Genomic DNA, 225,811 nt, shown 5'->3' on the forward strand with positions numbered 1-225,811 from the left:
TCACCCGCAAGTTCAATGAGGTGCTGTACGCACTGATCATGGAAGCGCGTTATGACAAGCGCACCATCTTCGAGGCCTATCTCAACCAGGTGTACCTGGGCCAGCGCGGCAGCCAGGCGATCCATGGCATGTCCTCCGGCGCCGAGTTCTGGTTCGGCCGTGACCTGCAGTCGCTGGAGACCGAGCAGATCGCACTGCTGATCGGCCTGGTCAAGGGGCCGTCCTTCTACGACCCGCGGCGCAACCCGGAGCGCGCGCTGGATCGCCGCAACTTCGTGCTGGGCAAGCTGCATGAGGCCACGCTGATCGACGATGCCGAGTACCAGCGCGCGCTGAAGGCACCGCTGGGCGTGCCCAAGACGCCGGGCCTGGTGGCAGCCAACCGCTTCCCGGCCTACGTTGACCTGGTCCGCCGCCAGCTCGGCCATGACTATCCGGAATCGGCGCTGCAGGGCGCGGGCCTGAGCGTGATGACCGGCATGTCGCCGTCCGCGCAGGCCTATGCCGAAGGCGCGGTGACCCGCACCATCAAGTCGCTGGAAAGCAAGCGCCGCCCCGAGCTGCAGGCCGGCATGGTGCTGACCGACGTGCACAACGGCGACGTGCTGGCGGTGATCGGCAGCCGCGAGGTGTCCGAGGTCGGCTTCAACCGCGCGATCGAGGCGCAGCGTCCGGTCGGTTCGCTGCTCAAGCCGTTCGTCTACCTGCTGGCCCTGGCGCAGCCGGACCGTTACTCGCTGGCCAGCTGGGTGGATGATTCGCCGGTGACGGTGCAGCTCGGCCGCGGCCGCAACTGGAGTCCCGGCAACGCGGACAACCGCAGCCACGGCACGGTGCGCCTGATCGACGCACTGGCGCATTCCTACAACCAGGCCACGGTGCGCGTGGGCATGCAGGTCGGCCCGGAGCGCGTGACCCAGCTGATCCATGTCCTGGCCGGCATCAAGGCTGACGCCAACCCGGCGGTGATCCTCGGCTCGACCGACCAGAGCCCGTACGCGATGGCGCAGCTGTACCAGTTCCTGGCGTCCGGCGGCGAGATCCAGCCGCTGCACGCGGTGCGTGGCGTGCTCGATCCGCAGGGCAAGCTGCTCAAGCGGTACGACAAGACCCCGGCACCGGCGCAGGAAGGCGACTCGATTGCCGCCAACCTGATCAGTGTCGGCCTGCAGCAGGTGGTCGCCAGCGGTACCGCGCAGCGGCTCAATGCCGATGGCCTCGGCCGCCTGCAGCCCGCCGGCAAGACCGGCACCACCAACGATGGCCGTGACAGCTGGTATGCCGGCTACACCGGTGATCACCTGGCAGTGATCTGGATCGGCAACGACCAGAACGCGCAGGCCGGCCTGTATGGCGCCACCGGCGCGATGCGGGTCTGGTCGGGCATCTTCCAGCGCCTGCCGAGCGCGCCGCTGCGGGTCAGCAACAAGGGCCTGGACTGGCAGTCGGTGGCCCCCACCGGCCTCAACAGCACCGATGAAGGCTGCCCCGGCGCGCGTCGTTTCCCGTTCGTGGTGGGCTATGCGCCTGCCTATGCGCCGTGCGCGCCGGCCGCGTCGCCGGAGGGGCAGGGCGAGGCCGACGGCGAGGGCGGTGGCTGGCGCAGCTGGTTCGGCCTGGACCGCAAGCCGGAAGCGCCTGCCGAACCTGCCGCGGCACCTGCCGCCGCCACTCCTCCCCCGAGCCGATGATGCCGATGAACATGCGATCCCTGCTGCAGCCCCTGGCCCTGACCGGCCTCAGCCTGGCCCTGGCCGCCTGCGTGAGCAGCGCACCACCGGTGGTCAAGCCGGTCGATACCACCACGCCGGCGCAGCGCCTGGCTGCGGTGGATGCTGCAGCGGGTCCGGACGACAAGGAATTGTCGGTACAGCCGCTGCGTGATTCGCAGGTGGAAGATCTGCGGGTGACTGCACTGGCACAACGCCAGGCGAACGACCTGGCCGGCGCGGCCAGCAGCCTGGACCACGCGCTGGAGATCGTGGCGGGTGACCCGGCAGTGCTGCAGGAACGTGCCGAACTGGCGCTGCTGCAGGGCCAGTGGGCGCAGGCGGAGACGTTCGCGCGCAAGGCGGTGGATCTGGGCTCGAAGACCGGGCCGCTGTGCCGCCGGCATTGGGCGACGATCGAGCAGTCGCGCCTGGCGCGGGGCGAGAAGGAGAATGCGGTGTCGGCGCATGCGCAGATTGAGGGCTGCACGGTGCCGGGGATCAAGCGGTACTGAGTTTTCAGCCAACGGCACAGCCCCTCGTGGCTGTGGGTTGGTCGCTGAAGCCAGAAGCAAAAGCCGCGCTTGGCCGGGCGGGGTGGGTTCGCGGGGGACGCCGTGAACCCGTCCCTGGGGGCTTGGCCGCGGCATCCATGCCGCGGACACCCCCGCGAACCCACCCCGCCCAACCTCTGACAGTTTCCGTGTGCGTCCAGCCACGGAAAAGAAAAAGAAAATCAAAAGCGGGTCGCGCGCTGCGCGCACTCGTTGTGGGGTCGGATCCGTTTTCCGCAGGAAAACGGATCCGACCCCTTCTTGTTTCCGTTCCACCCACCGCTTCTGAAAGGGCAGTCGAGCAAGCTCGACGCGACGCCGCGCGTGCATCCGTCACTGGGAAACTGTCGAGGGTGGGGCGGGAGGGGCAGGCAGGACCGTTGGCGCCATGGATGGCGCCATCGAGCCCCCATGGATGGGTTTACGGCGTGTCCTGCCTGCCCCTCCCGGCCTGCCCAGTACGTAAAAATCCAGAGCCATGAACACCGCTGTTGCTGTTGCCCTGGCTTGAAACGGGTGCCGGGCAGCGCCCGGCCGGGTATCCTCTCCCTCTGATGTCCGACCTTGTCCATGCCAGCCGCGAAGCCCTCAGCGAAGGCGGCGCGCTCGCCTCGCATCTGGATGCCTTTGTCCCGCGTCCGGCACAGCTGCACCTGACCGACGCCATCGCCGAAGCGCTGCAGCAGCGCGACCTGCTGCTGGCCGAGGCCGGTACAGGCACCGGCAAGACCTTCGCCTATCTGGTGCCGGTGCTGCTGTCCGGGCTGCGCACCATCATCTCCACCGGTACCCGCGCGTTGCAGGACCAGCTCTACCACCGCGATCTGCCGCGCGTGCGCCAGGCACTGGGCGTTGGCCTGCGCAGCGCGCTGCTGAAGGGACGCGCGAATTACCTGTGCCGCTACCGCCTGCAGCAGGCGCGGGGCGAACCGCGTTTTTCCAGCCCGGAGCAGGCTGCGCAGTTCCAGCGCATCCTGGCCTGGTCCGGCCGTTCGGAGTTCGGTGACATCGCCGAACTGGAAGGCCTGGCCGATGACTCGCCGCTTCTGCCGATGGTCACTTCCACGGTCGACAACTGCCTGGGTACCGATTGCCCGTTCTGGGAAGACTGCTTCGTGGTGCGCGCGCGCCAACGTGCGCAGGCTGCCGACGTGGTGGTGGTCAACCACCACCTGCTGCTGGCCGACCTGGCACTGAAACAGGACGGCTTCGGTGAGTTGCTGCCGGGGGCGCAGGCCTTTGTCATCGACGAGGCGCATCAGCTGCCCGAGTTGGCCGCGCAGTTTTTCGGCGAAGGCTTCGGCATGCGCCCGTGGCAGGAACTCGGCCGCGACTGCCTGGCCGAGGCGCGCGGCGTAGGCGGCGCGCAGTCGGCCCTGCAGGAACCGGTCGACCAGTTGCAGCAGGCGTTGCTGGCGCTGCGCTCGGCGATGGAGGGGCTGCCGCCACGGGGTACGCAGTGGCGTGCGCTGGCGATGCCACAGGTGCGCGATGGATTCGATACGGTGATGGCCGGTCTGGTGACGCTGGAGCAGGCACTGCAACCGCTGCGCGAGGCGGCGGCGGGTCTGGATGCCTGTCATGCGCGGGCACGCGAGGCGGTGTCGCGGCTGCAGCGCTGGCTGGGCGATGATGAGCCCACCCTCGATTTCGATACCGATCCGGCGGAGACCCCCCGTGCCGCCGATGTGCTCTGGTATGAGCTCACCCCGCGTGGTTTCCGCTGCCAGCGCACGCCGATGGATGTGTCCGGCCCGCTGCGCGAGCATCGCGAGCGCAGCCGCGCGGCATGGATCTTCACCTCGGCCACGCTGACCGTGGGCGGTGGCTTCGACCACATCGCCACGCGCCTGGGCCTGGACGATCCGCACACGCTGGTCCAGCCGAGCCCGTTCAACTGGCCCGAGCAGGCGTTGTGCTACCTGCCCGAAGGCCTGCCCGATCCGGCGGCGCGCGGGTTTGGCACCGCGCTGATCCAGACCTTGCGGCCGGTGTTGCAGGCCTCGCAGGGCAGGGCGTTCCTGTTGTTCGCCTCGCACCGTGCATTGCGCGAGGCCGCCGAGGCACTGCGCGACGGGCCGTGGCCGTTGTTCGTGCAGGGCGAGGCGCCACGCGCGGCGCTGCTGCAGCGTTTCCGCGAATCGGGCAATGGCGTGCTGCTGGGCTCGGCCAGTTTCCGCGAGGGCGTGGACGTGGTCGGCGAAGCGCTGAGCGTGGTGATGATCGACAAGCTGCCGTTCGCGGCACCGGATGACCCGGTATACGAGGCGCGGCTGGAGGCGATCCGCAGCCAGGGGGGCAACCCGTTCCGCGACGAGCAGCTGCCGCAGGCGGTGATCGCCCTGAAGCAGGGCGTTGGCCGCCTGATCCGCAGCGAAAGCGACCGGGGCGTGCTGGTCCTGTGCGATCCGCGCCTGCTCAACCGTGGCTATGGCCGGGTCTTTCTTGAGTCGCTGCCGCCGTTCCGGCGCACCCGCAGCCTGGCCGATGTGCAGGCCTTCTTTAGGCCACAATGGCTGCCCGTGGCCGATGATGCGGCTGCCCCGGCCGCCGTTGCGGCGGGCCCGGAGCCTGCTCCCGGTGCCACGTTCCCCTTGTTCTGACCTGATCCAATGAAACTGCTTGCCTTTGAAACCGCCACCGAAGCCTGTTCCGTTGCCCTGCATGTCGATGGGCAGGTCCTGGAACGCTTCGAGATCGCCCCGCGCCGGCACGCCGAGTTGAGCCTGCCGTGGGCCGAGGCGCTGCTGGCCGACGCCGGCATCAGCCGTCGCCAGCTTGATGGCATCGCCCTCAGTCGCGGTCCGGGTGCGTTCACGGGCGTGCGCCTGGCGATTGCCATTGCCCAGGGCATCGCACTGGCACTGGACCGCCCGCTGCTGCCGGTCTCGACGCTGCAGGTATTGGCGCTGCGCGCACCGGCGGAAGAAACGCAGATCCTGTCGGCCATCGATGCGCGGATGGGCGAACTCTACGTCGCCCGCTTCGAGCGCGTGGACGGCCTGCCGGTCGCGCGCGATGCCGAGCGCGTCTGCGCGCCGGCAGCGGTGGCGCTGCCGGAAGGGCTGTCGGCCTACGGTGTCGGTACCGGGTTCGCCGCAGCCGAGGGTGCGCTGGTCGCGCAGCTCGGTACTGGCCTGCGCGGATTCGACGCCACGGCATTGCCGCGTGCGTCGGACGTGCTCGCACTGGCGGTGCCGGCGTTCGCGCGCGGCGAAGCCATTGCACCGGAGAAGGTCGAGCCGGCCTACCTGCGCGACAACGTGGCACTGACCCTGGTCGAGCAGCAGGCCGCGCGCGAGGCGAAGGCGAAGGCCAACGGCTGAGCCCCTCGTGGCGGGGTTGGTTGATCGCATAAACCAAAGCCGCGCTTGGCCGGGCGGGGTGGGTTCGCGGGGGACGCCGTAAACCCCGCTCCGCGGTCCGGCCCAGCCGCTGGCGGCTGTGCCTTCGGGCGCTTGCGAAGCAGTGCTTCGCAAGCAAAGCGCCCTCACCCATGGGGGCTTGGCCGCGGCATCCATGCCGCGGACACCCCCGCGAACCCACCCCGCCCGACCTCTGACAGTTTCCGTGTGCGTCCGCCACGGAAAATCAAAAGAAAATCAAAGTCAACAGCGGATCGCTTCGCTCGCATCCACGCGTAGCGTGGATGTGTGTCGACCAAGGTCGACACCTACCAACAGCAATGATGCGTCGGGATCTGTCAGAGGCGGGGCGGTATGGGCTTGCAGCACCGTTGGCGCCATGGGCCCGAGGCACGCCTCGGGCGGGTTGGGCAGGACGCTCAACCCCGGTCTTGCCGCGTGCGCAGGACAGCGCACACGAGCAAGGCGCCATCGAGCCCCCAGGGACGGGTTTACGGCGTTTCCTGCAAGCCCATACCGCCCCGCCAAACCCAATATCCCAACCGCCGCTGTTGCTGTTGCCGTTGCTCCAGCCTTCCAGCGGGTCCCGGGCCGCAGGCCCGGGCAACAAACCCCTACCGGTCGTCGTGCAGGGTGCCACCCGGCAGGAACACCCAGGTGCGGGTGACCTGCAGGATGTCGATCTCGTCCTCGGTCTTCGGCAGCGGCGGGAATGGCTGCGCAAGCTGCACCACCCGCAGCGCCGCCTCATCCAGCAACGGCGTCCCGCTTGAACGCAGGATCCGGCTGCTTTCCACGCTGCCATCGCGGCGCACGCCCACGCTGATCACCACCTGGCCGCCGAGCCGGCGCTGCCGGGCCTCGTCCGGGTAATTCAGGTTGCCGACGCGCTCGGCGCGGTCGACCCAGGCGCGCAGGTAATTGGCGTAGGCATATTCGCGCGTGCTGGCCGACACGAACTTGCGGTTCGGGCGCTTGGCGTACTGCGCCGAGCGCAGATGCACCTCGGCCGCCAGCCGTGCCATCTCGGCATCACGCTGCTCGCGTGCCGTCAGCGGTGCATCCGGTTCCGGCTGCTCCGGTGTCGGGCGCGCCTGCGCCTGGGCCACTGCCTCTTCGCCGTTGCGGCTGCTGACCACCCGCGCCTGCGGCGGGGGCGCCGGCGCGGCCGATTGCTGCTGTTGCGGCACCGGGCTCAGCCCCGCCTGGGCCTGCGGAACGATGCCGGCCTGGTTGTCGCGCGGGCGCTGCGCACGGTCGTGCTCGCCGCCACCTTCCTGGCTGGCGGCGGCAAGGAAATCGGCCTGCTTCGGGGTCAGTGCGGTGCGGGTCTGGCTGAAGATCACCTCCAGCGTCGGCACCAGTGGTGCGTCGCCTTTCACCGCAAAACCCACGCCCAGGATCAGCAGGGCGTGGACCACGATCGACAGCGCGATGGTCGCGCCCAGCCGTTGCGCTTCGCGCGCCGGCGGGGGCAGGACGGCAGGTGCGGCCGCCATCAGCGCAGGCCGGCCTCGAGCGCGTCGAACAGGGTGCCGGCGATGTTCAGGCCGTACTGCGCGTCGAGCTCGCGCACGCAGGTCGGGCTGGTCACGTTGACCTCGGTCAGGTAATCGCCGATCACGTCCAGGCCGACGAAGCGCATGCCACGGCGCTTCATCTCCGGGCCAACCTGGCCGGCGATCCAGCGGTCACGCTCGCTCAGCGGGCGCCCTTCGCCACGGCCGCCAGCCGCCAGGTTGCCGCGGAACTCGTCACCCTGGGGAATGCGCGCCAGGCAGTAGTCGACCGGTTCGCCGTCGACCAGCAGGATGCGCTTGTCGCCGGCCGTGATGTCGGGAATGAACTTCTGGGCCAGCGCCAGCTTGCGGCCGCCGTCGGTCAGGGTTTCCAGGATCACGTTCAGGTTCGGATCGCCCTGGCCGCTGCGGAAGATCGAGCGGCCGCCCATCCCATCCAGCGGCTTCAGCACGGCCTGGCCGTGCTCCAGCGCGAAGGCCTTCAATGCCTTGGCATCGCGGCTGACCAGGGTCGGCGGGCAGCACTGCGGGAACAGCAGGGCGGCCAGCTTCTCGTTGTAGTCGCGCAGGCCCTGCGGGTTGTTGACCACGCAGGCGCCGGCAGCGGCAGCCACGTCCAGCACCTGCGTGTCGTAGATGTACTCGGCGTCGACGGGCGGGTCCTTGCGCATCAGCACGATCTGGCCGGGACCGAACGCGGTACGGCTGAACGCGCCCAGCTCATACCAGCCGGCTGGGTCGTCGCGCACCTGCAGCGGTGCGGTCTGGGCCACCGCCACGCCACCTTCCAGGGCCAGCCCGCCGGGCCGCACGTAGTGCAGGGCATGGCCACGGCGCTGGGCTTCCAGCAACATGGCGAAGGTGGTGTCCTTGGCGATCTTGATGTGGGCGATGGGGTCCATCACCACGATGACGTTCAACGGCATGGGCGCACCTGTCAGGCAAGGCGTTGATGGTAGCGGCAACGCCGGCCGTGTGCCTCCCCGCCGTAGCGCAACGCAGCGTCCGCCTGCCGGCAGCGCAGTCATTGCGAACCCGGTCACGTTCAGCCCGGTGCTACCCCCTGCGCGGCAGGCCGGCCTTGAAGCGGGCGCGGGAAGTGCGATATAGATACGCTTTCGCAGCGGCTCCCGCCAGAGATTGGGCCGTGCGCTTGGGGATAGGCAATGACTGAAAACACGACTGCGGGCGGGGAACTCGCAGGACTCCGGGTGATGGTCATCGATGATTCGAAGACCATCCGCAGGACTGCGGAAACGCTGCTCAAGCGCGAAGGCTGCGAGGTGGTCACCGCCACCGACGGCTTCGAAGCGCTTGCCAAGATCGCAGACCAGCAGCCGCAGATCATCTTCGTCGACATCATGATGCCGCGCCTGGATGGCTACCAGACCTGTGCGCTGATCAAGGGCAACCAGCTGTTCAAGGCGACCCCGGTGATCATGCTGTCGTCCAAGGATGGTCTGTTCGACAAGGCGCGGGGGCGCATCGTCGGCTCGGAGCAATACCTGACCAAGCCTTTCACGCGCGAAGAACTGCTGGGTGCCATCCGCACATACGTCAACGCCTGACCAGGGGGGAAAGGCACAATGGCTCGTATCGTCCTGATCGAGGATTCACCGACCGACCGCGCGGTGTTCACCCAGTGGCTGCGCCGTGCCGGCCACGAGGTGCTGGAAGCGGACAACGCCGAGAATGGCCTGCAGCTGGTCCGCGACCAGGTGCCGCAGCTGGTGCTGATGGACGTGGTCCTGCCCGGCATGAGCGGGTTCCAGGCCACCCGGGCGATGGCCCGCGATGCGGCGATCAAGCACATCCCGGTGATCATCGTCAGCACCAAGGCGATGGAAACCGACAAGGCCTGGGGCCTGCGCCAGGGCGCAGCCGATTACATCGTCAAGCCGCCGCGCGAGGATGAACTGATCGCGCGGATCAACGAACTGGTGGCCTGATGCGCTCGCCCTTCGACATCCTTGAAGCCTACGAACGACGCAGCCTGGCCCATGCAGTGCAGCTGCCCGGGCGGCAGTTCGCCCAGGACCTGTGGCGTGGCGTCGGTTACCGCGTCGGCCAGCGCCGGCTGGTGTCCGATTTCCGCGAAGTGGTGGAAATCGTGCCGATGCCGCCGGTGACCCCGGTGCCCTGCGCGCAGCCCTGGCTGCTGGGCGTGGGCAACCTGCGTGGCAACCTGTTTCCGGTGGTCGACCTGAAGTACTTCCTGGAAGGCACGCGCACCGTGCAGCAGGAAGGCCAGCGCGTGCTGATCATGCGCCAGGCTGGCGGCGACGTCGCACTGACCATCGATGAACTGTTCGGCCAGCGCAGCTTCGAGCTGGACCAGCAGATCGACGCAGGCACGTTGGCCGAAGGCCGCTACGGCCATTTCGTTGACCGTGCCTTCCATGCCGACGGCCATGACTGGGGCGTGTTCTCGCTCTCGCTGCTGTCGCGCACCCCTGAATTCCGGCAAGCCGCGGCCTGAGGCCGGGCATCGCCCCCTGCATTGAAGATCGAGGTTGAACGATGAGTACTGCTTCGGACGCCACCAAGACCGGCAAGCTGCGGCTGGGCGGCAGCAACCTCTGGCTGTTCCTGCTGCTGGCATCGATGATCCTGTTCGGCGTCAACACCGGCGTCGCCACCTGGCAGGGCAGCCGCCTTGCCGACGCCGGCTCCAAGGCCGCCGACCTGCAGGTGCTGTCGCAGCAGCTGGCCAACCAGGGACGTGACGCGGTCGGCGGCAACGCCCAGGCCTTCACCGCCTTCAAGGCCACCCGCAACGCGATCGAACAGAACGTGTCGACGCTGCAGGGCCGCTATGGCAAGGAGCCGGGCGTGTCCGGCGCCATCGCCACCCTGGGCGAAACCTGGGCGCCGCTGGGCAAGCAGGCCGGGCAGCTGGTGGCCAGCGAGCCGGCGGTGCTGGCGCTGGCCGGCAATGCCAACAACTTCACCGGCGCGGTACCGGGCCTGCAGGCCCAGCTGAACGAGCTGGTGCGCGCGATGTCCGCCTCCGGCGCCCCCTCGTCGCAGGTGTACAGCGCACTGCAGCAGGTCGTGGTGGCCGGTTCGATGGCCCGTCGGGTGACCGAAATGCGTGCCGGTGGCAGCGCCGCAGCGACCTCCGGGGATGCGCTGGCGCGTGACATCACCGTGTTCTCGCAGGTGCTCGACGGCCTGCGCAACGGCAACGAGGAACTGGGCATCACCGCCGTGCGCGGTGCTGCCGCCGTGGCCGCACTGGAGCAGTCGCAGCAGAAGTGGGAAGCGATGAAGCAGGACGCCGATGCGATCCTGGCCAGCTCGCGCCAGCTGTTCGCGGCGCAGTCGGCGGCGACCGCGCTGGGCCAGGGCTCGGCCCACATGCTGGACGACAGCCGCAAGCTGTTCGATGCGTTCTCCTCGTTCGGCTCGGTGTCCGACACCCGCCTGTTCCCCAACTTCTGGATCGGCGTGGTGTCCGGCGCGCTGTCGCTGATCGCGATCATCGGCTTCGTCTCCACCAACGTGCGCAGCCGCTCGCGCGAGCAGGAACTGCGTTACCAGACCCAGGTGGAATTCAACAGCCGCAACCAGCAGGCGATCATGCGGCTGCTGGACGAAATCTCCTCGCTCGGTGAGGGTGACCTGACGGTGAAGGCCTCGGTGACCGAGGACATGACCGGCGCGATCGCCGACGCGATCAACTATGCGGTGGACGAGCTGCGCCACCTGGTGACCACCATCAACGACACCTCGGCCAAGGTCGCGATGTCCACCCAGGAAACCCAGGCCACCGCGATGCAGCTGGCAGAGGCGGCGGGCCACCAGGCCAACCAGATCACCTCCGCCTCGGACCGCATCGGTGAAATCGCAGCGAGCATCGAGCAGGTGTCGCGCAACTCGGCCGAGTCGGCCGACGTGGCACAGCGCTCGGTGGTGATCGCCGCCGAAGGCGCCGGCGTGGTGCGCGAGACCATCCAGGGCATGGACCAGATCCGCGACCAGATCCAGGAAACCTCCAAGCGCATCAAGCGCCTGGGCGAGTCGTCGCAGGAAATCGGCTCGATCGTGGAACTGATCAATGACATTTCCGAGCAGACCAACATCCTGGCGCTGAACGCGGCGGTGCAGGCGGCGTCGGCGGGCGAAGCGGGCCGCGGTTTCGCGGTCGTGGCCGACGAAGTGCAGCGCCTGGCAGAACGTACCTCGGGTGCGACCCGACGCATCGAAAACCTGGTCCAGGCCATTCAGGCCGATACCAACGAAGCGGTCACCTCGATGGAGCAGACCACGGCCGAAGTGGTGTCCGGTGCGCGCCTGGCCGAGGACGCCGGTACCGCGCTGACCGAGATCGAGCGCGTGTCCAACGCCCTCAATACCCTCATCAAGAACATCTCCATCGCCGCCCAGCAGCAGTCGGCCGCGGCCTCGGACATCACCCGCACCATGGGCGTGATCCGGCAGATCACCGGCCAGACCTCGCAGGGTGCCGGGCAGACCGCAGAGTCGATCGGCCACCTCGCGCAGCTGGCGGCGGACCTGCGCCGTTCGGTCGCCGACTTCAAGCTGCCGGCGTGACGCGGGCAGGGCGGCGAGCAAGGAACCAGTCGATGAAGCATTTCCATTCCCCACGCCAGAATCCGCGCGGCCACCGCGCGGCGGCGAACGGAGCGCGTCCATGAGCAGTCTGCGCGATGCGATGAGCCACGCAGCGCTGGGCTGGGTCAAGCCCGAGCTGGACGAGACCCTGCGCCAGGTGCGCAACGAGGTCGAGTACTACGCGGAAGACCCGAGCGATGCCAGCCGCATGCGCATCTGCGCCGGCTACCTGCACCAGGTGCAGGGCACCCTGCGCATGGTTGAACTGTATGCCCCGGCGATGGTGGCCGAAGAGCTGGAGCAGCTGGCCAATGCCATCGGCGCCGGCCAGGTGGCCGACCGGGATGAAGCCTGTGCGACCCTGATGCGTGGCAGCGTGCTGCTGCCGGACTATCTGGAGCGCCTGCAGAACGGCCATCGCGACATTCCGATCGTGCTGATGCCGCTGCTCAACGAGATCCGCGCGTCGCGTGGCGAAGAAGGCGTCAACGACAGCGTGCTGCTGGCCTTTGCGCCGGACAGCATCACCGCCACCGAGGCCGAACTGGACCATGCCCGGGGCAGCCTGAGCGGGCGCAACCGCGAGCTGCTCGATACCGTCGGCAGCGCAGTGAAGGAAGAACTGCTGCGCATCAAGGATGCGCTTGACCTGCACCTGCGCACCGGCGGTGCACCGGAACAGCTGCAGACCCAGGCCAACGAACTGGGCGCCGTGGCCGACACGCTGGGCATGATGGGCCTGGGCGTGGCCCGTGGCGTGGTCGTGCAGCAGCGCGACGCGCTGCGTGGCGTGGTCGAGGGGCGCCAGCAGATCGACGAGAACCTGCTGCTGGATATCGCCGGTGCGCTGCTGTACGTCGATGCCTCGCTGGACGACCAGGTTGCCCATCTGGGCGCCGGCGGCAGTGGCGAGGACGATCCGAGCGCGGTGGAGAACCGGCGCACGGTGGAAGTGCTGGCCCATGAAGCCATCGCCAACTTCGCTGCCGCCCGCGAGCATTTCGTCGCCTTCATCGAAACCAGCTGGAACCATGCCGAGCTGCAGGATGTACCGCGCCTGCTGGGCGATGTGTCCGGCGCGCTGCGCATGCTCGACCTGGGTACCGCCGCCGATTACCTGCGTGGCGTGCAGCAGTACATCGAGGCCGAGCTGATCGGCCGCCAGCGCGTGCCCAGCGGCCGCCAGCTGGACACCCTGGCCGATGCCATGGCCAGCCTGGAGTACTACCTGGAAGCCCTGCGCGATCGTCGCCCGGGCCGCGAAGACATCCTCGAAATCACCCGCAGCAGCCTCGAGGCACTGCGCTACTGGCCGCTGCCCGAACGCAACGCCGCCGCACCGGAAGCGCCGGCAGCGCTTGCGATCGAACGTGAGCCGCTGCCGGTGCAGGTCGAGCCGCTGCAGCCCGAGCGCATCGAGGTACCGGTGCAGCCTGCTGCGCCCGCGGCCGGCGACGTGCCGGTATCGCTGCCGGACTTCACCTTCGATCCGCCGCCGGCCACACCGGCACCGAGGGTGCCCGACAACAGCCTGATGTTCGGCGCGCTGGGCACCGCGGGCGTCGTGGCCGCCAGCCCGTTGGATGCTGGCGCCTCGCCGCTGCCAACACAGGATGATGCCGAGGCATCGCTGGTCTTCGCCGCGTCCAGCGCACCTGCGCCTGATGTCCCGCAGTGGGAGCTGGCGCCGTTCTACCCCGAAGCCGAGGCGGCCGCGCCCGCCGGCGACGAACGCGCGCCGACGTTCGCCAGTTTCGATCCCGTCAGCTTCGAACTGGCCGACAGCGATCACGCCGATGCACCGCAGTGGTCGCTGTCCGAGGCGCCGCAGGTGCTCGAGGAAAGCGCAGCGCCTGCGATCGACGAGACGACGGACAGCGTGGTTTCGCCCGTGACCGGATTCGATGCTGCGCCGGTGTTCGATCCGGTAGCGGCCGAACGGGGCGCGGTTGCCGAGGCCGACGACGTGGTGTTCCGCTTCGACGCCGATGCATTGGACAACGCTGACGATGTGCTGTCGCTGCACGCGATGGAAACGTTGTCGCTGGACGATGACGCCGGGTTGCATCCGTCGCTGGAGATCGTCGATGCCGTGGCGCCGCCGCTGGCCGATGCATCGCCTGCGGCGGAGGTCAGGGTGGACGAGGCTCCGGATGACCTGCCGGCATCGTCGATCACGCCGCCGTCGATCGAAGCGCCCGCCCCGGCAGCGGAAACGTCGGCGCCGGCCGTGTCGGTGATCGATATCGACACCATCGCGCCGATCGATTTCAGCGAAGCCGATGCCCAGTTCTTCGCCGAGCTGAGTGCAGCTGCTGCCGGCTTCAATCCGCAGGCGATGCCCACCGCGACGGCACCGGAGGCGGTCGTTGCGACCGGCGCCGACGCCAATGCCGACGCGACTACGGGCTTCGACGCCGGCTTCGACGACGACGCCGAGAACATCGACGAGGACATCCGCGAGGTGTTCCTGGAAGAGTTCGACGACGAGCTCGCCAATCTGGGCACGCTGCTGCCGGCGTGGCGCATGCAGCCGGACAACATGGACCGGCTGCGCCCGATCCGCCGCATCTTCCATACCCTCAAGGGCAGTGGCCGCCTGGTTGGCGCACGTACGCTGGGCGAGTTCGCGTGGAAGATCGAAGGCATGCTCAACCGCGTGCTGGATGGCAGCCGCGCCGCCTCGCCGGCGGTGCTGGCGATGGTCGACAACGCACATGCGGCGCTGCCACAACTGAACGCAGCGCTGCGCCACGGCCAGCGCATCAGCGTCGACCTGCAGGCCATGCAGGCCATTGCCGATCGTGTCGGCGCAGGCGAGGAAACCTACTACGTACCGCTGCCGGGTGCGGCTGCGCCGGTTGTACCGGTTGCTGAAGCTGACGGCGAAGACGAGATCAGCCGCATTCTCGATGTGGAGGCTGCCGCCTCGGCGCCGGCCGATACCGACGTGGAGGCCGAAGTGGCCGGTACGCCGGCCAACATCGACAGCGTGCTGCGCGAGATTCTCGAGGCCGAGGTGGAAGTCCACCAGGCCACCCTGCAGGACTGGCTGCGTTCGGCGCAGCAGGCGCCGCAACCGGTCAGCGATGCACTGCTGCGCGCGGTGCACACCATGAACGGCGCCTTCGCGATGACCGAAGTGCCCGAGATCACGGCGGTGACCGGCGGCGCGGAGTCCTACATCAAGCGCGCACTGGCCGCCGAGGTGGTCCCGGGTGATGAAGGCGTAGCCGCCCTGGATGCGACTGCGCAGGCGATCACCGCCACCATGGAAGCGTTGCAGGCCGAACAGCCGCGCATCGCGCCGCAACAGGTACTCGCGCAGCGCCTGCAGGCGCTGGCTGGCGCGTTGCCGGAAGCGCGCTGGCCGATGGTGGGCCTGGAAGACGAAGAAGACGATCTGGCGCTGGATGACGAACCGCCGGTGGAACTGGACGCGGATGCATCGACAGCCGTCGCGCCTGAATCCGATGCGGTGCCGCATTCGTTTGCCGCACCGGAGCAGGACGCGGAAGCACGTGCCGATACTGTCGAAGCCCCGGTCGCCGACGTGGCGATCGAGGCCGGGCTGGAGGTCGGTGAGCTGACGGCCAGCGATGATCTTTCGCGCTACTTCGATGCCGGATGGCCGTCCGTACCGGGTGAGGAGGATGCGTCGCTGCCGGTGGTCGAATCGATCCAGGTGGCCGACGACGTTCCAGCCGTTGCCGTAGCCGGTGTCGAGGCGGAGGCCGAAGGCGTGCTGCGGTTGTCCGACGATGCCGGTTTGACCGTCGTGGATGATCTGTCGCCGTACCTGGATGCCAGTGCGCTGCCGGTTGACGACCGCGACGCCGAAGAGACTCCGGCCGCTGTCGAAGCCGTCGCATCTGACCTGAATGCGCCCTCGGCCGATCGCGCGCACGTCGCTGATGCCACGGCGTTCGAAATGCCTGCTGCACTGCCACTCGACAGCGAGCTGTCGAGCCTGCAGGATGAAATGGCTGCGCCGGGGTTTGCAGAACCGGTCTCGCTGGAAGCCGCGCTCGAGGCCGGCCTGCACGTGATCGACGAAGAGCAGCCCCTGGCCGACGACGGGCAATGGCCCGTGCTCGGCCTGCAGGCCAGCGAACTCGCGCCGGGCGAGGCGGAAGCCTTTGCCGAGGATGCGGACGTCGGCGGGGAGGCGGCGATCGGTGAAGGAGAGAGCGCCGATCAGCCGTCCCCGGCGACGGTGAATGAGGAGATCGCGGAGGCCGCAGCGCAGGCCACCGCCGAACCGGTACGCTTCTTCGAACTGGAAGACGCGCCGGGCCAGGCGGAGGTCCACGCCGAAGCTGCCGGCGTCGACGCGGTTGCGGTGTCGGATGCCGTGGCAGCCAGCGCGCCCGAAGCCGACGTGCCTGAAACCGTGACACCTGACATCCTTGCCATGCCGGTGCCGGAAGACAGCACCGATACGCTCGACTTCAGCGTCTACGATCGCGAGCTGGTCGACATCTTCGTCGAGGAAGGCAAGGACCTGCTCGACCACTGCGATGGCCTGATCAGCGAGCTGCGTGATGCACCGCAGGACCGCGAGGTGCTGGCCGGCCTGCAGCGTGACCTGCACACCCTGAAGGGTGGCGCACGCATGGCCGGCATCAACGCCATCGGTGATCTCGGCCACAGCATCGAATCGTTGCTGGAGGCGGTCGCCGCCGGTCGCACCGAGATCGAACGCCGCGATGTGCAGTTGCTGGAGCGCGGATTCGATCGCCTGCACCAGCTGCTGACCCGCACCGGTAACCACCGCGTGGTGGAACCGGCGCAGGATCTGGTCGATGCGTTCGAAGTGCGTACCACCACCGATATTGCCGCAGCAGCAGCGGCTGCCGCAGGCGCAGCGGACGTGGCGAGCGTTGCAGAAACCGCGTCGGCAGCGGTCGCCGGCCCTGCGCCGGCACTGCTCGATGCGCCGTTGTCGGCACCGCTGCCGGCCGAAGGCGTGATCGATGAAGATCCGCTGGCGCGCCCGCAGCAGGAACAGGTGCGCGTGCGCGCGGATCTGCTCGACCGCCTGGTCAACCATGCCGGTGAAGTGGCGATCTACCGCTCGCGCCTGGAACAGCAGCTTGGTGCCTTCCGCGGCGCGATGGGCGAGCTGGAGCGCACCAATGCGCGACTGCGCGACCAGCTGCGCCGACTCGACCTGGAAACCGAGGCGCAGATCGTCGCCCGCTACCAGCGTGAGCAGGACCAGGCCGATCAGAAGTTCGATCCGCTGGAACTGGACCGCTTCTCCACGCTGCAGCAGCTCAGCCGTGCACTGAACGAGTCGGCGGCCGATCTCGGGGGCCTGCAGGGCGTGCTCGACGATCTGTCACGCCAGTACGATTCGTTGCTGCAACAGCAGTCGCGCGTCAGCTCCGAGCTGCAGGATGGCCTGATGCGCGCGCGCATGGTGCCGTTCGATGGCCTGGTGCCGCGCCTGCGCCGCGTGGTCCGCCAGTCCGGAATGGATACCGGCAAGCAGGTGCACCTGACCCTGGAGGGCACCCACGGCGAACTGGACCGCAATGTCCTCGATCGCATGGTCGCGCCGCTCGAACACATGCTGCGCAACTCCGTGGCCCACGGCCTGGAGGCGCCGGAACAGCGTCGCGCCGCCGGCAAGCCGGAGGAGGGCGAAGTCGCCATCCGCCTGCACCGTGAAGGCTCGGAAATCGTGCTGGAAGTGGCCGATGACGGTGCTGGCCTGGACCGCGAAGCGATCCGCCGCCGCGCCATCGATCGTGGCCTGTTGGCCGCCGATGCGCAGCCCAGCGAGCAGGAACTGGACAACCTGATCTTCGCCTCCGGTTTCTCCACCGCCGACCAGGTCAGCCAGCTGGCGGGTCGTGGCGTGGGCATGGACGTGGTGCGCAACGAAGTGCGCCAGCTCGGCGGCTCGGTCGACATCCAGTCGGTGCGTGGCCAGGGCGTGCGCTTCACCTTGCGCCTGCCGCAGACGCTGGCCGTCACCCAGGCGGTGTTCGTGCAGATCGGTGAAACCACCTTCGCCGTGCCGGTGGCCTCGGTCAGTGGTATCGGCCGCCTGTCACGCGAACGCTTCGAGGCCGCCGACAGCAGCTACCGCTACAGCGGCGAAGACTATCCGCTGTATGACCTCGGCAGCCTGGTCGGGCAGGCCCCGGCACGCGCCGATGGCCAGGACCAGGTGCCGCTGCTGCTGGTGCGTGCCGGTGACCTGCGCGCTGCCGTGGCGATCGACCAGGTGCTGGGCAACCGCGAAATCGTGGTCAAGCCGGTCGGCCTGCAGATCGCATCGGTACCGGGCATCTACGGTGCCACCATCACCGGCGATGGTCGCGTGGTGGTGATCCTGGACGTCGCGCCGCTGGTGCGCCGTTTCCTCGCCAATCCGACCGCACCGGTGCTGGCCAATGCACCGCGCGACGAACGCCAGGTGCCGCTGGTGATGGTGGTCGATGACTCGCTGACCATGCGCAAAGTGACCGGACGCATCCTCGAACGGCACAACTTCGAAGTCAGCGTCGCCCGCGATGGCGTGGAAGCACTGGAGCGGCTGGAAGAGCGCGTGCCGGACCTGATGCTGCTGGATATCGAGATGCCGCGCATGGACGGCTACGAGCTGGCCACGGCGATGCGCGCCGACCCGCGCTACAAGGATGTGCCGATCGTGATGATCACCTCGCGCAGCGGCGACAAGCACCGCCAGCGCGCCTTCGAGATCGGTGTCCAGCGTTATCTGGGCAAGCCGTACCAGGAACTGGACCTGATGCGTAACGTGTACGACCTGCTGGGGATCGCCCGTGTCCGTGAGTGAAACCCATCCGGCCCCGGCCGTCGCCCTGCTGGCCCGCCCCGGTGCGGCGCGCGAACGCCTGCGCGAGGCGCTGTCGCATGCAGATGTGCAGCTGGTTCTGGAAGATGACCCGAACGGCCTGGAGCCACAGGTCCTGCAGGCTGCGGATCCGCAGTTCGTGGTGATCGCGCTGGAAGCGGCCATCGAGGACGCACTGGAACGGCTGGACGCCGCGCTCTCGGCACCGGGGCTGACCCTGGTGTTCGATGAGGCCGAGCTGGCCGCGCGCCGCGACGGCTGGGAGGCGCAGCGTTGGGGGCGCCATCTGGCGGCCAAGCTGCACGGCCACCAGCAGGTGTTGCCGCCGGGTGCCGAGGAAGAGCCCAGCCTGCAGCTGGAGCCCGGCCATCCGGCGCCCGCGCCGGCACCGCAGGAAGAAGCCCTGCAGCCGCATCTGGCGCAGGCGCTGAGCTGGGCCGATGACGTTCCGGCCGACGGTCTGTATTCGCCGCCGGCACACCTGCACGAACCGATCGCGCTGGAGCAGGCCCTGGCGGCACTGCAGCCGGACGTGCCCGAACCACGGGATCCGCCTTCGCCGCCGCAAGCGCCGGCCGAACCGGCGGCGCCTGCGGCACCGCCGATCTCCTTCGATCACACCGCCTGGTCGCTGGTCGAGGAATCGATCGAAGCGCCGGCACCGGCAGAAGTGGCGGCGCCGGCCGCTGCGCCGCAGCCCTCCTTCGATACCGATCATTTGACCCTGGTCGATCTGGATGCCGCCGCCCCGGCCGGTGCGCGCGCCGCATCAGTGCTGGTGCTGGCCGGCATCGGTGGCCCGGATGCGTTGCGTCGCCTGCTCGGCGCACTGCCCGCGTCGTTGAGCGTGCCGGTCCTGGTGCACATGCGCCTGGACGGTGGCCGCTACGGCAACCTGGTCAAGCAGATGTCGCGTGTTTCGCCGTTGCCGGTGCAGCTGGCCGAGGCCGGCCAGCGCGCCGCGCCGGGCGAGGTCCACGTGCTGGCTGATGATATCGGCGTGCGCGCGGCCAGCGATGGCCTGCATTTCCAGAGCGATGCCACCGGTATTTCGCTCGCTGCATTGCCGGCCGCACACACTGCGCTGGTGCTGCTCAGCGGTGCCGACCTGGCCCATGTCGGCCCGGCGCTGGACCTGGCGGCCGCCGGTGCGTGGGTGGCCGGGCAGGTAGGCGAGGGCTGCTACGACCCGGCTGCGGCCACCGCCGTGGTTGCTGCCGGCATGGTGGCCGGTGAACCGCAGGAGCTGGCGCAGGCAATTGCCGCGCGCTGGGGTGAGCAGGACGACAACGGAGAGGCACCATGAGCTACGCCAGCAACGACGAAATCCGCGGCGTCCTGATCCAGGCCGGCAACGAGCGCGTACTGCTGCCCAATGCCACCGTGGCCGAAATGATGTCGCGCGTACCGGTGCAGCCGGTCTCCGATGCGCCGCGCTGGCTGGTTGGCGAGATCGGCTGGCACGGCTGGCAGGTGCCGCTGGTGTCGTTCGCACGCCTTTCCGGGCTGGGCGAAGAGACGGTGGCCGGCCACAACAAGGTGGTAGTACTGAAGTCCCTCAGCGGCAACGCGCAGCGCCCGTACTACGCGCTGCTGACGCAGAACTTCCCGCAGCTGATCTCGGTGCCGCGCGACGGCCTGCTGGCCGACGCCTCCGAAGAAACCCTGCCGCAGATCGTGCACATGCGCGTGCTGCTGGGTGAGCAGAGCGCGCTGCTGCCGAACCTGGATGCACTGGAAGCGGCGCTGGATTCGCTGGCGGCCTGATCGGCAATCCGCCGGTCGGGTAGCCGGTAGTGCCGGCCGCTGGCCGGCAACCTCATGATCCCATGGATGCCGGCCAGCGGCCGGCACTACCACGAAGCCTTACCCCAGATCGCCCAACCGCGCCTGCAACGCCGCGATCGCGGCCAGCCCGGCCGTTTCCGTGCGCAGGATCCGCGGCCCCAGTTGCAGCCCCTGGAATCCTGCCGCTTGCAATCACGATGCCGCCAGCGGGAGCGGCTTCCAGCGTCGACATCCGCTGGCGGCCTGATCGGCAATCCGCCGGTCGGGTAGCTGGTAGTGCCGGCCGCTGGCCGGCAACCCCATGATCCCGTGGATGCCGGCCAGCGGCCGGCACTACCACGAAGCCTTACCCCAGATCGCCCAACCGCGCCTGCAACGCCGCGATCGCGGCCAGCCCGGCCGTTTCCGTGCGCAGGATCCGCGGCCCCAGTTGCAGCCCTTGGAATCCCGCCGATCGCAATCACGATGCCGCCAGCGGGAGCGGCTTCCTGCGTCGACATCCGCTGGCGGCCTGATCGGCAATCCGCCGGTCGGGTAGCTGGTAGTGCCGGCCGCTGGCCGGCAACCTCATGATCCCGTGGATGCCGGCCAGCGGGCCGGCACTACCACGAATCAGCCTCACCCCAGATCGCCCAAGCGCGCCTGCAACGCCGCGATCGCGGCCAGTCCGGCCGTTTCCGTGCGCAGGATCCGCGGCCCCAGTTGCAGCCCCTGGAATCCCGCCGATTGCAATCACGATGCCGCCAGCGGGAGCGGCTTCCTGCGTCGACATCCGCTGGCGGCCTGATCGGCAATCCGCCGGTCGGGTAGCTGGTAGTGCCGGCCGCTGGCCGGCAACCTCATGATCCCGTGGATGCCGGCCAGCGGGCCGGCACTACCACGAATCAGCCTCACCCCAGATCGCCCAACCGCGCCTGCAACGCCGCGATCGCGGCCAGTCCGGCCGTTTCCGTGCGCAGGATCCGCGGCCCCAGTTGCAGCCCCTGGAACCCTGCTGCGGCCAGTTGATCGCGGTCGCGTGGCGACCAGCCGCCTTCCGGGCCGATTGCAATCACGATGCCGCCAGCGGGAGCGGCTTCCAGCGTCGACAGGCGATGTGCTCCGTGCGGATCCAGGGTCAGGCGCAGCGAATCGGCTGGCAGCGCCGCCGCAGCCTGCGCCAGCGACAGCGGCGATCCTACCGGCGGAATGCGCGCGCGCCCGGACTGGCCGCAGGCCGAGGTCACCACGTTGTTCCAGTGCGCCACGCGCTTTTCCGCCCGTGCCGCGTCCAGCTTCACCTCGGTGCGCTCGGCGTTGACCGGAATGATCGCGACCACGCCCAGCTCGGTGGCCTTCTGCAGGATCAGGTCCATCTTCTCGCCACGGGCGATGCCCTGCAGCAGGGTGATCGCCAGCGGGGATTCATTGTCGATGGCCTGCACGGCGTCGATGCGGACCTGCACCTCGCGCTTGCCGGCCACGGTCAGCGTCGCGCTGTAGTCGTGGCCATCGCCGTTGAACAGCACGCAGGTATCGCCTTCGCGCAGTCGCATCACCCGCACCAGGTGGTTGGCGGTGTCTTCCGGCAGGGTCACGGTCTGGCCGCTGTGCAGCGCCAGGTCGATGGGGCAGCGGGTCACGCGCATGCAATCGCCTCGTCGATGGCCGCCAGCGTGGTGTGCGCCAGCAGCTCCAGTTGTTCGTCGTCCACGCAGTAGGGTGGCATCCAGTACAGCACGTCGCCCAGCGGGCGCAGCACCACGCCGCGCTTGAGGGCGGCCTTGTAGGCCTGCAGGCCCAGCCGCAGGCCCGGGTCGAACGGCGTGCGCTTGTTGCCGTCGCGCGACAGCTCGAACGCCACCACCATGCCGGCCTGGCGCACGTCGGCCACGTGCGGGTGGTCGGCAAACGGTGCCGCCAGCGTGCCCATCACCGAGGCGATGCCCCGGTTGCGCGCGATCACATCGTCGTCGCGGAAGATGTCCAGCGTCGCCAGCGCCGCGGCGCAGGCCAGCGGGTTGCCGGTGTAACTGTGCGAATGCAGGAAGGCGCGCTCGCGCGAGTCGTCGAGGAAGGCGTCATACAGCGCCTGCGTCGCCAGTACGGCGGCCAGTGGCAGGAAGCCGCCGGTCAGGCCCTTGGACAGGCACATCAGGTCCGGCATCACCCCGGCCTGCTCGCAGGCGAACAGGGTGCCGGTGCGGCCGAAGCCGGTGGCGATCTCGTCGGCGATCATGAACGCGCCATGGGCATCGCACAGTTCGCGCACGCGCTGCAGGTAGACCGGGTCATGCATGCGCATGCCGCCGGCACACTGCAGGCGCGGTTCCAGGATCACCGCGCAGACCTCGCCCGGGTGCTGGTCGAACAGCGTGGCCAGGCCATCGGCCGCCTGCCGTGCGCGATCGGCCGCGCTCTGGCCCGGTTCGGCCAGGTAGGCATCGGGCGACGGCGCGAACAGGCCCTCGGCCAGCAGCGGCGCATAGACGCGGCGGTACAGCGGAATGTCACCCAGCGCCAGCGCGCCCAGGGTTTCGCCGTGGTAGCCGTTCTCGAGCGCGATGAAGCGCGTGCGCCGGGGCTCTCCGCGGTTCTGGAAGTACTGGAAGGCCATCTTCAGCGCCACTTCCACGCCGGCGGACCCGTTGTCGGCGTAGAACACCTTGGCCAGCGGTTCGCGGCCGGCCTGGCGTGGCGCCAGTGCCAGCAGGCGTTCGGCCAGGGTGATCGCCGGCTCGTGGCCGAAACCGGCGAGCATCACCTGTTCCAGCTGCCCGGCCTGGGCAGCGATGGCGCCCCCGATGCGCGGTTCGGCATGACCGAACAGATTGGTCCACCAGCTGCTGACCGCGTCCAGATAGCGGTTGCCGTCGTGGTCGATCAGCCATGCGCCTTCGCCACGGGAAATCGGTACCAGCGGCAGGGTGTCCGGATGCTCACGCATCTGCGTGCACGGGTGCCACAGCACCTGCAGGTCGCGCTGCCGCCAGTGGCGGGCCAGCGGGGAGGGGGTTGGGTCTGCTAGCATTTCGGGCTCATGAACATGTTGCTGCCTGCACATTCTATCGGCCCCGGCGCAGCCGCCGGTCGCCGCGGAGATTCCGCATGAACGATGACCGTGCCGGCCGTCGCTTGCCGATCATCCATCGGATCACCGATGAGGAGAACGGCCCCTTCCAGCGCCAGCACCTGGACCTGGAGTTCTCCAACGGCGAACGCCGCCGCTTCGAGCGCCTGGTCAGCCGTGGGCACGGTGCGGTGGTGGTGGTGCCGATGCTCGACGACGAAACCGTGCTGCTGGTACGTGAATACGCCGCTGGCATGCACCGTTACGAACTGGGGCTGGTGAAGGGCCGGATCGATGCCGGCGAGACGCCCGAGCAGGCGGCCGACCGCGAACTGAAGGAAGAGGCCGGTTATGGTGCGCGCCGGGTCGACGTGCTGCGCGCGATGACCCTGGCCCCGACCTACATGAGCCACCAGTCGTGGCTGGTGGTGGCGCGCGACCTGTACCCGGAAAAACTGGCCGGCGACGAGCCGGAGGAGCTGGAGGTGGTGCCGTGGAAGCTGGCCGAACTGGACCAGCTGATGCTGCGCGAGGACTTCTCAGAGGGACGCTCGCTGGCGGCGCTGTTCATTGCCCGCCAGTGGCTGCAGGGAACGCGATGATCAAGCTGACGACGGACCTGCGCGAGACCGCCATCGCCATCGCCCAGGAAGCCGGACAGGCCATCATGCAGGTGTATGCCGGTGGCTTCGACGTGCAGATCAAGGACGACAACAGCCCGGTCACCGCAGCTGACCTGGCCGCCAACCAGGTCATTGAACTGGGCCTGCGCCAGCTGACCCCGGACCTGCCGATCCTGTCCGAGGAATCGGCGCAGGTGGGCTGGGAGCAGCGCCGCCACTGGGGCGCCTACTGGCTGGTGGACCCGCTCGACGGCACCCGCGAGTTCGTCAAGCGCAACGGTGAGTTCAGCGTCAACATTGCCTTGATCTACCAGGGCGCACCGGCATTCGGCGTGGTGCTGGCGCCGGTCACCGGCATTGTCTGGCATGCCATGCGCGGGGAACTGGCCTATCGGCGGCAGGGTCTGCACGACACCGTGCTGCGCACCCGCACGCCGGCCACTGCTCCGCTGCGCGTCGCCGCCAGCCGATCGCACCGTTCGCCGGAAACCGAGGCGCTGCTGGCGCGCATGGGCCGCATCGAGACCATCGCGCAGGGCTCGTCGCTGAAATTCTGCCGGATCGCCGAAGGCGGCCTGGATGTCTATCCGCGGCTCGGCCCGACCTCTGAATGGGATACCGCCGCCGGCCAGTGCGTGCTGCATGCGGCGGGTGGCGCGGTGCTGTCGGCCGCGACCGGCAAGCCGTTCCGTTACAACCGCCGCGAAACGCTGTTGAACGGCGATTTCATTGCCCTTGGTGATACCAGCCTGCCGTGGCGCGACTGGTTGTCCGACTGAACCTGGAGGCCGCATGAGCGCGCACGACACCCCTGCCACCGGCAGCGAGGCAAGCCGTCAACTGGAACGCCTGCTGGTCATCATGGCGCGCCTGCGCGACCCGCAGGGAGGTTGCCCATGGGACCTGGAGCAGGACTTCTCGACCATTGCCCCGTACACCATCGAGGAAGCCTACGAGGTGGCCGATGCGATCGACCGCGGCGACCTCGACGATCTCTGCGACGAGCTCGGCGACCTGCTGCTGCAGGTGGTGTTCCACGCACGCATGGCCGAGGAGCAGGGGGCATTTGCCTTCGCCGATGTCGCACGTGCGATCAGCGACAAGATGCAGCGCCGTCACCCGCATGTGTTTGCCGATGTCAGCGTCGACGATGCCGACGGGGTGATGCGCAACTGGGACGCGATCAAGCGCGCCGAGCGTGCCGCCAAGGGCGAGCAGGACACCTCCGCACTGGCCGGTATCTCGCGTGGCCTGCCGGAATGGCAGCGCGCCGTGAAGCTCCAGTCGCGCGCGGCCAGGGTCGGTTTCGACTGGCCGGGCCCGCTGCCTGTGCTGGACAAGGCGGCCGAGGAGCTGCAGGAGCTGCGAGAGGAATTCGAGCGCGGCGATATCGCGGGCAACAAGGCGCGCCTGCAGGAAGAACTGGGCGACCTGCTGTTCGTCTGCGCCAACCTGGCCCGGCACGCCGATATCGATCTGGGCGCCGCACTGCGCGGGGCCAACCACAAGTTCGAGCGGCGCTTCCGCGCGATGGAAGCGCAGGCCGAGGCGCAGGGGGAGGCGTTGGCGGCACTGGACCTGGATGCGCAGGAAGCGCTGTGGCAGCACGCCAAGGCAGCAGAAAAAGCGTGAAGACGCTTGGCCTGTTCCTGCTGACCGCGCTGGCCGAGATCGTCGGCTGTTACCTGCCATGGTTGTGGCTGCGCAAGGGAGGCAGCGTCTGGTTGCTGCTGCCGGCCGCGGCCAGCCTGGCCCTGTTCGCCTGGCTGCTGACTCTGCACCCGACTGCCAGTGGACGGGTCTATGCCGCCTACGGTGGCGTGTACATCGGCACCGCGCTGTTCTGGTTGTGGCTGGTCGACGGCATCCGCCCCAGCCGCTGGGACCTGTTCGGTGCAGCCCTGTGCCTGGCCGGCATGGCGGTGATCATGTTCGGTCCGCGCACGCCCCCGGTGTAGCGTCGAGCCAGGCTCGACCGCGCCCACCCTTTTGTAGAGCCGAGCCATGCTCGGCTGCTTCTCCGGGGAGCAGTCGAGCAAGCTTGGCGCTACAAAGGCCAAGGCAGCCGAGCATGGCTCGGCTCTACAACGGCCGCCGGGCCATGCCCCGCAAGCGCGCAGCGCTGCATCCCGGTAAGGCGCATGATGGCAGTGACCACGGCCCCCGGAGCACGCGCATGTCCCGCTTCGCCAGCTTCCGCGAGTTCTATCCGTTCTATCTCAGCGAGCACCGCCACCCGGTCTCGCGGCGCCTGCATTTCATCGGCAGCTGCGGAGTGCTGCTGCTGGCTGCGGCTGCCGTGTTGCGCGGCCAGCCGACGCTCCTGCTGGCCGCGTTGTTCTGCGGTTATGGATTCGCCTGGGTCGGCCACTTCTTCTTCGAGAAGAATCGCCCGGCCACCTTCCGGCATCCGCTGTATTCATTCATGGGTGACTGGGTGATGTTCGTCGACATCCTGCGTGGGCGGGTGCGCCTGTAACAGGCGGTTGCGGGGAGCGCAGCCATTGCCTTGCCCGAAAGGGAAAGGGCAAGGCGGGCCGCGCTTCCGCTTCCACGAACCGCTGCGCTGCGGCACGCCTGCGGGCGACCGATCTGGGATAATGGGAATTCCTGTTTCCTCTGCTGCCGGACCGGTCATGACCCAGAAGACGCTGCTCAACGATACCCACCGCGCCCTTGGCGCCAAGATGGTCGATTTCGGGGGTTGGGACATGCCCATCCACTACGGCTCGCAGCTGGACGAACACCACCTGGTGCGTCGCGAAGCCGGCGTGTTCGACGTCAGTCACATGACCGTGGTCGACCTGCGCGGTGACCAGGTCAAGCCGTTCCTGCGCCGCCTGCTGGCCAATTCGATCGACAAACTGAAGGTGACCGGCAAGGCCCTGTACTCGTGCATGCTGAATCCGCGCGGCGGCGTCATCGACGACCTGATCGTCTACTACCTGGGCGACGATTTCTTCCGCATGGTGGTCAATGCCTCCACCCGCGAAAAGGACCTGGCCTGGCTGCGTGAGCAGGCGGCACCGTTCGGTGTTTCCGTCGAGCAGCGCCCGGACCTGGCCATCCTCGCCGTGCAGGGCCCGCAGGCGCGCGACATCGTGATCGGCCTGGCCCGCGAAGCCGACCGTGCAGCACTGACCAAGCTGGGCCGCTTCGCCGCCCTGCAGGCGCAGTCCGACGACGGCGTCGAGTTGTTTGTCGCCCGCACCGGCTACACCGGTGAAGACGGTTTCGAGATCCTGCTGCCGCAGGATGCCGTGGTCGCCTTCTGGAACCGCCTGCTGGCGGCAGGCGTGAAGCCGGCCGGCCTCGGTGCGCGCGACACCCTGCGCCTGGAGGCCGGCATGAACCTGTACGGCCAGGACATGGACGAAGAGATCAGCCCGTATGAAGCGGCACTGGCCTGGACCGTGTCGCTGGACGAAGGCCGCGACTTCATCGGCCGCGACGTGCTGGAGGCGCAGAAGGCCGCCGGCACCGCGCGCCAGATGATCGGCCTGGTGATGGACGAGAAGGGCGTGCTGCGCCACGGCCAGGCGGTGACCACCGCTGGCGGCCAGGGCGAGATCCTGTCCGGCACCTTCTCGCCGACCCTGGCCAAGGGCATCGCCTTCGCCCGCGTGCCGGCCGGTGAACTCGGCGAGGTCACCGTCGACATCCGCGGCCGGCAGGTGCCGGTGCGCGTGGTCAAGTTCCCGTTCGTGCGCGAAGGCCAGGCCCAGCCCGGCGTGCTCGCCGACGCCTGATCCGAACGTGCCGGTCGTCACTGACAGCAGTGGCGGCCGGTTGGTTACACTAGCCCCGTTTTTTCCACCCCTGCATATCTCTGGAGCAGTCCCATGAGCGAGATCCCCGGCGACCTCAAGTTCCTCAAGTCCCATGAGTGGGCCCGTGTCGAAGGCAATGGCCGCGTCACCGTCGGTATTTCCGACCACGCCCAGGGCCTGCTGGGTGACCTGGTCTACGTCGAACTGCCGGAAGTCGGCGCCGACGCCAAGGCCGGCGAACAGATCGCCGTCGTCGAGTCGGTGAAGGCCGCCTCGGACGTCTACAGCCCGATCAGCGGCAAGGTCGTCGAGGTCAACTCGGCCCTGTCCGACAAGCCGGAAACCATCAACGAAGATGCCTACGGCGAAGGCTGGATGTTCGTGATCGAACTGACCAACGCCGAAGAGGTCAACGAGCTGCTGGACCCGGACGCGTACGCCGAAGCCCTGGAGAACGACGACCACTGAGTCGTCGTTTCCGGATTCTGGAACGGCCACCTTCGGGTGGCCGTTTTTGTTTTGGCGACCGCGTCGGACTCATGACGCGGGGTTCGCTGTGCACCCTCGGCGTGGCATCAGCCGACAGGCGAACGGTGCCGATGGGCGTGCGCAGTTTTGCGCAAATCCGCGTTTCAGCCCCGCGCCGAAGCGTTCGAATGTGAAAACTTTTCGCCCCCCGTTGCGGCGCCGTTGTGCTGGCGTTGGCGGCGGTGCCGGTGACCACCGACGATGCGCGTACGCCGTTGTGCCTTGCCTGCGCCTGTCTACGCGGAGTGCTTATTTCAAGTGTTTTTTGATCAACGCCTGCATTGGCATCGATGCAGGCAACGTGCGTGCGCGCCGCTTCCACCGTCGTTGCAGGCCGTGCAGAGTGGTGGCGCCGGCGGCGCCCGGGAAGGCGCGGATGTGAAAATTTTTCGCGGGGGTTGTTGACAGTAAAAAAAACCGTGATTAGGTTTCGCCTCAGCAGACCTTGCCTGCCCAACCGAGTGCGCAGAATCAATCGTCCGATGCGAAGCAGCCCCTTCAAGACCACCGCGACCCTGATGACGGTGGACATGGCCCCGCTTCCCCCGGAGAAATGCAAGGCAACTCCCGTTCCGATGCCCGCTCCGCCGATCGAGGCGGGCATTGCCGCATCCGTAACGGCGCGCCTGACGCGCCGGCGGTCCCCGCACGCAGCATCCGCGGGTTTGATCCAACTGGGCGTTTCAACTCCCTATCACTGACGAGGAGCCATCCCATGGCAACCAAGAAAGCTGCGAAGAAGAAGCCCGCCGCCAAGAAAGCGGTGAAGAAGGTCGCGAAGAAGGCCGCTGCCAAGAAGGCAGTGAAGAAGGTCGCGAAGAAGGCAACCGCCAAGAAGGCAGTGAAGAAGGCTGCGAAGAAGGTCGCCAAGAAGACCACTGCGAAGAAGGCAGTGAAGAAGGCGGCGAAGAAGGTAGCCAAGAAGTCCGCTGCCAAGAAGGCCACCAAGAAGGTTGCCAAGAAGGCCACCAAGAAGACTGCCAAGAAGGCCGCGGCGCGCAAGCCGGCCAAGAAGGTCGCGAAGAAGGCCACTGCCAAGAAGGCCGTCAAGAAGACCGCCAAGAAGGCAGTGAAGAAGACCGCGAAGAAGGCCACCAAGAAGGCTGCCCCGAAGAAGGCAGCGAAGAAGGTTGCCAAGCGCAAGCCGGCCGCCCGCAAGAAGAAGGCCGCTCCGGTCGCTCTGCCGGCAACCCCGGCGCCGCTGATCTAAGTACTTCCCGATAGCCGCATCCTGAAACCCCCTTCCCTGGCTGCCCAGCGGGGAGGGGGTTTTTTTATGGGCCACTTGTAGCGTCGAGTCGAGCCAGGCTCGACCGCTTTGCTGACGGTCGGCGCTAGCCGTGCGGCGCCGCTGGAAAGCGCTCCATCAGGAAGTCGAGGAAGCTGCGCAGGCGGGTGGAGTGGTAACGGTCGTGCGCATAGACCACGTGCATCGGCCGACCGGCCTGACCGTATTCCGGGAACAGCTGCACCAGACGCCCCGCCTCGACATCGGCGGCCAGCAGCAGCGTCGATTGCAGGACGATGCCAAGGCCGTGCAGCGCCGCCGAACGCAGCGCTTCGCCATTGTTGATCTGCAGTCGGCCGTCGGGCACGTGGTCGAGCTCGCCAGCGTCGTCCTGCAGCCACTGGGCAAGCGCACTCGGTTCGAACGACAGGCATTGATGGCCGGCAAGTGCGTGCACGCTGCGTGGCGTGCCATGCCTGGCCAGATACGCCGGCGAGGCGCACATCATCAAGCGATAGGGGGCCAGTGCTCGTGCCACCAGCACGCTGCTGTCGGCCAGCGTGCCGATGCGCAGTGCCGCCTCGAAGCCCTCTTCGGCCAGGTCGACCACACGATCGGTCAGCGTGGCTTCGACCCGGACATCCGGATGACGGGCCATGTACTCGGCCAGCGCCGGTACCAGCGCGTGTGTACCGAAGATCACCGGTGCGCTGATGCGCAGCGTGCCCGCCGGTGAGAGCTGCTGGTGCTGCGCCTGCGCGTCGGTTTTCCTCCACCAGGCGCAGGATCTCCTTGCAGCGCGCGTAGTAGTCCTCGCCGAACGGTGTCATGTGCTGGCGCCGGGTGGTACGGCTCAACAGCTGCATGCCCAGCCGGGCTTCCAATGCGCGCAGGTGCTTGCCGGCCATCGTTGCCGAGATATCCATCGCCGCGGCTGCCGCACTGAGGCTGCCCTTGTCCACGATCAGCACGTAGACCTGCATGCTCTCCAGCAGGTTCATCTGACACCCCGGGTGTTGAATGCTGAAACCTGCGTGGAGTTTATCAATCAGGGGTGATCAAACAGCATGTCGTGCACGGACCGGATTCGCCGGCCACGCTGACAGGAGAACACCATGGACTTGAATCTTGCTGGTCGTACCGCGTTGGTGACGGGCGCGGCCAGCGGCATCGGTGCCGCCGTCGCCAGGCAGCTGGCGGCCCAGGGCGTGCGCGTTGCCATCACGTCGCGGCAGCGGGCACCGTTGCAGGCGCTGGCGGCGCGGATCGAAGCCGAAGGCAGCGCCGCACCGGTCATCGTGGCCGGCGATGTCACGGTTGCCGGCGACCTCCGGTACATCGCGGACGCATCCCGTGAGGCATTGCAGCGTGTCGACATCCTGGTCAATGCCGCAGGCGGTTCCCGGCCGACCACGGTCGATGCCGATGACGATATCTGGGAGGAAGCGATCGCCCTGAACTTCTCCGCCGCACGACGGCTGACCCAGGCGCTGTTGCCCGGCATGCAGGCGCAGGCATGGGGACGGGTGATCAACTTCAGCGGTTCGATGGAACCGCGCGCGGTGAACGCGGCCACCGCGGCGAAGGCGGCATTGCACCTGTGGAGCAAGGGCCTGTCGTCGGAGGTGGCGGGGCAGGGCATCACGGTGAACGCGATTGCACCGGGGCGCATCAACAGCGCGCAGATCCTGGACCGCCTGCACCCCACCGAGGAAAGCAGACGCGCGTTCATTGCCCGCAACATCCCGATCGGACGCTTTGGTGAACCGGAGGAAGTGGCGCCGCTGGTGGCGTTCCTGGCCTCGCCGCTGGCGGGTTACATCACCGGTGCGGTGATTCCAGTGGACGGCGGCATGCACTACTTCGCGCACTAGCGCTGCGGAACTGCAGAGCCGAGCATGGGCTCGACGCTGCAACGGCCAACAAAAAGGGCGACCGATGGGCCGCCCTTCGCACACACGGTCGAGCCCGCCTGGTCAGCGCGGCGAAGCCACCGCGCGGTTGCCCGAGGCGCCCTTGCCCTTGCGCTTGTCCTGCTGCGCCGGGCTTGCGCCCTCGGCCATCAGGTTGTCGCTGCCGAAGTCGGTGTCCACGTCCAGCCAGCGCTGCGCCGGCAGGCCGAGCGCCGAGTCGAGCACGGTCGGCAGCAGGCCGCTGGGCAGGCCGCTTTCGCCATTCCAGAGGATGGCGATGCCGAGGTCACGTTCCGGCACCAGCGCGACCAGGCCGCGATAGCCCTGCACGGCACCTGCATGGAACACCACGTCGTGGCCGGCGTAGTCGAAGGTACGCCAACCCAATGCGTAGCCCGCCGAGTGCAGGCGCTCACGGCGCCAGCCCGAACGCATCTCGCCCGGCGTGTTGATCAGGCTTGAATGCAGGGTGGCCAGCAGCGGTGCCGGCAGCACGTCGGGGCGATGGCCGGTGTGGGCCAGCAGCCACTGCGCCATGTCGCTGGCGCTGGCGTTGACGCCAGCCGCCGGAGCGACGCGGTAATAGGTGGGCTTGGGCGTCAGCGAGACCCAGCCGTTGCGGCTGCGCACGTGCGGACGCGCCCAGCGCGAGCTGGCCTGGATGCCGGCCAGGCCGAGGCTGGCATCATTCATGCCCAGCGGCTTGAAGATGCGGCGCTCGACCGACTGCTCGTAGAAGCTGCCCGAGGCCGCATAGACAACGTCGCCGATCAGGCTGAAGGCCACATTCTGGTAGGCGTAGCAGTCGCCCGGCAGGCATTTCAGGCTGGTGTTGGCCAGCTTCTGGGTCAGCGCGTAGTACTCGGCGTTGCCTTCGATGTCGCGGTCGTAGGCGTTGTACGGCAGGCCGACGCGATGGCTGAGCACGTCGGCCACGGTCAGGCGGTCGGTGGCTTCGGGCGAATTGAGGCGGAAGCCCGGCACGTAGTCGGTGACCTTGCTGTCCCAGCGCAGCGTGCCGTCGTTGACCAGCAGGCCGGCCATGGTGCCGGCGAAGGCCTTGGACAGCGAGGCCAGGCGGAACACGGTGTGCGCATCGACCGGCAGCGGGTTGTTGACGTCGGTGACGCCATAGCCACGCGCGCTGAGAATGCGGCCGCCCTGCACGATCGCCACCGCCATGCCTGGCACGCGCTCGCCATAGGTCAGCTGCTGCGCCATCGATTCGATGTTGGCGACGTTGAAGCCAGCCGCCGGCGCCTGGACGCGCGGCACCAGACCGGTGCGGTAGGCCGCAGGCTGGGTGTGGGCGACGGTGGCAGCCGTCGCGGATTCGATGTTGGTCGGCATCGGCGGCAACGCCGGCGGTGTCTGCGCGGTGGTGGACAAGGCAACGGGCATCAACATGCCCAGCAAACCGGTGGCCGCCGAACGGATCGGACGACGCAGGCTGTTCTTTTTCATCGGTTGGACCCGTGCGCGACTGCTGATGGCGATTCTAGCGCCGCTTTTCCCCTGTGCACAAACAGAGCGAAGATGAATGCGCATCTTGTTGAAAAAGTTGGAATTTTGACGCCCCGAAAGTGTGTGTCGGAACGTGTCGTCCAGGCCGGTCGTCGCGTCCGTCCGCAGGCGCGAGGGCGCGTCACGCTGGCGATGTTTCAGTGCATTGGCTAACGTACGCGCTTCACCGCCCCGGAGCCTGCCATGCTGCTGTCCAACCGCCGTCTGTGGGCGAGGGGCGCTGCATGAGCGCTGCATCGGGCAAGGGGCCGCTGCAGGGCCTGGCGGCGGCGCTGCGCGAGTCGCCGGCGCTGTGGTGGTCGTTCCTGTACTTCTTCTGCCTGCTCAGCGGCTACTACGTGCTGCGCCCGGTGCGTGAGGCCATGGCCGCCTCGGCGGACCTGGAAACGGTGTTCCCGCCCGTGCTGATCACCTGGTTCGCCAGCCATGGCATCGCGTTGAAGGACTTCGTCCTGCAGTTCCTGTTCTCCTGCGTGTTCGTGATCATGCTGGTGCTGCAGCCGGTGTACGGCTGGCTGGTCAGCCGCTTCCCGCGCCGTGTGTTCCTTCCCGTGGTGTACGGCTTCTTCATCGTCACCCTGCTGGGGTTCTACGCACTGTTCGACAGTCACGTGCCAGGGCGGGGCATGGCCTTCTTCCTCTGGGTGATGGTCTTCAACCTGTTCGCGGTGGCGGTGTTCTGGAGCTTCATGGCCGACGTGTTCTCCAACGCACAGGCGCGTGCCTACTACGGCTACATCGGTGCGGCCGGCACCGTTGGCGCGTTCCTCGGCCCGTTGATCACCAGCGCGCTGGCGCAGCGCGTGGGCATCGCCAACCTGATGCTGGTCTCGGCAGCATTCCTGGTCGTGTGCCTGTTGTGCATCTGGCGGCTGCGGCATTGGGCGGTGCTGCGCGAACGCGAGCAGCAACTGGTGTCCGGCGAGCAACCGATGGGCGGCAGCGTGCTGGACGGCCTGAAACTGATCGTGCGCGAGCCGCTGCTGCGCTGGTTGGCGGTGATGGTGGTGTTCGGCGTGGGCGTCGGCACGCTGCTGTACAACCAGCAGGCCAGCATCGTGCGCGCGGCGTTTACCGACCCGGCGGCCAGTACTGCGTTCTTCTCGCGCATCGACCTGGCGGTGAACGCGCTGGCGCTGCTGATGCAGGTGGGCCTGACCCGCTGGCTGCTGTCGCGCCACGGCATCGCGCCGGCGCTGCTGATTCCCGGTTTCGCGATCCTGATCGGCTTCTCGGTGCTGGCAGCCTCGCCGATGCCGTTGATGGTCGCGGTGGTGCAGGTGATGACCCGCGCCAGCGAATTCGCACTGGCCAAGCCGGCGCGCGAGACCATCTACACGCGCGTGGACCGGCAGTGGCGCTACAAGGCCGGCGCGGCGATCGACACCGTGGTGTACCGCGGCGCGGACCTGGGGTTCACCTGGATCCACAAGGCACTGACCCTGTTCGGTTCGCACGTGGTGTTCATCGGCGGCGTGCTGGTGGCCGGCTTCATGACCCTGGCTGCATTCGGCGTGCTGCGCGAAGAAAAGAAGCTGCCGCGCGACCGTTGATTTGCCGGGGTCAGGGCCCTTTCCCGCGGGGAAAGGGCGCTGACCCCATTCTCCTTCCCTGTCCAAGGAACCGCACATGTACTGGATCGCACTCGCCCTGACCTTGCTGGTCGCACTGCTGCACGTCTATTTCCTGGTGCTGGAGATGTTCCTGTGGACCCGCCCGCTGGGCCTGAAGACCTTCCGCAACACGCCGGAGAAGGCCGGGGCCACGCGCGTGCTGGCGGCCAACCAGGGCCTGTACAACGGCTTCCTGGCGGCAGGCATCGTGGTGGGGCTGGTGATCGATCAGCCGGTGCTGGTGACGTTCTCGCTGGCCTGCGTGGTGGTGGCGGGGTGCTATGGCGCGTACAGCGTGAGCCGCCGTATTTTCATGATCCAGGCGATGCCGGCGATCCTGGCGTTGGTGTTTCGCGCGCTGGCGTAGTTTCCAGCCAACGGCGCAGCCCCTCGTGGGTTGGTCGCGTGGAGCGGTCATGTGTTGGGTGTGGCGGGTGGGCCGTGCAGGGGACGCTGCAAGTACGTCCATGTAAGCTCGATGGCGCCATCCATGGCGCCAACGCCCCCGAACGGCCCACCCGCCACACCCCTGACAGTTTCAGGGCGCGGCCAGCCCACGGAGAAGAAAAAGAAGTTCAAGAGCAACAGCAACAGCAACAGCAAAAAGCGGCCGGTGGGCCGCTTTTGCTTTTGCTTCTGCCCTTCTTTTTTCTCTTGCGTGGGTGGACGCCGCAGAGATGCGTCCGAGGCTGGGGGCGGTGGGTTCGCGGGGATGTCCGCGGCATGGATGCCGCGGCCAAGTCCCCAGGGATGGCTTCACGGCGTCCCCCGCGAACCCACCGTCCCCAGCCTAACCAGGGCTTTCCGCGATCAACCGTCCACCCACGAGGGGCTGCGCCGTTCGCGGGAACCTACTTCGCCGGCGACAACCACATGTCGATCACCGCGCTGAACACCTCCGTGCCCGCACGGTCGCGCACGCTCACCGTCACCGGCAGGGCATAGCCCTCGGCCGCGACGACAATCGGCTGTGCCGGCAACGCCACCGCCTGCAGCGTGCCACGTGCCTTGGCCAGGTACTGCACCTGCATCCCCTTCGGGATCCAGCGCATGCCCTTCGGCAGCGATGCATCGACCATCAACCCGGCGGTCAGTTCGGCCAGGTTGCACATCGCGATCGCGTGCACCGTGCCGATGTGGTTGCGCACCCTGCGGCGGTCGGCCAGCGTGCCTTCGCAGCGGCCGTGTTCCAGGCGGGTGATGCGTGGCGCGATGCTGGCGAAGTAGGGCGCCTTGAAGCACACCGCGCGCGAGAACAGCCAGGTGCCGGCGGGCCAGCGCTGCAGCCGGTGGTAAAGCGAGAGCAGGGGCGTGGACATGGTGGGTATTCCGGTCGGCGGATAAAGCGACGGCGGGCCGAGGCCCGCCGTCGAAGCAACGCGTGTCGCGGGCGATCAGGCTGCCTGCGAATGCGGGTCCTTGTGCTGGCGGTCGTAGTAGCTGGCCGCGCGCAGTTCGTGGGTGTCGAAGTCGTCCACGCTGATGGTGTCCAGGGTCAGCGTGCGCAGCTCTTCCAGCAGGCTGCGCTCATCCTGGGTGATCACGCCCTCGGCCACGGCTTCGTCCAGCTGCGCCTTGAAGTCCAGCGCCTCGATGCCCTTGCTCTTCAGCGCCTTCAGGAACTTGCGCTCCACCGGCTCGGCCATGATCGCCTTGCTCAGGTAGCTGTTGATACGGCCGCCCGGGTTGTTCTCGCACGGGGTCAGGAACACGCCACTGGCCAGACGGTCGCGGGCTTCATTCGGCGCCATCAGCAGGGCGGCGACACGACGGCTCAGGCGATCGCCCGGAGCCTCGGCACGACGGCCCAGCGGGAAGATCAGTGCCCACATCAGCCAGCCGATCGGACGGATCGGGAAGTTGCGCAGTGCGGCCGACAGCGACTCTTCGATCTTGTGCACGCTGTCATGGAAGGCCCAGGCCAGCAGCGGCTGGTCGGCCTGCGGTGCGCCTTCGTCGTGGTAGCGCTTGAGCATGGCGCTGGTCATGTAGACGTGGCTCAGCACATCGCCCAGGCGGCCGGACAGCGATTCCTTGAACTTCAGCTTGCCGCCGAGGGTCATCATCGAGATGTCGGCCATCAGCGCCAGGTTGGCCGAGTAGCGGTCCAGCTTGCGGAAGTAGCGGCGGGTATAGGCGTCGCCCGGGGCGGCACCGAAGCGCGCGCCGGTCAGGCCGAACCAGAACGAACGCACGGCATTGGAGATGCCGAAGCGGATGTGGCCGAACAGGCTGCGGTCGAAGTCCTGCAGGCCGGCGCGGGTATCCGGATCCTGCGCGGCCTTCATTTCCTTCAGCACCCACGGGTGGCACAGGATCGCACCCTGGCCGAAGATCAGCAGGCTGCGGGTCATGATGTTGGCGCCCTCCACGGTGATCGCGATCGGCGCGGCCTGCCAGCTGCGGCCAGCGAAGTTGCGCGGCCCCAGGATGATGCCCTTGCCGCCGATCACGTCCATCATGTCCGAGATCACTTCGCGACTCATGGTGGTGCAGTGGTACTTGGCGATCGCCGACGGCACCGACGGCACGTCGCCACGGTCAACCGCGGCGGCGGTGGCCTGCGACAGCGCACTGATCTTGTACGCCTTGCCGCCGATGCGGGCCAGCGCTTCTTCCACGCCCTCGAAGCGGCCGACCGACAGGCCGAACTGCTTGCGGATGCGCGCATAGGCGCCGGTCACCGCGGCACCGGCCTTGGCACCACCACTGGCGGTGGACGGCAGGGTGATCGAGCGGCCCACGGCCAGGCACTCGTTGAGCATGTTCCAGCCCTTGCCGGCCATCGCCGCGCCACCGATCAGCTGGGTCAGCGGAATGAACACGTCCTTGCCGCGGATCGGGCCGTTCTGGAACGTCGAGTTCAGCGGGAAGTGGCGACGGCCGATTTCAACGCCGGCGGTGTCGCGCGGCAGCAGGCCCAGGGTGATGCCGATGTCGCGGGTATCGCCGATCAGGCCATCCGGGTCGTACATGCGGAACGCCAGGCCGATCAGCGAAGCGACCGGGGCCAGGGTGATGTAGCGCTTGTCGAAGGTGAGCTTGACGCCGAGCACCTGCTCGCCGTTCCACTCGCCCTTGCAGACGATGCCGTAGTCCGGGATCGAGGTGGCGTCGGAGCCGGCGAACGGACCGGTCAGGCCGAAGCAGGGCACTTCGCGGCCATCGGCCAGGCGCGGCAGGTACTGGTCCTTCTGTTCCTGGGTGCCGTAATGCACCAGCAGTTCACCCGGGCCCAGCGAGTTGGGCACGCCGACGGTGGAGCTGACCACCGAAGACACCGACGCCAGCTTCTGGATTACCTTGTGGTGGGCCAGTGCGGAGAAGCCCAGCCCGCCATATTCCTTCGGGATGATCATGCCGAAGAACTTGTTCTTCTTGATGAAGGCCCACAGTTCCGGCGGCAGGTCCGCATGGACATGGGTGATTTCCCAGTCGTTGACCATCGCGCACAGCTCTTCCACCGGGCCATCGAGGAAGGCCTGTTCCTCGGCGGTCAGCTGCGGCTTGGGATAGTTGAGCAGGATGTTCCAGTCCGGATCACCGGTGAACAGTTCGCCCTCGAAACCGACCGAACCGGTTTCCAGTGCGATGCGCTCGGTCTGCGACAGCGGCGGCAGCACCTTGCGGAACACCTTCATCATCGGGCCGGTCAGCAGCGGCTTGCGGATGAACGGCAGCAGCAGCGGCACGGCGATGACGGCCAACACGGCGGCCGCGACGATCGTGGCGGTCTGGTTGACGTAGGGAATGAACCAGCAGGCGGCCAGCAGGGCCACGCTGATCAGCGTCCAGGTAACCAGCCGCATGCGGTGGTAGGCGACGAACGCGCCTGCCAGCAGCAGGGCGAGGAAGGGAAGAACGATGCTCATGAGCGTGCTCCGGTGACGTGCTCGTTTGTGGCGGACGAAGCCGCAGCGTCCGCTGCGGGCAACACGTCCAGATAGTCCAACACAGTAGCGGTAAAGGCGTCGTTGTCATCGCCGGCGACCATATGGGTGGCCTGCGGCAGCTGCACATGGCGCGCATGCGGCGCCAACGCCAGGAACTCGGCCACGGTCTGCGGCGTGACCAGGTCGCTGCGTCCGCCGCTGACCAGCAGCAGCGGGCACTTCACTTGGCGCGCGGCCTCGGCCAGTGCGTCCTGGTGCTGTTCGCTGTCGCGGGCCAGTTCGGCCACCAGGCGCGGATCCCAGTGCCAGCGCCAGCGGCCGCGGCCGTCCTCGCGCAGCAGCGCACGCAGCGACTGCTCGGATTTGCGCGGACGGTGCGGCATGTACGCCGAGATCACGTCGGCGGCCTGGGCCAGCGAAGCGAAGCCGTCGGGATGGGCGGTCATGAAGGCGAGGATGCGCTCGACGCCGGCGGTATCCCAGCGCGGGGTGATGTCGACCAGCACCATCGCCGAGAACAGGCCGGGCCAGCGCGACTCGGCCAGCAGGCCGAACAGCCCGCCCATCGATGCGGCAACCAGTACCGGCGGGCGCGGCTGCTCGCCGGCCAGCACGATCAGGTCATCGGCGAACTGTTCGCCGTGATAGGGCAGGTTGGCGGCATTCCAGTCCGAATCGCCGTGGCCGCGGGCGTCGTAGGCCAGCGTCTGCAGGCCGGCGGCATTCAGTGCGCGGGCAGTGGCATTCCAGGCGTGGCGGGTCTGGCCGAAGCCATGCGCGAACAGCACCCGGCCGCGCCGGCCATGGTCGCTGGCGGTGGCTGCCAGGCGGGCGCCATGGGCGGCGTCCAGGCGCAGGTCATGGAACGCAGCGGGAGGTGGGGACGTAACCATACTTGCTAGTATGGATCGGTTCGGGGGGAAGTCAATACTGCACGGTATGGTGCGCTGCGGAAGTCCCCTGAATGGACCTCGCCTGGGAGGCTGCGACGGTTTCGACCGCAACCGCGTACTGCAACGAACCCCGGCGTATGGTTAAATCAGCCCATGAATCAACCTGACGCTTCCGCCGGCGAACCGCGCGCCGGCCGCAACAGCCGCCTGAGTGCCGAAGACTGGGCCCAGGCGGCCCTCGATCTGATTGCTGAACAAGGTGTCGGCGCCGTCGCGGTGGAGCCGCTGGCACGGCGGCTCGGCGTTACCAAGGGCAGTTTCTACTGGCATTTCCCTTCGCGCGATGCATTGCTGCAGGCGGCGCTGGAACGCTGGGAACTGTTCGAACAGGAACAGGTGTTCGGCAGCCTGGAAGACGTACCGGATCCGCGCGTGCGCCTGCGCCAGCTGTTCCAGATGGTGGCGCATGAAGTGCAGCCGCACATCATCTACAGCGAGCTGCTGAAGGCACTGGATCATCCGATGGTGCGGCCGGTGATCGACCGCGTCTCGCAGCGCCGCCTCGATTATCTGGTCGCGTCGTTCCGCCAGGCGGGCCTCAGCTCGACCGATGCCCGTCATCGGGCACGCCTTGCCTACGCCGCGTATGTCGGCTTCCTGCAGTTGTCGTTGCAGCTGCAGCAGCCCAAGCAGGCGCGCGAGGATTTCGAAGCGTACGTCGAGCATCTGATCGAGACGCTGATTCCGAACGGATGAGCACCCGGGAGTGATGCGAAGCAAGGCCGCGGCGACACCGCGGCCTTTTTTGTTGTGCCTGGCCAGCTGTTTCCATGCGCCACAAAGAACAACGGCCCCTTGCGGGGCCGTTGCTGCATCAGCTGATCAGAGTGCCGATCAGAACTTCTGCTTGTACTGCATGTACATGAAGCGACCGATGTCGTAGCCACCGTAGTAGGAGAACTGCGAGTTCGGTGCCGAGTACATCTGCGGGCCGTAGTGGTCGAACACGTTACGTGCGCCGACGGCGATGGTCGCATTCCACGGTGCGTTCCAGGAAACCTGGACGTCGTGGAACATGGTCGAACCACGCTTGTTCATCGGCTGGTCGCGCACCGGATCCGGCGAACCGAAGTCCGGCAGGCTGCACTCGTCGCTGTAGTAGCAACGCTCCTTGACGCTGGAGAAGTAACGGGTGCCCCAGGTCACGCCCCAGTCGCCACGCTCCCAGCCCAGCACCAGGTTCGAACGCAGGCGGAAGTTGCTGCCGAAGCCGTTGAGGATCGACACCGGCACCTGCTGCGCATTGGTGGTCTTCAGCACGTTCTTGGTGACGTAGCTGTTCTGCAGGTTGGCGTTGAAGGTACCCCAGCTGTCGGTCTCGAAGCGGTACGCCACGTCGAAGTCGAAGCCTTCGGTTTCCTGGTAACCGGCGTTACGCGGTGCGTAGGTCAGGTTGATCACGTTGTGACGGTTCGGATCACGGGTGAACGAGTTGCAGCGCTCGGCGATGCCAAGCACGTAGCAGTCGTTCAGCTGGTCATCCGGGCTGTCGGTGACGATCGTGTTGGTGATCTTGATGTTCCACCAGTCCAGGCTCATGTTCAGGCCCTGGGCGAAGGTCGGGCTCCACACCAGGCCAACGGTCTTGGACTTGGACTTTTCCGGAGTCAGGTTCGGGTTGGAGACGGCGTTGAACGGGTCCGGCGTCTGCTCATCCGGACCGCTGGCCGGCACGTAGCCCTGGCGCAGCTGGCGGAAGGTGCTGGCGGTCGGGCCGATGGCCGCGGCGCAACGGGCAGCGACGCCCGGCTGGCCGGTCGAACCGAAGTCGGTATCGCACGGATCGGTGAAGTACGCGAAGGTCTGCGAGCTGCCACCGTACAGATTGTCGATGGTCGGCGCACGGAAGCCTTCGGCGTAGGTCGCACGCACCAGCAGCTGGTCGATCGGCTTCCACTTCAGGCCGAACTTGTTGTTGGTGGTGTTGCCGAAGGTGCTGTACTTCGAGTAGCGCGTCGCGGCGTTGAAGCTCAGTTCCTTGGCACCCGGCAGGTCGGCCAGGATCGGAACATTCAGCTCCAGATAGACTTCGTTGACGTCGTAACCACCACCGGTCGGGCCGGCGGCCAGGTCGGTCGAGTAGCCGGTCTGCGACAGGGCGTCCGGATTGTACGAACCCTTGTCCTCGCGGTACTCGTAACCCAGCGCGAAGCCCAGGTCGCCGGCGGGCAGGGTGAACAGGCTGCCGGCGATGTTCGCGTAGTAGGTCTTGGTGGTGACTTCACCGGTGTTCTTGGTGGTCGGGAACAGGAACTGCTGCAGATCCGGGTTGCCGGTCAGGCCACCGTCACCGGTACGGCCGTACGGAATGGCCGGGTTCCACGGCAGGCAGCCGCCGGCGCCCGGGCCATAGATCGGGTTGGAGCCATCGACCAGGCCTGCTGCCGTGCCGCACTCGACGCGGCCGGTGGCCGGGTTGTAGAACGACGGGCCGGTGGCGGCATTGACCGCCAGCACGTTGTAGTTGCCGGTCTGGCTCTGCTGGTTCTCCGAGTTCTGGTAGATGTAGCCGGCTTCCCAGTCGAAGTACTTGTCATTGAACTGGAAGCTGCCCTGCAGGGCGCCGGTGAAGCGGAAGGTGGTCAGCTTGTTGGTCGACAGGCGCGGCACTTCCCAGCCACGGCGCATGAAGCCCATGTCCTTGCCGAAGGGGTTGTAGTAGCTGTCGGCATCCCACTTGGCACCCAGGCGCTCATACGACGCAGACTGCAACGGATAGCCTGCGACCTGGGCCTGCGACTCACGACGGGTGTACAGCAGGTCGGAGACGAAGCGGATGTTGTCGGTCAGGTCGTACTGGACGTTGGCGAACACCGAGCGACGCTTGGTCGGCGTCAGCAGGTGCATCTGCGTATTGGAGTTGCTGGTGTCACCGGTGATGCCGGCGAAGTCCTGGTCGTGGTACTGGTTGACGTCGCGGTAGTCGCCACCGCGGTTCAGCACCAGCCAGTCATCGGTATCCGGATCGATGATGGTGCCCCACTGGCTGACCGGGCTCCAGTTCTGGGCCGGGTGGAAGGTGGTGCGCGGATAACGGCTGAACCAGCGATCCTTGGCCCACACTTCCTTTTCTTCGGCGTACTCGGCGCCGATGGTGATCGAACCGCGGTCACCGGTGAAGCCGGCCACGAAGTCGTAGCTGGTCTTCTGGCCGTCGCCTTCGCCGTACTGGCCGACGTAGGCGTTGGCTTCCAGGCCCTGGAAGTTCTTGCGGGTGATGATGTTGATCACACCGGCGATCGCGTCGGAGCCGTAGATCGACGACGCGCCGTCCTTCAACACGTCGATGCGCTCGACGATGGCCGACGGAATCTGCGACACGTCCTGCAGGCCGCTGACGCTGGCGCCGAGGCGCTTGCCGTCGACCAGCACCAGGGTGCGTTCGGCGCCGAGGTTGCGCAGGTCGATGTAGAAGCCACCGACGGCTTCACCGGAGGACAGCGGCTCGGAACGGCTGATGGCCGGGCTGCCGGCTGCGGCGATGTTCTGCAGGACGTCGGCGACCGTCTTGAAACCGCTCTTCTCGATCGAAGCGCGGCTGATGCTCAGAACGGGCTGGGCGGTTTCGGTATCGACCTGACGGATGCGCGAACCGGTGACCTCGATGCGGTCGAGGTTGGTGGCTTCCTGGGCGTGGGCCGTCGCGGTGGTGGCACCGGCGACAAGCGCGATCACAACTGCGTCACGCAGCTGGCTGGACTTGAGTTTCATTGGCTCTCTCTCTCCAAGAAATCTTGGCTGGGGTTAATGCCCGGCGGGGGAGCGAAAAAGCGCTCCCAAATCGCGAGGCTGACCCGATAGTAACGGGCGTTCGCCAAGAATTAAAGCTGTGTTAATCAAGCCTGTGATTTTGGTAAAGATGCGCTTTTCCCATGCCAATCAGTAGTTTACCGGCATGGTCAAGGCGCTCTGCCTCGTTTGTTAACGCAGAATGATGAAAAAAGTTTCGATTGAAATGTATCTCACTATGTCGGTGCGCAGCGTTTCATTGCCCAGCGGCGATACCGGTTACGCAAGTGCGCGGCAGGCTTGCACATGCAAAAGGCGCCTTTCGGCGCCTTTGGGAATATCGTTGCTGAGCCTGTTTACCGGGATCAGAGATCCTGTTCGTAACGCACATACGGCACGGTGCCGTCGTCGTTGCTTTCGTTGCGCGGGGAGAACGGATTCTTGCCGCGGCTGATCACATTCTCGGCGCCGACGGTGAGCTGGCCGGACCACGGGGTACGCCAGGTCAGGCCGATGCCCAGGCCTTCCCACTTGCCGGGCTTGCCCGGGACGTCGACCACGCGGCCGATGATGCTGCCGGTGAAGTTGCCGTAACCGGCGCCGATGCTCAGGCTCTTGCTGTCCCAGCGATCGACGATGGCCGGCGAGGCGTCGGCCAGCGGAACCAGGCGCGCCTTGGCGTAGGTACCGGCGATGGAGACGAAGCCTTCGCGACCGATGTTCTTCTGCGCGAACACGGTCAGATCGTTCTGCTCGGCACGCAGCGAGGGCGCCTTGTTCGGGCCCGACAACCAGGCGGGCAGGGTTTCACGGCCAGTGCCGGCGGTGATGCCCAGGCGGCTGTTGCCGCGGTTCAGCGCGGCGGTACCGCTGAAACGACGGCTGTTCAGATCATCCTCGTCGCCCAGGCTGGCCAGCATGCAATGGCTGGCCAGACCGCTGATGCTGGTGCCGCTGCTGCTGTTGCAGAGCAGGCCCAGCGAATCGCCGGAGGACAGGCCAAAGGCCGCGTCCAGCGAGTTGCGGCCGAAATGCCAGCGGGCGCCGGCCGCCTGTTCGCCGGTCGGCTCAAGGTACAGCAGCGCCTCGACCTTGCCGCTGCCCTTGTTCCAGACCGGCAGCACGGTGCGGGTGTCCTTGCTCTGCGCATGCACGCCCGTGATCGCGCCAAGGGCGATCAGCAGGGCCAGCGGTAGACGCAGGAAGGTACGCATCGGACCAGTTCAGACAGGGACAGACAACGGAAGTTCCCGTGGGGACGGGAACTCGATCCTAGGGTGTTTATGAATTCTTAACAAGCCTTGATCCTCCCCAGGTACAAGACTGCCGTTCACTGAAGTCGTTCAGGCGCCGGTACAGCCCCCTGGGCGCCGTGGAACAGTATGCCGAACTCCGTCAATGGAAAGTGATACTCGCGTCCGCAGAATTCGCAACGCACCTCGACGGCGCCAGTGTCCTCGGCGGCCGCTCGGGCCTCCTCTTCCCCCAGCGACTGCAGCATGCCGGCCACCCGCTCGCGCGAGCAGGAGCAGGCGAAGGAGAGCGGCTTTTCACCCAGCAGCTCCGGCCGCTCCTCGTGGAACAGGCGGTGCAGCAGCTGCTCGGCCGGGGTCGCCAGCAGTTCGGCCTTGCCCAGGGTCTCGAACAGGGCGCTGGCGCGCGCCCAGCCATCTTCGTCGCCTTCGTCGCCCGGCAGTTTCTGCAGCAGCAGGCCGGCGGCACCGTTGCGGTCGGCCGCCAGCAGCAGGCGGGTGGGCAGCTGCTCCGACTGGCGGAAGTAGTCCTCGAAGGCCTCGTCCAGTTCCGGCGCGGTCAGCGCGACCAGGCTCTGGTAGCGCTGCGGCTCGCGCGGGTCCAGGCCGGGGTTCTCGATGGTGATGGCGAGGATGGCGTCATCGCCGAGGCTGGACAGGTCACGCGGCGCGTCGGCGCCTTCGCTGAGCTGGGCGATGCCACGCAGGGTGCCGCCCGCGGTGCATTCGGCGAACAGGGTGCGCAGGGCAGTGCTGCTGCGCAGCTGCACTGACAGGCGGCCGTCGATCTTGGTGTGGCCGGTGAACAGGGCCGAGGCGACACAGGCCTCGCCGAGCAGCTCGGCAGCGGCGTCCGGGTACACGGCGTGGGACAGGATTTCCTGCCAGGTGGCCTGCAGGTGCACATGCACGCCGCGGACGCCGGCGTCGGGGAGCAGGAAACGGATCAGGGAATCGGAGTTGGCGGTCATCGGCTCACATCGCGCGTAAACGGGGGCGGTTGCCGGATAATGCGCCGACAACCAGACAGAAGAAGGATGCACCAGTAATGGGGGCAGCGGGAGAGCAGCACAAGGTAGTGGCGGAGGTGGCCGCGCCGCGCCGGCGGCGCTGGCGCTGGAGGCGGCTGCTGTGGCTGCCGGTGCTGCTGGCTGCTTTCAGCTGCCTGCAGGTGCTGGTGCTGCGGTTCATCGACCCGCCGGTGTCCACGGTGATGCTGTGGCGCTACGGCGAGGCGCTGGGCGAGGCGGACTGGTCCTATCGGCTGCATTACCAGTGGCGCGACCTCGACCAGATGGCGCCGAGCCTGCCGATCTCGCTGGTGGCGGCCGAGGACCAGCGCTTCCCCGACCACAATGGCTTCGATCTGCAGGCCATCGAAAAGGCCCGCGACCATAACGCCAGGGGAGGGCGCCTGCGTGGCGCCAGCACGATCAGCCAGCAGGTGGCCAAGAACCTGTTCCTGTGGCAGGGCCGCAGCTGGATCCGCAAGGGCCTGGAAGTCTGGTACACGGTGCTGATCGAGGCGCTGTGGCCGAAGGAGCGCATCCTGGAGATGTACGCCAACATCGCCGAGTTCGGTGATGGTGTGTACGGTGCGCAGGCGGCAGCCCAGAAATACTGGGGCAAGGACGCGGCCCGGTTGAGCCCGGCCGAGAGTGCGCGACTGGCGGCGGTACTGCCGGCACCGCGACGCTACAACGCGGCCGCACCGGGGCCGTATGTGCAGCGGCGCGCCGCATGGATCCAGCGCCAGGCGCGCCAGCTGGGAGGCGCGTCATACTTGTCGGAGGACTGAGGCAGGCGTGGCGTGAGCGGCGGGCGACGGGTCGTGCGCCTGGCCGGCAATGTACAATCCGGGCATGACCCGCGAACGGCTCACTTTTGTCATCGCCGCCTACAACGAGGCCCTGGCATTACCGCTGCTGCATCCACGGCTGTGCGCAGTGCTGGACGGCATGCCCGACATCGACGGCCACATCCTCTATGTGGATGACGGCAGTCATGACCGCACATGGGAGGTGATCGCGGAGTTGGCCAAGGCTGATGCGCGCGTCTCGGCGCTGAAGCTGTCGCGCAACTTCGGCAAGGAGGCGGCGCTGACCGCGGGCCTGGATCTGGTGCACGAGGGGGCAGCGATGATCCTCGATGCCGACGGCCAGGACCCGCCGGAGCTGGTGCCGCAATTCGTCGCGCGCTGGCGCGAGGGCCATGACAACGTCTACGGCACGCGCATGGCCCGCGATGGCGAGTCCTGGATCAAGCGCGCCACGGCAGCGATGTTCTACCGGGTGATGGGTCGCCTGTCGCGTACGCCGATCCCGGCCGATACCGGAGATTTCCGCCTGCTGTCCCCGCGCGCGCTGAACGCCCTGCGCGGGATGCGTGAGCGCCACCGTTTCATGAAGGGGCTTTTCAGCTGGGTAGGCTTCAAGCGGATTGCCGTGCCCTATCACCGCCACGCGCGCGTGGCCGGCACCAGCAAATTCAGCCTGTGGCGGCTGTGGAATTTCGCCCTCGAAGGCATCACCGGCTTCTCGACTGTGCCGCTGCGGGCGGCCACCTACCTGGGACTGGCAACCGCCGCAGTCGCGTTCGTGTTCGGCCTGTGGGTGATCGTGAAGGCGGCGCTGTATGGCGACCGGGTGGCGGGTTGGCCGACGATGATGGCGGTGATCCTGTTCCTGGGGGGAGTGCAGTTGATCGCGCTGGGGCTGGTGGGAGAGTACCTGGGGCGGCTGTACGAAGAGTCCAAGCAGCGGCCGTTGTACCTGGTTGACGCGTGGCTAGCATCCGCCGTGGCAGACTCGGCCCTGCAACCCACCCTCGGAGGGCAGGCAGATGACGACGGTACGGCAGCTGTTGGATGGCAAGTCTCCTGAAGTACATGCGGTCGCGCCGGACGCGGCGGTGATCGATGCGATCCGGTTGATGGCGGAAAAGGGCATCGGTGCGGTACTGGTGATGGACGGGCCGCGGCTGGTCGGGATCCTGTCCGAGCGTGACTACGCGCGCAAGATCGTGCTGCGTGATCGTTCATCGCGCGATACCGCGGTGGCGGAGATCATGACGGCGCAGGTGGTGACGGTGTCGCCCGGTGAGCAGGTGGAGCATTGCCTGCAACTGGTGACCGACTACCGCATCCGCCATCTGCCGGTGGTGGAGGGCGCGCAGGTGCTGGGGGTGATCTCCATCGGTGACTTGGTGAAGTCGGTGATTGATGCGCAGCGGCGCGAGCTGGACCAGCTGCAGCAGTACATCGTGGCGGGGTGAGGTGTTCACCGGCGGGCCTGCGGCCCGCCGGCCCGCTTTTCGAAGCTCAAAGCCAAAGCCAAAGCCAAAGCAGCGCCTTCCTGATGCGGGGGAGGCGGAGGGCATGGCCATGCAGGACACGCCGTAAACCCCGCTCCGCGGTCCGGCCCAGCCGCTGGCGGCTGTGCGTTCGGGCGCTTGCGAAGCAGTGCTTCGCAAGCAAAGCGCCCTCACCCATGGGGGCTCGATGGCGCCTTGCTCGTGTGCGCTGTCCTGCGCACACGGCAAGACCGGGGTTGGGCGTCTTGCCCAACCCGCCCGAGGCATGCCTCGGGCCCATGGCGCCAACGGTCCTGCACGGCCATGCACTCCGCCTCAGGACTCGTCCCGCGAGTGCGGTGGGTTGCCCGTCGGTTGACTGCCTTTGGTAGCTGCCAACCTTGGTTGGCAACAGCTTTTGACTTTGCTTTTTTCTTTTGACTTTGAATTTCCGCTCTCGTTCCGCGCGCGCAGGAAACTGTCACTCGTCCCCCTCAAACCACGACCAATCCAGGCGCCACGAACGAACGCTCCTACTTCGCATACTGCCCCCCGCAGTCGGCATCCTTGCCCGGCCCCAGTTCGATGGTTGCCAGCAATGCCGCCGGCGGGGCGATGCTGCCCAGTGCCAGGGCCACCGCGCCGCGGATGCCCAGCGCCTTGAAGTCCGGGCGGAACGACGGGTCCTTGAAAGTGCCGGCGATGTGCAGTGGCGAGCGCAGCACCAGGATGCTCTTGTCCTTCGGGCGTGGCTTCAACAGGAGGTCCAGGCTCTCGTCGCGCAGGCTGACCGTGCCTTCGCCGATGAGGATCGTGTCGGTGGTATCCACCGCCAACGCCTGGCTGGTCATCAGGCCGTCGCGCACGCCGAAGTCGGCGAAGGCGCAACGCAGGGGGATCTGCTTGTCGCCGGTCACCAGGAATTTCAGCGACTCGGTGATGTCCAGGCCGGCCAGTTCCATCACCAGGTTGCCGACATGGCCACGGCCCATTGCCAGGCCGACCTTGCCGCTGCTGCTGCCGAGCATCGCGGCGATCGAATTGCCGCGGCCACTCAGGTCCACCTCGCCGCCGATGCCACCCTTGGCCTGTTCGGCCAGCTTGGCGTCGGGGAACAACTGGCCAAGCTGCACGCCGCGCACACTGGCCTTCAGCGCGGTACTGATCTGCGGCTGGCGCGCGTCCATGCGGATCGTGCTGCGGATGTCGCCGCCGGCGACGCCGAAGTTCAGTGGGTCCAGCCGCAGCACACCGTCGTCCAGCAACAGGTGTGCATCCATGTCGTCCAATGGCAATGACGGCGCGTTGATGCGGTGGGCTTTCCAACGCACGTCGGCATCCATCGCACGCAGCTTGCCGAGGTTGTAGGGCGTGTCCGGCAACACACGCGCACGCGCGGCGACCCGTGCGGCCTCGGCCTTCTGCTCTGCATTGGCGGTTTCGCCGCCGCCGGTCTTCGGTGGCGCACCGACGAAGCCGGCCAGGTCATCGAAGTCCAGGCGTCTGGATTCCAGCGTGGCGGTCAGTCGCGGGCGCGCGCCTCCCACTTCGAACTGCAGGTTGCCACCGAGGTCGCTGTCGCCGACCTTGCCGGTGAACTGCTCGTAACGCCAAAGGTCGTGGTCACGCTTGAGCCGACCATTCAACGCGTAGGGCGGGGACGGCGGAATGGCGATGCCGAGCAAGGGGTAGAGGTCGGCCAGGTCCTGGCCGCTGAGCGCGAACTGCAGGTCGAACACGCGCAGCTGGAAGGGATTGGTCAATGTGCCGCTGGCGACGGCGTGGGTGGCGCCAGCACGACCGTCGAGGTGGATGCGGAACGGGTGGCCGCTGTCGGTCAGCTCCAGCGGTGATTCAGTACCACCGCGCAGGGTGAACGGATTGCCCCGCCAGCGTCCCTTGCCCTGCACCAGCAGCGGTGGCGCCGCGTCGGCCTGTTTCGGCTGGCCGCTGCGCACGTCCACGCGGATATCGGTGCGGCCGAGCGCATCGAGGAACTGCAGGCGACCGTCATCGACGCGCAGCCGTTTGAGCTGGGGGCTGGTCCCGCCGGCGCTGTCACCGAGGAAATCCCAGTTGCCCGGTTCGCCCTTGCGCGGGGCGGTTTCCAGCAGCACGTCCGGCCGGGTCAGGCGCACTTCGGGCAGCTGCACGCTGCCGCGCAGCAGGGGCCAGACCCGCACGTCGATCTCGACGCGGTCGGCACTGGCCATATCGGGTTGTTTCGCCCAGCTGGCATTGGCGAAGGTGACCGCATCGGCGCGGATCGTGCTGGTGCGGCCGAGGTCGACATCAAGGTTCCCGATGTGCAGCACGCGGCCGGTGCGTGCCTGCACCGCGCGCTCCACCGGCCCCTTGAACCAGTTCCAGTCCCACAACGCGATCAGTACCAGGATCGCCGCCAGCAGGAAGATCAGGATCGTGAGCCAGCGCCGGCCTCGTGGGCCGGGGCGGCGGAGGCGCCAGCGGGGCGTGCGCTTTGCGGCAGGGGAGGCGGCAGCATTCACGCTGCCATGGTTGCCCCCTCTTCGTGGACAGGGCGCGAAGCGACCATGTGCATGGTGTGCACGCGCTGCCGTCGAGCGGCCGTTACAGCACCTGCATGGTGACCGCGACGAAGTGGCAGACGCTGCCGCCGATCACGAACAGGTGCCAGATGGCATGCGAGTACGGGATCGATTCACGGTGGTAGAAATAGGTCCCCAGCGTGTACGACAGGCCGCCGGCGAACAGCCAGGTGAGGGTGCCGCCATCGATCGAGGCCCACATCGGCTTGATCGCCACGACCACCAGCCAGCCCATGGCGATGTAGATCACCGTTGAGAGCACCTTGAAGCGGCCGGTGTAGAACAGCTTGAACACCACGCCGCCCAGCGCCAGCGCCCAGATCGCGGTGAACAGGCCCCAGCCCCACGGACCGCGCAGGCCGATCAGGGTGAACGGGGTATAGGTGCCCGCGATCAGCACATAGATCGCGCAATGGTCGAACACCTTCAACCGGCCCTTGGCGACCGGATGCTGGATGGCGTGGTACAGCGTGGAGGCGGTGTACAGCAGCAACAGCGCGATACCGAATACGATCGCGCTGGCCAGCTGCCAGCCGTCGCCGTAGATCGCCGCCAGGGTGATCAACACCGCGCTGGCGGCCAGGGCGAATACCGCGCCCAGGCCATGGGTCAGGGCGCTGGCGATTTCTTCACGGATCGAAGCAATGGACGTCGTGGACATGGCGTAGGCATTGTTCGCGGGGAGGGGGACCCGCACCCCCCCTATCATCGCCGCGATGGGCGATGCGTGCACGCCTGTCACCGTATGGTGTGTGAATGCCTGCCTTGCCTTGGCTGAGGTCATAGCCCTTTCCTGCCGGAAAGGGATCCGACCCCGTGGCATCAGCCTGCCGAAACGGTATGCGCCGCTTCGCGGGTGGCAGAGAAGCGCACGTCCGGCGAGCGTTCCTGGGCCAGCTGCAGGTTGACCCGGGTCGGCGCCAGGTAGACCAGGTGCCCGGCGGCATCCAGCGCCAGGTTCAGCGCGTTCTTCTCGCGGAACTCTTCCAGCTTCTTCTCGTTGCTGCAGTGGACCCAGCGCGCAGTGGTCACGCTCACCGGCTCGAAGGTGGCTTCCACGCCGTACTCGTCCTTCAGGCGGTAGGCGGCCACGTCGAACTGCAGCACGCCGACGGCACCCAGGATCAGGTCGTTGCTGGTGAGCGGGCGGAAGAACTGGGTCGCGCCTTCCTCGGACAGCTGGGCCAGGCCCTTCTGCAGCTGCTTGAGCTTGAGCGGATCGCGCAGGCGGGCGCGGCGGAACAGTTCCGGGGCGAAGTTGGGGATCCCGGTGAAGGTGACCGCTTCGCCTTCGGTGAAGGTATCGCCAATGGAGATGGTGCCGTGGTTGTGGATGCCGATCACATCGCCCGGCCACGCCTCGGCGGCGATTTCGCGGTCGCTGGCCATGAAGGTCAGCGCGTTGGCCAGCTTCATTTCCTTGCCGGTACGCACGTGGAAGGTCTTCATGCCGGCGCTGAAGCGGCCCGAGCAGACCCGCATGAAGGCCACGCGGTCGCGGTGCTGCGGGTCCATGTTGGCCTGGATCTTGAACACGAAGCCGGTCAGCTTGTTTTCTTCCGGGGCGATCTCGCGGCCGGTGGTGGAGCGCGCCTGCGGTGCGGGTGCGTGTTCGACGAAGAAGTCCAGCAGCGGCTGCACGCCGAAGTTGTTGACGCCCGAGCCGAAGAACACCGGCGTCTGCTTGCCCTCGCGGTAGGCCTGCAGGTCGAACGGGTGGCTGGCGCCCTGCACCAGTTCCAGCTCGTCGCGCAGGTCGGCCAGCATCTGTGCACCGATCTTCTCGGCCAGGCCGGGAGCATCGATGGACGGGAAAATGGTCGAGTCCTGGCGGGTGAAGTTGCGGCCCGGTTCGTACAGGTGCACTTCGCCGGTCAGCAGGTGGACCACGCCCTTCAGGCGCTGGCCCATGCCGATCGGCCAGGTGACCGGCGCACACTGGATGCCGAGCACGGTTTCCACTTCATCCAGCAGCTCGATCGGGTCCTTGCCCTCGCGGTCGAGCTTGTTGATGAAGGTCATGATCGGGGTGTCGCGCAGGCGGCACACTTCCATCAGCTTGATGGTGCGCTCTTCCACGCCCTTGGCCACGTCGATCACCATCAGCGCCGAGTCCACCGCGGTCAGCACGCGGTAGGTGTCTTCGCCGAAGTCGGCGTGGCCGGGGGTGTCGAGCAGGTTGACGATCTTGCCTTCATACGGGAACTGCATCACCGAGGAGGTGACGGAGATGCCGCGCTCCTTTTCCAGCGCCATCCAGTCGGAGGTGGCGTGGCGGGCAGCCTTGCGGCCCTTGACCGAACCGGCCATCTGGATCGCGCCCCCGAACAGCAGCAGCTTTTCGGTCAGCGTGGTCTTGCCGGCGTCAGGGTGGGAAATGATGGCGAAGGTGCGGCGACGCGACGCTTCGTTGGCGACTTCGGACATGGCAGTGGCGCCCGCCCGGGGCGCTTTTCAAAGAGATAAGCGCCCGATTATACCGGCCGGGGGCGGTCAGCGCCCGGTACCGCCTTCGGCCTCGCCCTGGCGGGCGAACTGCAGCTGGCCCTGCTCGGCGAAGATGCGCACCGGCACCGAGCGCAGGCCCATGCCGCGATTGACCTGCACCACGAAGTGCAGGTGCGGGGCACTGCTATAGCCGCTGTTGCCAGACAGGCCGATCGGCTGTCCGGCGCCTATCGCCTGGCCACGACGCACGCGCATGCCGCCGGCCTGCAGGTGGCCGTACAGCGCCATGCTGCCGTCGCTGTGCAGCACGCGGATGAAGTTGGCGCGGGCACCATCGCGTTCGCGGTCCTGGCCGTTGCCACGGAAGCCATCCTGGATCTGCATCACCGTACCCTCGCGCGCGGCCAGCACCAGGGTGCCCTCCGGCAGTGCGAAGTCGACCGCGTCGCGGTTCTCCTCGTCGTCATGGCTGAATCGTCCCTGCGGCGCCTGGTCCACGCGCAGGCGCGCCGCATCGAATGGCAGGCGGTAGGCGACATCTTCGGCCTGTGCGGCCGGGTTGCCCGGCACCGACTGCAGGCGCAGATCCAGCATGCGGCCATCGATCGGGGCGGGCAGGTGGCCGACTACCAGGCTGCTGTCGCCCTGGATCAGCGACTCGACCGGGAGGCCTTCGACCGGGTGCCCGGGGGCGGCGCGCAGCTGGATCTGCAGCGGCCCTGCCAGCCCGTTGTCGATCCGGGCCTGCCATTGCGTACCGACCGGCTGCAGGCGCAATTGGGCCATGGGGGCGGCGCCCTCGGCACTGCCTGCGCGGGTGGCCGGGGCGGAAGGGGGAGCCAGTCCCCAGCCCTGGCGCCAGTCGCCGGCGTGTGCGGTCGCGCTCGCCAGCAGAGGCAGCAGCAGGCAGGACAGGGGCAGGCGCGACATCGGCGTTTCCAGCGGAATGGACCGCCCGGACTGTACCCGATCCTGAACAGGGCGACCGGGACGGCCTTCGCATAGCTGTCCCAAGAATATTCATCGCTTTATCCGCATGAAGGGATTGACAGTGCCGGAAAGGGCTGGCATCGTGGCCCCACCATCGAGACCGGCAGAGGGACAGGCCCTTTGAAGCCGGGGCAGCCCGCAGGCGCGCAAGCGCCTGCGTAGGTGCCAAATCCTGCGGGGACCGTGGCGTCCACCGAAAGATGGTTCGAACCATGCACCACACGTGCATCTCGAACGCGGGCCCCGCGAAGGCTCGATGGCCGATTCCCCAACCGGATCCCGCCATGAGCTTCGCCGCCAGTACCGCCATTCGCCCCGAACCCTTTGTCCCCGTCAGCGTGCCGGTCGAAGACCGCGTGCATGCCGAGCGCGGTGAGTTCGCCGCGGTGCTGTCGATGCGCCACGCCGGCCCCAGCCCGGTGCGCCTGCGCTATGAGTGGGTCGGTCCGGCCAATGCACCGGTGGTGGTGCTGGCCGGCGGCATTTCCGCCCATCGCCACGTGGCGTCCAACACGCAGTTCCGCGAGAAGGGCTGGGCCGAAGACCTGGTGGGCAGCGGCCGCGCGCTGGATCCGCAGCAGCTGCGCGTGCTGGCCTTCGACTTCATCGGCGCCGACGGTGCACTGGATGTGCCGATCGATACCGCCGACCAGGCCGATGCCTTGGCGCTGCTGCTGGACCATCTCGGCATCCGCACGCTGAAGGCCTTCGTTGGCTATTCGTATGGCGCGCTGGTCGGCCAGCAGTTCGCGATCCGTCATCGTGCCCGCGTGCGCCAGCTGGTGCTGGCCAGCGGTGCGCACCGACCGCATCCGTATGCCGCCGCCTGGCGCGCATTGCAGCGCCGCGCGGTCGCGCTGGGCCAGCTGCAGTGCGGCGAAGACCACGGCCTGGCCCTGGCCCGGCAGTTCGCCATGCTCAGCTACCGCACCCCGGAAGAGTTCGGCGAGCGCTTTGATGCTGCGCCGGAGGTCATCAATGGCCGCGTGCGCGTGGCTGCCGAAGACTATCTCGACGCGGCCGGTGCGCAGTACGTCGCGCGCACGCCGGTGACCGCTTACCTGCGCCTGTCCGAATCAATCGACCTGCACCGCGTCGATCCCACCGCGATCCTGCCGCCGACCGTGGTGGTGGCCGTGGAGGGCGACCGCCTGGTGCCGCTGGCCGACCTGGTCGGCCTGGTCGAAGGGCTGGGCCCGCGCGGCAGCCTGCGCGTGCTGCGCTCGCCCTATGGCCACGATGCCTTCCTCAAAGAAACCGATCGCATCGATGCGATCCTCGCCACCGCCTTCCGCACTTCTGGAGAGTCCGCATGAGCCTGCACGCCAACGAGCCGTCCTGTAGTCGTACCACTGCCGCCGTCCGTGCCGGCATCGATCGGGACACCGCGCATGGCGCGGTCACGCCGCCGATCGTGCTGTCGTCGAACTTCAGTTTTGAAGGCTTCGGCAACAAGCGCCAGTACGATTACACGCGCAGTGGCAACCCGACCCGCGACCTGCTGGGTGAAGCGCTGGCCGAACTGGAAGGCGGCGCCGGCGGCGTCATCACCGCGACCGGCATGGGCGCGATCAACCTGGTGCTGAACGCGCTGCTGCAGCCGGGCGACACCCTGGTGGTGCCGCACGATGCCTACGGCGGCAGCTGGCGGTTGTTCAACGCGTTGGCAAAGAAGGGCCACTTCGAACTGGTCACCGCCGACCTGACCGATCCGCGAGCGCTGGCGCAGGCGCTGGCCACGCAGCCAAAGCTGGTGCTGGTGGAAACCCCGTCCAACCCGCTGCTGCGCATCACCGACCTGCGCTTCGTCATCGATGCCGCGCACAAGGCCGGTGCCCTCGTGGTGGTCGACAACACCTTCCTGTCACCGGCGCTGCAGCAGCCGCTGTCGTTTGGTGCGGACCTGGTGCTGCATTCCACCACCAAGTACATCAATGGCCACAGCGATGTGGTGGGTGGGGCGGTGGTCGCGCGCGATCCGGCGCTGCACGAGCAGCTGGTGTGGTGGGGTAACGCGCTGGGCCTGACCGGTTCGCCGTTCGATGCCTTCCTGACCCTGCGCGGCCTGCGCACGCTGGATGCGCGCCTGCGCGTGCACCAGGAAAACACGGCGTCGATCGTTGCCCTGCTGGACCAGCATCCGGCGGTCGGCGCGGTGTACTACCCGGGCCTGGCCGATCACCCGGGCCACGCCATCGCCGCGCGCCAGCAGAATGGCTTCGGCGCGATGCTGTCATTCGAACTGGCGCACTGCGCCGGTGATGATCCGCATGCGGCGGTGCGTGCATTTGTGGACGGGCTACGCTGTTTCACCCTGGCCGAATCGCTGGGCGGCGTCGAAAGCCTGATCGCACATCCGGCCACGATGACTCATGCGGCGATGACCGCCGAAGCGCGTGCAGCCGCCGGCATCAGCGAAGGGCTGCTGCGCCTGTCGGTCGGCATCGAGGCCGAGCGTGACCTGCTGGCCGATCTCGGCGCCGCGCTGCAGCGCGCCGAAGCGGTGATCGATGCGGCCGCCCGCCGCAAACAGGTGGTGGACGCATGAGCGCACTCGCCGCTGACATTCCTGCGCTGGGGGCGGGACGCCTGGCGCTGCTCGGTACGGGCACGGTCGGTTCGGCCTTCGTACAGCGCTACCAGGCGCTGCAGGCACGCGGGTTGGAACTGCCCAGCGTGCAATGGCTGGCCAACTCGCGCACCGCGCTGGAGATCGATCGCGACCTGGCGCTGCCCTTGGAACTGGCACGTCGAGCCCCCCGCGATGGCCACAGTTCGCCACCATGGGCGAGCGCCGAAGGGCTGGAGCGTGGCGACGTGGTGGTCGATGCCACGGCCAGTGAAGACGTGGCCGCCCGTCACGTGCAATGGCTGGCGCGCGGCGTGCATGTGGTGACCGCCAACAAGCTGGGCCGGGGCGCGCAGCTCGCCCGCGCGCGGGCCATTGCCGAAAGCTGTGCCGACAGTGGCGCGCGTTATGGCGACAGTGCCACCGTTGGTGCCGGGCTGCCGCTGTTGAGCAGCCTGCGCGCGCTGGTGGCCGGTGGCGATCACATCCATGCCATCGAGGGCGTGCTGTCCGGCTCGCTGGCGTGGCTGTTCCATCGCTATGACGGCCAGTCGCCGTTCTCGGCGGCGGTGCGCGAGGCGCTGGCGGCCGGTTATACCGAGCCAGACCCGCGCCTGGACCTGTCCGGCGAGGACGTGCGCCGCAAGCTGCTGATCCTGGCGCGCAGCAGCGGGCTGGCGCTGGATGCGTCGCAGGTACAGGTGGATTCACTGGTGCCTGAAGCGCTGGCAGCGTTGCCGCTGGAGGATGCCGTGGCTGCCTTGGAGCAGCTGGATGCGCCGCTGCAGGCGCGTTGGCAGCAGGCACGTGACAACGGCCGCGTGCTGCGTTTCGTTGGCCGTGTTGACAGCGAAGGTGCGCAGGTGGGCCTGCGCGAACTGCCGGCCGATCATCCGCTGGCGCAGGGTGCCGGCACCGACAACCGCGTGGCCATCCACAGCGATCGCTACCGCCACCAACCCTTGTTGATCCAGGGGCCGGGTGCCGGCGCGGAAGTCACTGCGGCTGCGTTGCTGGATGACGTGCTGCGGATCGTGGGTTGATCGCATTGTTCCTGTAGCGCCGAGCCCACGCTCGGCTGCTCCTGACAGAACCCCGGTCCTGCCGCATGAGCCGAGCGTGGGCTCGGCTCTACAGAGGGCACGCCTGCCGGTCAGCGGGACTTCAGGGCCTTCAACAACGCGCTGTTGAACTGCTTGGGGTCCTGCACCTGCGGCGAATGGCCCAGTTCGGCGAACTCGACCAGCGTCGCGCCGGGAATCGCTGCGGCCGCTGCTTTGCCCAGCACCGGATAATTGCCCAGCGTCGCCTTCACCGCAGGCGGCGCCAGGTCGCGCCCGATCGCGGTGCGGTCCTTCTGGCCGATGAAAAGCGTGGTCGGCACCTGCAGGTGCTTCAGTTCGTAGACCACCGACTGGTTGAACACCATGTCCGAGGCCAGCGCCTGGCTCCATGCAACGGCCTGCTTGCCCGGGCCTTCGTACATGCCAGACTGCATCCGCGCCCACGGTTCGTAGGCCGGTTTCCATTTGCCGTCGTAGTACACCTCCAGCTGGTAGCGGCGGATGCTGTCATAGCTGATGTTCATTTCGCCGGCGTACCACGCGTCGACGCTGCGCCAGGGGACGCCCAGCGCCTTCCAGTCCTCCAGCCCGATCGGATTGACCAGCGACAGGCTGCGCAGGTCCTGCGGGAACATCAGCGCGTAGCGCACCGCCAGCATGCCGCCCATCGAATGACCGACCAGGTGCACCGGGACGTCACCCAGTTGCAGCTGTTGCAGCAGGGCATGGGTGTTGGCGGCCAGCTGCGCGAACGAATACTGGTAACGCTCGGGCTTGCTGGATTTGCAGAAGCCCACCTGGTCCGGGGCAATCACCCGGTAGCCGGCGGCAACCAGTGGCTTGATCGATTCCTTCCAGGTGGCGGCACAGAAGTTCTTGCCGTGCAGCAGCACCACCACGCCGATGGGTGCCTTCTTCGGCGCGATGTCCAGGTAGGCCATCTCCAGCGGCTGCCGCTGCGATTCCAGCGCGAAGGTCTTCACCGGATAGCCGTAGTCGAAACCCTCCAGCCGAGGCCCGTAGGTGGGGGCGGCCAGGGCGGCCAGCGGAAGGCAGGCAAGCAGGGCGGCAGCGATCACGCGCATGGGGCAATCCGGGGTGGGGAAGCCCCGAGCCTAACCGGAACGCGGTGACGGTGTCGCCCGTACGGGCAAGGGTGACCGGGTAGAGTCGACTGTTGGTCGACTGCTCTTCCCTCAGGCCGCGGAAATCCCGCGCTGCGCGCGATGGTCGACTGACAGTCGACTCTACCTGTGGCCCGTCGCCATCGCGCCGGAGCCGGTCGCCCTCAGCACTCGATGACGTTCACCGCCAGGCCACCGCGGCTGGTTTCCTTGTACTTGTCCTGCATGTCGCGGCCGGTATCGCGCATGGTCTTGATGACCTTGTCCAGCGACACCTTGTGCTTGCCGTCGCCACGCATCGCCATGCGCGAGGCGTTGATCGCCTTCACCGCGCCCATCGCATTGCGTTCGATGCAGGGGATCTGCACCAGCCCGCCGATCGGGTCACAGGTCAGGCCGAGGTTGTGTTCCATGCCGATTTCCGCGGCGTTCTCGATCTGGCTCGGGTTGCCCCCCAGCGCCGCGACCAGGCCACCGGCCGCCATCGAGCAGGCCACGCCCACTTCGCCCTGGCAGCCCACTTCGGCACCGGAAATCGAAGCGTTTTCCTTGTACAGGATGCCGATCGCCGCCGAGGTCAGCAGGAAATCGAACACGCGCTGTTCGTTGGCGCCGGGGCAGAAGCGGTCGAAGTAATGCAGCACCGCCGGCAGTACGCCGGCCGCACCGTTGGTCGGTGCGGTCACCACGCGGCCACCGGCAGCGTTCTCTTCGTTCACTGCCAGTGCGTACAGGTTGACCCAGTCCAGCGTCGTCAGCGGATCGCGCATCGCCGCTTCCGGCTTCGACGACAGCTCGCGGTACAGCGCCGGTGCACGACGGCCGACCTTCAGGCCACCCGGCAGCACGCCCTCCTCGCGGATGCCGCGGGTGACGCACGACTGCATCGCGCTCCAGATCTCGCGCAGCTGGGCGCGGATCTCGTCTTCGCTGCGCCAGCACTTTTCGTTCTCGAACATCAGCTGGGCGATGCTCAGGCCGCTGCGTGCGGTCTGTGCCAGCAGCTCGTCGCCGCTCTTGAACGGGTAGGGCAGCGGGGTTTCATCGGGCACGATGCGGTCATCGGCTGCGTCGTCCTGGTTGACCACGAAGCCACCACCGACCGAGTAGTAATCGCGGGTGGCGATCACTTCGTCGTCGGCGTTGTACGCGGTGAAGCGCATGCCGTTGGTGTGGTAGGGCAGCTTCTGGCGCTTGTTCATGCCGAGATCGCGCTTCTCGTCGAAGGCGATCTCGTGCTGGCCCATCAGCTGGATGCGCTTGCTGCTGCGGATGCGCTCCAGGGTGGCCGGAATGATGTCCGGGTCGATCAGGTTAGGCCGTTGGCCTTCCAGGCCCAGCAGGATCGCCTTGTCGGTGCCATGGCCGCGGCCGGTCAAGGCCAGCGAGCCGTAGACATCGGCGCGGATGCGCGCGACCTCGTGCAGGCGACCCGGGTCGAGCAGCCAGCGATGGATGAATCGCTCGGCGGCCTTCATCGGTCCGACGGTGTGCGAGGAGCTCGGGCCAATGCCGATCTTGAAAACGTCGAACGTGCTGACAGCCATGGATGCCAAACTGCGGGTACCGGACAAGCGGCTATTCTAGCGGCTTGCCGGGCCATCCGATGGCTGCGGCGCAGCATTTCCGCCACGGGAGCCTGACTGGTGCTGACCCTGATCCAGCGTGACGATTGCCACCTGTGCGACCTGGCCCTGGCCGAGCTGGCCAAGGCGCGGGCGCCGGAGTTCGAATCGGTGTTCCTGGATGACCAGCCGGCGCTGGAAGCGCGCTATGGCACGCGCGTGCCGGTGCTGCGCGACGAGCGCGGCGAGCGCGAGCTGGACTGGCCGTTCGATGCGGCCACGGTGCAGGCCTGGTTGGCCGTCGATCGGTAGTGCCGGCCGCTGGCCGGCAACTCCTCTGTTCCCGGTGATGCCGGCCAGCGGCCGGCACTACCGGATGCGTTGCGATGCCCGGTGATGCCGGCCGCGGGCACGGCATCACCGGATGGTCTTATTTCGCGTCGAACTTCACGATCGTGCTGATCGCGGTGTCGTCCGGAATGGTCTTGGTATCGGCCCAGTCACCGCCGCCGACGCCGAAGTCCAGGCGCTTGACCGTGGCCTTGCCGGTCAGCACCGGCTGGGTGCCCGGCTTCCAGGTGAAGGTCAGGGTGACCGGCTTGCTGACGCCGCGCAGTTCCAGGGTGCCATCGGCGGCGAACTGGTCGTTGCCCACGGCGCGGAAGCCCTTGGCGGTGTAACGCGCGGTGGCGAACTTGCCGACATTGAAGAAGTCGGCGCCCTGCAGGGTCGAGTCACGGTCGCTGTTGCCGCTCCTGGCGCCTGCCAGCGGAATCACCACATCCAGCGAACCGGCGGCCGGGTTGGCCGGGTCGAAGCTGAGCTTGGTGGCGAAGCCCGGGAAGCTGCCGGTGAACACTTCGCCGTCGTACTTGCTGGCGAACACCAGGATCGAGCCGGCACCGGGGGCCTGCGCATACTCCGCAGCGAGCGCCGGGGCGGTGGCCAGCATGCCGGCCAGGGCGGCAGCCACGGCGGCCGGAGTGGTCAGTTTCAGGTTCATCGGTCAGTCCTTCTGAGGGGAGGCGAGCCAGCCGCGCGGCAACATGCGGGACAGCGTTGCATCGCGCTGGAACAGGTGGTGGTAGAAGGCAGCGCCGGCATGGGCCAGCACTACCGCGATCAACAGCCAGAAGCCGTATTCGTGGAGGGCATGGGACACCGCGACGACCTGCGGGTCGGGGCCGCTCAGCTTGGGCACGTCGACCAGGCCGAACCAACGGAACGGGCGCAGGCCACTGGCCGAATCGTACAGCCAGCCCGACAGCGGAATGGCAAACATCAGCACGTACAGCAGCACGTGGGTGGCACTGGCGATGCGTTCCTGCCAGCTGGGCACGCCCGGCACCTGCTTCGGCGCACCGGCATACAGGCGCCAGCCGAGACGGAACAGCACCAGCGCCAGCACGGTGATGCCGATCGACTTGTGCGCGGTGTAGACCCAGAAGTACTTGGGCGTCTTGGGCAGTTCGCCCATGGTCAGGCCGACCACGCCCAGGGCGAGGATCAGCAGTGCGATCAACCAGTGCAGGAGCTGGCTGACACTTCCCCACGCGGCGGGGGTGTTCTTGGCGGTCATGAAGGGTCCTTGGGGGCCGTCGTGTGGTCGGAGTGTGGAACGGGAGCGGGAGTTCCCGGGGCGTCGCTGCGGTCGAGGGTGGCTTCGGCCTCGATCCGCACCTGTACCGCATCACCGATGACCCCCGGCCAGGCGGTGATGCCGAACGCGCGCCGGCTCAGCGTCGTGCTGGCGGAAAACCCGGCGGTGCGTCGGAATGGAGGGAGCGGGTAGCGCTTGAGCGCGTTGAGGGTCACGTCCAGGGTGACTTCCTGGCTGACCCCGCGCAGGGTCAGCGTGCCGATCACATGCGCACGCTTGGCGTCGATCGGTTCGACCCGGCTGGAGACGAAGCGTGCGCTGGGGAATCGCTCGCCATCGAGCAGGCTGCGGGCCAGCGTGGCCTGGTTCCACTTGGCGTCGCCAAGGTCCAGACGCGACACCGGAATGTCCACTTCCAGGGTGGCGTCGCGCCAGTTGTCGGGATCGAACAGCACGCGGCCCTCGCTGCCGGACACGGTGCCCATGGCCTGCGAGTAGCCCGCGTGATCGATGGAGAACAGCACCCGCGTGTGCACCGGATCGAGGCGATAGGTGTCGGTGGCCGCCCAGGCAGGGGCGGTGGCGAGCAGCATCGGCAGCAGGGCCAGGCAGGGACGCATCGATGGCGGGCTCCGGAAGGTGACGCTGTGATCATACGCACAGCCCCCTGCCAACGTTGCGTGCATGGCTGCAACAGTTCGTGGTGGTGCCGCCGCTGGAAACAGCCTGTTGCAGCCATGAACCCGGCCCTGTGTGACAATCGGCCCAGGACAGGGGGTTCAGGATGACGAGCGGCTGGCGCCGGTGGTGCCGTGGCATCGCAGGTATGGGACTGCTGCTGATGGCTTTGGCCACGGCGGCTGCGACCCTGGACATGGCAGAAACACCGCGCCTGCGCCGCTTCGGTGCCGCCGAAGGCTTGCCGTCACGCATGGTGGTGGCGCTGGCCGAGGATCGCCAGGGCCACATCTGGGCCGCCACCGATGGTGGACTCGCCCGTTATGACGGCAACAGCCTGCGGGTCTGGGAGCACGATCCGGAACAGCCGGGCTCGCTGCCCGGCAACGAGATCGAGACCCTGCTGATCGATCCGCTGGACCGGGTCTGGGTGGGCATCAACGGCAAGGGCGTGGCCCGCCTGGATGCCGACCGCGAGCGCTTCCGGACCTTCGACACGGTCAATTCCACCTGCCAGGGGCAGTTCTGGGCGCTGGCCTATGTCGACGACGCCTTGTGGATCGGGACCAACAACCATGGCGTCTGCCGGCTTGGCGAGGACGGCAGCGTGCGCCTCTACACCCATGACCCGGCGCAGCCGGGGGGCCTGCCCAGCAACAGCATCTTCACCAGCCTGGTCGACGCGCAGGGCCGCCTGTGGCTGGGCACCGAAGCGGGCGTGGCGCGTTGGAACGGCAGCGGATTCGAGCCGGTGGCCGCGCGGGAACTGGGCACGCTGAGCGTGCTCCGGTTGAGCCGGGATGCGGAGGGTTCGATCTGGGTCGGCAGCCAGAACGATGGCCTGTACCGCATCGATGGGCAGGACCGGGTCAGTCGTCCGCGATGGGCCGACAGCGCCCAGCTGCGCTCGGCCCTGGTCCTGGCCGATCGCCAGGGGGGCTACTGGGCTGGCACCTCCGATGGCCTGTTGCGGGGGGATGCGGCGGCGCTGCGCCGGCTGGAGGGCGACCGCGGCAGCGGCTTCCTGACCGCGCACAGCGGTGTGCTCGATCTGCTGCAGGACCACGAGGGCGGATTGTGGGTGGCGCTGCTGACCCAGGGCCTGGCCTATCTGCCACCGGACTGGCGGCGCTTCTCGATCTGGAACCAGCTCGACGGCAAGCCGCTGGACAGCCAGTACCTGTTGAGCGCGGCCAGCGATGGGAAGAACTACTACGTCGGCTCGGCGCGAGGGGTGTACCAGCTCGATGCGCAGGGCACCCTGCGCCTGCTGGCCAGCGACCGGCAGCTCGGCAGCGGCGTGGTGTGGTCGGTGCTGCCGCGCCCGGATGGGCGCCTGTGGCTGGGACGCGGCGGCCGCATCACCGTCTACGATCCGGCTACCGGCGCGCTGCGCGATCTGCGGATCGATGGCAGTGCCGACCTGCGCCAGCGCATCGACCTGATGCGGCAGGCGCCTGATGGCACGGTGTGGGTGTCGGTGATGGGCCTGGACCTGCAGCAGCGCGATGCAGAGGGCCGGCTGCTGCACCGCTATCCGCTGGAGCATTTCCGCGGGACCGCCGATGCGCCGATCGAGCAGATCCGCTTCGACGCCCATGGCCGGCCCTGGGTGATGGGTGACATGGGCATCTGGCGCGAGCAGGCTGGACGCTTCGAGGCAGTACCGGGCGTTTCGCGCGGGCCCATCTACGACCTGGTGTGGATCGATCCGCAACAGTTGTGGCTGGCGCGCCAAGGCGCGTTCGAGCGCTACCAGTGGGATGGCCTGAGCCTGCGCCTGATCCAGCGCATCGACGGCAGTGCAGGCGTGCCGCCGGTCACCATGGGCGGGCTGGCGCTGGCCGGCAACGGCCAGCTGTGGGCGACGACGCCGCGCGGCCTGCTGCGTTGGGACCCGAAAACGCGGCGCCTGCAGCAGTTCAACGAGCGCGATGGACTGTCCGATGCGGAGTTCACCGGCCGGCCACCGGCAGTGAATGCAGATGGTCGCGTGCTGGCCGTCACCCAGACCGGGTTGGTTGCCTTCGATGTGAATGCCGACGACACGGTGCTGCCTTCTTCATCGCTGGTGATCGCCGAAGTGCGCGTACGCCGCGACGACGCGCGCGGCTGGCAACCGTTGCCGCTCACCGGCACCCTGTTGCTGGGACCGGATGACCGCGATCTGCAGATCGATGCGCGGCTGCTGTCCTATGCCAGCCCGCAGGGCAACCGTTACCGCTTCCGCGTGCAGGGCTATGACCAGGACTGGGTGGAGCAGGGGGGCGATGGCCAGCGCACCCTGTCGCGGCTGCCGACCGGCAGCTACGTCATCGAGGTGCAGGCAGCGACCGCCCGGGGCGCGTGGACGCCTTCGCAGCAGTTGCAGGTGAAGGTGCTGCCGCCGTGGTGGCGCAGCGGCATGGCGATCTTCGGCTACATCCTGCTGGGGTCGCTGCTGCTGGTGGTCCTGGTCTGGTCGGTCCGCGCGCGGCTGCGCCGTCGCCAGCAATGGCAGCTGACGGTGCACAAGCAGCAGCTGGCCGAGCAGGCCTCGCAGGCCAAGAGCCGTTTCCTGGCCACGCTGGGCCACGAAGTACGCACGCCGATGACCGGCGTGCTGGGCATGAGCGAACTGCTGCTGGCGACTCCGCTGGATCCGGTGCAGCGTGGCTACGCGGGGTCGATCCAGCAGGCCGGCAGCCATCTGCTGCGGCTGGTCAACGATGCGCTGGACCTGGCCCGCATCGAAGCCGGGCGGCTTGAGCTGGATCTGCGTCCGTTCGACCTGGAGGAACTGCTCGACCAGGTGCAGGGCCTGATGCAGCCGATGGCGCAGCAGCGCCAGCTGGAATTCCGGCGCGGTGAAAACCCGGCAGGGCCGGTCAGTGTCAGCGGCGACGAGATGCGCGTGCGCCAGATCCTGCTGAACCTGCTCGGCAACGCCATCAAGTTCACCGAGCGCGGCCACGTCGGCCTGGCCGTGCGCCTGGAAGAGAAGGGCGGCCTGTGTTTCGAAGTGCATGACAGTGGCCCGGGCATCAATGCCGAGCAGCAGCAGCGCCTGTTCCATCGTTTTGAACAGGCCGACGGTCCGCGCACCGCGTCGCGCTACGGCGGCAGTGGCCTGGGACTGGCAATCTGCCAGGAACTGGCGGTGGCGATGGGGGGGCGTATCGAAGTGGACAGCCAGCCTGGCAAGGGTGCGCGGTTCCGCGTGCGCCTGCCCCTGCCCTGGACGCGCCAGGCCGCCGGCACCGCGGGCGAGGTGGCGGCCCTGCCGGAACTGCCGCCGCTGCGCATCCTGCTGGTCGAGGACGACGCCACGGTGGCCGAGGTCATCGCCGGCCTGCTGCGGGTGCGCGGGCATGAGGTGGTCCACGTGCTGCATGGCCTGGGTGCGCTGTCGGAGATCGCCACCGATGGTTTCGACGTCGGCCTGCTCGATCTCGATCTGCCCGCGCTGGACGGTACGGCCATCGCCCGCCAGCTGCGCACCATGGGCTATGAACTGCCGCTGGTGGCAGTGACCGCCCGTTCCGATGCCTACGCCGAAACCCAGGTGCTGGCCGCCGGCTTCGATGGCTTCCTGCGCAAGCCGGTGACCGGCGACCTGCTGGTGGCGGCCATCGCCCAGGCGCGTGCGAAACGGCAGGCAACTGCGTGACCGTGCCGGCGCCGGGCGTGAACGGCGCGACTTTCGGTTTACCATGCCGACGCCCGCAGCGCGGGAATCATCAGGACCAGCGTGAGGAGGCAATCGGTGGTGTATCTGCGGGCGGCGATGCTGCTGCTGGTCCTCCTGTGCGGCGCGTTGCCCGCTGCGGCACAGCCGGTGCCTCCGAGCCCGCGGCAGGTGACGGTGTTCGATGGCCTGCCGTCCAATACCGTCAACCGCATGGCCGAGGACCGGTACGGCTACCTGTGGATCGCGACCAACGATGGCCTGGCCCGCTATGACGGCCGCACTTACCGCGTGTGGCGTTCCGAGGATGGACTGCGTGACAACCGCATCTGGACGGTGCTGGTCGATGCCCGCAACCAGTTGTGGATAGGCACCGAGAACGCTGGCCTGGTGCGCATGTCGGCCGACCGCCGGCAGCTGCACTTCTACGACCGCAGCAGCCAGCCGTTGATGGGCACCAACACGGTCTGGAGCCTGGCCAGCACGCCTGATGGCTCGATCTGGTTCGGTACCCACGAAGGCGGCCTGTACCGCCTGGACAGCCAGGACCGCCTGCAGCGCTACCTGCCCGAGCCGAACAATCCGCGCAGCCTGCCTTCGTCGTCGGTGCCCTACCTGGCCACGCTGGCCGATGGCAGCCTGTGGATCGGCACCAAGCATGGCGTGGCACGCTGGACCGGGACCGACTTCGAGCGTGTCGGTACGGACATCATTCCCAGCCTGCTGATCAACGGGTTGACCGCCGAGCCCGATGGCAGCCTGTGGATCAGCACGATGGCCGGGGCCACCGTGCGCCGCCCGGATGGCCGCTTCGAGGCACCACCGTGGAAGCTGCCGCCAGGCGAGCAGGTGCTGGGCATGATGCTGCGCGACGAGCAGGGCGGGCATTGGCTGGATACGCGCACCGGGCTGGGACGTGCGGTCGACGGCCAGTACCAGACCGTGCCTCTGTACAGCGCGATCGCACGCGGTCCGGTGCGGCCGAACTGGACCGGTGCCTATGAGGACCGCGAAGGTGGCATCTGGCTGGCCAGCACCAATGCCGGGTTGTGGCACCTGCTGCCACGCTGGTGGCAGTTCTCGGTGCTGTCGCGGCTGGAGGACGACCCCAGCTCGCTGCGCAATGCGCTCGTGCTGGGCACCAGCCCGTCCAGCAATGGCGGTGTCTGGACCGTGGGCAGCCATGGCGCGCTGGACCGCTTCGATCCGAAGACCGGCAGGATCGAGCAGCACCGCACCTGGGTCAACGGCATGCACTGGCTGACCTCGGTGCGCGAGGACCGGCGTGGCCAGGTCTGGATCGGATCGACCGATGCACTGGTGCGCTACGACCCGCAACGGCGCGAACTGCGTCGTTGGGGCCGTGATGCCGGTACCGATGCGGCGATGGAAGGGGTCATCGAAGCGATGATGACCTGCGACGGCGACAGCCTCTGGTTGATGCTTCCCGCGGGCCTGCAGCAACGTGATCTCGACGGACGCCTGCGGCGCCAGCTGGTCAATGGCCAGCGCGGCCTGCAGCAGGGCCAGCTCAACCTCGATGTGGAATGCGGTCCGCAGGACCATATCTGGCTGGCCAGCAGCCGTGGCCTGCTGCAGTGGCTGCCGGAAAGCGAACGCTTCCAGCCGGTGCCGGGTGCGCCGGCAACGGCCATCCATGCGTTGCATGTGGGCCGTGACGGCCAGGTCTGGTTGTCCGAGGACGGGCGCCTGTCGCGATACCGCTGGAGCCAGGGGCGGCTGGAACGGCAGGCGGTGGTCGGTGCCGAACAGGGCTATCCGGCGATCTCCGCCTCTGGCCTGGTGGTGGATGCGCAGGGCGTGGCCTGGGCGACCAGCGCACGCGGCCTGGTACGTGTCAGTGCCGATGGGCAGAGCGTGCGCCTGTACGGCGTGCACGACGGCCTGCCAAGCCAGGAATTCCGCGAGCACACCCTGATCGCAGCGGCCGATGGCCACCTGGTGGCCGGAACGGCAGCGGGCGCGGTGGTGTTCGACCCGGAGCAGGTACGGCCTTCGGTACGTCGCGCGCCACTGGTGATCGAGCGGGTGGAAGTGCGCCGCAACGAACAGGTGCTGGACATGACCCACGATGCGCCGTTGCAGATCGCTGATGGCGATCGCGACCTGCGCATCGTCGCGCGATTGCTGTCCTTCGCCGACTCGGCGTCCAATACCTACCGTTATCGCCTGGCCGGCTACGACCCGGATTGGGTTGAAGTCGGTCCGGCGGGTGAGCGCCTGTTCTCGCGCCTGGCGCCGGGCAGCTACCGGCTGGAGGTGCAGGCACGCTCGGCCGACCATGTGTGGTCGCGGGTGCAGAGCCTGGAGTTCCGCGTGCAGCCGCCGTGGTGGCGCAGCCTGTCCGGCCTGCTGGTACTGGCGTCGGTCGGGTTGCTGCTGACCAGCTGGTTCGCCTGGTTGTACCGACGCCGCCTGCAGCGGCGCCACGCCTACCAGCTGGCGCTGCACAAGCAGGAACTGGCCGAGCAGGCCTCGGCGGCCAAGACCCGCTTCCTGGCCAACCTTGGCCATGAGATCCGTACGCCGATGACCGGCGTGCTGGGCATGAGCGAGCTGCTGCTGGCTTCGCCACTGGACCCGCAGCAGCGCGGCTACACGCAGTCGATCCGGCATGCGGGCGAGCACCTGCTGCATCTGGTCAACGATGCGCTGGACCTGGCGCGGATCGAGTCCGGGCGCCTGGAGCTGCAGTCGCAGTCGTTTGCGTTGAATGGCCTGCTGCAGGATCTGGCGGCGCTGATGGGCCCGCTGGCTGCACAGAAGGGCCTGCGCTTCGTCCTGGACAACCAGCTGCCGCCGGGCCTGCAGGCGACCGGTGATGCCATGCGCGTGCGGCAGATCCTGCTGAACCTGCTGTCGAACGCAGTGAAATTCACCAGCCGCGGCACCATCACCCTGCATGCACGTTGCGATGGCGAGCTGCGCGCGCTGCATTTCGAGGTACGTGATACCGGCCCGGGCATCAGCCAGGAACAGCAGCAGCGCCTGTTCCGACGCTTCGAGCAGGCCGATGGTGCACGTACGGCAGCGCAGTACGGTGGCAGCGGCCTGGGCCTGGCGATCTGCCGCGAGCTGGCACAAGCGATGCAGGGGCGGATCCAGGTGGAGAGCCAGCTGGGCCGGGGCACCTGCTTCGGCGTCACCCTGCCGTTGCCACTGGTGGTGGACGGTGACGCCGAGGTGTCCGCCGAGGGGCATCGCGACGATGCGGCGAACATGCCACCGCTGCGGGTGCTGCTGGTCGAGGACGATGCCACCGTGGCCGATGTGGTGCGGGGGTTGTTGAGCGCACGCGGCCACGAGGTGGTGCATGCCGGCCATGCGCTGGCGGCGCTGCGCGAGATCAGTGCCGGCGATTTCGACGTCGGCCTGCTGGATCTGGACCTGCCCGGCCTGAGCGGCTTCGAACTGGCCCAGCACCTGCGTAACCAGGGCTACATGCTGCCGCTGCTGGCGGTGACCGCGCGGACTGATCCGGACCTTCAGCAGCAGGTGGAAGCGGCCGGCATCGGCGGCTTCCTGCGCAAGCCGGTGACCGGTGAACTGCTGGTGGAAGCGATCGCCAGGGCGATGGGCAGGTAGGGTTTATTGCAGGGCTTGCAGTCCTGCACCTGCAGAATCAATGTCAACGTCAAAAGCCCGCCTTCGACAGTTTTCCGCGATCTGTCGGAGCTCGGGGTCGGATCCCGTTGCTGCGCAACGGGCTCTGACCCCAATCTGGAATTCGATATCTGACAGATGTGTCGACCAAGGTCGACACCTACCAACAACCGCGCGTTCCAACAGTCGCCGTTACCCACAGCCGCGTGAACCTGTCAGAGGTGGGGCGGTGTGGGCTTGCAGGACCGTTGGCGCCATGGATGGCGCCATCGAGCCCCCATGGGTGAGGGCGCTTTGCTTGCGAAGCACTGCTTCGCAAGCGCCCGAACGCGCAGCCGCCGGCGGCTGGGCCGGACCGCGGAGCGGGATTTACGGCGTGTCCTGCAAGCCCGCACCGCCCCGCCAACTCACGGAATGCTCGCTGTTGCTGTTGCCGGCCAGCGGCCGGCACTACCGCAGGTGCAGGGCCGCAGGCCCTGCCGAACCCCCTTCACTCCGCGACGTGCTCCACCTGCCGCGGTTCGGGCTTGGTGTCGGGCAGCTGCCAGAAGATCATCGTCGAGGTCAGCGTGATCGCGCCCACGCACAGGAACGTGGCATGCAGCGCGGCGGTGGCGCTGTTGCTGTCCAGGTGGTTGCCGAACGCGGCCAGCAGGCTGCCGGCCGCAGCAGCACCAAAGCCGGCGGCCAGCATCATCACCATCGACAGCAGGCTGTTGCCGGAACTGGCGAACTCACGGTCCAGATCGCGCAGGGTCACGGTGTTCATCACGGTGAACTGCAGCGAATTGACCGCGCCGAAGAACGCCAGCTGCAGCAGGCGCCAGGCCAGGTGCTGGCCGGGTGTCATCAGGATGAAGCTGGCCATCGCCAGGCCGACCAGCACGGTGTTGACCATCAGCACGCGGCGGTAACCGAAGCGCTCGACCAGCCTCACCGCCAGCTGCTTGGAGACCATGCCGGCGGCCGCTACCGGCACCATCATCAGGCCGGCATGCATCGGGCCCAGGCCGAGGCCGACCTGCAGCAGCAGCGGGATCAGCATCGGCATCGCGCTGCTGCCGATGCGCGAGAACAGGTTGCCGAGAATGCCGATGCGGTAGCTGGGCACGCGGAACAGGGCCAGCGAGAACAACGGTGCGGTCGAGTTGGCGGCGTGCAGCCAGTAGCCCACCAGCGCGGCCAGGCCAGCCACGGTCATCAGCATCACCAGTGCGTGTGGCGTACCCAGGCCGGAGATGCCGTCCAGTGCCAGCGACAGCACCACCATCGCGAAGGCCAGCATGACGTAGCCGCGCAGGTCGAAGCGGGTGCGGTGGCTGGCGTAATGGTCGGGCATGATCTTCATCGCGGCGATGAAACCGATCACGCCGATCGGCAGGTTGATCAGGAACACCCAGTGCCATGAGGCGATCTCGACCAGCCAGCCGCCCAGCGTGGGGCCGATCAGCGGGCCGACCAGCGCGGGGATGGCGATGAAGCTCATCGCGCGCAGGAAATCCTCGCGGGGCACCGAGCGCATCACCGCCAGCCGGCCGACCGGCAGCAGCATCGCACCGCCGATGCCCTGCAGCACGCGCGCACCGACCAGCTGGTGCAGGTGCTGGGCCAGCGCGCAGGCCAGCGAGCCGAGGGTGAACAGGATGATCGCCACCAGGAAGGTGCGCCGGGTGCCGTAGCGGTCGGCGATCCAGCCCGAGGCGGGAATGAAGGTGGCTACCGCCAGCGCATAGCTGAACACCACCGACTGCATCTGCAGCGGGCTCTCGCCGAGGCTGGCCGCCATCGCCGGCAACGCCGTGTTGACGATGGTCGAGTCCAGCATCTGCATGAAGATCGCCAGGGACACCAGCCACAGCAGGGGACGCTGGCGGTTGTAGGTCGATGGCGATGTGGACATGGGGTGCGGCCGGTGCAGCGTGGGGGCCGCCATGATCGCGCACTGCGGGTCACGGCGCGATCAAGGTCGCGCCGTACCTGCATGCGGAATGCTCAGCGTTGGCTGTGCGCGTGCACTGCGTCGACCAGCACCTGTACATGTGCCGGGTCCATGTCCGGCGACATGCCATGGCCGAGGTTGAACACATGGCCCTCGCGCGAGCCGCCGTTGCCGGCGGCATAGGTGTCGAGCACGCGCGCCGCGGCCGCGGCGATCGCATCCGGCGAGGCGTACAGCGTGGTCGGGTCGAGGTTGCCCTGCAGGGCGACGCGGCCACCGGTGCGGCGCATCGCCTCGTCCAGGTCCAGCGTCCAGTCCAGGCCGAGTGCATCGGCGCCGGTCTGCGACAGCGCTTCCAGGTGCAGGCCGGTGCCCTTGCCGAACAGGATCAGCGGCGTGCGCTCGCTGCCTTCGCCGCGCTCCAGCCCCTCGGCAATGCGCTGCAGGTAGCGCAGCGAGAACTCGCGGTACATCGCCGGCGACAGCACGCCACCCCAGGTGTCGAACACCTGCAGCGCCTGCGCACCGGCCGCGCGCTGCGCGCCGAGGTAGGCGATCACCGCCTCGGTGGTGACCTCCAGCAGGCGGTGCAGCGCCTGCGGATGGTTCAGCGCCATCGCCTTGATGCGCGCGAAATCCTTGCTGCCGCCGCCTTCCACCATGTAGCAGGCCAGCGTCCATGGGCTGCCGGAGAAGCCGATCAGCGGTACCTGGCCGTCCAGCTCGCGGCGGATCAGCCGTACCGCATCCATCACGTAGCCCAGGTCCTGTTCCATGTCCGGCACCGCCAGCCGGGCGATGGCGGCTTCGTCACGCACCGGGTGCCGGAACTTCGGGCCTTCGCCTTCGACGAAGTACAGCTCCAGGCCCATCGCATCGGGAATGGTGAGGATGTCCGAGAACAGGATGGCCGCATCCAGCGGGAAGCGGCGCAGCGGCTGCAGGGTGACTTCGCAGGCAATCTCCGGGGTCTTGGCCATGGCCAGGAAGCTGCCGGCCTTGGCCCGGGTCGCGCGGTATTCCGGCAGGTAGCGGCCGGCCTGGCGCATCAGCCAGACGGGGGTGCAGTCCACCGGTTCGCGGCGCAGGGCGCGCAGCAGGCGATCGTTGCGGAGAGGGCTGGTCACGATGGGCATTCCTTGGACGGGAGGAGCAGCGGCGTCAGTCGCCGTGCGAAAGGATCTGGAAGCCGCGATGCAGTTCGGCATCACGGGCCTTCTCGAAGGCGTGGCGGGCGTCGTCGGCCTGCAGGAACAGCTCGCGCCGCAGCTGCGAGCGGCTGCCGACACGGCCGCTCTCGCGCAGCAGCTCCCAGCCGCCGAACAGGTCCGGCAGCAGGCTCAGGCGCAGGAAGCGCGGTGCCTGCGCACCGGCGTCGGGATGTTGCAGGTAAACGTGCATGGCGCCGATTGTAGCGGGGCCAGGGTGACCCCGGCCGCAACGCCGGCGTGCCGGTCGCTGGCCGGCAATCCTGCCGCGCAGCCCGGTAGTGCCGGCCGCTGGCCGACCTCCTCGTTGCTGACGTTGCCGGCCAGCGGCCGGCACTACCGGACCGACAGCACCTTCAGCACCGCCGCCTCATCCACGTCCGGCACCACTTCGGCACGGCCCATCCCGCGCCACAACACCAGGCGCAGGCGGCCGGCCACGTTCTTCTTGTCCAGGCGCATGCGGCCGAGCAGGGCCTGCGGCTCCAGCCCGCCCGGGATCGCCACCGGCAGGCCGAGGCGTTCCAGCAGGGCCTGCAGGCGCGCGCGGTCGGCATCGTCGGCCAGGCCCAGGTCGGTGGACAGCTTCGCCGCCAGTACCATGCCCACCGCCACCGCCTCGCCGTGGTTCAGTGCATCGCGGCCCGGGGCCGAATAGCCCTGTTCGGTCTCGATGGCGTGGCCGAAGGTGTGGCCGAGGTTGAGCAGGGCACGCTCGCCCTTTTCGAACGGGTCGCGCTCGACGATGGCGGCCTTGTGCCGGCAGCTGCGCGCGATGGCCTCGGCCAGCACCGCATCCTCGCCGGCCAGCAGCGCATCGGCATGCTGCTGCAGCCACTCGAAGAACACGGCATCACCCAGCGCGCCGTACTTCACCACTTCGGCCAGGCCGGCACGCAGCTCGCGTGGCGGCAGGGTGGCCAGCACGCGGGTATCGGCGATGACCGCACGCGGCGGATGGAAGGCACCGACCAGGTTCTTGCCGGCCGGAATGTCGACTGCGGTCTTGCCGCCCACCGACGAATCGACCATTGCCAGCAGGGTGGTCGGCAGCTGCACGCAGTCCACGCCGCGCATCCAGCAGGCGGCAGCGAAACCGGCGAGATCACCGACCACGCCGCCGCCGAGGGCGAAGACGCAGGCGTCGCGGGTGGCGCCGAGCGCGGCCAGCGCTTCGATCGCGCGGCCGAACTCGGCCAGCGTCTTGGAGGCTTCGCCCGCGGCCAGCACGTGCTCGCCGATGACCAGGTCGGGGCGAGCGGCAAGCAGCGTCTGCTTCACCGGCGCCAGATAGCGCGGGGCGACTTCACTGTCGCTGAGCAGCAGCACATGACGGCCGCGCACGTGCGAGGCCAGCGCGGTGCCATCGGCCTGGGCACCGGCGCCGATGGTGATGGAGTAGGGGCGGTCGCCGCCAACGGCGACCTGCAGCAGGGCGGGGGAGGTCATGCGGTCAGGTCCTGGCGCTGCCATTGCGTGGCCAGCTTGACCACCAGTTGGGCGGTCGCATCGGCAGCGGTATACGGGTCGGTGTCGAGGGTGAGGTCGGCCAGTTCGCGGTACAGCGGGTCGCGGTGTGCGGCCAGATCGTGCAGCACCTGCTCGCGGTCCGGGCGCTGCAGCAGCGGCCGGCCCTTGTCGCGGGCCAGGCGCTCGAGCTGTTCGGCCACGCTGACCCGCAGATAGACCACGAAGCCGCGCCGGGCGATCAGTGCACGATTGTCCGGATCCAGCACGGCGCCGCCACCGGTGGAGACCAGCTGGCCACGGCCTTCCAGTACCCGCGCAAGCGCCTGGCGTTCATGGCTGCGGAAGCCGGCTTCGCCGGAGTGCTCGAAGATGGTCGGAATGCTGGCGCCGGCGGCATCGACGATGGCCTGGTCGACATCGACGAAGTCCAGCGTGAAACGCTCGGCCAGGCGGCGGCCGATGCAGGTTTTGCCGGCGCCCATCGGGCCGATCAGGATCAGGTTCGGAGCAGGATTCATGCCTTCTGATGCTAACACCTCCGTGCCCTGGCCTTTACGTTCTTCACGTCAGGGTGGGCGTTCCTGCGGGGTCTCCCGCGCCAGACGGAGTACAGGCCATGACGGTCGCCAAGGTCATCGAAATCACTGCGTCCTCGCCGAAAAGCGTGGAAGACGCCGTGCGCAGCGGGCTGAAGAAGGTCTCCGAGACGGTCAAGGGCATCCAGGGCGCCTGGGTGAACGAGACCAAGGTAGTCACCAATGGCAGCGGCGAGATCACCGAATGGCGGGTCAACCTGCGGGTGACTTTCCTGGTGGAATAGGGGCGCGTTCAGCGCACGTCCTGCACCTGTCGCTGGCCGTCCAGCACCACCACGTGGTCGGCCAGGGCGGGCAGGGCGCTCAATGCCTGCCGGCTGACCCGCTCGTAGTACTGCACGAAGCGCTCCAGCTGTGGCCGGCTCATGCCGTGCCGGCCCGGCTGCGCGGCCTGCAGGTTCTGCTCCTGCTGCCAGCGCCAGCGTGGTACCACCGAGAAATCCGGCGGCTGCAGGAACCACAGGCGGTCGCAGCGCTGCCACAACGCCGGGTAGTCACGGGCCAGCGCCTGGTTGCACCAGCGCCGCCAGCGGCCATCGGCGTCGGCTTCGCGTTCCAGTGCGTTCAACGGGCTGTCCAGCGCGTCGTCATCCTGCGCGGGCGTGCCCAGGAACCAGCCTTCGAATACCAGCAGGTCCAGCGGTTGCTGCAGCTGCGGCCAGTGTGCTTCGGGCAGGCGCTCGTCGGCCAGCTTGTCGAAGCGCGGCATTGCGAAGGGCTGGCGTGCGGCCACGGCGTTCAATACCGCATGGGCCAGCGGCAGGTCGTGGGTGCCGGGCGGGCCGCGGGTGATCAGCAGTGGGTGCACCTGGCGGGCCAGCCGTTGGCGCTGTGCGCGGGTCAGGTAGACATCATCGATCGACAGCGTGGCTGCGTTCAGGCCGCGTGCCTGGGCACGGGCCACCACCTGCGCCGCCAGCGTCGATTTGCCGCTCCCCTGCAGGCCGCTGATCGCCAATACTGGAACCGCTGCGCCGCTGCCCAGCGCATCATCCAGCGCCTGTTCGGCCAATGTTTCGGGGAATCCTTTCACCTGGGGCATATACGCAGCAGCGGCCATGCAGCCACAATAGCCCAATCCGTGTGAGAAGAACGCAATCATGAGCGACCTGTACGCCGAAGCCCTGTCCACGTTTGCCGGCCTGTTCGACGAGGCCAAACAGAGCCGCGAGGTCGAGCCGAACGCGATGACCGTGGCCACCGCCGATACGCAGGGTCGTCCCTCGGCGCGCACCGTGCTGCTGAAGGCGTTCGATGAGCGCGGCTTTGTGTTCTACACCCACCTGGACAGCCACAAGGGCCAGGAGCTGCAGGCCAATCCTCAGGCCGCGCTGCTGTTCCTGTGGCGCAGCCTGCGCGAGGCCGGCATCCAGGTGCGCATCGAAGGCCGTGTCGAGCAGGTCGCCGATGCGGAAGCCGATGCCTATTTCGCCAGCCGCCCGCGGATGAGCCAGATCGGCGCGTGGGCTTCGCAGCAGTCGAAGACGCTGGCCACGCGCGAGGAATTCGATGCGCGCGTGGCCGAGGTCGAAGCCCGCTTCGAGGGCAAGGACGTGCCGCGCCCGGAGGGCTGGAGCGGCCTGCGCGTGGTGCCTGACCGCATCGAGTTCTGGTATGGCGCGCAGTTCCGCCTGCACGAGCGCTGGTGCTATGAAGCCGGCGCCGAAGGGCGCTGGAGCAAGCGCCTGCTGTACCCGTAAGGCGGGGTGGTGCCGGGGCTGCTGTAGAGCCGAGCCCATGCTCGGCTGATGTTCTCGCAGGAGCAGCCGAGCATGGGCTCGGCTCTACAGCAACCTGCGTTTGTCGCGAACGGACTGGTCCGCTTCATGCACGAGCAGGTCGGCGACGGGCACACTCGCTGCGATGCCCTCGATCTGCGGAGTTGCCGTGCCCTCCTGGCGTTGCCTGTTTGCCGTGCCGCCACCACGCCGCGGCGTGGAAGCGTTGTTGTTGCTGCTCGCCCGAATCGTCGCCGGTGTGATGTTCTGCGTGTCCGGCTGGAACAAGGTGTTCACCGACGCCGGGCGCGAGCGCATGGTGCATACGCTGGTCGATGCCGGTATCCCATTCCCGGTGTTCAGTGCGCCGGTACTCGGTGCGATCGAGTGGATTGCGGGTGGTCTGCTGGTGCTGGGCCTTTTGAGCCGCCCCTCGGCCCTGCTGCTGGCGGCGATCTGCGTAGTGGCTGCGCTGACCGATGGCATCGCGCGCATTCCTGCGGGACTGAGCGTGCCGGATTGGCTGAGCTGGTTCTTCTACCTGAGCGAAGTGCCGCTGGGCGTGCTGCTGTTGTGGATTGCCGCAGTGGGTAGTGGACGGTTCGCCATCGAAGCGCGCTGACGACAGGCATCCTGTAGAGCCGAGCCCATGCTCGGCTGCTTCTGCGGGGACATCAGCCGGGCATGGGCTCGGCTTTACAGGTCCTCCGCGCGCAGCCAGCGCCACAGCGTGGTGCGTGACACGCCCAGCGCCTGCGCCATGCCCTCACGATCATGCCGGTGTTCCCGCAGCAGTGCTTCCAGCTTGGCCCGCGGCGGGCGCCTGCCGTTGCTTTCCACCGGCAACGCCGCGACACCTTCATGCACCAGCTCGGGTGCCAGCTGCAGCAGCCGCGCCGTATCGATCAGCCCTTCACCGGGCTGCCAGTGGATGCGCAGGCGATCGACCAGATTGCGCAGCTCGCGCACGTTTCCCGGCCACTCGGCCGCGCACAGTAGCGCCAGCGCCGCCTCATCCAATGGCGCGTCGATGCCACGCAGCTGGCGGAAGAAATGCTGCACCAGCAACGGGATGTCACCGCGTCGGGCGCGCAGCGAGGGCAGGGCGATGCGCAGCGCGGCCAGGCGATAATACAGGTCGCGGCGGAAGCTGCCGGCTGCCGCGCGCTGCTCCAGCGACTGCAGGGTGGCGGCGACCACGCGCAGGTCCACCGGCGTCGGTTCGGTGGCACCCACGCGCAGCACTTCACGTTCCTCCAGCACCCGCAGCAGGCGGGTCTGCAGCGGCAGCGGAAGTTCGCCGATTTCGTCCAGGAACAGGGTGCCGCCATCTGCAGCTTCCACCAGGCCAACGCGGCCGCCACGCCGTGCGCCGGTGAAGGCGCCATCGCTGTAGCCGAACAGCTCCGCTTCCAGCAGCGATTCGCTGATCGCGCCACAGTTCAGCGCGACGAAGCGGCCACGGCGCCCGCTGGCGGCGTGCAGCTGGCGCGCCACCAGTTCCTTGCCGGTGCCGGTTTCGCCGCTGACCAGCACGGTGCTGTCATGTGGGGCATACAGCGCGATCTGCGCGCGCACCTGCGCCATCGCGTCGCTGTCGCCGAGCAGTTCATGCGCATCGGCACGCGCTGCCGGGCGCCGGCGCGGTGCAGCGCGGTTGCTGCCGGAACGTGCCAGGGTCTGGGTCAGTTCCAGCGCATGTTCGAACGCCTGCCGCACCGAGTCGGCCGAATACAGCAGCACCCCGGGCAGGCCGGCCTGCTCGGCATGGTCGATGGCCATGCCGGTGCCGACGATCACCTCGATGCCGTTGGCGCGCAGGTCGGCGATGCAGTCGCGGGCGTCCTCGCGGGTGACGAAGCGGCGATGCTCGATATCCAGGCCGAAGCTCTGCTGGAAGTTGCTGAACACCGGTACGTCGCTGGCGTGGGTGACCAGGCCGATGCGGCTGGCGATACGCCGTGCCCGGGCCAGCGCTTCCATCAGGTCGAAGCCGTTGGCCTGGATCGGCACCAGTGGCAGCTCCAGCCGGCCGCGCAGCCAGGCCGCGTTGGAGCCGCCAGCGATGACCACGTCGCAGTGCTCGCGACGCAGGCGTTGGCCGATCACCTCCACCGCTTCCTCGAAGCCGAGGTTGATCTGTTCGATACGCGCGCGGCGGTCGAACTCGGGGATCACGTCGCCGAGCAGGCCGGTCAGCCGCGAGACGCTGACCGTCCAGATCACCGGACGGCCCGGGTCGGCATCGGCATGGCGCAGGGGGGAGCGGGGCAGATACATGGCAGCCGTTTCGGGGAGGATGTTTCATGATACATCCGTTTCAATGTTTCATATGTTCCACTGTTGCATGCCGGTCATTCCCGTGAAATCAACCGCTTGCAGCTTGGCATGGTGCTTGCGCTTCCTTTCCCGTACTTCAACCTGGATTGCCGCATGACCGCTTCTGCCCCTTTCTCCGCCGGTGCCCGCTTCCGTGAGGCGCTGGCTGCCGAATCGCCGCTGCAGGTGATCGGTGCGATCAACGCCAACCACGCCCTGCTGGCCAAGCGCGCCGGCTTCCGTGCCATTTACCTGTCCGGCGGCGGCGTTGCCGCAGGCTCGCTGGGCCTGCCGGACCTGGGCATCAACACCCTGGAAGACGTGCTGGTGGACGTGCGCCGCATCACCGATGTCTGCGACCTGCCCTTGATGGTCGACATCGACACCGGCTTCGGCCCGAGCGCGTTCAACATCGCGCGCACCGTGAAGTCGCTGATCAAGGCCGGCGCGGCCGCCTGCCACATCGAAGACCAGGTCGGCGCCAAGCGCTGCGGCCATCGTCCGGGCAAGGAGATCGTCTCGCAGGGTGAAATGGTCGACCGTGTGAAGGCCGCTGCCGATGCCAAGACCGATCCGGACTTCTTCCTGATCGCGCGCACCGACGCCATCCAGGTGGACGGCGTGGACAAGGCGATCGAGCGCGCCATCGCCTGTGTCGAGGCCGGTGCCGACGGCATCTTCGCCGAGGCCGCCTACGATCTGGATACCTACCGCCGCTTCGTCGACGCGGTGAAGGTGCCGGTGCTGGCCAACATCACCGAATTCGGCGCCACCCCGCTGTTCAGCCGCGATGAACTGGCCTCGGCCGGCGTCGCCATCCAGCTGTTCCCGCTGTCGGCGTTCCGTGCCGCCAACAAGGCCGCCGAGAACGTCTACCAGGCGGTGCGCCGCGATGGCCACCAGCGCAACGTGGTGGAAACCATGCAGACCCGCGAGGAACTCTACGACCGCATCGGCTATCACGCCTTCGAGCAGCAGCTCGATGCGCTGTTCGCCGCCAAGAAATAAGCAGTACCCTGCACCATCAAGTTTCGGAGGGAAACATGAACGATACGACCGCAACCCCGACCTTCAAGCCGAAGAAGTCCGTCGCCCTGTCCGGCACCGCGGCCGGCAACACCGCGCTGTGCAGCGTGGGCCGCAGCGGCAACGACCTGCACTACCGCGGCTATGACATCCTGGACCTGGCCAACACCAGCGAGTTCGAGGAAATCGCCTACCTGCTGGTGCACGGCAAGCTGCCGACCCGCGCCGAGCTGGTTTCGTACAAGGCCAAGCTGAAGTCGCTGCGTGGGATCCCCGCCGCGGTGAAGGCCGCGCTGGAAGAGCTGCCGCCGTCGGCGCACCCGATGGACGTGATGCGCACCGGCGTGTCCGTGCTCGGCTGCGTGGCACCGGAGAAGGACGACCACAACCACCCGGGCGCGCGCGACATCGCCGACAAGCTGATGGCCTGCCTCGGTTCGATGCTGCTGTACTGGTACCACTGGAGCCACAACGGCCGCGCCATCGATGTGGAAACCGACGATGATTCGATCGGCGGCCACTTCCTGCACCTGCTGCATGGCGAAAAGCCGCAGGATTCGTGGGTGAAGGCGATGCACACCTCGCTGATCCTGTACGCCGAGCACGAGTTCAACGCCTCGACCTTCACCTGCCGTGTCATCGCCGGTACCGGCAGCGACATGTACAGCGCGATCTGCGGTGGCATCGGTGCGCTGCGTGGCCCGAAGCATGGCGGCGCCAACGAAGTGGCGTTCGAAGTGCAGAAGCGCTACGACAACCCGGATGAGGCCGAGGAGGACATCAAGGCGCGCGTCGAGCGCAAGGAAGTGGTGATCGGTTTCGGCCACCCGGTCTATACCGTCTCCGATCCGCGCAACAAGGTGATCAAGGACGTGGCCCGCGAGCTGTCCGAGGAACAGTCGAGCATGAAGATGTACGACATCGCCGAGCGCCTGGAGTCGGTGATGTGGGACATCAAGAAGATGTTCCCGAACCTGGACTGGTTCAGTGCGGTCAGCTACCACATGATGGGCGTGCCGACCGCGATGTTCACCCCGCTGTTCGTGATCGCGCGCACCGCCGGCTGGAGCGCGCACATCATCGAGCAGCGCATCGACGGCAAGATCATCCGCCCGAGCGCCAATTACATCGGTCCGGAAGACCGCGACTTCGTCGCCATCGACAAGCGCGTCTGATCCCCCTGCTGTACCCATCCGGCCGGCCGCATGCCGGCCGGGTGCTTTCGCCGCCGCACCGCCGGCACCCGGCCCGCCCCAAGCACTCCGCCAGCCCATGAATACCGATTACCGCAAGAACCTCCCCGGCAGCGCGCTGGACTATTTCGACGCGCGCGCCGCTGTCGATGCGATCCAGCCCGGCGCCTATGCCACCCTGCCGTACACCTCGCGCGTGCTGGCCGAGAACCTGGTGCGCCGCTGCGATCCGGCCACGCTCGGCGATTCGCTGAAGCAGCTGATCGAGCGCCGTCGCGACCTCGACTTCCCGTGGTTCCCGGCACGCGTGGTGTGCCACGACATCCTCGGCCAGACCGCGCTGGTGGACCTGGCCGGCCTGCGTGATGCGATCGCCGACAAGGGCGGCGACCCGGCCAAGGTCAATCCGGTGGTGCCGGTGCAGTTGATCGTCGATCACTCGCTGGCGGTGGAATGCGGTGGCTACGATCCGCAGGCGTTCGAGAAGAACCGCGCCATCGAGGATCGCCGCAACGAAGACCGTTTCCACTTCATCGACTGGACCAAGCAGGCGTTCCAGAACGTGGACGTGATTCCGCCGGGCAACGGCATCATGCACCAGATCAACCTGGAGAAGATGTCGCCGGTGATCTACGTGCAGGACGGCGTAGCCTTCCCGGATACCTGCGTGGGCACCGATAGCCACACCCCGCACGTGGACGCGCTGGGCGTGATCGCGATTGGTGTTGGCGGCCTGGAAGCGGAGAACGTGATGCTGGGCCGCGCGTCGTGGATGCGCCTGCCGGATATCATCGGCGTCGAGCTGACCGGCAGGCCGCAGCCGGGCATCACCGCCACCGACGTGGTGCTGGCACTGACCGAGTTCCTGCGCAAGGAACGCGTGGTGGGTGCGTATCTTGAATTCTTCGGCGAGGGGGCGTCGGCACTGACCATCGGTGACCGCGCCACCATCTCCAACATGTGCCCCGAATACGGCGCCACCGCCGCGATGTTCTATATCGACGGGCAGACCATCGATTACCTGCGCCTGACCGGCCGCGAGGAATCGCAGGTGGCGCTGGTGGAGAACTATGCGCGCACCACCGGCCTGTGGGCCGATGACCTGGCCACCGCGCAGTACGAGCGCGTGCTGCGCTTCGACTTGTCCAGCGTGGTGCGCAACATGGCTGGCCCGTCCAACCCGCACAAGCGCGTGGCCACTGCCGAGCTGGCCGAGCGCGGCATCGCCGACGAAGCCAAGCTGGCAGCGGGCAGGGCCGAGCAGGCGCAGGGCCTGATGCCCGACGGCGCGGTGATCATCGCCGCCATCACCAGCTGCACCAACACCTCCAACCCGCGCAACGTGATCGCTGCCGCACTGCTGGCGCGCAAGGCCAACGAACGTGGCCTGCTGCGCAAGCCGTGGGTAAAGTCGTCGCTGGCGCCGGGCTCGAAGGCGGTGCAGCTGTACCTGGAAGAATCCGGCCTGCTGCCGGACCTGGAAAAGCTCGGCTTCGGCATCGTCGCCTTCGCCTGCACCACCTGCAACGGCATGAGCGGCGCGCTGGATCCGGCCATCCAGCAGGAGATCATCGATCGCGACCTGTACGCCACGGCCGTGCTGTCGGGCAACCGCAACTTCGATGGCCGCATCCACCCGTATGCGAAGCAGGCCTTCCTGGCGTCGCCGCCGCTGGTGATCGCCTATGCCATCGCCGGCACCGTGCGCTTCGACATCGAAAAGGACGTGCTGGGCGTGGACGCCGAGGGCAACGAGGTGCGCCTGAAGGACATCTGGCCGAGCGATGCCGAGATCGACGCGGTGGTGAAGGCCTCGGTGAAGCCCGAGCAGTTCCGCCGCGTCTACAACCCGATGTTCAACGTGCGCGTGGAGCATGGCGCGGCGGTCAGCCCGCTGTACGACTGGCGCCCGCAGAGCACCTACATCCGCCGTCCGCCGTACTGGGAGGGCGCACTGGCCGGTGAGCGCACACTGTCGGGCATGCGTGCGCTGGCGGTGCTGCCGGACAACATCACCACCGACCACCTGTCGCCGTCCAACGCGATCCTGGCGTCCAGTGCCGCCGGCGAATACCTGGCGAAGATGGGCCTGCCGGAAGAGGACTTCAATTCCTACGCCACCCACCGCGGTGACCACCTGACCGCACAGCGCGCCACCTTCGCCAACCCGAAGCTGTTCAATGAAATGGTGCGCAACGACGATGGCAGCGTGAAGCAGGGTTCGCTGGCGCGCGTGGAGCCGGAAGGCAAGGTGATGCGCATGTGGGAAGCGATCGAGACCTACATGGACCGCAAGCAGCCGCTGATCATCATCGCCGGTGCCGACTATGGCCAGGGCAGCTCGCGTGACTGGGCCGCCAAGGGCGTGCGCCTGGCCGGTGTGGAAGCGATCGTGGCCGAAGGCTTCGAACGCATCCACCGCACCAACCTGATCGGCATGGGCGTGCTGCCGCTGGAGTTCAAGCCGGGCACCACCCGCCTGACCCTGGGCATCGACGGTACCGAGACCTTCGACGTGATCGGCGAGCGCACCCCGCGCGCCGACCTGACCTTGGTCATCCACCGCCGCGACGGCCAGGATGTGATCGTGCCAGTGACCTGCCGCCTGGACAGCGACGAGGAAGTGGCGATCTACGAAGCCGGTGGCGTGCTGCAGCGCTTCGCCCAGGATTTCCTGGAAGGGGCCAAGGTGGCGTGATACCGGCCTGAATGCCTGCCCCCGGAGGCCGGGGGCGGGCTTGTCCGACACCAGGGCGGGGCGCAGACTAACTTGGCAAAAACTGCCAAAGGAGAGTTTCATGGCCACCATGAACATTTCGCTGACCGACCCGCTCAAGCAGTTCGTGGACGAGGAAGTGCGTGAAGGCGGCTACTCCAGTACGTCGGACTACGTGCGTGACCTGATCCGCCAGCGCCAGCGCAGCAAGGCCGAAGAGCTGCTCAAGCAGTTGATAGCCGAGGGGCTGGCTTCTGGTCCAGGCGTTGCGGTGACGGCCGACACATTCGAGCGCATGCGTCGCGAACTGACCGAAAGGTTGGAGCGTGAAGGCGATTGAATGGCGGCCAAGGGCCGAAGCCGACGCAGCCGATGCCGCGCTGTGGTCTGCACGGCAGGGTGGGCTGGTACTGGGTCGGCGCTTTCTCGCCGAGTTGGAGACCACGCTTCAACGCATCGTCGTGTTTCCAGGCTCGGGTTCCACCCGGCACGCCGACCTCGCAGCACAGCTGCCGGTGCCGTTGCGGTTCATGCTGGTTCCGGGCTTCGAACGCTACCTCGTCTATTACCTCGATCTACCGGACCGCGTGGACATCATGCGTGTGTGGTGCGTTGATCGTGGTCTTGACGCACTGATGCAAGACATTTCCTGAAATTCAAACGCGTGGATTCGACGATGACCTTCCTCCCGCAACTCCGTATTCCCGCCACCTACATGCGCGGCGGCACCAGCAAGGGCGTGTTCTTCCGCCTGCAGGACCTGCCCGAAGCCGCTCAGGTGCCGGGCGCCGCGCGCGATGCGCTGCTGATGCGCGTGATCGGCTCGCCCGATCCGTATGGCAAGCAGACCGACGGCATGGGCGGTGCCACCTCCAGCACCAGCAAGTGCGTGATCATCTCCACCGCCTCGGTGCCGGACCACGATGTGGACTACCTGTACGGCCAGGTCTCGATCGACACCGCCTTCGTCGATTGGAGCGGCAACTGCGGCAACCTCAGTACGGCAGTGGGTCCGTTCGCGATCGCCAATGGGCTGATCGATCCGGCCCGGGTGCCGCGCGATGGCCTGTGCACCGTGCGCATCTGGCAGGCCAACATCGGCAAGACCATCATCGCCCACGTGCCGATGCGCGATGGCGAAGTGCAGGAGATCGGCGATTTCGAGCTGGATGGCGTGACCTTCCCGGCCGCCGAGATCCAGCTGGAGTTCATCGATCCGTCCGATGACGGCGATGCGGGCGCGATGTTCCCGACCGGCAACCTGGTCGACACCTTGGACGTGCCGGGCGTCGGCAGTTTTGAGGTGACCATGATCACCGCCGGCATTCCGACCATCTTCCTCAATGCGGCCGACCTGGGCTACACCGGCACCGAACTGCAGCCTGCGATCAACGAGGACAAGGGGGCGCTGGAGCGCTTCGAGAAGATCCGCGCCTACGGCGCCTTGCGCATGGGTCTGATCAGGAACCTGGAAGATGCGGCCACCCGCCAGCACACGCCGAAGGTGGCCTTCGTGGCGCCGGCACGGGACTACGTGTCCTCCAGCGGCAAGGCCATTCCGGCCTCGGCCATCGACCTGCACGCGCGGGCGTTGTCGATGGGCAAGCTGCACCACGCGATGATGGGCACCGCCGCCGTGGCGATCGGCACTGCGGCGGCGATTCCGGGCACGCTGGTCAATCGCGCGGCCGGTGGTGGTGAACGCGAAGCGGTGACCTTCGGCCACCCTTCCGGCACTCTGCGCGTGGGCGCGCAGGCCGGCCTCGTTGACGGCCAGTGGACAGTGACCAAGGCCATCATGAGCCGCAGCGCCCGCGTATTGATGGAAGGCAAGGTGCGGGTGCCGGCCGAATAACCAGCCGGTCGGCGCTGGCATCACATGCTTCGGTAGATGCCAACCTTGGTTGGCATGGCATTGGCACCGCCCGGGCAACGTCCAGCGCCAACCAAGGTTGGTGACTACCGGGAGGCGCGGCCTGAGCTCTGAAGAGGAGATCGACGATGTCTGACAGCCACACCCCATCCAACGAGCGTGCAGCGTGGGATGCGCTGCTGGTGGACATCGTCGATTACGTACGCGACGCGCGCATCGACTCCCCCCTGGCCTTCCAGACCGCGCACTACTGCCTGCTCGACACGCTGGGCTGCGGGCTGGAAGCGCTGTCCTTCCCGGCCTGCAGCAAGCTGCTCGGTCCGCTGGTGCCGGGTATCAGCGTGATCAACGGGGCGCGCGTGCCGGGTACGCACTACGTGCTGGACCCGGTGCAGGCCGCCTTCAACCTGGGCGCGATGGTGCGCTGGCTGGATTTCAACGATACCTGGCTGGCCGCCGAGTGGGGCCACCCGTCGGACAACCTGGGCGGCATCCTGTCTGTCTGCGATTGGCTGGGGCGCAACGCGCAGGCCCTGCATCGCCCAGCGCCGACCCTGCATGACGTGCTGCTGGCGATGATCAAGGCACACGAGATCCAGGGCGTGCTGGCCCTGCAGAATTCCTTCAACCGGGTCGGGCTGGACCACGTGGTGCTGGTCAAGGTGGCCACCACCGCGGTGGTCGCGCAGTTGCTCGGCCTGGATCGCGAACGCATGCTCAATGCACTGTCGCTGGCCTGGGTCGATGGCCAGGCGCTGCGCACCTACCGGCACGCGCCCAACACCGGCTCGCGCAAGAGCTGGGCGGCCGGCGATGCGACCAGCCGTGGCGTGCGCCTGGCGCTGATGGCGGCCAGTGGCGAGATGGGCTATCCCAGTGTGTTGAGCGCGCCGACCTGGGGTTTTGAAGCGGTATCGATGCAGGGCAAGGCGCTGACGCTGGAGCGACCGCTGGGCAGCTACGTGATGGAAAACGTGCTGTTCAAGATCAGCTACCCGGCCGAGTTCCATGGCCAGACCGCGGTGGAGGCGGCGATCACGCTGCATCAGCAGCTGCGTGCGGTGGGGCGGCGGGTCGAGGACATCGCGCACATCGCCATCCGCACCCAGGAAGCCTGCATCCGCATCATCGACAAGCAGGGGCCGCTGCACAACCCAGCCGACCGCGACCACTGCGTGCAGTACATGGTCGCCATCGCGCTGCTGCATGGGCGGCTGGTGGCCCAGGACTACGAGGACGACGTTGCTGCCGACCCGCGCATCGACGCACTGCGCGCGAAGATGGCCTGTCATGAGGATCCGCAGCTCAGCGCCGACTACCTGGACCCGGACAAGCGCAGCATCGCCAACGGCCTGAGCGTGCGCTTCAGCGACGGCACTGAGCTGCCCGAGGTACTGGTGGAATACCCGCTGGGCCACGCGCGCCGACGCGAGGAGGGCATCCCGTTGCTGATGGACAAGTTCCGCCGGCACCTGGCCCATCGCTTCCCGACCACCCAGCAGCAGCGCATCCTGGCCGCATCGCTGGATCCGGTGGCGCTGGCGGCGATGCCGGTGACCGACTACGTGGACCTGTACCTGCCGGGGTAGGGGACGCTTCACCGGATCTGACACCGCGCCTGCTTGCCGGGCACGTGGCTCGACCCGCTTGGGTAGGTGCCAACCTTGGTTGGCACGGCCGACGCCAACCAAGGTTGGCGGCTACCGACACTGCCGGCCAGCGGCCGGCACTACCCGCACCGCGGCAATTGCCGGATTTGCGTCAACACCTTGACGTGGCCTGCCTATAATGGCCGCCTCGATCAAGGAGTGACGACATGAGCGGTCCGGCACGGCGGAAGCGGTGGGGATGGGCGGCGGCCGTACTGGCAGGAGGCCTGTTGCTGGGGCTGGCCGGCTGCCGCAATGACAGCGGGCAGCTGCCCAAGGCCAGTGGTGAAGCCATCACCACCAAGGCCGAGCAGGTGAAGGAATTCACCCTGCTGCGTGCCTACCCGGACCAGAAGAATGACGGCCTGTCGCTGGCGCTGGAGTTCTCGCGCCCGCTGGTCGGCACCCAGGATTTCGACAAACTCGTTCGCTTCGAAGAGAAGGTCGGCACCGAGGACAGCAGCTGGACCCTGTCCGATGACGGCCTGACCCTGCGTTACCCGTTCGTCGAGGCCGGCAAGGAGTTCAGCCTGGTGGTCTCGCCGGACCTGCTGGCCGCCGACGGCAGCCGGCTGGGCAAGGAACTGAAGCAGAAGGTGTTCAGCGGCGAGCTGAAGCCGGTGGTCGGTTTCGCCTCGCAGGGCAGCGTGCTGCCGGCCAAGGACAGCCGCGGCTTGCCGGTGGTCTCGGTGAACGTGCCGGAGGTCGACGTCGAGTTCCTGCGCGTGCGCGAGAAGGACCTGCCGACCTTCTTCAGCCAGTACCAGCGCGGCGGCCGCCGTGGCAGCTGGGAGCTCAGCAGCGACTACGAGCGCAGCCCGATCAACAAGCTGGCCGAGCCGGTCTACGTCAACCGCTTCATCCTGGGTGGCAAACAGAACGAGCGGGTGCTGACCTACCTGCCGACCCAGGACATCAAGGAACTGCAGGAGCCGGGCCTGTACTTCGCCCTGCTCAAGCGCACCGGTGACTACGAGGGCGAGTTCGATACCGCGTTCTTCTCGGTCAGCGACATCGGCCTGCATACCCGTGCCTACAAGGACAAGCTGTTCGTGCACACCGCCGGCCTCAAGGACGGTGCGCCGCTGAAGGGCATCGACCTGCGCGTGCTCGACGCCAAGGGTGAGGTGGTGCTGAAGGGCAGCACCGACGGCAACGGCAATGCGCTGCTGAACTACACCCTGGATGCCACCCACGTGCTGGTCGCCAGCAGTGGCAAGGACACCAGCTTCCTGCCGTTCAACCAGCCGGCGCTGGACCTGAGTGAGTTCGCCGTGGCCGGTCGTGACAACGCCTGGTTCGACGTCTACGCCTGGTCCGGCCGCGACCTGTACCGCCCGGGCGAGACCGTGCGCCTGTCCGCGCTGCTGCGCGACAACGACGGCAAGCCGGTCAAGGCACAACCGGTGTTCCTGCGCCTGAAGCAGCCCGACGGCAAGACCTTCCGCGAGACCCGCCTGCAGCCGGGCGACCAGGGCTACATCAACTTCGAGCAGGTGATCCCCGCCGAGGCGCCGACCGGGCGCTGGCAGGTCGAGTTCCGCACCGACCCGGCCAGCAAGGAAGCGATCCAGGGCATGACCCTGCGCATCGAGGAGTTCCTGCCCGAGCGCATGAAGCTGGACCTGGACAGCGCGCAGAAGACGCTGAAGCCGGGCGAGGACCTGCGCCTGCAGGCCAACGGCGCCTATCTGTACGGCGCGCCGGCCGATGGCAACCGCTTCACTGCGCGCATGGCGGTGGCTGCCGAGCAGAAGCCGGTGGAGGGCCTGCCGGGCTATTTCTTCGGTGACCCGACCCTGCAGCTGCCGCGCGAGGCCAAGGACGTGATCGATACCACGCTGCCGGCCAATGGCCAGCTGCGTGAGGATGTGGCGTTGCCGGAAGAGGCGGCCAAGGCCAAGGCACCGATCGCCGTGGTGTTGTCCGGCAGCCTGTATGAAACCGGTGGCCGCACGGTCACCCGTACCCTGAAACGGGTGATGTGGCCGGCCAACGCGCTGGTCGGCGTGCGGCCGCTGTTCAACCCCGACGATGGTGCTGATTCCAACGGCAACGCACGCTTCGAACTGATGCGCGTGGATGCCGCCGGCACACCGCAGCCAGCCAAGGGCCTGAAGATCACCCTGGTGCGGGAACTGCGCGACTACCATTGGACCTTCAACGACAACCGCTGGGATTACGATTTCACCCGCCGTTTCGAGAACAAGGAAACCCGCACCGTCGATGCCGGCAGCAGTGCGGTTGCCTTCGATTTCCCGGTGGAGTGGGGCGAGTACCGGGTGGACGTGTTCGATCCGTCCACCGGACTGACCAGCCGCTACCCGTTCCGTGCGGGCTGGAGCTGGGGCGATGACAACCGTGGCCTGGATGCACGCCCGGACAAGGTCAAGCTGGGCCTGGACAAGACCGGCTACAAGGCCGGTGACACCCTGGAAGTGACGGTGACCCCGCCGCACGCCGGCAAGGGCATCCTGATGGTCGAGACCGACCGCATGCTGTATGTGCAGGACATCGAGGCCAAGCCGGGCTCGACCTTCAAGATCCCGGTCACCGCCGACTGGGAACGCCACGACGTCTACATCACCGCGCTGGTGTTCCGCGGCGGCAGTGCGCCGAGCAAGATCACCCCGGCCCGCGCCGTGGGCGTGGTGCATGTGCCGATGGACCGCAAGGGCCGAACCGTGGCCGTCGGCCTGGTCGCGCCCAAGCAGATGCGGCCGGAACAGGACCTGCCGGTAACGGTCAGCGCACCGCAGCTGGCCGGCAGGGCCGCGCACGTGACCGTCTCGGCGGTGGACGTGGGCATCCTCAACATCACCCGTTTCCCGGTGCCCGACGCCGGCGCGCACTTCTTCGCCCAGCGTCGCCTCGGTATCGATGCCTATGACATCTACAGCCGGGTGATCGAGAGCTTCGATGGTGGCAGCGGCAAGCTGAAGTTCGGCGGCGACATGGCGCTGCAGGCACTGCCGCAGGCCAAGCGCCCGACCGCGCGCGTGCAGACCGTGGACCTGTTCTCCGGCCCGGTGCAGCTCGATGCCAAGGGCAATGCCCGCATCCGCCTGAAGGTGCCGGACTTCAACGGCACCCTGCGCGTGTCCGCGCTGGTCTACAGCGATGACCAGTACGGCAAGCGTGACGTGGAAACCATCGTGCGCGCCCCGATCCTGGCCGAAGCCAGCATGCCGCGCGTGCTGGCCCCGGGCGACCGCAGCACCGTGACCCTGGACGTGCAGAACTTCACCGGCAAGCCGGGGCAGTTCAACGTCAAGGTGGAAAGCGAGGGTCCGCTGAACCTGGGTGAGGGCAGCCGCAGCGTGCAGTTGAACGCCGATGCCAAGACCACGCTGAGCTTCCCGTTGTCGGCTCGCGAGGGCCACAGCGTGGCCAAGGTGCGGGTGCGGGTGGACGGCAACGGCTTCAAGGCTGATCGCCGCTACGACCTGCCGGTGCGTGCGGCGTGGCCGCAGGTGCTGCGTTCGCAGGTGCGCACACTCGATCCGCTGGCCGCGGTCAGCCTCGACAACAGCCTGACCGATGGCCTGATGGCAGAGTCGGTGAATGCCCGCCTGCTGGTCAGCCCGCTGCCGCCGATCCCGTTCGCCAGTGCACTGCAGGGCGCGCTGAACTACCCGTATGGCTGTGCCGAGCAGACCACCAGCAAGGGCTATGCCGCGCTGATCCTGGACCAGGCGACGTCGTCGATGCTCGGTGCCGACGGCCTGGATGCCAAGACCCGTAGAGAGCGCATGGAAGGTGCGTTCGGTCGCCTGGCGTCGATGCAGGTGGCCAATGGCAACTTCTCGATGTGGGGTGACGACGGCTACGTCAATCCGTGGCTGACCCCGTACATCACCGAGTTCCTGCTTGATGCCAAGGACGCCGGCTTCGCCGTGCCCGACAACGTGCTGCAGAAGGCGCTCAACCGGCTCAGCGAGGATCTGCTGTCCGGCGGCAATCAGTTCTATGGCCAGGAGGATCGCGAGAAGCTGAAGTTCGCCAACCAGGCGTATTCGGGTTACGTGCTGGCCCGGGTCAACCGTGCACCGCTGGGTACCCTGCGCACGCTGTACGACAACGAGCGCAGCAAGGCGGTCGGTGGCCTGTCGCTGGTCCACCTGGGCGTGGCGCTGTCGCTGCAGGGTGATGCCAAGCGTGGCCAGGCCGCGCTGGCGGCGGCCTTCGCCAAGTCCAGCAGTGAACGTCCGTCGTACTTCGGCGACTACGGCAGTGCGATCCGTGATGACGCGCTGATGATCGCGCTGACCCACGAGAACAAGCTGGCCAAGCCCGCCTGGGATGCGCGTGCGGTGGATCTTGGCCGTGGCCTGGATGCGCGCCGCAATGCCGGCTGGATGTGGCTGAGCACGCAGGAACAGGTGGCGATTGCCCGCCTCGGCAAGGCCCTGGCCGCCAACCAGAAGGCGCTGGTGGCCGGTGAGCTGGTGATCGGTGGCAACACCGAAGCCATCGGCGAGCGCAAGCTGTTCGGCCGCAACTTCAGCGCCAGTGAGCTGGCCAGCGGCGTGCGCTTCACCCCGCAGGGGCAGCCGCCGATGTTCGCCAGCATTGATGTGGCCGGCATCCCGCGCAGCGCACCGGCACCGGACAACAGTGTGCTGGGCGTCGAGCGCAGTTACTACGGCACCGATGGCAAGCCGTGGTCGCCGCGCCCGCTGAAGGAAGGCGAAGCGCTGATCGTGCGCGTCACGGTGACTGCCGACACCACGATGCCCGATGCGCTGCTGACCGACCTGCTGCCGGCGGGCCTGGAAATCGAGAACTTCAACCTGGGCGATGCCAAGCAGTGGGCCGACGTGGTGGTCGATGGCATCACCATCAGCGACCGTGGTGAAGCCGCCGATACCAAGCACGAGGAGTTCCGCGACGACCGCTACGTGGCCGCGCTGAAGCTCTCGCGTGGCAGCAAGGCCAACGTGTTCTACCTGGTACGCGCGGTGACGCCGGGAACCTACTCGGTGCCGCCGCCGCTGGTGGAGGACATGTACCGGCCGCAGCTGCGCGGCGTCGGCCGCAGCAACCCGACCACGATCACGGTGGTACAGCCGTGACCGCGCGGACGGGCCGCGACGGCGCGGCCCGTCCTGCCGGCAACCTGCAATGAACAACACGATGTCGATCCGGCTGGCGGCCCTGCGCCGCCGGCTGCAGCCGCTGTGGCCCTGGCTGCGCTGGGGTACGGCCGCCACGCTGGCGCTGCTGCTGGTGCTGGATTTCGCCTTCCCGCCACCGCTGCCGAAGCAGCGTGATACCAGCACCCTGGTGGTGGCTGCCGACGGCACGCCGCTGCGTGCATTCGCCGACGCCGAGGGTGTGTGGCGCTACCCGGCTTCGATCAACAGCGTCTCGCCGCTGTACCTGCAGGCGTTGCTGACCTACGAAGACCGCTGGTTCTGGCGGCATCCGGGCATCAACCCGCTGGCGATCCTGCGTGCCAGCGGCCAGCTGCTGCGTGGCGGCCGCATCGTTTCCGGTGGCTCGACCCTGACCATGCAGGTCGCCCGCATCCTCGATCCGCATACGCGCACGCCGTGGGGCAAGCTCAAGCAGATGCTGCGCGCGGTGCAGCTGGAAGTGCACCTGAGCAAGCAGCAGATTCTGGCCCTGTATCTGGAGCGCGCGCCCTACGGCGGCACCATCGAGGGGGTGGAAGCGGCCAGCTGGGCCTACCTGGGCAAGCCGGCGGCGCAGCTGTCGCATGCCGAGGCCGCGTTGCTGGCGGTGCTGCCGCAGGCGCCGAGCCGGCTGCGCCCGGACCGTCATCCGGAAGCGGCGCAGAAGGCGCGCGACAAGGTGCTGTCCCGCATGAACGAGCTGGGCGTGTGGACGGCGGACGAAGTGGAAGACGCGCGCATCGAGAACGTGGTGGCGCGCTCGCTGCGCCCGCCGCTGCACGCCGCGCTGCTGGCGCAGCGCCTGCACTCGGCGCATCCGGGCCAGGCACGCATCCAGAGCAGCATCGACATCGGCCTGCAGCGCACGCTGGAAGAACGCGTGGCCAGCTATTTCTCGACGCTGCCGGAACGCACCTCGGCCGCCCTGCTGGTAGTCGACAACCAGACCCTGCAGGCGCGTGCCTATGTCGGCACGCTGGCGTTCGGTGACCGGCAGCGGCTGGGCCACGTGGACATGGTGCAGGCCTGGCGGTCGCCGGGCTCCACGCTCAAACCGTTCCTGTATGCCATGGCGCTGGACGATGGCCTGATCCATTCGGAAAGCCTGCTGGTCGATGCGCCGCAGAGTTTCGGCAGCTACCGCCCCGGCAACTTCGACATGGCTTTCAATGGGCCGATTGGTGCCTCCAGCGCGCTGCGGCTGTCACTCAACGTGCCCTCGGTGGACCTGCTGCAGCGGGTCGGTCCGGCGCGCTTCGCGGCACGCCTGTCGCACTCCGGCATCCAGCTGCGCTTCCCGCCGGGCAGTACACCCAATCTGTCGCTGATCCTGGGCGGCACCGGTGCGCGGCTGGAAGATCTGGTCGGTGCGTTCGCAGCGCTCAACCGCAACGGCATCGCCGGGCGCGTGCGCTACACCGATGACGAACCGATGATCGAGCGTCGCCTGGCCTCGCCGGGCGCCAGCTGGATCGTGCGCGAGATGCTGGAATCGAATCCGCGGCCGGGGTATAGCGTCGGGACGTTCGATGTCGGTGGCCGCCCGCGCGTGGCGTGGAAGACCGGCACCAGTTACGGGTACCGCGATGCGTGGGCGATCGGCAGCACCCGCCACTACACCGTGGGCGTGTGGGTGGGGCGGCCGGACGGTACCCCGTTGCCGGGCCAGTACGGCGCGGTGACCGCGCTGCCGCTGATGTTCGAGGTGGTGGACAGCCTGCCTCGCCAGCGCGGTGATTCAGCTGCTGCACCGATGCCGGCCAGTGTCAGCCAGGAGGACGTCTGCTGGCCCACCGGCGAACGTGCCGAGGGCCTGCCAGCGGCGCTGTGCCAGCGGCGGATGTCGGCCTATCTGCTGGACGGTGCGGCACCGCCGACCTTCCCCGAGCGCGAGGCGCGGCGCTGGCAGCCGGGGCGGCAGCGTTACCTGGCCGACGCGCGGACCGGTCTGCGTGTATCCGCTGATTGCCGTTTGCCGCATCAGGAAGTCGCGCGGGAGATCGCGCGTTGGCCGGCGTTGTTGTCGCCGTGGCTGCCGAAGGCCACGCGCGAGGCTTCGCAGCTGCCGGCGCTGTCGCCGGACTGCCGCGACGACGGGCGTGAGGCCAGCGTCGCGCTGCACGTGGACGGGCTCAATGACGGCGCCACGCTGGCGCGCGCGCCGAATTCCGAGCACGGCGTGCGCCTGCAGCTGCGCGCGCTGGGCAGCGAGCAGGCGGTGGACTGGCTGCTGGATGGACGCTGGATTGCACAGACCCACGGCGCGCAGCTGATGCAGCGCGAGTTCGCCGATCCGGGCGCACACACCCTGACCGCGCTGGCAGCCGACGGCGCGTGGACGCAGGTGCGGTTCAACGTCCTGCGATAGGTGCTGGGAATGGCCCGTCGACCCGACGCATCCGTGCTCTGGTAGGTGCCAACCTTGGTTGGCACACGATAAATGCGCCCACCAAGGTGGGCATCTACCGAGCGTTTGCGGGGCCGCTATTCCCCGATCCACCCGTCCAGCAGGTCGGCGAACTCGTCGGCGTGTTCTTCCTCCTGCGCCAGGATCTCTTCAAGGATGCGCTTGGTGGTGGTATCGCGGTCGCCGATGAAGTTAATCATCTCGCGGTAGCTGTCGATGGCGATCCGTTCAGCCACCAGGTTCTCGCGCACCATGTCGCGCAGGTCGCTGCCTTCCTTGTATTCGGCATGCGAGCGCGTGGTCAGCGTATCCGGGTTCAGGTCCGGCTCGCCGCCAAGCTGGACGATGCGCTCGGCCAGCTTGCCGGCGTGCGCCTGTTCCTGCTGCGCATGCTCGAGGAACTCGGCCTTGACCGCGTCGGCCAGCATGCCCTTGGCCATGAAATAGTGCCGGTAGTAGCGCAGCACGCACACGTACTCGGTGGCGAGGGCATCGTTGAGCAGCTTGATCACCACCTTGCGGTCGGCGCTGTAGCTGTCGGTGATCGCGCCGTCTTCGATGTTGTGCCGGGCACGCTCGCGCAGGGTCTGACGGTCACTGATGCCGGGAATCCCGGCGGCGGGCTTGCTGGCTTTGGCTGGCTTGCTGGACATTGCTGGCCGTTTCCTTCTGCGGTGGGGAATCAGGTAGGCAGGTGCTCCAGCACGTACTCGGCGGAAGACACCTCGAACTGGCCCGGCTGCTCGATCCAGGCCGCACGCACCACGCCATCGACCACGTACAGCGCGAAGCGGCGCGAGCGCATGCCCATGCCCGAGGCGCTGGCATCCAGCTCCAGGCCGAGCGCGCGGGTCAGCTCGGCATTGCCGTCGGACAGCATCAGCAGGCCGTCGGGCACCTTCTGGTCGGCTGCCCAGGCTTTCATCACGAACGGGTCGTTGACCGCCATGCAGTAGACATCGATGCCGCGCTGGCGGAAGGCCTCGAATTTCTCGACGTAGCCGGGCAGGTGGCGGGCCGAGCAGGTGGGCGTGAACGCGCCGGGCACCGCAAACAGGACGACCTTGCGGGCGTCGAACAGCGAATGCGTATCAAGCGTTTCGATGCCCTCGCGGATGCGCTTGAGGGTCACTTCCGGAATGCGGTCGCCGACATGGATGGTCATGGGGAACTCCTTGCTGGGGCAGGCTAGTGGGCCGGATGGGACAGGGGCGTCAAGACATTGGAAAACCCGTGTGCAGGCCCCATCTTCAGGCGTTGCGGCGGGGGCTTCCAGCCACAGCCTGGGGCATCGGGATGGCAGCGGCATTGCGCAGGATCAGTCGGCCTCACCGGGGCCGCACGAGGGGCGGCGTAGCATCGCCGGCGCGTAGAATGAACCCGGGGCGGCGCCACCGGCGCGGCCGAAGCAGATCGAGGTAGCTGGATGGAATTCAAGGATTACTACGCCACCCTGGGGGTGGAACCGAGCGCGGGCGAGGCGGAGATCAAGACCGCCTACCGCCGGTTGGCACGCAAGTACCACCCGGACGTCAGCAAGGAGGCCGGGGCCGAAGACAAGTTCAAGGCGGTCAACGAGGCCTACGAGGCGCTGCGCGATCCGGAAAAGCGCGCAGCCTACGACCAGCTGCGCGCGCAGGGCTATCGCCCGGGCGAGGAGTTCAACGTGCCGCCGAACTACGGCGGCGCCGGCGGTTTCAATTTCGAGGAAGTATTCGGCGGTGGTGGCCCCAACGGCGGCTTCAGCGACTTCTTCGAAAGCCTGTTCGCGCGCCAGCGTGGCGGTGCCGGTCCGGGCCCGGGCTTCAGCAGCCAGGGCCACGCACCCAACCGCGACACCCGCGCCAAGCTGTCGGTCCCGCTGGAAGCGGCCTACAGCGGCGACAGCCTGCGCATCACCGTCAACGGCAAGCAGCTGGACGTGCGCGTGCCCAAGGGCATCCGTCCGGGCCAGGTGATCCGCCTGGCAGGGCAGGGCAACCATGGCGGCAACCTGCTGCTGGAAGTGGAGTACGCCGCGCATCCGCAGTTCGAGGTCGATGGCCGCAACATCCTCTATACGTTGCCGGTCACGCCCTGGCAGGCCGCGTTGGGCACCAGCATCAGCGTGCCGACCCTGGGCGGTGCGGTGGAGCTGAAGATCCCCGCCGACTCCGATGCCGGCCGCAAACTGCGCCTGCGTGGCCGGGGCCTGCCGGGCAGCCCGGACGGCGACCAGATCGTTGAAATCGAGATCGTGGCCCCGGCCGCGACCGACGAGGCGCAGAAGAAGGCCTACCGCAATCTGGCCAAGGCCTTCGGCGAGTCGATCTGAGCACGCCTTGCGGTCGTGCCGGCCGCTGGCCGGCAATTTCATGACCTGGGACGGTGACGCGTGGTTGCCGGCCAGCGGCCGGCACGACCACGCGCGTCTCAGCCCTGGCCGGCGAACACCCGCTCCAGCACCTCGGACAGCTCGTCTTCCGAGAACGGCTTGGTGATGTAGGCCTTGGCGCCCTGGCGCATGCCCCACATGCGATCGGTGTCCTGGTCCTTGGTGGTCACCAGGATCACCGGGATATGCCGGGTCGCCTCGTCGCGGGCGAGGGTACGGGTGGCCTGGAAGCCGTTGAGATTGGGCATCACCACGTCCATCAGGACCAGGTCGGGCAGCTCGGCCCTGGCGGTTTCGACCCCGGCGGCGCCATCGGTGGCGGTCAGGATCTGGTGCCCGAGCTTCTCGACGATGCGCTGTATCCCCAACAGCTGCGACGGTGAGTCGTCGACGATCAGAATGCGTGCCATGTTGTTCCCCATGTAATGCCCGCAGTGTAGTGCGGGCTCATTACCGGCGGGAGGGGGGCACCTGCCGTCCGTCGCCTGCCTGCGACGTTCAGTCGATCCGCACCACCGTGCGGCCCAGCGATCCACCCGCCAGCATCCGCTCGAACACTGCCCGGAGGCCATCAAGGCCGACCTCGGCGGTGCAGATGCGGTCCAGGTGCTGCGGCTTCCACTCACCGCCCAGGCGCGACCACACCTCTTCGCGCAGCCGGCGCGGCGCATTGGCCGAAGACACGCCGAGCAGCGACACACCGCGCAGGATGAAGGGCATCACCGTCATGTCCAGCGTCGGGCTGGCCGCCAGGCCGGCGCTGACCACGCTGCCGTAGGGCACGGTCTGCGCCAGCAGGCTGGCGAGCATGGCGCCGCCGGCATTGTCCAGGCCCCCGCCGAAGCGCGCCGACTGCAGCGGGCCGGTGTCGGCCAGCGCCTCGCGCGGCAGCACCTCGCTGGCACCGATGTCGCGCAGGAAGTCGGTCTGGTCCGGCTTGCCACTGACCGCGTGCACGGTGTAGCCGGCACGGCTGAAGATCGACAGCGCCAGCGCACCGACGCCGCCGCTGGCGCCGGTGACCGCCAGCGGGCCGAGCTCCGGGGTCTGGCGGTTGTCCTGCATGCGCAGCAGCGCCAGCGCCGCCGTGAAGCCGGCGGTGCCCAGCACCATCGCCTCGCGCGGGCTCAGCCCGGCCGGCTGTGCAATCACCGCACGCGACTCCAGCCGCACATACTGGCTGTAGCCGCCGTCACGGGTCTCGCTGAGGCCGCAGCCGGTGGCCAGCACCGCGTCGCCTTCACGCCAGGCCGGGTCGGTGCTGGCGACCACGGTGCCGGCCACGTCGATGCCGCCGACCAGCGGGAAGCGGCGCAGGATCTTCCCCTTGCCGGTGCCGGCCAGGGCATCCTTGTAGTTGACCGAGGACCAGTGGGCGCGGATCAGCACCTGCCCGGGGTTGAGGTCGTCGACACCGAGCCGGGTCAGGCCGCTGCGATAGCCGGCGTCGTCGTTTTCGATGCGGAAGGCGGTGAACGGGGTGGTGGGGGCCATCGGCGTTGCCTGACTTCGAGGAAAACGCCACCTTACCCCGTCGTCGCCCTTTCGATCCTGCCGATCCGCCCCATCTTGTATGATCGGTAATGGTTTCACGGCTGGCGCCGCGGGAAGGGCCCGCGCCGCAGCCCACATCTTGATGGAGCGTGCATGGCCTGGAATACACCCGGCGGCAACAAGGGCGGACAAGGCCCCGAGGACAATCGACGCGGGCCGTTCGGGTCGCGCGGCGGTGGCAATGGTGGTGGCTGGGGCGGACTGCCCGGGCCGCTGAAGGACCTGTTCGACGGCGGCATCGTGCGTTGGGTGGTGGCGGCCGTGGTGCTGCTGGTGCTGTTCTCCAGCTTCCAGCTGATCGGTGAGCAGCAGCGTGGCGTGGTCCTGCGCTTCGGCCAGTTCTCGCGCATCCTGCAGCCCGGCCCGAACTTCAAGCTGCCGTGGCCGATCGAGTCGGTCACCAAGGTCAACGCCACCGAGATCAAGACCTTCTCGATCCAGGTGCCGGTCCTGACCCGTGACGAGAACATCGTCAACGTCTCGCTGAACGTCCAGTACCGCATCGACGATCCGCAGCAGTACCTGTTCGGCACGGTCGATGCCAACCAGGTGCTGGAGCAGTCGGCGCAGAGCGCGGTGCGCGAGGAAGTCGGCCGCGCCGACCTCAATGCCGTGCTGAACAACCGTGGCCCGCTGGCCGTGGCCGCCGAGGAGCGCCTGCAGGCGCTGCTGAAGGCGTTCAAGACCGGCCTGACCGTGACCGGCCTGACCCTGCAGGACGCCCGTCCGCCGGAGGAAGTGAAGCCGGCCTTCGACGAGGTCAATGGTGCCCAGCAGGTCAAGGAACGCCTGATCAACGAAGCCCAGGCCTACGCCGCCAAGGTCGTGCCGGAAGCCCGAGGCCAGGCCTCGCGCGCCCGTACCACCGCCGAAGGCTACAAGCAGGCGGTGGTGTCCAAGGCCGAGGGTGACGCGCAGCGCTTCAGCCTGTTGCAGGCCCAGTACAAGGACGCGCCGGAAGTGACCCGCAAGCGCCTGTGGCTGGAGACCGTGCAGCAGGTGCTGAGCGAGAACCGCAAGGTGATCGGCGGCGATGGCCGCCAGCTGATCTACGTGCCGATGACCGGCGACACCCGTCCCACCACGTCGGCCCCGGCCGCAGTGGCAAACCCGGACGTGGTCATGCCGTCGCTGCCGGGCGCAGCGGTGGAAGCTTCCCGTGATCCGGGCCGGCCGGTGGGCCGCCCGACCGGGCGACCGAGCGGCCGTGAGGAGGGCAGCCGATGAAGAGTCCTATCTGGATCGCCGTGATCGTGGCGGTGGTGCTGGGCCTGCTCGGCTCGGTGTATGTGGTCCGTGAGGACCAGACCGCCATGGTGCTGAACCTGGGCAAGGTGGTGCGGTCGGACATCAAGCCAGGCCTGCACTTCAAGGTGCCGGTGGTGGAAACGGTGAAGGTCTTCGACCGCCGCTTCCAGGTGCTCGACACCGCGCCGGCGCGCTACTTCACCGCCGAGCAGAAGGACGTCAGCGTCGACTTCTTCGCCATCGGCTACATCTCCAACGTGGGTGACTACTTCCGTGCCACCGGCGGCGACCCGCGCGTGGCCAACGCCCGCCTGGCGCCGATCATCACCGATTCGCTGCGTAACCAGATCAACTCGCGCACCCTGCAGCAGCTGGTGTCCGGCGACCGCAGTGAGCTGATCGCCGAGCAGTTGAAGGGAATCAACGAGGCCGTGGCCGGCCTGGGCATGCAGATGATCGACCTGCGCATCAAGCAGGTGGACCTGCCCACCGACAGCCAGGTGATCAACGATGTGTACGAGCGCATGCGCGCCCAGCGCAAGCAGGAAGCCGCCAAGCTGCGCGCGGAAGGCGAGGAACAGTCGCTGACCATCCGCGCCCAGGCCGACCGTGACAGCACCGTGCTGATCGCCGAGGCCGAGCGCGATGCACAGCGCCTGCGCGGTGAAGGTGATGCGGAAGCCACCCGCATCTACGGCAAGGCCGGTTCGGCTGACCCATCGTTCTACGCGTTCTACCGTAGCCTGGAGGCGTACCGCGGCTCCATGACCGACGGCAACGGCGTGATCGTGCTCGACAAGAACGACCCGTTCCTGCAGTACCTGAAGAACGACCGCTGAGCTCGCAGGGCATTACCCCACGGGGCCCGGCCAACTGCCGGGCCCCGTGCTTTTTCCGGAGTTCCCGATGAAAGATCTGTTCGCCGCCGTCTGCCTGGTCGCGGTGCTGGAAGGCCTGTTCCTGTTCGTCGCGCCGTTCGCCTGGAAGCGCATGGCCGAACGCCTGCTGGACCTGCCCAGCCCGGCCCTGCGCAGCTTCGGCGGACTGGTGCTGCTGGCCGGCCTGAGCCTGCTGTGGTGGGTGCGGCACTAGACGCCCCGGCGCGGCCGCCTGCGTCTACGGGCGTGGCCTGGCCTTGGTAGCTGCCAACCTTGGTTGGCATTGCCGGCCAGCGGCCGGCACGACCGGGCGGGGCGGCTGACCGACCTGCACCTGCGTGGCCTGGCCCTGGTAGATGCCAACCCTGGTTGGCGTTGCCGGCCAGCGGCCGGCACGACCGGGCGGGGCCGCTGACCGACCTGCACCTGCGTGGCCAGGCTCTGGTAGATGCCAACCTTGGTTGGCATTGCCGGCCAGCGGCCGGCACGACCGGGTGGGGCAGTTGACCGACCTGCACCTGCGTGGCCTGGCCCTGGTAGATGCCAACCTTGGTTGGCATTGCCGGCCAGCGGCCGGCACGACCGGGCGGGGCAGCTGACCGACCTGCACCTGCGTGGCCAGGCTCTGGTAGCTGCCAACCTTGGTTGGCATTGCCGGCCAGCGGCCGGCACGACCGGGTGGGGCGGCTGACCGACCTGCACCTGCGTGGCCAGGCTCTGGTAGATGCCAACCTTGGTTGGCATTGCCGGCCAGCGGCCGGCATGACCGGGCGGGGCAGCTGACCGACCTGCACCTGCGTGGCCCGGCTCTGGTAGATGCCAACCTTGGTTGGCATTGCCGGCCAGCCGCCGGCACGACCGGGCGGGGCAGCTGACCGACCTGCACCTGCGTGGCCAGGCTCTGGTAGATGCCAACCTTGGTTGGCATTGCCGGCCAGCGGCCGGCACGACCGGGCGGGGCGGCTGACCGGCCGGTGAAGCCGTCCGTCGGAAAGGTGGCAGCGGACCCCGTAAACCCGGATAATGCACAAAAGCCGGACGGGCCTCCCCGTTCGGCTTTTTCCGTGTCTGGGCCCTCCATCGCCGGCCGCTCCCCGTTTGGAGCCGCCCTCCAGGTGCTGGCCAGCCCCGCCACGGTTTACCCGTCCGCGGCCCCGATGGCCGCAACAAACCGAGGAGCCCGTCATGGGTCAGTCTGTCGTAGTGTTGGGTGCCCAGTGGGGCGATGAAGGCAAGGGCAAGATCGTCGATCTGCTCACTGAGGAAATCGGCGCCGTCGTGCGCTTCCAGGGCGGCCACAATGCCGGCCACACCCTGGTCATCAACGGTAAGAAGACCGTCCTGCACCTGATCCCGTCGGGCATCCTGCGTGACGATGCGCTGTGCCTGATCGGCAACGGCGTGGTGATCTCGCCGGCCGCGCTGCAGAAGGAAATCGCCGAGCTGGAAGCCTCCGGCGTGGAAGTGCGTTCGCGCCTGAAGATCTCCCCGGCCGCGCCGCTGATCATGCCGTACCACATCGCCCTGGACCAGGCGCGCGAGCGCGCAGCCGGTGGCAAGGCGATCGGCACCACCGGCCGCGGCATCGGCCCGGCCTACGAAGACAAGGTGGCGCGTCGCGGCATCCGCATCGCCGACCTGCACTACCCGAAGCAGCTGGAAGAACTGCTGCGCACCGCGCTGGATTACCACAACTTCGTGCTGACCAAGTATCTGAACACCGATGCGGTCGACTTCCAGAAGACCTTCGACGAAGCACTGGCCTTCGGCGAATACGTGCAGCCGATGAAGTCCGACGTGGCCGGCATCCTGCACGACCTGCGCAAGCAGGGTAAGCGCGTGCTGTTCGAAGGTGCGCAGGGTGCGCTGCTGGACATCGACCACGGCACCTACCCGTACGTCACCAGCTCCAACACCACCGTCGGTGGTGCGCTGGCCGGTTCCGGCGTCGGCGCTGATTCGATCGACTACGTGCTGGGCATCGCCAAGGCCTACGCCACCCGCGTAGGCGGTGGCCCGTTCCCGACCGAGCTGGACGACGAAGTCGGCCAGGGCATTCGTGACCGCGGCGCCGAGTACGGTGCGTCGACCGGCCGTCCGCGTCGTTGTGGCTGGATGGACATCGTCGCGCTGAAGCGCGCCGTGGCCATCAACGGCATCAGCGGCCTGTGCATCACCAAGCTGGACGTGCTCGATGGCATGGAAAAGCTGAAGGTCTGCATCGCCTACGAATACAACGGCAAGCGCACCGAGTACGCGCCGCTGGACGCGCAGGGCTGGGAAGAATGCACCCCGGTGTATCTGGAGTTCCCGGGCTGGAGCGAGAACACCCACGGCATCACCCAGTGGGACGACCTGCCGCCGGCCGCACGCGCCTACCTGCGTTCGCTGGAAGAGCTGGCCGGCTGCCCGATCAGCATCGTCTCCACCGGCCCGGACCGCGACCACACCATGGTCCTGCAGGATCCGTTCGCCTGAGGTGGCGCCGGGCCATGCCCGGCGTTGGTGACAGGAAAAGCCCCGCGCACGCGGGGCTTTTTCGTTACTGTGTGGCCAGGCCAGCGGGGAAGCGACGCGATGACCAGGATGTCAGCGTGAAAGGCGGGACGGTAGTGCGGGTCACCCTGTGGGTGTCGTGGAGCCTGTGGTGCATGGCCGGCCTGGTACTTGTGCTGGGTGCAGCCGCCAATGCCCTGGCTTCGCGCACGCAGACGGTGCCGCTGGTGCTGCGCCCTGGCGCAACCGCCCAGATCACCGTCTACCGCCTCATCGATGACCAGCTTCGGCTGCGCCTGCGCTATGCCGCGGACGGTACAGAGGCTGACCCTGAAGTGCTGCTGCGCATCGAAACTCCGACCGATCATGGAGACTTCCGCGCAGGGAAGCGTTGAGGAGTGGCCGGGCAGGGCATCGACCGCGCGCTGGTATCGGTTGAGTCCAGCGGCCTCATGGCCTCCTACTTTGGTTACGGTCGCGGCGACGCATTGCCACGCGGCCGCTCATGGCTGCGGGTAACCGTGCTGGAGGTGGATCCGGCGCTGGCGGGACGCACTGCAGACATCGAGCTGCAGCCGCCGCTGGGTCTGCTGAAGCTGACCGACCTGGACTACCTCTGGCTGTGGCCGTTCTTTTTCTGGAAGATGGCGGCGCTGTTCCTGCTGATTCCGGGGGCTGCGTTGACTGTCTTCACTGTGGCGTTGCGGCGCCAGCAGCGCCGGGCATCGGTGCCGCCGACTTCAGCAAGGGATAGGGATTGATCGACTCTCCCTTCCACCACTGCTTCTCCGGCCCCAACACATGCACTTCGAAGTGCAGGTGCGGGGCCTCGGCGCTGGCATTGCCGGTGCTGCCGACGTAGCCGATCACATCCCCGCGCTTGATCGCCTGTTTCTCGGCCAGGCCATCGGCATAGCGCTGCAGGTGCGCGTAGTAGTAGCACCAGCGTCCGCTGGGCTCGAACTGGTAGATCGTCAGTCCGCCGCGTTCGCTGTCGAACAGTTTTTCCACCGTGCCATCAGCCACCGCGAGTACCGGAGTACCGGCATCGGCCAGGATGTCGATGGCATCGTGCGCGCGGCCTTCGCTGCGTGCATCGGTGAAGGTATCGCGCAGCTGCGAGGCCAGGATGCCCTGCACCGGCAGCAGCAGGCCGGACGGTGCATCAGTGGCGCTGGACGGCGACAAGGCCGTGGGAGCCGGAGCGCCTACGCGCGGCATTGCAACCGCAGCGACCGCTGGTTGCACTGCGGGCGGGGAAACCGCCACCGGCTCACCCGCATCGTGGTGCAGCCACCAGCCTGCTCCCACGCCCAGCAGCACGCCCAGCACGATCAGCTGCGAAAGACGCATCGGTTCACTCCTGCATCACCACGGGTACCGAGGTATCCACTGCGTCGGCCACACGCACCGCATCCCAGTTGGTCATGCGTACGCAGCCATGCGATTCGGTCTTGCCCACGTGGCTGGGTTCGGGCGTGCCATGCAGGCCGTAGTGTGGCTTGGACAGGTCGATCCAGACCCGGCCGACCGGATTGTTCGGGCCCGGCGGCAGCGTCGCCTTCTTTTCGCCCTTGCGCGCATCCCAGAACAACTTCGGGTTGTAGTGGAACGGCGGGTCGCGATACACGCCCAGGATCTTCCATTCGCCGATCGGCAACGGGTCGTGCTGGCTGCCCGACGACACCGGCACCTGCGCGATCAGCTTGCCCTGCGCATCCAGCAACTGCAGGGTGGAGTCGGATTTGTCGACCACGATCTTCGCCGCCTTCGGCAATGCCGCTGGTGCGATGTTGGGCACTTGGATGCGGCTGCCAGCCTTGCTCAGATCCACGCCGGGATTGAGCACCTTCAGCAACTCCGGCGAGGCGTGGAAGCGCTCGCCCAGGGCTTCTTCCACGCTGCTGAAACCCAGCGATTTCAGTTTGGCCTGTGCGGCAGGTCCTTTCGGTGTGGCCTGGAACGGGCCGGCAACATCCTCGGCAGTCAGCGTGTAGCTGGCCAGCGGCCCCACCGTATCAGCCTGCAGAGCCTTCCAGGTGGCGTCGTCCAGCTCACCCGTCGCGGTCAGCCCATGCGCGGCCTGGAAGCCCGCCACCGCGCGTCGCTGGTTGCTGCCCACTTCGCCATCGATCTGGCCAGGCGAGAAATTCGCGCGATCCAGCAGCACCTGGGCATGCAGTGCGGAGCGCACTGCGGTGTCCGGGCCGGCCTTCTCGGCAATGGGGGCGGGCAGGTTGGGCGCAGGGGGCTGCGCGAAGGCGGGTGATATCAGTAGCGACAGGACGAACAGTACAGGATGGGGTACACGCATGGGCATCTCCGGCATTCACGGAACTACCATGCCTGTGCGCAATGCAGGACTGATGTGAAAAGAATCTGACGCCGGGATGAGTGGTGCCAACGTGACCATCCCTTGTGGGGCCGCGTCTGCACATGGAAAGCAACGAGGGCAGGCGACCACGGATCCGTCGCCGCCTGCCCTGATGTTCAATCCACAGTAACCATGATGTCGATGCTGTTGTTGTCCTCCCGTGACTCGCTCACGGTGTTCTGATCGTCAACCAGCAGCTGGATGGAGTGCACCCCTGGGGTCGGGCGCCAGACGTCGTTGTAAGTCCTGACATTGACGCTGGCGCCGGGTGCCAGGGTGTAGTTCTGGAGGCCGCCCCATACGCAACCTTCAATGAAACACTGCCCGTTCTTCATGGCCATCAGCCCAATCCAAGGCGCGCTGGCGGCGACCGAGCCGACATTCTCGATGGTTGCGGTGAACGAGGTTGCATCGCCGGATTTCGGACGCAGCGGCCGTGAATGGGCGCTGGTGATCCGAAGGTCTGGCTTGTCCGAGACCTGGATGATTCGAGCCAGCTGGTTGTTGCCCTCATTCGACTCCTGGATCAGCCCTTGGTCGTCAACAATGGAGGTGATCTGTTGCTGGCCACCCGCAGCTGGCCAAACGGGGCCTGCGGGGCTCAACCATACGGATTCGCCCGGCGCCAAGGCCGTTGTCAGGCCACTCCAGGGGCAGCCACTGGCTGGGCACGCGCCGTTTACCAGATAGACCGCTCCGAGCCAACCCGCAGGTGCGGGCATTGATCCGCGGTTGGTTACCGCCGTGCGGAATGTCACTGCATCGCCTGGCTTGAAACTGGCTGGAATCGTTTCGATCAGGTATGGCTGCAGATCGGGCAGATCCCCCACCATGATTTCCCGGGTCAACTCGTTGTTGTGTTCGTCGAGTTCCTTGATGCGGTCCGCGTCATCAGCCAACACGGTCATCGCATGCAGCCCTGCCGAAGGTGTCCAGCTGGGTCCCTGGTTCAGATCTATGGTGGCCTGTTGACCAGGGGCCAGACTGATGGTCAAGATTCCCCATTGGCATCCTCCCTCGAAACACTGTCCCTCCTCATGGACGAGGACACTGTGGTGATTCATGGGAGACGGAGCATTGCCGGCATTTCGGATGGTTGCCCGGAAACGGACTGGCTCCCCTGCCCGGAACTGGCTTGGAATCGTGTCGATCCGCGTGACCTGAAGGTCCGGTTGATGCGTGAGGTCATCGATCATTGAGTTGAAGATGGCAGGGCAGTTCTGCCCGTCGAACTGAAAATCAGGGCGTGCACCCGGCCAGAACGCAAAGTAGGCGCTGCCTAGGTTGCGAGGGCGGTCCGCTCCATACACGGCTTGCAATGAAGCTTCGAGTTTCACCCGGAAGCTGGTGCGCAGTCCGGGGTCATTGCAGCTGGTGTAGTTGAAAGCAGGAAGGACCGGAACCATTCCACCTCCCAGCAATCCGTGCCGTTTCCATTTGTGGTACTGAGCGACCTGTTCGTTGACGGTGTTCTGATACTGGTCAACGAAGACGACATCCTGTGCGTGTGGGCTCATTGCGTACTGGATCTGGACATCGCTCAACGTGCCCATCAGATTGGCGATGATCACCGGGCGCGCGGATGCATCGGGATCCGCTTGCCGAAGCCTTTCGTAGACCAGTTCCTGGAAGCGCTTGCAGATACCAAGGTTCTGTGGTGTCTGTGGCAGAGCTGGTTCGTCAAAAGTGTAGTAACCAACTACGATGTCTGAGTTCTGCAGGGCAAGTGCAGCAACAGCGTCAAGCTCCTGTTGAAGCCAGTCTGGTAGACGCTCGTTGCCAGGAGAGCAGGCACTGCCGGGATCTGCGTACCAGGCGTCGTGAACGGGTCCGTTGAACTGGAGCAGCACTTTGAATCTGGATAACAGCGGGTCCTGCCGCAGCGCCTGCAAACGGGAGCTGAGTTCACCCGTATTCCATCCTGTCACGGGAATCACATTCGCGCCGGCATTGTGCAGCTCGGTCAGCTGGGAGCGGACTGCGGGGTCAGCATTGCCGATGATGTTGTACGCGTAGAGGAACTTGAAGTTGCTTCCGGTGTATGCGTCCTGGGCGTGCGCGGACTGTGGGCTTGTCATGCAGGCAAGCAGGAGCGGAAGTGCACTGAGATAATGCCTCATGGTCGTCCTTGTACGATGGCGAGGGTGGCCGAGGTCTGGCATCTTGCAGATCAGCGGTGGCCCAGCATAACGGCAACAACTGCGTGGATCAGACCGCCTACGGAGATGCTGCGCATTCGTTGCTGGCAATGGCGATGCAAATGTGAATCGCGCCCGAAGCGTTCAGAATTTACGGGTCAAGACCCAGCATGAGGCCGCCGATAAGGCCACATCCCCCCGTATTGGATACCCCCATGAACTACTTGAGGAACGTCAGGGTTGCTTGGCGTCTTGGGCTGGGCTTTGGCCTGTTGCTGCTGCTGGTCGCCGCCGTGGTGGCCACCGGCGCCACTGCCAGTGTCGTGCAGAAGCGCGCGATGCAGCAGGTGGTCGACGTCAGCGTGGCCAAGGTGCGCCTGCTGTCGCAGATGCTCGATGCCAACAACCAGATGATGGTCGTGCGCCGCGAAATGCTGATCCGTCAGGGCGAAGACCGCGGCAGCGACGAGAAGCGCATCGCCGACCTGGTCAAGCGCTATGAGGCCAGCTGGACCGCCTACCAGGCGCTGCCCAGCGATGCCCAGGGCAAGACCATCGCGGAAACCATCGCGGCCAAGCGTGCCGTTGCGCGCCCGCTCAACAAGCAGACCAGCGAACTGATGGAGCAGGGTGATTACCCTGGCGCCGTGGCGCTGACCCTGGGCCCGGTGCAGGAAGCGGCCAACGGCTGGAACAAGGCGCTGTCCGATGGCGTGGACTTCGAGGAGAAGGAAAGCCGTGAGGCTGCCGCCGAAGCGATCCGCCTGGGCGAACGCAGCCTGCTGCAGCTGCTGGTGCTGGGCGGCGTCGCGCTGCTTGCCGGCATCGGCGCTTCGGTGATGATTGGCCGCAGCCTGACCGGCCCGCTGGCGCGCGCGGTGAACCTGGCCGAGCGGCTGTCCAAGGGCCAGCTGGACCAGGAGTTCCGCCTCGGTGGCCGGGATGAGCTGACCCAGCTGGGCGAGGCCATGGCCAGCGTGCGGCAGAGCGTGCAGGCGGCGATCGGCGCGCAGCTGCAGATGGCTGAGCAGCACGAAGCGGGTGCGATCCGCTATCGCATGGACGACAGTGCCTTCCCCGGTGATTTCGGCCGCATGGTGCAGGCCACCAACAGCCTGGTCGAATCGCACGTGCAGGTGGAGCTGCTGATGGCCGAAGTGATGCAGCGTTACGCGATCGGCGACCTCAGCCGTGACCTGCCGGACTACCCGGGCGAGAAGGGCACGCTGACCCGCACTCTGGCCGCGGTAAAGCAGAGCCTGATGGCGATCAACGCGCAGATCGATGAACTGGCCCGTGCGGCTCGCGCCGGCGACTTCAGCATGCGTGGCGATGCTGCTGCGTTCCAGTATCAGTTCAAGGCGATGGTCGAACACCTCAACGGCATGATGGCCAGTTCGCAGGCCAGCATTGCCGATGTTTCCGACGTGCTGCGCGCGATCTCGCACGGTGACCTGACCGCACGCATGGACGGTGAGTACGACGGCGTGTTCGCACGCATGCGCGACGACGCCAATACCACCACCGCGCAGCTGACGGGCATTGTGCGGGGCATCCAGGTGGCTGCCGACAGCATCAACAACGCGGCCCAGGAACTGGCCGCCGGCAACAACGACCTGTCGCGCCGCACGGAGCAGCAGGCGGCCAACCTGGAGGAAGCTGCCGCGTCGATGGAGGAGCTGACCTCCACCGTGCGCCAGAACGCCGAGCTGGCGCGTCAGGCCGACAGCGAAGCGCATGCCGCCGGTGCCGCCGTACGCGAGACCGAGCAGGCGATGGCGCAGATGGCCTCGGTGATGGGTGAGATCGATCATTCCTCGGCACGCATCTCGGAAATCTCCACCGTTATCGACGGCATCGCGTTCCAGACCAACATCCTGGCGCTGAACGCTGCGGTGGAAGCCGCGCGCGCGGGCGAGCAGGGCCGTGGTTTTGCCGTGGTCGCCAGCGAAGTACGAACGCTCGCGCAGCGTGCCGGCGTCGCCGCCAAGGAAATCAAGGAGCTGATCGAAGACGCCGCTGCCAAGGTGAAGAGTGGCCTGGCGGTGACCGTTGAATCGGAAGCAGCGATCGCACGCGTCGCCCAGGCCAGTTCGCGCACCACCCAGCTGATGAGCGACATCGCAGCGGCCAGCAAGGAACAGGCCGCCGGCATCGAGCAGGTCAACCAGGTGGTGGTGCAGATGGACCAGGTGACGCAGCAGAACGCGGCCCTGGTGGAAGAAGCCACTGCGGCGAGCCGCGCGCTGGAAGAACAGGCGCATGCGCTGACCACGTCGGTAGCGGTATTCAAGGTGGAAGGCGCAGTGGCTTCGGCCGTGCCGCGCCGTGCAGCCTGAGCAGGCTGCTGACCCCGTGACAGGAATACGGCCGCCTTGAGCGGCCGTATTTGCATTGCCCGCTCAGGCAGCAGGGAGGATCGCCCTCATTGCTCCAGGACGCTGCCGAGCATGGCCCCAAGCACGTACAGCACGCCAAGCGTGGGAGGAATTACCAGAAGGTAGACGGTGATCCAGGTCATTCCGGAAAGCCAGCGTCCCACGCCGATGACGTTGAGTGCTGCGGTCTGCAGCATCACCGGCAGTTGCATGAGGATGTAGGCGCTCTTGGGGTCGCTGTTGGACCGGGCATCGAGCACCAGCCAGGTGGTCAGCGCGAGATAGAGCGCGCATAGGGCAATGCCGGTCCAGCTGAGCCAGCGTGGCTTGCGCATGCCGCCTTCCTCGTCTGTCCGGGGCCATCAGGGTAGCGCCGCGACCAGCGGCGTGCACTTCCCTGGGTCGAGCCGATAAGCGAAGCTGCGCGGCAGCGAGTCGTGCGAAGGGACCTGAGAAGTGAGCAATGTGATGAACGCCGTGATGCTCCCGATCGTGATGCTGCCCGGGCTGGATGGCAGCGGCCTGCTGTCGACATGCTTCGTGGAAGCGATGCAGGACCAGGGGGTTACCGTGCAGGTGCTGCCGCTGCCCATGCACGGGCCACAGGACTACGTTACATTGGCGTCGATCCTGCGCCCGCAGCTTCCCATCTCTCCCTTTGTGCTGCTGGCTGAATCGTTTGCCGGGCCGCTGGCTATTGAACTGGCGGTGGCTTCACCGCCGGGGTTGCGCGGATTGATACTGAGTACGACCTTCGCGCGGCGACCGGTGCCGCTGCCAGCGGCGAGCGCACGCTTGCTTGCCCCTGCATGGCCACCGCCGCCGCTGGCGTTGCTGGCCCGGCTTCTGCTGGGGCATTGGCGGACACGCATGAACCTTCGCGAGCTGCGACATGCGATCGCTGCGGTACCGACCGCGATCCTGCGGCAGCGCGCTGCGGCGACACTGCAGATCGATGTCCGCGCGCAGTTGCCGAAGCTCACGCTGCCGACGTTATGCCTGCATGCACGACAGGACCACCTGTTGTGGCCGCCCAGCGTGGCCGAGCTGCAGGTCTTGTTGCCCGATGCCCGGCACGTATCGCTGGAAGGGCCGCATCTACTGCTGCAGGCCCGTGCCGAGGCAGCCGCAGCCGAAGTTGCCGCATGGATGAGGGCGCTCCCCTCCTGATCGAAGACTCAGCCGCGTGCACGCGTGCGCGCGGCTTTCTTCGCCGCCGCCTTGCGCACGGTCTTCTTCGCGGCCCGCGTCTTGGCTGCCTTCTTCGCGGCGGCGCTCCGCGCGGCGGCCGTACCCGCCTTCTTTACCGCTGCCTTCTTCGCCGTCTTCTTTGCGGCCTTCTTTGTCGCGGTCTTGCGAGCCGGTGCCTTCTTCGCCACCGCCTTCTTCGCAGGTGCCTTCTTCGCCGCCGTCCTCTTGGTTGCGGCCTTCTTTGTGGCCGATTTCCTGGCAGGCGCCTTCTTGGCAGCCTTCTTGCTGGTCGCCTTCTTCGCGCCCTTGCGGGCACTGCCGGCGCGCTTGCCGCCGCCGTCCTGCTTGTTCACGGTGGCCCAGGCAATGCGCTCGGCGGTGCCTTCACTCGCGCCGCGATCACGTTCGCTTTCCTCGATGTGCTCGGCCTGGCGCTTCTGCTTTTCGGTGTATGCGGATTTGTCACCACGGGGCATGACGATTCTCCTGTCGTTGTGGTCAGGCCAGCAGGCGCAGCTTGGGCTCGCGCGCCCACTGGCGGGTGGCGGCCGCCGCCAGGAATGCCTTGGCGTCTTCTGCTTCGACGATGCCGGGGTCGTTGCCGACGCGCGCCGCCTTCAGCAGCACCTGGCCGCCCGCGTCGCTGGCGATGGCCTTCAGGTGTGCCCACGCCTGGCTGACGAATTCGACGGCTGCACTCTCTTTCGACAAGGCCTTCGCGGCTTCAAGGCTGAGCACCACGGCTACTGCATCGAACACGGCTGACGGGGTGCCCGCCAGCTGCCCATCTGCCGCCTGCAATGCGCCATCGCTCAGCGTGGCGCCTCCCACTTTTGGCGCGACCAGCTTCACGTCTGCACCTGCCTTCCGGACGGCCTTGCTCAGGCTGGCAATCACGCGCGCGTCGGAGCCTTCGTCGAACAGGATGCCGATGCAGCGACCCTGCAGGGTGGGCTTGTTACGCCCGATCACGCGCACCTCGGGAGCGGGCGGCATGTCCCGCACCGGCGTGGCGGTTGGGGCCGGGTCGGGCAGCGCAGGCAGGGCCAGGCCATCGGCCACGCGCTGCGCCAGCGCGTCATCGATGTTGCGCAGGTGGCTGACGGTGCGCACCCGCACCTTCAGCGTTTCCACCTTGGACAGCTCGAACACCAGCGCCGATGCCAGGTGCGCCTGCTCCGGCTTTTCCAGGCTGCGGAAGAACATCCGGGCCTGGCTGTAGTGGTCGGCGAAACTCTCCGCGCGGGTGCGGCCCTTGCGGCCATCGTCGGCGCTGGCATGGCTGCGGAATCCGGCAGGCGTCTCGCGCGGGGTGTCGTCCTGCAGCGAGCTGGGATCGTAGGCGACGCGGCCCTTGGGCACCTGCATCTGCATGTGGCCGTCGCGCTGATGATTGGCAAACGGGCACTTCGGTGCATTCACCGGGATCTGGTGGAAGTTCGGGCCGCCCAGGCGCAGCAGCTGGGTGTCCAGGTAGGAGAACAGGCGGCCCTGCAGCAGCGGGTCGTTGCTGAAGTCGATGCCGGGCGGCACGTTGGCCGGGCAGAACGCCACCTGCTCGGTCTCTGCGAAGAAGTTGTCGGGCCAGCGGTCCAGTACCATGCGCCCGATCACCTGCAACGGCACCAGCGATTCGGGAATGATCTTGGTCGGATCCAGGTGGTCGAACGGGAATGCGTCGGCGTCTTCTTCGGTGAACAGCTGCACCGCCAGCTCCCATTCGGGAAAGTCGCCGCGCTGGATGGCCTCGAACAGGTCGCGGCGATGGAAGTCATTGTCGGCCGATTGCAGTTTCAACGCTTCGTCCCAGACCGTGGACTGAATGCCCAGCTTGGGCCGCCAGTGGAACTTGACGAACGTCGACTCGCCAGCCTCGTTCAGCAGGCGGAAGCTGTGCACGCCGAAGCCTTCGATCATCCGCAGCGAACGCGGGATGGCGCGGTCGCTCATCGCCCACATGATCATGTGCATCGATTCGGGCATCAGCGAAATGAAGTCCCAGAACGTGTCATGGGCCGACGCGGCCTGCGGGAAGGCGCGGTCCGGCTCCATCTTCACTGCGTGCACCAGGTCCGGAAACTTCATCGCGTCCTGGATGAAGAACACCGGGATGTTGTTGCCGACCAGATCCCAGTTGCCCTCCTTGGTGTAGAACTTGACCGCAAAGCCGCGCACGTCGCGCGGGGTATCCACCGAGCCTGCGCCACCGGCCACGGTCGAGAAGCGGGTGAATACCGGCGTCTTCACGCCGACCTCGGTCAGGATGCGCGCGCGGGTATGGGCTGCCAGTGATCGGGTCAGCTCGAAGTAGCCGTGTGCTGCGCTGCCACGTGCGTGCACGATGCGCTCGGGAATGCGTTCGTGATCGAAGTGGGTGATCTTCTCGCGCAGGATGAAGTCCTCCAGCAGCGTGGGCCCCCGAGGTCCCTGCCGCAGGGAGTTCTGGTTGTCCGCCACCGGAATGCCCTGGTCGGTGGTCATTGCCGGATGGCTGCCCCCGGCCTGCTGGTGCAGTTCATCGCCATCGCCCCGGCGGTGGCTTTCGGCAGGGACGGTTGCGCGCTTGCCGGTCGGCTTGCTGGCGGCCATGGACGTTGGCTCCGGATCATCAAAAGGAACCACGACACTGGAACCAGCCCCGTTAAACCACGGTCCGGCAAAGGTGAACGTACGGGCAAAAGCAGGCTCGGGTATGCTTGCCGCATGCGAGTCGAGCCCGCCGACATCGAAGCCCTGTTCGACGCCATCCCGGATGTGCTGTTCTTCATCAAGGACCGCCAGGGGCGTTACACCCACGTCAACCAGACCATGCTGCGGCGGCTGGGTCTGCGCGCGCGCAAGGACGTGATCGGGCGTACGGCGGCCGAAATCTACCCGACCGGCCTCAGTGCGGACTACGTTGACCAGGACGCCCGCGTGCTGTCCGGTGAGGTGATCGAGAACCTGATGGAGCTGCACCTGTTCGCCAACCGCGAACCGGGCTGGTGCCTGACCTGCAAGCGCCCGCTGGTGGTCGACGGGGCCATCGAGGGCCTGATCGGCATTTCCCGCGACCTTGGCCAGAAGGACAGCCTCGGCACCCAGTACGAGCAGCTGCGGCTGGCGCTGGCCCACCTCAACGCGCACTACGCCGAGAACGTGCGCATGCAGACCCTGCTGGACATCACCGGCTTTTCGCTGTCCAAGCTGGAGCGCAGCTTCCGCAAGGTGTTCCAGATGACCCCGCAGCAGGTGCTGACCCGGCTGCGGATCCAGATGGCCATGCATCTGCTGCATGGCGACGACAGCATCGCCTGCATCGGCCAGGCCTGCGGTTTCAGCGACCAGAGTGCCTTCACCCGCAAGTTCAAGGCTGAAACCGGTTTCTCGCCGCGTGCCTATCGTGCCCGTATCGGTGGGAACGTCGGCGAGCCGGCGCTGGCCTGAGCGGCCTGCTGCGCTGTGCCTATCCCCGTGGGCACGGGACAGGGTAAGGTGTCGCCCCTGTAGCCCGCCGCCAGCCCCGCCGATGCCCAACTCGATTCCGACCGCTTCGCCGTCCCGCCTCGGACATTCGCTCAAGCCCCGCCAGCTGATCATGATGGGCCTGGGCAGCGCCATCGGCGCCGGGCTGTTCCTCGGCTCGGGCGTGGGTGTGCAGGCGGCCGGTCCGGCGGTCCTGGTGTCGTATCTGGTCGCCGGAGCGCTGGTGATCATCGTGATGAACGCTCTGGGCGAGATGGCGGCGGCCAAACCGACCAGCGGCGCGTTCTCGGTGTATGCAGCCGACGCCATGGGCGCTACCGCCGGTGCCACCGTGGGCTGGCTGTGGTGGGTGCAGCTGGTGATCGTGATCGCCGCCGAAGCAGTGGGTGCGGCCGGGCTGCTGGCCACGGTCTGGCCGGCGATACCGGTACCGATGGCGGCGTTGGCGTTCATGCTGTTCTTCACCGCGATCAACCTGCTCGGAGTGAAGAGCTTCGGCGAGTTCGAATTCTGGTTCGCCATCCTCAAGGTCGCGGCGATCCTGGCCTTCATCGCCATTGGCGTGGCGCTGCTGATGGGATGGCTGCCGCAGGTGACCTCCCCGGGCCTGAGCAACTTCACCGAACACGGTGGTTTTGCGCCGAAGGGCCTGGCCGGGATCGGCGCGGCGCTGCTGGTGGTGGTGTTCGCCTTCGGCGGCACCGAGATCGTGGCCGTGGCGGCGGCCGAAACCGAAGACCCCGAGCGCAGCATTGCCCGTGCCATCCGCACCGTGGCCTGGCGCATCCTGGTGTTCTACATCGGCTCGCTGAGCGTGATCATCGCCGTGGTGCCGTGGACCAGCGAGGCGCTGAAGTCGCCGTTCGCCGCCGTGCTGGACATCGCCCGCATCCCGGGCGCTGGTACCGCCATCACGCTGATCGCCGTGATCGCGCTGCTGTCGGCGCTCAATGCCAACCTCTACGGCGCCTCGCGCATGATGTATTCGCTGGCGCAGCGTCGCGAAGCGCCGGCCGTGCTTGGCTGGACCGACCCGCGCCAGGTGCCGGTGATCGCCGTGCTGGCCAGCGTGCTGTTCGGCTTTGCCGCCACGGTAATGGAACTGCTGTTCCCGGACCGGGTGCTGCCGGTGCTGCTGAACATCGTCGGTTCCACCTGCCTGCTGGTGTGGACGCTGTCGCTGGTCTCGCAGCTGGTGCTGCGTCGTCGCGCGGATCGTCTGGGTACCCGACTGCCGTTCCGCATGGCCGGTTTCCCGTGGCTGACCTGCTGTGCACTGGCGATCCTTGCGCTGATCTTCGGCCTGCTGCTGAGTGAGTCGCACACCCGCCTGCAGTTCCTGTCGATGGTGGCGTTGACCGCCACGATCGCCGCCAGCAGTGCCATCGCGCGGCGCATGCGCCAGGCGTGATTCTGTAGAGCCGACCCTGCGGTCGGCTGCTGTTTGCGCGATCGCCAGCCGAGCATGGGCTCGGCTCTACAACAGGCACACACTCCGCGTGGCACTGTGCAGGCAGGCCGTCATCGGCCCGTCGACCAGGAGTACCGCATGCTGCGCAGCCGTCCCTTCCTGATGTTCACCGGCCAGGCCGAGGCCGCGCTGGCCCTGTACGCCGAAGCCTTTGCCGATTTCCGGCTGCTGGCCCTGCAACGCCATCCCGAGGGGGCCGGCGCCGGCGTGCCGGGGCAGGTCCGCCAGGCCATCTTCCTGCTCGGTGGCACCCACTACCTGTGCTTCGACAGCCTGGACGTGCACGATTTCACCTTCTCGCCGTCGATCTCGCTGTTCGTCGAGTGTTCCGGTGCCGAGCAGTTCGAGCGCGCGGCACGCGTGCTGGGTGAGGGCGGCCATTGGTTGATGCCGGTGGGCGACTATGACTTCAGCAATCGCTACGGCTGGGTGCAGGACCGCTTTGGCGTGTCGTGGCAGTTGAGCCTGGGGCAGATGCCGGACCCGTGATCGGATGCTTGTGGGTGTGGGCCTTGGTCCACACGCCCCATGAAAACGGCCCGCTTGCGCGGGCCGTTTTCTTTACCGATGCAGTGAGGAATCACGCCTCGACTTCATCATCCTTGTAGGCATCGACCGGGATGCAGGCGCACATCACGTTCTTGTCGCCGTACACGTTGTCGACACGCGCCACCGGCGGCCAGTATTTGCTCTGCTTCAGGCTGGCCAGCGGGAAGGCGGCCAGTTCACGCGGGTAGGCGTGGGTCCACTCGCTGGCGGTCACTGCGGTGGCAGTGTGCGGCGCGTTCTTCAGCGGGTTGTCCTCGCGGTCGAGGCGGCCGTCTTCGATCGCGGTGATCTCCTCGCGGATCTGGATCATCGCGTTGATGAAGCGATCCAGTTCGTGCAGCGATTCGCTCTCGGTCGGCTCCACCATCAGCGTGCCGGCCACCGGGAAGCTCAGGGTCGGGGCATGGAAGCCGAAGTCGATCAGGCGCTTGGCCACGTCCTCGGCACCGATGCCGCTGGTCTTCTCCAGCGGGCGCACGTCCAGGATGCACTCGTGCGCCACCAGGCCGTTGCGGCCGGTGTACAGGGTCTTGAAGTGCGGGGCCAGGCGCTTGGCGATGTAGTTGGCGTTGAGCTGCGCGACCTGGGTGGCCTTGCGCAGGCCGTCGCGGCCCATCATCGCGATGTACATCCAGCTGATCGGCAGGATCGAGGCGCTGCCGAAGCTGGCCGCGCTGACCATGCCGACCGGGCCGTTGTCACCCAGCTTGCCCGGCAGGAACGGGGCCAGGTGCTCCTTGACCGCGCACGGGCCGACGCCCGGGCCGCCACCGCCGTGCGGGATGCAGAAGGTCTTGTGCAGATTCAGGTGCGAAACGTCCGACCCCCACTTGCCCGGCTTGGCCACGCCGACCAGGGCATTCATGTTGGCACCGTCGGTGTACACCTGGCCGCCGTGCTTGTGGATGATCTCGCAGATCTCCACCACCTCTTCCTCGAACACGCCGTGCGTGGACGGGTAGGTCATCATGATCGCAGCCAGGCGGTCGCTGTACTTCTCGGCGTTGAGGCGGATGTCCTCGACGTCGACGTTGCCGTTGGCATCGGTCTTGGTCACCACCACCTTCATGCCGCACATCTGCGCCGAGGCCGGGTTGGTGCCGTGCGCCGAATCCGGGATCAGGCAGATGTCGCGGTGGCCTTCGCCGCGCGAGCGGTGGTAGGCGCGGATCGCCAGCAGGCCGGCGTACTCGCCCTGCGCGCCGGAGTTCGGCTGCAGGCTGACCGCGTCATAGCCGGTGCATTCCACCAGCATCGCTTCCAGCGTGTCGATGAGTTCCTTGTAGCCCAGCGCCTGGTCGGCCGGCACCAGCGGGTGGATCTGCGAGAACTCCGGCCAGGTCACCGGGATCATCTCGGCGGTGGCGTTGAGCTTCATGGTGCACGAGCCCAGCGGGATCATCGTGCGGTCCATCGCCAGGTCCTTGTCGGCCAGCGAGCGCAGGTAGCGCAGCAGTTCGTGCTCGCTGTGGTGGGTGTTGAACACCGGATGGGTCAGGAACGCGGACTGGCGCAGCAGGCCGGCCGGCAGCGCATCGGCGGTGCTGGCATCCAGCGCGTCGACGTCGGCCTGCGCACCGAACACGGCGGCCAGTGCGACCACGTCGGCGCGGGTGGCGGTCTCGTCCAGGCTGATGCCGACCGAGTCGCTGTCGATCGCACGCAGGTTGTAACCGGCGGCGCGGGCCTTGGCGTGAATCTCATCGGCGTGCACGCCGGTGACATGCAGGGTGTCGAAGAAGTCGCCACCGACCTGCACGCCGGCCTCGCGCAGCGCGGCGGCCAGGATCGAGGCCAGGCGGTGGGTGCGCCGGGCGATGCGGGTCAGGCCTTCCGGGCCGTGGTACACGGCATACATCGAGGCCATCACCGCCAGCAGCACCTGTGCGGTACAGATGTTGGAGGTGGCCTTCTCGCGGCGGATGTGCTGCTCGCGGGTCTGCAGGGTCAGGCGGTAGGCCGGGTTGCCCTGGGCATCGACCGAGACGCCGATCAGGCGGCCCGGCATCGAGCGCTTGTAGGCGTCGCGGCAGGCCATGAATGCGGCGTGCGGGCCGCCGAAGCCGAACGGCACGCCGAAACGCTGGCTGTTGCCGACCACGATGTCCGCACCCCATTCGCCCGGGGCGGCCAGCAGGGTCAGCGCCAGCAGGTCGGTGGCCACGGCCACCAGGCCGCCGCGCGCGTGCACGGCCTCGACCAGCGCCTTGTAGTCGCCGATCTGGCCGAAGGTGTCCGGGTACTGCAGCAGCAGGCCGAAGGCTTCTGCTTCCAGTGCCTCGGCCGGGGTGCCGACGCGCAGCACGATGCCCATGGGCTCGGCGCGGGTACGCAGCAGTTCCAGGGTCTGCGGGTGCACGGCGTCGTGCACGAAGAAGGTGTCCGACTTCGACTTGGCCGAACGCTTGGCCAGGGTCATCGCTTCAGCTGCGGCGGTGGCTTCGTCCAGCAGCGAGGCGTTGGCGATTTCCATGCCGGTGAGGTCGGCGCACAGGGTCTGGAAGTTGATCAGCGCTTCCATGCGGCCCTGCGAGATCTCGGCCTGGTACGGGGTGTAGGCGGTGTACCAGGCCGGGTTTTCCAGGATGTTGCGCAGGATCACGTTCGGCGTGTGGGTACCGTAGTAGCCCTGGCCGATGAAGCTGCGCAGCACGGTGTTCTTGTCGGCGATCGCACGGATCTTCGCCAGTGCCTGCACTTCGGTCATCGATTCCGGCAGTGCCAGCGGCGCCGGCGACTTGATCTTGGCCGGTACGATGGCATCGGTCATCGCATCCAGCGACGCGTGGCCGACGACGTCGAGCATCTGCGCGATCTCGGCATCGTTGGGGCCGATGTGGCGCTCGACGAACGCATTGTGGTGCTCGAGCTCACGCAGGGAAGGGGTGTTCTGGGACATGGCGAAGGATCCGTCAGGAAAGGGCACACGCACGGGCACAAGCCGCCGGTCGGCGGTCTGCGGGGCGCCCCTCTGTCCTTTTGCCTGAGAGTTTGGAAGCGCGGAAAACCGCGGCTTCGTGCCCCTTCGGCGCCGGATCGAACCGGTCTCTCCAGAGTTGTGTTACGGGTGGTATCGGGCCTGAGCGATTACGGGCGTTGCGCCTTCGGCAGCGGTGTTCCGCTTCTCCCACCGTGTTGCCCGCCGATTATAGCCCGTTGCGGGCGCGCCAGCCGCCTGCGGGCCCGGCCGCGGCGCCTGAATGGCCGATGGCCCGCCCGTGCGTTTTGTGCACTGCTGCATGGCATCAGGCGCAATCCCCACCTATGATGGGCGGATACCCGAATTCATCTGGCGCCGTCCCTGCTGCAGGGGACTGGCGCCCGCCGTGCGTGCCGCGCATGGCCCTGCCGGACGCCTTCTCCATGACCGCCGCTGTTGCTCCTTCCACCCGCCGCATGGCCCTGCTGCTCGCCGGCCTGGCCATGTTCGGTCCGTTCTCGATCGACACCATCTTCCCAGCGTTCCCGCAGCTGGCCCAGCGCCTGGCGGTGGACGAGGTGGCGGTGCAGCAGACCATCAGCGTGTACCTGCTGTTCTACGGCCTGATGAGCCTGGCACACGGCCCGCTGTCCGATGCCTGGGGCCGCAAGCGGGTGATCCTCGGCGGCCTGGTGGTGTTCGTCGGCGCCTCGGTCGGCTGTGCGCTGTCCACCGATCTGACCACGCTGCTGGGGTTCCGCGCCCTGCAGGGCCTGTCCGCAGGCGTCGGCATGATCGTCGGCCGCGCGGTGATCCGCGACCTGTACCACGGTCACGACGCGCAGCGGCTGATGAGCCAGGTGTCGATGCTGTTCGGCATCGCCCCGGCGATCGCGCCGATCATCGGTGGCTGGATCCTGCTCAGCGGTGCTGGCTGGCCGCTGATCTTCTGGTTCCTGGTGGTGTTCGCACTGGTTCTGCTGGCGGCCACCGCCCGCTACCTGCCGGAGACCCATCCGCTCGAAGCGCGCGTTCCGTTGTCGCCGCGGGTGCTGATGCGTGATTACGTGCGCATCGGTTTCAATCCGCGCTTCCTGCGCCTGGCGCTGGCCGGCAGCATCGGTTTCGGTGGCATCTTCCTGTACATCTCCTCGGCACCGGTGTTCGTGATGCAGCACCTGCACCTGGGCGAGGGCGGTTTCGCCTGGCTGTTCATCCCCACCATCGGCGGCATGACCACCGGCTCGTTCCTGTCCGGGCGCATGGCCGGGCACACCACGCCCACCCGCCAGGTATCCATTGGTTTCGGCCTGTGCGCGCTGTCGGTGCTGCTGAACGTCGGCTACGTGGCGCTGGCGCCGCAGTTCGTGCTGCCGTGGGCGGTGCTGCCGATCTTCCTGGGTGGCATGGGCATGGCGCTGATCTTCCCGATCCTGGCGCTGGCGGTGCTGGACATGTACCCGCACCAGCGCGGCCTGGCCTCGTCGCTGCAGGCCTTCGTGCAGCTGATGATCAGCACCGTGGTGGCCGGCGTGGTGTCGCCGCTGCTCAGCGCCAGCCCGCTGCACCTGGCGTTGGGCCAGGCTGGGTTCTTCGGCGCCGGCTTCGTGTTCTGGTACTGGGAACACCGGCGCGAACGCGCGGCGCAGGCAGCCTGCACGGGTCACTGAGCAGCGCGCAGGGGTAGGGCAGGCTACGACGCCCGCAACGCTTGCGACGGGAAACCGCCGGACTAGGCTGGGCACTCCAGCCAGCCGGTGCACAGGTGCACGACAGCCAGCCGATCCACTGTCGTTGCATGAGGTTCCCCATGGCTGCGCAGCAGACCTACCGCCTGTTCGAGGTGGCGCTGAAGGAGCGCCGCGTTCTTTCCCCTTCCCTGGACCGCATGGTGTTCACCGGTGCCGAAGTGGCGCGGATGACGACCGGAGGGCCCGACCAGCGCATCAAGGTGTTCTTCCCCTTGCCCGGCCAGGAGGTGCCGCAGGTCCCCAGCGGCGAGGACTGGTACCCACGCTATCGGGCCCTGCCGGACGATCAGCGCCCGCCGATGCGCACCTACACCCTCCGCCAGCTGCGTGCAGAGCAGGGCGAGGTCGATGTTGATTTCGTGCTGCATGGCGAGACCGGGCCGGCCTCGCGATGGGCCATCCATGCACGGCCGGGCGACCGCGTGGTGCTGCTGGCCCCGGATGCCGACTGCGCCGACAGCAGCGAGGGCTGGGAATGGAAGCCGCCGGCCGGCGTTGGCCAGGTGCTGCTGGTGGCTGACGAGACCGCGCTGCCGGCAGTGGCCGGCATTCTTGAGGAACTGGCGGCCAGGGTGGATCCGCCACGTACGCTGGCCCTGCTGGAAGTGGCGCAGGCCGGTGATGCGGTTCGCCTGAAGGCGCCGGCCACGGCCGAGCTGGTCTGGTTGCCGCGCGGGCGGGCGGCGTACGGGGCGCCCCTGTTGCAGGCGGTGCAGGCGCGCCTGGCCGCCTCGAGCGTGGTCGCTGGCGAAGAACTGGAAGAGATCGACGTTGACGCGCAGATTCTCTGGGAACAGGCCGATGCCAGCGTGGCCGGGCCGCTGTATGCCTGGGTGGCAGGCGAGGCGGGAGCGGTGATGGCGATCCGTCGCCATCTGGTCCGCGAGTGCGGGCTGGACCGCCGCACGATCACCTTCATGGGTTACTGGCGGCACGGCAAGGTGCTGGACTGACCTTGCTGGATCGAGCGCGCGTGAAGCGGTGCTGCGCGTGGGGTGCGCTATCCTTGCGCCCCCTTTCGCAGCGGTACCGCACCATGTCCACCAGCTCCAAGACCCGCCGCGACCAGCGCCGTCGCCAGGAAAAGCAGGCCGCCAACAAGGCCGCTGCCCAGGCCTCGCCGGTGGAGCCACATGCGGAACTGCGCGACGCGCAGCGCACCCTGCTGGCCGGTGTCGTGCGCCGCGATGGCGAATGGGTGCTGGGCATGGACGGCCGTATCGCCGGCCACAGTGACTCCGCCGCGCAGGTACTGGCGCTGATCATGCAGGCCGGTGAACTGCACGAGCGCAACGGCACGCCGGTGCGCCTGATGTACTCCGATGCGCTGCGCGACGCCGCACAGGCCGAAGCGAAGGAAAAGGGCCAGACCTTCGAGGAGTTCAAGGCGGACCTGGCCGCGGCGATGGCGGCGAAGAAGGACAGCTGACAGGCATTCCGGTAGAGCCGGCCGCTGGCCGGCTGCCCGCGGGGTCTTCATCGCGTGGTTGCCGGCCAGCGGCCGGCACTACCAGGAAGGGGCGGATCCTTGCGGACCCGCCCCTTTTTTCATTTTGCCGCCGGGGCCGCGTTGGCCTGCCAGCCGCACATCTGGCCTTCGTTCTGCTGCTTCAGCCACTCGTTGACCGGCGTGAAGTACTCGATCATCGGGCCGGCATCGAGCTTGTCGGTGCCGGTCAGCTCCTTCAGCGTGGCCTGCCACGGCTGGCTGGCACCCTTGCTCAGCATCGCCCAGTATTTCTGGCCGGCTTCCTTGTTGCCGTAGAAGGTGCACTCATGCAGCGGGCCCTTGTAGCCGGCCGCGTCGCACAGGCCCTTGTAGAACTGGAACTGCAGGATGCGCGCCAGGAAGTAGCGGGTGTACGGGGTGTTGCCTGGCACGTGGTACTTCGCGCCCGGATCGAAGAACTCCTCGCCACGGGTACTGGCAGGCGCCACGCCCTGGTACTTGGCCTTCAGGTCCCACCATGCCTTGTTGTAGTTGTCGGCGGTGATCGAACCATCGAACACACCCCAGCGCCAGCGGTCGATCATCAGCCCGAACGGCAGGAACGACACGCCCGACAGCGCCATGCGCATCTGGTTGTTGATGACCGCTTCGCGGCTTTCGGTCGGCGCATCGACCAGGCCGATCGAGCTGAGGTACTTGGGGGTCATCGCCAGCACGATGGTGTCGCCGATCGCTTCATGGAACCCATCGTTGGCACCGCCCTGGAACAGCGGCGGCAGCGGGTTGTAGGCCAGGTCGTAATAGATGTGGCCCAGCTCGTGGTAGATGGTGGTGAAGTTCTCTTCGTTCGGCTTGATGCACATCTTGGTGCGCACGTCGCCTTCCATGTTCATGTCCCAGGCGCTGGCGTGGCAGACCACATCGCGGTCATCGGGCTTGATGAACTGGGTGCGTTCCCAGTACGACTGCGGCAGCGACGGCATGCCCAGCGACACGTAGAAGTCCTGCGCGCGTTCGGTCATCTGCTTGGCGGTGCGCAGTTCGGCCTCGCGCTGCGCCTTGTACTGCGCGGCCACGTTGGCATCCTTGCCGGCCTTGGCCAGCGCCGCGCTCAGGTTGGTCTGGTACTGCTTCTCCAGCGCCGCGGTGATGTCCAGGCTGCCGGCGCCCGGGTACGGTTCCAGCTGGTCCCACAGGTTCGACCAGTCCTGCTGCCACATGTTGCCCAGCAGGTGCGCGGCGATCAGGCCGTTGCCCACTTCGGCCTTGTCCTTGCCGTAGGTCTTGTCCAGCTTGCCGCGTGCGTAGCAGTGCAGCTGCTCGTACATCGGCTTGACCTGTTCCCACAGGCGGTCGGTTTCCGGGCCGATCTGCTCCGGCGGCATGTCATAGCCGCTGCGCCACATCTGGCCGGCATCGGTGAAGCCCATGCCCTTGGCGCCTTCGTTCACCAGGCCGACGAACTTCTGGTAGTCGCCGCGCATGTTCTTGGTGGTGCTGTGCCAGCCCTGCCAGGCGTCGAGCTGCTTGTCATAGTCGCGGCTGCGTGCCAGCACCTGCTCCAGCTCGCCCAGCTGGCGGCAGGAGTTCGGATCGTTGGCATCGGTGCAGTACTTGCCGGCGCCATAGCTGCCTTCCATGCGGGTGGCGATCTGGGTCAGCTCGGCCAGCTTGGCCGGGTCGCGCGGTGCCGGCATCGACGACATCAGCTTCAGCAGGTGGATCGCGCGCTTGCTGTCCTCGCTCATCGGCTTGCCGTCGAACTTCGCAGCCTGTTCGATCCAGCTGTTGAGCTGGGTCAGCGAGCGCTCGTTGGCCTTGGCCGCGATGCGTTCCGAATCACTATTGATGTAGGTGGAGGACAGCCACTGCGCCGAGGTCATCTCCGGGTAGGCGGCCTTGAACTCGGCATTGATGCGGGCCACGAACTGGTCGGCGGTTTCGCCGGCCGGGGCGCTGCTGCTGGCGGTATCGGTGCCTGGGGCAGCTTCCTTCTTGCAGGCGGCCAGGGCCAGCGTGGCGGCGGCGATTGCCGAGGCCAGCAGGAGATGACGGTGTTTCACGGGCGGTCCTTGGGTGGTGAACGACGGCCGAAGGCTAGTGGGCAGCCGCTGCCTCCGCAAGTGGCGGAAGTCGGCCGGGCGGCGCCCGGCACCCGCAGAGGCCTTCAACAAACGGCAAAGCCGAAGCAACAGCAACAGCGGACTATCCGTGGTTTGGCGGGGCGGTGTCGGAGTGCGGGGACGCCGCAAGTACGTCCGTGTAGGCTTGGCAGCCGCATCCATGCGGCTGACACCCCGCACTCCGACACCGCCCCACCTCTGACAGATTCCGTGTGCTGTCGGTAGGTGTCGACCTTGGTCGACACATCTGTCAGATATCGACAATCAAAATGGGGTCGGATCCGTTTTCCTACGGAAAACGGATCCGACCCCATCGGCATGTCCAACAGATCGCGGAAAACTGTCGAAGGCGGGGTGGGTCCGGTGGCGGGAGTGTCCGCGGCATGGATGCCGCGGCCAAGCCCCCAAGGATGGGTTTACGGCGTCTCCCGCAACCGGGCCCACCCCGCCATCCCACGGAATGCACGCTGTTGCTGTTGCTTCGGCCGTTGCCCCGGCAGGTGCAGGGCTGCAAGCCCTGCCGAACACCCCTCAACTCTCGCAGTTGGCGAACACGTCGCGGTCGCGTTCGTACAGCGAGGTCTTCACCTGCATCAGGCCCAGCACCGACGGGAACAGGTTGTCATGGTCGGTATACGCCGCCGAACGCTTGCGCACGCACTGCAGGTCCAGCCCACGGCTGCTGGCGAAGCCTGGCGAGAACCACATCGTCATCGGTACCCGGGTCTGCTCGGCCGGGGCGATGGCGTAGGGCACGCCGTGCAGGAACAGGCCCTTCTCGCCCAGCGACTCGCCGTGGTCGGACAGGTAGATCATCGCCGTGTCGTAATCCTGCATGCCCTGCAGCGTGCCGATGGTCTTTGTCAGGAAGTGATCGGTGTACAGCACGGCATTGTCGTAGCTGTTGGTGATCTCTTCGCGCGAGCAACGGCCAATGTCACGGGTATCGCAGGTCGGGGTGAAACGGCGGAATGCGGGCGGATAGCGCTCGAAGTAGGCCGGACCGTGGTTGCCCAGCTGGTGCAGCACCACCACCCGGTCGCCGGGCCTGGCGCGTACCTGGGTGGCCAGGTCCTGCAGCAGGATCTCGTCCATGCAGCGGCCATCGGCGCACAGGCCCGGCGTGGTGGCATCGGACAGCGACTGGAAGTCCAGGCCTTCGCACACGCCCTTGCAGCCGGACTGGTTGTCACGCCACAACGGTGCGATGCCGGCACGGTTCAATACGTGCAGCAGCGACTGGTGCGCGCGGATCTTCTTCTCGTCGTAGTCATGGCGGCCCCACGGCGAGAACAGGCACGGCAACGAAACCTCGGTGCTGGTGCCGCACGAATGCATGTCCGGGAAATTGATCACGCTGGCCTGCGCCAGTTCCGGGGTGGTGTTGCGGCCACCGTTGAGCCCCCAGTTCTGCGCACGCACGGTCTCGCCCATGACGATCACCAGCAGGCGCGGCTTGCTGGCCGGCGCGCGCGGGGTGGCCTTGGCATCGGTGCCGATCGGCAGCTTCGGCGCGCGCTGCACCGGATTGTCGCCACGCAATGCACGCGGCATGCCCAACAGGACATTGGCCGGTGTCGCGAGATAGCGCACTTCACGCTGGTTGCGCATCAGTGCCGAGACATCCTGGAACGAGATCAACGCGCCGCCGACAGCCGTCACTGCCGCCACCACCAGGAAGCCGACGCGCCAGAGCAGGCTGCGGCCCCAGCTGCGGCGGCGCAGCTGCACGCGCCACAGCACCACCATCGGCAGCACTGCCAGCAGCAGTACCGGCCACAGCAGCGATACCGTCATCAGCTCGCGGCTTTCCTTGGGGTCGGTCGCCAGCACGTTGCGCAGCATGTCCGCATCCAGGTAGATGTGGTAGCGGCTCATGTAGTGTGCGGCGAATGCGGTCACCAGCAGCAGCAGGCTGATCACCACTTTGGCGTTCCAGCGCCAGACCAGGATGCCCAGCAGCACGCCGTGCGCACCCAGCAGCAACAGCAGCAGCGACAGCGCGTAGCGCAGGCTGCCCGGATGGCTGGCCATCGCGCTGTGCCAGAACAGGCCGTTGCCGGCCACCGCGAAGAACAGGCTGGTGAACGCGATCAGTGCTTCGGTGGACAGCTGTGGCCGCCAGTGGCGAAGACCCGCCAGCGCGGAAGGGCGGGCGGGGCGTTGGACCGATGCACTCATGCGTTTGCCTCCTGGCGGTTGGGACGGTCCAGCTGACGGCGGATCAGGATGCCTTTGACGATCAGGTACAGGCCGAGTGACAGCAGCCAACATATCAACGCGGTGGCAACATCATGCGAAAGGAAATGCGCGCCCCGGAGCTGCTGGCTGATGCCGAACACCAGGCCGGTGCCGAGGCCGATCCACAAGCCTGCCCAGCGCCACGACGGGCGCCACAGCAGGGCGAAATAGTACAGGCACAGCCACGCATAGCCTGCGCTGGCGTGGCCGGCAGGGAAGCAGGCCTGTGCGGCCATGCCGGCCGGGCGCTGCGTGAAAAGCCCGATATAGGGCTGATGGCCACCGTAGCGCAGCAGGTCCCAGGGACATTCCATCGGCACCAGGGTCTTCAGCAGGGAGATCACGCCCGTACCCAGCGCCATGGCAATTACGACATAAAGCAGCGCCCATCGCAGGGTGCGATCGCCCCCCTTGCGCCAGTGGTGCACGCACAACAGGATCGCGACCAGCGCCGCCGACGTGCTCAGCCACTTGCCGGCCTTGTGCACCACCGTGCGGGTGACCCAGGCGTCCTGCAACGCCCAGTGGCCACCTTCGAGGCGGAACAGGTGATCGGCCACCCATTGATCACCGCCGAAACCCATCAGCAGCGTAAACACGGGCAGACCGATTGCGACAGGCAGCCAGAAGTGAGTTACGGCGAATCTTGACGCCAGTGGTGATGTCGCAAGCGGCGCTGCCGCATCAATGGGACGAACGGGCATGCTGGGAAGGGGCGGTTCGGGAATCCGCGCTCATGCTCGTCACCTCGATGTCGGAGAAGGGTCGGACGCCCGTTCGCGCCGGGTTAATGAGTCCCCGGCGCGCGTCACCGTTCAGTCTTCTTCGGCGGTCGATCCGGTGCGCTCGGCGTGGCACTTCGGGTCCCAGGCCGTACCGGGAAGCAGTTGCCAACGATTCCTGTTGGCAATGCCGATGTCGATCACCTTCGCCGGGTCCACGCAGGGGCTCATCGCATCGTCCAGCACCAGCACCCAGCGCTTGCCCGGCGCCTCGGCCAGCCACGGGCCGGCGTCATGCCATTGTTCGGCCCAGGGGCGCTTGAAGCCGAACTCGCGCACCGGCCGATCTGCCTGCAGCAGGTTCTGTTCGCGCCAGGCGACCAGTGCCAGCTCCGCGTCCGGGCCGATCCGCGCGCCCACCCGGCGCATCACCGCCGACGCTGATGCGTACGGATCCAGCGCCGGGATCAGCACCAGGCCGTAGAGCATCCACAGCATGCCGTGGGTCAGCAACACCAGCGTTGCGGCACGTCGCACCCGCAGCCACACGATCAACGTGGCCAGGGCAATGGCAAAGGTCAGCAGGCCATCTCCCAGCACCGGCAGCAGCGAATCGGGCATCGCCCGCCGTTCCAGCTGCGCCAGGGCCCACGGATGTTCGGTCATCAGCATCACGCCGAGCACACCGGTGGCCAGCATCAGCACCACGGTGTAGCCGAACAGGTAGCGCCGCACGCAAAGCCGTCGCAGCAGGCCAGGCAACAGCGGGGCCACCGCCAGCGCCATCGCCGGCAGCATTGGCAGCACATAGACCTCGCGCTTGCCGGGGCTGGCACTGAAGAACACCAGCACCAGCAGCGCCCAGCCCAACAGCAGCCATTGCCGGCAGTCACCACGGCGGATGCGGCGCCACCAGGGTTTGAACAGCATCGGCAGCAACAGGCTGCCCGGCAGCCACAAGGTCAGGATCACCTGCAGGTAGTACCAGACCGGCTGGCGGTGGTGCCAGGCGTTGGCGTAGCGGGTGCCGGTCTGCTTGAACAGCAGTTCGTGGGCGTAGGACTGCAGGGACGCGCTGGGCTCATGCAGCAATGCCCAGCCCAGCGGGGCAAGCCACACCGCCACGCCCAGCAGGAAGGCCGGGATCAGCCACAGCAGCGTTGCCGGGTGCGGACCGTCCACGCTGCGCCCGCGGCGGCGCTGGTACAGCCACCAGCCGAACCACGGCAGCACCATCAGCAGCGGCAGGAACCCCACGCCCTTGGTCACCGTGCCGAGGCCAGCGGCGAAACCGGCCAGCCACAGCGCGGGCAGGTTGCGGCGCTCGCACAGGTGGCGCATCAATCCCCACAGGGCCACCGTGGTCATGCCGACCAGCACCATGTCGATCTGCGCGCGCTTGGCCATCAGGCCGAACTGCAGGGTGCAGAACAGCGCCGCGAGGGCGTACAGGGAATGCCGCGGCGACCACAGCCGCCGTGCCAGGTCCGACACCAGCCACAGGCTGAGCAGGGCGCCCAGCAGCGACGGCAGCAGGAACGACCATTGCCAGCTGCCGACCACCTCGTAAGCGGCCGCCTGCAGCCACATGAAGACCGGCGGCTTCTCCGCGTACAGCTCCACGCCCCGGTGCGGCAGCAGCCATTCCCCACTTTCGACCATGGTACGGGCCGCCAGCACGAAGCGCGGCTCGTCCGGCGGCTGCGGCTGGCGCAGGCCGATACCGGCGGCCAACGCGGCGATGATCAGCAGCCATAACAGGGGCAGGCGCCAACGGCGGGGCAGGGCTACGGGCACGGCAGGCTCCGGGAGCAAAACCGCCACTCTGACGTGGCTGGGGTAGGAAAGGCGTCGGAGCGGGCGCAGGGCGACCGCATTCCGACATGGTCGGCGCTACCATGGTACGAACTTCCGTGGATCTTTCGTGCATGCGTCTGTTGGTGATCGAGGACAACCGCCAGCTGGTGGCCAACCTGTTCGACTATTTCGAGTCGCGCGGGCACGTGCTCGACGTGGCCCCGGATGGCATCACCGGCCTGCACCTGGCAGGCAGCCACCCCTACGATGCGGTGATCCTGGACTGGATGCTGCCGCGCATGGAGGGGCCGGAGGTGCTGCGTCGCCTGCGCGCCGAGCACGCGTCGGAGGTGCCGGTGATCATGCTGACCGCGCGCGACGAGCTGCCGGACAAGATCGCCGGCTTCCGCGCCGGTGCCGACGACTACCTGACCAAGCCGTTCGCCCTGCCCGAGCTGGAAGTGCGGCTGGAGGCGCTGCTGCTGCGCGCGCAGGGCCGCAATCCGCGCAAGCGCCTGCAGGTGGGCGACCTGGTGCTGGACCTGGCGACCCTGGAAGCCCAGCGTGGTGGCCAGGTGCTGCACCTGTACCCGGCCTGCCGCAAGCTGCTGGAAGTGCTGATGCGCGCCAGCCCCGGTGCGGTCACCCGCCAGCAGCTGGAGTTCGCCCTGTGGGGCGACGAGCCACCGGATGGCGATCTGCTGCGCTCGCATGTCTACGAGCTGCGCCGCAGCGTCGACGGCCCGTTTGCCGACAAGCTCATCCATACGCTGCCGCGGGTGGGCTATCGGTTGGCGCTGATGGACGCTGCCGACGCAGGCAGGAATGCTGATGAGGGCGCGTAAGCCGGGGCCGCTGTACCGGCGGGTGGTGTGGTGGTTGCTCGGGTACCTGGCACTGCTGTCGATTGCAGTGTTCAGTGTCGGCAACTACGTGCACGAACACGCCGAGCACGCCGCGTGGCGCGCGCTGCTCAATTCCGAACTGGACAGCATCGTCGAGCATGTCGAGCACGAACCTCACTATCGCTGGCAGGACTCGGACACGCTGAGCCTGTACCGCTTTGACGCGGTCAATCTGCCAGAGAGCCTGCGCTCCCTGCATCCGGGGTTGCATGACGGAGTGATGGTCAAGGGCCGCGAGACGGCGGTGATGGTCCGTGAAACACAGTCGATGGGACGGGTGGCGCTGGCGCTGGACATCTCCGATTTCCATGACCTGGAACAGTTCGCCACGCGCTGGGTGATGCTGGCCGGGGTGATCATGATCTTCGTCACCGTGCTGATGGCGTCGTTCGGCATGGAGCGGATGGTGCGTCCGTTGAGCCTGCTGGCACAGCACATTGCCGGGCTGCGGCCGGGCGTGCAGGGCCAGCGTATCGAAGTCGATCCGCGCGGCAGCGCTGAGCTGCATACCATCGCCGGTGCGTTGAACGACTACCTGGACCGCAACGAGCAGTTCGTCGAGCGCGAGCGGGTCTTCATCAGCACCGCCAGCCACGAACTGCGCACGCCGATCGCGGTGATGACCGGTGCTGCCGAGCTCGCGCTGGAGCAACCGGGCCTGCCCGAGCGCGCCCGCCAGCAGATGCAGCGGGTGTTGCGCACAGCGCAGAGCGTGGAGCAGCTGATCGAGCTGCTGCTGGTGCTGGCGCGTGATCCGGCACGCCTGGCCGCGCGTGCCGAGCGCATCGCCCTGGACCAGCTGCTGCCGGAGATCGTCGACGACCATCGCCACCTGCTGGGCGACAAGGACCTGAGCATCGGCATCCAGGCGGCGCCGGTGGATATCGTTGCGCCGATGGCAGTGGTGCAGGCGGCGATCGGCAACCTGCTGCGCAATGCCATCGAGAACAGCGGCCGCGGCCATATCGAGCTGCAGTTGAGTGCGTCGGCGGTGCTGACGCTGCAGGACCCAGGGCATGGCATGAGCCCGGAGGAGATTGCCGCCATCCACGCGCGCATGGCCCGTGGCGGACGCGCCGATCGTGGCGGCGGCATCGGCCTGGACCTGATCGCGCGGTTGTGCGAGCACCTGGGCTGGACCCTGCAGCTGCAGCCCTGCGAGCCGCGCGGAACGCGTGTCACGCTCGATTTCAGTGCCTCGCGCCCGGCCTGATCCGGCCGTCCTGGTAGATGCCAACCTTGGTTGGCATGCGGCCCGTCGACCAAGGTCGACGCCTACCCACGCAATGGCTGTTCGCATTACCGCCCGTTCGGCCGCGCCACGTGCTGGTCGATCAGGATCACGTTGCCGTCGGGATCGGCCAGCTGCAGGTAGCCGGTCCCCTGGCCATCGGGGTCAGTGCGGACTGCCAGTTCGATACCCTTGGCATCCAGTTCCGCCTGCAGTTCACGCACATCCTGGAAGTGGGGCAGTTCCTGCCTGTGCTGGTCCCAGCCGGGGTTGAAGGTCAGCAGGTTGCCCTCGAACATGCCCTGGAACAGCCCGATGACCGTGCCGTTGCTGCGCATTACCAGCCAGTTCTGCGTGGGATCGCCACCGGTGACCGAGAACCCGAGGGCTTCGTGGAACGCACGGGAGGCGGCCAGGTCCTTCACGGACAGGCTGACAGAGAAGGCACCAAGCTGCATGGGCCTGCTCCACAACGGTGATGCCGCAATCGTCGTCAATGCAGGAGAAGGCGACAAGCAGCGCAGCATGACCAGGCGTGAAGACAATGTTAATCTCGACCTGCGCCGCTTCATGCGGCGCTTTTTTTTCTCCGCTCTTTCGATCGACAGAGGATCCCATGCCGACCGAACCCGCTACCGCCCTGATCAGCAACGACATCGTTGGACTGGGCCTGATTGCCGCCACCCTGGCCCTGATCTTCTGGGCCGCCAGTGGTCCGACCCCGTTGTTGAAGAAGATCTTCGCCTGGGTGCCGGCACTGCTGCTGTGCTACTTCATCCCCGCCATCTACAACACCGCCGGTGTCATCGATGGCCACAACACCTCGCTGTACAACCCGGTCGCGCGCGACGTGCTGCTGCCCGCTGCGCTGGTCCTGCTGACACTGTCGATCGACCTGAAAGGCGTCATCAAGCTCGGCCCAAAGCTGCTGATCGTGTTCTGCGCCGGTACCGCCGGCATCATGCTCGGCGCCATCGTCTCGTTCCAGCTGATGAAGCTGATCCATCCGGAAACGGTGGCCGGTGATACCTGGGCCGGCATGGCCGCGCTGGCCGGCAGCTGGATCGGTGGCGGCGCCAACATGGTGGCCATGCGCGAGGTGTTCGGCACCGATGCCACCACCTTTGGCCAGTTCGCGGTGGTCGACGTGGCCTGCGCCAGCCTGTGGATGGCGATCCTGCTGTTTTTGGCCAACCGCGCGCAGCAGATCGATACCCGCAACGGTGCCGACACCCGCGCCATCGACGAGATGAAGGCACGCATCAGCGCCTACGAGGCACAGAACGCGCGCATTCCCAGCATGACCGACCTGATGGTGATCGTTGGCGTGGCATTGGGTGGCGTCGGCCTGGCCCATGCCATCGCCGCGCCGTTGTCGGGCTGGTTCAAGGCCAATGTCAGCTGGGCCAGCCAGTTCAGCCTCGACAGCCAGTTCGTCTGGGTGATCCTGCTGTCCACGGCGATGGGCCTGGGCCTGAGCTTCACCCGTGCGCGCCGGCTGGAAGCCGCAGGCGCTTCGCGGCTGGGCACGGTGTTCCTGTACTTCCTGATCGCCTGCATCGGCATGCAGATGAACCTGCTGTCGCTGCTGGATCGGCCGTGGCTGTTCCTGCTTGGCGCGATCTGGATGGCCACGCACGTGCTGGTGCTGTGGGGGGTAGCCAAGCTGCTGCGCGCGCCGCTGTTCTTCTTCGCGATCGGTTCGCAGGGCAACATCGGCGCGGCCGCCTCGGCCCCCGTGGTGGCCGCAGCCTTCCATCCGACGCTGGCGCCGGTGGGCGTGCTGCTGGGTACGGTGGGCTATGCCACCGGCACCGGGCTGGCGTATGTCACCGGCCTGATCCTGAAGTGGATGGCCGGCGCCTGAGTCCTGGCCGGACGATCCTGTTGCGGGTTCGCGGCGTGCGCCGCGAACCCGCTCTGCCCGTGTAGAGCCGAGCCCGCGCTCGGCTTTCTTTTGCCTGCTGAAAGGCAGGCCTGGCCCTCAGCAGCAGCGCCCGCCGTTGCGCCCGCCGTAACGCGCTTCCTGGCGCTCGCGGAAGAACGTCTTGTAGTCCATCGGCTCCTGGTCCGGGTGCTTATCCAGCATGTGCCGGACGTAATTGTCGTAATCAGGAATGCCACAGCACAGTCGTGCGGTCTGCACCAGGCGCCGCCAGATGCGGCGGTGCGCCTGGTACTGGCCGGCGGGAACCAGTTGCGTGCTCATCACAGATCCACCATTTCATGCGGCTTCAGCGCCACGTACGGGGTCTCGCGGTCGCTGCGCTGCGGGTTGCGGCGTGCCGCCAGGATGGTCTTGATCGAATACACCAGCACCGCGCCGACCACCAGCAGGAACAGCGCGGTCAGGCCGGTGTTGACGTAGGCGTTGACCACGATCTGCTTCATCTGCGCCACCGACTTGGCCGGTGCAGTGATCGTATCGCTGGCGAGCGCGGCCTGGAACTTGTGTGCCTGCGCCAGGAAACCCTGCGCCGGGTTGCTGTCGAAGATCTTGATGAAGCCGGCGTAGGTGGTGCAGATCAGCAGCCACACCGCCGGTACCGCAGTGACCCACGCATAGCGGTCACGCTTCATCTTGAACAGCACCACCGTGCCCAGCATCAGCGCGATGCCAGCCAGCATCTGGTTGGAGATGCCGAACAGCGGCCACAGCGTCTGGATGCCGCCGAACGGATCGACCACGCCGGTGTAGAGCAGGTAGCCCCACAGCGCCACGCAGCCGGCGGTACCGATGATGTTGGCGGTCCACGACTCGGTCTTCTTCAGGGCCGGCACGAAGTTGCCCAGCAGGTCCTGCAGCATGAAGCGCCCGGCGCGGGTACCGGCGTCCACCGCGGTCAGGATGAACAAGGCTTCGAACAGGATCGCGAAGTGGTACCAGAACGCCATCATCGCGTCGCTGCCACTGGGGATCGCTTCGTGCAGGATCTGCGCGATGCCTACCGCCAGCGTCGGTGCACCACCGGCGCGGTGCAGGATGGTCGGTTCACCGATGGCGGCTGCGGTCGCGGTCAACTGCTCGGGGGTAATGGTGAAGCCCCAGGTGTTGGTGATGTAGTGCGCCGCCGAGGCTGCATCGGCACCGATCACGGCGGCCGGGCTGTTCATCGCGAAGTAGATGCCCGGATCGATGATCGAGGCCGCCACCAGCGCCATCACCGCCACGAACGATTCCATCAGCATGCCGCCGTAGCCGATGTAGCGCATGTGCGCTTCATTGGCCAGCAGCTTCGGCGTGGTGCCGGAGGAGATCAGTGCATGGAAACCGGAGACCGCACCGCAGGCGATGGTGATGAACAGGAAGGGGAACATGCCGCCCTTCCACACCGGGCCATCACCGCTGGCGGCGAACTGGGTCAGCGCCGGCATCTTCAGTTCCGGCATCACCACCAGGATGCCGATGGCCAGCGCGATGATGGTGCCGATCTTGAGGAAGGTCGACAGGTAGTCGCGCGGGGCCAGCAGCAGCCACACCGGCAGCACCGAGGCGACGAAGCCGTAGCCGATCAGCATCCAGGTGATCTGGGTGCCGGTGAAGGTGAACGCCGGCCCCCACACCGGGTCGGCGGCGACCTTGCCGCCGTACCAGATCGCGGCCAGCAGCAGGATCAGGCCAACCACCGAAATCTCGCCGATCCTGCCGGGGCGGATGTAGCGCATGTACACGCCCATCAGGATCGCGATGGGCATCGTCGCGATCACCGTGAACATGCCCCACGGGCTTTCGGCCAGCGCCTTGACCACCACCATCGCCAGCACCGCCAGGATGATGATCATGATCAGGAACGCACCGAACAGGGCGATGGTGCCGGGTACCTGGCCCATCTCCTCGCGCACCAGGTCACCCAGCGAGCGGCCGTTGCGACGGCTGGACAGGAACAGCACCATGAAGTCCTGCACTGCGCCGGCCAGCACCACGCCCACCACCAGCCACAGCAGGCCGGGCAGGTAGCCCATCTGCGCGGCCAGCACCGGGCCGACCAGCGGGCCGGCGCCGGCAATGGCGGCGAAGTGGTGGCCGAACAGTACGTGCTTGTTGGTCGGCACGTAGTCTAGGCCATCGTTGTTGATCACCGCCGGGGTGGCCCGGGTCGGATCCAGCTGCATCACCTTGTTGGCGATGAACAGGCTGTAGAAGCGGTAGGCGACCAGGTACAGCGAGACCGCGGCCACCACGATCCACAGTGCGTTGATGTGCTCGCCGCGGCGCAGGGCGACGGTGCCCAGACAGAATGCGCCGAGCAGGGCGAGTGCCGCCCAGCCCAGTTTGGAAAACCCTTTCATGAGGTGCTCTCTCCCGGAAAGACAGTCAAAGAGTCCTGCTTGCCCACGACAGGGTCAATTGGCACAGGACGAATCGGCGGTAGTACTTTGGTCGTACGACGGTGGCGCTGACGTGCAGCCAACATCAGGGATGGAACAATTGGTTGCGGTGCCATCCATTGGCGTACGGCCATGTGGCGTCCATCTTCAGGGGCATCCATCCCACAGGAGTCGCCATGAGCCTTCCCGAACCGGTCCGCGTGCTGCGCACCATCCGTGGCATGCCCACCTCCGACGGTGCCGGCGTGCGCCTGACCCGCGTCATCGGCGGCCCGACGCTGCCGGACCTGGACCCGTTCCTGCTGCTCGATGAATTCGGCACCGACCGGGCCGAGGACTACATCGCCGGCTTCCCGGAACACCCGCACCGCGGTTTCGAGACCGTCACCTACATGCTCGACGGACGCATGCGGCATCGCGACAACCATGGCAACGAAGGCCTGTTGACCCCGGGCAGCGTGCAGTGGATGACCGCTGGCCGCGGCCTGGTGCACTCGGAGATGCCCGAGCAGGAAAGCGGGCAGATGCGTGGATTCCAGCTGTGGGTGAACCTGCCGGCGAAGGAGAAGATGACCGAGCCGAAGTACCAGGAGTTCGCGCCCGAGCGCATTCCCGTGGTGCAGCCGGCAGCCGGCGTGGAAGTGAAGGTGATCGCCGGCTCGGTCGACGGCACCCGCGGCCCGATCGTGCAGCCGGCTACCGAGCCGCTGTATCTCGACATCACGTTGGCGCCCGACCGGGCCTGGACTTACACGCTGCCGGAAGGCCACAACGCCTTTGCCTATGTATTTGAAGGCGGACTGACGGTGGGTGAACAGGACGCCGCCCGTGATGTTGCGCGCCAGGAGCTGGCGGTGCTGGGCGGCGGCGAACAGCTGCATGTTTCGGCTGGCAGCGAAGGCGCGCGGCTGATCCTGGTGGCCGGCCGTCCGTTGCGCGAGCCGGTGATGCGGCACGGCCCGTTCGTGATGAACACGCGGCAGGAACTGATGCAGGCCTTCGTCGATTTCCAGGAAGGCAGGTTCTGAGGTAGTGCCGGCCGCCGGCCGGCACCTGCTTTTGATCAGGACCGAAGGGTTTGCCGGCCGGCGGCCGGCACTACCTGCCGATCGAGGTGCATTGCGGGGATGCTGCCAGGCAGTCATCCCCGTCACCTTCAGCGCCCGGCGGCCACGGCCGACGGGGTCAGGCTCATGCCCTGCGCCAGCTGCTGCAGTGAGCTCAGCTCCTGCGCGCTGTCCGGATACAGCGCAATCTGCGCGTAACGCCCTTTGTCGATCTTGACCACGCTGATGCGCCGTTCGGCGTAACCCGGCGGTTGCTGGCCGCCCAGGTCGGGCTGGTACCAGTACAGCGATTCACCGCCGAAGCTGCCTTTTTCCTGGCGCAGCGAGCGGCTCAGCGGAATGGCGGGGTCACGCGCGCTGAGCATCAGGCTCAGTACTTCGCGGCCATCAGGGGTGCTGGCGCGGCAGACCAGGAAATCGGCCTGCACCTGCTGCTGCCACTGCAGGCCACTGCTGGCTGGCAGCGAAGGACATTCGGACGGCGCCTGCGCGGCGGCCTGGGCCGCAGCGAACAGCAGGCTCGACAAGATGACAGGCACGAACTTCATGCATCCCCCAAGGTGATGAGTTGTTTGGCTCCGCCAGCAGGGCCGGCGGCCGTGGCATCCCATCCCCGGATGCCGCCCCATCCGGCATGTGCACGGACGGTCAACTCAACCTTAACGGAACGTGAGCAATCGCACAATTCGCGGTTGCAGAAGTAACCATTGCGGCCGACGGTCGGCCGCAATGGGAGTCGCGAGGATCAGCGGTCGCTGCCGATCCACTTGTAGATCAGGCCGCCGATCGCGCCGCCCAGCAGGGGAGCGACCCAGAACAGCCACAGCTGGCTGACTGCGCCGCTGCCGGCAAAGAAGGCCACGGCGGTGGAGCGGGCCGGGTTCACCGAGGTGTTGGTGACCGGAATGCTGATCAGGTGGATCAGGGTCAGCGACAGGCCGATCGCCAGCGGGGCGAAACCGGCCGGTGCCTTGCCGTGGGTGGAACCCATGATCACGATCAGGAACACCGCCGTCAGCACCACTTCGCACAGGAAGGCGGCTGCCACGCTGTAGCCGCCGGGCGACAGCGCGCCATAGCCATTGCTGGCGAACGCACCCGCCTGGCTGCCATCGATGGCGAAGCCAGTGGCGCCGGAGGCGATCTGCAGCAGGATGAAGCCGGCCAGCAGGCCGCCGGCAACCTGGGCGATGATGTAGGGCACCAGATCCCTGGTCGGGAAACGACCACCGGCCCACAGCCCGACGCTGACTGCCGGGTTGAAGTGCGCGCCGGAGATATGGCCGAACGCATAGGCGCCGGTCACCACGGTCAGGCCGAAGGCCAGCGCCACGCCGAGGAAACCGATACCCAGCGGATTGCCGTCGCCACCGAACTTGGCGGCCAGCACCGCACTGCCACAGCCACCCAGAACCAGCCAGAACGTGCCGAGGAACTCGGCGGACAAGCGTTTACCCATGCTCATGTGTTGCACTCCTTTGACGGTCGAAAGTGTGATTTATGTCACATTTCAATGATCAGCGGGTGACTGTCGCGTCAACGCCGGGTGCAGGGATACACCTTCAGATGTGTGCAACACGCGATGTTCAGTACTGCGGAAGTGGGATGAATTCCTTGTCGTCGCCCGGAATGGTGCCGAAGCGGCCGGCTTCCCAGTCGTGCTTGGCCTGCTCGATGCGCTCCTTCGAGCTCGACACGAAGTTCCACCACAGGTGGCGCGGGCCATCCAGCGGCTCGCCACCGAACAGCATCGCCTTCACCGGCGTCTTCGCGCGCAGGCGGCCTCGTGCACCGGCTTCGGGGATCACCAGGTGCTGCGCGGGAATATCCACGCCATCCAGCTGCGCGTCGCCCTCGAGGATGTACAACGCGCGCTCGCGGTGGCCGTCGTCGATATCGATTTCCGCATCGGGGTCGAGATCGATTGCCACGTTGAGGGTGTCGGCGAACACCTTCACCGGCGATTCCTCGCCGTACGCACGGCCGGCGATCACCCGCAGCCACGCGCCGTTGCGACGCTGCTCGGGCAGGGTGGCAGCGGCATGGTGGTAGAACGCCGGCTCGATCTCTTCATGCGACTTCGGCAGCGCGACCCAGGTCTGCATGCCGTGGATCGGGTTGTCGTGATCGCGGTCCGGCTGCGGCGTGCGCTCGGAATGGGCGATACCGCGGCCGGCGGTCATCCAGTTGACGTCACCGGGACGGATCACCTGATCCGAACCCAGCGTGTCGCGGTGGCCGATCGCGCCCGACCACAGGTAGGTGACGGTGGCCAGGCCGATATGCGGATGCGGGCGCACGTCGATGGCGGTGCCGGGGTGCATGAGTGCCGGGCCCATCTGGTCGACGAACACGAACGAGCCGATGCTGCGCGCCTGCAGGGTGGGGACGGCGCGACGGACTTCGAGGCCGCCGATGTCGTGCACGCGCGGGGCGATGATGGTGGTCATGCGGGCGTTCTCGCTGGCAGGGATCAGGTGGTGAGCATCGCATGCAGCTGTGACGGGCACATGCCCCGTATGGGTAACAGGGTGTTCCAGCCAACGACGCAGCCCCTCGTGGCTGGTTGCTTGGTCGCGTAAAGCAAAAGCCGCGCTTGGCCGGGCGGGTGGGGTGCGCAGGACACGCCGTAAACCCATCCATGGGGGCTCGATGGCGCCATCCATGGCGCCAACGGTCCTGCGCCACCCACCCGCCCGGCCTCTGACAGTTTCCGTGTGCGTCCAGCCACGGAGAAGAGAAAAAAGAAAATCAAAATCAAAATCAAACGCCGGTCGCTTCGCTCGCGTCCACGCGTGTTTCAAGCGTGTCGACCAAGGTCGACACCTACCAGCCATCGCAGTTCAGCAACCGTCACCGGGAAACTGTCTGGGTGGGCGGTGTGGGCTTGCAGGGGAGCGGGGTTTACGGCGTGTCCTGCAAGCCCACACCGCCCCGCCCGCCTAACAGAAAAGCCAGAGCCGGCTGTTGCTCCGGCTCTGGCTTCGGCGGTTGCCTCTGCGGGTGCCGGGCCGCAGGCCCGGCCGATGAACTCAGACCACCGGTTCGCGCAGGACGGGGTTGTCCCAGCCGGGGCGCGGCGCGAAACGGTCGCCATGGCGCTGCTGCAGCGCCTTCAACCGCTCGACGATCGCATCGGCACCGACCGCACGGATGTGCTGGATCGGACCGCCGCGGAACGGTGCGAAACCGGTGCCGAAGATCACGCCGGCATCCAGCAGGTCCGCGTCGGCCACCACGCCCTCGTGCAGGCAGGCCACCGCCTCGTTCAACAGCGGCAGGATCAGGCGGTCCTCCAGATCGGCCGGGGCCTGGTAGTCGCTGGCCACGTCCGGCTTCTTCGGCTTGCCGTGCTCCCAGGTGTAGATGCCCTGGCCATCCTTCTTGCCGCGCTTGTCCGGTTCCACCGTCTGCAGTGCGGCCGGGATCTGCAGGCCCAGGAACGGCGCCAGTTCGCGGCCGACGCCGGCGGCCACGTCCAGGCCGACGGTGTCGATCAGTTCGATCGGGCCCATCGGCATGCCGAACTTCACCGCGGCCTTGTCGATCACCGGGCCCGGAATGCCCTCGGCATACGCGGTGGCCGCTTCCAGCATGTACGGGAACAGCACGCGGTTGACCAGGAAGCCCGGGCTGCCGGCTACCGGCACCGGGAACTTGCCCAGCGCCTTGCAGAACGCGGCCAGGCGGCGCTCGGTCTCCGGCGCCATGCCGTCGTGATGGATGATCTCCACCAACGGCATCTGCGCTACCGGGTTGAAGTAGTGCAGGCCCGCGAACTGCGCCGGGCGCTGGATGTGGTCGCGCAGTTCCACCAGCGGAATCGACGAGGTGTTGGTGGTCAGCAGGGCGTCCTGCTTCATCTTCGGCTCAAGCGTCTGGTACAGCGCACGCTTGGCTTCGGGGTTCTCGATGATTGCCTCGATCACCAGGTCGGCCTCGGCCACGCCGTTGCCTTCCAGGTCGGCACGCAGGCGCGCGGCCACGGCCGGGCGCTTGCTCTCGTCGCGCACCTTCTTGGCGAACAGCGCCTGCGCGCGTTCCATGGCCGGGTCGATGAAGCGCTGCTCGCGGTCCTGCAGGGTCACCTCGAAGCCCTTGTAGGCGGCCCACGCGGCGATGTCGCCGCCCATCACGCCGGCGCCGACCACGTGCACGTGGCGGATGCCGGAATCACCGCCACCGAGGCCCTTCAGGCGTTCGGTCAGGAAGAAGATACGGATCAGGTTGCGCGCGGTCGGAGTACTGGCCAGCTTCACCACGGCACGCCGCTCGGCGTCCAGGCGGGCCTGGATCGGCTTGCCGCCACTGCGCTGCCAGGTGCTGATCAGTGCGTACGGCGCCGGGTACTGGTCCTTCTTCGCCTTGCGGGCGACCTGCTTGACCATCTGCGGTGCCAGCAGCGTGCGTGCCAGCCAGGTGTTGGTGGCCCAAGCCGTGGCGCGCTGCTTGAACGGGCGGGTGGTGCCGGACAGCGCCAGTGCAACGGCCGTGTCGAGCACCACCGCCGGTGCCACCACCTTGTCGACCAGGCCGATGCCACGCGCGGCCGAGGCCGACAGGGTGCGGCCGGTCAGCATCATGTCCATCGCTGCCGGGGCGCCCACCAGGTGCGGCAGGCGGGCGCTGCCACCCCACCCCGGGAAGATGCCCAGCTGGGTTTCCGGCAGGCCGATGCGGGTGCTGCTGTCATTGGAGGCCACGCGATAGCGGCAGGCCAGGGCAAGCTCGGTGCCACCGCCGAGGCAGTGGCCGTGGATGGCCGCCACGGTCGGGCAGGGCAGCTCGGCCAGCTTCTGGTAGGTGGCCTGGCCACGCCGGATCGCGTCGTTGACGGTGCCGCGACGGTCGAATTCCTGGAACTCCTTCAGGTCGGCACCGGCAATGAAGCCGGCCTTCTTCAGCGACTGGATGACTACGCCCTTGGGCGGGTCCAGGGCAATGCGCTCAAGCAGGTCGCCCAGTTCCAGCAGCACGTCCTGCGACATCGCATTGACGCTGCTGTCCTGGCGATCCAGGGAGAGAACCACCACGCCGTCGTCGCGGATCTCGGGGTGCCAGTGGCTGAAGCGGAGACCATCGAAGCCTGAGAGCATGGACGTTCCATCCGGTTGTGTATGGAGAAGCGGCTATGATCCAGAGGTTGTTTCCCCCGCGTCAAATCCCAATAGCAGGGGAGTGGCGCCTCCGGATCCATGGCCGTGGATCGGGACGCTAACCGAATGGTGGTTAAAAGCTGGTGCGGCGCCAGGTGATCGGCGACTGAACTTTTCCCGGGATTGGCAGTCTCATTGCCCGACGTCGGTTGGGCTGACAGGAGTGCGGCCCCTCATGGCCGATGTTGATACACCTCAGGAGCTGGATCTGGAGCTGGTCCGGCGCGTGCAGCACGGCGAGAGTGCCGCGTTCGATGTCCTGGTGCGCAAGTACCAGCATCGGGTCGTGGCCCTGGTCGGTCGCTACATCGCCGACTGGAGCGAATGTCAGGACGTCGCCCAGGACACTTTCATCCGTGCCTACCGCGCGATCGGGAGTTTCCGTGGCGATGCCCAGTTCTCAACCTGGTTGCATCGAATCGCCGTGAATACCGCCAAAAACTACCTGGCTTCACACAATCGTCGTCCGCCGACCGATGACATCGACATCGGTGACGCCGAGCAGTTCGACAGCGGTACCCGCCTGCGGGACACCGACACGCCCGAGCGCGAGTTGATGCGCCAGGAGCTGGAACAGACGGTCATGAAGGCCGTCAACGCGCTGCCGGAGGAACTCCGGTCGGCGATCACCCTGCGCGAGGTGGAAGGCCTGAGCTACGAGGATATCGCGCAGAAGATGGGGTGCCCGATCGGCACCGTGCGTTCCCGGATCTTCCGGGCGCGCGAGGCGATCGACACCGAACTCCGGCCGCTGTTGGACATCGGCAGCGCCACCCGTGAGAAGAGCCGCGTATGACCAGTAATCCGTTCAACGAATCGCAGAACCATCAATCGCCCGCCGGGCAGCGCCTGGACCAGCGCCATCGCGAGCAGCTGTCGGCCCTGGTCGATGGCGAGCTGGGTGCCGATGAAGCGCGCTTCCTGCTGCGCCGGATGGAACACGACCCCGAACTGGCCGGCTGCCAGGAGCGCTGGCAGCTGCTGGGCGACGTGATGCGCGGGCAGGCCCCGGCGTTGGCACCGGCCGGCTTCAGTGCCGCCGTTGCGGCCGCCATTGCGGCAGAGCCGACGCCGCAGGCCGAGCCGCGTCGCCAGGTGCGTCGCAGTGGCTGGCGCGCCTGGGGCGGCGGTGCTGCGCTGGCCGCATCTGTGGCCGCGGTCGCCCTGTTCATCGGCGGCGAGAAATTGAAGGAGGCGACGCCGGGTGAACCGCAGGCGCCGCAGGTGATCGCCAGCCAGGCGGAACTGGCACCGGCCGCGCCCACCCCAGTCACCGAGGCTTCGGTGGACACGGCCGCGGTGGCCGTGGCTGCTGCGCCGGCCGTAGCGATGGCCGCGGCGGGCCGCCGCCAGGACGCCCGCCGTGCCAGCGCTACGCGCAGCCAGCAGGCCGCGCGTGCCGCCCAGCGCGACGACACTTCGCAGCGCGCCATCGCGGCCGTGCAGGCACCGTTGACCCCGACCGTGCCGGCCAACGCCAACCGCAACCTGCCGTTCGGCGAGGTCAGCGGGCTGCAGGCCCGGCCATGGCCGCGCTCCAGCCTGGCGCCCGCCGCTGGCGGCGCGCTCAATGCCAGCTTCCCGGCCCACGCCGGTAGTGCCGCGTTCTATCCGTTCGAGCCGCGCCTGCAGGATGAGCTGCCGGTGCCGCCGCGCCCGCGCGACTGAGCCGGGCGCCTTCACGCCCCGCCGTCGGCGGGGCCCGTATTCCTCTTTCCACCCGACCCGGAGGTTGCCGTCCGATGACTCCCCGACTCCGCACGCAGGCCATTGGCCTGCTGGCCCTGACCCTTCCCCTGGTGGCCTGCGCACAGGCGCCGGCGCCCGTCGCGCAGACCCAGCCCGCGCCAGCCGCGGCCGCGCGGGCACCGGCGCAGCCGCTGGTCAGTGGCCTGCCCGACTTCACCAACCTGGTCGAACAGGTCGGCCCGGGCGTGGTCAACGTCGACACCACCATCGTCCGCAACAACCGCCAGGCCGCGCGCGGCCCGATGGGCGACGATGACATGCCGGAGTTCTTCCGCCGCTTCTTTGGTCCCGACTTCCCGATGCCGGGGCAGGGGCCGGGTGGGCCAGACGGTGGCCCCAGCATCAAGGGCCGTGGCATGGGCTCGGGCTTCATCATCTCGCCCGATGGCTATGTGCTGACCAATTACCACGTGGTGGCCGACGCCAGTGACGTGAAGGTCAAGCTGGGCGACAGCCGTGAGTTCACCGCCAAGGTGGTGGGCAGCGACCAGCAGTACGACGTCGCCCTGCTGAAGATCGACGGGAAGAACCTGCCAACCGTCCGCGTGGGTGACTCCAACAGCCTGAAGCCGGGGCAGTGGGTTGTCGCGATCGGCTCGCCGTTCGGCCTCGACCATTCTGTCACCGCCGGCGTGGTCAGCGCCGTCGGCCGCAGTACGGGTGGCCCCGACCAGCGCTATGTGCCGTTCATCCAGACCGACGTGGCGATCAACCAGGGCAATTCCGGTGGCCCTCTTCTGAACACCCGCGGCGAAGTGGTCGGCATCAACTCGCAGATCTTCTCCGCGTCCGGCGGCTACATGGGCATCAGCTTCGCGATCCCGATCGACCTGGCGATGAGCGCGGTCGAGCAGATCAAGAAGAGCGGCAAGGTCACCCGCGGCCAGCTCGGCGCGGTCGTGGAGCCGATCGATTCGCTGAAGGCGCAGGGCCTGGGCCTGCCGGACAGCCGTGGCGCCCTGGTCAACCAGATCGTGGCCGGCAGTGCGGCCGCCAAGGCCGGCGTGCAGGTGGGCGACGTCATCCGCTCGGTCAACGGCAGCCCGGTCAACAGCTGGTCCGACCTGCCGCCGCTGATCGGTGCGATGGCGCCGGGCAGCAAGGTGAACCTGGTGGTGTACCGCGACGGCAAGCCGCATGACCTCAGTGCCACGTTGACCGCCCTGAGTGAAGACGGGCAGGCCAGTGCCCGCGGGCCGTCGGCCGGCGGTGCCGAGGCGGCGCCGCAGACCGGGGCCAATGCCCTGCTGGGGCTGGACGTGAGCGACCTGAGCGCGGCTCAGCGCAAGCAGTTCGGGCTCAACGGCAACGAAGGCGTGCGCATCACCGGGGTCAAGGGCCAGGCGGCGCGTGATGCCGGCCTGTCGCCGGGCATGGTGATCCTGCAGGTCGGCCGCGTCGCGGTCGGCAGTGTGGATGCCCTGAACCGGGCGCTGTCCAGCTTCAAGAAGGACGACGTGGTCATGCTGCTGGTCCGCACGGCCAACGGCAACAGCGCCTTCGTGGCGGTCAAGGCCGGCCAGTAGGGCCTGCCGGGGCCGCTCCGGCGGCCCCTGGGCCTCCCCCGAAGCCCCGCCCCGGCGGGGTTTCGGTCGTTCCGGGCCGGTGCCCGGCAGCCGGTTTTAGCGGCCGGGCGCTGGGCGTGCGATAATCGACCGTTACCCTGACGACGCCGCGCGCCGCCGCCACCTATGTCTTCTGATTCGATGCGGAACATCCGCAACTTCTCCATCATCGCCCATGTCGACCACGGCAAGTCCACGCTGGCCGACCGCATCATCCAGCTCTGCGGTGGCCTGCAGGCCCGCGAGATGGAAGCGCAGGTGCTCGATTCCAATCCGATCGAGCGCGAGCGTGGCATCACGATCAAGGCGCAGTCGGTGTCACTGCCGTACCTGGCCAAGGACGGGCAGACCTACCACCTGAACTTCATCGACACCCCCGGCCACGTCGACTTCTCCTATGAAGTCAGCCGCTCGCTGGCCGCCTGCGAAGGCGCGCTGCTGGTGGTTGATGCGGCGCAGGGCGTGGAAGCCCAGTCGGTGGCCAACTGCTACACCGCCGTGGAGCAGGGCCTGGAAGTGGTGCCGGTGATCAACAAGATCGACCTGCCCACCGCCGACATCGAGCGCGCCAAGGCCGAGATCGAGGCCGTGATCGGCATCGATGCCTCCGACGCCGTGCCGGTCAGTGCCAAGACCGGCCTCAACGTGCAGGACGTGCTGGAAGCGATCGTGCACCGCATCCCGCCGCCGGCGCCGCGCGACACCGACAAGCTGCAGGCGCTGATCATCGACTCGTGGTTCGACAACTACCTCGGCGTGGTGTCACTGGTGCGCGTGATGCAGGGCGAGATCAAGGCCGGTGACAAGCTGCAGGTGATGTCGACCGGCCGCAACCACCAGGTCGACAACGTCGGCGTGTTCACGCCGAAGCGCAAGGTGCTGCCGGCGCTGCGTGCCGGTGAAGTGGGCTGGGTCACCGCCAGCATCAAGGACGTGCATGGTGCGCCGGTCGGCGACACCCTCACCCTGGCCGGCGACCCGGCGCCGAAGCCGCTGCCGGGCTTCCAGGAAATGCAGCCGCGCGTGTTCGCCGGCCTGTTCCCGGTCGATGCCGAAGACTACCCGGACCTGCGCGAAGCGCTGGACAAGCTGCGCCTGAACGATGCCGCGCTGCGTTTCGAGCCGGAAAGCTCCGAAGCGATGGGCTTCGGCTTCCGCTGCGGCTTCCTGGGCATGCTGCACATGGAAATCGTGCAGGAGCGCCTGGAGCGCGAATACAACCTGGACCTGATCAGCACCGCGCCGACGGTGGTGTATGAGGTCCTGAAGACCGATGGCTCGATCATCAACATGGACAACCCGGCCAAGCTGCCGGCGGTGAACCAGGTCGAGGAAATCCGCGAACCGATCATCCGCGCCAACGTGCTCACCCCCGAGGAGTACATCGGCAACATCATCAAGCTGTGCGAAGAAAAGCGCGGCAGCCAGATCGGCATCAACTACCTGGGCAGCCAGGTGCAGATCAGCTACGAGCTGCCGATGGCCGAGGTGGTGCTGGACTTCTTCGACAAGCTGAAGTCGGTCAGCCGCGGCTATGCCTCGCTCGATTACCACTTCGTGCGCTTCGACGCAGGCCCGTTCGTGCGCGTGGACGTGCTGATCAATGGTGACAAGGTCGATGCGCTGTCGTTGATCGTGCACCGCAGCCACGCTGACCGACGTGGCCGCGAGCTGTGCGAGAAGATGAAGGACCTGATCCCGCGCCAGATGTTCGACGTGGCCATCCAGGCCGCCGTCGGCTCGCAGATCATCGCCCGCACCACGGTCAAGGCCATGCGCAAGAACGTGCTGGCCAAGTGCTATGGTGGCGACGTTTCGCGCAAGAAGAAGCTTCTGGAAAAGCAGAAGGAAGGCAAGAAGCGCATGAAGCAGGTCGGACGCGTGGAGATTCCGCAGGAAGCGTTCCTGGCCGTCCTGCAGATGGACAACAAGTAAGGCCCGCACCGGCCCTGCGGGGCCGGTCGTCTGGTGACGTTGCAAAGGACCCTGAATGAAACTGTTTGAGATCCTCCTGGTCGTGCTGACCCTGGCCTCGGGCCTGATCCTGCTCGCGGACAAGCTGTACCTCGCCAAGCGTCGCGCCCAGCGCGCGGGCCTGCTCGACTCCGAGCCGGTGCTGGTGGATTACTCGCGTGCGTTCTTCCCGGTGCTGGCGATCGTGCTGATCGTGCGCAGTTTCATCGCCGAGCCGTACAAGATCCCGTCCAGCTCGATGATGCCGAACCTGCTGATCGGCGACTTCATCCTGGTCAACAAGTTCTCCTACGGCCTGCGCCTGCCGATCAGCAACACCAAGATCGTGCCGTTTGGCGAGCCGTCGCGCGGCGACGTGGTGGTGTTCCACTTCCCCGGCCACAGCGACAACGATCCGGCCAAGGGTGAGAACTTCATCAAGCGCGTCATCGGCGTGCCGGGCGACACCGTGGTCTTCGAAGGCGACGGCGTGATCCTCAACGGCGAACCGCTGAAGTACGACAACAAGGGCATCTATGCAGGCCACAAGGGCCAGGGCGAGGGTGCCAACCTGCTGGTCGAACACCTGCCGGGTCGAACCCACACCGTGCTGGAGACCGACTATCCGCGTGGCCAGGGCCAGTGGACCGTGCCGGCCGGCAAGTACCTTGTCATGGGCGACAACCGTGACAACAGCGACGATGGCCGTTTCTGGGGCCTGCTGCCGGAAGAAAACCTGCGCGGCAAGGCCTTCCTGATCTGGCTGAACTGCCAGGGCTGGTTCTGCAAGGATGGCTTCGAGCCGTCGCGGATCGGCTCGAGCATCAACTGATCGGGCATCAACCGAGTATTTTCACATCCAACGCGTATCTGGGGAGAACGCAATGAAGACGATGAACACGCAGCGTGGCATGACCCTGACCTCGTTCCTGGCGGTCCTGATCGTGGTCGGTTTCTTCCTTTACATCGGCATGAAGCTGTTCCCGATGTACCAGGAGTATTACGCGGTGCGCTCGGCGATGAAGAGCCTGGCCAACGAGCCGGGTGTGGGCAGCATGGAACCGGCCCGGATCCAGGATCTGTTCTTCAAGCGGCTGTACATCAACTACTCGGAAAACGTGAAGCCGGCCAACGTGAAGTTCGACCGCCGCGACAATGGCTGGACCCTCAAGGTCAACTACGAAGTGCGCCGTCCGCTGGTCGGCAACCTGGACGTGGTTGGCAAATTCGATTCATCCCAGGACCTGACCCGAAGCGGTGCCGAATAAACCTTTCCAACGTGGTGACCTGATCGGTCATCCCTTCCGCGACCCGGCGCTGCTGAAGCAGGCGCTGACTCATCGCAGTGCCGGTGCGCCACACAACGAGCGCCTGGAGTTCCTGGGCGACAGCATCGTCAACATGATGGCGGCCGAGGCGTTGTACCAGCGCTGGCCCAAGGCTGACGAAGGCGCGATGACCCGTGCCCGCGCCGAGCTGGTGCGTGAAGGCGCGCTGGCGGTGATCGGGCGCACCCTGGAACTGGGCGATCGACTGATCCTGGGTCCGGGCGAAATGAAGTCCGGCGGCCACCGTCGTGATTCGATCCTGGCCGACGCGGTGGAAGCCGTGGTGGCTGCGATCTACCTGGATGCCGGCTTCGAGGCCTGCCGGGCGGTGGTACTGCCCTGGTTCAGCGCTTCGATCGAGGCACTGCCGGCCTCCGGCCGGCCCGAGAAGGACCCCAAGACCCGCCTGCAGGAATGGCTGCAGGCCCGACAGAAGGCGTTGCCGCAGTATGAACTGGTGTCAGAATCCGGTGACGACCACGCCAAGCACTTCCGGGTACGCTGCAACGTAGCCGACCCGGCCGCCAGCACCGAGGGCGAAGGCGCCTCGCGGCGGCTTGCCGAACAACAGGCGGCTGCGGCCGTCCTAGAACAACTGGATTCCAAGTGAGCGAACAAACTCCCCATCATTGCGGCAGCGTGGCCGTCATCGGCCGCCCGAACGTGGGCAAGTCGACCCTGACCAATGCCCTGGTCGGCGCCAAGGTCAGCATCGTCTCCAACCGTCCGCAGACCACGCGCCATCGCCTGCTGGGCATCGCCACCTATCCGGAAGGCCAGCTGGTCCTGGTCGACACCCCCGGCCTGCACAAGGTGCAGAAGCGGGCGATGAACCGGGTGATGAACCGCGCCGCGCGTGGCTCGCTGGAAGGCGTCGATGCCGGCCTGCTGGTGATCGAAGCCGGTCGCTGGGATGAAGAGGACAGCCTGGCGTTCAACGTGCTGCGCGACGCCGGCATCCCGGTGGTGCTGGTGGTCAACAAGATCGATCGCCTGAAGGAAAAGGGCGCGCTGCTGCCGTTCCTGCAGCAGGTGACCGAAGGTCGTGATTTCGCCGCCGTGCACCCGATCTCGGCGCAGAAGCGCAACGGCCTGGAAGCGCTGGTGCGCGACGTGCTGAAGCTGCTGCCGGAAGCCCCGCCGATGTTCGGCGAGGACGAGATCACCGATCGCAGCCAGCGTTTCCTGGCCGGTGAACTGGTGCGCGAGCAGTTGATGCGCCAGCTCGGCGAGGAACTGCCGTACGCAACCACCGTCGAGATCGAGCGCTTCACCGAGGATGGCAACCTGCTGCGCATCGGTGCGGTGATCTGGGTCGAGCGCGAGGGCCAGAAGGCCATCGTGATCGGCAAGGGCGGCGCCCGCCTGAAGGAGATCGGCGCCAAGTCCCGCCTGCAGATGGAGCGTCTGTTCGGGGCCAAGGTGTTCCTGGAAACCTGGGTGCGCGTGCGTGAAGGCTGGTCCGACGACGAGGCCGCGCTGAAGGCCTTCGGCTACGAATAAGCCGCGACGGTCGCTTCGATGATGATCGAGGACGACACCGGCTTCGTGCTGCACGCACGGGCCTACCGCGAGACCAGCCTGCTGGTCGAAGTGTTGAGCGCGCAGCATGGCCGTATCGGCCTGCTGGCGCGTGGCGTGTCCACCGCCAAGGGCCAGGTGCTGCGCGCCGCCCTGCAGCCGTTGCAGTGGATCCGCTTCAGTGCCCAGCAGCGGGGTGAACTGGCCCAGCTGCGGGGTGCCGAGGCGCTGGATGCCGCGCCACGCCTGGTCGGCCAGGCGATGTTGGCCGGCTTCTACCTGAGTGAACTGACCCTGCGCCTGGCCCCGCGCCAGGACCCGCTGCCGGAGCTGTACCTTGCCTACGGTGAGGCACGCGCGCGGCTGGCGGTCGGTGCCGGCCTGGCCTGGACCCTGCGCCGTTTCGAGCGCGAACTGCTGTCCGCGCTGGGCCTGGGTTTCGAGCTGGACAGTGCCAGTGATGGCCAGCCGATCGACCCGGCGGCGCGCTACGAGCTGGACCCGCAGGAAGGGGCGCAGCGCCTGCTGAGCGAGCGTGGCGGGGAGCGCCGGGCGGCGGCCACTGGCTCGGCGCTGCTGGCCCTTGCGGCCGACGAAGAACCGGATGCCGCCGATCTGGCCAGCCTGCGCCTGCCGATGCGGCGGGTGCTGGCCCATCACCTGGGCGCGCGCGGGCTGAAGTCCTGGGAAATGCTCGAGCAGCTTGCGCCGCGCAGGTAGGGGGGGGGCGGCAGGGCTTGCAGCCCTGCACCTGCCGAATCAACGTCAACGGCAAAAGCTGGCTATCCGTGGGTAGGCGGGGTGGGTCCGGTTGCGGGAGACGCCGTAAACCCGTCCCTGGGGGCTTGGCCGCGGCATCCATGCCGCGGACACTCCCGCAACCGGACCCACCCCGCCTTCGACAGTGTTCCGCGAACTGTCGGAACGGCGTGGGGTCGGATCCGTTTTCCGCAGGAAAACGGATCCGACCCCAGATTGATTTCGATATCTGACAGAAATTCATCCACGCATGGCGTGGATCTACCCGATCGCGGAAAACTGTAAGAGGTGGGGCGGTATCGGAGGGCGGGGTGTCAGCCGCATGGATGCGGCTGCCAAGCCCCCAAGGACGGGTTTACGGCGTCCCCGCCCTCCGATACCGCACCGCCAACCCACGGAATGCATGCCGTTGCTGTTGCTGTTGCCTTGGCTTGGCTTGAAGCCTCTGCGGGTGCAGGGCGCAGCCTTGCCGAAAAACCCTCAATGCAGCAGGGCAGCTACCGCGGCGCGGAACCCGTCCTGGGCCTGCCCGGACTCGGGTGCATGATGCAGCTGGCGCACCGCCCGGCCCAACCGTGCCGCCCCCACGAAGCCACAGCTCGCCTGCAACCGGTGCAGCTGGCTGCGCAGCTGGCGCTCGTCGTGCTGGTCCACCGCCTGCTCGACCGCGTCGCGCACACCGGGCAACTCGGCCAGGAACAGCTCGCGCAGTGCGATCAGGTGGTTGCGCTGGCCATTGAGCGCGGCCAATGCCGCAGTCTCGTCCCAGTCCTGAACGGCCAGCTCGACCGCGGCCGGGGCCTGTGCCACGAAGATTCCCGCCGGGCTGTTGACCAGCGCACGGCGCACGGCCTTCAGCAGCTGGTCGCGGCCCAGCGGCTTGACCAGGGTGTCGCTGAAACCGGCTTCGCGCAGGCGGGCGTGGATGGAGGTATCGCCGTCGGCCGTATGTGCCAGCGCCGGTGTGTCGGGATGTGAGCGGCGTAGCTCACGCAGCAGTTGCGCGCCATTGCCATCCGGCAGGTTGACGTCGATCAGCCACAGATCATGCGCGCCGGGTTCGGCACTGGCCAGGGCACTGGCCAGCGAATCTGCGGTATCCACATCCGCCGGTAACGTTTCCAACGCCGCCTTGAAAAAACCGCGGCTGATGATGTCGTCCTCGACAAGCAGGAAGCGGGGCCGTGCGGCCCGCGGGGTCATCTGCATCAGGGCTGCCTCCATGTCAGCTGGCCCAATCATCAAGCACGACGGCCACGGGCGCAAGCGGGTCCAGGCCCCGTCGGTCAGGATCTGCGACAATACGCCCCCATTTTTGCCCGCAGCCTGTTGCCACGTGGCCCGATCCCGTTCCCGCACTGACCGTACCCCATTCCAGACCGAGATCCTCGACCTCAGCCATGATGGTCGCGGTGTCGCCCGCCGTGAAGGCGAGGGCGGCAAGGTCACCTTCGTCAGCGGCGCGCTGCCCGGCGAGGTGGTGATGGCTGAGCAGACTGCCCGCAGCCGCCATTTCGACGAGGCGCGCACCCTGGAGGTGCTGCAGGCCTCGCCGCAGCGGGTGACCCCCAAGTGCCCTCATTTCGGCACCTGCGCCGGCTGCGTGCTGCAGCACCTGGACGAAGACCAGCAGATCGTGGCCAAGCAGCGCGTGCTGATGGACAACCTGGAGCGGATCGGCCATGTGAAGCCGGGCACCGTGCTCGCGCCGCTGGTCGGCGAGAGCTGGGGCTACCGCCGCAAGGGCCGCTTCTCGGTGCGCCGGGTCGAAAAGAAGGACAAGACCCTGGTCGGCTTCCGTGAACAGGATCCGCGCTTCGTCGCCGACCTCAGCCAGTGCCTGACCGTGATCCCCGAGATCGGCACCAAGGTCGAGGCGCTGTCCACCTTCATCGAGTCACTCGATGGCAAGCGTGACATCCCGCAGATCGAATTCATCGCCGGTGACCAGGCCGTGGTCCTGACCGTTCGCCATCTGCAGCCGCTCAGCGATGCCGACCGCACGGCCTGGGCGGCTTTCGGCCAGCAGCATGGCTTCGTGATCTACCTGCAGTCCGGCGGCGTGGATACCGTGCAGCCGCTGGACGGGCAGGGTGTGCCGCTGTCGTTCCGTCTGGCGCCGTGGGATGTCGAGCTGGCGTTCCGCCCGCTGGACTTCATCCAGGTCAATGCCAAGCTCAACGAGAAGATGATCGCCCACGCCCTGGACCTGCTGGAACCGGGTGAGGACGAGCGTGTACTGGACCTGTTCTGCGGCCTGGGCAACTTCACCCTGCCGCTGGCGCGCCGCGTGCGCGAGGTGGTTGGCGTGGAAGGCGATGCCGGCCTGGTGGCGCGTGCGCGTGAGAACGCCGAGCGCAACGGCCTGGCCAACGCGCAGTTCTTCAGCGCCGACCTGACCCAGGACCAGCGCAGCACCCCGTGGATGCGCCAGGGCTTTGACAAGCTGCTGCTGGACCCGCCGCGCTCGGGTGCGATCGAAGTGCTGCAGCAGCTGCCGCTGAAGCAGTTCAAGCGCATTGTCTACGTCAGCTGCCACCCGGGCTCGCTGGCGCGCGATGCCGGCTATCTGGTCAACGAACAGGGCTTCACCCTGGTCAGCGCCGGTGCCATGGACATGTTCCCGCATACCGCGCACGTGGAAAGCATCGCGGTGTTCGAGAAGCGCTGACAGGTTGTCATCACCCATCGCGCATAATGGCGCGATGGGCATCGAAATCGAACGCAAATTCCTCGTCAGCAGTGATGGCTGGCGCACCGCCGCGCATCGGGTGATCCCGATGGCGCAGGGCTACATCAACGACATGGGCGCGCTCGACCGCGGCACCCAGAACGCCTCGGTGCGCGTGCGCATCGAAGGCGACCACGCCGCGCTGAACCTGAAGTCGCGCACCATCGGCCATACCCGCCAGGAGTTCGACTACCCGATCCCGGTGGAGGATGCGCGCGCCCTGTTGGCGCTGTGCGTCGGTGGCCTGATCGACAAGCGCCGCCACCTGGTCGAACACGCCGGCCTGACCTGGGAGGTGGACGAGTTCCTCGGCGACAACGCCGGCCTGGTCGTGGCCGAAGTCGAGCTGGACAGCGCCGACCAGGCGATCGACCTGCCGGACTGGGTGGGTGCCGAAGTCACCGACGACGCGCGCTACTACAACGTCGCACTGGCCAGTCACCCCTATTCACAGTGGTGAAGCCCCCAAAAAGGGGACGGAGGGGATTAAGTCGTCTTTACCCCAGCTGTGCTGGAAACGACTTAATCCCCTCCGTCCCCTTTTTTCGAGGGAGGCGGGCCCCATGTGGTGGGGATGAGAATCGACATCTACTCCGACGTGGTCTGCCCTTGGTGCTGGATCGGCAAGCATCGCTTCCAGCAGGGTGTGCAGTTGCTCGGCGCCAATGCGCCTGAACTCGATATCCACTGGCAGCCGTTCCAGCTGGACCCGGACGCGGACGCCACCCCGGTGCCGCTGCGCGAGGCCTATGTGCGCAAGTTCGGTGGCGTCGAGCGCACCGAGCAGATCCTCGGCCAGACCCAGACCACCGCGCGGGCCGAGGGCCTGCCGATGGATTTCAGCCAGGGCCAGGTGCGGGTGACCACGCTGCCGGCCCATCGGGTGTTGTGGCTGGCCGGCCAGCACGGCGTGCAGGATGCGGTCGGCGAAGCACTTTTCCGTGCCCACTTCGAGCATGGCCAGAATCTGGCCGATACTGCAGTGCTGGTGAAGGCCGGCGTGGCTGGCGGCCTGGACGGTGCTGAAATCGCGCAGATGCTGGGCTCCGACCGCGGCCTGGCCGAGGTCGAAGCCGGGCTGGCGCAGGCCCATGCACTGGGCATTTCCTCGGTGCCGACTTTCGTCATCGATGGGAAGTGGGCCATTTCCGGGGCCCAGCCGCCAGAGGCCTTCGCCAACGCCCTTCGCCAGATCGCAGCCGAACAGGGCGCCCCGGCAGCTTCGGCTGACGGCGACGAGGCCTGCGGCCCGGACGGCTGCAAGGTCTGAGCAGATCGGGGTCAGAGCCCCTGCGGGGATCCGACCCCGGGGTCAGATCCCCGCAGGGGCTCTGACCCCACACTCCCCTTCGTCTGACCCCTGCGCCTGTCGGCCGGTTCTGCGACAATGCGGCACTGCGCCATGCGGGCGCGCGTTGTGGAGATCGACCATGCTGCTGATCGGCGTTGCCGGCACCGAACTGACCGCCCAGGAACGTGACTGGCTGCAGCACGACGCCGTGGCCGGGGTGGTGCTGTTCAAGCGCAACTTCGCCTCGCGCCAGCAGGTGACCGATCTGAGTGCGGCGATCCGTGCCGCCGCCCCGCGCCCGCAGCTGATCTGCGTGGACCAGGAAGGCGGCCGTGTGCAGCGTTTCCGCGAGGGCTACAGCGCGCTGCCGCCGCTGCAGGACATCGGCGCGCTGTACGCCGCCGACCCGCAGCAGGCGCTGGCCCTGGCCGAGCAGCATGCCTGGCTGATGGCCAGCGAAGTACGTGCCAGCGGCCTCGACCTGAGTTTCGCGCCGGTGGTCGACCTTGGCCGCGGCAACCGCGCCATCGGCAACCGTGCCTTCAGTGAAGACCCGCAGGTGGTGGCCGCGTTCACCGCCGCCTATGTGCGCGGCATGCATGCGGTCGGCATGGCCGCCACGCTCAAGCATTTCCCCGGCCACGGCACCGTGCTGGAAGACACCCACGTCGATACCGCGATCGACCCTCGCGCGCTGGACGAACTGCGCGCCCAGGACCTGGTGCCGTTCCAGGCCGGCATCGCCGCCGGTGCCGATGCGGTGATGATGGCGCACGTGATCTATCCGCAGGTGGCGCCGGAGCCGGCCGGCTATTCCCCGCGCTGGATCCAGGACATCCTGCGTGGCGAGCTCGGCTTCCGTGGCGTGGTGTTCTCCGATGACATCGGCATGGCCGCCTCGCACAGTGCCGGTGGCGTGCCGGCACGCGTGCACGCGCACCTGGATGCCGGCTGCGACGTGGTGCTGGTCTGCCACCCGGAACTGGTCGATGAAGCCCTGCACGCGGTGCAGGGACGCTCCCTCAATACTGCTGCGCTGCTGGGCCTGCTTGGCCGCGGCGCGCTCGGCTGGGACGGCCTGCTGGCCGACGCCCGCCATGGCGACACTCAATCCCGTCTGCTTGAAACCCTTGGAAGAACCGTCTGATGCCCAACCTCACCATTTCCCAGGCCCTGGCCCAGGCTGACCTGCTGGTCGACCGCCCCACCATCGACAAGGCCATCGCTGGTATCGCCGACGCCATCGCGCGCGATTACAAGGGCGAGGTGCCGCTGTTCCTGTCCATCATGCATGGTGCGCTGCCGTTCGCCGGCCAGCTGGCGCTGGAACTGGGCGCGCGCGGCCAGGACGTGCAGTTCGATTACCTGCACGCGACCCGCTACCGCGGTGAAACCACCGGCGGAGACCTGGTCTGGAAGCACAAGCCGGCCACCTCGCTGTTCGGCCGCCGCGTGCTGCTGATCGACGACATCCTCGACGAGGGCTACACCCTGCAGGGCGTCCGCACCTGGTGCCTGGAGCAGGGCGCGACCGACGTGCGCATCGCCGCGATGACCGTGAAGAAGCACGACCGCGCACTGCCGGACGTGACCGCCGACTACGCCGGCATCGAGCTGCCGGACCGCTACGTGTTCGGCTTCGGCATGGACGTCAACGAGACCCTGCGCTGCGTGCCGGCGATCTACGCAATGAAGGAGTAACGGCGCAGCTGCCTGCGGCGCGTCTTCTTCCACCGCCGGCATCCTCGGGTGCCGGCGTTCGTCTTTCCATGGAGTGCTTTGAATGCAACAGATCGCCCTGGCCGTGATCGGCGGTACCGGTGTCTACAACCTGGCCAAGCTCGACGACGTGCAGACCCACGAGGTCGACACCCGCTTTGGCCGCCCGTCCGGCCCGGTGCGCGTGGGCACGCTGCTCGGCCATCGCGTGGCGTTCCTGGCGCGGCATGGCGAGGGGCACTCACTGCCGCCGCACAAGATCAACTACCGCGCCAACCTGGCCGCACTGCAGCAGCTGGGCGCGCAGCGCGTGCTGGCATTGAACACGGTGGGTGGCATCACCGAAGACTTCGGCCCGCGCGTGCTGGCCTGCCCGGACCAGATCATCGACTACACCTGGGGCCGCATCAGCACGATCTGTGAAGAAGAAGGCACCGACGTGGTCCACGTCGATTTCGGCCACCCCTATACGCCGATGCTGCGCAGCAAGATCCTGGCGGCAGCGAAAGTGACCGGCGTCACGGTCCATGACGGTGGCTGCTACGGCGCGACGCAGGGCCCGCGCCTGGAGACCATCGCCGAGATCGCCCGCATGCGCCATGACGGCTGCGACCTGGTAGGCATGACCGGCATGCCGGAGGCCGCGCTGGCACGCGAGCTGGGGCTGGATTACGCCTGCCTGGCAATCATCGCCAACTGGGCCGCCGGCTGCGGTGATGGCGAGGAGATTACGATGGCCGAAGTACTGGCGAACGTGCAGGCGGCCAGCAACGGACTTCCGGAACTGGTGGGCGAATTGGCGCGGGGGTGATTGTCTTCCCCGAGCAAGCTTTGCATACTCAGCTTGTGCGCGGGTTCAGCGTACACCACCCATTCATTGCATAAGGTCTCGCATCACCATGCCGAACGGTACCGTCAAGTGGTTCAACGACGCCAAGGGATTTGGCTTCATCTCGCCGGAGGATGGCAGCGCCGACGTGTTCGCGCACTTCTCCGCCATCAACTCCAAGGGCTTCCGCAGCCTGCAGGAAGGCCAGCGTGTCACCTATGACGTGACCCAGGGCCCGAAGGGTGCCCAGGCTTCGAACATCACGCCGGCCGAGTGATCCACTCGACAGTGCGTTGAAAACCCCGCTTCGGCGGGGTTTTTTTTGCGTCGCGACGGGCATTGCGGCGCTGTGGACAGGGTTCCAGGTGGCCATCCGGATTTGCGCTCGGGCACAATGCGCCGATGAAGGAACGACTGCGCATCGCCGTGATCGGCTACGGCACCGCTGGACAGGCATTGTCCATCCTGCTCTCTCGTGATGGCCACGAGGTGGAGATCTTCGAACGCGTGCCCTCGCCGGGGCCGGTTGGCGCCGGCTTCCTGCTGCAGCCCAGCGGCCTGCAGGTGCTGTGGCAGATGGGCCTGCTTGATGCCGTGCGCGCGCATGCGGCGCCGGTGCACCGTCTTTATGGCGATACACCGTGCGAGCGCACGGTGATGGACATGCGCTATGACGGCCTGGACGCGCGCCTGCACGGCCTCGGCATGCAGCGTGGGGCGCTGTTCTCGCTGCTGGACGGGGCGCGTGCGGGTGCGGGCCAGCTGCATGCCGGCGTCACCATCGCCGCAGTGGATGCCGCACAGGGCCGCCTGCATGACAGTGAGGGCCGCATGCATGGGCCGTTCGACCTGGTGGTGGCCGCCGATGGTGCGGCTTCGACGCTGCGCGGCTCGATCGAAGGCGGCACCGGGCTGGACCGCGTGTATCCCTGGGGCGCACTGTGGTGCCTGCTGCCGGCCGAGGACTGGCCGCACCTGCAGGAGCTGCGGCAGCGCTACGTGGCCGCGCGCAAGATGATCGGGCTGCTGCCGGTCGGTACGCGGCCAGGTGATGACACGCCGCGCCTGAGCTTCTTCTGGAGCCTGCCACGCGCCGACTTCGAACGATGGCAGGCCGATGGCATGACGCCCTGGCTGGACGAGCTGCACGCGCTGTGGCCGCAGGCCAGCGCGCGCTTTGCGCATCTGCATGATGCCGGCCAGCTGGCGCGCGCGGTCTACCGTGACGCCGTGATGACGCGCTGGCATTGCGGCCGCATGGTGCTGGCCGGCGATGCCGCACATGCGATGAGCCCGCAGCTGGGGCAGGGCGTGAACATGGCGCTGCTCGATGCGCTGGCATTGCGCGATGCCGTGCGCGCACATGGCGGGGGAGGCGCTGCATTGCAGGCCTACCAGGCGCAGCGCAGGGCGCACGTTGCGGTCTACCAGCGCTGGAGCCGTTGGCTGACGCCGCTGTTCCAGTCTGATCGCGATGCCTGGGCAAAGGCGCGCGACGTGCTGCTCGGGCCGATGGGGCGCCTGCCGGGTGGGCGTGGCCACATGCTGCGCGTGCTCAGCGGTACCCAGCATGGCTGGTTCGGTTCGCTTGCGCTGGATCCGGCATTTGTCGACGCGTTGGCTGCAAGGGCGCAGATGCCTGGCATCAGCGCGATCACTGCGAATGCGTGAAGCGCGCTGTCACGCGAATTAACGGTTGCCTCACCGTGTATATGCGAGAAGTAGGTTGCACGCGATTGCGCGTCGCCCGTTTTCCTTTCCGTGATTGACATCGCGCGTGGCCCGGGCGGCGCTGCCGTTGCGGCCTGTCGCGGCCCGGACGTGCCGCCTGTTGTTGAAGAGGAGGACGCCATGTGGTTCGCGGTCGAGGAGCTGGAATCGGAAATCTGCAAGCTGCGCGGACTGTTGCAGATGCTGCACGAGGACCAGCCCGACGTACTGGAGGACGTGTTCGAATTCCATGTGGGCAGCTTGATCAGTCATGCATCGCCGGAGCACCACGGACGCATCCGCGCCTGCGCACAGGAGATGCTGGCGGCAATCCAGGCCTTGCCGCGGCGACGTGAAGTTGACACGCCTGAGTTCCAGTTGATGCCGCAGCTGGACATTCGTCCGGCCTGATTCAAGCCACTGGCAGTTCCACCAGGCCGTTTTCCACGCAGGCGATCATCTGTTCGCCGCTGGCGGGAGCAGGCACGATTCCGGCGGTGAACGCGGAAAAGGCCGGCAGGACCGTCATCCGCTCGCGCAGCCAGAAGGCCGGGAAGCGCCGGCGCAATGCGGGCAGTGCGACCTGCGGATGCAGGTGGCCTGCGAGCACGTGCCACGCCGGGTCTGCGCACGGTTCATGGCGCAGCAGGAACGGCGCCAGCCGCACCTCCTCGTGGATCTGCACCTGCAGCTGGGCATGCGGTAGCTGCCGGTCATGATTTCCGCGCAGGACATGCACGTCCAGTGCGGTGTTGCGTTCGCGCCAGCCGAGCCATTGCTGGTACCAGGCGGCGCGATGCGCCGGCCCATGCAGGATGTCGCCCAGGATCCACAGTTCGCGGCAGGCGTGCCTGTCCAGCAGACCCTGCAGGCGTTGCAGGTCTTCGCCGGTTCCGCCGCTGGGCAGCGCGATGCCGGCGCGGCGGAACACATCGGCCTTGCCCAGGTGCAGGTCCGCGATCAGCAGCGCCTGCCGCGCCGGCCAGTAGAGTGCGCGTGCCCCCGCCAGGGTCACCGGTTCGCCGGCAAGCAGCAGCGGTATTTCATCGGCCATGGCGACGTTCCAGCTGCTGGGCCGCGCGTTGCACGCGGGTACGCCAGTCCTCGTTGCTGAACTGTCCGCGCAGGCGTTCGGCCCACAGTGGAAAGCCCAGGGGCGTCAGCGATGCGGGGCGCTGCATCGACATGCGTCGCGCGCCGATCCGGACCAGCACCTGGCGCAGCCCCGGCAGGTCAAGGCTGTCATGCAGCACTTCGCGTTCGGCCAGCGCCAGCAGCAGGTGCTCGGGGTCATGCTCGCGCAATACGTCATACAGCAGGCCCGCCGAGGCCTGCAGCTGGCGCAGCGATCGCGGCATGCCCCCCGGCAGGCTGGGTACCAGCAGGCCTGCGACGCGCGCGATGCCACGGAACTGGCGCCGCGCAAGCTCGCCCAGGTTCACCGCCGCACGCAGATCGTCCAGCAGCTGATCGGTGGTGAACAACGCATGCCATTGCGCCGCGTCCAGGTCGATCGCCTGCGCCGGTGCCAGCACCAGGCCGTGATCATTCACGGCATAGCCGATGCTGTTGCGTTGCTGGCGGGTGCAGCGCAGTGCCAACAGGGCGGCCAGCGCCTCGTGCACGTGGCGTCCGGCGAAGGGATAGACGAAGAGGAACTGGCCTTCGCGGCGGCGTACGTCCTCCAGCAGCACGTGGTCCGGGCCGGGAAGCGCCGACACCTGCTGCTGAAGTGCCAGCAGCGGTGCCAGCCAGCGGGCTTCCGCGCTGTCGTCGGCGCCTGACAGCACCGACTCCAGTTCGCTGCCCAGTGCCATCGACAGCGGCAGCTGGCCTCCCTGCCAGCGGGGCACGACACCTTCACCGCGCCCTCGTGCCAGCCGCACGAAGGCGGTCATGTCGCGCAGCTGCACCAGCTCCAGCAGGCGCCCGGCGAACTGGAAGCGGTCTCCGCGGCGCAGGCGGCTGGCGAACTGTTCCTCCACGGCGCCGAGGCCGGCCCCGCGCAGGAACTGCACGCGCACGCTGCCATCGCTGCTGATGGTGCCGATCGACAGCCGGTGGCGTAGTGCCTGGCGCCGGTCGTGCATCCGGTAGCGGCCATCGGCGTCCTGCACGACCTTGTGGAAGTCAGGGTACTGGGCCAGGGCCTGGCCCCCCTGCACGATGAAAGTCAGCACGGCCTGCCACTGGTCCTCGGCCAGGGATGCGAACGCATGGGTGCGCCGGACCTGCGCCAGCAGCGCATCCCCGTGGAAGCCACCGGCCAGGGCACGGCTGACCGCATGCTGGGCCAGAACGTCCAGCGACAGCATCGGCGGCCTGCGTGCTTCGACCACGCCTTCGGCCAGTGCGCGACGCACGGCTGCGTACTCGGCCAGTTCCAGCGCATGGCTCGGCACGCAGAGGATCGCGCCACTGGCACCGGGACGATGGCGCGCACGTCCGGCGCGCTGGCGCAGGCGGGCGACGCCCTTCGGGCTGCCCAGCTGCAGTACCTGTTCGACCTCGGGAAAGTCCACGCCGAGGTCGAGGCTGGAGGTGGCGACCACGCAGCGCAGCGTTCCTGCACGCAGCCCGTCCTCCACCTGCTGGCGCAGCGCCGGATCCAGCGAACCGTGGTGCAGCGCAAGCGTGTCGTGTTCCTCGGGCCAAACCGACGCCAGCGCCTGATGCCACAGTTCTGCCTGTGCACGGGTGTTGGTGAAGAGCAGGCTGCTGCGTGCCTGCATCAATGCGTCCAGCACCCGCGGCAGTTGGGCCAGGCCCAGGTGCCCGGCCCAGGGAAAGCGTTCACCGGGTTCGGGCAGCAGGCTGCGCACCGTGGTCGCACGCGGGCGCACGCCCTGCACGATCGGCGCGTCGGGCTGTCCGGGCAGCAGCACGTCGCGCGCCTCATCCAGATTGCCCAGCGTGGCCGACAGCCCCCACAGCTGCAATGCAGGCGCGGCATCGCGCAGCACGGCCAGATTCAACTGCAGCAGGACGCCGCGCTTGTTGCCCAGCAGTTCGTGCCATTCGTCCACCACCACGCAGCGCAGCTGGCGCATGCGCGGCAGCGTATCCGGATAGCTCAACAGCAGCGCCAGCGATTCCGGCGTCGTGACCAGTACGTCGATGCGGCCCTCGCGTGCCTGTCGTCGTTCGCGGTTGCTGGCGTCACCGCTGCGCAGGCCGACACGCCATCCAAGCTGCAACCCATCGACCACGGCCTGCAGCGCACGCGCGGTGTCGCTGGCCAACGCGCGCAAGGGCGTCACCCACAGCACCTGCAGCGGGCGTACCGCACTGGCGCGGCGGGGCGAAGGCGGTGGGTCGATCATGGCCTGCAGCAGCGGTCCCCCGAACATCGCCAGTGTCTTGCCGCTGCCTGTGGGCGTGTGCAGCAACCCGGATCCGCCGGCGAGATAGTGCCGCCACATCGCGCGCTGGAACGGCAACGAGCGCCAGCCTTTCGACGCGAACCAGTCTTCCAGCCGGCGTAGTGCCTGGCTGCGGTTCATCGCGCCAGCGCCTGCAGGGTAGCCAGCTGATCGGCCTCGCTGGCTGGCTTGTCGTGGCGCCAGCGCAGGATGCGTGGAAAGCGTACGGCGATACCGGACTTGTGCCGGCTGCTGCGGTTGACCGCCTCGAAGCCCAGTTCGAAGACGTGTTCGGGGCGTACGCTGCGCACCGGGCCAAAGCGCTCGCGGGTATTGGCGCGGATCCAGCGATCAAGCGCGAGGATCTCCTTGTCATCCAGGCCCGAATAGGCCTTGGCCACCGGTACCAGCGTGTCGCCGTCCCAGACGCCGAAGGTGTAGTCGGTGTACAACGTGCTGCGCCGCCCATGGCCAGCCTGCGCGTACAGGAGCACTGCATCGATGGTGAGCGGATCGACCTTCCATTTCCACCAGTCACCGCGGCGTCGCCCGGCCTGGTAGGGTGAGGCACGACGTTTCAGCATCAGCCCTTCCACGCCACGTTCGCGTGCCACATCGCGCATCGCCGCCGCCTGCGGCCAGTCTTCGGCGGCAACGTCGGGTGAGAGCTGGATCCGTGCATCACCCAGGGCACCGACGACGTCGGCAAGCCGTGCACGCCGTTCCCGCAACGGCAACTCACGCAGGTCCGCGCCATCGTGTTCCAGCAGGTCATAGGCGAGCACGCGCACCGGCGTGTTGCGCAGGGTAGCCGCACCGGGCTTGCGGCGCTGGATGCGGGTCTGCAGCGCGGTGAATGCACGCGGCAGGTCCGTGGCTTCGTCCCACGCCAGCAGCTCTCCGTCCAGCACGCAGCCATCGGGAAGCGCCATCGCCGCCTGTTCGATTTCGGGGAAGCGACCATCCAGCCGCTCTTCGCCGCGTGACCACAATGCGACCTCGCCGCGCCGGCGCAGCAGCTGCAGGCGGATGCCATCCCACTTCCATTCCAGCAGCCAATCTTCGATGGAGCCGAGGCGTTCGGCAGGATCGCCTTCCAGTGGTGAGGCGAGAAAGAACGGGTAGGGTTGCTGCCGGTCCAGTGGCAGCTCATCCGGCGACAGCAGCTGGCCCAGCAGTGCGGGCGAGGGCACCCACTCGCCAAGCATGCGCTGGGCGATGCGCGCGATGTCCAGCCCGGACCACTCCGCCAGTGCCTGCTGCACCAGCCGCTGCGAGACGCCAACGCGCAGGGCGCCGGTCAGCAGCTTGTTGAACACCAGGCGTTCGCTGCTGCACAGCTGCTGCCAGCCCGCGACGACCGCCGCACGGCGTACCGCTTCGGGCTGGTTGGCCACCGCCAGCAGATGCTGTTCGATCCAATCCGCCAACGCACGGTCGGCGGCGGGCTGGGATGGATCATCCAGCAGCAGGGTCAACGTTTCGGCCAGGTCACCGACCTGCGCATAGCTGTCTTCCACCAGCCATGGCGGCAAGCCGGATTCTTCGGCAATCCAGGCGCGCAGTTCGCCACTGGCGGCGATCTTGCGGCGTGCGCCGCCCACCTTGCCACCGCTGAGCAGGTACAGCGCCCACGCCGCATCGTGCGCGCCTGCCTGGCGGAAGTAATCGATCAATGCCGCACGCTTGTCCAGCGTGGCGGTGCTGCGGTCCAGGCGCTGGTAGAGCGCCGCGAAGGCCTTCATTCCTCGCTCCCGAAATCGGTACGGAAGGCTTCAGCCGCTACGCCGCGCTCGCGCAGGAAGGGAATCAACGCATCGGTATTGCCATGGGTCGCGATCACCCGCTGCGCGCCGGTCTGTTCGATGGTCTGCAGCAGTGCGGGCCAATCGGCGTGATCGGAAATGACGAAGCCACGATCGACGTTGCGGCGACGCCGGTTGCCGCGCAGCTGCATCCAGCCCGAGGCGAAGCCCAGCTGGTAGCGGCCGAAGCGGCGCATCCACGGCGTGCCGGCGGCCGAGGGCGGGGCGAGGATCAACTGGCCGGCGGCATCCGGCTGGCGACCCTGCTCGGCCACCGCCAGCGTCTCCAGCATTGGCACGTTGGCCTGCCGATACACCTCCACACCATTGGCGATGGCACCGTGCAGCCAGGCCGGGCGATCGTCCAGCGGCAGCAGTTCGGCCAGTACCCGTTGCGCCTTGCCCAGTGCATAGCACAGCAGGATGGCAGCTTCGCCGCGCTGTTCGCATTCGCGGCGCCACGCCACGATCTCCGCAGCGACGGTGGGCGTGTCCGGCCAACGATAGATCGGCAGGGCAAAGGTGGCCTCGGTGATGAAGGTATCGCAGGGCACCACTTCGAACGGCGCACAGGTTGGATCAGGCTGGCGCTTGTAGTCGCCGGACGCCACCCAGACCTGCTGCCCGTCGTCGATGCGCACCTGCGAAGACCCCAGCACATGGCCGGCGGGATGCAGCGATACCTGCACCCGGCCCAGGCGGAACGGCACGCCCTCGGCATGCGCCTGCACCGGCACATCGCCCAGGCGCCAGCGCAGGATCGGCAGGCTGCCGTCGCTGCAGTGGTATTCGCCCATGCCCGGGCGTGCGTGATCGCCGTGGCCATGGGTGATGACCGCGCGCGGGACCGGTCGCCAGGGATCGATGTGGAAATCACCGGCGGCGCAGTACAGCCCTTCGGGGCGCAGGACCACCAGATCGTCATTGACTGCCATGCGGTCACTGTGGCCGGCCGCTCGTGCACAGGGTGAGAATCGGCCTGAACACGGGCTTGGCAGGCGATGCGGCACAATCGAACCGCAGATCTCTTGCCGCCAGGACGGACCGGATGAGTGGACCCAGCTTCAGCAGCAATGCGCCCTACGAAACCCATGTGGTGCTGAACCAGCCGCCGTCGTTCGCGGGGCGCCAGTTGTGGACCGATGACGTGGCGCTGATGGAGGCGGTGCAGCGCGAAGGCGCTGGCGGCTTCGCGCCGCGGCTGGCGGTCTATGGTGCGCTGGCGGGTGACGAACTGTACGGGCTCGGCTTCGATGCCAACCGCGATCGGCCGCGCCTGCGCACGCATGATGCGCAGGGCCATCGCATCGATACGGTGGAGTTCCATCCGGCCTATCACCAGTTGATGGGCACAGCGAAATCGCACGGGGTCGCCGGGTTGTCCTGGCACGAGCCGCAACCGGGCGGGCATGTCGCGCGCGCGGTGTTGAGCTACCTGCACCACCAGGCCGAGGCTGGCACCAGTTGCCCGTTGACGATGACCCATGCGGCAGTTGCGGTGCTGCACACGCAGCCGCACCTGGCCGAGTGGGCGCGCAAGGCCGCAGCGCCGGTCTATGACCCGCGCGATGTACCGGTGGCGGACAAGGCCGGCATCACGCTGGGCATGGGCATGACCGAGAAGCAGGGAGGCTCGGATGTGCGTGCCAACAGCACGCGCGCTGAACCGATCGATGGCGAGCGCTATCGCCTGGTCGGTCACAAGTGGTTCTTTTCCGCACCGATGTGCGATGGCTTCCTGGTGCTGGCGCAGGCGCCGGGAGGACTGACCTGCCTGCTGATGCCGCGCCGGCTGGCCGACGGCGACCGCAACGCATTCCGGTTGATGCGCTTGAAGGACAAGCTTGGCGATTGGGCCAATGCCTCCAGCGAAGTCGAGTTCTGCGGGGCACAGGCGTGGCGCGTGGGCGAGGAGGGGCGGGGCGTGGCCACCATCATCGGCATGGTGATGATGACCCGCCTGGACTGCATGCTGGGCGCGGCGGCGGAAATGCGCATGGCGCTGGCGCAGGCGCTGCATCACGCACGTCATCGCCGCACGTTCGGCAAGCTGCTGGTCGAGCACCCGTTGATGACCAATGTGCTGGCCGACCTGGCACTGGAGTCGGAAGCGGCCACAGTGCTGTCGATGCGCATCGCGCGTGCGGTGGACCGGGCCGGCGTGGATGCCAACGAAGCCGCGTTGGCGCGTGTGGGGACGGCGCTGGGCAAGTACTGGTTGTGCAAGCGCGCGCCGGCCTTCGTCAATGAAGCACAGGAATGCCTGGGCGGCGCGGGCTATGTGGAGGAATCGATGCTGCCGCGGCTGTACCGGCAGGCACCGTTGAATTCGATCTGGGAAGGAAGCGGCAACATCCAGTGTCTGGACGTGCTGCGCGCGCTGGCGCGCGAACCGGAGGCGCTGGCGGCGCTGCGCGCTGAACTGGCGGCGGTGGCCGATCGTGATGCGCGCTACGCAGCGGCTTTGCAGCGGTGGGCAGCAGCACCGCCACCGGATGAGTCGCAGGCGCGGCTGTTCTGCGAGCGCACAGTGCTGTTGTTGCAGGCCGCGCTGCTGTTGCGTGCGCAAAGTCCGATGGCAGAGGCGTTCGTGCGCAGCCGGCTGCAAGCGGAGCATGGGCTGGTGTTCGGGACCCTGCCGACGGGCGTGGATCTGTCGGCGATGCTGGTGCGCGCGCTGCCGTAGGAGCGCCCACCACGGAATCAACGGAAAAAACGCAAAGCGAAAAGCAGAAAAGCCGCGGCAGTGCCGCGGCTTTTCCTGTAGCGCCGGGCCCATGCCTGGCTGCCGGTACGCCTCAGTGCTTGGCTTCTTCCTTGGCGGCGTTCGCCTTCGCGTCATTGGCGACATCGCGGGCCTTGTCGGCCACCTTCTGTGCGGCGTTGGCAGTCGCGTCGCTGGCGTGTGCGGCGGCGTCGGTTGCGGCGTCCTTGGCCTTGTCGGCAGCGTTGGCGGTGGCGTCTGCAGCCTTGTCCAGCGCCTGCTGGGTATCGGCGGCGGCCTGCTCGGAGGCTGCAGCGGTCTTGTCGGCGGCGTCACGGGTAGCTTCTGCCGCCTTGTCGACGGCATCGCGGGCAGCCGCGCCGGCGCTGTCAGCGGCCTGCTGCGCGTCCTGCTTGGCCTGTTCGGCTTCCGGGCCCTTGCAGGCGGCCAGGGCCAGCAGCAGGGAGGCGGCCAGCAGGGTGGTGGTGATCGGGCGAATCTTCATGGCGGTCTCCGGTACTGCAATGGATGGGGACGCCAGCCTATTCATGCCGTTGTGAAGGTGGGGTCGCGATGCCCGCGCCGCGAGGTCGCAGTGGCGCAAAGAAAAAGCCGCTGGCGAACCAGCGGCTTTTCCGGAACAGCGTGAAGAAAGAAGTTATTACTTCTTGGCTTCTTCAGCAGCGTCCTTGGCCTGCTCAGCGGTAGCTTCGGCAGCCTTGGCAGCGTCCTTGGCTTCGCCAGCAGCAGCGTCGGTCGCGGCAGCAGCGGTGTTGGCAGCAGCGTCGGTCGCAGCGTCAGCAGCGGTGGCGGCGGTGTTGGCAGCCTGCTGGGCAGCGTCGGCGGTCTGGGCGCCGGCAGCGGCGGCCTGGTCGGCAGCAGCCTGGGCTTCGGTGGCGGCTTCGTTGGCCGAAGCAGCGGCGTCCTGGGCAGCTTCCTGCTTCGAGCAGGCGGCCAGGGCCAGAGCCAGGGACATCGCGACCAGCAGCTTGTTGATGCTCATTGTGTAAATCCTCGTCGTTAGAATTAGGCAACGCGCATGCTGCGCGCCGACAACATGATGACAAGCCAAGATTGGGTGTCAAGCGATCCCGCATTCATTTTTGCGAAATCATCGTTAAATCTTTTTAAATCAATTCGATGGCGATTGCCGTTGCTTCGCCGCCACCGATGCACAGGGTGGCAATGCCGCGCTTGCCACCGCGCGTGCGCAGGGCGTTGACCAGGGTCACCACCAGGCGTGCACCGGAGGCACCGATGGGATGACCCAGCGCGCAGGCACCGCCATTCACGTTCAGCTTGTCGTGCGGGATGCCCAGCTCACGCATCGGCGCCATTGCCACCACGGCAAAGGCCTCGTTGATCTCGAACAGGTCGATCTGGTCCAGCGACCAGCCGGTCTTGGCCAGCAGCGTGTGGATCGCGCCGATCGGGGCGGTGGTGAACCACTCCGGTTCCTGCGAATGGGTGGCGTGGCCGACGATGCGGGCCAGCGGAGTGATGCCACGGGCGGCCGCGTCTTCCTCGGTCAGCAGGACCACCGCGGCGGCGCCGTCGGAGATGCTGGAGGAACTGGCGGCGGTGACGCTGCCGTCCTTCTTGAAGGCCGGGCGCAGGGTCGGGATCTTGGCGATATCCGAGCGCCCCGGCTGCTCGTCGGTGGCGACCTCGACGTCACCCTTGCGGGTGGCTACCTTCACCGCGACGATCTCGTCGGCGAACGCACCGTTGGCCTGTGCGGCCTGCGCGCGCTTGACCGATTCGATCGCGTAGGCGTCCTGCTCCTCGCGGCTGAACTGGTACTTGTCCACGGCGCATTCGGCGAATTCGCCCATGGCCTTGCCGTCATAGGCGTTGACCAGGCCGTCGTGGGCCATGTGGTCGACCGCCTGGAAGTTGCCGAAGCGGTTGCCGGTACGGGAGTTCGGCAGCAGGTGCGGGGCGTTGGACATCGATTCCATGCCACCGGCGACCACGATGCTGGCCGAACCGGCCTTGATCAGGTCATGGCCGAGCATGATGGTCTTCATGCCCGAGCCGCACACCTTGTTGAGGGTGGTGGCGCCGGTCGACAGCGGAATGCCGGCGGCGATCGCCGCCTGGCGGGCGGGCGCCTGGCCGAGGTTGGCCGGCAGCACGCAGCCCATGAGGACCTCGGAGACGTCGCTGGCCGGTACGCCCGACTGTTCCAGGGCGGCAGCGATGGCGGCCGCGCCGAGGGTGGGGGTCGGCACGCCGTTGAACTGGCCGAGGAAGGAGCCGATGGCGGTGCGCTTGGCGGCGGCGATGACGATGTTGGACATGGCAATCTCGTTGATGCGTAAGCAATGTTCGGAAAGGAGACCGCGGACGTTGGAAGCGCCCCGGTTTCCCGGCAGACTGCGTGGGGGTCGGCCCAAGTATAGAGGGTCGGGGAGGGCCGCCGCTGGGCGGCACCGCACGCCTGCCGGGATGTAGGCAGGTCAACGTTCATGGGAAGGAATCGATGGAACGCACGACGATGGTTAGGTCCGCGCTGGCAACGGCGCTGGCGATGGCAATGACGGCATGTGGCGGCGGCGGAGGCGGCGGCAATGTCCGCATCGATCCCCCTCCGACCACCCCCACACCCCCAACGACGCCCCCTCCGACGGCACCGCCTCCGGCCAAGCCGCAGGAACCGGCCTTCGACGCGCACCTGTCAGTGACCAATGCGCGTGCCGCACAGGCCGCCGGCCTGACCGGGCAGGGCGTGCGCATCGGCATCGTCGACTCGGGCGTGCAGCGCAACGCAGCGGCATTGAACGGGCGGGTGGTGGGCAACCTCAACTACATCGATCCGGCGCGCAACAACCTGCTGGTGGACGACGTGGTGGGCCACGGCACGGCGGTAGCCAGCCTGGCCGCCGGCGCGCCGGTGGGAACCTGGCCGGGCGGCATCGCCCCCGGTGCGCAGATCGTTTCGGCGCGGATCATCGCCGACAAGCCGCCGGTCGATGACGGCAGCGGCAAGGGCAATTCCTTCAGCGGTCCGCTGGGCGTGGCGCAGGTCCACCAGGACCTGATCAGCTACAACGTGAAGGTGATGAACAACTCGTGGGGCGGCCTGTACTGGACCGACCTGCCGACCACCGCGCAGGTGGCGGCCGAGTACCGTCCGTTCGTCATCAACCATGGCGGCCTGGTGGTGTTCGCGGCCGGCAACGATGCGCGCACCGAACCGAGCAGCCTGGCCGCCCTGCCCAGCCAGCTGGGCGTTGCCGGCTCGCTGCCGGCGGCCGACCTGGAGCGCGGTTGGCTGGTGGCGACCGCAGTGGATCCCTATGCACCGGGCACGCTGGCCAGCTACGCCAATGCCTGCGGGCAGGCGGCGCGCTATTGCCTGGCGGCGCCGGGCAGCGCGGTCTATCCCGATGCCAATGGCAGCACCTACTACTGGAACTACGGGACGTCCTTCGCCGCCCCGTTGATCTCCGGCGCCGCCGCGCTGGTCTGGCAGCGCTACCCGTACTTCGACAACAACCTGGTGCGGCAGACCCTGCTGGGCACGGCCAAGGACATCGGCGCGCCCGGCGTGGATGCGGTGTTCGGCTACGGCCTGCTCGACATCTCGCGGGCGATCAAGGGCCCGGGCCGCTTCGACTGGGGTGATGTAGTGGCCAATGTCGATGCGCCATCGAGCGGCTCGCTGTGGAGCAACGACATCGTCGGCAGCGGCGGCCTGGTCAAGCAGGGCGGGGGCACCCTGGTGCTCGCAGGCAACAACAGCTACAGCGGCGCCACCCGCATCGAACGCGGCATCCTGTCGCTGCAGAACGGCGGTGTCATCCGTTCCAACGTGACCATCCTCGGCCAGCCCGACCCGGATTCGACCGGCCTGCAGTTCAATGGCGGCACGCCGCGCGTGATCGGCAACGTGGTCAACGGCAGCAGCGTGTTCCTGACCACCGGCAGCACCACCGGCACCATCGAGGGCAACTACACGCAGCAGGCGGGTGGCCAGTTGATGATCGCGCTCGGTGCCAATGCGCTGCAGGTGACCGGCACGGCCTCGATCAATGGTGGCGTGCGCGTGCATGGCTTCGTCTCCGGCTACGTGCCGCAGAACGGCAGCCGCCAGGACCTGGTCCATGCGGCCGGTGGCCTGAGCGGCACCTTCAGCAGCCCGGCCTCCTCCAGCGGCCTGCAGGGCCTGTCGCTGCTGCAGAGCAGCTATGGCTATGACAGCAACACTGCCTGGTTGAACCTGACCCAGGTGAGCGTGACGGCGGCGGCGACCGGGCTCGCGGCCTCGGCGCAGTCCGCGGCGCAACGACTGGAAGGTGCGTTCAGCGCACTCGATGGCAGTCCTGCGCTGCAGGGCTCGGCCTTCGGCACGGCGGCCGGTGCGCTGCAGTGGACCGGCGGTGGCAGCGAGGGCCTGGCAGCCAGCCTGCAGAGCCTGTCCGGGCAGGCGCATGCGCGGGCCGAGTCGGCCACCTTCGACAGCATCGACATGTCGCGCCGTGCGATCGCCGAGCGCTTCGATCGCGTGCAGGCGGCGCCGCGCCTGCGCGGGGCCTGGCAGAGCGCGCTCGGTGAGGCCGGGCAGGGCAGTTTTGCCGGCAATGCCGCCGACAGCCGTGGCTGGATGGCCGGCCAGGACCTGCCGCTGGGCAGCAATGGGCTGATGGGCGTGGCCTTTGGCGAGACCCGCAGCAATGGTGGCAGCAGCTTCGGCGGCGATCGTGGGCGTGATCGCCAGGCGCAGGCACAGTTGTACGCCGGTTGGAACCTGGGCCGGGGCTATGCGCTGGCGCAGGTCGGCAGCGGCCAGTTCACCCGTGCGCTGGATCGCCAGTTGCTGCTGGGTGCCGGTGCCTATGGTGTTTCCGCACGTTACGGCGGACGCTTCAGCAGTGCCAGCGTCGAAGGCGGCTATCGTTTTGGCCGCGCGGGCGCGTCGTTGACACCGTATCTGGGTGCCAGCACCACGCGCGTGGATACCGATGCCTTCAATGAGCTGGGTGGTTTCGGCTTCGGCCTGCGTGGCGACGCCAACCGCGTGCAGCGCAGCAAGATGCTGGCCGGTATCCGCGGCGAGCGCGGCTGGGGGCGCTGGACGCTGCGCGGGCACGCCGAGTGGCAGCAACGGCTCGACGGTGCCGATGCGGACTGGCAGGCCAGCTTCGTTGGTGTCGATGCCTGGGCACCCCTGGCGGGATGGGACGCACCGCGTGGCAGTGCGCTGTTCGGCGTGGCGCTGGAGTCGTGGTGGGGCCGCAATGGCCGCCTGAGCCTGGGCTTCGACCAGCGCGTCGGTGGCGAGGGCGCGCGCCAGGCGGCGCTGCGCTACAGCACCGGGTTCTGAGCGGGAGGTCGCGCCGGGACGTCAGCTCCGGCGCGACATCGGCAGGCTCAGCCGCCGCGCAGGTTGCCCAGGCGCGGGGTGCTGCGGCCCAGCGGCATCTTCAGCTTGCCGATCGACAGGATGCGGCTTTCGGCGATGCGGTCGGCCGCACGCTGCGGCGCGATGTTCTCGCGCTGCGACAGTTCGAAGATGCGGGTGAGGTTGTGATAGATGCTGCGGATCAGGCGCATCGCGCGTTCGCGGTTGTAGCCATCGATCTCCAGCGACACGTTCATCACGCCGCCAGCGTTGACCGCATAGTCCGGCGCATACAGGATGCCGCGCGCGTGCAGTTCATCGCCGATTTCCAGGCTCGACAGCTGGTTGTTGGCGGTACCGCAGATGATCTTGGCCTTGATCCGCGGCAGGGTGTCGGCGTTGATGGCGCCTTCCAGCGCGCACGGTGCGAACACGTCGGCGTTCACTTCGTGGATCTCGTCGGGCTTGACCGCTTCGGCGCCGAAATCGCTGACCGCGCGATCAACCAGTGCGCTGTCCAGGTCGGTGACATACAGCTTGGCACCGCGGTCGCGCAGCAGTTTCACCAGCTCCATGCCGATGTGGCCCAGGCCCTGCACCGCGATGCTGGTCTTGCCCACTTCCTCGTGGCCGAACTTGAAGCGCATCGCCGCCATCAGCGCCTGCAGCGCACCGTAGGCGGTGAACGGGGCCGGATCGCCGGAGCCGCCATGGACCTGGTGCACGCCGGTCACGAACTGGCTCTCCAGGTAGATGTTCTCCATGTCGTTGACGTCGGTGCCGACGTCTTCGGCGGTGATGTAGCGGCCGCCCAGCGAGTCGACGTAACGGCCGAAGGCGCGGAACAGCACCTCGGTCTTGTCCACCTTCGGGTCGCCGATGATCACCGCCTTGCCGCCACCGACGTTGAGGCCGGCCAGCGCATTCTTGTAGGTCATCGTCCGGCTCAGCCGCAGCACGTCGGCCAGTGCCTCGTCGGTGCTGGCGTAGGGGCGCATGCGCACGCCGCCCAGGGCCGGGCCCAGGGTGGTGTTGTGAATGGCGATGATCGCCTTCAGGCCGGCATCGTGGTTGTGGCAGAACACCACTTGTTCGTGGCCGGTGGTGGCGAGGGTTTCGAATAGCATGGCGTCTCCGATGGCGCGAACAGCGGCGAACTGCAGCGAACGGCCAGTGAACGGTAGGGTCCCAAAACAAAAAAAGCGACGTCGTCATGGCTGGGGGACGGGTCGCGCGGCGCCATTCTAGTCCATTCGCCCGGCCGTTGCCGTCGACGTCGGCGGCCGTCCGGTTAAAGAAGATGAAAGTGCGGCCGATGCTGCGACGACGGCGGGTGGCCGGATGGGCGTGAAGAGGCAGGGCGGTCAGTGACGGCAAGGGCATCACAACGACAGGACGGGCGGCGATGACAGCGGCATGGTGGCGATCGCTGCGCGGCTGGCTGACACGTTCGACCGGGACGGCACCGGCGCGGCTGGTTGCCGCATCCCGCCAGGCGGTGGCCGCCGCAGCCGCAAGCCTGCAGGGCGAGGCGCTGCCGTCGCCGGAGATCGCCGCTCACCTGCAACGCGGGCTGCATGCGCTTGCGTTGTACCCACGGCTGGCCGGCGAGCCAACGCCGGTGCAGGACCCAGGCCTGGGCGAGGCGGTGGCGCGCGCGCTGCAGGACCGCGACTGGGCGGCCAGGCAGCTGCCCCGCCGGCCGCAGCTGCTGCCGCAGCTGATCCAGACCGTCAACGACGATGCCGCCTCGGCCCGGGTGATGGCCGCGATCATCGGCCAGGACCCGGTGCTGACCGGCAACCTGCTGCGCATCGCCAACAGCCCGGCCTACAAGGTCCACGAGCGCCCGGTAGAGAGCCTGCAGCGGGCGGTGACCCTGGTCGGCACCGAGGGCGTGCGCCAGATCATCAGTGCGGTACTGGTGCAGCCGGTGATGCAGGTGCAATGCGAGGTGTTCCCGCAGTTCAGCGCGATCATCTGGGAGCACGCACTGCTGGCATCGCGTGCAGCGGCCGACCACGCACGCACGGTCACCTTCGGCGATGCCTTCGCCGCGCAGTGGCTGGGCCTGGTGCAGGGGCTGGGTGCGGCGCTGGTGATGCGCCAGCTGCTGCAGGAGGCACAGGCCCGTGGCGAGCCCGTGGAGCCGGCGTTGGCCCTGCAGCTGTTGCAGCAGTGGTCGTTGCCGCTGGCGCAGCGGGTCGCTGCCGCATGGGAGTTGCCTGAGCCGGTTCACCAGGCCTTGGCGGTGGATGCGGAAGGATCGTTGGCCGACAGCCTGCGCCTGGCCAGCGCGGCCGCAGCGGCCAGCCTGTTGTGCCGCCATGGGCATGCCAGCCAGAGCCGCATGCTGGCCCTGCTGGAGCAGCTGCCCTCGGCACCGCCGCATGCATTGCGCTGGATCTGGCGGCGCCTGCATGGGCGCAACGTGGAAACGCTGGACGAGGCCGGACAGGATGAGGCCACTCCGGCGTCCTGAGCGCTACAGCTGCGATTCCACCGGCAGCCAGCTGATCACCCGCGACAACCAGCGCTTGCGCGCCGTTGCCCCTGGCTCGGCCTCCACCCAGTGCGGTGGCGGTTCGCGCTCCAGCCAGCGCAACCGGCGGCGGTCGTCCAGTGCCAGCCACCAGCTGTGCCTGGGGTCAGCCAGGCGCAGGTATTCGTCCCGCAGCTGTGTACCCAGCACCGGATCGTCGAACAGCACACCCATTTCAGTGTTCAGGTAGGCCGAGCGCGGGTCCAGGTTGAAGGAGCCGACGAAACCGCGGCGGTCATCGATCAGGAATGCCTTGGTGTGCAGGCTCGCGCCGCTGCTGCCGAACACGCCGGCATCGCCCGACTGACCCTGTGCCTTCAGCTCGTACAGGTGGACGCCGGCTTCCAGCAGTGGCACGCGGTAGCCCATGTAGCCCCCGTGCACGGCGGCGACGTCGTTGGCGGCCAGCGAGTTGGTGACCACGCCCACCTGCACGCCCCGCCCGGCCATTGCCGAAAAGCCATCGAGGCCCTCGTTGCCGGGCACGAAGTAGGGCGAGATCAACAGGGCCTTGTGCCGGGCGGCCTGCAGCTCGCTGATCAGGGTCGACACCAGCCAGGTGGCGCGATCATCCCTGCGGTGCTTCATCGGCGGGTCCGACACGATGCGCACGGCACCGCTCCAGTGCAACGGCTCGGGGCTCGGGCGCTGCCGCTGGCGTGATTCGGCCACGCGCGCAAGGTAGGGGCGGGCCACGTCCCGCTGCGCCTCGTGGTCCGATTCGCGCACCAGCAGGCGCAGTTGTGCGTCGGTATGGAAGGCAAGCGCGGATACCGGAATGGCGGTTTCGCTGGTCCAGTAGTCGTCGAAGATCCGGTTGGCCTGCTCCACGGCGGGGCCGGCGACCAGCAGGTCCAGATCCTGGAAGTTCACGTCGGTGCGCGCGCTGAAGTACTCCTCGCCGATGTTGCGGCCACCGACGATCGCGACGCGGCCATCGGCGATCCAGCTCTTGTTGTGCATGCGGTGGTTCACGCTGAAGAAGCGCTGCACCATCTCCACCATGCGCAGGATGCCGGTCCGGTTGCGGAACGGGTTGTACAGGCGGATCTCGATGTTCGGATGGGCATCGAGCGCCATCATCAGCGCGTCCTTGTCCTTGGCATTCATGTCATCGAGCAGGATGCGCACGCGCACGCCGCGCTCGGCGGCGTCGTACAGCGCCTTGGCCATCAGGTGGCCGATCAGGTCGTCGTGCCAGATGTAGTACTGCAGGTCCAGGCTGCGGCCGGCCTGGGTGGTGATCATCGCGCGGGCGGCGAAGGCATCCATGCCATCGCTGAGGAAGGCCACGCCCGACTGGCCGGGATGGGCCGCCTGCAGCGGCACGATCTGCTGGTCGATGCGGGTCTGTGCCGGCTGCAGCGGCAGCACGTGCGAAGGCGCGCCATGCGCCTGCGGCGTGAGATGGTCGGCCAGCAGCAGCCCGGACAGGACCAGCAGCACCAGCACGGCGAGGATGATCGCAGCAACACGCAGCAGGCGTCGCCACAGCGGCTTGGGCAGGCTCATGCCCCGATGGTAGAGCCACGCCATGCGTGAAGGAATGCCTGCAGGATCGACAGGGGGTCAGAGCCCCTGCCTTCGGCACGGGATCCGACCCCCGGATCCCTCTCCACGGGAAAGGGCCCTGACCCGCACACCTCAGAACCGCTCGTCGCTGCCCAGGTAGCGCCACTGCCCCGGCGGCAGCGGCCCCAGCGCCACGCGTCCGATACGCAGGCGGCGCACGGCCGTGACCTGCAGGCCGGCGGCGCTGACCGCCACACGCAGCCCCTTGGCCGTCAGGCCCTTGCCGGCGAAGCGCAGGCGCTGCTCGCTCTGCCAGCTGACCTTGGCGCCGCCCGATTCCTGCTGCAGCCGCGCCATCAGCCACGGCCCGCGCTCGGGACCGCCTTCGGCCACTTCGATCAGGTATTCCTGCTCGGTACGGCCCAGGTTGCGCTGCAGGTGGGCCAGCGTGGCCGGATCCTGGCTGACCACCACCAGCCCGCTGTCGCTGGCCGGCAGCGAGGCGGCCAGCTGCAGGCCGTGGAAGTGACGCTGCAACGGGCGGATGTCGCTGGCATCAAGTTCGCTGCGGCTGTCACTGCTGACCAGGGCACACAGGGTTTCGGCGGCGACACCGGCCGGCTTGTGCAGCAGCATGCTGACCCGCTCGGCCTTTTCATCGCTGGCCTGTTCGGCCACCACGATCACCGCGCTGTCATCGACCGGGCGCTGCGGCTGTTCCACCACGTCGCCGTTGACCGTGACCCAGCCGCCCTCGATGTAGCGCCGCGCTTCGCCGCGCGGGATGCCGAGCAGGGCGGACAGGCGTTTGTCGAGACGGATCGGTTCCATGGCAGGCAGGTCGGGCAGGGGGCGCGCAGTGTAGCTGCTGCGGCCGGTCAGCGCTGGCCGCGGTTGGCCAGCTCGGTCAGGTACAGGCGGGTATCGAACTCCAGCTGCAGGTAGTCCGGCTCCATGTGCTGGCACAGCTGGTAGAAGGCCTTGTTGTGGTCGGCTTCCTTCAGGTGGGCCAGCTCATGCACCACGATCATGCGCAGGAACGCCGCGGGTGCCTGGCGGAACACGGTCGCGATGCGGATCTCGCGGCTGGCCTTGAGGCGGCCGCCGTGCACGCGGGAGATGGCGGTGTGGGTGCCCAGCGCGTGCTTGATCACTTCCAGCGTATTGTCGTAGCAGACCTTGTTGAGCGGCACCGACTTGCGCAGGTAACGGTCCTTCAGCTCCTGGGTGTAGTCGTACAGCTGGCGGTCGCTGCGCACCTCGTGCGGGTCGGGGTAGCGCTGCTGCAGCCAGGGGCCGAGCCTGCCCTGCGCCAGCAGCTCGCTGACCTGGGCAACCAGGGGTTCGGGATAACCGGTGAGGTACTTCAGGACTGCCATGCAGGGCCGGCGGGGCGTCGGTAGAATGGGGCATCCAAGATTACACGCGGTACGCACCGACCATGGCAAAGCCCAACGCGCTGCAGGAACAATTGCTCAAGGCCGGCCTGGCCAAGAAGTCGCAGGCCAGCGCCGCCGCACGCGAGCAGGCCAAGGCCCGCCAGGGCAAGGCCGAATCGACCTCGGCCGAGGTCCAGCGCGAGGCTGAACGTGCCCGCGCCGAGAAGGTCGAGCGCGACCGCGCACTGGCCGCCGAACGCAATGCCCAGGCCAGGCAGGCTGAACAGAAGGCCCAGGCCAGGCAGATCATCACGGCCCATGCCGTACCCCACAAGGGCGACGACGAGTACCGCTTCAGCGATGGCGCAGCGATCCGTACCCTGCTGATCGACCCCAAGCTGCGCAAGGCGCTGTCGGTGGGCGTGCTGGTCATCGTCGCCCACGGCGAGGGCTATGCGTTGCTGCCCCGCGCCGCCGCCGAAAAGGTGCGTGAACGCGCACCCGAAGCAATCATCGTCGACCACGGCCAGCCGGGCTCGACCGCCGAGATCTCCACCGGCAACGCAGAAGACGACGCCTATTACGCGCAGTTCCAGGTGCCCGACGACCTGGTCTGGTAAGCAAAAAGGGGACGGAGGGGATTAAGCCGCAATCGGCCTGATCGGATCCGTCGGCGTTCTGTTTGGCATCCTGAAGAGCAGCCGAGCATGGCTCGGCTCTACATGAAGGCCTTCCTTTTTGCCGGGGTGTATCGTCCCCATATCGGGCGACACACCTGCGGAGGATAGCCATGGCCACCGGTTGGGCAGGAGACGGCGCGGTCCAGGACCAGATCGACGCCACCGTCGACGACGCGATCGCCCGCGCGCGGCGCCAGCTGCGCGAGGGACCCGGTCTGGAACACTGTGAGGAATGCGACGCGCCGATCCCGTTGGCGCGGCGCCAGGCTGTGCCTGGTGTGCGATTGTGCGTTGCGTGCCAGCAGGCGCGGGACGACGAAGACCAGGCGCATGCCGGGTACAACCGGCGTGGCAGCAAGGACAGCCAGCTGAGGTAAAGGGGTGTTTTATTGCAGGGCGCAGCCCTGCCGAAAACTCCACCCTCAACCGTCGCCCTGGATGCCGCCGGGGGCCTGCGCCGGGTCACGCCAGCGCCGTACCGTGCGCTGGAAGAACAGGTTGTTCGGCAGCTGCAGCACCGTGCCCTCGTGGCCCTCGCCGGTCTCCTGCAGCGTGGTGTAGATCAGGTTCACGTCGATCACCCGGCCCTTCAGGCCCGGCTTCTCGCCGTTCTCCAGCACCTCGATGTAGTCGTGCAGGCGGAACGGGCGGGTGGTGAAGATCAGCAGCGTGCAGAAGATGTTGGACAGCACGCTCCAGGCCGCGAAGAAGGCCACCGCGCCCACGGCCGCGAAGCCGGTGAACGCGGTCCACAGCACCGAGGGCTTCGCGCCGAGCAGGCTGAGGATGTACAGCAGGGCACTGAAATAGACCACGAAACTGGTGATCCGGCGCGCGCCCATCACCATCTCGGGCGGCAACGTGTAGTGCTCGGCGAAGCGGCGGATCAGGCGCCGGGCGAGCACGCGCAGGAGCCACGCGACCAGAAGCACCCCTACGATCTGCAGGGCGACGCCGGCGTAGTTCAACCACGGGTGGGTCCAGGGCGGCAGGTGATCCTTCAGCGACAACATCATGGGGCGACAACAGGTGGCAATAACGACCTTCGATGTTACCCGGCGCGTGCCGGGGATTCGACCGCCGGGGCCCAGGCCAGGCACACCAGCGCCTGGCGGTGCTGTTGCAGGCAGGCACGGCCGTTACCGGGGTGCAGCTGCAGCGACAGGCCCAGTGCCTGCAGCACGACGCAGGCGGCGATCACCAGCAGGGCGGCGCAGGTTGGGCTGGACATGGCAGGACTCCTGGACGGCAATTTCGCGAAGGACCTTCCATGGATGCAGCAGGTGTCGAAAAGGTTGCACGGCAGTGATCGTCGTCCGGCTCTAAACCTTTTCCCGGGCCGCCGCATCCAAGCGATATGCTCGACACCACCATGCCCGCGCCGCCTGCCGCCCACGACGCCGTCGATGAACCCGCCTTGGTGCGGGCGGCCGCCGCCGGCGATACCTCGGCCTATGAACTGCTGTACCGGCGGCATGCACCGCGCGTGTTCGCCGTGCTGTGGCGGCTGTGCGGGGGCCAGCAGGCGCGTGCCGAAGACGCCTTGCAGGAAGCCTTCCTGCAGGCGTGGAAGGCGCTGCCGGGGTTCCGTTTCGAGAGCAGCCTGTCGACCTGGCTGCATCGCCTGGGCGTCAACGCTGCGCTGATGGAACTGCGTGGGCGCGCCGCCGGGCAGGACCACGACAGTCTTGATGATGTGGACGGAGGACTGCAGGAACTGGCCGTACACGACCGCTGCGCCGGTACCGAGCGCGACCTGGAGCGTGCGCTGGCGACGCTGCCGCCGAGGGCGCGCGCGGTACTGGTGCTGCATGACATCGAGGGCTGGAAACACCAGGAGATCGCCGCGCAGCTGCAGATGGCCGTCGGCAGCTCCAAGGCACAGTTGCATCGTGCGCGCGGCCTGTTGCGCGCACGGCTGGGAGACATGACATGAGTACACACGAACACGATTCCGACCACGATCTGGTGGCCCGACTGCGCGCGCTGCCTTCCGAACGCGGCCTGCCCGCCGATGGCTGGGCGCGGTTGTCGGCGCAGCTGCCGCCGCGTGAACCACAGGCGGCGCCTGCGCCGACCGGCAACGTGGTGGTGCTGCCGGGGCGTTCGCGCCGGCGCTGGTGGTTGCCGGTGGGGGCCGCACTGGCCGCAAGCCTGGCGCTCTACGCGGTGGCGCCGTGGCGCCATGCGCAACCGGACGCGCCGGTGCCGTCTACCCTGCAACTGCAGGCCGCGGCGATGACCGAGCAGTACCAGCAGGCAGTGGCCTCGTTGCCCGCAGGCCGGGCGCCGGAATGGCAGCCGGCGCTGCACGAACTCGATGAAAGCGCGGCACAGATCCGGGCCGCGCTGGCGCAGGATCCACGCGCGCCGCATCTGCTTGGCCAGCTCAAGCGCACCTATGCGCTGCGGCTGGAATTGACCCGGCAGGCGGCCTATGCCGCCGAGTCCGGCCTGACGACCTGAGGAGACCCCCGATGACACGAACCCTGATGACCTGCTGCGCCGCGCTGTTGCTGCTGCCCGCGGTGGCCCTGGCTGACACCCGGATCGACGAGCGCCACAACCTGGCCGCCGGCGGCCGCATCGAACTGAGCAACGTGGCCGGCAAAGTGAGCGTGCGTGGCTGGGACCGCAACGACGTGCAGCTCACCGGTACGCTGAGCGATGGCCTGCAGCTGCGCCAGGAGAAGAGTGCCAACCGCGTGCGCTGGGAGATCGAGTATCCGCGTCGCAACAACAACGGCGGCGCGACGCTGGTGCTGAACGTGCCGCGCTCGGTGGAACTGCTGCTGAGTACGGTCAGTGCCAGCCAGGACATCAGCGGCATCGATGTGCGCCGCCTGCAGGCCGACACGGTCAGCGGCAGCCTGAGCGCCTCCGGTCGCAGCGGCGACAGCAAGCTCAATACGGTCAGCGGCGGTGTCATCGCGCGCCTGCAGACGCCGAAGCTGGACGTGAACACGGTCAGTGGCCGCATCGAAGCCGGCGGCGGCGTGTCCGGTGACATCGGTGCACAGACGGTATCCGGCCGGGTCGAGGTCGATGCCGGGCGGGTGCAGCGGCTGGCGGTGGAAACCGTGTCGGGCAGCATCGACCTGTCGGCGGCCGGGCTGGCGCCGGGGGGCCGTATCAATGTCGAATCGGTGAGCGCGTCGGTCAACCTGCGCCTGCCACGCACGGTTTCGGCGCAGCTGTCGGTGAACAGCTTCAGCGGGTCGATCAACAGCGACGCCGGCCAGGTGGAACGGCCGCGCTACGGCCCCGGCAGCCATCTCGATACTCGGCTCGGCAATGGCGACGGTGACATCCGCATCCAGTCGCATTCGGGCAGTGTGCGGGTACGCCTGGATCGCTGAGCGCGGTCCGGCAGGCCGCGGCGGCAGCGCCGCCGCGGTCGGAGCTGGGTCAGCTGGCTTTCTTCAGCGCCCAGGTAGTGCCGAGGACTTCGATCTTGCCACCGGCCTTGCGGAACGCTGCCAGGTCCGAAGCGATCGAATCGCTGCTGACCACGGTGCTGGCGGCCGCGCCCTTGCGTTCGCTGCGGATGCTGTTGCTGGCCTTCGCGGGGGTCTTTGCCTTGCGGGGCATGGTTGCTCCTGTCAGGTGGAAGGGGAGGAAAGCGCCCAGGCATCGGCCTGGCGCAGGTAGTCCTGCCGCTCGCGGCGGCAGTCATCGCCGCCCATCGAGAACTGGCGGCAGATCGCCGGGCGCTGCGAATAGATCGTGCAGCGCAGGTGATAGGGATCGATCGCCGCGCACCAGCCTTCCTCGTTGCGCGCCATCACGGCACGGCCGTGGGTGTCGCGTGACAGGAACTGGCCGGGCACGTGGTCGCCGGGCTGCAGCAGCACGGGCAACCGGCAACAGACCGCGTCACAACGGCGGCAGTCGATGGGTGCAGGTGCTGCGTCAGGTTGTAAGGCCTCAGGGGCCTGGCGGGTGCCCAAAGCGGGTCTCAATGGCGGCTCAGGTGCTGCGCGGACCATGAACGAGCCAGGAAGGCATGGCCGCTAGGCCCGCTGGGCGGGCCAGGCTGCACCGTGGACACACACCGGCATGGCCGGTGGAAGGGGCAGCAGGGTTCTAGCCGACCAAGAGTAACTTAGACCGCGTAACGTTTTGTTAATCCTGGCTGGCTGCCGCCAGCGCAAGGCCCTGGACCACGCCCAGCGAGGGCTCGCCGTGGACCATGCGGGCGCCCGGGAAGGCGGCCGCCACCGCCTGGCGCAGGTAGCCGGCGCGGGACATGCCACCGGTCAGGAACACGGCATCCGGGTCGCCGCCGATGTCGCTGCGGACCTGGGCCAGCAGCTCGCGGATCTGCTCCAGGTAGCCATGGGCGGCGGCGGCCAGGCCGTCGGCGCTGCTGTCGGCATGCAGGTCGCGGGCGATGTAGTCCAGCGTGCTGCGGTGCTCGCTGGCAGCGCTGAGGGCGATCTTGGCGCGTTCGACGTCACGGTACAGGCGGGCGGTGTTGCCGGTGTCCTGCAGGGCCTGCAGGCGCTCGCCCCAGGGCGCGTCGACATGGTCGTACTTGTGCAGGCGGAATTCGCGCTGGCGGGTCATGTCCTGCACGGTGGCCGCTTCCACGTAGTGGTGGGCCGGTACGCGGGTGATGCCGCGGCCGAACAGCGGCATGTAGCTGGACAGGCTCAGCGCCAGGTCGATGTCGGTACCGCCGCGGGCGATACCCCAGGCGCGGTGGATGCGCGGGGCGTCGTCGCCGCCGACTTCGGCATGGGCGATGTCGGTGGTGCCGCCGCCGATATCGACGATCACCGCCTGGTGCCGCTCGCGGCTTTCGGCGTGGTAATGCATGGCCGCCGCGGCTGGCTCCTCGAGGAAATCAACCTGGTCGAAGCCGGCCTGGGTGGCCGCTTCACGCAGGATGTCCAGCGCCTGGTCGTTGCCGGCTGCGCCGATCGAACTGCGGAACTGCACCGGGCGCCCGAGCAGGGCGGCGCGCAGCGGCCGGCCGAGCTGGGCACTGGCGGTCAGGCGGATGTGTTCGAGGATGTGCGCGGCGATGCCGGTGATGGTCTGCTTCGCGCGCGGGTGCAGGTTGTAGCCGAGCATCGACTTCGGGCTCTGCACCAGGTTGCCTTCGTGTTCCTCGAAATAGGCTTCCAGCGCTTCGTCGCCGTAGACCGCGTTCTGCAGCAGGTCGTTGGCGCTGCGTTCCTTGCCGACGCGGGCTTCCATCCATTCCCGGCGCAGCGCGCGCAGGGCTTCGCGGCGCAGCGCCTGCGGCGTGCGTTCCTGGCCGGCGGCGCGCGCCGCGCGCGCGGCGCTGTCGATCATCTGCTGCAGCTGGTGTTCCTGGCCGTCGTCGAGCTGGAAGTCGTCCGGGTCGGGCACCACGCCGGGGAAGTACACACTGGTGCGGAACTGCTCGGCGTCGCCGAAGCGGATCGGCAGCAGTGTTCCCTCATGCACGATGGCGGCGGCGGAGTTGCTGGTACCGAAGTCGATGCCGAGGCGCATGGGGAGTTCCGGGGGCGATCAGGGGCCGCGCACTCTGCTGCAGTTCGCCGCCGACTGCAAGTTCCTGCGGCCTCCCATTCCGTATCGGGAGGCCGGATCGGGTCAAGCCGGGAGCCGGGCGCCGCCCGGAAAAGGGCAGGCGAGCCGGGCGGTTACAATGGCGGCTGTTGATTCACTTTGAGGTACTTGCTGATGTCTTCTGCCCCCGCCTGCCCGCAGTGCACCCTGGAAAACACCTATGCCGATGGCGCGCTGTGGATCTGCGCCGACTGCGGCTTCGAATGGACCGCCGAGGAAAGTGCCGGTTCGACCCTGGTCGTGCGTGACAGCAACGGCAATACCCTGCAGGCCGGTGACACCGTCACCGTGATCAAGGACCTGAAGGTGAAGGGTTCCTCGATCCCGCTCAAGCAGGGCACCGTGATCCGCAACATCCGCCTGGTCGAGGACGATGCCGAGCACATCGAAGGCAACTCGGACAAGATCAAGGGCCTGGTCCTGAAGACCTGCTTCCTCAAGAAGGCCTGACCGGCCTTCAGCGCCTGGCCTGCTGCTGTGCGCGCCAGCGGGCCAGGCTGTCCAGCTTGGCCTGGTAGCGCGCCTGCTGCGGGGCACCGCCCAGCGCCTGCGCGCGCAGCAGTTCACGATCGGCGCGCCTGAGCTGGCCGGCCAGGAAATAGGCCCGCGCCAGCCCGAAGTGGAACTGGTGTGCGGTGTCGTACAGGCGCACGGCCTGCCGGTAATAGCGGATCGCCTGATCCAGTCGGCCGGCGCGTTCGGCCTCGGCGCCGAGCATGTACTGCGCGAACGGATCCTCGCGCTGCACCGACTGCAGGCGCTGCTCCAGCGCCTGCGCCTGCATGACCATGCCCAGCTTCCGGTACAGCGCGCTGGCGTTGGTCAGTGCAGCGTCCTGGCGGCCGTCCAGTCGCAGCGCCGTTTCCAATGCCCGGCGCGCGGCGGCGGTATCGCCCGTACGGTTTTCCAGCACGCCCAGGTTGTTCCAGGTGGCGGCGAAGCTGTTGTCCTGTGCCAGCGCGGCATTGAAGAAGGTGCGTGCACCCACCAGATCGCCGCTGGCCATGCGTTCGGCGCCGCGGTTGTTGTAGAAGTGTGCCAATGCCCGTGCCTGGCTGATCGGCAGCGGCCCGCGGCGGTCGTACAGCACGTTGCGATCCAGATCGACGGTGGCGAAGCGGCCGGCGAAGCCGACCCCGGCATTGACGTGGCCGACGCTGTAGACCAGGCCCTGGGCCTGGTCCTGGTACCACGACACGACCTGGCCGACTTCCTGCACGCGTGCCTGGATGCCGGCTTCGCGTGCCAGCGCGACGAACATCAGGGTAAAGGCCAGGCAGTTGGCGCGCCGCTGCTGCCAGATCTCGCTGACGGTGAAGGTCGCATCGGCGTCGTACTGCAGGTCGAGGCCGTGGCGGTCGAAGATCATCTCCACCAGCGCCTGCAGGCGCTGCTCGCGGGAGTAACTGTGATTGATCACCTGCGTGCGCAGCATGTCGCGCATCGCCGGTGGAATCGCGAACACCTGCTGCGGCGTCGGTATCGCCGGAGTGGCGGTGCTGGCAACGGCCAGCGGCGCGGCCGTTCCCGGATGATCCTGTGCGATCGCGGACGGTGCTGCCAATGCGGCCAGTGCGAGCAGAACGAATCGGGCGGCAGGACGGTACATGACGGCTCCCGGCAGCGGCGGGCGCTCCCGCCTGAGGCGAGTGTAGACCTGTGCGCGCACCGCTGCAGTGACCGTTGGTCGGTCCGCACGTTCATCCACAACCGGTGTGGACCAGCGCTCGGGAAAGCTGTGGACAACCGCGTTGCGGCCTAGTGCGAAGGGCGTTGTGAGGACGTGGTGAAAAAAGCGACAGCTTGCCCGTCAACCGCGCAGGCGGGATGATCCGGGCATGGACTTTTCCCCGCTGACGCTCGCTCCGGCGCAGTGGCAGGCGCTGCAGGACAGCTATGCAACGCCACCACGCGCCTACCATCACTTCGGCCACGTGCGCGCGGTGCTGCAGCACTGCCAGGAGGTTGCCGACGGCCCCGGCTGGCAGCAGCCGGCCGAGGTCTACCTGGCCGTGCTCTACCACGATGCGATCTACGTGGCGGGGCGAAAGGACAACGAAGCACGTTCGGCGCAGATGGCCCTGCAGGCGATCACGCAGGCGCCGGAACTCGCCGCTGTCGATGCCGCCCGGGTCGAGCAGCTGATCCTGCTGACCGCCCGCCATGGCGCGCTCGGCCCGGACGATGTCGATGCCGAGGCCGCGCTGTTCCTGGACTGCGACATGGCGATCCTGGCCGCGCCGGAACCGGTGTTCACCGCCTATGACCGGGGCGTGGCCGAAGAGTACAAGGGCGTGGTGCCGGGCTTCCTGTATCGCGCTGGCCGCCGCCGTTTCCTGCAGGGCCTGCTGCGCGCACCGCGCATCTTCCTCAGCGAGTTCTTCCACCAGCGCCTCGACGCGGCCGCGCGCGACAACCTGCGGCGGCAGCTGGGTCGCTGAGCCAGCCCGCTACACTGGGGCCCGTTTCCACCGATTGCCGCTTCCAACCGTGTCCGTCCCTGATCCCGATCCCCGTCCGCTGCCGCCGGAAGAGCCCGGTCCCAACGAATGCTGTGGCAGCGGTTGCCCGCTGTGCGTGCTGGACCTGTATGCCGACGAGCTGCAGCGCTATCGCAAGGCGTTGGCCGAATGGCAGGCGCGGCACCCGGAGGCCTCCGCATGAGCCGCGCGCGTCCGGCGGCGCTGCTGGCGCTGGCCGCCCTGGTTCTGTTCCTGGTTACCGCGCTGTGGACCCAGTTCGCACGCACCGACCTGGACTGGGTGCGGGCCACGCTGAGCCTCTACCTGCACGGGCCGTGGGGGCTGGCGTTGCGTGCGGCGTACTGCCTGCTGGCACTGGCGATCACCCTGCTCGGCATCGCCCTTTATCGCGGCAGCATCGGCCCGCGGCGCAGCGCGGCGGCGCCGCTGCTGTTCACGGTCTCGGCGCTGGGCCTGGCCACGGTCGCCATCGGTGACAGCTGGCTGCCCGAAGCAACCCCGCTGCTGGCACCGTTCATCCACGGGTTGGCGGCCAACACTGCGTTCCTGTGTGCCAGCGTCGGCATGCTGCTGCAGGCCTGGTACCTGCGCCGCGAACCGGGCTGGCAATCCGCCGCCGGCCTGCTCTGGGGCTGGGCCTGGCTGGCCTTCGTGCTGCTGTGGCTGCACGTGCTGTGGCGTGGCGGGCCGCCGCGCGGGCTGGGGCAGAAAGTGGTGATCGTGGTGATCGTGGGCTGGCTGCTGTATCTGGCGCTGGCGCTGTATCGGCGCAGTCGTCGCGCCGCAGCCTGCTGAAACCCCAACGGCCTGCACCGGTACGTGCCGTGCACGTGGAGGCAGCGTATCGTGTGCGCATTCCATCGGGGCTGCGATATGAAGCGTGCAGGGCTGGGCAGGGTAATGGGCGTGGTGCTGGCGCTGGCCGCACTGCCGGCAACCGCGGCAGCGACCGTGCAGCAGTTCAGCCACGGGCGGTTCGAACAGATTCCGGTGCATATGCCGGCCGGTACCCCGCAGCGGGTGGTGATCTGGTTCCACGAACCGACTCCCGGTGGCGATACCAGCCGTCTGCCGATCGAGGCCCTGCGTGCCGACGGTGCGATGGTCGCCGCCGTGGACATCGCGCACCTGCGCGGCGTGCTCAAGCGCGAAGGCAACCCGACCTGTTCGTTCGGTTCCGGCGATGTCGAGAATTTCTCGCGCTGGCTGCAGGCCTCGCTGCATCTGCCCGGGTACCACCTGCCGCTGGTCGGCGGCGATGGCGAAGGCGCTGAAATGGCCTATGCGCTGGCTGCGCAGGCCGATACGCAGGTGTTCGCCGGCCTGCTCACCACTGGTTTCTGCCCGGACCACAACCACGAGCGCATGGTCTGCGGCGATGGCGTGAAGCGCAACACGCTGCAACCCGCCGAACTGAACTTCCCGTGGTTGAGTGCAGCCGGTGATCACGGCTGCAAGGCGGGCGAGGCCAGCGGTTTCGTGCAGCAGGTGGCGATGGCGCGCGAGTTCAAGCGCACGGCGCGTGGTGATGCCTCACCGGGCCTGGTGGCTGCAGCGCGGGTGATGGGTGCGCAGGCAGGCGTCAGCCTGGCACCGCCGCCGGCCGCGCTGAAGGGCCTGCCGGTGGTGGAAGTACCGTCGACCGGCAACGGCGACACGCTGGCCGTGTTCGTCTCCGGTGATGGTGGCTGGGCCGGCCTGGACAAGGATGTGGCGTCGTCGCTCAACGAGCACGGCGTGGCCGTGGTCGGCATCGACTCGCTGCGCTACTTCTGGAGCGAGCGCACGCCGAAGGGCTTCGCTGCTGACCTGCAGAAGATCATCGATCACTACCGCCAGCAGTGGCACCGCGACAAGGTGATGCTGATCGGTTTCTCGCAGGGGGCCGACGTGCTGCCGGCGACCATCAACCAGCTCGATGCCGATACCCGTGCAGCGCTGGACCGCATCGTGCTGCTGTCGGTAGGCAAGAAGGCCGACTTCGAGTTCCACGTCAGCAACTGGCTGGGCGGCGGCGGCGACGGTCTGCCGATCGCGCCGGAAGTGGCCAGACTGCCGGCGGAGAAAACGCTGTGCGTGTACGGCGACAAGGATGAGGACGCACTGTGCCCGGACCTGCCGGCCAATGACGGTGTGAAGAAGGTGAAGCTGCCGGGTGACCACCATTTCGGTGGTGACTATGATCGGCTGGCCGAGGTGATCCTCAAGGGCGGTATGTAGCGCTTGGTAGACGCCGACCTTGGTCGGCGCTGGGGCTGAGGGCGCCTTGGGGATGAGCGTGTCGACCAAGGTCGACACCTACCGGGCGGCAGGTGGCGCCGGGTATGCCTGGTGGTGCGGGGCGTCAATTGCGCCGCGGGTCCAGCGAGATCAGGCGCGTGGCATCCAGCAGTGCGGCTGGCAGGTGCATGCCGCCCGGCGCAGCGAGATAGCGTGGCCGCCACTGCGGGTCGAACTTCGACTTGAAGCGGCGCAGGCCACTGAAGCCGTAGAAGCGTTCGCCATGCCGCGCCAGCAGGCCGGCCAGGCGGTTCCAGCGGCCGGCCAGGCGATGCTGTGCCAGCCCGGACAGTGGCGCCATGCCCAGCGAGAAGCGTGCATAGCCCTGCGCGCGCCCCCACAGGAACAGCTCGATGAAGAGGAAGTCCATCGTCCCCTTCGGCGCCTCGTTGACGTGGCGCATCAGGTCCACCGACAGCTCGGCACCGGCCGGTGCCTGCCACAGGTTGGCAAACGCCACGATCTGGCCTTCGGCCTCCACCAGTGCCACCGGGAACCGCACCAGGTAATCCGGGTCGTAGCTGCCCAGCGAAAAGCCCTTTTCGTCGCCGGCCTTGTCTTCCAGCCACGCGTTGGAAATCGCGTGCAGGCGCGGCAGCAGGCTGGGAATTTCCTCCACCGGTGCCACACGGAAGGACAGGCCGCCGCGCTTGCCCCGGTTCCAGGCCTGGCGCAGGTCCGCACGTTCGCGGCCTTCCAGGCCGAAATCGTGCAGCGGCACCATCGCTTCTTCGCCCAGCTTGACCAGGCCCAGGCCCAGGTCGAGGTAGGTCTGCCAGTAGGACTCGCCGACCTGGTAGAACACCGGGCGCAGGCCGAGCCGGTCGGCTTCCTCGCGGAAGCGCCAGATCAATGCGCGGGCGACCTCCGGCGGGCCGACGGGATCGCCCATCGCGATCAGCGAACCGCCGTAGCGCTGCATCATCACGAAGCCCTGTTTCGCCTCGTCGCGCAGCACCGCCTTGTCGGCGGTCAGCACCAGGCAGGCCTGGGTATCGGTGGCACCGGCCAGTACCGGCGCCAGTGATTGCAGCGTGGCCTCGTCGGCGGCTGGCAGCGGGCTGCGCGTGCTGTGCAGCAGCCGCGCCAGGCCGAACATCACCAGCGCGATCGCCACGACCAGCAACGCGCGCAGCGCGCGTGGTGCGTTGCCGGATATCGCAAACTGCCACCACAGCTCGTTCTGGTACTCGACATGGCTGTAGGTGAAGAACAGCAGCCAGGTGACCGCGACCAGCACCAGGCCGAGGTTGCGCAGCCACGGCCATGACCAGGCTTCGTCCAGCAGCGCGCCCTGGCGGTAGAACTCGCGACGTGCGGCCCACAGTGCCATCGCCACCAGCACTGCCGAGACGGCGATCAACAGTTGGCCACCCCGCAGCCACAGCGGCAGCGGGGTGATCACGCATACCGCCATCGCCAGCACCCACGCGGCGTGGCTGCGCCGGGCCAGGCCCTGGCCGATCAGCAGCAGTGCGACGCCGCTGAGGCTGCCGATCAGGTGCGAGGTCTCCAGGATCGGCAGCGAGGCATTGACCAGGTGACGGCGTGGCGTCGGCAGCGTGCCGTCGATGACCAGTGCGGCGCCGATGCTGAACACCGCCAGCGCGATGATCTGCGGCAGCCACGGGCGCAGCGCGTTCCAGCCCGCACGGGTTGCCCCGGCGCTGGCCTGCAGCGGTTGGCGCAGGGCGGGCGCAAGGGCGAGCAGGGTGGCCAGCACCAGCGGCAGCACGTAGTAGGTGACGCGGTAGATCAGCGCCGCTGCCAGCACCGCCGCCGGTGCCACCTGCGGCAACAGCTTCAGCAGGCTCCACTCGAACACGCCAAGGCCGGCGGGCACGGTCGAGACCAGGCCGGCCAGCACGGCCACCAGGTACAGGCCGACGAAGCCGGGCAGTCCGGTCGGCGTGGAGTCCGGCAGCAGCACGTAGAACGCGGCACTGGCCAGCACCAGTTCGATCACGCTCAGCACGGTGACGCCGATCATGGTGCGGCGGTCGGGCAGCCACAACGCATGGCCGAACACGCTGAACTGCCGTCCATCGCGGCCGACCAGCAGCACGGTGCCGAGATACGCGAGCAGGGCGACGATGCCGACGATGCGCACGGCATCGGGATTCAATGGCAATGCCAACGCTGCCGCTGCAGGTTCCATGCACAGTGCCACGCTGATCAGCAGCCATGCCCCGAACACGAAGCCGAGCGTGCTCATCAGCACCACCTGGCCGATCTGCGCCAGGTCCAGGCCGGCGCTGCGGTAGCCACGCAGGCGTACCGCGCCGCCGGTCAACGCGGCAAAGCCCACGGTCTGGCCCAGCGTGTGCGCAAGGAACGCGGTGATGCCGACTCGCGCAGGGTGCACGCGGATGCCGCTGCGACGCAGGCCGATGGCATCGAAGCCGATCAGGCAGGCGTAACTGGCCAGGCCGAGTACCACGGTGAGCGCGATCTGCATGCCACTGAGCTGGCGGAACGCGTGGCGGATGGCCCGGTAGCCGTGCTCGTCGAACTCGTTGGCCAGGCCGTGCAGGGCCAGGGCGAGGATCAGCAGCGGGATGACGATGGTGGCAACCCGCTTCCAGGCTGGCGTGGAAGGGGCAGTGGTGGAATCGACGGGGACGGTCATCGGCGCAAGGGTGCGGCAGGAGGGGCGAGGGCGGTGTCAACGCGGGCGTGGCGCATCGTGCGCCTGTCATCGTCATTTGACCAGTGGGACCGTCGGAGCCCGGTAGTGACGTGTCGCGGAAGGTGCCCGTGCACCCACCGTCGACCGGATTGGAGGACAATGCAGGCCTGATCACCCGCAGGAGCCACGCCCATGATGGAGCGTTACGACGTCGGACCGCGCATGTCCGAAATGACCGTGTACAACAAGGTCGCCTACCTCTCCGGCCAGATTCCGGAAGACACCAGCCAGGACATCACCGGGCAGACCCGGCAGGTGCTGGCGGAGATCGACAAGCTGCTGGCACTGGTCGCCAGTGATCGCCAGCACGTGCTGCGCGCGGAAGTGTTCCTGGCCGATATCGCCGACTTCGACGGCATGAACAAGGCGTGGGACGAGTGGGTGGTCGAGGGCGCGACCCCGGCCCGCGCAACCTTCGAAGCCAAGCTGGCCCACGCCGAGTGGAAGGTCGAGATCGTGGTGACGGCGGCCGTGCCGTAACTGCGGGATGGGGTCGGATCCCTTTCCCGCGGAAAGGGATCCGACCCCTGTTACAGGGGCAGCAACTCGATGCAGTCCACCGGGCACGGCGGAATGCACAGTTCGCAACCGGTGCACAGATCGGCGATGACCGTGTGCATGTACTTGGCGCCGCCGACGATGGCGTCCACCGGGCAGGCCTGGATGCACTTGGTGCAGCCGATGCAGTCGGCTTCCACGATCAGCGCCACCTGCGGCACCTTGTGTTCGCCACGCGAACGATCAAACGGAATGGCAGGCACGCCCAGTACCTGCGCCAGCGCGCGCGCGCCGGCATCGCCGCCCGGCGGGCAGCGGTCCACGCCCACCTCGCCGCGCGCCATCGCCTGCGCATACGGGCGGCAGCCGTCGTAGCCGCACTGCCCGCATTGGGTCTGCGGCAGCAGGCGGTCGAGGCGTTCGGTCAGGGGCGGGATCAGGCTCATGCGTGGCGAAGGCTGCGCGTCGGGGTTACTTCAGGGGTTTGCCACGGAACCAGCGCTCGTGGGCCAGCGCCAGCATCGGCTTGTCTTCGGAACTGTCACCGTAGGCATGGATGCGCACGTAGCGGGACAGATCGAACTGGCGACGGATGTGCTCGACCTTGCGCGGGCCGCAGTCGCCACCGGCATAGCGACCGGTCAGGCGGCCGTCCTGGCTTTCCAGCCGGTTGCAGATCAGCTGCAGGCCCAGCTGCTCGCACCATGGCCGCAGGTACAGGTCGAGCGAGCCGGACACGATCACCACGGTATGCTGCTGTTCCCTGTGCCAGCGGATCTGCTCCAGCATTTCCGGGCGCACCACCTCGGGCAGGAACTCACGCGAGAAGCCTGCGGCCAGCGTGGCGATGTCATCGCTGTGGCGGTTGCTGAAGGTCAGGCGGGTGACGCGTGCACGGATGCGTTCGGCCGAGATCAGTTTCAGCTTGTATGCGGCCAGCCACGGGCCGACCTTCCACCACGCCTGCGCCAGCTGTTCGGCGGTGGCCACGCGGCGCAGGAAACGGCCATAGGTATCGCAGGTGGTCACGGTGTGGTCGAAGTCGAACAGCGCCAGTTCCATTCCATTGCTTACCATCGCGTTGCCTCCGCTGGCCGATGCTGCCGGCAGGCGCGGCGGTGGCCGCGCCCGCTGCAGGCATCAGCGGACCGGCATGCCCGGCTGCGCGCCGCTGTCGGCGTCCAGCAGCGCCAGCGCGCCGCCGTCGAAACCGGCCGACAGGATCATGCCTTCGCTCAGGCCGAAGCGCATCTTGCGCGGGGCCAGGTTGGCGATGAACACCACGCTGCGACCGACCAGGGCTTCCGGCTCGCCGTAGCTGCCACGGATGCCGGAGAAGATCTGGCGCTTGCCCAGTTCGCCGGCATCCAGTTCGAAGCGCAGCAGCTTGTCCGAACCTTCCACGAACTCGCACACCAGCACCTTGCCGATGCGCAGGTCGAGCTTGGCGAAATCGTCGATGCCGATATAGGCCGGAGCATCGGCGCTCTTCGCGTCGTCCTTGGCCGGGGCCGGTGTGGCCGGCTTGGCGGCGTCGGTCCTGGCGGCGGGGGCGGCAGCGGCGGCCGGCTGCAGGGTGTCCTTGGAGGCGTCGATCATGGCGTCAATCTTCTTCGGGTCGATACGGGTGAACAGCGGGGTGTAGTCGGTGATGCGGTGGCCCAGCAGCGGCTGTGCCAGTTCGGTCCAGTCATTGACCGGCGCGGCCAGGAAGGCCTCGGCCTGCGCGGCGGTGGCCGGCAGCACCGGCTTCAGTGCGGTGACCAGCACGCGGAACAGGTTCAGGCCCTGGCTGCACACGGCCTGCAGCTGCGCGTCGGCGCCTTCCTGCTTGGCGATGACCCACGGCTTGACGTCGTCGATGTAGCGGTTGGCTTCGTCGGCCAGGGTCATGGTCAGGCGGATCGCCGCAGCCGGGTCGTTGCGCTCGTAGGCTTCGCGGATCGGCGCCAGGCCGTCGACGAAGCGCTGGTACTGCGCCGCGTCGGGCAGCTGCGCGGCCAGCTGGCCGTCGAAGCGCTTGCTGATGAAGCCGGCGCAGCGGCTGGCCAGGTTGACGAACTTGCCGACCAGGTCGGCGTTGACGCGGGCGATGAAATCACCCAGGTTCAGGTCAAGATCGTCGACGCCACCGCCGGACTTGGCGGCGTAGTAGTAGCGCAGCGCTTCCGGCTCCAGGCCGGCATCGAGGAAGGTACGCGCCATCACGAAGGTGCCGCGCGATTTGCTCATCTTGGCACCGTCCACGGTCAGGTAGCCGTTGACGTGCAGGCGGGTCGGCGCGCGGTGGCCGGTACCGTGCAGCACCGCCGGCCAGAACAGGCCGTGGAAGTTGACGATGTCCTTGCCGATGAAGTGGTGCAGTTCGGTGGCGGTGCCGGCGCGCAGGTGCGCTTCGAAGTCTTCGCCGAGCTTGCCGCACAGGGTCTGGAAGCTGGACAGGTAGCCGATCGGCGCATCCAGCCAGACATAGAAGTACTTGCCCGGCTGGCCGGGAATCTGGAAACCGAAGTACGGCGCATCGCGCGAGATGTCCCACGCGCGCAGGCCACCTTCGGCGTTGAGCCACTCACCCAGCTTGGCCTTCACGCCCGGCAGGGCGACATCGCCGGCCAGCCATTCGCGCAGGAATGCATCGAAGTGGCCCACCTCGAAGAAGAAGTGCTCCGAATCGCGCATTTCCGGCGTGGCGCCGGAGATGACCGAACGCGGCTCCTTCAGGTCGGTCGGTGCATAGGTCGCGCCGCAGACTTCGCAGTTGTCGCCGTACTGGTCGGGGCTGCCGCAGTTCGGGCAGATGCCCTTGACGTAGCGGTCGGGCAGGAACATGCCCTTGGCCGGGTCGTAGAACTGGGCGACCGAACGGCGGCTGATGTGGCCGGCCGCTTCCAGCTTCAGGTAGAACTGCTCGGTCAGTGCCTTGTTGGCCGCCGAGTTGGTCGAGTCGTAGTGGTCGAAGGCCACGCCGAAGGCGGCGAAGTCACGTTCGTGGCTGGCCTGGATGTTGGCGATGAAGGTTTCCGGGGTGACCCCGGCCTTTTCCGCGGCCAGCATGATCGGCGTGCCGTGGGTGTCGTCGGCGCAGACGAACCAGGCCTTGCCGCCGCTCATTCGCCGCGCACGCACCCAGATGTCGGCCTGGATGTAGCCGACCAGGTGGCCCAGGTGCAGCGGGCCGTTGGCGTAGGGCAGGGCGGTGGTGACGAGCGCGGTACGGGTCATGGTCGCGGGGTGAAGCCGAGGGGAACCGCAGAGTATCGCATGCCCGCAACGACGTGACCCGGCCGGGGCCGGGTCACGGGGATGAAGCGGGGGCCGGGGCGCTTATTCGCGCTGCCAGGTCTGCGCGCGGCAGATGAAGGCGATGCAGCCGGACACGTCCAGCCTGGTGCCACCCGGCTGCAGCTCCATCTTCGACTTGTAGGTCTTGCCGTTGGCCGGGTCGAGGATGGTGCCGCCGGACCACTTGTTGGCGCCATCGGCCTTCAGGTTCCAGAGGATGGTCATGCCCTTCACCGGCTTGTTCCTGTTGGCGCCTTCACATCCATCGCAGACCGGGTTCGGGCCCTTGTCCGAGTGCAGGATGTCGACCACCTTGCCGGTCAGGGTGCCGTTGGCGGCCTGGGTGATCTCGACGATCGACTTCACCTTGCCGGTCTTGTCGTCGATGGTCTTCCAGCGGCCGGCGGCGCCGTCGGCGGCCTGGGCCGACAGGGCGGCCAGGCACAGCGGCAGTGCCAGCAGCAGGGTCTTGAAGGTGTTGCGCATGGTCCCCTCCCAGGGTTCATTCCGGCACGGTGCCGGCATGGGTCGACTGTATACCCATTCGGCGGGGTATGGGGAAGGGGGGGCTTTGCAGGGCTGCGCCCTGCACCTGCAGAGGCAGCCGCAACAGCCGGAGCAACAGCAAAAGCGGACTTGCTGAGGGATGGCGGGGCACTGTGGGTTTGCGGGGCCGCCGTAAACCCGTCCCTGGGGGCTTGGTCGCCGCATCCATGCGGCTCACACCCCGCAAACCCACAATGCCCCGCCTTCGACAGTTTCCGGCGATCTGCCGGTGCTGGTGCGGTTGGTGGGTGTCGACCTTGGTCGACACAGATCCATGCCATGCGTGGATGACGTTTCCGGTGGCGGCGATGGGGTCAGATCCCTTTTCCGTCGGAAAAGGGATCTGACCCCCGGGGACGTCAACCGGCTTCGTACAACTCCAGCGGAAGGTCGTCGGGGTCGGCGAAGAAGGTGAAGCGGCGTCCGGTGTACTCGTCCACGCGGATCGGTTCGCAGGCGACACCATGCGCGGCCAGGCGCTGGATGAAGGGTTCCAGTGCAGTCACCCGGAACGCGAGGTGGCGCAGGCCCTGGGCTTCCGGGCGGCTGGGACGGGGCGGCGGCGAGGGGAAGGAGAACAGTTCCAGCTGGCCGCCGTCGGGCAGGGCCAGGTCCAGCTTCCAGGAATCGCGCGCGGCGCGGTGGTTCTCGGCCAGCACGCGCAGGCCGAGGATGCGCACGTAGAAGTCTTTTGAACGTGCGTAGTCGCTGCAGATCAGTGCGGCGTGGTGGATGCCCAGCAGGGCACCGGAATCGGCGGTCATTGCAGGGTGTCCAGCCAGCGCTGGGCGATCTTCAGCGCCAGCGGATAGGGTTCGGGGTCGTTGCGGTTGGTCAGAACGATCACGGTCAGGTGTTTTTCCGGGTGGCGCACGATCACGTTGCGGAAGCCGATGCTCTCGCCGCTGTGCCATTGCACGGGGCCATTCAGCCGCCAGCCGAACCCGTAGTGCGGTACATCCGGTTCGGGCGTCGATGTGGCGGGGCTGAACATCGCGCGGCGCAAGGCCTTCGACAGCAGGCGGTCGTCGTACAGCGCCGCATCCCAGCGGGCCAGGTCGTCCAGCGAGGAATAGATGCCGCCATCGCCGAGCACGGCGCTGGTGGTGCTCTGGTCGGTGCGCTGCCAACGGCCATCGATCCAGCTGTAGCCATAGGCGCGTGCGGCGATGGTATCGATGCCGTCCTGATGGGCCACGGTGTGGGCCATGCCCAGCGGGCGGAAGATGCGCTGTTGCAGGAAGGCTGCGAAATCCTGGCCGGAGGCGCGGCCGACGATCAGTGCCAGCAGCGCATAGCCGCTGTTGCTGTAGTGGTACTGCGTGCCGGGCGCGAAGTTCAGCCGGTCCTGGCGCGACAGCAGGGTCAGCACATCGGCGTCATGCACCTGCCGAGCATCAGCCGGGTCCATCAGGTCTTCGTAGTCGGGCAGGCCACCGGTATGCGAGAGCAGCTGGCGGATGGTGATGGCGGCCGCAGCCGGGGGCAGTTCGGGCAGCCATTGCCGGGCAGGTTGGTCCAGCCCGAGCCGGCCATCTTCCACCAGCAGCAGCACCGCCGCAGCGGTGAACTGCTTGCTGACCGAGGCCAGCCGGAAGTTGCTGGCCGCGGTGACCGCCGTGCCGTCCTCCACCACCGCCAGGCCATAGCCGCGCCGGAATACCGGTTTGCCGTCATGCAGCACCAGTACGGCGGCGCCGGGCACCTGGCCGTCGTAGGCCTGCATCAGGCCGTCGATGCCCGCATCCGGTGGGGCCAGCACCGGTGCGGCAACGGTGGCCAGCGGCAGCAGGCCCAGCACGGCGGCGAACAGGGCGACGGCAGGACGCATGGCGGCTCCGGAAGGCTCAGGGTGACGGGGCGGGCGTGGCGCTGGCCGGCTGGGCCATCCAGCGTTCCATCTTGCGGTCCAGCACGTCCAGCGGCATCGAGCCGTCCTTCAGCAGTTCGGCGTGGAAGCGGCGCAGGTCGAAGGCGGCGCCCTGGCGCGCCCTGGCCTTGTCGCGCAGGGCGACAATGGTGGTCAGGCCCGCCACGTTCGACAGTGCCTGGCCAGGCTGGGCCATGACCCGCTCGACTTCGGCGTTGGCATCGTCGCTGCTCATGTCCACGGTCTTCTGCAGGTAGGTGACAGCCTGCTGCTTGCTCCAGCCCTGGGCATTCACGCCGGTATCGGCCACCACGCGGGCGGCGCGCAGCAGGCGCGAGTACAGGTAGCCGATGCGGTCGTAGGGATCGGTGTAGATGCCCAGGTCCTCGCCCAGCGTTTCGGCGTACAGGCCCCAGCCTTCGACGAAGGCGAGATCGCCACCGAGGCGGCGGAAGCGCGGCAGCTTGGCCAGCTCCTGTTGCAGGCCCAGCTGCACGTGGTGGCCGGGGATCGCTTCATGCAGGTACTGCACCGGCACGGTCCAGCGCTTGCGGCCGGGCAGGTCGCGGGTGTTCACGTACAGCACCGCGGATTGCCCGGGCAGTGCCGGCTGGTAGGCAGCGGCAGCGGCGGTGAGCGCACGCTCCGGTTCCACCGCGCGTACGTCCAGCGGCGCCTTCGGCAAGGTATCCAGCACCTGCGGCAGGCGTGCGTTGACCTGCTGCTGCACCTGGCGGTAACGGTTGATCAGCGCATTGGCATCGCCGTACTGGAACTGGCGGTCGTTGCGCATGCTGCGCAGCAGCTTGGTGGGGGTGCCGCGCAGCTTGGCATCCTTCATCACCGTGGCGATCTGCGCCTGCAGTTCCTGCACGCGTTGTTCGCCCAGCGCGTGCAGCTGCGCGGCGGTCTGGTCGCTGGCGGTGGTCTGCACGATCAGGCTGGCGTACCAGGCCTGGCCATCGGGCAGTGCGCCCAGGCCGCTGCTGGCGCGCGTGGCCGGCAGGTATTCGGTGGCGATGAAGCCGCGCAGGGCGCGATAGGCCGGCATGATGCGCAGTTCGATCATGCGCTTGTACTCGGCGCTGATGCGCGCCTTGTCCTCGGCCGGGATGGTGTTGGGCATGGTGCGGATCGGCGACCAGAAGATGCTCTCTTCGGCGGTCGGCTTGATCACCGCATCCAGTTGCGGCAGCACTTTTTCCATCAGGTCGCGCGGCTGTACCACGCCGGCCTTCATGCCTTGGCGCATGTTGTCGATGGCCTGGTCGAACAGTTCGGGAATGCCCAGCGAACGGCGCGACCAGGTGTCGTAGTCCTGCACGGTGTTGAATGGCTGCGCGCCGGCACCGGCACCGAGGATCGCCATGATGCTGCCGATGTTGTAGTACTGGCTGATCGGCATCATCCAGCTCGGGTAGCGCTCGGCGGCCAGCGAGGCGCGTGCGTCGCGCACGAAGATCTCGTAGCTGAGCAGGTCCTGGCCCTGCAGGCCATCACTGCCGAGCTTCTCGACCTTGCCCAGCCATTGCGTGGTGAAGTCGTGCGACTGCTGGCGCCAGGCGGCGGACAGGATGTTGGGCAGCTGGTCGTTGTAGCGGGATTCGCCCTGGAAGGTGGCCTGCAGCGGGTTCAACCGCATCGAGGCATCCCAGTACTCGTCGTACAGGCGCTCCAGCTGTACCTGCTTGGGTACGGCACGGGCCGGCGCGACCGGACGTGGCGCGGCGCGGCGTGCCGAGCTGCCACGCGCCGGCGCGGTGGCGCGGGCGGGCCTGGCCTTGGGCTTGGCAGCCTGGCGGGTCTGCGCGGCGGCAGGGCGGCTGGCTTTCTTTTTCGCTGCTTCGGCCGACGGCACGGCACTGAACAGGAACAACGCGGCGATGGCGGCGGCCAGGGCGCGGGTGGGATGCGGCATCAGGAGCTTCCGTGGAACACAGACCGTGGAGCTTGCACGATCCGGCCGCGTACGGCCAGCGTGAAGGCGCAGTCAGCTTGCCGCCGCTGGGGCTTCAGTCAGCCGCCGCCGCCGCGCGCAGCGCAGCGGCCCTGTCTGCGCCCAGATAGCGGGTGATCGCACGCCGCATCAGGTACAGCACCGGAATCAGGGCAATTGCAAAGCCCATCTTGTAGATGTAGTTGACGCTGCTGACGGCCAGGAACAGCGAGGTCGGCCAGTGCTGCGGGCCGAGCACGAAGGCGATCCAGATCACCACGAAGCTGTCCACCACCTGCGAGATCGCGGTGGACCCGGTCGCACGCAGCCACACGTGGCGCTCGCCGGTGGCCTGGCGGATGCGATGGAACACCGCCACGTCGATCAGCTGGCCGAGCAGGAAGGCCACCAGTGAACCGGCGATGGTCCACATGCCCTGGCCGAACACCGCTGCGAATGCGGCCTGGTAGTCCGGCACGCCGTGCCCGTCCATGGAGGTGATCCACCAGCTGGCCGGCGCCAGCGAGATCGCCGCGAAGGCGAACAGGAAGCCATAGGCGATCAGGACCACGGCCAGCCACGAGATGAAGCGCACGCCGCGCTTGCCGAAGAACTCGTTGATGGTGTCGGTCATGATGAACACCACCGGCCATAGCAGGGTGCCGGCGGTGAAGCTGAGCGAACCGGTCTGGCCGAACAGGTTCCAGTTCAGCGGATCGATGCCGAGGGTGTCTTCCAGCGCGAAGACCTTCACCCCGATCAGTTCGGCCAGCACTGCATTGCCGCAGAAGAACGCAGCCAGCACGATGAACAGCAGGACCGCGCGGTCCTGCAACGGGCGCTCGATCGGCGCCGCGGTCATTCGCTGCGATCGCCGGCGCGCGTGAACGGAACGCTGGACGGCGCGACGGCGCCGCCGGAAATGATGAAGCTCATGGCCTGGTCGACGGTCCAGTCGGTCGGGGTCAGCAGTTCCACCGGCACGATTTCCAGGTAACCCGAAGTCGGGTTCGGCGTGGTTGGCACGTACACCGCGGCCAGTTCACGGTCGGTGCCGTGTTCCTTGATCACGCGGGTGACCAGCCCGACCGACTTCATGTCGCGGTGCGGGAAGTCGATCAGCACCACGCGCTGGGTGCTGCCCGGTTCGGTCTGCAGCATGTCCAGCAGCTTCTTGGCGCTGTCGTAGATGATGCTGGCCAGCGGAATGCGCTTGATGACCGCGCCGACCCAGCGCAGCAGGCGCTGGCCCAGCACGCGGCGGCTGGCCACGCCCACCGCCAGGATCACCAGCAGGGTGGCCAGCAGGGCGATGGTGTTCTGGATCCACTCGGCCCGGACCCAGCCGAGGTAGTGCGGAAAGCTTGTCGCGATCTGCTCGGAAAGTGGCACCACCAACGGGCTGGAAATGCCCGACAGCAGCACGAACACGAACTTGACCACGACCCAGGTCAGCCAGATCGGCAGCAGGGTCAGCAGGCCGGTCAGGAACAGGCGCTGCAGGGAGGGGCGGGGGACCAGGGCGGGGGCTTCGAGCGACATGTGCGCATTGTAGCGGTCACGGCCGCTCGATTACGCTGAGCAATCGACTGCGGCAACGGCACATGGAAGGGAAGCTGTGTTGAAGATTCTGCGCGGACTGGGTTGGACCCTGGCAGGCCTTCTGGTGCTGGCCATCGTGGTGTGGTGCGCCTCGCGCATGTGGCCGGTGCCGGAATCGCGGCTACAGGCCCAGCAGCGCCTGCAGGCCCGCCTGCCTGTCCACGGCCACAACGGTTTTGCGCTGCTGTGGACGCTCGCGTTCGACGATCTGGACGCGCGCCAGCGCGAACAGGCCCTGGCCCGCGACGTGCAGCGTTGGGAGGCCGATCCGCGCGGCAATGGCGGCGCCGGACCGCAGCTGGCGGAGGACCATGACGCGCTGCGATCACGACCGGCGGCCAGCTGCGGGCCGACCGCCAGTGACTGCCTGGGCCAGGTGCGCGCCGACCCGCAGCGCTTCGTCGATGCCCACGCTGGCCACCAGCAGCTGCATGCGCGCCTGGACCAGCTGGCCGATGCGGACCACTTCGTGTCGCCATTCCGGCCCAAGGGCGACGGCATCCTGGTGCCGATGCCGACCTATGGCCTGATGATCGATGCCACCAGCGCACGCGCGCTGGCCTATGTGCAGGGCGATATCGACGGTGCGCTGCGTGGCAGTTGCAGGGGGCTTCAGCTGGGCCGGCGGCTGGTGACGGGCGGCAGTTACCTGGTGGAGAGCATCATCGGTGCCAGCCTGGTGCAGGCCAATGCCCAACTGCTGGCCGACATGCTGGTCGAACTGCCGGCCGACCATCCGTTGCCAGCGGAATGCGATCAGGCAATGCAGCCGATGCTGGCCGCCGAACAGAGCCTGTGCCGTGCGATGCAGGGTGAGTACGCGATGAGCCGGGCTGCGATCGAAACTTCGGCGCAGGAATTCAGCGGGGTGCTGGTCCTGGATCGCAGCAGCACCCTGGCGCGCGCGGCGGGCAATCTGGGCTGGGCCTGCGGCGCGGCGGCGATGGCGGCGCTGGAAGCGGATCGCCCGCTGCCGGTGCCGGCACCGCCGCAGCATGACTTTGGCTGCCTGTCGAACATCCTGGGGTGCGTGCTGACCGATATTGCCCGCCCGGTCTATCCGGCCTATTCGTCACGGACCCAGGATGCCGCCGCGATGGTGCGGCTGATCGGCGCGCAGCGCTGGCTGCGGCAGCAGGCGCAGGATCCGGTGGATGCGCTGCAGCGCCTGCCTGCGCAGTTCCGCTCGCCGGTGCGGGCACCGCAGCTGTCGGCCGATGGCCGCCGTCTGCAGGTGCCGCGGCGTTCACCGTCGCGCAGCACCGACGAGAGCCCATGGCTGTCGGTGCCGCTGGTGATGGAGAACGCCCCGGCCGCTGCTGCGCGCGACTGAGCAGCGTCTCAGTCGCTGCCCGCCAGCGGATCGAATGCCCAGCCATCACCAATGGTCTGCAGCGTCCAGCGGCGGCGGCTGTGCAGGGCCTCCCAGTGCACGCTGTCCTTGTCGTCCTCGATGCTGCCTTCGCTCCGCTTTACCCTGCCGGTGGAGAAGTTCACGCTCACCGACTCGGTCTGCCCGGAATTGCGCATCACCGAATTCTGGTCGTAGCCGATCAGCGCAAAGGCATCGTCCTGCCAACGGAAGGTAAAGGCGGTCGTGCCCATTGACCAGCTGCCCGCGCTGGCGAATGAAAACAGTGCGACCTTCAGGGTGCCCCGCTGGATGCTGACGCCGCCGTCTTCGAGCGGGTCGCTCATCACCGGATTGTCCGGGCGCGGTATCAGCTGGTGGTCCTGCACCGCCAGCACATAGCCGGACGGGCGCGACCACGCCACGGCGAGAATGCGCGGGTTGCTGTCGTACGGCGAGGGACCCAAGCCATCGTGCTCGATGACGTTGCGTGGCGCCTGCTGACGCAGCACCAGCACCAGGTCCGCGCGGCCATCCTGGTCGAGATCGCCTTCGACGCTCGATTCAAGTGCCCAGCCCTGGGGGACGAAACCGGCGGCATTGGCCGCCTGGGCCGGCAGCGTCGGATACTGCACCGGTGGCAGGTCGAGGGCGTGGGTGGTGAAGGACAGCAGGGTCAGCAGTGTGGCAAGCGCATACGGGCGCATCGGAGCCTCCATGGCAGGGAGGCCGAGGATAGCGCGCGCGTGCTGGATCAGCGTGCGTGCGGCTTCAACCGCAGGTACACCTGCTTGCGTACCTGGGCGACCACTTCGCCGCTTTCGTCGACGACATCGTTGCTGAACCAGCGCAGCACCTTTTCGCCGCCGGCCGCTTCGGCACGCAGTTCAGCCAGCAGTGCATCATCGATGCGGAACGAAGTACGCACCGTGCCCCGGCCAGGCTTGAGGAAATCGATCGTACCGGCCCGGTCCCACACGTAATAGTCACGGCCGAGGATGTGCAGCAGGCCCAGCATCCAGAATGGATCGGTCATCGCGAACAGGCTGCCGCCGAAATGCGTGCCTACGTAATTGCGGTTCCACGGCCGCAGTCGCAGTGCCACGTCGATCTGCCGGTAATCGGGCGTGATCCGGGTGACGTGGATGCCGGTGAACAGGAACGGCGGCCAGAGGTTGATGCCGAAGCGGAACAGGCGGGCGTTCATGCGGGTCCGGGGCGCGAGGCGAGGTGCCCAGTCTAACCATTCGCATGCGTATGTTGCACCCCGGGAGTCACGTCCCGCCGTCGATCATGAACCCGTCGCGGCCGTTGGCCTTGGCCTGGTACAGGGCGGTGTCGGCGCCTTCCACGAAATGGTGCGGTTGCAGGTCACCGTCGGGCACGCGGGTGAATACCCCGATGGTGAGCGTGACGCCGTCATCGCTGCCATCGCCCGGCGCCGGCAGTGCACGCACGCAGGCAATCAGGTCCTCGATCACCCGGCGCGCGCCCTCGGCCGGCGTATCCGGCAGCACCAGTGCGAATTCGTCGCCACCGTAGCGCGCCGCCATGTCGCGCGGGCGGCGCGCATGGGCGCCGATCAGGCGGGCGACATCACGCAGCACGCGGTCACCGACCTGGTGGCCATGGCGGTCGTTGTGGCGCTTGAAGTGGTCGACGTCGATCAGCGCCAGGCTCAATGGCTTGCCACTGCGCCGCGCGGCGTCGCATTCCTGCTGCAGTGACTGCTCGAAGCGCAGGCGGTTGCCCAGGCCGGTGAGGGCATCGCGGTTGGCCAGGCGGTGCCAGGCCGAGATCCGCCACACCGCCCAGACCAGCAGTGCCAGCACCACGCCCAGCATCGCGCTGGCCGGTGCCCACCACAGGTCACCGGTGCGCAGCAGCAGCCAGCTCAGCAGCGGCGGCATCGGCAGCGAACACAGCGCGACCAGCCACGGCAGGCGCAGGCCGAGCAGGATCACGCACAGCGCCACCAGCACGCCACTGATGGCGTGCTGCCAGGCGTGCGGCAGCACGTCGATCTGCTTGTGCTGCAGCAGCATCGAGGTGATGTTGGCCTGGTACTCGCTGCCGCTCATCCAGAACTCGCGGGTGGTCGGGGTCAGCAGGCGAGGCGCGATGCCGCTGGCCGTCATCCCGACCACGATGCGGCGGCCATGCAGCATCGCTCCATCCACGTGCCCATCGAGCACGTCCGCATAGGACACCTGCGGCAGCCGCTCGGGCGGGCCGGCGTAGCGCACGCGCACGTAATCATCGCGACGCCATTGATAGGGCGAGCCCAGCGCCGGGTCGGGGTCGGGCAGGCCGCGTACCGCACCCGCCGGCAGGTCGGCCAGTGCCAGGCCCAGTGCCGGCCAGTGCGGCCGTCCGATACCGGCGTGCAGATAGACGCCGCGGGCGACGCCGTCCCCATCCACCTCGACATCGGTGTGGCCGATCGCGGCGGCACTGGCGGCGATCTGCGGGATCGGCAGCATTTCCTCGGCCATGCGGTCGCCGGCCGCCGGTGCCGCCAGCACCGGCAGCACCACCCGGCCGTTGCGTCGGATCGCGGCCGCCAGCTCATCATCCTGGCGGCTGTCGCGACGGTCGGGTTCGGACAGCATCAGGTCCAGCGCAACGCGTTCGGCGCCGGCATCGGTCAGGCGGTCCAGCAGGCGGGCATGCACCGAGCGCGGCCAGGGCCACTGGCCGATACGCTGCAGGCTGCCTTCGTCGATGGCCACGATCAGCACGCTGGGGTCGGGGCGGTAGTCCCAGTTGCCGACCAGTGCGTCATAGGCCGCCTCGTCCTGCCGCCACAGCCATTGGCCCTGGCTGGCCACGATGGTCAGCACGCCGGCCAGCAGGGCCAGCAGGATCCGCTTCGACCATGGCAGCGGCGAGCGCCTCACAACAACAACCAGAGCAGCAGTGCACCGCCACCGGCGCCGTAGCACAGGCGGCATGGCAACGGGATCTGCTGGGCAGGAGAGAACTCGCCGGCGTGGCCGTCATCGTCGATGTACTGCACGCGCACGTGCAGCGTGCCGCTCCACGGGCGCTTGAAGCTCACCTGCGGCTGGGCCACGGTTTCATCGATCAATGGGGCCTTGAAGTCACCGCGGCGATCCACCTGCACCCGGTAGCGCTGGCCTTCGCTGCCGGCCTGCCAGCGCAGGGTGAGCTCGCCGTGCGCGGCCTCGGGCGGTTGCAGTGCCGGGTCCACCGGCTCGTTGCTCAGCTGCAGCGGCAGCGCCTGGCCATAGCGGCCCTGGTGGCCTTCGGCATCGCGCGAGGCCACGCGCCAGTAGTACTGTCCGGGCGGCAGCGGTTGCGCCAGGCGCAGGTCGGTCGCATGGGTAGCCTGCTCCTGCAGTGGCTGCCGGAAGCTGGGTTCGGCGGCGATCTGCAGCACGCTGCTGCGTGCACCGGGGGCCTGGCTCCAGCGGAAGCGCGGGCGGTCGCTGTTGATCGTCTGCCCATGCAGCGGCGATACGGTCAGCGGCGGCGGTGGCTGGTCACTGAGCTCGAAATCGGCGCTCGCATCCAGGCCTTCGACGCCCTGTGCGTCGACCGCGCGCAACAGGAGGCGCAGCTGGCCGGGCGGCAGGTCGCCGATCGCTAACCGGGTGTCGGCGGTGGTGGTGGCGAACAGCAGGATCTCCGGCGTTGCCGCCTGCACCACTTCCACCCGGTAGTGATCGGCGCCAGTGACCGGTTCCCAGGCAAGCAGGGTCGGCAGCGGCGCCAGGCGCAGCGCGTCATTGCGCAGCGCCGGCGCCGGCAGCAGGGCCGAGACCGCGGCGGGGGCCGCATCGGCGCTGCTGCTGCGGGTGGACTGCCCCGGCCGTACCAGCCGCTGGCCATGGGGGTTGCCGACCTGCACCTTGCCCTGCAGGACCTCGGTGGCGCCGACGTGCCCGGTATCCCCGGCGCTGACCCGGAACACCGTGCCGCGCACGCTGCTGGTCGCGGTGGGTGCATCGATGATGTAGCGCGAGGCCGGGCCGCGCGCCGGCGTCACCCGGTTGCTGGCGCGCCCCTGCTGCAGGCGCAGGCGGGTGTCGACCATGCCGGTGTGGCCATAGCGGCTGAGCTGGTCCAGGCGCAGGCGCGAGTATTCGCGCAGCTGCAGGCGCGAGGCATCGGCGAATTCCAGCGTGATGCTGGAATCGCCCTCGGTTTCCACGGTGTCACCGATATGCAGCTGCTCGCCGGCCTGGAGCGCACGGGTCGCCGTGCCATCGGCACCGGACAGCTCGACCTTGCCGCGCACCGACAGCACCCGGGCCGGCGCCGGTTCGGTGCGCAGCCAGCTGATCGGGAAGCGCAGCAGCTGGCCCGGCGGCAACTGGTAGGGGTTGTCGATGCGGTTGTGCTGCTGCAGCTGCTGCCAGCGTACCGAGGGTTTCAGGTACAGCCCACCCAGGTCCCACAGGGTGTCGCCGGGCCGGACCCGGTAGTTCCAGTCCTGGGCGCCGGCGATGGCAGGCGGCAGGAGGAGGGCGCAGAGCAGGGCGCCCGTTAAACGCATGGCGAACGACAGAGAGCGGACGACGGTCACAGTTTGCAATCCCGGCAATGCGGGGGTGCAGCTGCAAGACCCCATGGCCCCGACCTCATCCCCCCGAACGGATCGTGGCGACCGCAAGGCCGCCAGCGCGCGCATTATTGCCCGCGTTCAGTGCAGGGATTCTGAACGGAGCGGGCTTCCGTTCAGAACAGCAGCGACGCCATCCTGCGGCGGTACTGGCCCACCAGGTCCTCGTCGGAGATCACATTGAAGGCGTCGATCAAGGCTTTGCGTGGCAGGCCCTCCTCGAATCCACGGTCGATCCGCAGCATTTCCAGGAACTGCGCCAGGGCGGCCTCGTCATGCCCGCCCAGCAGCAGCTGCACGCCGCGCAGGTGGCGGGCCTTGAGATCCTTGCCATCAGCGGCGATGCGGGCCTCCAGCACCTCGGCCGCCGGAGCATCCTTCAGCGCAGCGGCGAAGGCCAGGCGGGCACGGGCGCGCACGGCGCGGTCGTCGGTGGCCAGATTGGCCGGCAGGCCGTCGATCAGGGTACCGGCCTCGTCCACGCCGCCGATCTGCAGCAGGGCCAGGGCCAGGTCGAGCTTCAGCTCATCCTTGTCCGGCTCGGCGGCGATCTGCGCGCGCAGTACGTCGACCTGCGCCTGCGGGTCCAGCGGGGCGTCATCTTCAGGGGCGGCATCGCCGACATCGGCCGGCACGATGCCGTGCTGGGCCAGGAATTCACGCAGCTGGCCTTCCGGAATGGCGCCGGGGAAGCCGTCCACCAGCTGGCCGCCCTTGACCAGGAACACGGTGGGCACCGAGCGGATCTGGAAGGCTGCCGCGATCTGCTGTTCCTTGTCGACATCGACCTTGGCCAGCTCGAAAGCGCCGTTGTACTCGGCAGCCAGCTTTTCCAGCATCGGGCCCAGGGTCTTGCACGGCCCGCACCAGGTGGCCCAGAAGTCGACCAGCACCGGCGTCTGCAGCGACTTCTGCAGGACTTCGGCCTCGAAGGTCGCAGTGGTGGCGTCGAATACGTAGGTCGTCTCGGTCATGGGGGAGGCATCGCTTGGCATCTGGAGACCGATTCTATGGTGACGATCGATGTCGGTCTCAACCCTGCCATCACGGAGTACGCCCTCGAGTGGTGCTGGCGGGCCGGCAGGGGCGCAGTGCAGCGTGTGGATCACCCACTAGCCGGAGGCGACAGGCTTCGATGGGGAGGCGCGCTTGCGACAGGGCGGAACTGCCATGCCTCGAGCATCACGGTAGGCGCAGCAGGCGGATATTGAAGTGCTCTGGAATGCGCCGCGCTTGGCGCATCGCGCCGCTGCCGCGACAATGCCGTGGTCCATTCCTTTCCAGGTGATTGCGCGCAATGTCCGTGGTCCGGCTTGATCGTTGGTTGGGGCTGCTTGCGGCAGTCGTATTCGTCCTGGCCGTGGCCGGCTTCGGTGCCGGCCTGGACGGCTATGCCCAGGCTCGCCACCCGGTGGCGCTGCTGGGTGCGCGCGGTGTACCGCATGCGCTGGCCTTCAATCTGCTGGGTTTCGTGCTGCCCGGCGTGCTGGCGGTGGCGGTGGCTGAACGCCTGCGCCGCAGTCTGCCGGCCACTGCTGGCTGGGCGCCACGGGTCGGCAGCCAGATGCTGCTGCTGGCCGGTCTGGCCTTTGCCGCGATGGGGCTGCTGCCACTGGACGTGGATGACCTGCATGGGCCCGCCAGCCAGCTGCATGCCAGCGCCTGGATGATCTGGGTACTGGGTTTCGTCGCCGGCACCGTGCTGCTGGGCGTGTCCCATCTGCGCCAGGCGCATGGCCGGGCCTTGGGCGCAGTGGCCCTGGGCTGCGGCGTGCTGGCCGCACTGGCGGCGTTCGCCCTGCAGGGCACACTGCCGGCGCCGATGGCACAACGGCTCGCGTTCGCCTGCTGGCTGGTCTGGCTGGCGGCGGCCCTGCCGCTGTCGCGTCCGCGCTGAGACGCCTCCCCGAGCGCCGCGGCGCCGGCGTCCGGCAGGCAGGATTGGAGCCATTTGCCGCACTGCGGTACGCTGTACCGCTTTGCCGCCGCATCCGCGTGTTCCATGACCAGCGCTGAAACCAACGCCTACGACCCGCAGCAGGTTGAATCCGCCGCCCAGCAGTACTGGGACGCCACCCGTGCCTTCGAGGTCGACGAGACTTCGGACAAGCCGAAGTACTACTGCCTGTCGATGCTTCCGTACCCGTCCGGTGCGCTGCACATGGGCCACGTGCGCAATTACACGATCGGCGACGTGATCAGCCGCTACAAGCGCATGACCGGCCACAACGTGCTGCAGCCGATGGGCTGGGACGCGTTCGGCCTGCCGGCGGAAAACGCTGCGATCAAGAACAAGACCGCGCCGGCGGCGTGGACCTACAAGAACATCGATCACATGCGCAGCCAGCTGAAGTCGCTGGGCTATGCCATCGACTGGTCGCGCGAGTTCGCCACCTGCCGTCCGGACTATTACGTCCACGAGCAGCGCATGTTCACCCGCCTGATGCGCAAGGGCCTGGCCTACCGCCGCAACGCGGTGGTGAACTGGGACCCGGTCGACCAGACCGTGCTGGCCAACGAGCAGGTCATCGACGGCCGCGGCTGGCGCTCCGGTGCGCTGGTGGAGAAGCGCGAGATTCCGCAATGGTTCCTGCGCATCACCGACTACGCCCAGGAACTGCTGGACGGCCTGGACGAGCTGGACGGCTGGCCGGAATCGGTCAAGACCATGCAGCGCAACTGGATCGGCCGTTCCGAGGGCCTGGAGATCCAGTTCGATGTGCGCGATGTCGATGGCAGCGCGCTGGACCCGCTGCGCGTGTTCACCACCCGCCCGGACACGGTGATGGGCGTGACCTTCGTGTCGATCGCCGCCGAGCACCCGCTGGCGCTGCATGCGGCGAAGAACAACCCGGAGCTGGCGGCGATGCTGGCCGACCTGAAGCAGGGTGGCGTGTCCGAGGCTGAACTGGAAACCCAGGAAAAGCGCGGCATGGACACCGGCCTGCGCGCGCTGCATCCGGTCACCGGCGAGCCGGTGCCGGTGTGGGTCGCCAACTTCGTGCTGATGGGCTACGGCACCGGCGCGGTGATGGCCGTTCCGGGCCATGACCAGCGCGACAACGAAGTGGCCAACAAGTACGGCCTGCCGATCAAGCAGGTCATCGCCCTGAAGGATGCGCGCACCGAAGAGGAGCGCAACTGGGACGGTAGCCGCTGGCAGGACTGGTACAGCGACAAGAGCCGTGCCTTCGAGCTGGTGAACTCGGCCGAGTTCGACGGCCTGGATTTCCAGGGCGCCTTTGAAGCCCTGGCCGAACGTTTCGAGCGCAAGGCCCAGGGCCAGCGCCGCGTCAACTACCGCCTGCGCGACTGGGGCGTGAGCCGCCAGCGCTACTGGGGCTGCCCGATTCCGGTGATCTACTGCGCCAAGTGCGGCGCGGTGCCGGTGCCGGAAGAGCAGCTGCCGGTGGTGCTGCCGGAAGACGTGGCCTTCGCCGGTACCGGCTCGCCGATCAAGACCGACCCGGAATGGCGCAAGACCACCTGCCCGGATTGCGGCGGCGCGGCCGAGCGCGAGACCGACACCTTCGACACCTTCATGGAGTCGAGCTGGTACTACGCCCGCTACACCTCGCCGGGTGCCCGTGATGCGGTCGACAAGCGCGGCAACTACTGGCTGCCGGTGGACCAGTACATCGGTGGCATCGAGCACGCGATCCTGCACCTGATGTATTTCCGCTTCTACCACAAGCTGCTGCGCGACGCGCGGATGGTGGACAGCAACGAACCGGCGCGCAACCTGCTGTGCCAGGGCATGGTGATCGCTGAAACCTATTACCGCCCGAACCCGGACGGCTCGAAGGACTGGATCAACCCGGCCGACGTGGAAGTGCAGCGCGACGAGCGCGGCCGCATCACCGGCGCCACCCTGATCGCCGACGGCCAGCCGGTGGTGGTCGGTGGTACCGAGAAGATGTCCAAGTCGAAGAACAACGGCGTGGACCCGCAGGCGATGGTCGGCAAGTACGGCGCCGATACCGTGCGCCTGTTCTCGATGTTCGCCGCACCGCCGGAACAGTCGCTGGAGTGGAACGAAGCCGGCGTGGACGGCATGGCCCGCTTCCTGCGCCGCCTCTGGGCCCAGGTGCAGAAGCACGCTGCCGACGGTGCCGCCCCGGCACTGGATATCGCGGCGCTGGATGCCAACCAGAAGGCGCTGCGCCGCAAGACCCATGAAACCATCGGCAAGGTCGGTGACGACTATGGCCGCCGCCACAGCTTCAATACCGCGATCGCTGCGGTGATGGAGCTGATGAACGCGCTGGCCAAGTTCGAGGATGGCAGCGAGCAGGGCCGCGCGGTGCGCCAGGAAGCGCTGCAGGCGATCGTGCTGCTGCTCAACCCGATCACCCCGCATGCCAGCCACGCCCTGTGGCAGGTGCTGGGTCATGGCGAGACGCTGCTGGAAGACCAGCCGTTCCCGCAGGCCGACAGCAGCGCGCTGGTGCGCGATGCGCTGACCCTGGCGGTGCAGGTCAACGGCAAGCTGCGTGGCACCATCGAGGTGGCGGCCGATGCCGCGCGCGAGCAGGTCGAGGCGCTGGCCCTGGCCGAGCCCAACGCGGCCAGGTTCATGGAAGGCCTGACGGTGCGCAAGATCATCATCGTCCCGGGCAAGATCGTGAACATCGTCGCTGCCTGATGTCCCCGGCACCGGTCACCCGCGCGGTGGCCGGTGCCATTTCATGAGCAGGGCCGGGCGCCTGATGGCCCTGCATTCACGCGGCTTCGGGCACGCTGTGTGTTGCCGTGATCGCCCGGCTCCGCCAGACTGTCTCCATGACCCGAATCCTGCTTGCCCTCGTTCTTGTCCTCGGCCTCGCCGGCTGCGGTTTCCATCTGCGCAACAAGCTGATGCTGCCGACCGACACTGCCCCGGTGAAGGTGGTCTCCACCGCCCCGTACAGTGAACTGGTCAAGCTGCTCAACCGCAGCCTGCTGGCCTCCGGTGCCAAGCTGGCCGATGAGGACAGCAAGGGACCCAACGCCCAGCTGCAGGTGCTGTCCGAGCGCTGGGGTGACCTGCCGATCGCCATCGACTCGCAGGGCCGCGCACAGGAATACAGCCTGCGCTACGCGGTGATCTTCATCTTCCGTCGCGAGGATGGCAGCGAACTGGTGCCGCAGCAGGTGATCGAACTGTCGCGCGACTATGTGTCGCCGCCGACCGACGCCACCGGTACCACCACCGAACGCGAAATCCTGGCCACGGAGCTGCGCCGGGAAATGTCCGCCTCGATCATCCGCCGTATCGACAGCGTGGTCCGCGCCGAGATCGAGAAGGGCGGCAGCCTGTCCGCGCCGAAGGCCAAGCCGATCGAGGGTGCGGTGCCGGCCGCCGACGCCAAGCACTGAGCGGCAGCGACGATGGAACTGCGTCCGGAGCAGCTGGCCAGCCAGGGCGCTGACACCCCGTTGGCGCCGGTGTACCTGATCGCAGGCCCGGAAACCCTGCGCGTGCTGGAGGCGGCAGATGCCGTCCGCGCGCGCGCGCGCGCCTCCGGCATCGGCGAACGCGAAGTGTTCGACGCCGACGGGCGGGATTTCGACTGGAACCAGCTCGACGCCAGCTTCAATGCGCCCAGCCTGTTCAGCGCCCGCCGCCTGGTCGAGGTGCGCCTGCCCAGCGGCAAGCCCGGCAAGGACGGCGCCGAAGTGATCAGCCAGTTCTGCGCCAATCCGGCGCCGGACGTGGTGCTGATGATCACCGCCAATGAATGGAGCAAGGCCCATCAGGGCAAGTGGGCCGAGGCGGTCAGCCGCATCGGCGTGCTGTCGGTGGCCTGGGCGATCAAGCCGCACGAACTGCCGGACTGGATCGAGCGCCGCCTGCGCGGCAAGGGCCTGCGTGCCGACCCGGCCGCCGTGCAACGCCTGGCCGAGCGGGTGGAGGGCAACCTGCTGGCCGCCGCCCAGGAAATCGACAAGCTGGCGCTGTTGGCCGATGGCCAGCCGCTGGATGTGGAGCGGATGGAATCGCTGGTGGCTGACGCTGCCCGCTACGACGTGTTCCGGCTGGTGGAGGCGACGTTCTCCGGCCAGCCGCCGGCCGTGCTGCGCATGCTGGCTGGCCTGCGCGGCGAAGGCGAAGCGGTGGCCGCACTGATGCCGATCGTGATCCGTGAACTGCTGGCCGGTGCCGGCCTGGCCCGTGTGCAGGCCCGTGGCGGCAACCTGGCCGCCGAAATGAAATCGCGTGGCATCTGGGAATCACGGCAGGCGCCCTACAAGCGCGCGCTGCAGCGGCACCCGGAAGGCAAGCGCTGGGAACGCTTCGTGGCCGAAGCCGGGCTGGTCGACCGCATCGCCAAGGGGCGGGCCGACGGCGATGCCTGGCTGGCGCTGGAGCGCCTGCTGGTGGCCGTGGCCGAACCGCGTGCCGTGCGCCTGCTGGCGCGGGCCTGAACGATGAGCCTGCGGATCTATTACGGGGGCACCTTCGATCCGGTGCACCTGGGGCATCTGGCAATCGCGCGAGCCGCCCGGGACGAACTGCAGGTGGCCGTGCGCATGTTGCCGGCAGGCGATCCGCCGCACCGTGCGGTGCCCGGCGCTACCGCCGAGCAGCGCTGCACCATGTTGTCGCTGGCCATCGGCGACGAACCGGGCCTGCTGCTTGACCGTCGTGAACTGGACCGTGCCACGCGCTATCCCGGTCGTCCGTCCTACACCGTCGATACCCTGCGCGAGCTGCGCGGCGAGCTGGGCCCAAGCCGGCCACTGGCCTGGCTGGTGGGCGCCGACAGCCTGCTGGGCCTGTCCGGCTGGCACGAATGGGAGGCCCTGTTCGGGCTGGCCCACTTCGTGGTGGCCGAGCGGCCGGGCAGCCCGCTGCAGGCGTCGATCGACGGTGAACTGGGGCGTGCCCTGCAGGGGCGCTGGGCCGACAACGAACAGGCCCTGTTCGCCAGCCCGGCCGGACGCATCCTGCGCCTGCACCACCCGCTGCGCGAGGAATCGGCCAGCGCCGTGCGCTCGCAGATCGCCGCCTGTGGCCCCTGGCGCGCCCTGCTGCCGCCGGCTGTCGCGGACTACGTCGCTGCACACGGGCTGTACCGCCCGGCCACAGCGTGAATGGCGCCGCCGTGCCATCCCCGTATAATCGCCCCCACGTTTATCGAGTCGATCCATTTTGAGCAACCAGACCCAGCCCCAGACCATCAAGGTCGATCTGCCCAGCCCGCCGCCGTCCGTGCCGGAACTGCTGGCCAGCGTCCGCCAAGCCACCGAAGACCTGAAGGCCAAGGACCTGGTCGAGATCGACGTGCGCGGCCGGTCCAGCGTTGCCGACTACATGATCGTCGTTTCGGGCACCTCGACCCGCCACGTCAAGTCGATCGCCGATGAAGTCGTGCGCTTCGCCAAGAACATCGACGTGATGCCGCTGGGTGTTGAAGGCGAGCGCGAAGCCGAGTGGGTGCTGGTCGATCTGGGCGACGTGATCGTCCATGTGATGCTGCCGCGCGTGCGTGAGTTCTACGCCCTCGAGCGCCTGTGGACCGTTGGCGACCAGCCGCCGTCCAGCGACGACGAAGTGGCCTGAGCCGCACGTTGATGCATCCCTTCGACGGCGCCGATGGCGCCGTCGACGTTTTGGAGGACCGTGTAGATGAAAGCCCGCCTGATCGCCACCGGTGAACGCGCGCCCAGCTGGGTCGCGCAGGGCTTCGCCGAGTACCAGAAGCGGCTGTCGCACTGGCTGCCGTTCGAGCTGGTGGAAATCGAGCCCGGCTTGCGCGGCAAGGGACGTGATCCGCGCCGCGCCACTGAAGATGAAGGCAAGCGGGTCATCGCTGCGCTGCCGAAGAACGCCTATGTGGTGGCACTGGATGTGCCAGGACGACAGCTGAGTTCCGAACAGCTGGCACAGCGCCTGGAGCATTGGCGCGGGCAGGGCCGCGACCTGGCGTTCCTGATTGGTGGCCCGGAAGGGCATTCGCCGGAGGTGTCCGCGCTGGCCGATGAGAAGTGGTCGATCGGACCGCTGACGCTGCCGCACATGCTGGTGCGCCTGGTGGTGGCCGAGCAGCTGTATCGGGCCGCCGCAATGATTGCCAATCACCCCTACCATCGCGCGTGAAGAGTGGTTATACTAGTCGTCTGCCCGAATAGCTCAGCCGGTTAGAGCACTTGACTGTTAATCAGGGGGTCGTTGGTTCGAGTCCAACTTCGGGCGCCACCTTGAGAAACCTGCATCGCAAGATGCAGGTTTTTTTTTGTCGCTACACTCTGCTGCTGCAACCATGGATGCCGATCATGCGCGTGCTGCTGTCCTCGAGCTTCCTGCTGCTGGCGATGGTGCCGTTCGCCACAACGAAGGCCGCGCCTTCCACCTGGCATCCGCCACAGGGCACCACCGAGCTTCCGTTGTGGCCGCAGGGCACGGTGATCGCGCCGCCGAAGTTGAAGGGGCCCGAGCAGGTCAGCGAAGTGATCTCCGAAGCCAGTGGCGAACACTGGATGATGCTGCAGAACGTCGCTGCGCCGACCCTCACCGTGTTTCCACCGAAGGGACCGGCCACCGGCACCGCAGTGATGGTGGTGCCTGGCGGAGGCTATCGGGTGCTGGCGATGGACCTGGAAGGCAGCGAGATCTGCGGCTGGCTGACCGCACAGGGCATCACCTGTGCATTGCTGAAGTACCGGGTGCCAGCCTCTGGCCCGAACTGGGACCCCGAGTGCAACTGCCGCGACATTCCGAAAGTGCCGATGGCCCTGCAGGATGCACAGCGTGCAATGGGCCTGCTGCGCGCACAGGCCGAGCGCTGGTCAATCAATCCCAAGCGGATCGGGGCGATCGGCTTTTCCGCCGGTGGTCACGTGGTGGCGGGACTGAGCACGCACGCGCTGCGCAGCTACGCGCCGGTCGATGCTGCGGATAAGCAACCCAGCCGTCCCGATTTCGCGATGGTGATGTATTCCGGGCACCTGTGGGCAGGGCACGGGAAGGGATTGTCGCTGGTCAGGGACATCACCGTGGATGACAAGGTGCCGCCGACGTTCATCGCGCAGGCCACCGACGATCGCACCGATGACGTGCGCGAATCGCTGGCCTATTACCGTGCCTTGGCGGACGCGGGCGCGCCGGTGGAAATGCATCTGTTTGCACGCGGCGGCCACGCATTCGGGCTGCGCATGAAGGATGCACCGGTCGCGGCGTGGCCGCAGCTGGCCGAGCGCTGGATGCAGGATATCGGCATGCTGGCGGATCGCCAGTTGTAGAGCCGAGCCATGCTCGGCTGCCTGTGTGAAGCCGAGCGCGGGCTCGGCTCTACAGTGCCAGCTCACCTCTGCAGAAGGCCACCAGCGTGGCGATCGCCACCGCCAGGATCGCGCCGAACAGTACCCACTCCCAGCGCGTGAATACCCGCTCGCCGCGCTGGCGCCGGGTCAAAGCGAACAACACCACGCCGGGCACGTACAGCAGTACCGACAGCAGCAGGTTGTCCAGGCCGCCGGCATACACCAGCCACAGCGCATAGGCGCTGGCCAGCAGTGCGACCCCGAAATCGCGCCAGCGCACGCCTGGTTCGCCGGTGTAGGCCTGCCCGCGCCAGGCCAGCTGCACGCCGAACGCGGTGGACAGGAAGTAGGGCACCAGGCTCATCGACGCAGCGAGCAGCACCAGCCCGGTGTAGCTGCCCGAACTGACCAGCACCATCAGCAGGAACAACTGGATCAGGCCATTGCTCAACCACAGTGCATTGGCCGGCACGCCACGCGCGTTCTCGCGGCCGAGGAAGGCCGGCATGGTGCCGTCACCGGCGGCGGCATACAGCACTTCGGCGCACAGCAGCACCCAGGCCAGCAATGCGCCGAGTACGGAGACGATCGAACCGATGATGATCACCGTCGCGCCCCATTCGCCGACGATGGCGCGCAGCACGTAGGCCATCGACGGATTGGGCAGCCCGGCCAGTTCGGCCTGCGACAGCACGCCCATCGACAGCAGGCTGACCAGTACCAGCAGCAGCCAGACCCCGAGGAAACCGATCACCGTGGCACGGCCGACGTCGGCACGGCGCGCGGCACGCCGCGAATAGATGCTGGCCCCTTCGATGCCGATGAACACCCACACGGTCACCAGCATCATGCCGCGCAGCTGCTGGCCGAGGTCGCCGAGTGCGGGCGTACCGAGGAAATCGGCGCGGAACACGTCCATGCGGAACGCGCCCGCCGCCAGGATCAGGAACAACGCGATCGGCAGCAGCTTGGCCACCGTCACCAGGCCGTTGACGATGGCGGCCGTGCGCAGGCCGCGCAGCACCAGCAGGTGCACGGTCCACAGCAGCAGTGATGAAGCGGCTACGGCGGCGGGTGTATTGCCTTCACCGAAGACCGGCACGAAGTGGCCGAGGCCACTGAAGATCAGTACGAAGAAGCTGGCGTTGCCGAGCACCGACGCCACCCAGTAGCCCCACGCCGCGGAGAAGCCGATGTAGTTGCCGAAGCCTTCGCGCGCATAGGCGTATATGCCGGTATCCAGGTCGGGGCGACGATTGGCCAGGGCCTGGAACACGAAGGCCAGCATCAGCATGCCGGCGCCACTGACCGCCCAGCCGATCAAGGCGGCGGCCGGGCCGGCGCTGCGCGCGACGTTCTGCGGCAGTGAAAAGATGCCGGCGCCGACCATCGAGCCGACTACCAGTGCAGTCAACGCGGGCAGGCCCAGCCGTTGCGATGTCGCGGCCATGGAGATCCCCTGCGGCGCGGATGCCGCGAGCATACGGTAGCCATGTCCTCGTGAACATGTCCGCAAGAGCCAGCGGGCAAGCGCCAGCCTGCAGGAACCGGCCCGCGTGAAAACGACGAAGGCCCGGGCAACGGCCCGGGCCTTCGAAGGTGACGCTGCAACCGGTCTTACTTGAACGTGTACTTGAAGCCGACGGTGTAGTAACGGCCCAGCGCACCGGAGAAGTGCATCGGGTTGTAGTTCACCGCGCCGTAGGTGGTCGGATCGAGCGGGGCGATGCGGTCGAACACGTTGGCCACCGAGGCGTTGAGTTCGAACGAGTCGTTGATGCTCCAGCGACCGGACAGGTCCATCGTGGTGAACGAAGAGATCTTCTTCACCGGCGTACCGTCAGCGTAGAAGGCCAGGTAGCTGCCACCACGGCTGTCGATGTTGTCCATCTTGCTGATGTAGTTGACGATGCCGCTGACGCTCCACGGGCCCTGCTTCCAGGTGGTGCCGAAGTTGACCTTGTCCTTCGGCGTACCGATGCAGTTGGTGACGTCGCAGTTGCCGTGGGTACCCACGTAATCAACCGTGTCGCCGCCTTCGGTGCGCTCGAACTTCAGGATGTGGCTCCACTGCAGGTCCAGCTCCAGCTGGCCCGGGCCGATCTCGAAGGTCTGGCGGATATCGGTATCGATACCGCGCACGCGCGACGAGCTGGCATTCACGTAGCCGGTGTTGACCGCCAGGATGGTGCCGCTGTTGGCCACGCCATTGAGATTGTTGCTGTCGCGCAGCACGTTGCCGGCCAGGATCGCCGCCGCCGTGCTGCCCTGCACGATCTCGTTGGTACGCTTGATCTGCCAGGCATCGACGGTCATCGAGGTGGTCGAAGTCGGCTGCAGCACGATGCCGACCGAGTAGCTCTTGGACTCTTCCGGCTTCAGCAGCTTGTTCGGCTTGGTGATGATCGCCACCGAATTGGCGCCACATTCGCTGGCAGCGCCGCCGCTGATCTGGCAACGCACCGGGTCGACCGCAGTGGAGAAGGCGGCCAGGCCACCGTCACCGTTCTCGGCCGGGTTCGGCGCGCGGAAGCCTTCGGCGTAGCTGGCGCGCAGGGCGATCCAGTCGGCCGGGGTCCACTTCACGCCCAGCTTCGGCGTAGCCTTGCCTTCGCCGCTTTCGTACTTGTCGTAACGCAGGGCGCCGGACAGTTCCAGCTGTTCCAGCACCGGTGCCGACAGTTCGACGTAGCCGGCGTAGACGTTCTGGGTGCCGTCATAGGCCGAGTAGCCCAGGCCGATGATGTCGCCCTGGTCGGTGTAGGTCTGCGGGGTCAGGCTGTTGCTGGTCTTGCGCCACTCGGTACCGATCGCCAGGCCCAGCGGACCACCCTTCAGGTCCATCAGGCTGCGCGAGACGGTGAAGTCGAACATGTCCAGGCTGGACTTGGCGCGGGCGCTGATCGTGGGCGAGATGTAGTCGTACAGCGCCTGCGAGTTCTTGCCGGCATCATCACCGATACGCCACACGCCACCGGCGCAGTTGGCATTGCCCAGTGCACACTGGACGGCGCTGTAGCGCAGGAAGCCGGTGCGCTTGTTGGTCAGGTCGGTGCCCGAGTGCAGGTAGGCGGTGTCGTAGCTCCAGTCGCCCCAGTTGCCCTTGATGCCGACCAGGAAGCGGTTGAACTCATTGGTGTTGTCGGTCACGCGCGGGCCGACATCCCAGGCCGAGTAACGCACGCGGCGCGCCGTGCCCGGGGTCGGGTTGTCGGGATGGTTCGGGCCCAGCACGGTGGCACCGGGGCCACTGTTGGCATTGACCGGGCCGCCCGGATAGCCCCAGCCGCCCGACACGCCGGACGGGGTGTTGCTGAAGATGGTTTCCTTCTTCGAGTAGCCGATCTCGGTGTAGATCTCGCCGCCTTCACCGAAGGCGAAGCTGGCGCGACCGAACACGTTGACGTACTTCTCTTCCGGAATCAGGTCGCGGTACTGCTGCGCCGGATCCCACAGGCAGCCATCGGCGGCGATGCTGGCCGGGGTCTGCCCACCGATGGTGGTCAGGCCGGCGCAACCCGGCAGCGGCACCAGATGGCCGGTGGCGTCGAGGTAGGAGCCGTTCGGGCCGGAACCGCCGGAGGTGCCACCACGGGTGTAGGCACCGCCGAGGAACTGGGCGGTCTTGTCATAGCCCCACGGGCGGGTGTCACCGGTACCGATCCACTTGCGGTTCTTGCGGTCGCTGATCTTGATCGCGTCGGTCTTGCCAACGTCCAGGCTGAAGAAGGCGTTCCAGCCATCGGTGGCCAGGTCGCCGGTACCGGCGGTCAGGGTTGCCTTCCGGGCGTCGCCATCGCTGTCACCGGACAGGCCGTAGGAGCCACGCAGGATGGCGCCCTGGAAGTCGCTGCGCAGGATGATGTTGACCACGCCGGCGATGGCATCGGAGCCGTAGATCGCCGAAGCGCCGTCCTTCAGGACTTCCACGCGCTCGACGGCATCGAGCGGAATGGTGCTGAGGTCGGTGAAGACCTTCTGTCCGTCATCGGCCAGACCATAGGTGGCCATGCGGCGGCCGTTCAACAGTACCAGCGTCGAGCCGGCGCCCAGGCCGCGCAGCGAGATGCCGGCACCACCGCCGGCGAAACCGTTGCCGAAGGTCTTGGGAATCGAGCCGGCGCCATCGGCGGTGATGGTCTGCAGGTACTCGGCCAGCGAGGTCTTGCCGGTGCGGTCGATTTCCTGGCGGGTCACCACCTGCACCGGCGACGGTGTCTCGGTGTTGGTGCGCGGGATGTTGGAGCCGGTGACCGTGATGCGGTCGAGGTTGGTGGCCTTTTCCTGCGCGAAGGCGGAGGAGGAAGCGACGGCGCCGGCCAGCAGCAGGGCGCCGCCGGTGAGGATGTGGGTGATGGACGATGCCAGGGTGCTGCGGCGGCGGCTGGCGGGCCGTTGGATCGGGTGTTTCACAGCTTCTCTCCTAACTGGAAAACCGTAGCGTTGAGGGCTGTCGCCGGATCGATACCGGGACGCGCCAATCTAGGTTTCCTGCAGGTGACGAAGTCGTGAAATTTTGCTTAATCGGTAACGCTTGGTCCCTGGCCTGTCCGCATTTCCCGGGCAGCGGCAGGGACCGGCCCGGCGCGAGGCCGGGCCGGTGGTGGGGCTCAGTCGGGCAGCGAGAACTGTACCGGTACCAGGCCGATGGCCGGAACTGCCACGCCGTCACGCTGGGCAGGCTCGAAGCGCCAGTGCCGGAGCACCTGCTGGCGGGCGGCCTGGTCCAGGTTGCGCGAGCCGCTGCTGCGCTCGACGCTGACCGCGACCGGTTGGCCATGGCTGTCCACTTCCACCCGCAACAGCACTGTTCCCTGTTCGTGGTTGCGCAGGGACTGGATGGGGTAGGTCGGCGGCGGGGCGCTGCGGTACTGCAGCTGGGCGCCGGCCAGAGGGGTGGACGTGTCGATGCTGGGCGCCAGCTGCGGCGGAGCCGGTTCGGCGGCCGGCAGCGCGATGCCCTGGGTCTCCTCCACGGTCGCGGTGGGCGCCGGCAGTGGCGGTACCACCGGCTGCGTTCGCGGTTTCGGCACCACCTGGACGATCTCCTTGGGCGGGACCGGAACCGGCGGCGTTGGCGGTGGCGGGATCTTCTCGATCAGCCGGACCGGCGTCTTTTCACGCGGGACCTGCACGGCCTGGTAGGTCGCAGGGATGAGCAGCAACAGGAAGGCCAGCAGGTGCAGGGCGATCGCCGCGCTCCAGGCGGCCACCCGGGCGGGGTCGAAATGCAGGGATGCAACGGGGTACGTACGAACCATGATCCACCTCCATGCCAGTGACGAAGTCCTCAACGCACCAGGGCCCGTGGCGGGGTTGCCGCACGCGGCTGGCAGTCCATCAGTAGCGCGGCACGACGGCTACTGCCTAGAGGCAGGGGCATGATCGTTGGGCTGGCCTTCAGCCAGTGTCGGCGGAGGGCACGAAAAAGGCGGGCCCCCTGCGGGACCCGCCTGTGTCGTCGACCGCGGCGGACGCGATCAGCGGCCCAGTTCGAACACCACGTCCAGGTTGACCGAGAGGGTCGATTCACCCGGTGCGACCGGGGTGGCCTTGTCCATCGCCGCACCGGCCGCCATGGTGCGCATCATCTGCATCGGGCGGAAACCGCCGCTGCTGTTCTCGGAGATGCTGACGATGCGGCGCACCTGCAGGCCCAGCGACTTGGCATAGGTCTGGGCGCGGGCCTGGGCCTTCTTCAGCGCGGCCAGGCGGGCTTCGTCATAGACCGGTTCGGGCTGGTCGATCTCAAACTGCGGACCGTTGATCTGGTTGGCGCCCTGAGCGGCCAGCGCATCGAGCACCTTGCCGAGCTTGGCGATGTCACGGACCTTCAGGCTGACCGTGTTGCTGGCCTGGTAGCCGGTGATCTTCGGCGCCTCGTTGTCGGCATAGCGGTACTGCGGGTTGAGGCTGACGCCGCTGGTCTGCACGTCGCGCTCGGCGATGCCGGCGGCCTTGATCGCGGCCAGCACCTTGTCCATCTGCTGGGCGTTCTGGCGCATGGCGCTGTTGCCGTCGGCGGCCTGGGTGACCACGCCGGCCGACAGGGTGGCGACGTCCGGCACGCGGGTGGCCTCGGCGTTGGCCGAAATGTTCAGCAGGGTGCCTTCGGCCGCGGCGGCGATCGACGGCGACGACGGGGCGGCATGGGCGGTCATCGAGGTTCCAAGGGCGAGGGACAGGGCGAGCAGCAGCGGGGTGGCGGTCAGGCGCATGGGATCTCCTTGTTGTGCGGTGAGGGTGGTGTCGTAGCGATGAACGCGCTGTGAGCCTGTAAGGGGTTGTACGCGTTCCGTAACGGGTTGCCGACGATTCAGGTGACGGGCTCAGGTTATGCTGTGCCGATGCTCTATCTTGCTTCCCGCTCCCCCCGACGCAACCAGTTGCTGGCCCGACTCGGACGCCCCTTCCAGGCCCTGGACCTGGAGGTCGTCGAGCAGCGCGCCGCGACCGAGAGTGCCGAACAGTATGTGTGCCGGGTCGCCGCCGACAAGGCGCGCGCCGGGCTGGCCCGGGTGCTGGCCGAGGACCCGCAGGCGCGGGTGCTCGGCTCGGACACCGAGGTGGTGCTGGACGGTGAAGTGTTCGGCAAGCCGGCCGACGCCGCCGGCGCGCGCGCGATGCTGGCGCGTCTGGCCGGGCGCACCCACCAGGTGATGACTGCGGTGGTGGTGGTCGGCGCCGACGGGCTGGACAGCGAACTGGTCATTTCCGAAGTGACCTTTGCCCCGATCGCCGCCGCCGACATCGCCGCCTATGTCGCCACCGGCGAGCCGTTGGACAAGGCCGGGGCCTACGCCATCCAGGGCGGGGCCGAGCGCTGGATCGAACATCTTTCCGGCAGCTACTCCGGCGTCATGGGGCTGCCATTGCTGCATACCGATCGTCTGCTGGCGCGCTGTGGCGTGCCGGCCCCCACTGCCGATGCCGCCAGGGAGGCTGCCGATGTCTGAGGAAATCCTGGTCAATGTGACCCCCCGCGAAACCCGGGTCGCGGTGATCGAGAACGGCATGCTGCAGGAACTGCACATCGAGCGCGGCTGGCGCCGGGGTGTGGTCGGCAACATCTACAAGGGCAAGGTGCAGCGGGTCATGCCCGGCATGCAGGCCGCGTTCGTCGAGGTCGGCCTGGAGCGCGCCGCGTTCCTGCACGCCAACGACGTGGTGCGCCCGGCCCCGGTGGCCAGTGCCGACACCGAGAACACGACGCTGCCGCCGCCGGCCAGCGTGCCGATCGTCGAGCTGCTGCGTGACGGCCAGGACATCGTGGTGCAGGTGGTGAAGGACCCGATCGGCACCAAGGGTGCACGCCTGACCACGCAGATCAGCATTCCCTCGCGCTACATGGTGCTGCTGCCGCAGTCCAAGGTGGTGGGGGTGTCCGCGCGCATCGAGGATGAAACCGAGCGCGCCCGCCTGAAGGCGCTGGTGACCGAGTTGTCGGCGCAGCACGGCGGCTACGGCTACATCGTGCGCACCAACGCCGAAGGGCAGCCGGCCGAGGCCATCGCCGAGGACATCGCCTACCTGTCGCGCGTGTGGAACGTGGTCGAGCGCCGCGGCCGCGAAGCGCCGTCGTGCAGCATCATCTATGAAGACCTGAGCCTGCCGCTGCGGTCGGTGCGCGACCTGATCCGCAAGGACGTGGACAAGGTGAAGGTGGACTCGAAGGAGACCTTCGGCCAACTGCAGGCCTTCGTCGCCAAGTACATGCCGGTGCTGGCCGAGAAGCTGGAGCTGTACTCCGGTGACCGCCCGATCTTCGACATGTTCGGCGTGGAGGACGAGATCGGCCGCGCGCTGGACAAGCAGGTGCCGCTGAAATCCGGTGGCTACCTGGTGATCGACCAGACCGAGGCGATGACCACCATCGACGTCAACACCGGCTCGTTCCTCGGCCAGCGCAACCTGGAAGAAACGGTGTTCCGCACCAACCTGGAAGCGGCGCAGGCGGTGGCGCGGCAGCTGCGGTTGCGCAACCTGGGCGGCATCATCATCATCGACTTCATCGACATGGATGATGCGGAGCATCGTCGCCAGGTGCTGCGCACGCTGGAAAAGGCGCTGGCCCGCGACCATGCCAAGACCACGGTCTATGATTTCTCGCCGCTGGGCCTGGTGGAGATGACCCGCAAGCGTACGGTGGAAAGCCTGGAGCGCCAGCTGTCGGAGACCTGCCCGCAGTGCAGCGGCCGCGGCAGCATCAAGACCACCGAGACGGTGACCTACGAGATCTTCCGCGAGATCACCCGTGCCGTGCGCCAGTTCGATGCTGCGCGCCTGCTGGTGATCGCCTCGACCAAGGTGGTCGCGCGAATTACCGATGAGGAATCCTCGGCGGTGGCCGAGCTGGAAGAGTTCCTCGGCAAGAGCATCCGCTTCCAGGCGGACGAGCAGTACCTGCAGGAGCAATTCGATGTCGTTCTGCTCTGATCCTCGCCGGCTGCAGGCCGGCGGTGGCCGATGAGCGCGCCGCCGCGCCTGCGACTGCGAAGGATCCGCCGTCATTTCATTGCCGCCTGTGCGGTGGGCCTGGTCGGGCTTGCACTGCTGGTGGGCACGCTCAGCCAGCTGCTGCCGCTGGCCGAGCGTCATCCTGACAGGATTGCCGCCTGGCTGAGCGAGCGTGCCGGCCAGCCGGTGCGTTTCGACCAGCTGCAGACCGCCTGGACCCGTCGTGGCCCGCTGCTGCAGCTGAAAGGCCTGCGCATCGGCGCCGG

Annotated in this window: 191 protein-coding genes, 1 tRNA gene, 5 pseudogenes and 2 riboswitches (2 of these 199 cut by a window edge); of the genes and pseudogenes, 107 read left to right on the forward strand and 90 right to left on the reverse strand. The window is 67.6% G+C overall.

Annotated features, from left to right (window positions below):
• From mrcB to tsaB, 4 genes are all read left to right on the forward strand, one after another.
• A protein-coding gene (gene mrcB / locus ACUVWL_RS01450; protein WP_032958979.1) for a penicillin-binding protein 1B crosses the window boundary here: on the forward strand, positions 1-1,691 show its 3' portion. The gene continues 748 nt to the left of window position 1, outside the view; only the last 1,691 of its 2,439 coding nucleotides appear in the window; its start codon lies beyond the left edge, outside the window; the stop codon is at positions 1,689-1,691.
• Positions 1,688-2,224, forward strand: coding sequence for a hypothetical protein (locus ACUVWL_RS01455; protein ID WP_014648099.1), 537 nt, complete (start codon positions 1,688-1,690; stop codon positions 2,222-2,224). Before mrcB ends, ACUVWL_RS01455 begins: the two co-directional genes overlap by 4 nt.
• A 593-nt stretch (positions 2,225-2,817) precedes the next feature.
• On the forward strand, positions 2,818-4,866 hold the full coding sequence (locus ACUVWL_RS01460) for an ATP-dependent DNA helicase (protein ID WP_111206956.1): 2,049 nt from the start codon (positions 2,818-2,820) through the stop codon (positions 4,864-4,866).
• A 9-nt stretch (positions 4,867-4,875) separates the two neighbouring features.
• Entirely contained in the window at positions 4,876-5,589 is a 714-nt protein-coding gene (gene tsaB / locus ACUVWL_RS01465; protein ID WP_049440310.1) for a tRNA (adenosine(37)-N6)-threonylcarbamoyltransferase complex dimerization subunit type 1 TsaB, read from the forward strand.
• A 653-nt stretch (positions 5,590-6,242) separates the two neighbouring features.
• Here tsaB and ACUVWL_RS01470 read toward each other — a convergent pair.
• Together ACUVWL_RS01470 and gshB are read right to left on the reverse strand one after the other, a co-directional pair.
• The gene (locus tag ACUVWL_RS01470) at positions 6,243-7,127 is read right to left on the reverse strand and encodes an energy transducer TonB family protein (RefSeq protein ID WP_014648095.1); all 885 of its coding nucleotides are present in this window, start codon (positions 7,125-7,127) and stop codon (positions 6,243-6,245) included.
• Positions 7,127-8,074 (reverse strand): glutathione synthase, encoded by a 948-nt coding sequence (gene gshB / locus ACUVWL_RS01475; protein ID WP_032959093.1) that lies wholly within the window; start codon positions 8,072-8,074, stop codon positions 7,127-7,129. Before gshB ends, ACUVWL_RS01470 begins: the two co-directional genes overlap by 1 nt.
• Before the next feature lie 240 nt (positions 8,075-8,314).
• Between gshB and pilG the strand changes: the two genes are divergently transcribed.
• The 7 genes from pilG to ACUVWL_RS01510 all read left to right on the forward strand — a co-directional run bounded on the left by pilG (position 8,315) and on the right by ACUVWL_RS01510 (position 20,322).
• Positions 8,315-8,716, forward strand: coding sequence for a twitching motility response regulator PilG (gene pilG / locus ACUVWL_RS01480; protein WP_005418455.1), 402 nt, complete (start codon positions 8,315-8,317; stop codon positions 8,714-8,716).
• Between the two features lie 18 nt (positions 8,717-8,734).
• On the forward strand, positions 8,735-9,097 hold the full coding sequence (locus ACUVWL_RS01485; RefSeq protein WP_445978767.1) for a response regulator: 363 nt from the start codon (positions 8,735-8,737) through the stop codon (positions 9,095-9,097).
• Positions 9,097-9,627, forward strand: coding sequence for a chemotaxis protein CheW (locus ACUVWL_RS01490; protein ID WP_014648092.1), 531 nt, complete (start codon positions 9,097-9,099; stop codon positions 9,625-9,627). The genes ACUVWL_RS01485 and ACUVWL_RS01490 overlap by 1 nt, the downstream gene beginning before the upstream one ends.
• Positions 9,628-9,668: 41 nt before the next feature.
• Positions 9,669-11,705, forward strand: a complete 2,037-nt coding sequence (locus ACUVWL_RS01495) for a methyl-accepting chemotaxis protein (RefSeq protein ID WP_014038185.1) — start codon at positions 9,669-9,671, stop codon at positions 11,703-11,705.
• 100 nt (positions 11,706-11,805) lie between these two features.
• Positions 11,806-18,537 (forward strand): Hpt domain-containing protein, encoded by a 6,732-nt coding sequence (locus ACUVWL_RS01500; RefSeq protein ID WP_049441324.1) that lies wholly within the window; start codon positions 11,806-11,808, stop codon positions 18,535-18,537.
• Positions 18,524-19,861 carry a chemotaxis protein CheB gene (locus ACUVWL_RS01505; protein ID WP_049441322.1) on the forward strand — a complete coding sequence of 446 codons (1,338 nt, stop codon included), beginning with the start codon at positions 18,524-18,526 and terminating at the stop codon, positions 19,859-19,861. Before ACUVWL_RS01500 ends, ACUVWL_RS01505 begins: the two co-directional genes overlap by 14 nt.
• On the forward strand, positions 19,858-20,322 hold the full coding sequence (locus ACUVWL_RS01510; RefSeq protein ID WP_014648089.1) for a chemotaxis protein CheW: 465 nt from the start codon (positions 19,858-19,860) through the stop codon (positions 20,320-20,322). The genes ACUVWL_RS01505 and ACUVWL_RS01510 overlap by 4 nt, the downstream gene beginning before the upstream one ends.
• 99 nt (positions 20,323-20,421) lie before the next feature.
• Here ACUVWL_RS01510 and ACUVWL_RS01515 read toward each other — a convergent pair.
• The 5 genes and pseudogenes from ACUVWL_RS01515 to bioA all read right to left on the reverse strand — a co-directional run.
• Positions 20,422-20,535, reverse strand: a pseudogene (locus ACUVWL_RS01515) (16S rRNA (uracil(1498)-N(3))-methyltransferase); the annotation flags it as partial.
• Positions 20,536-20,689: 154 nt separating this feature from the next.
• Positions 20,690-20,803: pseudogene (locus tag ACUVWL_RS01520) on the reverse strand (16S rRNA (uracil(1498)-N(3))-methyltransferase); the annotation flags it as partial.
• Between the two features lie 158 nt (positions 20,804-20,961).
• Positions 20,962-21,075, reverse strand: a pseudogene (locus ACUVWL_RS01525) (16S rRNA (uracil(1498)-N(3))-methyltransferase); the annotation flags it as partial.
• 158 nt (positions 21,076-21,233) lie between these two features.
• Complete coding sequence (locus ACUVWL_RS01530) at positions 21,234-21,971, reverse strand: 16S rRNA (uracil(1498)-N(3))-methyltransferase (RefSeq protein WP_142235277.1); 738 nt, start codon at positions 21,969-21,971, stop codon at positions 21,234-21,236.
• Complete coding sequence (bioA, locus tag ACUVWL_RS01535) at positions 21,962-23,353, reverse strand: adenosylmethionine--8-amino-7-oxononanoate transaminase (protein WP_049441317.1); 1,392 nt, start codon at positions 23,351-23,353, stop codon at positions 21,962-21,964. Before bioA ends, ACUVWL_RS01530 begins: the two co-directional genes overlap by 10 nt.
• A gap of 77 nt (positions 23,354-23,430) precedes the next feature.
• Here bioA and nudE point away from each other — a divergent pair, with 77 nt between their 5' ends.
• From nudE to ACUVWL_RS01575, 8 genes are all read left to right on the forward strand, one after another.
• On the forward strand, positions 23,431-23,994 hold the full coding sequence (gene nudE, locus ACUVWL_RS01540) for an ADP compounds hydrolase NudE (protein ID WP_005418435.1): 564 nt from the start codon (positions 23,431-23,433) through the stop codon (positions 23,992-23,994).
• The gene (cysQ, locus tag ACUVWL_RS01545; RefSeq protein WP_445978768.1) at positions 23,991-24,794 is read left to right on the forward strand and encodes a 3'(2'),5'-bisphosphate nucleotidase CysQ; all 804 of its coding nucleotides are present in this window, start codon (positions 23,991-23,993) and stop codon (positions 24,792-24,794) included. The genes nudE and cysQ overlap by 4 nt, the downstream gene beginning before the upstream one ends.
• A gap of 13 nt (positions 24,795-24,807) precedes the next feature.
• The gene (mazG, locus tag ACUVWL_RS01550) at positions 24,808-25,647 is read left to right on the forward strand and encodes a nucleoside triphosphate pyrophosphohydrolase (protein WP_126411274.1); all 840 of its coding nucleotides are present in this window, start codon (positions 24,808-24,810) and stop codon (positions 25,645-25,647) included.
• The gene (locus ACUVWL_RS01555; RefSeq protein WP_014648085.1) at positions 25,644-25,973 is read left to right on the forward strand and encodes a YnfA family protein; all 330 of its coding nucleotides are present in this window, start codon (positions 25,644-25,646) and stop codon (positions 25,971-25,973) included. Before mazG ends, ACUVWL_RS01555 begins: the two co-directional genes overlap by 4 nt.
• Before the next feature lie 218 nt (positions 25,974-26,191).
• Complete coding sequence (locus tag ACUVWL_RS01560; RefSeq protein WP_014648084.1) at positions 26,192-26,494, forward strand: DUF962 domain-containing protein; 303 nt, start codon at positions 26,192-26,194, stop codon at positions 26,492-26,494.
• A gap of 157 nt (positions 26,495-26,651) precedes the next feature.
• On the forward strand, positions 26,652-27,764 hold the full coding sequence (gene gcvT, locus ACUVWL_RS01565) for a glycine cleavage system aminomethyltransferase GcvT (RefSeq protein ID WP_014648083.1): 1,113 nt from the start codon (positions 26,652-26,654) through the stop codon (positions 27,762-27,764).
• Positions 27,765-27,857: 93 nt separating this feature from the next.
• Positions 27,858-28,253 carry a glycine cleavage system protein GcvH gene (gcvH, locus tag ACUVWL_RS01570; RefSeq protein WP_014648082.1) on the forward strand — a complete coding sequence of 132 codons (396 nt, stop codon included), beginning with the start codon at positions 27,858-27,860 and terminating at the stop codon, positions 28,251-28,253.
• A 775-nt stretch (positions 28,254-29,028) separates the two neighbouring features.
• Entirely contained in the window at positions 29,029-29,523 is a 495-nt protein-coding gene (locus ACUVWL_RS01575) for a hypothetical protein (protein WP_014648081.1), read from the forward strand.
• Positions 29,524-29,647: 124 nt separating this feature from the next.
• Here the strand turns inward: ACUVWL_RS01575 and ACUVWL_RS01580 are convergent.
• Positions 29,648-30,542, reverse strand: a pseudogene (locus ACUVWL_RS01580) (LysR family transcriptional regulator).
• 114 nt (positions 30,543-30,656) lie between these two features.
• On the opposite strand from ACUVWL_RS01580, the gene ACUVWL_RS01585 reads away from it, so the two are divergent.
• Positions 30,657-31,415 (forward strand): SDR family NAD(P)-dependent oxidoreductase, encoded by a 759-nt coding sequence (locus tag ACUVWL_RS01585; protein ID WP_046432045.1) that lies wholly within the window; start codon positions 30,657-30,659, stop codon positions 31,413-31,415.
• Between the two features lie 102 nt (positions 31,416-31,517).
• On the opposite strand, the gene ACUVWL_RS01590 is transcribed toward ACUVWL_RS01585, so the two are convergent.
• Positions 31,518-32,918 (reverse strand): serine hydrolase domain-containing protein, encoded by a 1,401-nt coding sequence (locus tag ACUVWL_RS01590; protein WP_032960851.1) that lies wholly within the window; start codon positions 32,916-32,918, stop codon positions 31,518-31,520.
• Positions 32,919-33,202: 284 nt separating this feature from the next.
• Between ACUVWL_RS01590 and ACUVWL_RS01595 the strand changes: the two genes are divergently transcribed.
• Positions 33,203-34,531 (forward strand): NTP/NDP exchange transporter, encoded by a 1,329-nt coding sequence (locus ACUVWL_RS01595; RefSeq protein ID WP_014648077.1) that lies wholly within the window; start codon positions 33,203-33,205, stop codon positions 34,529-34,531.
• Positions 34,532-34,607: 76 nt separating this feature from the next.
• Positions 34,608-34,958 carry a DUF1304 domain-containing protein gene (locus ACUVWL_RS01600; RefSeq protein ID WP_032960857.1) on the forward strand — a complete coding sequence of 117 codons (351 nt, stop codon included), beginning with the start codon at positions 34,608-34,610 and terminating at the stop codon, positions 34,956-34,958.
• Between the two features lie 484 nt (positions 34,959-35,442).
• Here ACUVWL_RS01600 and ACUVWL_RS01605 read toward each other — a convergent pair whose 3' ends face one another.
• The 3 genes from ACUVWL_RS01605 to ACUVWL_RS01615 form a co-directional block, all read right to left on the reverse strand.
• Complete coding sequence (locus tag ACUVWL_RS01605; RefSeq protein WP_014648075.1) at positions 35,443-35,910, reverse strand: hotdog fold domain-containing protein; 468 nt, start codon at positions 35,908-35,910, stop codon at positions 35,443-35,445.
• A gap of 75 nt (positions 35,911-35,985) precedes the next feature.
• A complete protein-coding gene (locus tag ACUVWL_RS01610; protein ID WP_014648074.1) occupies positions 35,986-38,463 on the reverse strand; it encodes an acyl-CoA dehydrogenase in 2,478 nt (825 codons plus the stop codon).
• Positions 38,460-39,377, reverse strand: coding sequence for an alpha/beta fold hydrolase (locus ACUVWL_RS01615; protein ID WP_014648073.1), 918 nt, complete (start codon positions 39,375-39,377; stop codon positions 38,460-38,462). The genes ACUVWL_RS01610 and ACUVWL_RS01615 overlap by 4 nt, the downstream gene beginning before the upstream one ends.
• A gap of 153 nt (positions 39,378-39,530) precedes the next feature.
• Here ACUVWL_RS01615 and ACUVWL_RS01620 point away from each other — a divergent pair, with 153 nt between their 5' ends.
• Entirely contained in the window at positions 39,531-40,133 is a 603-nt protein-coding gene (locus ACUVWL_RS01620; protein WP_005418411.1) for a TetR/AcrR family transcriptional regulator, read from the forward strand.
• A gap of 138 nt (positions 40,134-40,271) precedes the next feature.
• Here ACUVWL_RS01620 and ACUVWL_RS01625 read toward each other — a convergent pair whose 3' ends face one another.
• The 3 genes from ACUVWL_RS01625 to hslO all read right to left on the reverse strand — a co-directional run bounded on the left by ACUVWL_RS01625 (position 40,272) and on the right by hslO (position 45,390).
• Positions 40,272-43,148 carry a TonB-dependent receptor plug domain-containing protein gene (locus ACUVWL_RS01625; RefSeq protein ID WP_014648072.1) on the reverse strand — a complete coding sequence of 959 codons (2,877 nt, stop codon included), beginning with the start codon at positions 43,146-43,148 and terminating at the stop codon, positions 40,272-40,274.
• Positions 43,149-43,531: 383 nt separating this feature from the next.
• Positions 43,532-44,380, reverse strand: coding sequence for an XOO1806 family protein (locus ACUVWL_RS01630; RefSeq protein ID WP_445978769.1), 849 nt, complete (start codon positions 44,378-44,380; stop codon positions 43,532-43,534).
• Between the two features lie 116 nt (positions 44,381-44,496).
• A complete protein-coding gene (hslO, locus tag ACUVWL_RS01635; RefSeq protein WP_014648070.1) occupies positions 44,497-45,390 on the reverse strand; it encodes an Hsp33 family molecular chaperone HslO in 894 nt (297 codons plus the stop codon).
• Between the two features lie 77 nt (positions 45,391-45,467).
• Here hslO and mtgA point away from each other — a divergent pair, with 77 nt between their 5' ends.
• The 3 genes from mtgA to ACUVWL_RS01650 all read left to right on the forward strand — a co-directional run bounded on the left by mtgA (position 45,468) and on the right by ACUVWL_RS01650 (position 47,692).
• Complete coding sequence (mtgA, locus tag ACUVWL_RS01640; protein ID WP_049441304.1) at positions 45,468-46,217, forward strand: monofunctional biosynthetic peptidoglycan transglycosylase; 750 nt, start codon at positions 45,468-45,470, stop codon at positions 46,215-46,217.
• A 64-nt stretch (positions 46,218-46,281) separates the two neighbouring features.
• A complete protein-coding gene (locus ACUVWL_RS01645; protein WP_142235283.1) occupies positions 46,282-47,301 on the forward strand; it encodes a glycosyltransferase family 2 protein in 1,020 nt (339 codons plus the stop codon).
• Positions 47,261-47,692: a CBS domain-containing protein gene (locus ACUVWL_RS01650; RefSeq protein ID WP_012511858.1), complete on the forward strand. Its 432-nt coding sequence runs from the start codon at positions 47,261-47,263 to the stop codon at positions 47,690-47,692. Before ACUVWL_RS01645 ends, ACUVWL_RS01650 begins: the two co-directional genes overlap by 41 nt.
• Before the next feature lie 551 nt (positions 47,693-48,243).
• Here ACUVWL_RS01650 and ACUVWL_RS01655 read toward each other — a convergent pair.
• The 4 genes from ACUVWL_RS01655 to ACUVWL_RS01670 form a co-directional block, all read right to left on the reverse strand.
• Positions 48,244-50,217 (reverse strand): AsmA family protein, encoded by a 1,974-nt coding sequence (locus ACUVWL_RS01655; protein ID WP_262224542.1) that lies wholly within the window; start codon positions 50,215-50,217, stop codon positions 48,244-48,246.
• A gap of 82 nt (positions 50,218-50,299) precedes the next feature.
• On the reverse strand, positions 50,300-50,938 hold the full coding sequence (trhA, locus tag ACUVWL_RS01660) for a PAQR family membrane homeostasis protein TrhA (protein WP_005410682.1): 639 nt from the start codon (positions 50,936-50,938) through the stop codon (positions 50,300-50,302).
• A gap of 161 nt (positions 50,939-51,099) precedes the next feature.
• Positions 51,100-52,704 (reverse strand): peptide chain release factor 3, encoded by a 1,605-nt coding sequence (locus ACUVWL_RS01665; RefSeq protein WP_014648065.1) that lies wholly within the window; start codon positions 52,702-52,704, stop codon positions 51,100-51,102.
• A gap of 66 nt (positions 52,705-52,770) precedes the next feature.
• Positions 52,771-53,655, reverse strand: a complete 885-nt coding sequence (locus ACUVWL_RS01670; protein ID WP_046432023.1) for a M23 family metallopeptidase — start codon at positions 53,653-53,655, stop codon at positions 52,771-52,773.
• A 148-nt stretch (positions 53,656-53,803) separates the two neighbouring features.
• Positions 53,804-53,922, forward strand: a riboswitch (SAM riboswitch).
• 77 nt (positions 53,923-53,999) lie between these two features.
• Between ACUVWL_RS01670 and metX the strand changes: the two genes are divergently transcribed.
• From metX to ACUVWL_RS01685, 3 genes are read left to right on the forward strand one after another with little or no spacing between them, the layout of a single operon-like run.
• Positions 54,000-55,031: a homoserine O-succinyltransferase MetX gene (metX, locus tag ACUVWL_RS01675; RefSeq protein WP_014648063.1), complete on the forward strand. Its 1,032-nt coding sequence runs from the start codon at positions 54,000-54,002 to the stop codon at positions 55,029-55,031.
• A complete protein-coding gene (locus ACUVWL_RS01680; protein ID WP_046432019.1) occupies positions 55,028-56,263 on the forward strand; it encodes an O-succinylhomoserine (thiol)-lyase in 1,236 nt (411 codons plus the stop codon). The genes metX and ACUVWL_RS01680 overlap by 4 nt, the downstream gene beginning before the upstream one ends.
• The gene (locus ACUVWL_RS01685; RefSeq protein ID WP_262088051.1) at positions 56,260-57,327 is read left to right on the forward strand and encodes a homoserine dehydrogenase; all 1,068 of its coding nucleotides are present in this window, start codon (positions 56,260-56,262) and stop codon (positions 57,325-57,327) included. The genes ACUVWL_RS01680 and ACUVWL_RS01685 overlap by 4 nt, the downstream gene beginning before the upstream one ends.
• Before the next feature lie 110 nt (positions 57,328-57,437).
• On the opposite strand, the gene ACUVWL_RS01690 is transcribed toward ACUVWL_RS01685, so the two are convergent.
• On the reverse strand, positions 57,438-58,433 hold the full coding sequence (locus ACUVWL_RS01690) for an alpha/beta fold hydrolase (protein ID WP_445978770.1): 996 nt from the start codon (positions 58,431-58,433) through the stop codon (positions 57,438-57,440).
• A gap of 203 nt (positions 58,434-58,636) precedes the next feature.
• On the reverse strand, positions 58,637-60,019 hold the full coding sequence (locus ACUVWL_RS01695) for an L-serine ammonia-lyase (RefSeq protein ID WP_006464040.1): 1,383 nt from the start codon (positions 60,017-60,019) through the stop codon (positions 58,637-58,639).
• Positions 60,020-60,118: 99 nt separating this feature from the next.
• Between ACUVWL_RS01695 and ACUVWL_RS01700 the strand changes: the two genes are divergently transcribed.
• On the forward strand, positions 60,119-60,349 hold the full coding sequence (locus tag ACUVWL_RS01700; protein ID WP_049441297.1) for a glutaredoxin family protein: 231 nt from the start codon (positions 60,119-60,121) through the stop codon (positions 60,347-60,349).
• A 118-nt stretch (positions 60,350-60,467) separates the two neighbouring features.
• Here the strand turns inward: ACUVWL_RS01700 and ACUVWL_RS01705 are convergent, their stop codons facing one another.
• From ACUVWL_RS01705 to ACUVWL_RS01715, 3 genes are read right to left on the reverse strand one after another with little or no spacing between them, the layout of a single operon-like run.
• Entirely contained in the window at positions 60,468-61,040 is a 573-nt protein-coding gene (locus ACUVWL_RS01705) for a YceI family protein (protein ID WP_014648058.1), read from the reverse strand.
• A 3-nt stretch (positions 61,041-61,043) separates the two neighbouring features.
• Positions 61,044-61,616, reverse strand: a complete 573-nt coding sequence (locus tag ACUVWL_RS01710) for a cytochrome b/b6 domain-containing protein (RefSeq protein WP_049441295.1) — start codon at positions 61,614-61,616, stop codon at positions 61,044-61,046.
• Positions 61,613-62,257: a YceI family protein gene (locus tag ACUVWL_RS01715; protein ID WP_126411266.1), complete on the reverse strand. Its 645-nt coding sequence runs from the start codon at positions 62,255-62,257 to the stop codon at positions 61,613-61,615. Before ACUVWL_RS01715 ends, ACUVWL_RS01710 begins: the two co-directional genes overlap by 4 nt.
• 164 nt (positions 62,258-62,421) lie before the next feature.
• Here ACUVWL_RS01715 and ACUVWL_RS01720 point away from each other — a divergent pair, with 164 nt between their 5' ends.
• Together ACUVWL_RS01720 and ACUVWL_RS01725 are read left to right on the forward strand one after the other, a co-directional pair.
• Complete coding sequence (locus ACUVWL_RS01720; protein WP_227864490.1) at positions 62,422-65,964, forward strand: sensor histidine kinase; 3,543 nt, start codon at positions 62,422-62,424, stop codon at positions 65,962-65,964.
• 96 nt (positions 65,965-66,060) lie between these two features.
• The gene (locus ACUVWL_RS01725) at positions 66,061-69,588 is read left to right on the forward strand and encodes an ATP-binding protein (RefSeq protein WP_445978771.1); all 3,528 of its coding nucleotides are present in this window, start codon (positions 66,061-66,063) and stop codon (positions 69,586-69,588) included.
• Positions 69,589-70,096: 508 nt separating this feature from the next.
• Here the strand turns inward: ACUVWL_RS01725 and mdtD are convergent.
• The 5 genes from mdtD to ACUVWL_RS01750 form a co-directional block, all read right to left on the reverse strand.
• On the reverse strand, positions 70,097-71,506 hold the full coding sequence (gene mdtD, locus ACUVWL_RS01730; RefSeq protein ID WP_014648053.1) for a multidrug transporter subunit MdtD: 1,410 nt from the start codon (positions 71,504-71,506) through the stop codon (positions 70,097-70,099).
• 92 nt (positions 71,507-71,598) lie between these two features.
• Positions 71,599-72,681, reverse strand: a complete 1,083-nt coding sequence (hemE, locus tag ACUVWL_RS01735; protein WP_032957071.1) for a uroporphyrinogen decarboxylase — start codon at positions 72,679-72,681, stop codon at positions 71,599-71,601.
• Positions 72,682-72,706: 25 nt separating this feature from the next.
• On the reverse strand, positions 72,707-72,946 hold the full coding sequence (locus ACUVWL_RS01740) for a WGR domain-containing protein (RefSeq protein WP_014648051.1): 240 nt from the start codon (positions 72,944-72,946) through the stop codon (positions 72,707-72,709).
• 143 nt (positions 72,947-73,089) lie between these two features.
• Complete coding sequence (gene aroB / locus ACUVWL_RS01745; protein WP_053495220.1) at positions 73,090-74,202, reverse strand: 3-dehydroquinate synthase; 1,113 nt, start codon at positions 74,200-74,202, stop codon at positions 73,090-73,092.
• Positions 74,199-74,741, reverse strand: a complete 543-nt coding sequence (locus ACUVWL_RS01750) for a shikimate kinase (protein ID WP_014648049.1) — start codon at positions 74,739-74,741, stop codon at positions 74,199-74,201. Before ACUVWL_RS01750 ends, aroB begins: the two co-directional genes overlap by 4 nt.
• A 98-nt stretch (positions 74,742-74,839) precedes the next feature.
• Here ACUVWL_RS01750 and ACUVWL_RS01755 point away from each other — a divergent pair, with 98 nt between their 5' ends.
• Positions 74,840-75,043, forward strand: coding sequence for a dodecin family protein (locus ACUVWL_RS01755; protein WP_005410663.1), 204 nt, complete (start codon positions 74,840-74,842; stop codon positions 75,041-75,043).
• An 8-nt stretch (positions 75,044-75,051) separates the two neighbouring features.
• Here ACUVWL_RS01755 and ACUVWL_RS01760 read toward each other — a convergent pair whose 3' ends face one another.
• Positions 75,052-75,879 (reverse strand): kinase, encoded by an 828-nt coding sequence (locus ACUVWL_RS01760; RefSeq protein ID WP_046432003.1) that lies wholly within the window; start codon positions 75,877-75,879, stop codon positions 75,052-75,054.
• Between the two features lie 40 nt (positions 75,880-75,919).
• Here ACUVWL_RS01760 and pdxH point away from each other — a divergent pair, with 40 nt between their 5' ends.
• Both pdxH and ACUVWL_RS01770 read left to right on the forward strand, forming a co-directional pair.
• On the forward strand, positions 75,920-76,519 hold the full coding sequence (pdxH, locus tag ACUVWL_RS01765) for a pyridoxamine 5'-phosphate oxidase (RefSeq protein ID WP_049401396.1): 600 nt from the start codon (positions 75,920-75,922) through the stop codon (positions 76,517-76,519).
• A 187-nt stretch (positions 76,520-76,706) separates the two neighbouring features.
• Positions 76,707-77,159, forward strand: coding sequence for a DoxX family protein (locus ACUVWL_RS01770; protein ID WP_014648046.1), 453 nt, complete (start codon positions 76,707-76,709; stop codon positions 77,157-77,159).
• Between the two features lie 74 nt (positions 77,160-77,233).
• On the opposite strand, the gene prpR is transcribed toward ACUVWL_RS01770, so the two are convergent.
• On the reverse strand, positions 77,234-78,817 hold the full coding sequence (gene prpR, locus ACUVWL_RS01775; RefSeq protein WP_142235291.1) for a propionate catabolism operon regulatory protein PrpR: 1,584 nt from the start codon (positions 78,815-78,817) through the stop codon (positions 77,234-77,236).
• Positions 78,818-78,970: 153 nt separating this feature from the next.
• On the opposite strand from prpR, the gene prpB reads away from it, so the two are divergent.
• The 9 genes from prpB (at position 78,971) to pbpC (ending at position 94,819) form a co-directional block, all read left to right on the forward strand.
• Complete coding sequence (gene prpB / locus ACUVWL_RS01780) at positions 78,971-79,864, forward strand: methylisocitrate lyase (protein ID WP_005418360.1); 894 nt, start codon at positions 78,971-78,973, stop codon at positions 79,862-79,864.
• Between the two features lie 35 nt (positions 79,865-79,899).
• Entirely contained in the window at positions 79,900-81,057 is a 1,158-nt protein-coding gene (gene prpC / locus ACUVWL_RS01785) for a bifunctional 2-methylcitrate synthase/citrate synthase (protein WP_005418357.1), read from the forward strand.
• A 97-nt stretch (positions 81,058-81,154) separates the two neighbouring features.
• Positions 81,155-83,773, forward strand: a complete 2,619-nt coding sequence (acnD, locus tag ACUVWL_RS01790; protein ID WP_111206439.1) for a Fe/S-dependent 2-methylisocitrate dehydratase AcnD — start codon at positions 81,155-81,157, stop codon at positions 83,771-83,773.
• Positions 83,774-83,873: 100 nt separating this feature from the next.
• Positions 83,874-84,131 carry a type II toxin-antitoxin system ParD family antitoxin gene (locus ACUVWL_RS01795; RefSeq protein WP_014648042.1) on the forward strand — a complete coding sequence of 86 codons (258 nt, stop codon included), beginning with the start codon at positions 83,874-83,876 and terminating at the stop codon, positions 84,129-84,131.
• Positions 84,118-84,444: a type II toxin-antitoxin system RelE/ParE family toxin gene (locus ACUVWL_RS01800; protein ID WP_445978772.1), complete on the forward strand. Its 327-nt coding sequence runs from the start codon at positions 84,118-84,120 to the stop codon at positions 84,442-84,444. The genes ACUVWL_RS01795 and ACUVWL_RS01800 overlap by 14 nt, the downstream gene beginning before the upstream one ends.
• Positions 84,445-84,467: 23 nt before the next feature.
• The gene (gene prpF, locus ACUVWL_RS01805; RefSeq protein WP_046431995.1) at positions 84,468-85,646 is read left to right on the forward strand and encodes a 2-methylaconitate cis-trans isomerase PrpF; all 1,179 of its coding nucleotides are present in this window, start codon (positions 84,468-84,470) and stop codon (positions 85,644-85,646) included.
• Between the two features lie 146 nt (positions 85,647-85,792).
• Positions 85,793-87,253 (forward strand): bifunctional 2-methylcitrate dehydratase/aconitate hydratase, encoded by a 1,461-nt coding sequence (locus tag ACUVWL_RS01810; protein ID WP_445978773.1) that lies wholly within the window; start codon positions 85,793-85,795, stop codon positions 87,251-87,253.
• A gap of 227 nt (positions 87,254-87,480) precedes the next feature.
• Entirely contained in the window at positions 87,481-92,388 is a 4,908-nt protein-coding gene (locus ACUVWL_RS01815; protein WP_126411259.1) for an alpha-2-macroglobulin family protein, read from the forward strand.
• Positions 92,389-92,437: 49 nt separating this feature from the next.
• Positions 92,438-94,819 (forward strand): penicillin-binding protein 1C, encoded by a 2,382-nt coding sequence (gene pbpC, locus ACUVWL_RS01820; protein ID WP_111206446.1) that lies wholly within the window; start codon positions 92,438-92,440, stop codon positions 94,817-94,819.
• Positions 94,820-94,935: 116 nt separating this feature from the next.
• Here pbpC and ACUVWL_RS01825 read toward each other — a convergent pair whose 3' ends face one another.
• Both ACUVWL_RS01825 and ACUVWL_RS01830 read right to left on the reverse strand, forming a co-directional pair.
• Positions 94,936-95,511 carry a ferritin-like domain-containing protein gene (locus ACUVWL_RS01825; RefSeq protein ID WP_014648036.1) on the reverse strand — a complete coding sequence of 192 codons (576 nt, stop codon included), beginning with the start codon at positions 95,509-95,511 and terminating at the stop codon, positions 94,936-94,938.
• 29 nt (positions 95,512-95,540) lie between these two features.
• Entirely contained in the window at positions 95,541-96,023 is a 483-nt protein-coding gene (locus ACUVWL_RS01830; RefSeq protein WP_111206448.1) for a peroxiredoxin, read from the reverse strand.
• Between the two features lie 261 nt (positions 96,024-96,284).
• On the opposite strand from ACUVWL_RS01830, the gene ACUVWL_RS01835 reads away from it, so the two are divergent.
• Positions 96,285-97,172 carry a DnaJ C-terminal domain-containing protein gene (locus ACUVWL_RS01835; protein ID WP_012511838.1) on the forward strand — a complete coding sequence of 296 codons (888 nt, stop codon included), beginning with the start codon at positions 96,285-96,287 and terminating at the stop codon, positions 97,170-97,172.
• A 98-nt stretch (positions 97,173-97,270) separates the two neighbouring features.
• Here ACUVWL_RS01835 and pilH read toward each other — a convergent pair whose 3' ends face one another.
• Together pilH and ACUVWL_RS01845 are read right to left on the reverse strand one after the other, a co-directional pair.
• Positions 97,271-97,642 (reverse strand): twitching motility response regulator PilH, encoded by a 372-nt coding sequence (pilH, locus tag ACUVWL_RS01840; RefSeq protein ID WP_014648033.1) that lies wholly within the window; start codon positions 97,640-97,642, stop codon positions 97,271-97,273.
• Positions 97,643-97,730: 88 nt separating this feature from the next.
• Entirely contained in the window at positions 97,731-98,726 is a 996-nt protein-coding gene (locus tag ACUVWL_RS01845; protein WP_053495211.1) for a YhdH/YhfP family quinone oxidoreductase, read from the reverse strand.
• A 153-nt stretch (positions 98,727-98,879) separates the two neighbouring features.
• Between ACUVWL_RS01845 and hflK the strand changes: the two genes are divergently transcribed.
• From hflK to ACUVWL_RS01870, 5 genes and pseudogenes are all read left to right on the forward strand, one after another.
• On the forward strand, positions 98,880-100,013 hold the full coding sequence (gene hflK, locus ACUVWL_RS01850) for an FtsH protease activity modulator HflK (protein WP_005418335.1): 1,134 nt from the start codon (positions 98,880-98,882) through the stop codon (positions 100,011-100,013).
• Positions 100,010-100,873: a protease modulator HflC gene (hflC, locus tag ACUVWL_RS01855; RefSeq protein ID WP_014648031.1), complete on the forward strand. Its 864-nt coding sequence runs from the start codon at positions 100,010-100,012 to the stop codon at positions 100,871-100,873. The genes hflK and hflC overlap by 4 nt, the downstream gene beginning before the upstream one ends.
• A 67-nt stretch (positions 100,874-100,940) precedes the next feature.
• Positions 100,941-101,126: a DUF2065 domain-containing protein gene (locus ACUVWL_RS01860; protein ID WP_005414170.1), complete on the forward strand. Its 186-nt coding sequence runs from the start codon at positions 100,941-100,943 to the stop codon at positions 101,124-101,126.
• 971 nt (positions 101,127-102,097) lie between these two features.
• A complete protein-coding gene (locus ACUVWL_RS01865) occupies positions 102,098-103,390 on the forward strand; it encodes an adenylosuccinate synthase (protein ID WP_014648029.1) in 1,293 nt (430 codons plus the stop codon).
• A gap of 116 nt (positions 103,391-103,506) precedes the next feature.
• A pseudogene (locus ACUVWL_RS01870) lies at positions 103,507-104,169 on the forward strand (hypothetical protein).
• On the opposite strand, the gene ACUVWL_RS01875 reads toward ACUVWL_RS01870, so the two are convergent.
• From ACUVWL_RS01875 to ACUVWL_RS01885, 3 genes are all read right to left on the reverse strand, one after another.
• Positions 104,099-104,761, reverse strand: coding sequence for a M23 family metallopeptidase (locus ACUVWL_RS01875; protein WP_445978774.1), 663 nt, complete (start codon positions 104,759-104,761; stop codon positions 104,099-104,101). The pseudogene ACUVWL_RS01870 and the gene ACUVWL_RS01875 sit on opposite strands and share 71 nt — an antisense overlap.
• A 4-nt stretch (positions 104,762-104,765) precedes the next feature.
• Positions 104,766-105,728 (reverse strand): L,D-transpeptidase family protein, encoded by a 963-nt coding sequence (locus ACUVWL_RS01880; RefSeq protein ID WP_445978775.1) that lies wholly within the window; start codon positions 105,726-105,728, stop codon positions 104,766-104,768.
• Between the two features lie 170 nt (positions 105,729-105,898).
• On the reverse strand, positions 105,899-107,902 hold the full coding sequence (locus ACUVWL_RS01885; RefSeq protein ID WP_445978776.1) for a CARDB domain-containing protein: 2,004 nt from the start codon (positions 107,900-107,902) through the stop codon (positions 105,899-105,901).
• 233 nt (positions 107,903-108,135) lie between these two features.
• Here ACUVWL_RS01885 and ACUVWL_RS01890 point away from each other — a divergent pair, with 233 nt between their 5' ends.
• Positions 108,136-110,259 carry a methyl-accepting chemotaxis protein gene (locus ACUVWL_RS01890; protein WP_445978777.1) on the forward strand — a complete coding sequence of 708 codons (2,124 nt, stop codon included), beginning with the start codon at positions 108,136-108,138 and terminating at the stop codon, positions 110,257-110,259.
• An 86-nt stretch (positions 110,260-110,345) separates the two neighbouring features.
• Here ACUVWL_RS01890 and ACUVWL_RS01895 read toward each other — a convergent pair whose 3' ends face one another.
• Positions 110,346-110,633 carry a hypothetical protein gene (locus ACUVWL_RS01895; protein ID WP_032960023.1) on the reverse strand — a complete coding sequence of 96 codons (288 nt, stop codon included), beginning with the start codon at positions 110,631-110,633 and terminating at the stop codon, positions 110,346-110,348.
• 133 nt (positions 110,634-110,766) lie between these two features.
• Here ACUVWL_RS01895 and ACUVWL_RS01900 point away from each other — a divergent pair, with 133 nt between their 5' ends.
• Positions 110,767-111,468 carry an alpha/beta fold hydrolase gene (locus ACUVWL_RS01900; protein WP_032960035.1) on the forward strand — a complete coding sequence of 234 codons (702 nt, stop codon included), beginning with the start codon at positions 110,767-110,769 and terminating at the stop codon, positions 111,466-111,468.
• 8 nt (positions 111,469-111,476) lie between these two features.
• Here ACUVWL_RS01900 and ACUVWL_RS01905 read toward each other — a convergent pair whose 3' ends face one another.
• Together ACUVWL_RS01905 and ACUVWL_RS01910 are read right to left on the reverse strand one after the other, a co-directional pair.
• Positions 111,477-111,965, reverse strand: coding sequence for a hypothetical protein (locus ACUVWL_RS01905; protein ID WP_014648023.1), 489 nt, complete (start codon positions 111,963-111,965; stop codon positions 111,477-111,479).
• 22 nt (positions 111,966-111,987) lie between these two features.
• Positions 111,988-114,078 carry a catalase gene (locus ACUVWL_RS01910; protein WP_075077158.1) on the reverse strand — a complete coding sequence of 697 codons (2,091 nt, stop codon included), beginning with the start codon at positions 114,076-114,078 and terminating at the stop codon, positions 111,988-111,990.
• A gap of 114 nt (positions 114,079-114,192) precedes the next feature.
• Here ACUVWL_RS01910 and ACUVWL_RS01915 point away from each other — a divergent pair, with 114 nt between their 5' ends.
• The 3 genes from ACUVWL_RS01915 to ACUVWL_RS01925 all read left to right on the forward strand — a co-directional run bounded on the left by ACUVWL_RS01915 (position 114,193) and on the right by ACUVWL_RS01925 (position 116,914).
• Positions 114,193-114,915 carry an AraC family transcriptional regulator gene (locus tag ACUVWL_RS01915; protein WP_014038112.1) on the forward strand — a complete coding sequence of 241 codons (723 nt, stop codon included), beginning with the start codon at positions 114,193-114,195 and terminating at the stop codon, positions 114,913-114,915.
• An 82-nt stretch (positions 114,916-114,997) separates the two neighbouring features.
• Positions 114,998-116,365 carry an amino acid permease gene (locus ACUVWL_RS01920; protein ID WP_126411255.1) on the forward strand — a complete coding sequence of 456 codons (1,368 nt, stop codon included), beginning with the start codon at positions 114,998-115,000 and terminating at the stop codon, positions 116,363-116,365.
• 138 nt (positions 116,366-116,503) lie between these two features.
• Positions 116,504-116,914, forward strand: a complete 411-nt coding sequence (locus ACUVWL_RS01925; RefSeq protein WP_005418291.1) for a VOC family protein — start codon at positions 116,504-116,506, stop codon at positions 116,912-116,914.
• Between the two features lie 91 nt (positions 116,915-117,005).
• Here ACUVWL_RS01925 and gcvP read toward each other — a convergent pair whose 3' ends face one another.
• Complete coding sequence (gene gcvP / locus ACUVWL_RS01930; protein ID WP_032960028.1) at positions 117,006-119,873, reverse strand: aminomethyl-transferring glycine dehydrogenase; 2,868 nt, start codon at positions 119,871-119,873, stop codon at positions 117,006-117,008.
• A 62-nt stretch (positions 119,874-119,935) separates the two neighbouring features.
• A riboswitch (glycine riboswitch) is annotated at positions 119,936-120,038 on the reverse strand.
• A 299-nt stretch (positions 120,039-120,337) separates the two neighbouring features.
• Between gcvP and ACUVWL_RS01935 the strand changes: the two genes are divergently transcribed.
• The 3 genes from ACUVWL_RS01935 (at position 120,338) to ACUVWL_RS01945 (ending at position 123,074) form a co-directional block, all read left to right on the forward strand.
• A complete protein-coding gene (locus ACUVWL_RS01935; RefSeq protein ID WP_032960036.1) occupies positions 120,338-121,564 on the forward strand; it encodes a multidrug effflux MFS transporter in 1,227 nt (408 codons plus the stop codon).
• Positions 121,565-121,704: 140 nt separating this feature from the next.
• Entirely contained in the window at positions 121,705-122,598 is an 894-nt protein-coding gene (locus tag ACUVWL_RS01940; RefSeq protein WP_241887766.1) for a siderophore-interacting protein, read from the forward strand.
• A gap of 83 nt (positions 122,599-122,681) precedes the next feature.
• Positions 122,682-123,074 (forward strand): hypothetical protein, encoded by a 393-nt coding sequence (locus tag ACUVWL_RS01945; RefSeq protein WP_014648016.1) that lies wholly within the window; start codon positions 122,682-122,684, stop codon positions 123,072-123,074.
• 119 nt (positions 123,075-123,193) lie between these two features.
• On the opposite strand, the gene ACUVWL_RS01950 is transcribed toward ACUVWL_RS01945, so the two are convergent.
• The 4 genes from ACUVWL_RS01950 to ACUVWL_RS01965 form a co-directional block, all read right to left on the reverse strand.
• Positions 123,194-125,158: a M2 family metallopeptidase gene (locus ACUVWL_RS01950; RefSeq protein WP_032960031.1), complete on the reverse strand. Its 1,965-nt coding sequence runs from the start codon at positions 125,156-125,158 to the stop codon at positions 123,194-123,196.
• 591 nt (positions 125,159-125,749) lie between these two features.
• A complete protein-coding gene (locus ACUVWL_RS01955; RefSeq protein ID WP_014648014.1) occupies positions 125,750-127,399 on the reverse strand; it encodes a phosphoethanolamine transferase in 1,650 nt (549 codons plus the stop codon).
• Positions 127,396-128,163 carry a phosphatase PAP2 family protein gene (locus ACUVWL_RS01960; protein ID WP_041863683.1) on the reverse strand — a complete coding sequence of 256 codons (768 nt, stop codon included), beginning with the start codon at positions 128,161-128,163 and terminating at the stop codon, positions 127,396-127,398. Before ACUVWL_RS01960 ends, ACUVWL_RS01955 begins: the two co-directional genes overlap by 4 nt.
• A 111-nt stretch (positions 128,164-128,274) precedes the next feature.
• The gene (locus ACUVWL_RS01965; protein ID WP_050483544.1) at positions 128,275-129,978 is read right to left on the reverse strand and encodes an ArnT family glycosyltransferase; all 1,704 of its coding nucleotides are present in this window, start codon (positions 129,976-129,978) and stop codon (positions 128,275-128,277) included.
• Between the two features lie 131 nt (positions 129,979-130,109).
• Between ACUVWL_RS01965 and ACUVWL_RS01970 the strand changes: the two genes are divergently transcribed.
• On the forward strand, positions 130,110-130,823 hold the full coding sequence (locus ACUVWL_RS01970) for a response regulator transcription factor (protein WP_014648011.1): 714 nt from the start codon (positions 130,110-130,112) through the stop codon (positions 130,821-130,823).
• A complete protein-coding gene (locus ACUVWL_RS01975) occupies positions 130,810-132,096 on the forward strand; it encodes a sensor histidine kinase (protein WP_014648010.1) in 1,287 nt (428 codons plus the stop codon). The genes ACUVWL_RS01970 and ACUVWL_RS01975 overlap by 14 nt, the downstream gene beginning before the upstream one ends.
• An 86-nt stretch (positions 132,097-132,182) precedes the next feature.
• Here ACUVWL_RS01975 and ACUVWL_RS01980 read toward each other — a convergent pair whose 3' ends face one another.
• Positions 132,183-132,572 carry a VOC family protein gene (locus tag ACUVWL_RS01980; RefSeq protein ID WP_014648009.1) on the reverse strand — a complete coding sequence of 130 codons (390 nt, stop codon included), beginning with the start codon at positions 132,570-132,572 and terminating at the stop codon, positions 132,183-132,185.
• A 158-nt stretch (positions 132,573-132,730) separates the two neighbouring features.
• Here ACUVWL_RS01980 and ACUVWL_RS01985 point away from each other — a divergent pair, with 158 nt between their 5' ends.
• Positions 132,731-133,981: a DUF819 family protein gene (locus ACUVWL_RS01985; protein ID WP_053496043.1), complete on the forward strand. Its 1,251-nt coding sequence runs from the start codon at positions 132,731-132,733 to the stop codon at positions 133,979-133,981.
• A gap of 117 nt (positions 133,982-134,098) precedes the next feature.
• On the opposite strand, the gene ACUVWL_RS01990 is transcribed toward ACUVWL_RS01985, so the two are convergent.
• Together ACUVWL_RS01990 and ACUVWL_RS01995 are read right to left on the reverse strand one after the other, a co-directional pair.
• Positions 134,099-134,323, reverse strand: a complete 225-nt coding sequence (locus tag ACUVWL_RS01990; RefSeq protein ID WP_032958992.1) for a YbdD/YjiX family protein — start codon at positions 134,321-134,323, stop codon at positions 134,099-134,101.
• The gene (locus ACUVWL_RS01995; protein WP_014648006.1) at positions 134,323-136,404 is read right to left on the reverse strand and encodes a carbon starvation CstA family protein; all 2,082 of its coding nucleotides are present in this window, start codon (positions 136,402-136,404) and stop codon (positions 134,323-134,325) included. The genes ACUVWL_RS01990 and ACUVWL_RS01995 overlap by 1 nt, the downstream gene beginning before the upstream one ends.
• Before the next feature lie 215 nt (positions 136,405-136,619).
• Between ACUVWL_RS01995 and ACUVWL_RS02000 the strand changes: the two genes are divergently transcribed.
• Entirely contained in the window at positions 136,620-137,471 is an 852-nt protein-coding gene (locus ACUVWL_RS02000; RefSeq protein WP_014648005.1) for a pirin family protein, read from the forward strand.
• A gap of 128 nt (positions 137,472-137,599) precedes the next feature.
• Here the strand turns inward: ACUVWL_RS02000 and ACUVWL_RS02005 are convergent, their stop codons facing one another.
• The 4 genes from ACUVWL_RS02005 to ACUVWL_RS02020 form a co-directional block, all read right to left on the reverse strand.
• Entirely contained in the window at positions 137,600-138,058 is a 459-nt protein-coding gene (locus ACUVWL_RS02005) for a hypothetical protein (protein WP_014648004.1), read from the reverse strand.
• 197 nt (positions 138,059-138,255) lie between these two features.
• Complete coding sequence (gene aqpZ, locus ACUVWL_RS02010; protein WP_049441926.1) at positions 138,256-138,975, reverse strand: aquaporin Z; 720 nt, start codon at positions 138,973-138,975, stop codon at positions 138,256-138,258.
• 121 nt (positions 138,976-139,096) lie between these two features.
• Complete coding sequence (locus ACUVWL_RS02015) at positions 139,097-139,960, reverse strand: pirin family protein (protein ID WP_005410608.1); 864 nt, start codon at positions 139,958-139,960, stop codon at positions 139,097-139,099.
• Between the two features lie 582 nt (positions 139,961-140,542).
• Positions 140,543-142,606 (reverse strand): 3-hydroxyacyl-CoA dehydrogenase NAD-binding domain-containing protein, encoded by a 2,064-nt coding sequence (locus ACUVWL_RS02020; protein ID WP_227864523.1) that lies wholly within the window; start codon positions 142,604-142,606, stop codon positions 140,543-140,545.
• Between the two features lie 235 nt (positions 142,607-142,841).
• Here ACUVWL_RS02020 and rpoE point away from each other — a divergent pair, with 235 nt between their 5' ends.
• The 9 genes from rpoE to recO all read left to right on the forward strand — a co-directional run bounded on the left by rpoE (position 142,842) and on the right by recO (position 151,502).
• Entirely contained in the window at positions 142,842-143,462 is a 621-nt protein-coding gene (gene rpoE / locus ACUVWL_RS02025) for an RNA polymerase sigma factor RpoE (protein ID WP_014038091.1), read from the forward strand.
• Complete coding sequence (locus tag ACUVWL_RS02030; RefSeq protein ID WP_014648001.1) at positions 143,459-144,334, forward strand: sigma-E factor negative regulatory protein; 876 nt, start codon at positions 143,459-143,461, stop codon at positions 144,332-144,334. The genes rpoE and ACUVWL_RS02030 overlap by 4 nt, the downstream gene beginning before the upstream one ends.
• A gap of 74 nt (positions 144,335-144,408) precedes the next feature.
• Positions 144,409-145,941, forward strand: a complete 1,533-nt coding sequence (locus tag ACUVWL_RS02035; RefSeq protein ID WP_014648000.1) for a DegQ family serine endoprotease — start codon at positions 144,409-144,411, stop codon at positions 145,939-145,941.
• A 180-nt stretch (positions 145,942-146,121) separates the two neighbouring features.
• The gene (lepA, locus tag ACUVWL_RS02040; RefSeq protein WP_032958997.1) at positions 146,122-147,915 is read left to right on the forward strand and encodes a translation elongation factor 4; all 1,794 of its coding nucleotides are present in this window, start codon (positions 146,122-146,124) and stop codon (positions 147,913-147,915) included.
• Positions 147,916-147,970: 55 nt separating this feature from the next.
• Positions 147,971-148,765 carry a signal peptidase I gene (gene lepB, locus ACUVWL_RS02045; RefSeq protein ID WP_014038087.1) on the forward strand — a complete coding sequence of 265 codons (795 nt, stop codon included), beginning with the start codon at positions 147,971-147,973 and terminating at the stop codon, positions 148,763-148,765.
• 52 nt (positions 148,766-148,817) lie between these two features.
• Positions 148,818-149,201 (forward strand): DUF4845 domain-containing protein, encoded by a 384-nt coding sequence (locus tag ACUVWL_RS02050; protein ID WP_014647998.1) that lies wholly within the window; start codon positions 148,818-148,820, stop codon positions 149,199-149,201.
• The gene (gene rnc, locus ACUVWL_RS02055) at positions 149,191-149,871 is read left to right on the forward strand and encodes a ribonuclease III (RefSeq protein ID WP_046431951.1); all 681 of its coding nucleotides are present in this window, start codon (positions 149,191-149,193) and stop codon (positions 149,869-149,871) included. Before ACUVWL_RS02050 ends, rnc begins: the two co-directional genes overlap by 11 nt.
• On the forward strand, positions 149,868-150,764 hold the full coding sequence (gene era, locus ACUVWL_RS02060) for a GTPase Era (protein WP_005410599.1): 897 nt from the start codon (positions 149,868-149,870) through the stop codon (positions 150,762-150,764). The genes rnc and era overlap by 4 nt, the downstream gene beginning before the upstream one ends.
• Positions 150,765-150,782: 18 nt before the next feature.
• The gene (gene recO / locus ACUVWL_RS02065; protein WP_014647995.1) at positions 150,783-151,502 is read left to right on the forward strand and encodes a DNA repair protein RecO; all 720 of its coding nucleotides are present in this window, start codon (positions 150,783-150,785) and stop codon (positions 151,500-151,502) included.
• Between the two features lie 519 nt (positions 151,503-152,021).
• Here the strand turns inward: recO and ACUVWL_RS02070 are convergent.
• A complete protein-coding gene (locus ACUVWL_RS02070) occupies positions 152,022-152,750 on the reverse strand; it encodes a response regulator (RefSeq protein WP_014647994.1) in 729 nt (242 codons plus the stop codon).
• A 127-nt stretch (positions 152,751-152,877) separates the two neighbouring features.
• Between ACUVWL_RS02070 and rlmD the strand changes: the two genes are divergently transcribed.
• From rlmD to ACUVWL_RS02115, 9 genes are all read left to right on the forward strand, one after another.
• Positions 152,878-154,212, forward strand: coding sequence for a 23S rRNA (uracil(1939)-C(5))-methyltransferase RlmD (gene rlmD, locus ACUVWL_RS02075; protein WP_445978778.1), 1,335 nt, complete (start codon positions 152,878-152,880; stop codon positions 154,210-154,212).
• A gap of 34 nt (positions 154,213-154,246) precedes the next feature.
• Positions 154,247-154,732 (forward strand): CYTH domain-containing protein, encoded by a 486-nt coding sequence (locus ACUVWL_RS02080; RefSeq protein WP_042359274.1) that lies wholly within the window; start codon positions 154,247-154,249, stop codon positions 154,730-154,732.
• Positions 154,733-154,846: 114 nt separating this feature from the next.
• Entirely contained in the window at positions 154,847-155,542 is a 696-nt protein-coding gene (locus ACUVWL_RS02085) for a DsbA family oxidoreductase (protein WP_227864121.1), read from the forward strand.
• 160 nt (positions 155,543-155,702) lie between these two features.
• A complete protein-coding gene (gene nagZ / locus ACUVWL_RS02090; RefSeq protein WP_014647990.1) occupies positions 155,703-156,710 on the forward strand; it encodes a beta-N-acetylhexosaminidase in 1,008 nt (335 codons plus the stop codon).
• The gene (locus ACUVWL_RS02095; protein ID WP_014038078.1) at positions 156,710-157,264 is read left to right on the forward strand and encodes a hypoxanthine-guanine phosphoribosyltransferase; all 555 of its coding nucleotides are present in this window, start codon (positions 156,710-156,712) and stop codon (positions 157,262-157,264) included. The genes nagZ and ACUVWL_RS02095 overlap by 1 nt, the downstream gene beginning before the upstream one ends.
• An 82-nt stretch (positions 157,265-157,346) precedes the next feature.
• Positions 157,347-158,093 carry an S-methyl-5'-thioinosine phosphorylase gene (locus ACUVWL_RS02100; RefSeq protein WP_111206836.1) on the forward strand — a complete coding sequence of 249 codons (747 nt, stop codon included), beginning with the start codon at positions 157,347-157,349 and terminating at the stop codon, positions 158,091-158,093.
• Between the two features lie 88 nt (positions 158,094-158,181).
• Positions 158,182-158,388 (forward strand): cold-shock protein, encoded by a 207-nt coding sequence (locus ACUVWL_RS02105; RefSeq protein WP_005410590.1) that lies wholly within the window; start codon positions 158,182-158,184, stop codon positions 158,386-158,388.
• 125 nt (positions 158,389-158,513) lie between these two features.
• Positions 158,514-159,782, forward strand: a complete 1,269-nt coding sequence (locus ACUVWL_RS02110; RefSeq protein ID WP_111206837.1) for an FAD-dependent oxidoreductase — start codon at positions 158,514-158,516, stop codon at positions 159,780-159,782.
• A 180-nt stretch (positions 159,783-159,962) separates the two neighbouring features.
• Complete coding sequence (locus ACUVWL_RS02115; protein WP_014647988.1) at positions 159,963-160,232, forward strand: hypothetical protein; 270 nt, start codon at positions 159,963-159,965, stop codon at positions 160,230-160,232.
• A gap of 1 nt (position 160,233) precedes the next feature.
• Here the strand turns inward: ACUVWL_RS02115 and pdeM are convergent, their stop codons facing one another.
• The 4 genes from pdeM to ACUVWL_RS02135 are packed head-to-tail and all read right to left on the reverse strand — an operon-like array spanning position 160,234 to position 165,923.
• On the reverse strand, positions 160,234-160,875 hold the full coding sequence (pdeM, locus tag ACUVWL_RS02120) for a ligase-associated DNA damage response endonuclease PdeM (protein WP_049442336.1): 642 nt from the start codon (positions 160,873-160,875) through the stop codon (positions 160,234-160,236).
• Positions 160,865-163,324: a ligase-associated DNA damage response DEXH box helicase gene (locus ACUVWL_RS02125; RefSeq protein WP_049442337.1), complete on the reverse strand. Its 2,460-nt coding sequence runs from the start codon at positions 163,322-163,324 to the stop codon at positions 160,865-160,867. Before ACUVWL_RS02125 ends, pdeM begins: the two co-directional genes overlap by 11 nt.
• A complete protein-coding gene (locus tag ACUVWL_RS02130) occupies positions 163,321-164,928 on the reverse strand; it encodes an ATP-dependent DNA ligase (RefSeq protein ID WP_014647985.1) in 1,608 nt (535 codons plus the stop codon). The genes ACUVWL_RS02125 and ACUVWL_RS02130 overlap by 4 nt, the downstream gene beginning before the upstream one ends.
• The gene (locus ACUVWL_RS02135; RefSeq protein ID WP_046431930.1) at positions 164,925-165,923 is read right to left on the reverse strand and encodes a ligase-associated DNA damage response exonuclease; all 999 of its coding nucleotides are present in this window, start codon (positions 165,921-165,923) and stop codon (positions 164,925-164,927) included. Before ACUVWL_RS02135 ends, ACUVWL_RS02130 begins: the two co-directional genes overlap by 4 nt.
• A 113-nt stretch (positions 165,924-166,036) precedes the next feature.
• On the opposite strand from ACUVWL_RS02135, the gene ACUVWL_RS02140 reads away from it, so the two are divergent.
• A complete protein-coding gene (locus ACUVWL_RS02140) occupies positions 166,037-167,674 on the forward strand; it encodes an acyl-CoA dehydrogenase family protein (protein ID WP_049442339.1) in 1,638 nt (545 codons plus the stop codon).
• A 112-nt stretch (positions 167,675-167,786) separates the two neighbouring features.
• On the opposite strand, the gene ACUVWL_RS02145 is transcribed toward ACUVWL_RS02140, so the two are convergent.
• The 3 genes from ACUVWL_RS02145 to ACUVWL_RS02155 all read right to left on the reverse strand — a co-directional run bounded on the left by ACUVWL_RS02145 (position 167,787) and on the right by ACUVWL_RS02155 (position 169,995).
• Positions 167,787-168,197: a hypothetical protein gene (locus tag ACUVWL_RS02145; protein WP_014647982.1), complete on the reverse strand. Its 411-nt coding sequence runs from the start codon at positions 168,195-168,197 to the stop codon at positions 167,787-167,789.
• A gap of 156 nt (positions 168,198-168,353) precedes the next feature.
• The gene (locus ACUVWL_RS02150; RefSeq protein ID WP_005418203.1) at positions 168,354-168,695 is read right to left on the reverse strand and encodes a hypothetical protein; all 342 of its coding nucleotides are present in this window, start codon (positions 168,693-168,695) and stop codon (positions 168,354-168,356) included.
• A gap of 124 nt (positions 168,696-168,819) precedes the next feature.
• Positions 168,820-169,995: a thiolase family protein gene (locus ACUVWL_RS02155; protein WP_014647981.1), complete on the reverse strand. Its 1,176-nt coding sequence runs from the start codon at positions 169,993-169,995 to the stop codon at positions 168,820-168,822.
• 182 nt (positions 169,996-170,177) lie between these two features.
• Between ACUVWL_RS02155 and ACUVWL_RS02160 the strand changes: the two genes are divergently transcribed.
• Positions 170,178-173,021, forward strand: coding sequence for a S8 family serine peptidase (locus ACUVWL_RS02160; protein WP_445978779.1), 2,844 nt, complete (start codon positions 170,178-170,180; stop codon positions 173,019-173,021).
• A gap of 47 nt (positions 173,022-173,068) precedes the next feature.
• On the opposite strand, the gene ACUVWL_RS02165 is transcribed toward ACUVWL_RS02160, so the two are convergent.
• On the reverse strand, positions 173,069-174,166 hold the full coding sequence (locus ACUVWL_RS02165) for a Glu/Leu/Phe/Val dehydrogenase dimerization domain-containing protein (protein ID WP_008264553.1): 1,098 nt from the start codon (positions 174,164-174,166) through the stop codon (positions 173,069-173,071).
• 278 nt (positions 174,167-174,444) lie between these two features.
• Here ACUVWL_RS02165 and ACUVWL_RS02170 point away from each other — a divergent pair, with 278 nt between their 5' ends.
• Entirely contained in the window at positions 174,445-175,521 is a 1,077-nt protein-coding gene (locus ACUVWL_RS02170; protein WP_046431919.1) for an HDOD domain-containing protein, read from the forward strand.
• A gap of 3 nt (positions 175,522-175,524) precedes the next feature.
• On the opposite strand, the gene ACUVWL_RS02175 is transcribed toward ACUVWL_RS02170, so the two are convergent.
• From ACUVWL_RS02175 to ACUVWL_RS02185, 3 genes are all read right to left on the reverse strand, one after another.
• On the reverse strand, positions 175,525-177,117 hold the full coding sequence (locus ACUVWL_RS02175) for a phospholipase D family protein (protein WP_445978780.1): 1,593 nt from the start codon (positions 177,115-177,117) through the stop codon (positions 175,525-175,527).
• A gap of 108 nt (positions 177,118-177,225) precedes the next feature.
• Positions 177,226-177,924: an RNA pseudouridine synthase gene (locus tag ACUVWL_RS02180; RefSeq protein ID WP_032958643.1), complete on the reverse strand. Its 699-nt coding sequence runs from the start codon at positions 177,922-177,924 to the stop codon at positions 177,226-177,228.
• A 47-nt stretch (positions 177,925-177,971) separates the two neighbouring features.
• The gene (locus ACUVWL_RS02185; protein WP_014647976.1) at positions 177,972-178,472 is read right to left on the reverse strand and encodes a M48 metallopeptidase family protein; all 501 of its coding nucleotides are present in this window, start codon (positions 178,470-178,472) and stop codon (positions 177,972-177,974) included.
• 62 nt (positions 178,473-178,534) lie between these two features.
• On the opposite strand from ACUVWL_RS02185, the gene ACUVWL_RS02190 reads away from it, so the two are divergent.
• Positions 178,535-179,092, forward strand: coding sequence for a DUF2058 domain-containing protein (locus ACUVWL_RS02190; RefSeq protein WP_014647975.1), 558 nt, complete (start codon positions 178,535-178,537; stop codon positions 179,090-179,092).
• A gap of 170 nt (positions 179,093-179,262) precedes the next feature.
• Entirely contained in the window at positions 179,263-179,529 is a 267-nt protein-coding gene (locus ACUVWL_RS02195) for a DksA/TraR family C4-type zinc finger protein (protein WP_014647974.1), read from the forward strand.
• Between the two features lie 45 nt (positions 179,530-179,574).
• On the opposite strand, the gene ACUVWL_RS02200 is transcribed toward ACUVWL_RS02195, so the two are convergent.
• Both ACUVWL_RS02200 and ACUVWL_RS02205 read right to left on the reverse strand, forming a co-directional pair.
• Complete coding sequence (locus tag ACUVWL_RS02200; RefSeq protein WP_014647973.1) at positions 179,575-180,168, reverse strand: mechanosensitive ion channel family protein; 594 nt, start codon at positions 180,166-180,168, stop codon at positions 179,575-179,577.
• A 35-nt stretch (positions 180,169-180,203) separates the two neighbouring features.
• Positions 180,204-180,383: a hypothetical protein gene (locus ACUVWL_RS02205; RefSeq protein WP_014647972.1), complete on the reverse strand. Its 180-nt coding sequence runs from the start codon at positions 180,381-180,383 to the stop codon at positions 180,204-180,206.
• A 126-nt stretch (positions 180,384-180,509) separates the two neighbouring features.
• Here ACUVWL_RS02205 and ACUVWL_RS02210 point away from each other — a divergent pair, with 126 nt between their 5' ends.
• Genes ACUVWL_RS02210 through ACUVWL_RS02220 form a run of 3 tightly spaced genes read left to right on the forward strand, consistent with a single transcriptional unit; the run spans position 180,510 to position 182,511 of the window.
• Positions 180,510-181,088 carry an RNA polymerase sigma factor gene (locus tag ACUVWL_RS02210; RefSeq protein WP_032958649.1) on the forward strand — a complete coding sequence of 193 codons (579 nt, stop codon included), beginning with the start codon at positions 180,510-180,512 and terminating at the stop codon, positions 181,086-181,088.
• Positions 181,085-181,618 carry a hypothetical protein gene (locus ACUVWL_RS02215; protein ID WP_046431913.1) on the forward strand — a complete coding sequence of 178 codons (534 nt, stop codon included), beginning with the start codon at positions 181,085-181,087 and terminating at the stop codon, positions 181,616-181,618. The genes ACUVWL_RS02210 and ACUVWL_RS02215 overlap by 4 nt, the downstream gene beginning before the upstream one ends.
• 11 nt (positions 181,619-181,629) lie before the next feature.
• On the forward strand, positions 181,630-182,511 hold the full coding sequence (locus ACUVWL_RS02220; protein ID WP_032958651.1) for a DUF4097 family beta strand repeat-containing protein: 882 nt from the start codon (positions 181,630-181,632) through the stop codon (positions 182,509-182,511).
• Positions 182,512-182,560: 49 nt separating this feature from the next.
• Here ACUVWL_RS02220 and ACUVWL_RS02225 read toward each other — a convergent pair whose 3' ends face one another.
• From ACUVWL_RS02225 to ACUVWL_RS02235, 3 genes are all read right to left on the reverse strand, one after another.
• Complete coding sequence (locus tag ACUVWL_RS02225; RefSeq protein WP_005410566.1) at positions 182,561-182,743, reverse strand: hypothetical protein; 183 nt, start codon at positions 182,741-182,743, stop codon at positions 182,561-182,563.
• Between the two features lie 11 nt (positions 182,744-182,754).
• Positions 182,755-183,006 carry a YkgJ family cysteine cluster protein gene (locus ACUVWL_RS02230; RefSeq protein WP_005410565.1) on the reverse strand — a complete coding sequence of 84 codons (252 nt, stop codon included), beginning with the start codon at positions 183,004-183,006 and terminating at the stop codon, positions 182,755-182,757.
• Between the two features lie 271 nt (positions 183,007-183,277).
• A complete protein-coding gene (locus ACUVWL_RS02235) occupies positions 183,278-184,639 on the reverse strand; it encodes an Hsp70 family protein (RefSeq protein ID WP_445978781.1) in 1,362 nt (453 codons plus the stop codon).
• Between the two features lie 192 nt (positions 184,640-184,831).
• Here ACUVWL_RS02235 and ACUVWL_RS02240 point away from each other — a divergent pair, with 192 nt between their 5' ends.
• Positions 184,832-185,167, forward strand: coding sequence for a zinc ribbon domain-containing protein YjdM (locus ACUVWL_RS02240; protein ID WP_010482882.1), 336 nt, complete (start codon positions 184,832-184,834; stop codon positions 185,165-185,167).
• Positions 185,168-185,174: 7 nt separating this feature from the next.
• Here ACUVWL_RS02240 and ACUVWL_RS02245 read toward each other — a convergent pair whose 3' ends face one another.
• Positions 185,175-186,326 (reverse strand): tetratricopeptide repeat protein, encoded by a 1,152-nt coding sequence (locus ACUVWL_RS02245; protein WP_262224520.1) that lies wholly within the window; start codon positions 186,324-186,326, stop codon positions 185,175-185,177.
• 229 nt (positions 186,327-186,555) lie between these two features.
• On the opposite strand from ACUVWL_RS02245, the gene ACUVWL_RS02250 reads away from it, so the two are divergent.
• From ACUVWL_RS02250 to ACUVWL_RS02265, 4 genes are all read left to right on the forward strand, one after another.
• The gene (locus ACUVWL_RS02250) at positions 186,556-187,158 is read left to right on the forward strand and encodes an HD domain-containing protein (RefSeq protein ID WP_014647966.1); all 603 of its coding nucleotides are present in this window, start codon (positions 186,556-186,558) and stop codon (positions 187,156-187,158) included.
• Between the two features lie 49 nt (positions 187,159-187,207).
• Positions 187,208-187,381, forward strand: a complete 174-nt coding sequence (locus ACUVWL_RS02255) for an oxidoreductase-like domain-containing protein (RefSeq protein WP_032958663.1) — start codon at positions 187,208-187,210, stop codon at positions 187,379-187,381.
• Entirely contained in the window at positions 187,378-187,995 is a 618-nt protein-coding gene (locus ACUVWL_RS02260; protein WP_014647965.1) for a DUF998 domain-containing protein, read from the forward strand. The genes ACUVWL_RS02255 and ACUVWL_RS02260 overlap by 4 nt, the downstream gene beginning before the upstream one ends.
• A gap of 78 nt (positions 187,996-188,073) precedes the next feature.
• Entirely contained in the window at positions 188,074-189,420 is a 1,347-nt protein-coding gene (locus ACUVWL_RS02265) for a virulence factor family protein (protein ID WP_032958666.1), read from the forward strand.
• Positions 189,421-189,544: 124 nt separating this feature from the next.
• On the opposite strand, the gene mprF is transcribed toward ACUVWL_RS02265, so the two are convergent.
• Positions 189,545-192,109, reverse strand: a complete 2,565-nt coding sequence (gene mprF / locus ACUVWL_RS02270; RefSeq protein ID WP_445978782.1) for a bifunctional lysylphosphatidylglycerol flippase/synthetase MprF — start codon at positions 192,107-192,109, stop codon at positions 189,545-189,547.
• A 192-nt stretch (positions 192,110-192,301) separates the two neighbouring features.
• Here mprF and ACUVWL_RS02275 point away from each other — a divergent pair, with 192 nt between their 5' ends.
• Positions 192,302-192,649: a RidA family protein gene (locus tag ACUVWL_RS02275; protein WP_005418155.1), complete on the forward strand. Its 348-nt coding sequence runs from the start codon at positions 192,302-192,304 to the stop codon at positions 192,647-192,649.
• Positions 192,650-192,699: 50 nt separating this feature from the next.
• Here the strand turns inward: ACUVWL_RS02275 and rnfB are convergent, their stop codons facing one another.
• The 9 genes from rnfB to ACUVWL_RS02320 form a co-directional block, all read right to left on the reverse strand.
• Complete coding sequence (rnfB, locus tag ACUVWL_RS02280; RefSeq protein WP_014647962.1) at positions 192,700-193,113, reverse strand: Rnf electron transport complex subunit RnfB; 414 nt, start codon at positions 193,111-193,113, stop codon at positions 192,700-192,702.
• Positions 193,114-193,138: 25 nt separating this feature from the next.
• On the reverse strand, positions 193,139-193,729 hold the full coding sequence (locus ACUVWL_RS02285; protein ID WP_032958670.1) for an HAD family hydrolase: 591 nt from the start codon (positions 193,727-193,729) through the stop codon (positions 193,139-193,141).
• 78 nt (positions 193,730-193,807) lie between these two features.
• A complete protein-coding gene (gene metG, locus ACUVWL_RS02290) occupies positions 193,808-195,889 on the reverse strand; it encodes a methionine--tRNA ligase (protein WP_014647960.1) in 2,082 nt (693 codons plus the stop codon).
• 102 nt (positions 195,890-195,991) lie between these two features.
• Positions 195,992-196,435 (reverse strand): DUF2147 domain-containing protein, encoded by a 444-nt coding sequence (locus ACUVWL_RS02295; protein ID WP_012480941.1) that lies wholly within the window; start codon positions 196,433-196,435, stop codon positions 195,992-195,994.
• A gap of 419 nt (positions 196,436-196,854) precedes the next feature.
• Positions 196,855-197,259 (reverse strand): SMU1112c/YaeR family gloxylase I-like metalloprotein, encoded by a 405-nt coding sequence (gene gloA2 / locus ACUVWL_RS02300; protein ID WP_100450437.1) that lies wholly within the window; start codon positions 197,257-197,259, stop codon positions 196,855-196,857.
• A complete protein-coding gene (locus ACUVWL_RS02305) occupies positions 197,256-198,326 on the reverse strand; it encodes a serine hydrolase domain-containing protein (RefSeq protein WP_241887556.1) in 1,071 nt (356 codons plus the stop codon). The genes gloA2 and ACUVWL_RS02305 overlap by 4 nt, the downstream gene beginning before the upstream one ends.
• Before the next feature lie 16 nt (positions 198,327-198,342).
• Positions 198,343-200,283, reverse strand: coding sequence for a DUF885 domain-containing protein (locus tag ACUVWL_RS02310; protein WP_111207089.1), 1,941 nt, complete (start codon positions 200,281-200,283; stop codon positions 198,343-198,345).
• Positions 200,284-200,377: 94 nt separating this feature from the next.
• Positions 200,378-201,163, reverse strand: a complete 786-nt coding sequence (locus ACUVWL_RS02315; protein WP_445978783.1) for a queuosine precursor transporter — start codon at positions 201,161-201,163, stop codon at positions 200,378-200,380.
• A complete protein-coding gene (locus tag ACUVWL_RS02320; RefSeq protein ID WP_014647956.1) occupies positions 201,160-201,843 on the reverse strand; it encodes a DUF502 domain-containing protein in 684 nt (227 codons plus the stop codon). Before ACUVWL_RS02320 ends, ACUVWL_RS02315 begins: the two co-directional genes overlap by 4 nt.
• Before the next feature lie 76 nt (positions 201,844-201,919).
• Here ACUVWL_RS02320 and ACUVWL_RS02325 point away from each other — a divergent pair, with 76 nt between their 5' ends.
• Positions 201,920-203,236 (forward strand): hypothetical protein, encoded by a 1,317-nt coding sequence (locus tag ACUVWL_RS02325; protein WP_126411234.1) that lies wholly within the window; start codon positions 201,920-201,922, stop codon positions 203,234-203,236.
• 8 nt (positions 203,237-203,244) lie between these two features.
• On the opposite strand, the gene ACUVWL_RS02330 is transcribed toward ACUVWL_RS02325, so the two are convergent.
• The 5 genes from ACUVWL_RS02330 to trxA form a co-directional block, all read right to left on the reverse strand.
• The gene (locus ACUVWL_RS02330; RefSeq protein ID WP_126411233.1) at positions 203,245-203,961 is read right to left on the reverse strand and encodes a hypothetical protein; all 717 of its coding nucleotides are present in this window, start codon (positions 203,959-203,961) and stop codon (positions 203,245-203,247) included.
• A 47-nt stretch (positions 203,962-204,008) separates the two neighbouring features.
• On the reverse strand, positions 204,009-204,461 hold the full coding sequence (locus ACUVWL_RS02335; protein WP_134809158.1) for a DUF4442 domain-containing protein: 453 nt from the start codon (positions 204,459-204,461) through the stop codon (positions 204,009-204,011).
• 67 nt (positions 204,462-204,528) lie between these two features.
• Positions 204,529-206,154 (reverse strand): CHASE2 domain-containing protein, encoded by a 1,626-nt coding sequence (locus tag ACUVWL_RS02340; RefSeq protein ID WP_069116173.1) that lies wholly within the window; start codon positions 206,152-206,154, stop codon positions 204,529-204,531.
• On the reverse strand, positions 206,151-207,851 hold the full coding sequence (locus ACUVWL_RS02345) for a FecR family protein (RefSeq protein ID WP_032961938.1): 1,701 nt from the start codon (positions 207,849-207,851) through the stop codon (positions 206,151-206,153). The genes ACUVWL_RS02340 and ACUVWL_RS02345 overlap by 4 nt, the downstream gene beginning before the upstream one ends.
• Positions 207,852-207,958: 107 nt before the next feature.
• Entirely contained in the window at positions 207,959-208,816 is an 858-nt protein-coding gene (trxA, locus tag ACUVWL_RS02350; RefSeq protein WP_014038035.1) for a thioredoxin, read from the reverse strand.
• 323 nt (positions 208,817-209,139) lie between these two features.
• Here trxA and ACUVWL_RS02355 point away from each other — a divergent pair, with 323 nt between their 5' ends.
• From ACUVWL_RS02355 to ACUVWL_RS02395, 9 genes are all read left to right on the forward strand, one after another.
• The gene (locus ACUVWL_RS02355; RefSeq protein WP_075076259.1) at positions 209,140-209,739 is read left to right on the forward strand and encodes a DUF998 domain-containing protein; all 600 of its coding nucleotides are present in this window, start codon (positions 209,140-209,142) and stop codon (positions 209,737-209,739) included.
• 105 nt (positions 209,740-209,844) lie between these two features.
• Positions 209,845-212,487, forward strand: coding sequence for a leucine--tRNA ligase (leuS, locus tag ACUVWL_RS02360; RefSeq protein WP_049442503.1), 2,643 nt, complete (start codon positions 209,845-209,847; stop codon positions 212,485-212,487).
• A 137-nt stretch (positions 212,488-212,624) separates the two neighbouring features.
• Positions 212,625-213,200 carry an LPS-assembly lipoprotein LptE gene (locus tag ACUVWL_RS02365; protein ID WP_041863673.1) on the forward strand — a complete coding sequence of 192 codons (576 nt, stop codon included), beginning with the start codon at positions 212,625-212,627 and terminating at the stop codon, positions 213,198-213,200.
• Positions 213,201-213,212: 12 nt separating this feature from the next.
• The gene (gene holA, locus ACUVWL_RS02370; RefSeq protein ID WP_032961944.1) at positions 213,213-214,250 is read left to right on the forward strand and encodes a DNA polymerase III subunit delta; all 1,038 of its coding nucleotides are present in this window, start codon (positions 213,213-213,215) and stop codon (positions 214,248-214,250) included.
• A gap of 3 nt (positions 214,251-214,253) precedes the next feature.
• Positions 214,254-214,919, forward strand: coding sequence for a nicotinate-nucleotide adenylyltransferase (nadD, locus tag ACUVWL_RS02375; RefSeq protein ID WP_134809155.1), 666 nt, complete (start codon positions 214,254-214,256; stop codon positions 214,917-214,919).
• A 58-nt stretch (positions 214,920-214,977) separates the two neighbouring features.
• Positions 214,978-215,388 (forward strand): ribosome silencing factor, encoded by a 411-nt coding sequence (gene rsfS / locus ACUVWL_RS02380; protein WP_005418109.1) that lies wholly within the window; start codon positions 214,978-214,980, stop codon positions 215,386-215,388.
• A gap of 66 nt (positions 215,389-215,454) precedes the next feature.
• Positions 215,455-215,925, forward strand: a complete 471-nt coding sequence (gene rlmH / locus ACUVWL_RS02385; protein ID WP_005418108.1) for a 23S rRNA (pseudouridine(1915)-N(3))-methyltransferase RlmH — start codon at positions 215,455-215,457, stop codon at positions 215,923-215,925.
• A gap of 22 nt (positions 215,926-215,947) precedes the next feature.
• A tRNA-Asn gene (locus ACUVWL_RS02390) sits at positions 215,948-216,024 on the forward strand.
• A gap of 2 nt (positions 216,025-216,026) precedes the next feature.
• Entirely contained in the window at positions 216,027-217,067 is a 1,041-nt protein-coding gene (locus ACUVWL_RS02395; protein WP_136191775.1) for an alpha/beta hydrolase, read from the forward strand.
• 49 nt (positions 217,068-217,116) lie between these two features.
• Here the strand turns inward: ACUVWL_RS02395 and ACUVWL_RS02400 are convergent, their stop codons facing one another.
• From ACUVWL_RS02400 to ACUVWL_RS02415, 4 genes are all read right to left on the reverse strand, one after another.
• Positions 217,117-218,538 carry a basic amino acid/polyamine antiporter gene (locus ACUVWL_RS02400; RefSeq protein ID WP_032961961.1) on the reverse strand — a complete coding sequence of 474 codons (1,422 nt, stop codon included), beginning with the start codon at positions 218,536-218,538 and terminating at the stop codon, positions 217,117-217,119.
• Between the two features lie 167 nt (positions 218,539-218,705).
• Complete coding sequence (locus ACUVWL_RS02405) at positions 218,706-221,501, reverse strand: TonB-dependent receptor (RefSeq protein WP_014647941.1); 2,796 nt, start codon at positions 221,499-221,501, stop codon at positions 218,706-218,708.
• 197 nt (positions 221,502-221,698) lie between these two features.
• Positions 221,699-222,349 (reverse strand): energy transducer TonB, encoded by a 651-nt coding sequence (locus tag ACUVWL_RS02410; RefSeq protein WP_014647940.1) that lies wholly within the window; start codon positions 222,347-222,349, stop codon positions 221,699-221,701.
• A gap of 219 nt (positions 222,350-222,568) precedes the next feature.
• On the reverse strand, positions 222,569-223,306 hold the full coding sequence (locus tag ACUVWL_RS02415; protein ID WP_262093172.1) for an SIMPL domain-containing protein: 738 nt from the start codon (positions 223,304-223,306) through the stop codon (positions 222,569-222,571).
• A 129-nt stretch (positions 223,307-223,435) separates the two neighbouring features.
• Here ACUVWL_RS02415 and ACUVWL_RS02420 point away from each other — a divergent pair, with 129 nt between their 5' ends.
• The 3 genes in view from ACUVWL_RS02420 to ACUVWL_RS02430 are tightly spaced (at most 30 nt apart) and all read left to right on the forward strand, a layout consistent with a single transcriptional unit that may run on beyond the window.
• Positions 223,436-224,044: a Maf family nucleotide pyrophosphatase gene (locus tag ACUVWL_RS02420; RefSeq protein ID WP_032961948.1), complete on the forward strand. Its 609-nt coding sequence runs from the start codon at positions 223,436-223,438 to the stop codon at positions 224,042-224,044.
• The gene (rng, locus tag ACUVWL_RS02425) at positions 224,037-225,524 is read left to right on the forward strand and encodes a ribonuclease G (RefSeq protein WP_005418079.1); all 1,488 of its coding nucleotides are present in this window, start codon (positions 224,037-224,039) and stop codon (positions 225,522-225,524) included. The genes ACUVWL_RS02420 and rng overlap by 8 nt, the downstream gene beginning before the upstream one ends.
• 30 nt (positions 225,525-225,554) lie before the next feature.
• Positions 225,555-225,811: the 5' portion of a YhdP family protein gene (locus tag ACUVWL_RS02430; protein ID WP_445978784.1), read on the forward strand. The gene runs 3,601 nt beyond the window's last position; only the first 257 of its 3,858 coding nucleotides appear in the window; the start codon lies at positions 225,555-225,557; the stop codon falls past the right edge of the window.

This window comes from Stenotrophomonas muris, assembly GCF_052751275.1.

What these genes read in the sequence shown, in the direction of transcription:
- ACUVWL_RS01455 (WP_014648099.1), top strand. Translation starts at nt 1,688, where the DNA reads ATGATGCCGATGAACATGCGATCCCTGCTGCAGCCCCTGGCCCTGACC.
- ACUVWL_RS01460 (WP_111206956.1), top strand. Translation starts at nt 2,818, where the DNA reads ATGTCCGACCTTGTCCATGCCAGCCGCGAAGCCCTCAGCGAAGGCGGC.
- tsaB (WP_049440310.1), top strand. Translation starts at nt 4,876, where the DNA reads ATGAAACTGCTTGCCTTTGAAACCGCCACCGAAGCCTGTTCCGTTGCC.
- ACUVWL_RS01470 (WP_014648095.1), bottom strand. Translation starts at nt 7,127, where the DNA reads ATGGCGGCCGCACCTGCCGTCCTGCCCCCGCCGGCGCGCGAAGCGCAA.
- gshB (WP_032959093.1), bottom strand. Translation starts at nt 8,074, where the DNA reads ATGCCGTTGAACGTCATCGTGGTGATGGACCCCATCGCCCACATCAAG.
- pilG (WP_005418455.1), top strand. Translation starts at nt 8,315, where the DNA reads ATGACTGAAAACACGACTGCGGGCGGGGAACTCGCAGGACTCCGGGTG.
- ACUVWL_RS01485 (WP_445978767.1), top strand. Translation starts at nt 8,735, where the DNA reads ATGGCTCGTATCGTCCTGATCGAGGATTCACCGACCGACCGCGCGGTG.
- ACUVWL_RS01490 (WP_014648092.1), top strand. Translation starts at nt 9,097, where the DNA reads ATGCGCTCGCCCTTCGACATCCTTGAAGCCTACGAACGACGCAGCCTG.
- ACUVWL_RS01495 (WP_014038185.1), top strand. Translation starts at nt 9,669, where the DNA reads ATGAGTACTGCTTCGGACGCCACCAAGACCGGCAAGCTGCGGCTGGGC.
- ACUVWL_RS01500 (WP_049441324.1), top strand. Translation starts at nt 11,806, where the DNA reads ATGAGCAGTCTGCGCGATGCGATGAGCCACGCAGCGCTGGGCTGGGTC.
- ACUVWL_RS01510 (WP_014648089.1), top strand. Translation starts at nt 19,858, where the DNA reads ATGAGCTACGCCAGCAACGACGAAATCCGCGGCGTCCTGATCCAGGCC.
- ACUVWL_RS01530 (WP_142235277.1), bottom strand. Translation starts at nt 21,971, where the DNA reads ATGCGCGTGACCCGCTGCCCCATCGACCTGGCGCTGCACAGCGGCCAG.
- bioA (WP_049441317.1), bottom strand. Translation starts at nt 23,353, where the DNA reads ATGCTAGCAGACCCAACCCCCTCCCCGCTGGCCCGCCACTGGCGGCAG.
- nudE (WP_005418435.1), top strand. Translation starts at nt 23,431, where the DNA reads ATGAACGATGACCGTGCCGGCCGTCGCTTGCCGATCATCCATCGGATC.
- cysQ (WP_445978768.1), top strand. Translation starts at nt 23,991, where the DNA reads ATGATCAAGCTGACGACGGACCTGCGCGAGACCGCCATCGCCATCGCC.
- mazG (WP_126411274.1), top strand. Translation starts at nt 24,808, where the DNA reads ATGAGCGCGCACGACACCCCTGCCACCGGCAGCGAGGCAAGCCGTCAA.
- ACUVWL_RS01560 (WP_014648084.1), top strand. Translation starts at nt 26,192, where the DNA reads ATGTCCCGCTTCGCCAGCTTCCGCGAGTTCTATCCGTTCTATCTCAGC.
- gcvT (WP_014648083.1), top strand. Translation starts at nt 26,652, where the DNA reads ATGACCCAGAAGACGCTGCTCAACGATACCCACCGCGCCCTTGGCGCC.
- gcvH (WP_014648082.1), top strand. Translation starts at nt 27,858, where the DNA reads ATGAGCGAGATCCCCGGCGACCTCAAGTTCCTCAAGTCCCATGAGTGG.
- ACUVWL_RS01575 (WP_014648081.1), top strand. Translation starts at nt 29,029, where the DNA reads ATGGCAACCAAGAAAGCTGCGAAGAAGAAGCCCGCCGCCAAGAAAGCG.
- ACUVWL_RS01585 (WP_046432045.1), top strand. Translation starts at nt 30,657, where the DNA reads ATGGACTTGAATCTTGCTGGTCGTACCGCGTTGGTGACGGGCGCGGCC.
- ACUVWL_RS01590 (WP_032960851.1), bottom strand. Translation starts at nt 32,918, where the DNA reads ATGAAAAAGAACAGCCTGCGTCGTCCGATCCGTTCGGCGGCCACCGGT.
- ACUVWL_RS01595 (WP_014648077.1), top strand. Translation starts at nt 33,203, where the DNA reads ATGAGCGCTGCATCGGGCAAGGGGCCGCTGCAGGGCCTGGCGGCGGCG.
- ACUVWL_RS01600 (WP_032960857.1), top strand. Translation starts at nt 34,608, where the DNA reads ATGTACTGGATCGCACTCGCCCTGACCTTGCTGGTCGCACTGCTGCAC.
- ACUVWL_RS01605 (WP_014648075.1), bottom strand. Translation starts at nt 35,910, where the DNA reads ATGTCCACGCCCCTGCTCTCGCTTTACCACCGGCTGCAGCGCTGGCCC.
- ACUVWL_RS01610 (WP_014648074.1), bottom strand. Translation starts at nt 38,463, where the DNA reads ATGAGCATCGTTCTTCCCTTCCTCGCCCTGCTGCTGGCAGGCGCGTTC.
- ACUVWL_RS01615 (WP_014648073.1), bottom strand. Translation starts at nt 39,377, where the DNA reads ATGGTTACGTCCCCACCTCCCGCTGCGTTCCATGACCTGCGCCTGGAC.
- ACUVWL_RS01620 (WP_005418411.1), top strand. Translation starts at nt 39,531, where the DNA reads ATGAATCAACCTGACGCTTCCGCCGGCGAACCGCGCGCCGGCCGCAAC.
- ACUVWL_RS01625 (WP_014648072.1), bottom strand. Translation starts at nt 43,148, where the DNA reads ATGAAACTCAAGTCCAGCCAGCTGCGTGACGCAGTTGTGATCGCGCTT.
- ACUVWL_RS01630 (WP_445978769.1), bottom strand. Translation starts at nt 44,380, where the DNA reads ATGCGTACCTTCCTGCGTCTACCGCTGGCCCTGCTGATCGCCCTTGGC.
- hslO (WP_014648070.1), bottom strand. Translation starts at nt 45,390, where the DNA reads ATGACCGCCAACTCCGATTCCCTGATCCGTTTCCTGCTCCCCGACGCC.
- mtgA (WP_049441304.1), top strand. Translation starts at nt 45,468, where the DNA reads ATGGGGGCAGCGGGAGAGCAGCACAAGGTAGTGGCGGAGGTGGCCGCG.
- ACUVWL_RS01645 (WP_142235283.1), top strand. Translation starts at nt 46,282, where the DNA reads ATGACCCGCGAACGGCTCACTTTTGTCATCGCCGCCTACAACGAGGCC.
- ACUVWL_RS01650 (WP_012511858.1), top strand. Translation starts at nt 47,261, where the DNA reads ATGACGACGGTACGGCAGCTGTTGGATGGCAAGTCTCCTGAAGTACAT.
- trhA (WP_005410682.1), bottom strand. Translation starts at nt 50,938, where the DNA reads ATGTCCACGACGTCCATTGCTTCGATCCGTGAAGAAATCGCCAGCGCC.
- ACUVWL_RS01665 (WP_014648065.1), bottom strand. Translation starts at nt 52,704, where the DNA reads ATGTCCGAAGTCGCCAACGAAGCGTCGCGTCGCCGCACCTTCGCCATC.
- ACUVWL_RS01670 (WP_046432023.1), bottom strand. Translation starts at nt 53,655, where the DNA reads ATGTCGCGCCTGCCCCTGTCCTGCCTGCTGCTGCCTCTGCTGGCGAGC.
- metX (WP_014648063.1), top strand. Translation starts at nt 54,000, where the DNA reads ATGAGCTTCGCCGCCAGTACCGCCATTCGCCCCGAACCCTTTGTCCCC.
- ACUVWL_RS01680 (WP_046432019.1), top strand. Translation starts at nt 55,028, where the DNA reads ATGAGCCTGCACGCCAACGAGCCGTCCTGTAGTCGTACCACTGCCGCC.
- ACUVWL_RS01685 (WP_262088051.1), top strand. Translation starts at nt 56,260, where the DNA reads ATGAGCGCACTCGCCGCTGACATTCCTGCGCTGGGGGCGGGACGCCTG.
- ACUVWL_RS01690 (WP_445978770.1), bottom strand. Translation starts at nt 58,433, where the DNA reads ATGCGCGTGATCGCTGCCGCCCTGCTTGCCTGCCTTCCGCTGGCCGCC.
- ACUVWL_RS01695 (WP_006464040.1), bottom strand. Translation starts at nt 60,019, where the DNA reads ATGGCTGTCAGCACGTTCGACGTTTTCAAGATCGGCATTGGCCCGAGC.
- ACUVWL_RS01705 (WP_014648058.1), bottom strand. Translation starts at nt 61,040, where the DNA reads ATGAACCTGAAACTGACCACTCCGGCCGCCGTGGCTGCCGCCCTGGCC.
- ACUVWL_RS01710 (WP_049441295.1), bottom strand. Translation starts at nt 61,616, where the DNA reads ATGACCGCCAAGAACACCCCCGCCGCGTGGGGAAGTGTCAGCCAGCTC.
- ACUVWL_RS01715 (WP_126411266.1), bottom strand. Translation starts at nt 62,257, where the DNA reads ATGCGTCCCTGCCTGGCCCTGCTGCCGATGCTGCTCGCCACCGCCCCT.
- ACUVWL_RS01720 (WP_227864490.1), top strand. Translation starts at nt 62,422, where the DNA reads ATGACGAGCGGCTGGCGCCGGTGGTGCCGTGGCATCGCAGGTATGGGA.
- mdtD (WP_014648053.1), bottom strand. Translation starts at nt 71,506, where the DNA reads ATGTCCACATCGCCATCGACCTACAACCGCCAGCGTCCCCTGCTGTGG.
- hemE (WP_032957071.1), bottom strand. Translation starts at nt 72,681, where the DNA reads ATGCCCATCGTGACCAGCCCTCTCCGCAACGATCGCCTGCTGCGCGCC.
- ACUVWL_RS01740 (WP_014648051.1), bottom strand. Translation starts at nt 72,946, where the DNA reads ATGCACGTTTACCTGCAACATCCCGACGCCGGTGCGCAGGCACCGCGC.
- aroB (WP_053495220.1), bottom strand. Translation starts at nt 74,202, where the DNA reads ATGACCTCCCCCGCCCTGCTGCAGGTCGCCGTTGGCGGCGACCGCCCC.
- ACUVWL_RS01750 (WP_014648049.1), bottom strand. Translation starts at nt 74,741, where the DNA reads ATGAATCCTGCTCCGAACCTGATCCTGATCGGCCCGATGGGCGCCGGC.
- ACUVWL_RS01755 (WP_005410663.1), top strand. Translation starts at nt 74,840, where the DNA reads ATGACGGTCGCCAAGGTCATCGAAATCACTGCGTCCTCGCCGAAAAGC.
- ACUVWL_RS01760 (WP_046432003.1), bottom strand. Translation starts at nt 75,879, where the DNA reads ATGGCCGCTGCTGCGTATATGCCCCAGGTGAAAGGATTCCCCGAAACA.
- pdxH (WP_049401396.1), top strand. Translation starts at nt 75,920, where the DNA reads ATGAGCGACCTGTACGCCGAAGCCCTGTCCACGTTTGCCGGCCTGTTC.
- prpR (WP_142235291.1), bottom strand. Translation starts at nt 78,817, where the DNA reads ATGTATCTGCCCCGCTCCCCCCTGCGCCATGCCGATGCCGACCCGGGC.
- prpB (WP_005418360.1), top strand. Translation starts at nt 78,971, where the DNA reads ATGACCGCTTCTGCCCCTTTCTCCGCCGGTGCCCGCTTCCGTGAGGCG.
- prpC (WP_005418357.1), top strand. Translation starts at nt 79,900, where the DNA reads ATGAACGATACGACCGCAACCCCGACCTTCAAGCCGAAGAAGTCCGTC.
- acnD (WP_111206439.1), top strand. Translation starts at nt 81,155, where the DNA reads ATGAATACCGATTACCGCAAGAACCTCCCCGGCAGCGCGCTGGACTAT.
- ACUVWL_RS01795 (WP_014648042.1), top strand. Translation starts at nt 83,874, where the DNA reads ATGGCCACCATGAACATTTCGCTGACCGACCCGCTCAAGCAGTTCGTG.
- prpF (WP_046431995.1), top strand. Translation starts at nt 84,468, where the DNA reads ATGACCTTCCTCCCGCAACTCCGTATTCCCGCCACCTACATGCGCGGC.
- ACUVWL_RS01810 (WP_445978773.1), top strand. Translation starts at nt 85,793, where the DNA reads ATGTCTGACAGCCACACCCCATCCAACGAGCGTGCAGCGTGGGATGCG.
- ACUVWL_RS01815 (WP_126411259.1), top strand. Translation starts at nt 87,481, where the DNA reads ATGAGCGGTCCGGCACGGCGGAAGCGGTGGGGATGGGCGGCGGCCGTA.
- pbpC (WP_111206446.1), top strand. Translation starts at nt 92,438, where the DNA reads ATGAACAACACGATGTCGATCCGGCTGGCGGCCCTGCGCCGCCGGCTG.
- ACUVWL_RS01825 (WP_014648036.1), bottom strand. Translation starts at nt 95,511, where the DNA reads ATGTCCAGCAAGCCAGCCAAAGCCAGCAAGCCCGCCGCCGGGATTCCC.
- ACUVWL_RS01830 (WP_111206448.1), bottom strand. Translation starts at nt 96,023, where the DNA reads ATGACCATCCATGTCGGCGACCGCATTCCGGAAGTGACCCTCAAGCGC.
- ACUVWL_RS01835 (WP_012511838.1), top strand. Translation starts at nt 96,285, where the DNA reads ATGGAATTCAAGGATTACTACGCCACCCTGGGGGTGGAACCGAGCGCG.
- pilH (WP_014648033.1), bottom strand. Translation starts at nt 97,642, where the DNA reads ATGGCACGCATTCTGATCGTCGACGACTCACCGTCGCAGCTGTTGGGG.
- ACUVWL_RS01845 (WP_053495211.1), bottom strand. Translation starts at nt 98,726, where the DNA reads ATGGCCCCCACCACCCCGTTCACCGCCTTCCGCATCGAAAACGACGAC.
- hflK (WP_005418335.1), top strand. Translation starts at nt 98,880, where the DNA reads ATGGCCTGGAATACACCCGGCGGCAACAAGGGCGGACAAGGCCCCGAG.
- hflC (WP_014648031.1), top strand. Translation starts at nt 100,010, where the DNA reads ATGAAGAGTCCTATCTGGATCGCCGTGATCGTGGCGGTGGTGCTGGGC.
- ACUVWL_RS01860 (WP_005414170.1), top strand. Translation starts at nt 100,941, where the DNA reads ATGAAAGATCTGTTCGCCGCCGTCTGCCTGGTCGCGGTGCTGGAAGGC.
- ACUVWL_RS01865 (WP_014648029.1), top strand. Translation starts at nt 102,098, where the DNA reads ATGGGTCAGTCTGTCGTAGTGTTGGGTGCCCAGTGGGGCGATGAAGGC.
- ACUVWL_RS01875 (WP_445978774.1), bottom strand. Translation starts at nt 104,761, where the DNA reads ATGCGTCTTTCGCAGCTGATCGTGCTGGGCGTGCTGCTGGGCGTGGGA.
- ACUVWL_RS01880 (WP_445978775.1), bottom strand. Translation starts at nt 105,728, where the DNA reads ATGCCCATGCGTGTACCCCATCCTGTACTGTTCGTCCTGTCGCTACTG.
- ACUVWL_RS01885 (WP_445978776.1), bottom strand. Translation starts at nt 107,902, where the DNA reads ATGAGGCATTATCTCAGTGCACTTCCGCTCCTGCTTGCCTGCATGACA.
- ACUVWL_RS01890 (WP_445978777.1), top strand. Translation starts at nt 108,136, where the DNA reads ATGAACTACTTGAGGAACGTCAGGGTTGCTTGGCGTCTTGGGCTGGGC.
- ACUVWL_RS01895 (WP_032960023.1), bottom strand. Translation starts at nt 110,633, where the DNA reads ATGCGCAAGCCACGCTGGCTCAGCTGGACCGGCATTGCCCTATGCGCG.
- ACUVWL_RS01900 (WP_032960035.1), top strand. Translation starts at nt 110,767, where the DNA reads ATGAACGCCGTGATGCTCCCGATCGTGATGCTGCCCGGGCTGGATGGC.
- ACUVWL_RS01905 (WP_014648023.1), bottom strand. Translation starts at nt 111,965, where the DNA reads ATGCCCCGTGGTGACAAATCCGCATACACCGAAAAGCAGAAGCGCCAG.
- ACUVWL_RS01910 (WP_075077158.1), bottom strand. Translation starts at nt 114,078, where the DNA reads ATGGCCGCCAGCAAGCCGACCGGCAAGCGCGCAACCGTCCCTGCCGAA.
- ACUVWL_RS01915 (WP_014038112.1), top strand. Translation starts at nt 114,193, where the DNA reads ATGCGAGTCGAGCCCGCCGACATCGAAGCCCTGTTCGACGCCATCCCG.
- ACUVWL_RS01920 (WP_126411255.1), top strand. Translation starts at nt 114,998, where the DNA reads ATGCCCAACTCGATTCCGACCGCTTCGCCGTCCCGCCTCGGACATTCG.
- ACUVWL_RS01925 (WP_005418291.1), top strand. Translation starts at nt 116,504, where the DNA reads ATGCTGCGCAGCCGTCCCTTCCTGATGTTCACCGGCCAGGCCGAGGCC.
- gcvP (WP_032960028.1), bottom strand. Translation starts at nt 119,873, where the DNA reads ATGTCCCAGAACACCCCTTCCCTGCGTGAGCTCGAGCACCACAATGCG.
- ACUVWL_RS01935 (WP_032960036.1), top strand. Translation starts at nt 120,338, where the DNA reads ATGACCGCCGCTGTTGCTCCTTCCACCCGCCGCATGGCCCTGCTGCTC.
- ACUVWL_RS01940 (WP_241887766.1), top strand. Translation starts at nt 121,705, where the DNA reads ATGGCTGCGCAGCAGACCTACCGCCTGTTCGAGGTGGCGCTGAAGGAG.
- ACUVWL_RS01945 (WP_014648016.1), top strand. Translation starts at nt 122,682, where the DNA reads ATGTCCACCAGCTCCAAGACCCGCCGCGACCAGCGCCGTCGCCAGGAA.
- ACUVWL_RS01955 (WP_014648014.1), bottom strand. Translation starts at nt 127,399, where the DNA reads ATGAGTGCATCGGTCCAACGCCCCGCCCGCCCTTCCGCGCTGGCGGGT.
- ACUVWL_RS01960 (WP_041863683.1), bottom strand. Translation starts at nt 128,163, where the DNA reads ATGCCCGTTCGTCCCATTGATGCGGCAGCGCCGCTTGCGACATCACCA.
- ACUVWL_RS01970 (WP_014648011.1), top strand. Translation starts at nt 130,110, where the DNA reads ATGCGTCTGTTGGTGATCGAGGACAACCGCCAGCTGGTGGCCAACCTG.
- ACUVWL_RS01975 (WP_014648010.1), top strand. Translation starts at nt 130,810, where the DNA reads ATGAGGGCGCGTAAGCCGGGGCCGCTGTACCGGCGGGTGGTGTGGTGG.
- ACUVWL_RS01980 (WP_014648009.1), bottom strand. Translation starts at nt 132,572, where the DNA reads ATGCAGCTTGGTGCCTTCTCTGTCAGCCTGTCCGTGAAGGACCTGGCC.
- ACUVWL_RS01985 (WP_053496043.1), top strand. Translation starts at nt 132,731, where the DNA reads ATGCCGACCGAACCCGCTACCGCCCTGATCAGCAACGACATCGTTGGA.
- ACUVWL_RS01990 (WP_032958992.1), bottom strand. Translation starts at nt 134,323, where the DNA reads ATGAGCACGCAACTGGTTCCCGCCGGCCAGTACCAGGCGCACCGCCGC.
- ACUVWL_RS01995 (WP_014648006.1), bottom strand. Translation starts at nt 136,404, where the DNA reads ATGAAAGGGTTTTCCAAACTGGGCTGGGCGGCACTCGCCCTGCTCGGC.
- ACUVWL_RS02000 (WP_014648005.1), top strand. Translation starts at nt 136,620, where the DNA reads ATGAGCCTTCCCGAACCGGTCCGCGTGCTGCGCACCATCCGTGGCATG.
- ACUVWL_RS02005 (WP_014648004.1), bottom strand. Translation starts at nt 138,058, where the DNA reads ATGAAGTTCGTGCCTGTCATCTTGTCGAGCCTGCTGTTCGCTGCGGCC.
- aqpZ (WP_049441926.1), bottom strand. Translation starts at nt 138,975, where the DNA reads ATGAGCATGGGTAAACGCTTGTCCGCCGAGTTCCTCGGCACGTTCTGG.
- ACUVWL_RS02015 (WP_005410608.1), bottom strand. Translation starts at nt 139,960, where the DNA reads ATGACCACCATCATCGCCCCGCGCGTGCACGACATCGGCGGCCTCGAA.
- ACUVWL_RS02020 (WP_227864523.1), bottom strand. Translation starts at nt 142,606, where the DNA reads ATGCTCTCAGGCTTCGATGGTCTCCGCTTCAGCCACTGGCACCCCGAG.
- rpoE (WP_014038091.1), top strand. Translation starts at nt 142,842, where the DNA reads ATGGCCGATGTTGATACACCTCAGGAGCTGGATCTGGAGCTGGTCCGG.
- ACUVWL_RS02030 (WP_014648001.1), top strand. Translation starts at nt 143,459, where the DNA reads ATGACCAGTAATCCGTTCAACGAATCGCAGAACCATCAATCGCCCGCC.
- ACUVWL_RS02035 (WP_014648000.1), top strand. Translation starts at nt 144,409, where the DNA reads ATGACTCCCCGACTCCGCACGCAGGCCATTGGCCTGCTGGCCCTGACC.
- lepA (WP_032958997.1), top strand. Translation starts at nt 146,122, where the DNA reads ATGCGGAACATCCGCAACTTCTCCATCATCGCCCATGTCGACCACGGC.
- lepB (WP_014038087.1), top strand. Translation starts at nt 147,971, where the DNA reads ATGAAACTGTTTGAGATCCTCCTGGTCGTGCTGACCCTGGCCTCGGGC.
- ACUVWL_RS02050 (WP_014647998.1), top strand. Translation starts at nt 148,818, where the DNA reads ATGAAGACGATGAACACGCAGCGTGGCATGACCCTGACCTCGTTCCTG.
- recO (WP_014647995.1), top strand. Translation starts at nt 150,783, where the DNA reads ATGATGATCGAGGACGACACCGGCTTCGTGCTGCACGCACGGGCCTAC.
- ACUVWL_RS02070 (WP_014647994.1), bottom strand. Translation starts at nt 152,750, where the DNA reads ATGCAGATGACCCCGCGGGCCGCACGGCCCCGCTTCCTGCTTGTCGAG.
- ACUVWL_RS02080 (WP_042359274.1), top strand. Translation starts at nt 154,247, where the DNA reads ATGGGCATCGAAATCGAACGCAAATTCCTCGTCAGCAGTGATGGCTGG.
- ACUVWL_RS02085 (WP_227864121.1), top strand. Translation starts at nt 154,847, where the DNA reads ATGAGAATCGACATCTACTCCGACGTGGTCTGCCCTTGGTGCTGGATC.
- nagZ (WP_014647990.1), top strand. Translation starts at nt 155,703, where the DNA reads ATGCTGCTGATCGGCGTTGCCGGCACCGAACTGACCGCCCAGGAACGT.
- ACUVWL_RS02095 (WP_014038078.1), top strand. Translation starts at nt 156,710, where the DNA reads ATGCCCAACCTCACCATTTCCCAGGCCCTGGCCCAGGCTGACCTGCTG.
- ACUVWL_RS02100 (WP_111206836.1), top strand. Translation starts at nt 157,347, where the DNA reads ATGCAACAGATCGCCCTGGCCGTGATCGGCGGTACCGGTGTCTACAAC.
- ACUVWL_RS02105 (WP_005410590.1), top strand. Translation starts at nt 158,182, where the DNA reads ATGCCGAACGGTACCGTCAAGTGGTTCAACGACGCCAAGGGATTTGGC.
- ACUVWL_RS02110 (WP_111206837.1), top strand. Translation starts at nt 158,514, where the DNA reads ATGAAGGAACGACTGCGCATCGCCGTGATCGGCTACGGCACCGCTGGA.
- ACUVWL_RS02115 (WP_014647988.1), top strand. Translation starts at nt 159,963, where the DNA reads ATGTGGTTCGCGGTCGAGGAGCTGGAATCGGAAATCTGCAAGCTGCGC.
- pdeM (WP_049442336.1), bottom strand. Translation starts at nt 160,875, where the DNA reads ATGGCCGATGAAATACCGCTGCTGCTTGCCGGCGAACCGGTGACCCTG.
- ACUVWL_RS02125 (WP_049442337.1), bottom strand. Translation starts at nt 163,324, where the DNA reads ATGAACCGCAGCCAGGCACTACGCCGGCTGGAAGACTGGTTCGCGTCG.
- ACUVWL_RS02130 (WP_014647985.1), bottom strand. Translation starts at nt 164,928, where the DNA reads ATGAAGGCCTTCGCGGCGCTCTACCAGCGCCTGGACCGCAGCACCGCC.
- ACUVWL_RS02135 (WP_046431930.1), bottom strand. Translation starts at nt 165,923, where the DNA reads ATGGCAGTCAATGACGATCTGGTGGTCCTGCGCCCCGAAGGGCTGTAC.
- ACUVWL_RS02140 (WP_049442339.1), top strand. Translation starts at nt 166,037, where the DNA reads ATGAGTGGACCCAGCTTCAGCAGCAATGCGCCCTACGAAACCCATGTG.
- ACUVWL_RS02145 (WP_014647982.1), bottom strand. Translation starts at nt 168,197, where the DNA reads ATGAAGATTCGCCCGATCACCACCACCCTGCTGGCCGCCTCCCTGCTG.
- ACUVWL_RS02150 (WP_005418203.1), bottom strand. Translation starts at nt 168,695, where the DNA reads ATGAGCATCAACAAGCTGCTGGTCGCGATGTCCCTGGCTCTGGCCCTG.
- ACUVWL_RS02155 (WP_014647981.1), bottom strand. Translation starts at nt 169,995, where the DNA reads ATGTCCAACATCGTCATCGCCGCCGCCAAGCGCACCGCCATCGGCTCC.
- ACUVWL_RS02160 (WP_445978779.1), top strand. Translation starts at nt 170,178, where the DNA reads ATGGAACGCACGACGATGGTTAGGTCCGCGCTGGCAACGGCGCTGGCG.
- ACUVWL_RS02165 (WP_008264553.1), bottom strand. Translation starts at nt 174,166, where the DNA reads ATGCTATTCGAAACCCTCGCCACCACCGGCCACGAACAAGTGGTGTTC.
- ACUVWL_RS02170 (WP_046431919.1), top strand. Translation starts at nt 174,445, where the DNA reads ATGACAGCGGCATGGTGGCGATCGCTGCGCGGCTGGCTGACACGTTCG.
- ACUVWL_RS02175 (WP_445978780.1), bottom strand. Translation starts at nt 177,117, where the DNA reads ATGGCGTGGCTCTACCATCGGGGCATGAGCCTGCCCAAGCCGCTGTGG.
- ACUVWL_RS02180 (WP_032958643.1), bottom strand. Translation starts at nt 177,924, where the DNA reads ATGGAACCGATCCGTCTCGACAAACGCCTGTCCGCCCTGCTCGGCATC.
- ACUVWL_RS02185 (WP_014647976.1), bottom strand. Translation starts at nt 178,472, where the DNA reads ATGGCAGTCCTGAAGTACCTCACCGGTTATCCCGAACCCCTGGTTGCC.
- ACUVWL_RS02190 (WP_014647975.1), top strand. Translation starts at nt 178,535, where the DNA reads ATGGCAAAGCCCAACGCGCTGCAGGAACAATTGCTCAAGGCCGGCCTG.
- ACUVWL_RS02195 (WP_014647974.1), top strand. Translation starts at nt 179,263, where the DNA reads ATGGCCACCGGTTGGGCAGGAGACGGCGCGGTCCAGGACCAGATCGAC.
- ACUVWL_RS02200 (WP_014647973.1), bottom strand. Translation starts at nt 180,168, where the DNA reads ATGATGTTGTCGCTGAAGGATCACCTGCCGCCCTGGACCCACCCGTGG.
- ACUVWL_RS02205 (WP_014647972.1), bottom strand. Translation starts at nt 180,383, where the DNA reads ATGTCCAGCCCAACCTGCGCCGCCCTGCTGGTGATCGCCGCCTGCGTC.
- ACUVWL_RS02210 (WP_032958649.1), top strand. Translation starts at nt 180,510, where the DNA reads ATGCTCGACACCACCATGCCCGCGCCGCCTGCCGCCCACGACGCCGTC.
- ACUVWL_RS02215 (WP_046431913.1), top strand. Translation starts at nt 181,085, where the DNA reads ATGAGTACACACGAACACGATTCCGACCACGATCTGGTGGCCCGACTG.
- ACUVWL_RS02220 (WP_032958651.1), top strand. Translation starts at nt 181,630, where the DNA reads ATGACACGAACCCTGATGACCTGCTGCGCCGCGCTGTTGCTGCTGCCC.
- ACUVWL_RS02225 (WP_005410566.1), bottom strand. Translation starts at nt 182,743, where the DNA reads ATGCCCCGCAAGGCAAAGACCCCCGCGAAGGCCAGCAACAGCATCCGC.
- ACUVWL_RS02235 (WP_445978781.1), bottom strand. Translation starts at nt 184,639, where the DNA reads ATGCGCCTCGGCATCGACTTCGGTACCAGCAACTCCGCCGCCGCCATC.
- ACUVWL_RS02240 (WP_010482882.1), top strand. Translation starts at nt 184,832, where the DNA reads ATGTCTTCTGCCCCCGCCTGCCCGCAGTGCACCCTGGAAAACACCTAT.
- ACUVWL_RS02245 (WP_262224520.1), bottom strand. Translation starts at nt 186,326, where the DNA reads ATGTACCGTCCTGCCGCCCGATTCGTTCTGCTCGCACTGGCCGCATTG.
- ACUVWL_RS02250 (WP_014647966.1), top strand. Translation starts at nt 186,556, where the DNA reads ATGGACTTTTCCCCGCTGACGCTCGCTCCGGCGCAGTGGCAGGCGCTG.
- ACUVWL_RS02260 (WP_014647965.1), top strand. Translation starts at nt 187,378, where the DNA reads ATGAGCCGCGCGCGTCCGGCGGCGCTGCTGGCGCTGGCCGCCCTGGTT.
- ACUVWL_RS02265 (WP_032958666.1), top strand. Translation starts at nt 188,074, where the DNA reads ATGAAGCGTGCAGGGCTGGGCAGGGTAATGGGCGTGGTGCTGGCGCTG.
- mprF (WP_445978782.1), bottom strand. Translation starts at nt 192,109, where the DNA reads ATGACCGTCCCCGTCGATTCCACCACTGCCCCTTCCACGCCAGCCTGG.
- ACUVWL_RS02275 (WP_005418155.1), top strand. Translation starts at nt 192,302, where the DNA reads ATGATGGAGCGTTACGACGTCGGACCGCGCATGTCCGAAATGACCGTG.
- rnfB (WP_014647962.1), bottom strand. Translation starts at nt 193,113, where the DNA reads ATGAGCCTGATCCCGCCCCTGACCGAACGCCTCGACCGCCTGCTGCCG.
- ACUVWL_RS02285 (WP_032958670.1), bottom strand. Translation starts at nt 193,729, where the DNA reads ATGGAACTGGCGCTGTTCGACTTCGACCACACCGTGACCACCTGCGAT.
- metG (WP_014647960.1), bottom strand. Translation starts at nt 195,889, where the DNA reads ATGACCCGTACCGCGCTCGTCACCACCGCCCTGCCCTACGCCAACGGC.
- ACUVWL_RS02295 (WP_012480941.1), bottom strand. Translation starts at nt 196,435, where the DNA reads ATGCGCAACACCTTCAAGACCCTGCTGCTGGCACTGCCGCTGTGCCTG.
- gloA2 (WP_100450437.1), bottom strand. Translation starts at nt 197,259, where the DNA reads ATGACCGCCGATTCCGGTGCCCTGCTGGGCATCCACCACGCCGCACTG.
- ACUVWL_RS02305 (WP_241887556.1), bottom strand. Translation starts at nt 198,326, where the DNA reads ATGCGTCCTGCCGTCGCCCTGTTCGCCGCCGTGCTGGGCCTGCTGCCG.
- ACUVWL_RS02310 (WP_111207089.1), bottom strand. Translation starts at nt 200,283, where the DNA reads ATGCCGCATCCCACCCGCGCCCTGGCCGCCGCCATCGCCGCGTTGTTC.
- ACUVWL_RS02315 (WP_445978783.1), bottom strand. Translation starts at nt 201,163, where the DNA reads ATGACCGCGGCGCCGATCGAGCGCCCGTTGCAGGACCGCGCGGTCCTG.
- ACUVWL_RS02320 (WP_014647956.1), bottom strand. Translation starts at nt 201,843, where the DNA reads ATGTCGCTCGAAGCCCCCGCCCTGGTCCCCCGCCCCTCCCTGCAGCGC.
- ACUVWL_RS02330 (WP_126411233.1), bottom strand. Translation starts at nt 203,961, where the DNA reads ATGCGCCCGTATGCGCTTGCCACACTGCTGACCCTGCTGTCCTTCACC.
- ACUVWL_RS02335 (WP_134809158.1), bottom strand. Translation starts at nt 204,461, where the DNA reads ATGAACGCCCGCCTGTTCCGCTTCGGCATCAACCTCTGGCCGCCGTTC.
- ACUVWL_RS02345 (WP_032961938.1), bottom strand. Translation starts at nt 207,851, where the DNA reads ATGGGGTCTTGCAGCTGCACCCCCGCATTGCCGGGATTGCAAACTGTG.
- trxA (WP_014038035.1), bottom strand. Translation starts at nt 208,816, where the DNA reads ATGACCGAGACGACCTACGTATTCGACGCCACCACTGCGACCTTCGAG.
- ACUVWL_RS02355 (WP_075076259.1), top strand. Translation starts at nt 209,140, where the DNA reads ATGTCCGTGGTCCGGCTTGATCGTTGGTTGGGGCTGCTTGCGGCAGTC.
- leuS (WP_049442503.1), top strand. Translation starts at nt 209,845, where the DNA reads ATGACCAGCGCTGAAACCAACGCCTACGACCCGCAGCAGGTTGAATCC.
- ACUVWL_RS02365 (WP_041863673.1), top strand. Translation starts at nt 212,625, where the DNA reads ATGACCCGAATCCTGCTTGCCCTCGTTCTTGTCCTCGGCCTCGCCGGC.
- holA (WP_032961944.1), top strand. Translation starts at nt 213,213, where the DNA reads ATGGAACTGCGTCCGGAGCAGCTGGCCAGCCAGGGCGCTGACACCCCG.
- nadD (WP_134809155.1), top strand. Translation starts at nt 214,254, where the DNA reads ATGAGCCTGCGGATCTATTACGGGGGCACCTTCGATCCGGTGCACCTG.
- rlmH (WP_005418108.1), top strand. Translation starts at nt 215,455, where the DNA reads ATGAAAGCCCGCCTGATCGCCACCGGTGAACGCGCGCCCAGCTGGGTC.
- ACUVWL_RS02400 (WP_032961961.1), bottom strand. Translation starts at nt 218,538, where the DNA reads ATGGCCGCGACATCGCAACGGCTGGGCCTGCCCGCGTTGACTGCACTG.
- ACUVWL_RS02410 (WP_014647940.1), bottom strand. Translation starts at nt 222,349, where the DNA reads ATGGTTCGTACGTACCCCGTTGCATCCCTGCATTTCGACCCCGCCCGG.
- ACUVWL_RS02415 (WP_262093172.1), bottom strand. Translation starts at nt 223,306, where the DNA reads ATGCGCCTGACCGCCACCCCGCTGCTGCTCGCCCTGTCCCTCGCCCTT.
- ACUVWL_RS02420 (WP_032961948.1), top strand. Translation starts at nt 223,436, where the DNA reads ATGCTCTATCTTGCTTCCCGCTCCCCCCGACGCAACCAGTTGCTGGCC.
- rng (WP_005418079.1), top strand. Translation starts at nt 224,037, where the DNA reads ATGTCTGAGGAAATCCTGGTCAATGTGACCCCCCGCGAAACCCGGGTC.